254 protein-coding genes, 1 tRNA gene, 1 other RNA gene, 1 pseudogene and 1 riboswitch (2 of these 258 cut by a window edge) are annotated in these 230,686 nt (G+C 31.7%); of the genes and pseudogenes, 69 read left to right on the forward strand and 188 right to left on the reverse strand.

Going from position 1 to position 230,686, the window contains the following annotated elements; translation table 11 throughout:
* From mnhD1 to ACW5YJ_RS11440, 5 genes are all read left to right on the forward strand, one after another.
* Positions 1-1,333, forward strand: the 3' portion of a protein-coding gene (gene mnhD1, locus ACW5YJ_RS11420; RefSeq protein ID WP_457338185.1) for a Na+/H+ antiporter Mnh1 subunit D. 164 nt of this gene lie to the left of the window's left edge; 1,333 of the gene's 1,497 nt are visible here — the last part of the coding sequence; its start codon lies off the left edge, out of view; the stop codon is at positions 1,331-1,333.
* A gap of 1 nt (position 1,334) precedes the next feature.
* The gene (locus ACW5YJ_RS11425) at positions 1,335-1,814 is read left to right on the forward strand and encodes a Na+/H+ antiporter subunit E (protein ID WP_017722349.1); all 480 of its coding nucleotides are present in this window, start codon (positions 1,335-1,337) and stop codon (positions 1,812-1,814) included.
* Positions 1,814-2,107: a Na(+)/H(+) antiporter subunit F1 gene (locus tag ACW5YJ_RS11430; protein ID WP_038678212.1), complete on the forward strand. Its 294-nt coding sequence runs from the start codon at positions 1,814-1,816 to the stop codon at positions 2,105-2,107. The genes ACW5YJ_RS11425 and ACW5YJ_RS11430 overlap by 1 nt, the downstream gene beginning before the upstream one ends.
* Complete coding sequence (locus ACW5YJ_RS11435; RefSeq protein WP_017722351.1) at positions 2,085-2,441, forward strand: Na+/H+ antiporter subunit G1; 357 nt, start codon at positions 2,085-2,087, stop codon at positions 2,439-2,441. The genes ACW5YJ_RS11430 and ACW5YJ_RS11435 overlap by 23 nt, the downstream gene beginning before the upstream one ends.
* Before the next feature lie 221 nt (positions 2,442-2,662).
* On the forward strand, positions 2,663-3,868 hold the full coding sequence (locus tag ACW5YJ_RS11440; RefSeq protein ID WP_457338186.1) for an FAD/NAD(P)-binding protein: 1,206 nt from the start codon (positions 2,663-2,665) through the stop codon (positions 3,866-3,868).
* Between the two features lie 156 nt (positions 3,869-4,024).
* Here the strand turns inward: ACW5YJ_RS11440 and ACW5YJ_RS11445 are convergent, their stop codons facing one another.
* The 6 genes from ACW5YJ_RS11445 to ACW5YJ_RS11470 all read right to left on the reverse strand — a co-directional run bounded on the left by ACW5YJ_RS11445 (position 4,025) and on the right by ACW5YJ_RS11470 (position 9,933).
* The gene (locus ACW5YJ_RS11445; protein ID WP_017722353.1) at positions 4,025-4,402 is read right to left on the reverse strand and encodes a hotdog fold thioesterase; all 378 of its coding nucleotides are present in this window, start codon (positions 4,400-4,402) and stop codon (positions 4,025-4,027) included.
* Between the two features lie 29 nt (positions 4,403-4,431).
* On the reverse strand, positions 4,432-5,748 hold the full coding sequence (locus ACW5YJ_RS11450; RefSeq protein ID WP_119603644.1) for a Na+/H+ antiporter family protein: 1,317 nt from the start codon (positions 5,746-5,748) through the stop codon (positions 4,432-4,434).
* Positions 5,749-6,134: 386 nt separating this feature from the next.
* Positions 6,135-7,613 carry a M17 family metallopeptidase gene (locus tag ACW5YJ_RS11455; protein ID WP_153672194.1) on the reverse strand — a complete coding sequence of 493 codons (1,479 nt, stop codon included), beginning with the start codon at positions 7,611-7,613 and terminating at the stop codon, positions 6,135-6,137.
* Positions 7,614-7,878: 265 nt separating this feature from the next.
* Entirely contained in the window at positions 7,879-9,087 is a 1,209-nt protein-coding gene (locus ACW5YJ_RS11460) for an NAD(P)/FAD-dependent oxidoreductase (RefSeq protein WP_017722356.1), read from the reverse strand.
* Positions 9,088-9,323: 236 nt separating this feature from the next.
* Positions 9,324-9,683: a HesB/IscA family protein gene (locus ACW5YJ_RS11465; protein ID WP_457338187.1), complete on the reverse strand. Its 360-nt coding sequence runs from the start codon at positions 9,681-9,683 to the stop codon at positions 9,324-9,326.
* A 13-nt stretch (positions 9,684-9,696) separates the two neighbouring features.
* The gene (locus ACW5YJ_RS11470; RefSeq protein ID WP_017722358.1) at positions 9,697-9,933 is read right to left on the reverse strand and encodes a YuzB family protein; all 237 of its coding nucleotides are present in this window, start codon (positions 9,931-9,933) and stop codon (positions 9,697-9,699) included.
* 407 nt (positions 9,934-10,340) lie between these two features.
* Between ACW5YJ_RS11470 and ACW5YJ_RS11475 the strand changes: the two genes are divergently transcribed.
* Positions 10,341-11,405 (forward strand): NAD(P)/FAD-dependent oxidoreductase, encoded by a 1,065-nt coding sequence (locus tag ACW5YJ_RS11475; RefSeq protein WP_017722359.1) that lies wholly within the window; start codon positions 10,341-10,343, stop codon positions 11,403-11,405.
* A 187-nt stretch (positions 11,406-11,592) separates the two neighbouring features.
* Here the strand turns inward: ACW5YJ_RS11475 and ACW5YJ_RS11480 are convergent, their stop codons facing one another.
* Positions 11,593-11,904, reverse strand: coding sequence for a YuzD family protein (locus ACW5YJ_RS11480; RefSeq protein ID WP_017722360.1), 312 nt, complete (start codon positions 11,902-11,904; stop codon positions 11,593-11,595).
* 106 nt (positions 11,905-12,010) lie between these two features.
* Between ACW5YJ_RS11480 and ACW5YJ_RS11485 the strand changes: the two genes are divergently transcribed.
* Positions 12,011-12,253 (forward strand): NifU family protein, encoded by a 243-nt coding sequence (locus ACW5YJ_RS11485; protein ID WP_002483816.1) that lies wholly within the window; start codon positions 12,011-12,013, stop codon positions 12,251-12,253.
* Positions 12,254-12,437: 184 nt separating this feature from the next.
* On the opposite strand, the gene dltD is transcribed toward ACW5YJ_RS11485, so the two are convergent.
* From dltD to ACW5YJ_RS11525, 8 genes are all read right to left on the reverse strand, one after another.
* On the reverse strand, positions 12,438-13,586 hold the full coding sequence (gene dltD / locus ACW5YJ_RS11490) for a D-alanyl-lipoteichoic acid biosynthesis protein DltD (RefSeq protein WP_119603646.1): 1,149 nt from the start codon (positions 13,584-13,586) through the stop codon (positions 12,438-12,440).
* Entirely contained in the window at positions 13,583-13,819 is a 237-nt protein-coding gene (gene dltC / locus ACW5YJ_RS11495; RefSeq protein WP_017722362.1) for a D-alanine--poly(phosphoribitol) ligase subunit 2, read from the reverse strand. Before dltC ends, dltD begins: the two co-directional genes overlap by 4 nt.
* 18 nt (positions 13,820-13,837) lie before the next feature.
* The gene (gene dltB, locus ACW5YJ_RS11500) at positions 13,838-15,052 is read right to left on the reverse strand and encodes a D-alanyl-lipoteichoic acid biosynthesis protein DltB (protein WP_457338188.1); all 1,215 of its coding nucleotides are present in this window, start codon (positions 15,050-15,052) and stop codon (positions 13,838-13,840) included.
* Positions 15,049-16,512: a D-alanine--poly(phosphoribitol) ligase subunit DltA gene (dltA, locus tag ACW5YJ_RS11505; protein WP_017722364.1), complete on the reverse strand. Its 1,464-nt coding sequence runs from the start codon at positions 16,510-16,512 to the stop codon at positions 15,049-15,051. Before dltA ends, dltB begins: the two co-directional genes overlap by 4 nt.
* 14 nt (positions 16,513-16,526) lie before the next feature.
* Positions 16,527-16,673: a teichoic acid D-Ala incorporation-associated protein DltX gene (locus ACW5YJ_RS11510; protein WP_029377569.1), complete on the reverse strand. Its 147-nt coding sequence runs from the start codon at positions 16,671-16,673 to the stop codon at positions 16,527-16,529.
* A gap of 707 nt (positions 16,674-17,380) precedes the next feature.
* A complete protein-coding gene (locus ACW5YJ_RS11515; protein WP_119603648.1) occupies positions 17,381-18,346 on the reverse strand; it encodes a 2-hydroxyacid dehydrogenase in 966 nt (321 codons plus the stop codon).
* A gap of 10 nt (positions 18,347-18,356) precedes the next feature.
* On the reverse strand, positions 18,357-19,136 hold the full coding sequence (locus ACW5YJ_RS11520) for a TIGR01457 family HAD-type hydrolase (RefSeq protein WP_107551875.1): 780 nt from the start codon (positions 19,134-19,136) through the stop codon (positions 18,357-18,359).
* A gap of 5 nt (positions 19,137-19,141) precedes the next feature.
* A complete protein-coding gene (locus ACW5YJ_RS11525; protein ID WP_017722368.1) occupies positions 19,142-19,573 on the reverse strand; it encodes a DUF86 domain-containing protein in 432 nt (143 codons plus the stop codon).
* Positions 19,574-19,717: 144 nt separating this feature from the next.
* Here ACW5YJ_RS11525 and ACW5YJ_RS11530 point away from each other — a divergent pair, with 144 nt between their 5' ends.
* The gene (locus tag ACW5YJ_RS11530) at positions 19,718-19,984 is read left to right on the forward strand and encodes a DUF3055 domain-containing protein (RefSeq protein WP_017722369.1); all 267 of its coding nucleotides are present in this window, start codon (positions 19,718-19,720) and stop codon (positions 19,982-19,984) included.
* 280 nt (positions 19,985-20,264) lie between these two features.
* Here ACW5YJ_RS11530 and ACW5YJ_RS11535 read toward each other — a convergent pair whose 3' ends face one another.
* From ACW5YJ_RS11535 to ACW5YJ_RS11565, 7 genes are all read right to left on the reverse strand, one after another.
* Positions 20,265-20,648 carry a YutD family protein gene (locus tag ACW5YJ_RS11535; RefSeq protein ID WP_017722370.1) on the reverse strand — a complete coding sequence of 128 codons (384 nt, stop codon included), beginning with the start codon at positions 20,646-20,648 and terminating at the stop codon, positions 20,265-20,267.
* 168 nt (positions 20,649-20,816) lie between these two features.
* Positions 20,817-21,758: a lipoyl synthase gene (gene lipA / locus ACW5YJ_RS11540; protein WP_017722371.1), complete on the reverse strand. Its 942-nt coding sequence runs from the start codon at positions 21,756-21,758 to the stop codon at positions 20,817-20,819.
* Between the two features lie 80 nt (positions 21,759-21,838).
* Positions 21,839-23,158, reverse strand: a complete 1,320-nt coding sequence (locus tag ACW5YJ_RS11545; RefSeq protein WP_135092102.1) for a bifunctional metallophosphatase/5'-nucleotidase — start codon at positions 23,156-23,158, stop codon at positions 21,839-21,841.
* Between the two features lie 21 nt (positions 23,159-23,179).
* Positions 23,180-24,004: a sulfite exporter TauE/SafE family protein gene (locus ACW5YJ_RS11550; protein ID WP_017722373.1), complete on the reverse strand. Its 825-nt coding sequence runs from the start codon at positions 24,002-24,004 to the stop codon at positions 23,180-23,182.
* A gap of 10 nt (positions 24,005-24,014) precedes the next feature.
* Positions 24,015-24,863, reverse strand: a complete 849-nt coding sequence (locus ACW5YJ_RS11555) for a DUF72 domain-containing protein (RefSeq protein WP_017722374.1) — start codon at positions 24,861-24,863, stop codon at positions 24,015-24,017.
* Between the two features lie 312 nt (positions 24,864-25,175).
* Complete coding sequence (locus tag ACW5YJ_RS11560; RefSeq protein ID WP_457338189.1) at positions 25,176-26,243, reverse strand: NAD(P)H-dependent flavin oxidoreductase; 1,068 nt, start codon at positions 26,241-26,243, stop codon at positions 25,176-25,178.
* A gap of 55 nt (positions 26,244-26,298) precedes the next feature.
* Positions 26,299-27,324 carry a hemolysin family protein gene (locus ACW5YJ_RS11565; RefSeq protein ID WP_107551873.1) on the reverse strand — a complete coding sequence of 342 codons (1,026 nt, stop codon included), beginning with the start codon at positions 27,322-27,324 and terminating at the stop codon, positions 26,299-26,301.
* A gap of 318 nt (positions 27,325-27,642) precedes the next feature.
* On the opposite strand from ACW5YJ_RS11565, the pseudogene ACW5YJ_RS11570 reads away from it, so the two are divergent.
* Positions 27,643-27,699, forward strand: a pseudogene (locus ACW5YJ_RS11570) (zinc ribbon domain-containing protein); the annotation flags it as partial.
* 447 nt (positions 27,700-28,146) lie between these two features.
* On the opposite strand, the gene ACW5YJ_RS11575 reads toward ACW5YJ_RS11570, so the two are convergent.
* The 7 genes from ACW5YJ_RS11575 to sufC form a co-directional block, all read right to left on the reverse strand.
* A complete protein-coding gene (locus ACW5YJ_RS11575; RefSeq protein WP_171916633.1) occupies positions 28,147-28,674 on the reverse strand; it encodes a GNAT family N-acetyltransferase in 528 nt (175 codons plus the stop codon).
* A gap of 91 nt (positions 28,675-28,765) precedes the next feature.
* Positions 28,766-29,173, reverse strand: a complete 408-nt coding sequence (locus ACW5YJ_RS11580) for a phosphate-starvation-inducible protein PsiE (protein WP_017722379.1) — start codon at positions 29,171-29,173, stop codon at positions 28,766-28,768.
* 144 nt (positions 29,174-29,317) lie between these two features.
* A complete protein-coding gene (sufB, locus tag ACW5YJ_RS11585) occupies positions 29,318-30,715 on the reverse strand; it encodes a Fe-S cluster assembly protein SufB (protein WP_017722380.1) in 1,398 nt (465 codons plus the stop codon).
* Positions 30,716-30,894: 179 nt separating this feature from the next.
* Positions 30,895-31,344: a Fe-S cluster assembly sulfur transfer protein SufU gene (gene sufU, locus ACW5YJ_RS11590; RefSeq protein WP_017722381.1), complete on the reverse strand. Its 450-nt coding sequence runs from the start codon at positions 31,342-31,344 to the stop codon at positions 30,895-30,897.
* The gene (locus tag ACW5YJ_RS11595; RefSeq protein WP_017722382.1) at positions 31,334-32,581 is read right to left on the reverse strand and encodes a cysteine desulfurase; all 1,248 of its coding nucleotides are present in this window, start codon (positions 32,579-32,581) and stop codon (positions 31,334-31,336) included. The genes sufU and ACW5YJ_RS11595 overlap by 11 nt, the downstream gene beginning before the upstream one ends.
* Positions 32,582-32,723: 142 nt before the next feature.
* Positions 32,724-34,031 carry a Fe-S cluster assembly protein SufD gene (gene sufD / locus ACW5YJ_RS11600; protein WP_017722383.1) on the reverse strand — a complete coding sequence of 436 codons (1,308 nt, stop codon included), beginning with the start codon at positions 34,029-34,031 and terminating at the stop codon, positions 32,724-32,726.
* Between the two features lie 101 nt (positions 34,032-34,132).
* Complete coding sequence (gene sufC / locus ACW5YJ_RS11605) at positions 34,133-34,894, reverse strand: Fe-S cluster assembly ATPase SufC (protein WP_017722384.1); 762 nt, start codon at positions 34,892-34,894, stop codon at positions 34,133-34,135.
* Positions 34,895-35,258: 364 nt separating this feature from the next.
* Here sufC and popT point away from each other — a divergent pair, with 364 nt between their 5' ends.
* Together popT and ACW5YJ_RS11615 are read left to right on the forward strand one after the other, a co-directional pair.
* On the forward strand, positions 35,259-36,107 hold the full coding sequence (gene popT, locus ACW5YJ_RS11610; protein WP_457338190.1) for a polyprenyl-phosphate transporter PopT: 849 nt from the start codon (positions 35,259-35,261) through the stop codon (positions 36,105-36,107).
* Positions 36,108-36,289: 182 nt separating this feature from the next.
* Positions 36,290-37,318 (forward strand): hemolysin family protein, encoded by a 1,029-nt coding sequence (locus ACW5YJ_RS11615; protein ID WP_107551870.1) that lies wholly within the window; start codon positions 36,290-36,292, stop codon positions 37,316-37,318.
* 615 nt (positions 37,319-37,933) lie between these two features.
* On the opposite strand, the gene ACW5YJ_RS11620 is transcribed toward ACW5YJ_RS11615, so the two are convergent.
* The 8 genes from ACW5YJ_RS11620 to ACW5YJ_RS11655 all read right to left on the reverse strand — a co-directional run bounded on the left by ACW5YJ_RS11620 (position 37,934) and on the right by ACW5YJ_RS11655 (position 44,353).
* Positions 37,934-38,107, reverse strand: a complete 174-nt coding sequence (locus ACW5YJ_RS11620; protein ID WP_017722387.1) for a VraH family peptide resistance protein — start codon at positions 38,105-38,107, stop codon at positions 37,934-37,936.
* A gap of 1,593 nt (positions 38,108-39,700) precedes the next feature.
* Positions 39,701-40,516, reverse strand: a complete 816-nt coding sequence (locus ACW5YJ_RS11625; RefSeq protein ID WP_017722388.1) for a MetQ/NlpA family ABC transporter substrate-binding protein — start codon at positions 40,514-40,516, stop codon at positions 39,701-39,703.
* 23 nt (positions 40,517-40,539) lie between these two features.
* Entirely contained in the window at positions 40,540-41,235 is a 696-nt protein-coding gene (locus ACW5YJ_RS11630; protein ID WP_017722389.1) for a methionine ABC transporter permease, read from the reverse strand.
* On the reverse strand, positions 41,228-42,253 hold the full coding sequence (locus ACW5YJ_RS11635; protein ID WP_457338191.1) for a methionine ABC transporter ATP-binding protein: 1,026 nt from the start codon (positions 42,251-42,253) through the stop codon (positions 41,228-41,230). Before ACW5YJ_RS11635 ends, ACW5YJ_RS11630 begins: the two co-directional genes overlap by 8 nt.
* An 86-nt stretch (positions 42,254-42,339) precedes the next feature.
* Positions 42,340-42,445: riboswitch (SAM riboswitch) on the reverse strand.
* A 54-nt stretch (positions 42,446-42,499) separates the two neighbouring features.
* Positions 42,500-42,799 carry a thioredoxin family protein gene (locus tag ACW5YJ_RS11640; RefSeq protein WP_017722391.1) on the reverse strand — a complete coding sequence of 100 codons (300 nt, stop codon included), beginning with the start codon at positions 42,797-42,799 and terminating at the stop codon, positions 42,500-42,502.
* The gene (locus tag ACW5YJ_RS11645) at positions 42,796-43,188 is read right to left on the reverse strand and encodes a toprim domain-containing protein (protein ID WP_017722392.1); all 393 of its coding nucleotides are present in this window, start codon (positions 43,186-43,188) and stop codon (positions 42,796-42,798) included. Before ACW5YJ_RS11645 ends, ACW5YJ_RS11640 begins: the two co-directional genes overlap by 4 nt.
* Before the next feature lie 235 nt (positions 43,189-43,423).
* The gene (gene gcvH / locus ACW5YJ_RS11650) at positions 43,424-43,804 is read right to left on the reverse strand and encodes a glycine cleavage system protein GcvH (RefSeq protein ID WP_017722393.1); all 381 of its coding nucleotides are present in this window, start codon (positions 43,802-43,804) and stop codon (positions 43,424-43,426) included.
* A 192-nt stretch (positions 43,805-43,996) separates the two neighbouring features.
* Complete coding sequence (locus ACW5YJ_RS11655; protein WP_017722394.1) at positions 43,997-44,353, reverse strand: arsenate reductase family protein; 357 nt, start codon at positions 44,351-44,353, stop codon at positions 43,997-43,999.
* Between the two features lie 141 nt (positions 44,354-44,494).
* Between ACW5YJ_RS11655 and ACW5YJ_RS11660 the strand changes: the two genes are divergently transcribed.
* Positions 44,495-44,815, forward strand: coding sequence for a thioredoxin family protein (locus ACW5YJ_RS11660; protein ID WP_017722395.1), 321 nt, complete (start codon positions 44,495-44,497; stop codon positions 44,813-44,815).
* Positions 44,816-45,224: 409 nt separating this feature from the next.
* Here ACW5YJ_RS11660 and ACW5YJ_RS11665 read toward each other — a convergent pair whose 3' ends face one another.
* Together ACW5YJ_RS11665 and aroD are read right to left on the reverse strand one after the other, a co-directional pair.
* Positions 45,225-45,764 (reverse strand): nitroreductase family protein, encoded by a 540-nt coding sequence (locus ACW5YJ_RS11665; protein WP_171916553.1) that lies wholly within the window; start codon positions 45,762-45,764, stop codon positions 45,225-45,227.
* 66 nt (positions 45,765-45,830) lie between these two features.
* Positions 45,831-46,550, reverse strand: a complete 720-nt coding sequence (gene aroD / locus ACW5YJ_RS11670; RefSeq protein ID WP_426432572.1) for a type I 3-dehydroquinate dehydratase — start codon at positions 46,548-46,550, stop codon at positions 45,831-45,833.
* A gap of 152 nt (positions 46,551-46,702) precedes the next feature.
* Between aroD and ACW5YJ_RS11675 the strand changes: the two genes are divergently transcribed.
* From ACW5YJ_RS11675 to ACW5YJ_RS11695, 5 genes are all read left to right on the forward strand, one after another.
* Positions 46,703-47,128, forward strand: a complete 426-nt coding sequence (locus ACW5YJ_RS11675) for an organic hydroperoxide resistance protein (RefSeq protein ID WP_017722398.1) — start codon at positions 46,703-46,705, stop codon at positions 47,126-47,128.
* A 489-nt stretch (positions 47,129-47,617) separates the two neighbouring features.
* The gene (locus ACW5YJ_RS11680; RefSeq protein ID WP_171914530.1) at positions 47,618-48,154 is read left to right on the forward strand and encodes a GNAT family N-acetyltransferase; all 537 of its coding nucleotides are present in this window, start codon (positions 47,618-47,620) and stop codon (positions 48,152-48,154) included.
* Positions 48,155-48,392: 238 nt separating this feature from the next.
* Complete coding sequence (locus ACW5YJ_RS11685) at positions 48,393-48,662, forward strand: hypothetical protein (protein ID WP_017722400.1); 270 nt, start codon at positions 48,393-48,395, stop codon at positions 48,660-48,662.
* A 160-nt stretch (positions 48,663-48,822) separates the two neighbouring features.
* On the forward strand, positions 48,823-50,118 hold the full coding sequence (locus ACW5YJ_RS11690) for a CitMHS family transporter (RefSeq protein ID WP_017722401.1): 1,296 nt from the start codon (positions 48,823-48,825) through the stop codon (positions 50,116-50,118).
* A gap of 310 nt (positions 50,119-50,428) precedes the next feature.
* Positions 50,429-50,665, forward strand: coding sequence for a hypothetical protein (locus tag ACW5YJ_RS11695; protein WP_017722402.1), 237 nt, complete (start codon positions 50,429-50,431; stop codon positions 50,663-50,665).
* A gap of 4 nt (positions 50,666-50,669) precedes the next feature.
* Here ACW5YJ_RS11695 and ACW5YJ_RS11700 read toward each other — a convergent pair whose 3' ends face one another.
* The 3 genes from ACW5YJ_RS11700 to ACW5YJ_RS11710 all read right to left on the reverse strand — a co-directional run bounded on the left by ACW5YJ_RS11700 (position 50,670) and on the right by ACW5YJ_RS11710 (position 52,226).
* Positions 50,670-50,888: a YozE family protein gene (locus ACW5YJ_RS11700; protein ID WP_457338192.1), complete on the reverse strand. Its 219-nt coding sequence runs from the start codon at positions 50,886-50,888 to the stop codon at positions 50,670-50,672.
* A 559-nt stretch (positions 50,889-51,447) separates the two neighbouring features.
* Positions 51,448-51,654 carry a TM2 domain-containing protein gene (locus tag ACW5YJ_RS11705; protein ID WP_017722404.1) on the reverse strand — a complete coding sequence of 69 codons (207 nt, stop codon included), beginning with the start codon at positions 51,652-51,654 and terminating at the stop codon, positions 51,448-51,450.
* A 68-nt stretch (positions 51,655-51,722) separates the two neighbouring features.
* On the reverse strand, positions 51,723-52,226 hold the full coding sequence (locus ACW5YJ_RS11710; protein WP_017722405.1) for a hypothetical protein: 504 nt from the start codon (positions 52,224-52,226) through the stop codon (positions 51,723-51,725).
* Between the two features lie 208 nt (positions 52,227-52,434).
* Between ACW5YJ_RS11710 and tsaT the strand changes: the two genes are divergently transcribed.
* Complete coding sequence (tsaT, locus tag ACW5YJ_RS11715; RefSeq protein WP_029377611.1) at positions 52,435-52,617, forward strand: type II toxin-antitoxin system toxin TsaT; 183 nt, start codon at positions 52,435-52,437, stop codon at positions 52,615-52,617.
* A gap of 240 nt (positions 52,618-52,857) precedes the next feature.
* Here the strand turns inward: tsaT and ACW5YJ_RS11720 are convergent, their stop codons facing one another.
* A complete protein-coding gene (locus ACW5YJ_RS11720) occupies positions 52,858-53,067 on the reverse strand; it encodes a hypothetical protein (protein ID WP_457338193.1) in 210 nt (69 codons plus the stop codon).
* Between the two features lie 164 nt (positions 53,068-53,231).
* Between ACW5YJ_RS11720 and ACW5YJ_RS11725 the strand changes: the two genes are divergently transcribed.
* From ACW5YJ_RS11725 to vraX, 6 genes are all read left to right on the forward strand, one after another.
* Positions 53,232-53,480: a hypothetical protein gene (locus ACW5YJ_RS11725; protein WP_457338194.1), complete on the forward strand. Its 249-nt coding sequence runs from the start codon at positions 53,232-53,234 to the stop codon at positions 53,478-53,480.
* Between the two features lie 133 nt (positions 53,481-53,613).
* Positions 53,614-53,745, forward strand: a complete 132-nt coding sequence (locus ACW5YJ_RS11730) for a hypothetical protein (RefSeq protein WP_017722409.1) — start codon at positions 53,614-53,616, stop codon at positions 53,743-53,745.
* Positions 53,746-53,844: 99 nt separating this feature from the next.
* Positions 53,845-54,807, forward strand: coding sequence for an arsenic resistance protein (locus ACW5YJ_RS11735; RefSeq protein ID WP_457338195.1), 963 nt, complete (start codon positions 53,845-53,847; stop codon positions 54,805-54,807).
* A gap of 235 nt (positions 54,808-55,042) precedes the next feature.
* A complete protein-coding gene (locus tag ACW5YJ_RS11740) occupies positions 55,043-55,171 on the forward strand; it encodes a hypothetical protein (protein ID WP_017722411.1) in 129 nt (42 codons plus the stop codon).
* Positions 55,172-55,414: 243 nt separating this feature from the next.
* On the forward strand, positions 55,415-55,591 hold the full coding sequence (locus ACW5YJ_RS11745; RefSeq protein WP_017722412.1) for a hypothetical protein: 177 nt from the start codon (positions 55,415-55,417) through the stop codon (positions 55,589-55,591).
* 606 nt (positions 55,592-56,197) lie between these two features.
* On the forward strand, positions 56,198-56,362 hold the full coding sequence (gene vraX / locus ACW5YJ_RS11750) for a C1q-binding complement inhibitor VraX (RefSeq protein WP_017722413.1): 165 nt from the start codon (positions 56,198-56,200) through the stop codon (positions 56,360-56,362).
* 267 nt (positions 56,363-56,629) lie between these two features.
* Here vraX and ACW5YJ_RS11755 read toward each other — a convergent pair whose 3' ends face one another.
* Both ACW5YJ_RS11755 and ACW5YJ_RS11760 read right to left on the reverse strand, forming a co-directional pair.
* Positions 56,630-57,070 carry a GNAT family N-acetyltransferase gene (locus tag ACW5YJ_RS11755; protein WP_457338196.1) on the reverse strand — a complete coding sequence of 147 codons (441 nt, stop codon included), beginning with the start codon at positions 57,068-57,070 and terminating at the stop codon, positions 56,630-56,632.
* A 203-nt stretch (positions 57,071-57,273) separates the two neighbouring features.
* Positions 57,274-57,660 carry a VOC family protein gene (locus ACW5YJ_RS11760; RefSeq protein ID WP_457338197.1) on the reverse strand — a complete coding sequence of 129 codons (387 nt, stop codon included), beginning with the start codon at positions 57,658-57,660 and terminating at the stop codon, positions 57,274-57,276.
* 239 nt (positions 57,661-57,899) lie between these two features.
* Here ACW5YJ_RS11760 and ACW5YJ_RS11765 point away from each other — a divergent pair, with 239 nt between their 5' ends.
* Entirely contained in the window at positions 57,900-58,100 is a 201-nt protein-coding gene (locus ACW5YJ_RS11765) for a helix-turn-helix domain-containing protein (RefSeq protein ID WP_017722416.1), read from the forward strand.
* A 195-nt stretch (positions 58,101-58,295) separates the two neighbouring features.
* Here the strand turns inward: ACW5YJ_RS11765 and ACW5YJ_RS11770 are convergent, their stop codons facing one another.
* Positions 58,296-58,478 (reverse strand): hypothetical protein, encoded by a 183-nt coding sequence (locus ACW5YJ_RS11770; protein ID WP_017722417.1) that lies wholly within the window; start codon positions 58,476-58,478, stop codon positions 58,296-58,298.
* Positions 58,479-58,597: 119 nt separating this feature from the next.
* Complete coding sequence (locus ACW5YJ_RS11775; RefSeq protein WP_017722418.1) at positions 58,598-59,419, reverse strand: alpha/beta hydrolase; 822 nt, start codon at positions 59,417-59,419, stop codon at positions 58,598-58,600.
* A 198-nt stretch (positions 59,420-59,617) separates the two neighbouring features.
* Between ACW5YJ_RS11775 and ACW5YJ_RS11780 the strand changes: the two genes are divergently transcribed.
* Positions 59,618-60,106, forward strand: coding sequence for a MepB family protein (locus tag ACW5YJ_RS11780; protein ID WP_017722419.1), 489 nt, complete (start codon positions 59,618-59,620; stop codon positions 60,104-60,106).
* A 114-nt stretch (positions 60,107-60,220) separates the two neighbouring features.
* Here ACW5YJ_RS11780 and ACW5YJ_RS11785 read toward each other — a convergent pair whose 3' ends face one another.
* Positions 60,221-60,598, reverse strand: coding sequence for a DUF1722 domain-containing protein (locus ACW5YJ_RS11785; RefSeq protein WP_017722420.1), 378 nt, complete (start codon positions 60,596-60,598; stop codon positions 60,221-60,223).
* A gap of 273 nt (positions 60,599-60,871) precedes the next feature.
* Between ACW5YJ_RS11785 and ACW5YJ_RS11790 the strand changes: the two genes are divergently transcribed.
* The 3 genes from ACW5YJ_RS11790 (at position 60,872) to ACW5YJ_RS11800 (ending at position 62,117) form a co-directional block, all read left to right on the forward strand.
* Entirely contained in the window at positions 60,872-61,144 is a 273-nt protein-coding gene (locus ACW5YJ_RS11790; RefSeq protein WP_017722421.1) for a hypothetical protein, read from the forward strand.
* Positions 61,145-61,494: 350 nt separating this feature from the next.
* Positions 61,495-61,668, forward strand: a complete 174-nt coding sequence (locus tag ACW5YJ_RS11795; RefSeq protein WP_457338198.1) for a CsbD family protein — start codon at positions 61,495-61,497, stop codon at positions 61,666-61,668.
* Positions 61,669-61,949: 281 nt separating this feature from the next.
* Positions 61,950-62,117, forward strand: coding sequence for a hypothetical protein (locus ACW5YJ_RS11800; RefSeq protein WP_017722423.1), 168 nt, complete (start codon positions 61,950-61,952; stop codon positions 62,115-62,117).
* A 117-nt stretch (positions 62,118-62,234) separates the two neighbouring features.
* On the opposite strand, the gene ACW5YJ_RS11805 is transcribed toward ACW5YJ_RS11800, so the two are convergent.
* The 3 genes from ACW5YJ_RS11805 to ACW5YJ_RS11815 form a co-directional block, all read right to left on the reverse strand.
* Positions 62,235-62,573: an ArsR/SmtB family transcription factor gene (locus ACW5YJ_RS11805; RefSeq protein WP_017722424.1), complete on the reverse strand. Its 339-nt coding sequence runs from the start codon at positions 62,571-62,573 to the stop codon at positions 62,235-62,237.
* 13 nt (positions 62,574-62,586) lie between these two features.
* Positions 62,587-63,207, reverse strand: coding sequence for a CadD family cadmium resistance transporter (locus tag ACW5YJ_RS11810; RefSeq protein ID WP_017722425.1), 621 nt, complete (start codon positions 63,205-63,207; stop codon positions 62,587-62,589).
* 313 nt (positions 63,208-63,520) lie between these two features.
* On the reverse strand, positions 63,521-64,057 hold the full coding sequence (locus ACW5YJ_RS11815; protein WP_017722426.1) for a CHAP domain-containing protein: 537 nt from the start codon (positions 64,055-64,057) through the stop codon (positions 63,521-63,523).
* 114 nt (positions 64,058-64,171) lie between these two features.
* On the opposite strand from ACW5YJ_RS11815, the gene ACW5YJ_RS11820 reads away from it, so the two are divergent.
* On the forward strand, positions 64,172-64,663 hold the full coding sequence (locus ACW5YJ_RS11820) for a P-loop nucleotide/nucleoside kinase family protein (RefSeq protein WP_017722427.1): 492 nt from the start codon (positions 64,172-64,174) through the stop codon (positions 64,661-64,663).
* Between the two features lie 98 nt (positions 64,664-64,761).
* On the opposite strand, the gene ACW5YJ_RS11825 is transcribed toward ACW5YJ_RS11820, so the two are convergent.
* Positions 64,762-65,133 (reverse strand): VOC family protein, encoded by a 372-nt coding sequence (locus ACW5YJ_RS11825; protein WP_017722428.1) that lies wholly within the window; start codon positions 65,131-65,133, stop codon positions 64,762-64,764.
* A gap of 359 nt (positions 65,134-65,492) precedes the next feature.
* Between ACW5YJ_RS11825 and ACW5YJ_RS11830 the strand changes: the two genes are divergently transcribed.
* Together ACW5YJ_RS11830 and ACW5YJ_RS11835 are read left to right on the forward strand one after the other, a co-directional pair.
* Entirely contained in the window at positions 65,493-65,651 is a 159-nt protein-coding gene (locus ACW5YJ_RS11830) for a hypothetical protein (RefSeq protein WP_017722429.1), read from the forward strand.
* Positions 65,652-65,702: 51 nt separating this feature from the next.
* Complete coding sequence (locus ACW5YJ_RS11835) at positions 65,703-65,876, forward strand: hypothetical protein (protein ID WP_017722430.1); 174 nt, start codon at positions 65,703-65,705, stop codon at positions 65,874-65,876.
* 308 nt (positions 65,877-66,184) lie between these two features.
* Here ACW5YJ_RS11835 and ACW5YJ_RS11840 read toward each other — a convergent pair whose 3' ends face one another.
* The 7 genes from ACW5YJ_RS11840 to ACW5YJ_RS11870 all read right to left on the reverse strand — a co-directional run bounded on the left by ACW5YJ_RS11840 (position 66,185) and on the right by ACW5YJ_RS11870 (position 74,575).
* On the reverse strand, positions 66,185-66,568 hold the full coding sequence (locus tag ACW5YJ_RS11840) for a YxeA family protein (RefSeq protein WP_135092123.1): 384 nt from the start codon (positions 66,566-66,568) through the stop codon (positions 66,185-66,187).
* Positions 66,569-66,879: 311 nt separating this feature from the next.
* A complete protein-coding gene (locus tag ACW5YJ_RS11845; RefSeq protein ID WP_017722432.1) occupies positions 66,880-67,044 on the reverse strand; it encodes a hypothetical protein in 165 nt (54 codons plus the stop codon).
* Positions 67,045-67,839: 795 nt separating this feature from the next.
* A complete protein-coding gene (locus ACW5YJ_RS11850; protein WP_171915543.1) occupies positions 67,840-68,580 on the reverse strand; it encodes an SDR family NAD(P)-dependent oxidoreductase in 741 nt (246 codons plus the stop codon).
* Between the two features lie 773 nt (positions 68,581-69,353).
* Entirely contained in the window at positions 69,354-70,427 is a 1,074-nt protein-coding gene (locus ACW5YJ_RS11855; RefSeq protein WP_171916648.1) for a YkvI family membrane protein, read from the reverse strand.
* A gap of 350 nt (positions 70,428-70,777) precedes the next feature.
* On the reverse strand, positions 70,778-72,157 hold the full coding sequence (locus tag ACW5YJ_RS11860) for a flavin monoamine oxidase family protein (RefSeq protein WP_017722435.1): 1,380 nt from the start codon (positions 72,155-72,157) through the stop codon (positions 70,778-70,780).
* Positions 72,158-72,173: 16 nt separating this feature from the next.
* Positions 72,174-73,058: a 4-hydroxy-tetrahydrodipicolinate synthase gene (gene dapA, locus ACW5YJ_RS11865; RefSeq protein WP_135092130.1), complete on the reverse strand. Its 885-nt coding sequence runs from the start codon at positions 73,056-73,058 to the stop codon at positions 72,174-72,176.
* A 26-nt stretch (positions 73,059-73,084) separates the two neighbouring features.
* The gene (locus ACW5YJ_RS11870; RefSeq protein WP_017722437.1) at positions 73,085-74,575 is read right to left on the reverse strand and encodes an aldehyde dehydrogenase family protein; all 1,491 of its coding nucleotides are present in this window, start codon (positions 74,573-74,575) and stop codon (positions 73,085-73,087) included.
* Positions 74,576-74,748: 173 nt separating this feature from the next.
* Here ACW5YJ_RS11870 and ACW5YJ_RS11875 point away from each other — a divergent pair, with 173 nt between their 5' ends.
* From ACW5YJ_RS11875 to ACW5YJ_RS11885, 3 genes are all read left to right on the forward strand, one after another.
* Positions 74,749-75,609, forward strand: coding sequence for a MurR/RpiR family transcriptional regulator (locus tag ACW5YJ_RS11875; RefSeq protein WP_017722438.1), 861 nt, complete (start codon positions 74,749-74,751; stop codon positions 75,607-75,609).
* 111 nt (positions 75,610-75,720) lie between these two features.
* Complete coding sequence (locus ACW5YJ_RS11880; protein WP_017722439.1) at positions 75,721-76,473, forward strand: threonine/serine exporter family protein; 753 nt, start codon at positions 75,721-75,723, stop codon at positions 76,471-76,473.
* A gap of 12 nt (positions 76,474-76,485) precedes the next feature.
* On the forward strand, positions 76,486-76,944 hold the full coding sequence (locus ACW5YJ_RS11885; protein ID WP_017722440.1) for a threonine/serine exporter family protein: 459 nt from the start codon (positions 76,486-76,488) through the stop codon (positions 76,942-76,944).
* A gap of 1,037 nt (positions 76,945-77,981) precedes the next feature.
* On the opposite strand, the gene ACW5YJ_RS11890 is transcribed toward ACW5YJ_RS11885, so the two are convergent.
* Positions 77,982-78,797: an alpha/beta fold hydrolase gene (locus tag ACW5YJ_RS11890; RefSeq protein WP_457338199.1), complete on the reverse strand. Its 816-nt coding sequence runs from the start codon at positions 78,795-78,797 to the stop codon at positions 77,982-77,984.
* Positions 78,772-79,533, reverse strand: a complete 762-nt coding sequence (locus tag ACW5YJ_RS11895) for an MBL fold metallo-hydrolase (RefSeq protein WP_135092132.1) — start codon at positions 79,531-79,533, stop codon at positions 78,772-78,774. Before ACW5YJ_RS11895 ends, ACW5YJ_RS11890 begins: the two co-directional genes overlap by 26 nt.
* Before the next feature lie 120 nt (positions 79,534-79,653).
* On the opposite strand from ACW5YJ_RS11895, the gene ACW5YJ_RS11900 reads away from it, so the two are divergent.
* Positions 79,654-80,064 carry an Lrp/AsnC family transcriptional regulator gene (locus ACW5YJ_RS11900; RefSeq protein ID WP_228065281.1) on the forward strand — a complete coding sequence of 137 codons (411 nt, stop codon included), beginning with the start codon at positions 79,654-79,656 and terminating at the stop codon, positions 80,062-80,064.
* A 2,127-nt stretch (positions 80,065-82,191) separates the two neighbouring features.
* On the opposite strand, the gene ACW5YJ_RS11905 is transcribed toward ACW5YJ_RS11900, so the two are convergent.
* The 6 genes from ACW5YJ_RS11905 to ACW5YJ_RS11930 form a co-directional block, all read right to left on the reverse strand.
* Positions 82,192-82,950 (reverse strand): competence protein CoiA family protein, encoded by a 759-nt coding sequence (locus tag ACW5YJ_RS11905; RefSeq protein ID WP_119604285.1) that lies wholly within the window; start codon positions 82,948-82,950, stop codon positions 82,192-82,194.
* 371 nt (positions 82,951-83,321) lie between these two features.
* Positions 83,322-83,831, reverse strand: coding sequence for a DNA topology modulation protein (locus ACW5YJ_RS11910; protein ID WP_119604284.1), 510 nt, complete (start codon positions 83,829-83,831; stop codon positions 83,322-83,324).
* A gap of 49 nt (positions 83,832-83,880) precedes the next feature.
* On the reverse strand, positions 83,881-84,327 hold the full coding sequence (locus ACW5YJ_RS11915; RefSeq protein ID WP_457338200.1) for a GNAT family N-acetyltransferase: 447 nt from the start codon (positions 84,325-84,327) through the stop codon (positions 83,881-83,883).
* Positions 84,328-84,339: 12 nt separating this feature from the next.
* Complete coding sequence (gene fosB / locus ACW5YJ_RS11920; RefSeq protein WP_457338201.1) at positions 84,340-84,759, reverse strand: FosB/FosD family fosfomycin resistance bacillithiol transferase; 420 nt, start codon at positions 84,757-84,759, stop codon at positions 84,340-84,342.
* Between the two features lie 28 nt (positions 84,760-84,787).
* Entirely contained in the window at positions 84,788-85,024 is a 237-nt protein-coding gene (locus ACW5YJ_RS11925; RefSeq protein WP_457338621.1) for a GNAT family N-acetyltransferase, read from the reverse strand.
* A 6-nt stretch (positions 85,025-85,030) separates the two neighbouring features.
* A complete protein-coding gene (locus ACW5YJ_RS11930) occupies positions 85,031-85,258 on the reverse strand; it encodes a hypothetical protein (protein ID WP_228065282.1) in 228 nt (75 codons plus the stop codon).
* 94 nt (positions 85,259-85,352) lie between these two features.
* Between ACW5YJ_RS11930 and ACW5YJ_RS11935 the strand changes: the two genes are divergently transcribed.
* Positions 85,353-86,024 (forward strand): HAD family hydrolase, encoded by a 672-nt coding sequence (locus ACW5YJ_RS11935; RefSeq protein WP_135092152.1) that lies wholly within the window; start codon positions 85,353-85,355, stop codon positions 86,022-86,024.
* 457 nt (positions 86,025-86,481) lie between these two features.
* On the opposite strand, the gene ACW5YJ_RS11940 is transcribed toward ACW5YJ_RS11935, so the two are convergent.
* The 13 genes from ACW5YJ_RS11940 to ACW5YJ_RS12000 form a co-directional block, all read right to left on the reverse strand.
* Positions 86,482-87,138 (reverse strand): Abi family protein, encoded by a 657-nt coding sequence (locus ACW5YJ_RS11940; protein WP_457338202.1) that lies wholly within the window; start codon positions 87,136-87,138, stop codon positions 86,482-86,484.
* Between the two features lie 662 nt (positions 87,139-87,800).
* Positions 87,801-88,161: a transfer-messenger RNA gene (ssrA, locus tag ACW5YJ_RS11945) on the reverse strand.
* Positions 88,162-88,290: 129 nt separating this feature from the next.
* On the reverse strand, positions 88,291-88,755 hold the full coding sequence (gene smpB / locus ACW5YJ_RS11950) for an SsrA-binding protein SmpB (RefSeq protein ID WP_017722470.1): 465 nt from the start codon (positions 88,753-88,755) through the stop codon (positions 88,291-88,293).
* Between the two features lie 22 nt (positions 88,756-88,777).
* Positions 88,778-91,165: a ribonuclease R gene (gene rnr / locus ACW5YJ_RS11955; protein WP_171916035.1), complete on the reverse strand. Its 2,388-nt coding sequence runs from the start codon at positions 91,163-91,165 to the stop codon at positions 88,778-88,780.
* 35 nt (positions 91,166-91,200) lie between these two features.
* Positions 91,201-91,941: an alpha/beta hydrolase gene (locus ACW5YJ_RS11960; protein WP_017722472.1), complete on the reverse strand. Its 741-nt coding sequence runs from the start codon at positions 91,939-91,941 to the stop codon at positions 91,201-91,203.
* A gap of 133 nt (positions 91,942-92,074) precedes the next feature.
* A complete protein-coding gene (gene secG, locus ACW5YJ_RS11965) occupies positions 92,075-92,308 on the reverse strand; it encodes a preprotein translocase subunit SecG (RefSeq protein WP_017722473.1) in 234 nt (77 codons plus the stop codon).
* A 68-nt stretch (positions 92,309-92,376) separates the two neighbouring features.
* Entirely contained in the window at positions 92,377-92,838 is a 462-nt protein-coding gene (locus ACW5YJ_RS11970; protein WP_017722474.1) for a hypothetical protein, read from the reverse strand.
* 537 nt (positions 92,839-93,375) lie between these two features.
* Positions 93,376-94,680 (reverse strand): surface-displayed alpha-enolase, encoded by a 1,305-nt coding sequence (gene eno, locus ACW5YJ_RS11975; protein ID WP_017722475.1) that lies wholly within the window; start codon positions 94,678-94,680, stop codon positions 93,376-93,378.
* Between the two features lie 193 nt (positions 94,681-94,873).
* Entirely contained in the window at positions 94,874-96,391 is a 1,518-nt protein-coding gene (gpmI, locus tag ACW5YJ_RS11980) for a 2,3-bisphosphoglycerate-independent phosphoglycerate mutase (RefSeq protein WP_017722476.1), read from the reverse strand.
* Between the two features lies 1 nt (position 96,392).
* The gene (tpiA, locus tag ACW5YJ_RS11985; protein WP_017722477.1) at positions 96,393-97,154 is read right to left on the reverse strand and encodes a triose-phosphate isomerase; all 762 of its coding nucleotides are present in this window, start codon (positions 97,152-97,154) and stop codon (positions 96,393-96,395) included.
* Positions 97,155-97,232: 78 nt separating this feature from the next.
* Positions 97,233-98,423 (reverse strand): phosphoglycerate kinase, encoded by a 1,191-nt coding sequence (locus ACW5YJ_RS11990; protein WP_017722478.1) that lies wholly within the window; start codon positions 98,421-98,423, stop codon positions 97,233-97,235.
* A gap of 130 nt (positions 98,424-98,553) precedes the next feature.
* Positions 98,554-99,561, reverse strand: coding sequence for a type I glyceraldehyde-3-phosphate dehydrogenase (gene gap, locus ACW5YJ_RS11995; RefSeq protein ID WP_017722479.1), 1,008 nt, complete (start codon positions 99,559-99,561; stop codon positions 98,554-98,556).
* Between the two features lie 41 nt (positions 99,562-99,602).
* On the reverse strand, positions 99,603-100,631 hold the full coding sequence (locus tag ACW5YJ_RS12000; RefSeq protein ID WP_017722480.1) for a sugar-binding transcriptional regulator: 1,029 nt from the start codon (positions 100,629-100,631) through the stop codon (positions 99,603-99,605).
* A 366-nt stretch (positions 100,632-100,997) separates the two neighbouring features.
* On the opposite strand from ACW5YJ_RS12000, the gene ACW5YJ_RS12005 reads away from it, so the two are divergent.
* Positions 100,998-101,228 carry a hypothetical protein gene (locus ACW5YJ_RS12005; RefSeq protein WP_119604168.1) on the forward strand — a complete coding sequence of 77 codons (231 nt, stop codon included), beginning with the start codon at positions 100,998-101,000 and terminating at the stop codon, positions 101,226-101,228.
* A 404-nt stretch (positions 101,229-101,632) separates the two neighbouring features.
* Positions 101,633-101,860, forward strand: coding sequence for an immunodominant staphylococcal antigen IsaB family protein (gene isaB / locus ACW5YJ_RS12010; RefSeq protein WP_428843761.1), 228 nt, complete (start codon positions 101,633-101,635; stop codon positions 101,858-101,860).
* 383 nt (positions 101,861-102,243) lie between these two features.
* Here isaB and ACW5YJ_RS12015 read toward each other — a convergent pair whose 3' ends face one another.
* Positions 102,244-102,915: a DUF4887 domain-containing protein gene (locus ACW5YJ_RS12015; protein WP_017722482.1), complete on the reverse strand. Its 672-nt coding sequence runs from the start codon at positions 102,913-102,915 to the stop codon at positions 102,244-102,246.
* Between the two features lie 285 nt (positions 102,916-103,200).
* Between ACW5YJ_RS12015 and ACW5YJ_RS12020 the strand changes: the two genes are divergently transcribed.
* From ACW5YJ_RS12020 to ACW5YJ_RS12030, 3 genes are all read left to right on the forward strand, one after another.
* The gene (locus tag ACW5YJ_RS12020) at positions 103,201-103,389 is read left to right on the forward strand and encodes a hypothetical protein (RefSeq protein WP_017722483.1); all 189 of its coding nucleotides are present in this window, start codon (positions 103,201-103,203) and stop codon (positions 103,387-103,389) included.
* 512 nt (positions 103,390-103,901) lie between these two features.
* Positions 103,902-104,798 (forward strand): TIGR01777 family oxidoreductase, encoded by an 897-nt coding sequence (locus tag ACW5YJ_RS12025; RefSeq protein ID WP_017722484.1) that lies wholly within the window; start codon positions 103,902-103,904, stop codon positions 104,796-104,798.
* A 22-nt stretch (positions 104,799-104,820) separates the two neighbouring features.
* Positions 104,821-105,030, forward strand: coding sequence for a hypothetical protein (locus ACW5YJ_RS12030; RefSeq protein ID WP_017722485.1), 210 nt, complete (start codon positions 104,821-104,823; stop codon positions 105,028-105,030).
* Between the two features lie 255 nt (positions 105,031-105,285).
* On the opposite strand, the gene clpP is transcribed toward ACW5YJ_RS12030, so the two are convergent.
* Positions 105,286-105,870: an ATP-dependent Clp endopeptidase proteolytic subunit ClpP gene (clpP, locus tag ACW5YJ_RS12035; RefSeq protein ID WP_017722486.1), complete on the reverse strand. Its 585-nt coding sequence runs from the start codon at positions 105,868-105,870 to the stop codon at positions 105,286-105,288.
* A 154-nt stretch (positions 105,871-106,024) separates the two neighbouring features.
* Between clpP and ACW5YJ_RS12040 the strand changes: the two genes are divergently transcribed.
* Positions 106,025-106,096: transfer RNA gene (locus ACW5YJ_RS12040), tRNA-Arg, on the forward strand.
* A gap of 268 nt (positions 106,097-106,364) precedes the next feature.
* Here the strand turns inward: ACW5YJ_RS12040 and def are convergent.
* From def to ACW5YJ_RS12065, 5 genes are all read right to left on the reverse strand, one after another.
* Complete coding sequence (gene def / locus ACW5YJ_RS12045; RefSeq protein WP_457338203.1) at positions 106,365-106,907, reverse strand: peptide deformylase; 543 nt, start codon at positions 106,905-106,907, stop codon at positions 106,365-106,367.
* 19 nt (positions 106,908-106,926) lie between these two features.
* On the reverse strand, positions 106,927-107,124 hold the full coding sequence (locus tag ACW5YJ_RS12050) for a helix-turn-helix transcriptional regulator (protein ID WP_107558410.1): 198 nt from the start codon (positions 107,122-107,124) through the stop codon (positions 106,927-106,929).
* Positions 107,125-107,917: 793 nt separating this feature from the next.
* Positions 107,918-108,649 carry a 23S ribosomal RNA methyltransferase Erm gene (gene erm / locus ACW5YJ_RS12055; protein ID WP_318755342.1) on the reverse strand — a complete coding sequence of 244 codons (732 nt, stop codon included), beginning with the start codon at positions 108,647-108,649 and terminating at the stop codon, positions 107,918-107,920.
* A gap of 60 nt (positions 108,650-108,709) precedes the next feature.
* Positions 108,710-108,763 carry an erythromycin resistance leader peptide gene (locus tag ACW5YJ_RS12060; protein WP_107558414.1) on the reverse strand — a complete coding sequence of 18 codons (54 nt, stop codon included), beginning with the start codon at positions 108,761-108,763 and terminating at the stop codon, positions 108,710-108,712.
* A gap of 221 nt (positions 108,764-108,984) precedes the next feature.
* Positions 108,985-109,362 (reverse strand): Hsp20/alpha crystallin family protein, encoded by a 378-nt coding sequence (locus tag ACW5YJ_RS12065; RefSeq protein WP_371094540.1) that lies wholly within the window; start codon positions 109,360-109,362, stop codon positions 108,985-108,987.
* A 131-nt stretch (positions 109,363-109,493) separates the two neighbouring features.
* Between ACW5YJ_RS12065 and ACW5YJ_RS12070 the strand changes: the two genes are divergently transcribed.
* Positions 109,494-109,646: a hypothetical protein gene (locus tag ACW5YJ_RS12070; protein WP_318755340.1), complete on the forward strand. Its 153-nt coding sequence runs from the start codon at positions 109,494-109,496 to the stop codon at positions 109,644-109,646.
* 143 nt (positions 109,647-109,789) lie between these two features.
* The gene (locus ACW5YJ_RS12075) at positions 109,790-110,203 is read left to right on the forward strand and encodes an Hsp20/alpha crystallin family protein (RefSeq protein ID WP_318755339.1); all 414 of its coding nucleotides are present in this window, start codon (positions 109,790-109,792) and stop codon (positions 110,201-110,203) included.
* A 765-nt stretch (positions 110,204-110,968) separates the two neighbouring features.
* Here ACW5YJ_RS12075 and ACW5YJ_RS12080 read toward each other — a convergent pair.
* Positions 110,969-111,409, reverse strand: a complete 441-nt coding sequence (locus tag ACW5YJ_RS12080) for a DUF3995 domain-containing protein (RefSeq protein ID WP_318755338.1) — start codon at positions 111,407-111,409, stop codon at positions 110,969-110,971.
* Between the two features lie 1,408 nt (positions 111,410-112,817).
* On the reverse strand, positions 112,818-114,443 hold the full coding sequence (locus tag ACW5YJ_RS12085) for a BCCT family transporter (protein ID WP_457338204.1): 1,626 nt from the start codon (positions 114,441-114,443) through the stop codon (positions 112,818-112,820).
* An 883-nt stretch (positions 114,444-115,326) separates the two neighbouring features.
* On the opposite strand from ACW5YJ_RS12085, the gene ACW5YJ_RS12090 reads away from it, so the two are divergent.
* Positions 115,327-115,497 carry a hypothetical protein gene (locus tag ACW5YJ_RS12090; RefSeq protein WP_457338205.1) on the forward strand — a complete coding sequence of 57 codons (171 nt, stop codon included), beginning with the start codon at positions 115,327-115,329 and terminating at the stop codon, positions 115,495-115,497.
* A 26-nt stretch (positions 115,498-115,523) separates the two neighbouring features.
* On the opposite strand, the gene ACW5YJ_RS12095 is transcribed toward ACW5YJ_RS12090, so the two are convergent.
* From ACW5YJ_RS12095 to ACW5YJ_RS12260, 34 genes are all read right to left on the reverse strand, one after another.
* Positions 115,524-116,048: a hypothetical protein gene (locus tag ACW5YJ_RS12095; protein ID WP_457338206.1), complete on the reverse strand. Its 525-nt coding sequence runs from the start codon at positions 116,046-116,048 to the stop codon at positions 115,524-115,526.
* Positions 116,049-117,166: 1,118 nt separating this feature from the next.
* A complete protein-coding gene (locus ACW5YJ_RS12100; protein WP_457338207.1) occupies positions 117,167-117,460 on the reverse strand; it encodes a hypothetical protein in 294 nt (97 codons plus the stop codon).
* Positions 117,461-119,159: 1,699 nt separating this feature from the next.
* A complete protein-coding gene (locus tag ACW5YJ_RS12105; protein ID WP_457338208.1) occupies positions 119,160-119,357 on the reverse strand; it encodes a hypothetical protein in 198 nt (65 codons plus the stop codon).
* Positions 119,358-119,532: 175 nt separating this feature from the next.
* Complete coding sequence (locus ACW5YJ_RS12110) at positions 119,533-120,900, reverse strand: SH3 domain-containing protein (RefSeq protein ID WP_457338209.1); 1,368 nt, start codon at positions 120,898-120,900, stop codon at positions 119,533-119,535.
* 63 nt (positions 120,901-120,963) lie between these two features.
* The gene (locus tag ACW5YJ_RS12115) at positions 120,964-121,275 is read right to left on the reverse strand and encodes a holin (protein ID WP_457338210.1); all 312 of its coding nucleotides are present in this window, start codon (positions 121,273-121,275) and stop codon (positions 120,964-120,966) included.
* Between the two features lie 52 nt (positions 121,276-121,327).
* Positions 121,328-121,636 (reverse strand): DUF7365 family protein, encoded by a 309-nt coding sequence (locus ACW5YJ_RS12120; RefSeq protein ID WP_141712608.1) that lies wholly within the window; start codon positions 121,634-121,636, stop codon positions 121,328-121,330.
* 38 nt (positions 121,637-121,674) lie between these two features.
* Positions 121,675-121,827: an XkdX family protein gene (locus ACW5YJ_RS12125; protein ID WP_457338211.1), complete on the reverse strand. Its 153-nt coding sequence runs from the start codon at positions 121,825-121,827 to the stop codon at positions 121,675-121,677.
* A gap of 1 nt (position 121,828) precedes the next feature.
* Positions 121,829-122,230: a hypothetical protein gene (locus tag ACW5YJ_RS12130; protein ID WP_457338212.1), complete on the reverse strand. Its 402-nt coding sequence runs from the start codon at positions 122,228-122,230 to the stop codon at positions 121,829-121,831.
* Positions 122,231-122,241: 11 nt separating this feature from the next.
* On the reverse strand, positions 122,242-123,744 hold the full coding sequence (locus ACW5YJ_RS12135; RefSeq protein ID WP_457338213.1) for a hypothetical protein: 1,503 nt from the start codon (positions 123,742-123,744) through the stop codon (positions 122,242-122,244).
* An 11-nt stretch (positions 123,745-123,755) separates the two neighbouring features.
* The gene (locus ACW5YJ_RS12140) at positions 123,756-126,428 is read right to left on the reverse strand and encodes a peptidase G2 autoproteolytic cleavage domain-containing protein (protein WP_432720452.1); all 2,673 of its coding nucleotides are present in this window, start codon (positions 126,426-126,428) and stop codon (positions 123,756-123,758) included.
* A gap of 13 nt (positions 126,429-126,441) precedes the next feature.
* Positions 126,442-127,029, reverse strand: a complete 588-nt coding sequence (locus ACW5YJ_RS12145) for a hypothetical protein (protein ID WP_457338214.1) — start codon at positions 127,027-127,029, stop codon at positions 126,442-126,444.
* Complete coding sequence (locus ACW5YJ_RS12150; RefSeq protein ID WP_457338215.1) at positions 127,022-128,608, reverse strand: prophage endopeptidase tail family protein; 1,587 nt, start codon at positions 128,606-128,608, stop codon at positions 127,022-127,024. The genes ACW5YJ_RS12145 and ACW5YJ_RS12150 overlap by 8 nt, the downstream gene beginning before the upstream one ends.
* A gap of 9 nt (positions 128,609-128,617) precedes the next feature.
* The gene (locus tag ACW5YJ_RS12155) at positions 128,618-129,454 is read right to left on the reverse strand and encodes a phage tail domain-containing protein (RefSeq protein WP_457338216.1); all 837 of its coding nucleotides are present in this window, start codon (positions 129,452-129,454) and stop codon (positions 128,618-128,620) included.
* A 13-nt stretch (positions 129,455-129,467) separates the two neighbouring features.
* Complete coding sequence (locus ACW5YJ_RS12160; protein WP_457338217.1) at positions 129,468-136,175, reverse strand: phage tail tape measure protein; 6,708 nt, start codon at positions 136,173-136,175, stop codon at positions 129,468-129,470.
* 22 nt (positions 136,176-136,197) lie between these two features.
* Positions 136,198-136,362, reverse strand: coding sequence for a hypothetical protein (locus ACW5YJ_RS12165; protein ID WP_457338218.1), 165 nt, complete (start codon positions 136,360-136,362; stop codon positions 136,198-136,200).
* Between the two features lie 41 nt (positions 136,363-136,403).
* Positions 136,404-136,754 (reverse strand): phage tail assembly chaperone G, encoded by a 351-nt coding sequence (gpG, locus tag ACW5YJ_RS12170; protein ID WP_457338219.1) that lies wholly within the window; start codon positions 136,752-136,754, stop codon positions 136,404-136,406.
* 67 nt (positions 136,755-136,821) lie between these two features.
* On the reverse strand, positions 136,822-137,352 hold the full coding sequence (locus ACW5YJ_RS12175; protein ID WP_457338220.1) for an Ig-like domain-containing protein: 531 nt from the start codon (positions 137,350-137,352) through the stop codon (positions 136,822-136,824).
* A gap of 24 nt (positions 137,353-137,376) precedes the next feature.
* Positions 137,377-137,670, reverse strand: coding sequence for a Ras family protein (locus ACW5YJ_RS12180; protein WP_457338221.1), 294 nt, complete (start codon positions 137,668-137,670; stop codon positions 137,377-137,379).
* A gap of 96 nt (positions 137,671-137,766) precedes the next feature.
* On the reverse strand, positions 137,767-138,396 hold the full coding sequence (locus tag ACW5YJ_RS12185) for a major tail protein (RefSeq protein ID WP_432720470.1): 630 nt from the start codon (positions 138,394-138,396) through the stop codon (positions 137,767-137,769).
* Between the two features lie 33 nt (positions 138,397-138,429).
* Positions 138,430-138,825 carry a hypothetical protein gene (locus ACW5YJ_RS12190; RefSeq protein WP_108909381.1) on the reverse strand — a complete coding sequence of 132 codons (396 nt, stop codon included), beginning with the start codon at positions 138,823-138,825 and terminating at the stop codon, positions 138,430-138,432.
* Positions 138,822-139,247, reverse strand: coding sequence for a hypothetical protein (locus ACW5YJ_RS12195; protein ID WP_457338222.1), 426 nt, complete (start codon positions 139,245-139,247; stop codon positions 138,822-138,824). Before ACW5YJ_RS12195 ends, ACW5YJ_RS12190 begins: the two co-directional genes overlap by 4 nt.
* Positions 139,240-139,533 carry a hypothetical protein gene (locus ACW5YJ_RS12200; protein ID WP_457338223.1) on the reverse strand — a complete coding sequence of 98 codons (294 nt, stop codon included), beginning with the start codon at positions 139,531-139,533 and terminating at the stop codon, positions 139,240-139,242. Before ACW5YJ_RS12200 ends, ACW5YJ_RS12195 begins: the two co-directional genes overlap by 8 nt.
* Positions 139,534-139,580: 47 nt before the next feature.
* On the reverse strand, positions 139,581-139,868 hold the full coding sequence (locus ACW5YJ_RS12205) for a head-tail connector protein (RefSeq protein ID WP_432720476.1): 288 nt from the start codon (positions 139,866-139,868) through the stop codon (positions 139,581-139,583).
* A gap of 72 nt (positions 139,869-139,940) precedes the next feature.
* Complete coding sequence (locus ACW5YJ_RS12210) at positions 139,941-141,116, reverse strand: phage major capsid protein (protein ID WP_457338224.1); 1,176 nt, start codon at positions 141,114-141,116, stop codon at positions 139,941-139,943.
* Positions 141,117-141,131: 15 nt separating this feature from the next.
* Entirely contained in the window at positions 141,132-141,902 is a 771-nt protein-coding gene (locus ACW5YJ_RS12215; RefSeq protein WP_457338225.1) for a head maturation protease, ClpP-related, read from the reverse strand.
* Positions 141,853-143,124 carry a phage portal protein gene (locus tag ACW5YJ_RS12220; protein WP_457338226.1) on the reverse strand — a complete coding sequence of 424 codons (1,272 nt, stop codon included), beginning with the start codon at positions 143,122-143,124 and terminating at the stop codon, positions 141,853-141,855. The genes ACW5YJ_RS12215 and ACW5YJ_RS12220 overlap by 50 nt, the downstream gene beginning before the upstream one ends.
* 3 nt (positions 143,125-143,127) lie before the next feature.
* Positions 143,128-144,822 (reverse strand): terminase large subunit, encoded by a 1,695-nt coding sequence (locus tag ACW5YJ_RS12225; RefSeq protein WP_457338227.1) that lies wholly within the window; start codon positions 144,820-144,822, stop codon positions 143,128-143,130.
* Positions 144,812-145,120, reverse strand: coding sequence for a P27 family phage terminase small subunit (locus ACW5YJ_RS12230; protein WP_107556242.1), 309 nt, complete (start codon positions 145,118-145,120; stop codon positions 144,812-144,814). Before ACW5YJ_RS12230 ends, ACW5YJ_RS12225 begins: the two co-directional genes overlap by 11 nt.
* 99 nt (positions 145,121-145,219) lie before the next feature.
* Positions 145,220-145,546 carry an HNH endonuclease gene (locus ACW5YJ_RS12235; RefSeq protein ID WP_277582889.1) on the reverse strand — a complete coding sequence of 109 codons (327 nt, stop codon included), beginning with the start codon at positions 145,544-145,546 and terminating at the stop codon, positions 145,220-145,222.
* A 561-nt stretch (positions 145,547-146,107) separates the two neighbouring features.
* A complete protein-coding gene (locus ACW5YJ_RS12240) occupies positions 146,108-146,602 on the reverse strand; it encodes a hypothetical protein (protein WP_457338228.1) in 495 nt (164 codons plus the stop codon).
* Positions 146,603-146,660: 58 nt separating this feature from the next.
* Complete coding sequence (locus ACW5YJ_RS12245; RefSeq protein WP_457338229.1) at positions 146,661-146,909, reverse strand: hypothetical protein; 249 nt, start codon at positions 146,907-146,909, stop codon at positions 146,661-146,663.
* A 13-nt stretch (positions 146,910-146,922) separates the two neighbouring features.
* Positions 146,923-147,069: a transcriptional activator RinB gene (rinB, locus tag ACW5YJ_RS12250; protein ID WP_457338230.1), complete on the reverse strand. Its 147-nt coding sequence runs from the start codon at positions 147,067-147,069 to the stop codon at positions 146,923-146,925.
* A complete protein-coding gene (locus ACW5YJ_RS12255; RefSeq protein WP_457338231.1) occupies positions 147,066-147,377 on the reverse strand; it encodes a hypothetical protein in 312 nt (103 codons plus the stop codon). Before ACW5YJ_RS12255 ends, rinB begins: the two co-directional genes overlap by 4 nt.
* A 13-nt stretch (positions 147,378-147,390) precedes the next feature.
* Positions 147,391-147,585, reverse strand: a complete 195-nt coding sequence (locus ACW5YJ_RS12260) for a DUF1381 domain-containing protein (RefSeq protein ID WP_457338232.1) — start codon at positions 147,583-147,585, stop codon at positions 147,391-147,393.
* Between the two features lie 102 nt (positions 147,586-147,687).
* On the opposite strand from ACW5YJ_RS12260, the gene ACW5YJ_RS12265 reads away from it, so the two are divergent.
* The gene (locus ACW5YJ_RS12265; RefSeq protein WP_457338233.1) at positions 147,688-148,020 is read left to right on the forward strand and encodes a magnetosome magnetite crystal formation protein family; all 333 of its coding nucleotides are present in this window, start codon (positions 147,688-147,690) and stop codon (positions 148,018-148,020) included.
* 69 nt (positions 148,021-148,089) lie between these two features.
* Here ACW5YJ_RS12265 and ACW5YJ_RS12270 read toward each other — a convergent pair whose 3' ends face one another.
* Positions 148,090-148,389, reverse strand: a complete 300-nt coding sequence (locus ACW5YJ_RS12270; RefSeq protein WP_326006521.1) for a MazG-like family protein — start codon at positions 148,387-148,389, stop codon at positions 148,090-148,092.
* 58 nt (positions 148,390-148,447) lie between these two features.
* Between ACW5YJ_RS12270 and ACW5YJ_RS12275 the strand changes: the two genes are divergently transcribed.
* Complete coding sequence (locus tag ACW5YJ_RS12275; protein WP_457338234.1) at positions 148,448-148,756, forward strand: hypothetical protein; 309 nt, start codon at positions 148,448-148,450, stop codon at positions 148,754-148,756.
* 197 nt (positions 148,757-148,953) lie between these two features.
* Here ACW5YJ_RS12275 and ACW5YJ_RS12280 read toward each other — a convergent pair whose 3' ends face one another.
* The 23 genes from ACW5YJ_RS12280 to ACW5YJ_RS12390 form a co-directional block, all read right to left on the reverse strand.
* Positions 148,954-149,193: a hypothetical protein gene (locus ACW5YJ_RS12280; protein WP_457338235.1), complete on the reverse strand. Its 240-nt coding sequence runs from the start codon at positions 149,191-149,193 to the stop codon at positions 148,954-148,956.
* A complete protein-coding gene (locus tag ACW5YJ_RS12285) occupies positions 149,183-149,422 on the reverse strand; it encodes a hypothetical protein (protein WP_457338236.1) in 240 nt (79 codons plus the stop codon). The genes ACW5YJ_RS12280 and ACW5YJ_RS12285 overlap by 11 nt, the downstream gene beginning before the upstream one ends.
* Positions 149,423-149,428: 6 nt before the next feature.
* Complete coding sequence (locus ACW5YJ_RS12290; RefSeq protein WP_358246326.1) at positions 149,429-149,608, reverse strand: hypothetical protein; 180 nt, start codon at positions 149,606-149,608, stop codon at positions 149,429-149,431.
* A gap of 13 nt (positions 149,609-149,621) precedes the next feature.
* Entirely contained in the window at positions 149,622-149,813 is a 192-nt protein-coding gene (locus ACW5YJ_RS12295; protein ID WP_457338237.1) for a hypothetical protein, read from the reverse strand.
* Complete coding sequence (locus ACW5YJ_RS12300; protein ID WP_457338238.1) at positions 149,814-150,245, reverse strand: hypothetical protein; 432 nt, start codon at positions 150,243-150,245, stop codon at positions 149,814-149,816.
* Positions 150,246-150,314: 69 nt separating this feature from the next.
* A complete protein-coding gene (locus tag ACW5YJ_RS12305) occupies positions 150,315-150,800 on the reverse strand; it encodes a hypothetical protein (RefSeq protein ID WP_457338239.1) in 486 nt (161 codons plus the stop codon).
* Entirely contained in the window at positions 150,801-151,151 is a 351-nt protein-coding gene (locus tag ACW5YJ_RS12310) for an SA1788 family PVL leukocidin-associated protein (RefSeq protein ID WP_457338240.1), read from the reverse strand.
* The gene (locus ACW5YJ_RS12315; protein WP_327620665.1) at positions 151,151-151,339 is read right to left on the reverse strand and encodes a hypothetical protein; all 189 of its coding nucleotides are present in this window, start codon (positions 151,337-151,339) and stop codon (positions 151,151-151,153) included. The genes ACW5YJ_RS12310 and ACW5YJ_RS12315 overlap by 1 nt, the downstream gene beginning before the upstream one ends.
* 4 nt (positions 151,340-151,343) lie before the next feature.
* On the reverse strand, positions 151,344-151,748 hold the full coding sequence (locus ACW5YJ_RS12320) for a DUF1064 domain-containing protein (RefSeq protein WP_457338241.1): 405 nt from the start codon (positions 151,746-151,748) through the stop codon (positions 151,344-151,346).
* Positions 151,749-151,759: 11 nt separating this feature from the next.
* Positions 151,760-151,972 carry a hypothetical protein gene (locus ACW5YJ_RS12325; protein ID WP_457338242.1) on the reverse strand — a complete coding sequence of 71 codons (213 nt, stop codon included), beginning with the start codon at positions 151,970-151,972 and terminating at the stop codon, positions 151,760-151,762.
* Complete coding sequence (locus ACW5YJ_RS12330) at positions 151,973-152,146, reverse strand: hypothetical protein (protein ID WP_457338243.1); 174 nt, start codon at positions 152,144-152,146, stop codon at positions 151,973-151,975. It lies immediately after the preceding gene.
* Positions 152,140-152,913 carry an ATP-binding protein gene (locus tag ACW5YJ_RS12335; RefSeq protein ID WP_457338244.1) on the reverse strand — a complete coding sequence of 258 codons (774 nt, stop codon included), beginning with the start codon at positions 152,911-152,913 and terminating at the stop codon, positions 152,140-152,142. The genes ACW5YJ_RS12330 and ACW5YJ_RS12335 overlap by 7 nt, the downstream gene beginning before the upstream one ends.
* A gap of 10 nt (positions 152,914-152,923) precedes the next feature.
* Positions 152,924-153,691: a conserved phage C-terminal domain-containing protein gene (locus ACW5YJ_RS12340; protein ID WP_457338245.1), complete on the reverse strand. Its 768-nt coding sequence runs from the start codon at positions 153,689-153,691 to the stop codon at positions 152,924-152,926.
* Positions 153,684-154,355 (reverse strand): putative HNHc nuclease, encoded by a 672-nt coding sequence (locus ACW5YJ_RS12345; RefSeq protein WP_457338246.1) that lies wholly within the window; start codon positions 154,353-154,355, stop codon positions 153,684-153,686. The genes ACW5YJ_RS12340 and ACW5YJ_RS12345 overlap by 8 nt, the downstream gene beginning before the upstream one ends.
* A 25-nt stretch (positions 154,356-154,380) precedes the next feature.
* Entirely contained in the window at positions 154,381-154,830 is a 450-nt protein-coding gene (ssb, locus tag ACW5YJ_RS12350; RefSeq protein WP_457338247.1) for a single-stranded DNA-binding protein, read from the reverse strand.
* Positions 154,820-155,491 (reverse strand): ERF family protein, encoded by a 672-nt coding sequence (locus ACW5YJ_RS12355; protein WP_457338248.1) that lies wholly within the window; start codon positions 155,489-155,491, stop codon positions 154,820-154,822. Before ACW5YJ_RS12355 ends, ssb begins: the two co-directional genes overlap by 11 nt.
* Positions 155,492-155,977: a siphovirus Gp157 family protein gene (locus ACW5YJ_RS12360; protein WP_457338249.1), complete on the reverse strand. Its 486-nt coding sequence runs from the start codon at positions 155,975-155,977 to the stop codon at positions 155,492-155,494. It lies immediately after the preceding gene.
* Positions 155,970-156,209, reverse strand: a complete 240-nt coding sequence (locus ACW5YJ_RS12365) for a hypothetical protein (RefSeq protein ID WP_457338250.1) — start codon at positions 156,207-156,209, stop codon at positions 155,970-155,972. Before ACW5YJ_RS12365 ends, ACW5YJ_RS12360 begins: the two co-directional genes overlap by 8 nt.
* On the reverse strand, positions 156,206-156,469 hold the full coding sequence (locus ACW5YJ_RS12370) for a DUF1108 family protein (protein ID WP_436367897.1): 264 nt from the start codon (positions 156,467-156,469) through the stop codon (positions 156,206-156,208). The genes ACW5YJ_RS12365 and ACW5YJ_RS12370 overlap by 4 nt, the downstream gene beginning before the upstream one ends.
* Positions 156,470-156,534: 65 nt before the next feature.
* Complete coding sequence (locus tag ACW5YJ_RS12375; protein WP_452652256.1) at positions 156,535-156,714, reverse strand: hypothetical protein; 180 nt, start codon at positions 156,712-156,714, stop codon at positions 156,535-156,537.
* Position 156,715: 1 nt separating this feature from the next.
* Positions 156,716-157,033, reverse strand: coding sequence for a DUF771 domain-containing protein (locus ACW5YJ_RS12380; protein ID WP_107551294.1), 318 nt, complete (start codon positions 157,031-157,033; stop codon positions 156,716-156,718).
* 149 nt (positions 157,034-157,182) lie between these two features.
* A complete protein-coding gene (locus tag ACW5YJ_RS12385) occupies positions 157,183-157,953 on the reverse strand; it encodes a phage antirepressor (protein ID WP_358246483.1) in 771 nt (256 codons plus the stop codon).
* 47 nt (positions 157,954-158,000) lie between these two features.
* Positions 158,001-158,213 carry a helix-turn-helix transcriptional regulator gene (locus tag ACW5YJ_RS12390; RefSeq protein ID WP_326034466.1) on the reverse strand — a complete coding sequence of 71 codons (213 nt, stop codon included), beginning with the start codon at positions 158,211-158,213 and terminating at the stop codon, positions 158,001-158,003.
* Between the two features lie 153 nt (positions 158,214-158,366).
* Here ACW5YJ_RS12390 and ACW5YJ_RS12395 point away from each other — a divergent pair, with 153 nt between their 5' ends.
* The 7 genes from ACW5YJ_RS12395 to ACW5YJ_RS12425 all read left to right on the forward strand — a co-directional run bounded on the left by ACW5YJ_RS12395 (position 158,367) and on the right by ACW5YJ_RS12425 (position 163,573).
* Positions 158,367-159,098: a S24 family peptidase gene (locus ACW5YJ_RS12395; protein ID WP_457338251.1), complete on the forward strand. Its 732-nt coding sequence runs from the start codon at positions 158,367-158,369 to the stop codon at positions 159,096-159,098.
* A 274-nt stretch (positions 159,099-159,372) separates the two neighbouring features.
* Positions 159,373-160,149 carry an Ltp family lipoprotein gene (locus tag ACW5YJ_RS12400; protein ID WP_457338252.1) on the forward strand — a complete coding sequence of 259 codons (777 nt, stop codon included), beginning with the start codon at positions 159,373-159,375 and terminating at the stop codon, positions 160,147-160,149.
* A gap of 439 nt (positions 160,150-160,588) precedes the next feature.
* The gene (locus ACW5YJ_RS12405) at positions 160,589-160,774 is read left to right on the forward strand and encodes a hypothetical protein (protein WP_457338253.1); all 186 of its coding nucleotides are present in this window, start codon (positions 160,589-160,591) and stop codon (positions 160,772-160,774) included.
* Positions 160,764-161,015: a hypothetical protein gene (locus ACW5YJ_RS12410; protein WP_457338254.1), complete on the forward strand. Its 252-nt coding sequence runs from the start codon at positions 160,764-160,766 to the stop codon at positions 161,013-161,015. Before ACW5YJ_RS12405 ends, ACW5YJ_RS12410 begins: the two co-directional genes overlap by 11 nt.
* 83 nt (positions 161,016-161,098) lie before the next feature.
* Complete coding sequence (locus tag ACW5YJ_RS12415; RefSeq protein WP_457338255.1) at positions 161,099-161,287, forward strand: hypothetical protein; 189 nt, start codon at positions 161,099-161,101, stop codon at positions 161,285-161,287.
* Between the two features lie 159 nt (positions 161,288-161,446).
* Positions 161,447-162,484 (forward strand): Abi family protein, encoded by a 1,038-nt coding sequence (locus ACW5YJ_RS12420; RefSeq protein ID WP_457338256.1) that lies wholly within the window; start codon positions 161,447-161,449, stop codon positions 162,482-162,484.
* A 51-nt stretch (positions 162,485-162,535) separates the two neighbouring features.
* Positions 162,536-163,573 carry a tyrosine-type recombinase/integrase gene (locus ACW5YJ_RS12425; RefSeq protein WP_457338257.1) on the forward strand — a complete coding sequence of 346 codons (1,038 nt, stop codon included), beginning with the start codon at positions 162,536-162,538 and terminating at the stop codon, positions 163,571-163,573.
* A gap of 318 nt (positions 163,574-163,891) precedes the next feature.
* Here ACW5YJ_RS12425 and ACW5YJ_RS12430 read toward each other — a convergent pair whose 3' ends face one another.
* From ACW5YJ_RS12430 to fakB1, 20 genes are all read right to left on the reverse strand, one after another.
* A complete protein-coding gene (locus ACW5YJ_RS12430; protein ID WP_017722487.1) occupies positions 163,892-164,737 on the reverse strand; it encodes a YitT family protein in 846 nt (281 codons plus the stop codon).
* Positions 164,738-164,958: 221 nt separating this feature from the next.
* Positions 164,959-165,903, reverse strand: coding sequence for a DNA-binding protein WhiA (gene whiA / locus ACW5YJ_RS12435; protein WP_017722488.1), 945 nt, complete (start codon positions 165,901-165,903; stop codon positions 164,959-164,961).
* A 34-nt stretch (positions 165,904-165,937) separates the two neighbouring features.
* Complete coding sequence (locus ACW5YJ_RS12440; RefSeq protein ID WP_017722489.1) at positions 165,938-166,942, reverse strand: gluconeogenesis factor YvcK family protein; 1,005 nt, start codon at positions 166,940-166,942, stop codon at positions 165,938-165,940.
* Complete coding sequence (gene rapZ, locus ACW5YJ_RS12445) at positions 166,929-167,855, reverse strand: RNase adapter RapZ (RefSeq protein ID WP_017722490.1); 927 nt, start codon at positions 167,853-167,855, stop codon at positions 166,929-166,931. Before rapZ ends, ACW5YJ_RS12440 begins: the two co-directional genes overlap by 14 nt.
* A gap of 359 nt (positions 167,856-168,214) precedes the next feature.
* A complete protein-coding gene (gene trxB, locus ACW5YJ_RS12450; protein ID WP_017722491.1) occupies positions 168,215-169,159 on the reverse strand; it encodes a thioredoxin-disulfide reductase in 945 nt (314 codons plus the stop codon).
* A gap of 64 nt (positions 169,160-169,223) precedes the next feature.
* On the reverse strand, positions 169,224-170,660 hold the full coding sequence (locus tag ACW5YJ_RS12455) for a tetratricopeptide repeat protein (protein ID WP_017722492.1): 1,437 nt from the start codon (positions 170,658-170,660) through the stop codon (positions 169,224-169,226).
* A gap of 21 nt (positions 170,661-170,681) precedes the next feature.
* On the reverse strand, positions 170,682-171,158 hold the full coding sequence (locus ACW5YJ_RS12460) for a DapH/DapD/GlmU-related protein (RefSeq protein ID WP_017722493.1): 477 nt from the start codon (positions 171,156-171,158) through the stop codon (positions 170,682-170,684).
* Between the two features lie 9 nt (positions 171,159-171,167).
* Positions 171,168-172,004, reverse strand: coding sequence for a prolipoprotein diacylglyceryl transferase (gene lgt, locus ACW5YJ_RS12465; protein WP_017722494.1), 837 nt, complete (start codon positions 172,002-172,004; stop codon positions 171,168-171,170).
* 3 nt (positions 172,005-172,007) lie between these two features.
* Entirely contained in the window at positions 172,008-172,943 is a 936-nt protein-coding gene (hprK, locus tag ACW5YJ_RS12470; protein WP_017722495.1) for an HPr(Ser) kinase/phosphatase, read from the reverse strand.
* Between the two features lie 297 nt (positions 172,944-173,240).
* Positions 173,241-176,075 carry an excinuclease ABC subunit UvrA gene (gene uvrA / locus ACW5YJ_RS12475; protein WP_135092164.1) on the reverse strand — a complete coding sequence of 945 codons (2,835 nt, stop codon included), beginning with the start codon at positions 176,073-176,075 and terminating at the stop codon, positions 173,241-173,243.
* Between the two features lie 5 nt (positions 176,076-176,080).
* Positions 176,081-178,063, reverse strand: coding sequence for an excinuclease ABC subunit UvrB (gene uvrB, locus ACW5YJ_RS12480; protein ID WP_457338259.1), 1,983 nt, complete (start codon positions 178,061-178,063; stop codon positions 176,081-176,083).
* Between the two features lie 321 nt (positions 178,064-178,384).
* Positions 178,385-178,615 (reverse strand): CsbA family protein, encoded by a 231-nt coding sequence (locus ACW5YJ_RS12485; protein WP_017722498.1) that lies wholly within the window; start codon positions 178,613-178,615, stop codon positions 178,385-178,387.
* 5 nt (positions 178,616-178,620) lie between these two features.
* Entirely contained in the window at positions 178,621-179,262 is a 642-nt protein-coding gene (locus ACW5YJ_RS12490) for a YfbR-like 5'-deoxynucleotidase (protein ID WP_017722499.1), read from the reverse strand.
* Between the two features lie 340 nt (positions 179,263-179,602).
* Positions 179,603-180,553, reverse strand: a complete 951-nt coding sequence (locus ACW5YJ_RS12495) for a CHAP domain-containing protein (protein ID WP_171915666.1) — start codon at positions 180,551-180,553, stop codon at positions 179,603-179,605.
* 472 nt (positions 180,554-181,025) lie between these two features.
* A protein-coding gene (gene prfB, locus ACW5YJ_RS12500) for a peptide chain release factor 2 (protein ID WP_107551305.1) occupies positions 181,026-182,142 on the reverse strand; the annotation gives its coding sequence in 2 pieces (ribosomal slippage) (positions 181,026-182,069 and positions 182,071-182,142; 1,116 coding nt in all).
* A 212-nt stretch (positions 182,143-182,354) separates the two neighbouring features.
* Complete coding sequence (gene secA, locus ACW5YJ_RS12505) at positions 182,355-184,886, reverse strand: preprotein translocase subunit SecA (protein WP_107551306.1); 2,532 nt, start codon at positions 184,884-184,886, stop codon at positions 182,355-182,357.
* A 286-nt stretch (positions 184,887-185,172) separates the two neighbouring features.
* The gene (gene hpf / locus ACW5YJ_RS12510) at positions 185,173-185,739 is read right to left on the reverse strand and encodes a ribosome hibernation-promoting factor, HPF/YfiA family (protein WP_017722503.1); all 567 of its coding nucleotides are present in this window, start codon (positions 185,737-185,739) and stop codon (positions 185,173-185,175) included.
* 66 nt (positions 185,740-185,805) lie between these two features.
* Complete coding sequence (locus ACW5YJ_RS12515) at positions 185,806-186,477, reverse strand: ComF family protein (protein WP_457338260.1); 672 nt, start codon at positions 186,475-186,477, stop codon at positions 185,806-185,808.
* Positions 186,470-187,552: a DEAD/DEAH box helicase family protein gene (locus ACW5YJ_RS12520; RefSeq protein WP_457338261.1), complete on the reverse strand. Its 1,083-nt coding sequence runs from the start codon at positions 187,550-187,552 to the stop codon at positions 186,470-186,472. The genes ACW5YJ_RS12515 and ACW5YJ_RS12520 overlap by 8 nt, the downstream gene beginning before the upstream one ends.
* 271 nt (positions 187,553-187,823) lie before the next feature.
* On the reverse strand, positions 187,824-188,687 hold the full coding sequence (gene fakB1, locus ACW5YJ_RS12525; protein ID WP_017722506.1) for a fatty acid kinase binding subunit FakB1: 864 nt from the start codon (positions 188,685-188,687) through the stop codon (positions 187,824-187,826).
* 163 nt (positions 188,688-188,850) lie between these two features.
* Between fakB1 and ACW5YJ_RS12530 the strand changes: the two genes are divergently transcribed.
* The gene (locus tag ACW5YJ_RS12530) at positions 188,851-189,492 is read left to right on the forward strand and encodes a YigZ family protein (RefSeq protein ID WP_119603779.1); all 642 of its coding nucleotides are present in this window, start codon (positions 188,851-188,853) and stop codon (positions 189,490-189,492) included.
* 119 nt (positions 189,493-189,611) lie between these two features.
* Here ACW5YJ_RS12530 and ACW5YJ_RS12535 read toward each other — a convergent pair whose 3' ends face one another.
* Positions 189,612-190,673, reverse strand: coding sequence for a glycosyltransferase family 4 protein (locus ACW5YJ_RS12535; RefSeq protein WP_017722508.1), 1,062 nt, complete (start codon positions 190,671-190,673; stop codon positions 189,612-189,614).
* A gap of 400 nt (positions 190,674-191,073) precedes the next feature.
* On the opposite strand from ACW5YJ_RS12535, the gene gdpS reads away from it, so the two are divergent.
* From gdpS to pepT, 4 genes are all read left to right on the forward strand, one after another.
* Entirely contained in the window at positions 191,074-192,144 is a 1,071-nt protein-coding gene (gene gdpS, locus ACW5YJ_RS12540; protein WP_017722509.1) for a GGDEF domain-containing protein GdpS, read from the forward strand.
* A 525-nt stretch (positions 192,145-192,669) separates the two neighbouring features.
* Complete coding sequence (locus ACW5YJ_RS12545) at positions 192,670-193,431, forward strand: threonine/serine exporter family protein (protein ID WP_017722510.1); 762 nt, start codon at positions 192,670-192,672, stop codon at positions 193,429-193,431.
* A 17-nt stretch (positions 193,432-193,448) separates the two neighbouring features.
* Complete coding sequence (locus tag ACW5YJ_RS12550) at positions 193,449-193,949, forward strand: threonine/serine exporter family protein (RefSeq protein WP_017722511.1); 501 nt, start codon at positions 193,449-193,451, stop codon at positions 193,947-193,949.
* Positions 193,950-193,961: 12 nt separating this feature from the next.
* Positions 193,962-195,194 (forward strand): peptidase T, encoded by a 1,233-nt coding sequence (gene pepT, locus ACW5YJ_RS12555; protein WP_457338262.1) that lies wholly within the window; start codon positions 193,962-193,964, stop codon positions 195,192-195,194.
* A gap of 324 nt (positions 195,195-195,518) precedes the next feature.
* Here the strand turns inward: pepT and ACW5YJ_RS12560 are convergent, their stop codons facing one another.
* From ACW5YJ_RS12560 to ACW5YJ_RS12570, 3 genes are all read right to left on the reverse strand, one after another.
* The gene (locus tag ACW5YJ_RS12560; RefSeq protein WP_017722513.1) at positions 195,519-196,643 is read right to left on the reverse strand and encodes a glycerate kinase; all 1,125 of its coding nucleotides are present in this window, start codon (positions 196,641-196,643) and stop codon (positions 195,519-195,521) included.
* Positions 196,644-196,920: 277 nt separating this feature from the next.
* A complete protein-coding gene (ytxJ, locus tag ACW5YJ_RS12565) occupies positions 196,921-197,241 on the reverse strand; it encodes a bacillithiol system redox-active protein YtxJ (RefSeq protein ID WP_017722514.1) in 321 nt (106 codons plus the stop codon).
* A gap of 154 nt (positions 197,242-197,395) precedes the next feature.
* A complete protein-coding gene (locus ACW5YJ_RS12570; protein WP_017722515.1) occupies positions 197,396-198,289 on the reverse strand; it encodes an EMYY motif lipoprotein in 894 nt (297 codons plus the stop codon).
* 127 nt (positions 198,290-198,416) lie between these two features.
* On the opposite strand from ACW5YJ_RS12570, the gene ACW5YJ_RS12575 reads away from it, so the two are divergent.
* The 3 genes from ACW5YJ_RS12575 (at position 198,417) to ACW5YJ_RS12585 (ending at position 200,440) form a co-directional block, all read left to right on the forward strand.
* Positions 198,417-198,959 carry a GrpB family protein gene (locus ACW5YJ_RS12575; protein ID WP_017722516.1) on the forward strand — a complete coding sequence of 181 codons (543 nt, stop codon included), beginning with the start codon at positions 198,417-198,419 and terminating at the stop codon, positions 198,957-198,959.
* Between the two features lie 231 nt (positions 198,960-199,190).
* Complete coding sequence (gene murB, locus ACW5YJ_RS12580) at positions 199,191-200,111, forward strand: UDP-N-acetylmuramate dehydrogenase (protein ID WP_107551309.1); 921 nt, start codon at positions 199,191-199,193, stop codon at positions 200,109-200,111.
* Positions 200,112-200,125: 14 nt separating this feature from the next.
* The gene (locus ACW5YJ_RS12585) at positions 200,126-200,440 is read left to right on the forward strand and encodes a CHY zinc finger protein (protein WP_017722518.1); all 315 of its coding nucleotides are present in this window, start codon (positions 200,126-200,128) and stop codon (positions 200,438-200,440) included.
* Between the two features lie 287 nt (positions 200,441-200,727).
* Here the strand turns inward: ACW5YJ_RS12585 and ACW5YJ_RS12590 are convergent, their stop codons facing one another.
* From ACW5YJ_RS12590 to nrdI, 8 genes are all read right to left on the reverse strand, one after another.
* Positions 200,728-201,054 carry a PH domain-containing protein gene (locus tag ACW5YJ_RS12590; protein WP_017722519.1) on the reverse strand — a complete coding sequence of 109 codons (327 nt, stop codon included), beginning with the start codon at positions 201,052-201,054 and terminating at the stop codon, positions 200,728-200,730.
* A 317-nt stretch (positions 201,055-201,371) separates the two neighbouring features.
* Positions 201,372-202,418 carry a ferrated catecholamine ABC transporter substrate-binding lipoprotein SstD gene (locus ACW5YJ_RS12595; protein WP_457338264.1) on the reverse strand — a complete coding sequence of 349 codons (1,047 nt, stop codon included), beginning with the start codon at positions 202,416-202,418 and terminating at the stop codon, positions 201,372-201,374.
* A gap of 101 nt (positions 202,419-202,519) precedes the next feature.
* Positions 202,520-203,320, reverse strand: a complete 801-nt coding sequence (locus ACW5YJ_RS12600) for an iron ABC transporter ATP-binding protein (protein WP_107551312.1) — start codon at positions 203,318-203,320, stop codon at positions 202,520-202,522.
* A complete protein-coding gene (locus tag ACW5YJ_RS12605; RefSeq protein ID WP_017722522.1) occupies positions 203,317-204,276 on the reverse strand; it encodes an iron chelate uptake ABC transporter family permease subunit in 960 nt (319 codons plus the stop codon). Before ACW5YJ_RS12605 ends, ACW5YJ_RS12600 begins: the two co-directional genes overlap by 4 nt.
* Positions 204,266-205,234 carry an ABC transporter permease gene (locus ACW5YJ_RS12610; protein ID WP_107551313.1) on the reverse strand — a complete coding sequence of 323 codons (969 nt, stop codon included), beginning with the start codon at positions 205,232-205,234 and terminating at the stop codon, positions 204,266-204,268. The genes ACW5YJ_RS12605 and ACW5YJ_RS12610 overlap by 11 nt, the downstream gene beginning before the upstream one ends.
* Positions 205,235-205,619: 385 nt before the next feature.
* Positions 205,620-206,588: a class 1b ribonucleoside-diphosphate reductase subunit beta gene (nrdF, locus tag ACW5YJ_RS12615; protein ID WP_017722524.1), complete on the reverse strand. Its 969-nt coding sequence runs from the start codon at positions 206,586-206,588 to the stop codon at positions 205,620-205,622.
* Between the two features lie 115 nt (positions 206,589-206,703).
* Entirely contained in the window at positions 206,704-208,809 is a 2,106-nt protein-coding gene (gene nrdE, locus ACW5YJ_RS12620) for a class 1b ribonucleoside-diphosphate reductase subunit alpha (RefSeq protein ID WP_426432557.1), read from the reverse strand.
* The gene (gene nrdI, locus ACW5YJ_RS12625) at positions 208,772-209,170 is read right to left on the reverse strand and encodes a class Ib ribonucleoside-diphosphate reductase assembly flavoprotein NrdI (RefSeq protein WP_017722526.1); all 399 of its coding nucleotides are present in this window, start codon (positions 209,168-209,170) and stop codon (positions 208,772-208,774) included. Before nrdI ends, nrdE begins: the two co-directional genes overlap by 38 nt.
* Before the next feature lie 723 nt (positions 209,171-209,893).
* On the opposite strand from nrdI, the gene ACW5YJ_RS12630 reads away from it, so the two are divergent.
* From ACW5YJ_RS12630 to ACW5YJ_RS12650, 5 genes are all read left to right on the forward strand, one after another.
* Entirely contained in the window at positions 209,894-210,775 is an 882-nt protein-coding gene (locus ACW5YJ_RS12630) for a DMT family transporter (protein ID WP_017722527.1), read from the forward strand.
* 20 nt (positions 210,776-210,795) lie between these two features.
* Entirely contained in the window at positions 210,796-211,296 is a 501-nt protein-coding gene (gene queF / locus ACW5YJ_RS12635) for a preQ(1) synthase (protein ID WP_017722528.1), read from the forward strand.
* A gap of 184 nt (positions 211,297-211,480) precedes the next feature.
* Entirely contained in the window at positions 211,481-212,995 is a 1,515-nt protein-coding gene (locus ACW5YJ_RS12640; protein WP_017722529.1) for a peptide MFS transporter, read from the forward strand.
* Between the two features lie 499 nt (positions 212,996-213,494).
* Positions 213,495-215,003, forward strand: a complete 1,509-nt coding sequence (locus tag ACW5YJ_RS12645; RefSeq protein ID WP_135092197.1) for a peptide MFS transporter — start codon at positions 213,495-213,497, stop codon at positions 215,001-215,003.
* 586 nt (positions 215,004-215,589) lie between these two features.
* Positions 215,590-216,552, forward strand: a complete 963-nt coding sequence (locus tag ACW5YJ_RS12650) for a diacylglycerol/lipid kinase family protein (RefSeq protein ID WP_039834325.1) — start codon at positions 215,590-215,592, stop codon at positions 216,550-216,552.
* 171 nt (positions 216,553-216,723) lie between these two features.
* Here ACW5YJ_RS12650 and ACW5YJ_RS12655 read toward each other — a convergent pair whose 3' ends face one another.
* The 6 genes from ACW5YJ_RS12655 to ACW5YJ_RS12680 all read right to left on the reverse strand — a co-directional run bounded on the left by ACW5YJ_RS12655 (position 216,724) and on the right by ACW5YJ_RS12680 (position 225,369).
* Positions 216,724-217,272, reverse strand: a complete 549-nt coding sequence (locus tag ACW5YJ_RS12655; RefSeq protein ID WP_017722532.1) for a 5' nucleotidase, NT5C type — start codon at positions 217,270-217,272, stop codon at positions 216,724-216,726.
* Positions 217,273-217,523: 251 nt separating this feature from the next.
* On the reverse strand, positions 217,524-218,579 hold the full coding sequence (gene hisC / locus ACW5YJ_RS12660; RefSeq protein WP_107551317.1) for a histidinol-phosphate transaminase: 1,056 nt from the start codon (positions 218,577-218,579) through the stop codon (positions 217,524-217,526).
* Positions 218,580-218,765: 186 nt separating this feature from the next.
* On the reverse strand, positions 218,766-220,283 hold the full coding sequence (locus tag ACW5YJ_RS12665; RefSeq protein ID WP_017722534.1) for an ABC transporter permease/substrate-binding protein: 1,518 nt from the start codon (positions 220,281-220,283) through the stop codon (positions 218,766-218,768).
* Entirely contained in the window at positions 220,280-221,242 is a 963-nt protein-coding gene (locus ACW5YJ_RS12670; protein ID WP_119603943.1) for an ABC transporter ATP-binding protein, read from the reverse strand. Before ACW5YJ_RS12670 ends, ACW5YJ_RS12665 begins: the two co-directional genes overlap by 4 nt.
* 454 nt (positions 221,243-221,696) lie before the next feature.
* Positions 221,697-223,475, reverse strand: coding sequence for a DNA helicase RecQ (recQ, locus tag ACW5YJ_RS12675; RefSeq protein WP_017722536.1), 1,779 nt, complete (start codon positions 223,473-223,475; stop codon positions 221,697-221,699).
* 13 nt (positions 223,476-223,488) lie between these two features.
* Complete coding sequence (locus ACW5YJ_RS12680; RefSeq protein ID WP_017722537.1) at positions 223,489-225,369, reverse strand: ABC-F family ATP-binding cassette domain-containing protein; 1,881 nt, start codon at positions 225,367-225,369, stop codon at positions 223,489-223,491.
* Between the two features lie 112 nt (positions 225,370-225,481).
* On the opposite strand from ACW5YJ_RS12680, the gene ACW5YJ_RS12685 reads away from it, so the two are divergent.
* Entirely contained in the window at positions 225,482-226,300 is an 819-nt protein-coding gene (locus tag ACW5YJ_RS12685) for a ZIP family metal transporter (protein ID WP_017722538.1), read from the forward strand.
* 259 nt (positions 226,301-226,559) lie between these two features.
* Here ACW5YJ_RS12685 and ltaS read toward each other — a convergent pair whose 3' ends face one another.
* From ltaS to ACW5YJ_RS12700, 3 genes are all read right to left on the reverse strand, one after another.
* On the reverse strand, positions 226,560-228,500 hold the full coding sequence (gene ltaS / locus ACW5YJ_RS12690) for a polyglycerol-phosphate lipoteichoic acid synthase LtaS (protein ID WP_017722539.1): 1,941 nt from the start codon (positions 228,498-228,500) through the stop codon (positions 226,560-226,562).
* Positions 228,501-229,200: 700 nt separating this feature from the next.
* Positions 229,201-230,205, reverse strand: a complete 1,005-nt coding sequence (locus tag ACW5YJ_RS12695; RefSeq protein ID WP_017722540.1) for a 5-oxoprolinase subunit C family protein — start codon at positions 230,203-230,205, stop codon at positions 229,201-229,203.
* Positions 230,193-230,686, reverse strand: the 3' portion of a protein-coding gene (locus tag ACW5YJ_RS12700; RefSeq protein ID WP_017722541.1) for a 5-oxoprolinase subunit B family protein. It continues 214 nt past the right edge of the window; the window shows 494 of its 708 coding nt (coding positions 215-708); its start codon lies beyond the right edge, outside the window; it ends in the stop codon at positions 230,193-230,195. Before ACW5YJ_RS12700 ends, ACW5YJ_RS12695 begins: the two co-directional genes overlap by 13 nt.

A 230,686-nucleotide genomic window follows, 5' to 3' on the forward strand; every position in this document is an offset into this window, starting at 1 on the left:
AGATGGCCCTATTACATTAGAATTAGGTTCATGGGAAGCACCATATAGTATTGTCTTTGTCCTTGATATATTTAGTGCCTTACTTGTCATCACCAGTTTGATTATAACGATGTTAATCATCCTTTATTCTTATCAATCTGTAGGTATAGAGCGCGAAACATACTACTATTATTTCGCAGTAATGTTTATGGTTACAGGTATAATTGGATCATTTATTACTGGAGATATATTCAACTTATTTGTATTCTTTGAAGTATTCCTTTTAGCCTCATATATCTTGTTAGTTATAGGTGGAACAAAAATACAATTAAGTGAAACCATTAAATATGTACTTATCAACGTAACTTCATCAGCTTTCTTTGTTATAGCTGTAGCTATGCTCTACTCTGTAGTCGGTACTTTGAATTTAGCTGATATTAGCGAAAAGATAAGCCAACTACCTGCTGAAGATAGCGGTATAATAACAATCATATTTATCATGTTTATCTTTGTTTTTGCAACTAAAGCTGGTGCATTTCCAATGTATATTTGGTTGCCAGGTGCGTATTATGCCCCACCGATTGCAATTATTGCATTCTTTGGTGCTTTATTAACAAAAGTGGGCGTATATGCCATTGCAAGAACAGCTAGTTTATTCTTTAATGATTCATCGAACTTCTCATTTTATACAATATTATTCCTAGCATTACTCACTATTATTTTCGGGTGTGTCGGTGCTGTCAGCTATTTTGATACTAAAAAAATCATACTTTATAACATCGTAATTGCTGTAGGCGTTATCCTAGTTGGTATTGCTATGATGAATCAAGCTGGGATGATGGGTGCGATATACTATACACTACATGACATGTTAGTAAAAGCAGCATTATTTTTCCTAATTGGAGTTATGTATAAAATTACGAAAACACATGATTTACGTAAATATGGCGGTCTGATTAAAGATTATCCAGTTTTAGGATGGACATTCTTTATCGCTGCATTAAGTTTAGCAGGCATACCACCACTAAGTGGCTTTTATGGTAAATTTTATATTGTACAAGCTACCTTTGAAAAAGGATTTTACCTAAGCGGTATTGTTGTTTTACTTTCAAGTTTAGTAGTTCTTTATTCTGTAATTCGTATTTTCTTATTAGGCTTTTTCGGAAAATCTGAAGGTTATCAAGTAAACCCTAAGTTGCAATATAAAGGAATACTTACAATAGCAATCATTTCAGTCATTATTACAGTTGTTTTCGGACTTTCTGCAGATTGGTTGCAACCAATTATTAAAGATGCTGCTGAGACATTCTACAATCCTAGTATCTATAGAGACGCAGTATTGGGAGGTAAATAATATGGCAGTTCAAATATTAGTAAATTTGATGCTTTCTGTATTTTGGTTATTCGTCACAGGCAGCTATACATTTAATAACTTTATTTTAGGTTACTTATTCGCACTTTTATTAGTTTACTTAATGCGTGGCGTATTACCAGGTAGATTCTATATCATCACCGTCTATAAAATTGTGCAACTATTCTTGGTATTTTTAATTGAATTAGTAAAAGCAAACATAGATGTTATACGTATTGTAATTAAGCCAAGGATTGATAATGAGCCAGCCTTCTTTACGTACCATACAGATTTAAAAAATGACTGGCAAATTGCATTATTATCCAATTTAATTACTCTAACACCAGGCACAATTGTGCTAGGCGTTAGTGATGATCGTACAAAAATATATATACACAGTATCGATTTCACTACAAAAGAAGAAGAAACAGAAAGTATCAAATCATCCCTTGAAAAAGTGGTCAGAGAGGTAGGCGAAAATTAATGAACTATAATATTATTTTAATCATTGCGCTAGTTATTGTAGCTTTATCAATGTTAGGCATGCTTGTTCGTGTAATTATCGGCCCTTCTCTCGCTGACAGGGTCGTCGCACTTGATGCAATGGGTATTCAACTCATGGCTATTGTTGCACTATTTAGTATTTTCTTAGGTACAAAGTATATGATTGTTGCCATTTTATTGATAGGTATTTTAGCCTTTCTTGGCACAGCGGTATTTGCAAAATATATGGATAAAGGTAAGGTGATTGAAAATGATAACGACGATCGTCATTAGTATTGCACTTATCTTAGTCATTTTAGGCTCCCTTATCAGTGCCCTAGCAGCTATTGGTCTATTACGTTTAGACGATGTATACGCCAGAGCTCACGCAGCCGGTAAAGCTGCAACACTAGGTTCAATGCTACTAATTAGTGGTGTTTTCTTATTTTTTATCGGTCGAGAAGGTTATGTAAATATGCAATTATTTATAGGTATTTTGTTTATTTTAATTACCGGACCCTTAGCAAGTCATTTGATTATCAAATCAGCTTATAATTTACAAACACCTGCTTCAAAGCGAACGAAGCATGATGAAATTAAAGAAGATTTGAAAGATACAAAATTATAAAAATAGTTTACTTGGATTTGGTTTAGTCCATTTCCCCTTCTCCAAGTGCTGTCTATAAAAAAGGGAGAGACACATGTGTCTCTCCCTTTTTTATTTACTAAACTTTTATATTCGTATGTTTATTACTCTCATAATTTATTTACAAAATCAGTTGTTATAAAGTATATTACATGATATATTAAATCGTAATTATTACGATTTGAATAAACGGGAGTGATTTTATGACAACATGGGCAATTATTGGTGGTGGATTACATGCAGTAACTATCGCTATTAAATTAAGATCTTTAGGTTTAAAGGCATCACAATTATTAATTATTGATCCAAACCCTAATTTATGTACTCAATTCGATAATTTTTCACAACGTATCGACATGCCTTATTTACGTTCACCATGTGTACACCATGTACACCCTGACCCTTTTCATCTAAATCAATATGCAAAAAAAATGCATTATACTAATGCTGCATATGGACAATACAAACGACCTAATCGAAATATGTTTATGGACCATACACATGATTTAATTCATTCATATCATTTAAATTCCTGTCATATTCAAGGATATGTCAGTGATATTAAGCTGAATAAACAACAATGGCATATGCAATTGAACAATCAAAGCTGGATTAGCTCAGACCATGTAATAGTTGCATTTGGTTGTAATCATGAAATATATGTTCCTAAACTATTTCAAAATCAACCTGGCATTTCTCATATTTTTGAAAATGAACAAAATAATTATGCAGGTACATCTCATGTCGTTGGTAGCGGTATTTCTGCAGCTCACCTCACGTTAAGACTTTTAAAGGAAAACGGTAATAATCAGATTCATTTATGGATGAATAAAGCTATAAATGTCCATGACTTTGACGCAGATCCTGGATGGCTAGGACCTAAAAATATGAAAAAATTTAGTGCTATGCAATCTTCTATTGATCGTTTAAACACAATTAAAAATGAGAGACATAAAGGCTCTATGCCAAAAGAACTAGAATTAAGACTTAAAAAGTATATTAAAGAGGGTCGTCTTAAAGTACATATCAACGAAATAACAGATATAATTAATCACCATATTTGCACTGACACTTATTGTATACATTACGACCATATATTATTAGCTACAGGCTTTAAAGAAACGATTATGCAACAACCTTTAATCCAGCAATTAATAACAGAATATCAAGCTCCTGTATGTAGCTGTGGGCTACCTTCAATTACATCAACTTTAGAATGGCTCCCTAACCTTTATGTAAGTGGTGGATTGGCTGATTTAGAACTTGGGCCATTTGCGCGTAATATTATGGGAGGACGTGAAGCCTCATTAAGAATCGGAGAAGCTTTTGAATATAAACAGTACAACAAATCACAGAAGCATTATTATAATCATAAGCCCTTAAATACCAAGCAAAGCATAAAACAATAAAATATAAACACAATAACGAAATTTTTATTTTTTATTCTAGATAAAACATTTCATTATAATTAAAGATGACTATAATTAAAAATATCACTACTAAATAAAACAAAAATAAAGGCCAAAAACATCTCAATAGATATTTCTGGCCTTTATTTTTATTAATTAACGTTTTAATGGTTTTATAGCAATAGTACCTCGCATTACACAAATTAATCTATCTTTATTATCTTTAATATCAATAGACCATACCTGTGTGGTTTTTCCTTCATGAATAATCGTAGCAGTTGCAAATATAGTCCCTTCAGTAGTTGAACCTATATGATTGCCATTCATTTCTAAACCAAGTGGTACATATTGTTCAGTGTCAATTAAATAAGCAGCTCCCATCGAACATGCTGTTTCACCTAGTGCTAGGCTCGCACCTCCATGTAAATAGCCAAATGGCTGTTTTACATTGTCTGTCACAGGCATAGACATTACCATTAAACCACGTTCTTGTTTCACAACTTTAATATCTAACGCATCTAACATATTAGCCATTGTGTCACCTCATTTTCTTTATATACCTTTTATAGTACCATAGCAGCAATTGTTCCAAAAATAATTAATGGAATATTGTAAAATAGAAAGTTAGGTATACAAGTATCCCGAATGTGATCATGTTGCCCATCAACATCCAAACCTGCAGTAGGGCCAAGCGTAGAATCACTTGCTGGTGAACCTGAATCCCCTAATGCACTGGCTGTACCTATTAAAGCAATTAATGCCATAGTGCTTAAACCTAACGATTCTCCTAAAGGTACAAATAACGTAGCAATGATTGGAATAGTAGCAAATGATGAACCAATGCCTAAGGTAACTACTAAGCCAATTATATACATCACTATGATACTAACTAATTTGTTTTCCCCTATAACTCCACTTAATCCTTCTACAAGTCTGTTAATATCTCCGGTTTCATTCATTACTCCTGCAAAACCATTAGCAGATAATATAACTACACCGATAAATGACATGATTTTTATACCATCAACAAACTGCTTGTCTAATTCCGTCCATTTATATGCTCTTGAAACAAAGAATACAAGCACACCCGCTAACGCACCAAAGATCATAGAGTCTGTTAATAATTGCACTAAGAATGTTGCTATAATTGAAATAACAGTAACTATAAGTACGTAGGGTTTAATTTCTATTTGGCTATTATCTTTAATCTCTTCATGTTGAATGTATTTTCTTGGCTTTCTATAATAAAAGATACCTGCAACCAGCCCAAAAATATAACCTAAAGATGGAATAATCATGGCTTTCCAAATCATGTCCATTTCAATTGGGTGATTTGCTTTAGTGAAGCCATTCTGAATAATTTGGTGGAATATTTGACCAAAACCAAAAGGTAATAAGACATAAGGCCAACATAAACCAAATCCTATAATAATTGCTATTTGTCTTCTATCTATATTCAGTTCATTAAACAAACTAATTAACGGTGGTATTACAATAGGAATAAACGCAATATGGACAGGTATTAAGTTCTGACTCATAATGCTCATCACTAATAAAGCTAATATGATGATTACTTTCACTTTAATACGTGACATCTTGCTATTTTCAGCATGGATACCATTTATAATCTTATTCACTAAATAGTCGGTAATTCCACTATAAGAAATAAGCGCTGCAAAGCCACCAAGCAATGCATAACTTAGTGCTACTTCTGCACCATCTACAATATTCTTACCAAAAACAGACACGATATCTGAAACACTCATACCTGCAATTAATCCACCTACTAAGGCACTGATAAACAAACTGATTACTACATTTAATCTACATAAACATAAAATAATCATCAGTACCACTGCTATTACTACAGCATTTATCACAAAGCACAACTCCTTTACCACGTTATCGAACTAAAGCATCATGAAAACTATAATATCAATAACATGAGCACTTGTCAAACACAACAAACAATTTATTCATTGATTTCATATTCTTCTTTTAATAGTTAATTGTATGATGTTTATTTTTGTATCTTTAAAAGCCTAATTACGCACGATTAATAGCATTATTATTTCATCTCTTTTAGTGATTTAAATAACTAAAAAAGTGGAAGTATGAAATCAATATTTTAAAATTAACTTCATACTTCCACTCAAAAACAACTATATTTCTATTAATTTTTAAAGTATTAGTTATGATATATTATTAATAAATACAACAAATTAAAGAGAACACGTTATGTTAGCGTATCTCTAAACTTTCATAATTATTTTAAATTGCGTAACCATTCAACTATTGTAGGAATTAAGTACCCTGTCGGCCCTTTTGGACCTTTATACGTATTTTTATTGATAGTTGCAGGTCCAGCTATGTCAAAATGCATATGAGGTGTATCTCCTGCAAAATGATTGATAAACGTTGCTGCAAATAAAGCTTTGCCTTGGCCATTTGTATGATTAACTAAGTCTGCAACATCACTATTTTTGATTAAATTACGTTCAGTAGTTGTCATAGGTAATTCAAATACAAATTCATCATTAGTCTGTGCATAATTAAGTATTGTTTGTAAATGATTTGTTGCATTATGACTAAACACGGCAGCCTTATCATCTCCTAAAGCTACAATGGCTGCACCTGTTAATGTTGCAAAATCTAAAATCACTTGTGGCTGGAATTGATTCGCATAGAATACTGCATCACCTAATACCAAGCGACCTTCTGCATCTGTATTCAACACTTCAACTGATTCACCACTTAAAGCTGTATATACATCATCCGGTTTCATTGCAGTTTCATTTATCATATTTTCTGCTGCAGCAATAACACCGACAATATTTATTTTCAATTTAAGCTTGCGAGCAACTTCTATCATTCCTATGACGTTAGCAGATCCACACATATCGAATTTCATCGTTTGCATGCCTACTTTTCCTTTTATAGAATAACCACCTGAATCATAAGTAATACCTTTACCTACTAATGCAATAGGTGCTTCATCTGTTTTCCCACCATTATATGTTAATGTAATGACTCTCGGTCCATGTTTAGAACCTTTACCTACTGCATGAATTAAGCCAAACCCCTCATTTTGTAAAGTCTCATGATCTTTAATATCAACATCTACTTCTGTCTCTTTAAAATGATCGCAAATAGAGTTTGCATAATATTCAGGAGTTAAAATGTTTGGTGGTATATTACTATAGTCACGCGCTAAGTTTATTGAATTACCAATAATTTGACCTTCTTCAATAGATTTCAGTATGTCATCATCGTCTGTATGTATATCTAATGTTAGTTCATAAGGCGTAGGTTTATCTGTTTTATAGTTATCAAATTGATAGATCGCACGAACACCTTGTTGCCCTAATATCTCTGCAACTGCATTTCTAGTTAAAGCTTGCGCTTCAAAAGTTTCTAATTTAAAAGAGGCTTGTGTAATACGGTTTTGTTTTAAGTATTGAAATAAATTTCCAAATATTTTCAAATAGTCATTATAAGCCAAGGTTTTAATATTCCCCATGCCAACAGTTATCAGTTTGATATATTCATCATGTATTGTAAACATCGTGCTGGAAACTGTACCAATAGTAGTATTAACTATTTGATTTTGTTTTAATAATTTTAGTTTATCATTAATATTATCACCATTAATAATGATTTCCCCTAACTGATTTAAATGTTCAGGCAAACCGATAATCAGTGTGTTTGTTGCTATGTCGTTAGTATTTTTAAGGTTAACTAGCATATACCATCTCTCCTTTATTAGTTTGAACTTCTTTTAATGCATTTTAAAGTAATACTATTAAAAAGAGACCGGACATAAATCATGTCTCGGCCTCAGATATGTTTTAGATAATGATGACTGTAGTATGGATAGTTTTCCCTTTTATCCACTTTTCATCAAGGTCTTGGCGAGACAATAAAATCATTTTAGAAAGTGTTTTTTTATCCCGCTTCTTTAAAAATTTTCATCACAGTTAGATATGTGAATTACATGTTTAAATTATATATTAAAATTTACCTTTTTTGAATGCTAAACCGATACCGCCAAGTTTAAATACTGCACGAGTATCAATAACTTTCTTCATGAATGCTGCTTTTTTACCTTGGATATCTTTACCATAAACAACGCCAACACCATCATGTGCACCTAATGAACATACAGTACCACGATCAACATAATCAAATTCTTGAGTTGGTTGACCTTCTAATACATTTTTAATGTTTTTAGCAGTATGTTCACCTTGTTGCATAGCGATTTGTGCTGTAGTTGGTAATGGACGTTCTTCTCCAGCAGGGATAAATGCAGAACAGTCACCAATAACAAAGATATCGTCATAACCTTCGATTGTTAAATCTTGTTTAGTTACAATACGTCCACGTTTTACGCCTTCGAATGATTCTTCCATTAATTTACTACCACGAACGCCAGCAGCCCATACAACTGTATTAGCTTCTAATTGTTCTTCTTTGTCATTAACTTTTACAACGAAACCTTTTTCGTTAGCTGCAACAATCGGTGTACCAATTTTGAATTCTACACCTTTACCTTCTAAGTAACTTACTGCATAGTTAACTAGTTCATCAGAGAACATCGGTAACATTTTAGGAGCAGCTTCAACACAAGTAATTTTCACTTTGCTTTGCTCAACACCATATTTATTACATAATTCTGGAATTCTATCAGTTAATTCACCTAAGAATTCTACACCAGTAAATCCAGCACCACCAACAATGATTGCTAGATCTTTATCATCTTTTTGTTTTGAAGATGCATAGTTAGCAAATTTATCTTCGATGTGACGAGATAATTGACGAGCAGTTAATATGTTTTCAATTTGGAAAGCATGATCTTTCATACCTTTGATACCAAACGTTTCACTTTCAAAGCCTAAACCTACAACTAAGATATCAAAGTCAAAGATTCCAGCATCTGTTTCGACTTTTTTCGCGTTGCGATCAATTTTAGTAACTTCTGCCTTAACAAAGTTAACTTTGTTTTTGTCTACAACACTTTCAACTGGATATAGTAAATCTTCATAGCTAAGAGTACCTGCTGAAGCCTCGTGTAACCACGTTGCTTCGTAGTGGTAATCATTTTTATTAATTAATGTAATTTCAGCTTCATCTGCTGAAATTTGCTTTTGTAATTTTGTAATAGTTTGTAAACCGGCATAGCCAGCGCCTAGAACTAATACTTTTTTACGATCTTGAGCCATTTCATTCACCTAAGCTTTCTTAATTTTTTTGTTGCTATAGTCTTTTTCTATACCCCATTCGCAATATAGTAATTCACAAAAAAGACATTTTTCATCCAATACTAATTTTATAGTTTTTACTGCTGATTTTCAAGCACCAACGACCATATTGTTTATTATTTCACATAAACGATTAAAAGACTATAGTTTACACTTATTTTAAGTGAACTATAGTCTTTTAATCTAGATACTATAATTTAGCAATCTTCTGGTGAACCAGCAACTTTTGCAGTTCTAAACGAACTACCACAACCGCATGAAGCAATTGCATTAGGGTTGTCTATTTGGAATCCACCGCCCATTAGTGATTGTTTAAAATCAATCGTTGTTCCATCTAAAACTGGTTTATCATATTTATCAATTAATACTTTCAAACCATGAAACTCATATATTTCATCATTTTCAGCAGGATCAGCTTCAGCAGACATACCATAAGTTAATCCGGTACAACCGCCACCGTTTACCTTAACTTTCAAATAACCATCTGCCATATCATTTTGCTGTAACATATCCTTAACTTCATATGCAGCAGCTTCAGTTATTTCAATAATAGCCATTATTTTTACCTCCCTAAAAAATCCATGTTTCTTCTATATGTGCGTAAATTTTTTGTAATAAATCATCCGGCGAATCACCTTCAACGATATCACCATTCACTAATGCATACAACCCACTAGAACAAATGCCACAATTTTGTAAACAGCCATATTCTAATACGTCTACACCTGGGTCATTTTCAAGCTGATTATATACATAATCTCCACCCTTCGCTAAATTCGAAATGCAGAACTCGATTATTGGATTCATAATACACCCTCTCATAAAATATCAGTTAAGCAATTATAACAAAAACGTTATTGTTATTTCTACATACTAGCTTATAAAATATAACTTGATAAATAGTTAGAAATAATATGCACTTTGCATTACGCACACAATAAAGTTTCAGAAAATAATGTCCGTTAAAATAAAATATATATTTTTAATAATTACAATTTGTCTTCTTTATTTGTAGTAACAAATAAAAAAGCATATAATAAATATAAGTAAGCTGATTATAGAAAATTGGTATATCGATGCAGGACGAAATATGATTTAACCAAATTATATTTAATAACTTACATTGACGAGATAACAAGTTCAATTACCTACTATTAGAAGTAAGTAATTGTATGTTTATGCTCAATACAATTTTTACTAGAGGGGTATCACAAATGAAAAACTTAGTATTATTAGGTGGCGGTTATGGAAATATGCGTATCATGTCACATATCTTACCATCTGCACTGCCTGAAAATTATACGATTACATTAATAGATCGTATGCCTTATCATGGTTTAAAACCAGAATTTTATGAATTAGCAGCTGGTACAAAGTCAGATAAAGATATTCGCATGAACTTTCCTGATTCAGATAGAATTAACAATGTCTATGGTGAAATCAATGATATTAATTTAGAAGATCAAATTGTTTCTGTTGGTAACACGAAAGTAGACTATGATGAATTAGTGATTGGTTTAGGTTGTGAAGATAAATATCATAATGTCCCTGGTGCTGAAGAATACACGCATAGTATTCAAACACTTTCTAAATCACGTGAGACTTTCCATCATTTAAGCGAACTACCAAATGGTGCCAAAGTAGGTATCGTTGGCGCTGGTTTAAGTGGTATTGAATTAGCTAGTGAATTAAGAGAAAGCCGTAAAGATCTTCAAATCTTTCTTTACGATAGAGGCGAACGTATTTTATGTCGTTTCCCTGAAAAACTTAGTAAGTATATTGAAAAATGGTTCAACGAGCATGATGTAACAGTCGTTCCTAATTCTGATATTAATCGCGTGGAACCAGGTCGCATTTATAATAATGACGTACCTGAAGATGTGGATTTAATTGTCTGGACTGCTGGAATTCAACCAGTAGAGCTAGTAAGAAATTTACCTATAGACATTAGTAAAAGTGGTCGTGTGATCTTAAACCAATATCACCAAGTACCAACTTACAAAAATGTGTATGTCGTAGGTGATTGTGCAGAATTGCCACATGCACCAAGTGCTCAACTAGCAGAAGCTCAAGGCGACCAAATTGCAGATGTTATGAAATTACAATGGCAAGGTAAACCTCTACCTGAAAAGATGCCAGAAATCAAAATACAAGGTTTCCTTGGTTCCTTAGGAGACAAAAAGGGATTTGCTTATATTATGGATCGTACCGTTACAGGTCGCTTAGCTTCCATTTTAAAATCCGGTGTACTTTGGATGTATAAATATCATAACGGTTAATTAATGACTTTAGTAAATATAAACTAAATGAATTAATTTTATTGAAAGTCCATTTTATACTTAAAAACACAGGCACCGTCATTTGTTAATGACGGTGCCTGTGTTTTAAAAAATAAGATTTTAGTACCATAAACTTTATATGGTTAATAGTCATAACTTAAGTATCTTTTTAATCGAATTAATTGATTTAATGATTATCTAAAAAGCGAGTTATATCCTTCAATTGTATATATCCATCAGAGACATACTCGTCATTCATAGTTACGAGTGGATAAAAGAGTTCATCATCTTGAATACGCTCAATAAATTGTTGATCATGATCTGACAGATTTTCGGTATCTTTTTCGATATCGATATACGTAAATTCAAATTGTTTATCTGGATACTTTCTCTGTAATAATGGTTGCAACCAGTCAAATGTATTACGAGACGTCGGTGCATTGACACAACTTGCACAAATAACATCTGCTCCATAAACAACAACACTTATTTTGTCCATATATCTTTTCCCCTTTTATCTTGAATTATAGATTTTTCGTTACATTTCTATTATAATAAAAAGATAAGTAGAAAATGAAATAATATACTTGAAAGGAGGCATTTCCATGCCAACTGAAAACGTAACAATGTTTGATCAAGTAGCGGAAGTTATCGAAAAATTACGTCCCTTCTTACTACGTGATGGTGGTGACTGTTCCCTTGTTGACGTAGAAGACGGAATTGTTAAATTACAATTACATGGTGCTTGTGGTACATGCCCAAGTTCAACAATTACATTAAAAGCAGGTATAGAACGTGCTTTACACGAAGAAGTACCAGGAGTAATCGAAGTAGAACAAGTATTCTAAATAATAGATGCTTTAAATATAACATCAGAAAATTTGGTTCCTTTCGAACACTTTTATAAGAAACAGGGCAATGAACTTTCAATAAGATTGATTTCATTGTCTTGTTTTAATTTTCACGCGAAAATTCCTTTCAATATTTCACTTAATTGTTTAAATATTGAAAGGAATTTTTATTTTTTGTATGCTATTTTTGGTGCATATGTTCATCGATATTTTTAGTGATGTATACCCAGCCTTTCCAGCCAATATGTACTGCATCACTTACAACATATGGTTCATAGTCTTTATCTGACATATCGTATGTCTGTCCGCCATGATCCACTATAGTTTTATCAATTTTTTTATATATTTTCTGACGTCTATCTTTATCAATACCGATGTGGTCATACCACTTACCGTTAGAAGGTATAATTATATAGTCAACATCCGCACCAGCTTCTCGTAATGTATCTACGAGTAACTCTAAATCTTTAAATTCAGGCGAATTTTCCCTAAATTCATGATTTCTATTAATTTTTCGTTTATGTTTTTTGATTAAATCCCAATATTCATCTCGAATACCAAATTCATTTGTTTTTGTATGCTTCGCGCCATAGACTTTAGCTTCTGTCATCATATCATTCCAAGAATCATTTTTTGAAGTAATAGGATCGATATGCGATACAGGCGATTTTCTCAATGGATACACAGATTTAATAGCTTCAATTTTTTTCAATTGTTCATCATTAAATTTTGAAAGATAATTTTTATTTTTTTGTGTTTTTCCTTGTGCCACTTTTTCTAAATATGCGCGATTCTCCACATCTTTAAATTGTAATAATCGTTTGGCATAACGTTGTTTAAGTTCAGGGCTTAATTGCTCTTGGTTAAACAATTGATTGAGCTGTGCCTTTGAAATACGCGCCTTAAAATTATCTTGTGTTAAGCCATTTTTTGTAAACCACTGTGGTGAAACAATAAATGCCATTTTCTTATCTTTCAAATTCCCATATTGCGAACCTAGTTCCACAGCATTTACTAAATCTGTCGAACCACCAGTACCAATTAAAAATGGTTTCTTACTAACTTGATTTCGATTATTTAATAAAATTGCTGGATTAAATGGATCATCTTTTTCTAATTCACTAGAACCATATATCGGGTAATAAGCATCAGATTGATACATTTTATCTTGCACTAAAGTTCCTTTTAGTACTTGATCTGTTAGAGCAACACTTTGCGTAGCTACTGTCTTGGAATTGATTAATCCAGTGAACCAACTTGCTGGCAACACTAAGAAAATTCCAAACAATACAAGACTGAAAATAATAGGTATAAACGGTTTTAATTTCATCGTAATTCTTCTAATACCGCTACAATCTTGTTAGGTGTCGCCCATTCATCTCTATCAAAATCCATAATCGATACTTCAATATCTAATCTATTTTGAATCTCTAACAAAAGACCTACCGTTTGAAAAGAATCAATAATCCCCTCTTCAAAAAGCTCTATGTCTGGATTTTCCTTAATGACATTATTTTCAGCAACTTCAGTTAATAAATCTAATACTTGTTCTCTAAATTCCATAATAAATCCTCCTTATAATTAAAACAGTTTCCCAGAAAAGATAAGAAAACCAAACGTTACAAAATGGAATGTAACAATAATACTTAACATTGATGTATATTGGTTAGACCATCTTGGTGGATGATTTTTCCGCCATTTTTCATAATAACCATAACCAATAAACAAAATTGCGTGATATAAACCATACAAAATATAATGAACTTCAATACCATGCCAAATACCCATAATTAAAAAGTTTAATGAGAAAGCAATATTAGACATTGTAAATTGATTTTTTAATAAGCGTTTTTTCGACATAAAAAATAACGATCTCATATAGATACAATCTCTAAACCAAAAAGATAAGGACATATGCCATCTATTCCAAAAATCTTTAATATTCTTTGCTTTAAACGGTTGCTTAAAGTTTTGTGGCGTCTGTATGCCATATAAATAGCTAAACGCCATCGCAAATAATGAATAACCAGCGAAATCAAAGAATAAATACAAACTATATGCATACATATATAACCATTTAGCAGTGAAATTTGAAAAATCTAACATTAATGGATTAATTGCATAAACTTGTATTAAATAAGCAATAATGTATTTATATAAAAAACCTAACATGATGAAATGTATTGCTTTATTAAGTGACGCTCGATAACTTTCGCTACTTTGTATTTTACTTTCATCTTTAACAAAACGTTTGTAGCGGTCAATTGGACCAGATGAAATTGTAGGGAAAAACGAAATAAATTGAAATACTTTAGTAGCTTTCACTTCTTTTATTGAACCATCACGAATTTCCATTAATAATTGAACACTTTTGAAAGTAACATAAGAAATACCTAAGAAACCTATAAATTCAATTACTTTATTTTCATGGAGCTTTAATTGTGCAGCACCAAACCATGAACTTTGCATTACTTTCACCACTACAAGTGGCAAGATTGATAAAACAATAACCGCGAAAAACTTTATAAATGAGTTGTTTTTTGAACGTGATTTCCAATAAAACATAATGATTGCTACTTGCCATAATAGATATAAAACAAAGTTTATAAGTTGAACACTTAAATATGCTTGGCCAAACAAATTATGTTTATCTGAGGAAAAAATGAGCACAATCATAATAGCTGTACTTATACCATTATAAATACGGCTTCTTTTTCCAACTAAACCTAATATAATTACCGGAATTAAGACTATAAATGCTATAAGAAAGAACGTAAATGTACCATATGGGATCATGCTAATACATCCTCGGCAATCTGCTTACGATCTAATTTTCCGTTTATTGTTAAAGGAAATTGTTCTTTAAATATAATCTTTCTCGGAATCATATATTCTGGCATCGCTTGTTTAAGTTCTTGTTTGATATCGTGTATCAACGTTTGTTCATCTTTGTTATCATTTAAGTCATTTAACACTACAACGCCTTGTAATTGCGTTACTTTATCGTTTTTGTACACTGGTACAACAATTGCTTCTTTGACTATATCTAATTGTCTTAAATGAAATTCTATTTCTTCTAGTTCCATACGGTATCCATTTAATTTCACTTGAAAATCTATACGCCCTGTGATAAACCATAGGTCATCTTGAACTGTTGCTTTATCACCAGTAAAATACGCCCTGTTATTATCTATATTTTTAAACACTGCATTAGAGCGTTGCTCATCTTTCACATAACCTTCACTTACGCATTGTCCAGAAATGATTAATTCTTCATTTTCGGCTAAAGACAATTGCGTTCTCGGTCTCACTTTACCTACTGGTAATGGATTATATTGATTAATAACTGCTTCAGTAATTAAGATACTAGTAACTGCAACTGTCGCTTCTGTCGGCCCGTATGTATTATAAATATATGCAGATGGGAAACGTTGTAACAACATCTTAGCAGTTTTATGAGGTAAAATTTCACCACAAAAGAAAAATTCTTTTAAGCTTTCATAGTGTGCTTCAGATAAATTAGGTAGCATTAAGCACATTTCCATAAATGATGGTGTAGACACCCAAACGTTTATATTGGATTGCTCTAACATATCATTTAATAATTTTGGTTTGTTAATCATTGTCTTATCTACTAAATTTAATGTGCCTGCAGTAGCTATACATGGATAAATTGCCATTACAGATAAATCAAATGAAAATGGTGCTTGATTTAGCCATTGTTGATTCTCACCTATTTTATTCAAATCTACCATCCAGTTCGTAAATTCGTTAAGACTTTCATACCTAATTTGTACACCCTTAGGTTCCCCAGTAGAGCCCGATGTAAAAATAGTATACGCAATATCTTGATCTTTAATTTTAGATTCAAATTCAACTGTACGGTTATCCGTCAAAAGTGTTTCAGTATTAATGATTACTCTGCCATTACTATCTAGTGAATGTTCACTTGTATTAAAAATAATATCTGGGTTAATTTTTTCAATAATAGTATTAATACGCTCTTCAGGCATTGATATATCAAGTGGTACATAACCACATCCCGCTTTTATGCTAGCAATCATTCCTACAATCATAAATGGTGACATATGACCATATACGATTAATGGACTTTTAGTATCTTTGATTAAATCGGCGAGTTTATTTACATATTGATTTAACTCTCGATACGTTAATACATTTGTATTATGCTTTATCGCTATTTGCTCAGGGTACATTTTTTCATTTTCAATTAATGAATATATAATATCCTTCATACTATTCTCCTCGACTAAAATTCATTATAAATAAAGTTATTATGCGTATCTCCAGAACCATAAATTAAATACAGTGCTATAAATATTGCAAAATATAAAAGCGTTAATAACCATGGTTTAATTTTTTGATATTTCGTTGTATTTTCCATCTCTTTACGCATTTTCCACCTCTTCTTTTAGATTATTTTTTTATATTATTAACTATTTATTACATAAGTAAGTTTTTTGTTGTAGTACTATTTACACTACTTTAACATTTTACCAACTTATTATACATTTTTTATGATGTTGTGACAATCGAATTAACATCTTTATATATAACAAAAATGTTAGATTGTTCATTTTATATAGTTTTATAAAACCAAAACTACTGTCAATCCTTAGTTTATTTTACATAACATGATTCAAAGTTATATTTTATTATTGTGAAAATAATGTAATGATTAGTTATAAATTGATAGTAAAAACGCTTGACTAACGCTATAATTTCGCGATGCAGTTGATATCTATCGCATATAAAATATGCAATAGATTAATTATATTGCTACGGAAAATGTATAAAGTAATATTTAAAAGCAATAAGTTATTTTGAAAATAATTCATTATATCCTTACTTTTAAATTTAATATATAGATATTTAATTGAGTCAAATTTGTGACAAACTTGACTCTTATTCACTTAGTTTTTATATGATAGTCTTTTCGTCGTTATTGATAGTCTAATAATTAAAATTTCACATAAAAATACGCCTCTATTTTTAACAGAGGCGTATTTCTATATTATCGCTAAGTAATTAATGCTTTACCCTTTTTGTTTTATATTAGGATATAATAATATAAAACATTGATATATCATCTATTTACAAAATTTATTTTACAGTGACTGGTGTTTTAGCTCGTTGATTGTTTAATACTAATCTTATATTATCAACACATAATTGAATCATACGATTTCTAGTTATAACAGATGCGCTTCCAATATGTGGGACGATAACCGCATTATCCATCGATAATAAAGGGTGTGCCATGTCTATAGGCTCTTCACGCAGAACATCTAGTCCACAAGCTGCAATCTGTCTGTTTTGTAATGCAAATACAAGTGCCTCTTCATCTACGACAGCACCTCGTCCTATATTTATAAAAATAGCATCATTTTTCATTTTTTCAAATGCTTGAGCATTAAATTTATTTCTAGTTTCTTCTGTAAGCGGTGCAGTACAAATAATAAAATCACTATGTTCAAGCAAAGTATCAAAAGGAACGTACAATGCACCAAGTGCTTTTTCAGTATCTTTATTTCTAGATCTATTATGATACATTATCTTAGTATCAAAACCTTTTAATCTTCTTGCAAATGCCTTGCCAATCTCACCCATACCATATATTCCTACATTGGCATTAGACAAATCTTTTCCGGCAAACAAGTATGGACCCCAACTTTGCCACTCTCCATTTTGAACATACTTTTCAGCTTCCACAATACGTCTAGCTACTGTTAACATTAATGTAAATCCAAGTTCTGCAGTTGTTTCAGTAAGTACACCAGGTGTATTAGTTACAGTAATCCCTTTACTATTTACAAGGGGTACATCTATATTATCAAAACCAACTGCCATATTAGCAATCACTTTTAATTTTGAAGCAGCTTTGATAACTTCACTATCTATTTTTTCACTTAAAGTAATCAAACAAGCAGTTGCATCTTTAATAGACTCTAGAAATTGCTCTCTTGGCATTGGTATTAAAGACTCATCCCACATTTCAACTTGTGCAATAGCCTCTAATTGATCTATAAATGGTTGTGGAATACTTCTACTTACAATGATTTTTTCCATTCAATCACTCCTAACTCTCGAGTTCTTTGATAACCTCATTTAAATCTTTAAATGTATATGTCGGAGGCACTGGCTTCTGTCCAATTTCTTCTTTGGTTGTTACACCCGTTTGTACATGAATCGTATCAATATTCACATTGATACCCGACATAATATCTGTGTCGTATAAGTCACCGACCATCGCAACCTCTGAGCGCTCTAATCCTAAAATGTCTAACGCTTTTTTCATAATAATTGGTTCTGGTTTACCGATAAATGTGGGTTGAACGCCGGTTGATACTGTGACCACGCTTGTAATCGCGCCATTTCCAGGTAAAAATCCACGTTCCTTTGGTATAGATACATCTTGGTTAGTTGAAATAAATTTCGCACCATTACGCACCCCTAGAGTAGCAGTTGCTAATTTTTCATAGGTAACGGCTTCATCTAAACCAATAACAACATAATCTACAAATTCATCTTCTTTAACTACTAATCCTTTCTCTGTTAACGCATGTTTCAGCCCGCTACCACCTAGCATATATACACTTGCTCCTGGAGATTCCTCAGCAATATATTCTGCAGTAGCTAGCGCTGATGTAACCACCTCATCAGCTTGTGCGACTAATCCCATTTTATTTAACTTTGCAGCTACTTCTTCTGGATCTTTGGTAGAATTATTAGTCACATATAAATGTGGAATTTTGTTTTGATTTAAATATGATATAAATTGAGACGCGCCATCTATATGTTCATCACCTTTATATAAAGTACCATCCAAATCAATTAGGTAAGCTTGATATTTTTTCATATTACTTATTCTCCTTTTTTGCCAAATGCAGTTACAGGTACATCTTCACTCTTTAAAAATTGTATAACTTCTTCTACATATGTTTGATAATAAGATACCGATTCATCAAAAAGTGGTACTAATTTAACGGTATCAAGTTCATCATAATAATGAACAAATTGTTTTCTAACATCTACAGTTTTATTGATTTGATTTTGTGTATCTTCTGAAATCACTTTTTCCAAAGCTAAGATATCTATTACGTCTCTATAATTTCCTGGGTCTCTTAAGATAAAACCATCAATAATCATGTTTCCAATGTCTACTGCTGATTCAATAAACATTTGTGCTATACGTTCGAACGCATAAACATTCTTTTTGTTTTGCGGATAATCTTCAATAAGTTGTTGCAAGTAATTTAATTTTGTATTTAATTGATCTTTATTCACGAAATACATCTTTTCACCCCTATCAATCTCATCATACCATACCTTTGCAGTCGAATTCATTTATGGTTATACTGTAAATTAAGACTTTTTAACTAAATTAAATATCTATAATAATTAGATTTGTAAAATAGAAGAAGTAAGGAGTGTTTCAAAGTGATTGATATGTATCTTTATGATGATGATGAATCTGCTCAGGTGCAATTTGTTGGTTTTGTTGGTGAACATAGTCGCTACGACCTAATGTTAGTCCAAACTAATCGTCATTTCGGTAAAACGATTGTATTAAATATGCAAACGAATCAATTCGGTATAATAGGTACCGACGATTTAGAAGAAGAAGGTTATATTGCCCACATCTTAGGAGTTAATGAAGACGAAGGCAATGAAATTTCAGAATACCTTAATGAAGTGATTCAATAAACGCGCGCTAGTATATAAATATTATTAAAGTAACAAACCTTAGCTAAGTAAAAATATTTATATTAACGATAGTAATTCAATTCTATGCTCTGTAAATATGTTCTCTTCTACAATATAAACCAAAAGCAACTTTATTCAAAAAACGAATAAAGTTGCTTTTTTAATTCGGACTATTCTATTTATGTATCAAATTTCTAAACACACTATACATACATTACTATTGCACATAATGCTAAAGTATATTGTAAATATTATTTAAAGCACTATGTAATCAAAATCATTATTGTTCAGTATCTTGAATACTAGGCTTTATTTTAACATCATGCAACTTATCTTCTTCAAAATCTGTTTCAACTATGTCATTTGACTCTACATAATTTTTCATTTCTGCTTCTGGAATACGTCTTAATATAAAGTACGGGCAACCAAAATTACAATATTCTAATAAATAATCTTGAATTGTTGAGAAGCGTTTGCTTAATTCGGCTTTCTTATTAGAATCTTTATAAAAACCTTTTAACCTAAGTTGATCATAACCAAAATCTCCAACAATAAAATCATACTTATCTAATATATCTGAATAGCGATTGACAAATGTTTCTTCATCAAAACATTCTCTATAATCTTCTATGATTTCAAAAAATTGTCCATTTAACTTTATCATGTCATTCACCTAATCTAAACGCATCAAATTACTATTATTCGCTAGCTAATTTATTAATAAATAGTTCTTTGACTTGTATGTAATTATATTTTACTTCTAAGAAAGACTTAGCTCACTAGTATTGCGCATCACCACAACTATAACAAATGAACTAAGTCTTCAATTAACTTATTTATTTAAATGCTTACCGATTTCTGTACCAAGTTGCTCTTCACCAATACGGTGTTTTTCTTTAGCCGCTTCATTTACTTGCTCGTCGGCATGATATGAACTTCTTACAAGTGGTCCTGCTTGGCAATGTTTAAATCCTTTATCCATTGCTACTTTTCTTAATTTACCAAATTCTAATGGTGTATAATATTTTTCAACTTTTAAATGTTTACGTGAAGGTTGCAAATATTGACCAATCGTTAAAATATCAACATCATTAGCTCGTAGGTCATCCATTGTTTCATAGATTTCCTCGTGTGTTTCACCTAATCCAACCATAAGACTTGATTTTGTTGGGATATCAGGTTGTAACTCTTTAGAACGTCTTAAGAACTCTAATGTACGATCATAAGTTGCTCTAGCACGAACTCTCGGTGTCAAACGGCGGACTGTTTCGATATTATGGTTTAAAATGTCTGGTTTTGACGCCATTAAAGTTTCTAAAGCATCATAGTCTCCACCCATATCTGAAGGCAAGATTTCTATAGATGTGAAAGGATTACGCTCACGTACTTTACGTACAGTTTCAGCGTATACATTTGATCCTGCATCTCTTAAGTCATCACGAGCCACAGCTGTAATAACAACGTGTTTTAAATTCATTAATTCTACAGATTCAGCCACGCGTTCTGGCTCATCTAAATCTAATTCATTTGGAAGTCCTGTTTTAACTGCACAGAAACGACATGCACGTGTACAAACTGCACCTAAAATCATAAACGTAGCTGTACGACGTTCTCCCCAACATTCATGTATATTTGGACACTTTGCTTCTTCGCAAACTGTATGTAAATTCTTTTCGCGCATCATTTTCTTAAGACCAGTGTAGTTTTCGTTAGTATTTAGCTTTATTTTCAACCAATCTGGTTTACGTAAAATCTCTTCATTTTTAGTAGCCATAACCGCACAATCCTCCTGATTTGAAATCTCTAATCATTATAACGAAAATTCAGGTAAATTAAAACGTATAAAGTCATATTTTAATATTCCAATAATTTTTCTTTAAAAATATCTCTTAAAAACTCTGGCATCAAGTAATCTATAGACTGATCTTTTAAAGTAGGAAAATAGCGTCCAAACGTATACATATCTATCGTTCCTAATATATACGTTTCATCATCATTTATTAATTCACCATTTATAAAGTAACGTGATTCAGACTCAATAAATCCTAAATTATATAAAATATAGCCACCAAAAATATTACCTCTAAAACCCAGGCCTTGGGCATGTTCATTAAGATATTCTTGTTTTTGACTTTTGATTATTATATTTTTCAACTCTCGCCCACTTAATCTAATACGGACTGCGTTAATAGGGTGAGGTAACATCTGATGTATATCATACTCCGTTAATCGCTCTGCCTCTATGCCGTTTACGATGAGTCCTGCGTTAATAATTGTACAGTCTGCATTCGTAAATTCAAAAATACTTTCTGCTAAGATATGAGCTGTTTGAGTAATGGTATCTGTTTTTCTAGGTAAAGAAATTGGTCGATCAATCACTGAATCATTTAACAACATTTTCCCTTCTTCATCAAAATGAGTCTCAACTTCTGGTAATTTGTCGAGTGGATGGAGTATTGCTTGTTTTTTAATTATGTTATTATTTTCAATTTCTAGTGTGACTTCCCCTAAAAAATGCCCATATTTTCCTGCTGCAGCCATCAGAACACCATTGTTAATCTCACCATTTTCAAAATAGTGGTGTGTATGACTACCTAAAATCAAATCAATTTCTGGAATTTCTTGGCATAATTTTTCGTCAAAGAATACACCAACATGGCTCATAATCACAAGTAAATCATAAGCACCTTCATTAGCTTTTATTTCATCTTTAATTGCTTCTAAAGGATTTGTCACAATCCAGTCTAAAGCACGATAAAAAGGAGTGAATGGAGCAGTAGCCGCAATAAATAGTATGCGTACTCCGTCTATAACTTTTATGAATGATGATGACATATTACGGGGTAAATGCCCATGTTCATCAAAGACATTCGCACAAGTGACATCGAATGTTGCATTGTCATATAAAGTATTTAATGCATCATGAGAAATAGTCATACCTTCATTATTGCCAATAGTAGCGATATCGCAATGCGCCATATTTAATAATTCGACGTTTTTTATCCCCATAGTTGCTTCAGTGACAGGCGCCGAAAGGTCAACATGGTCGCCAATATCTAAATATAGTGAATGATGTTTTAGTTTTGATCTCTTTTGAGTCAAATACTTTGTAATTCGTGCATATTCATGTAAGTGACTATGTATGTCATTTGTGTGATAAATTGTTAATTTCATCTATAGTTCCCCTCCTTCATTTTATAAAAATGATTTAATTATTAAATATATACCCATAATTAACATTACTGTACGCAACAATATTACAACAGTCTCTGATTTTACCGAATGATTAATTTTCACGCCAATCTTCGCACCGAAATAACTTGCAAATACTAGAACAATTGCATATAACCAAGCCACATGACCTTGTGCAATATGACCTACTGAACTCATAACACTAGAAAAGAAGATCATCATCATGCTTGTACCAACCGCCACATGTGGCGGGAACCTAAATACAATTAACATTAGCGGTGTCATTAATGCGCCACCACCTATACCTAGTAACCCTGTTAATATGCCAATAAATAATGTTGCTATAAAAGAAATTAAGGGTGGCACATGATAAAAATATTGCTTACCATAACCATCAATATAGCTCCGTTCGTACTTTGCTTTAGCAAATATTTTTAATGGCCTTATTTTCTTTCGTATTACAAGCAAACTTGCTACTAATATTAAAAACAAACCAAAATACAAGTTAAAAGATGCTAATGTTAAGTAACGGCTTATTACAGATCCAATCAACGCCCCAGGTAGCAAACCAAATAAAAATATCGAGCCATTTTTCACATCAACTTGTTTTGTTTTTAAGTATCCCAACGTTGAAGATAGTCCAGTTACTATTAATATAACTGATGAAGTACCTATAGCGACTTGAGGCGTTATACCTTCAAGTAAATCATGATCAACACCTAAATAAACCAGCGTAGGTACAATGATTATACCTCCACCAATACCAACTAATGATCCTAAAATTGCTGAAAAACCGCCAATTAAAATCAATAATATTACTGTTAACATTCAATCGCTCCTAAAATAATTTTAATTGTTGTGGCGCTAAACCTTGATAATCTATGCCCAATAAACGTTGATAGGTTTTAGCATTGGAGGCTGCATGTCCACCAGAATTATTATTAAAAACGACGTAAATATCTTTGGCTTTATGTTCTAGTACTTTTACTTTATCAATTAAAGCTTTTAATTCTTGTTCACTATAATTATATAAATATCTTACTTCTCTCCATTCATCATCCATCATATCTTTTTTAGTCCATCCATGTACATTTCTTCCATGGTACCGTACAAATGCAGTTTCATTTGTAATGCGGTTAACCATCGGTACAGAACCTTGACCAACTTGAGGTTCATCACATACTGCATGAATGATATCTTGCTGTGTTAAGAATGACAATGTTTCTTCTTTAAAAGACTCATTAAACCAAGATTGGTGTCTAAATTCTACACATACAGGAAATGCTTCCAATTGTGCGCGGATATAGCGAATATAAGTTATATTCTGAACAGTACAATCAAACCAAGGTGGAAATTGTACCAACACCATCGCAAGTTTATTCTCATCTTTTAATGGTTGAAGCATCATTTTAAATTGCTCTACTAAAGTTTGCCTTGTATCAGCAAAGTCATGATAGTCTGCATGCAAAGTTAATGCTTGATGTATTTTCACTATAAATTTAAATCTTTCAGGTGTTTCTTTTATCCATTTTCTAATATTTCTCTCAGGTTGAATTGCATAATACGTTGCGTCCAATTCTACAATTGGAAAATGGCTTGCATATGTAGTTAATTTATCCGTCTTACGCTGCAAGTCTTCATACAACGAATCATGGTCCCCCCAACCTGTTAACCCTATATTTATCATAGTATCACCAAGTTAATGATACCATATATGTTTTAATGGATTCACTTGATTAAATTTAATTTACTATAACTTAAAAAAGTAAATGTTGATACTTTATAATTTATCGAATGTATTTAAAAACATATAAAGACATGCTAATTATAGTTAGTGTTAATGTTCAATAATAAAAAAGAGAAGTAGTATTGAAATCAAAAGTTTAAAGTTGATTTCAATTTATACTACTCCTCTTGTCTAAAAAACACTATTTTTAAAGCTAAGTTATAGGTTAATAAGTAAATTACATAATTGCGTATGTCATATATTTATAGTTATTCACTGATTCAATAGTTGGTTTGCTTGTTGGATAATACGTTCCATCAGTAATGATGCCGACGAATATTGTGCTAATCTAGGGCTTTGACCACTCCATAAATGTGTCCACTGAGCATTACCTTCTCTAGCCGCTTCTTTGCGAATTGCGCTAGTCAATTGATTTTGTATAGGGTAATCTGGGATATCTTCATTGTATTCACTCATCTTATGGATAAACTCATTATCTATGCCTCTCGCAGATTTTCCAGTAAAGACATTTGTAACTACAGTATCCGTTTCTTTACTATGTTGGATTGCGTTTTTATAAAGTTGGCTTGCACCGCTTTCCTCCGATGTTAAAAATGCCGTCCCCATTTGTATACCTTCAGCACCTAAAATCATACTAGCGACCAAACCTCTACCATCCATAATACCACCTGCTGCAACGACAGGTATACTCACCTGGTCGACAATTTGAGGTATGAGTGACATCGTACCTATGAGAGGGGTAAGATTGCTGGACGTTTCTGTAAAAGCTCCCCTATGTCCACCTGCCTCACTGCCCTGAGCTATGATAGCATCCATACCTGCACTTTCATTTGCAATCGCTTCCTCCACACTTGTAGCCGTTCCTATAACTTTAATATTTCTTTCTTTTAATCTGGTAAGTATTGATTGTTCAGGAATGCCAAATGTAAACGATACTACAGGCACACCTTTTTCAATCACGATATCGATCGCATCTTCAAACTGCTGTTTCTCATTTATATTAACAATAGGCTCATCTATATTTAATGCCCTGCGATATGGTTTTAACCAAGCATTCATGTGCTCTACTTTTTCAGGAATAAATAACTTCTCACTAGGCACAAACAAATTCACTGAATATGGTAAATCAGTTAATTGTTGGACATAAGTGATTTCTTTTTCCAGTCGTTCTGCACTAAAATATCCTGCGCCAATCGTTCCTAATCCTCCACTATTACTCACTGTCGCGACTAATTCAGGTGTGGTCGATCCTGCCATGCCAGCTTGTATAATTGGATATTTAATATTTAATAATTTAGTAACTCTAGACGATAATTCCATTTAATCTGCCCCTTTGCCTTTTTAACAAAATAACACCATTAATCCCCTATTAGAATCATATATTATTTTTATTGTACGCTTTCATTTGTTCCTCTAGTTTTTCATTTTCTTCTTCATCCATTTCGTCTTCTATTTCCATACCTAACATTTCTTCAATAAGGTCTTCGTGAGAAACAATAGCTTCCGTACCACCGTACTCATCTAAAACAATGGCTAAATGTTTACGTGAAACTGTCATTTTTCTCAACACCCATTCAGCACGATTATGCTCATTTACAAATAAGGGTTCCGATGTATATTTTAAAATATCATTCTCAGGTTCACGGCTCCATGCTAATAAATATTTAGAATGAAAAATACCTATAACTTGATCAATATCTTTACCATATACAGGATAACGTGTATATGGATTAGAAACTACAGTCTCATAAGTTTCTTCATACGAAATATCTGAAGGAAATGCAGTAACATTTATGCGTGGGGTTGTATCAATGTCTGTAATCTTTAATTGCTCAAAATCCATAACCCCTTGAATACGATTACGCTCCATTTCATTAAACGCGCCTTCGCTACCTGCAATGGTAACCATCTGTCTAATCTCTTCCTTTGAATAACGTTGTTGCTCTTCCTGTCCTTTAGATAAAAATCGGTTAATTGCATCTGTTATACCATTTAGAATTTTAGTGATTGGTTTAAATATAAAGACGAAAAACGATATAGGTGTATACACTAAACGTGAAATTCTATCTGGATATGTAGCTGCAATTGACTTAGGAATAACTTCTGAAATAACAATGATAACTACTGTTGTTACTGCAGTTGCGATCCCAACATTTAAACCCAAGTCTACTGCTAATATTGTAACTAACGTAGGTAAAATAATATTCGCGATATTATTCCCAATCAGTATCGCCGTGATAAATTCACTTGGTTTTGTTAATAATTTTGATAATTTTCCCGCTTTTTTATTTCCCTCTTGAGCATCTGTTTGTATTTTCATCCTGTTTGCAGCAGTTAACGCGGTTTCACTTCCCGAAAAGAAAAATGAGGCAAACAAAAGTATGATTATACCAATAACCATAAATTCATGACTCCTTTAATAAGCTTTATTAATAAATTCACTTTCATATAATTTCCCACTTTAATAACTTTATAAACGCATTGTTCTTGTAATATAACATATCGCTTCCCAGTATAAATAACTCACAACTGATAGCTAATTGATACAGGTAACTATGTTATGATAAGGAAAATAATACAGAAGATGAATTTTTCATATGGCTAAGATAGCACAGTGCCAAAGTTGTGGGATGCCTATAGATAAAAAAGCCTCTGCAAGAATAAAAGTGATGGTTAAACATCAGAAAAATACTGTCATCATTGTTATCAAAATGGTTCTTTTACTATGGATCTTGGATTTGAAGATATGTACGACTATAATCTAAAAAGATTTTAAGAATCAAACATGAATAAAATACAAAAATTCTTTTTAAACAAAATGTATACTAAAAAAATATGGCTAAGTTAGAACACTGGAAATAACACACACTAGTAGCATGTATAAATACGAAATCAATCAAATTATTTAAGCCACTTTTACACAATTCAACTTAAGTTTAAAAAATATGAGCATGCACATAGTTGGTTCAGTCTTATTTACTATTATTTTTCTAAAATTCTCATACTTATGAATGTTTTGTTTTAAACAGTCTCGATGTAAATAACGTTATATTCCAAAATATAAAAAGGAGTGAACATATGAAATCATAAGGATAACTTGATTTCATATGTTCACTTCCCTTTATAGTTGAATAATAATATAGTAGTCTTAATAAACATTTCCTTATATTCATAGCTCATGCATACATCAATCACAATCTAAGGATATACAATTTTAAATAACTTAAATCATAACTTTTTCAAATTTAAAAAACTCAAATTCTTTTTCCACTCCATTCACATCAAATATTTCTTTATAAAACCCTGTAATGTGAAAATTGCATTTATTTATGTAGAAATGGATATTACGCTTTTCAAAATAAGGTGTATGTAATTCCCAAACTTTAGTTTCTGGAAAATGATTTTCAATCGCTTTCCAAACTTTAGTACCAATCCCTTGTCCATGTGCTTTATCATTAATATATAATGTATCGACATGGTTTCTTTTATTTTCTTTATCAATTTCAAAGATAGCGCCACCAATATTCTCATCATTTAAATAAAAATAATAAATATGGGGATTATCTGAATAAAAAGATTCATTATAATCTTGTTCTGATGGAACTGGTGCAAAATTTTCTGGATGTTCTTTTTCAGGGAAAGTTTCTTGAAGACCTTTCAAAAATGACAATGAAGATTGTTTTTTGAAAGCTTCGAATTCATCCTTTTTAACGCGTGCTAATTGTATTTTGCCAAATCTCTGCTCTGTCACGTTTTATTACTCCCCTCAAAAAAGTAAAAACTATTAGTTCATTAATATTTTGTTATTTTCAAAATAAAAGCATTTAGATTTCAGAAATAAGTTAATCTAATGAGAACCTTTTTAAAAAATAAAGCGAAAATACTAGTATTATAATAGCAATGGCTAAACCAATCGTTGTAGACGCACTATGATGATCTACAATAATATATCTCACGATTGCTGTGATTGCGGCATAAATAAAATATTGCATTGAAAAGTGATAGTTTTTCTTAAAATATTGAACAATTAATAGTATAAACTCAATATATAAGAATGAGATTAAAAGCTTTTCAATCATATAATCATATTGAACATTGCTATTACTTATAAATATCCCATTAATCATGTTAATACATTCTTTAAATAGAAAAATCACCAGTATTATCGCTATTGTTGCAATAAACAAGTTTAAAATTAACATTAAAAACATACTAAAGCTTTCTGCAGCACTCTTTTTATTATTTACCATTAAACCCCTCCAATGATTATTTATTTCCAAAATAAAAAACACGAAATGATACGTAATTTTAACAACATTTAAAGATAAATGCTATTAATTTAGTATCACTTCGTGCTTTTAATTTTATCAAATGGTCGTTTCAATCGATTAAATTTAACCGATACTGCCTTCCATTTCAAATTTAATTAAACGGTTCATCTCTACCGCGTATTCCATTGGTAATTCTTTTGTAAATGGTTCAATGAAGCCCATTACAATCATTTCAGTCGCTTCTTCTTCAGAAATACCACGACTCATCAAGTAGAATAATTGTTCTTCAGATACTTTTGAAACTTTCGCTTCGTGTTCTAAAGAAATATTATCATTGAATACTTCATTGTATGGAATTGTATCTGAAGTAGATTCATTATCTAAGATTAATGTATCACATTCGATGTTTGAACGTGCGCCCTTAGCTTTACGTCCAAAGTGAACGATACCACGATAAACAACTTTACCGCCATCTTTAGAAATTGATTTAGAAACAATTGTTGAAGAAGTATTTGGCGCTTTATGAATCATCTTAGCACCAGCATCTTGTACTTGTCCTTTACCTGCAAATGCGATAGATAAAGTACTACCTTTGGCGCCTTCCCCCATCAATACACAGTTAGGATATTTCATCGTTAATTTAGAACCTAAGTTACCGTCAACCCATTCCATGTTACCATTCTCATGAACTAACGTACGTTTTGTAACTAAGTTATAAACGTTGTTTGCCCAGTTTTGAATTGTTGTGTAACGAACATGTGCGTCTTTATGAACGATGATTTCAACTACTGCTGAGTGTAGAGAGCTTGTTGAGTATACAGGAGCTGTACAACCTTCAACATAGTTAACAGATGCACCTTCATCAGCAATGATTAATGTACGTTCAAATTGTCCCATATTTTCAGAGTTAATACGGAAATATGCTTGTAATGGTGTATCTAATTTAATGTTTTTAGGTACATAAATGAATGAACCACCAGACCAAACAGCTGAGTTTAATGCTGAGAACTTGTTGTCAGCTGCAGGTACAACTGTTGAGAAATATTGTCTAAATAACTCTTCGTTTTCTCTTAATGCACTATCTGTATCTTTAAAGATAATTCCTTTATCTTCAAGTTCTTTTTCCATATTATGGTAAACAACTTCAGATTCATATTGTGCAGAAACACCAGCAAGGTATTTTTGTTCTGCTTCAGGAATACCTAATTTATCAAACGTACGTTTGATTTCTTCAGGTACTTCATCCCATGAACGTTCTGTATTTTCAGATGGTTTAACATAGTAAGTGATATCATCAAAGTCCAATTCAGATAAGTCTCCACCCCATTGTGGCATTGGCATTTTGTAGAATTGTTTTAATGATTTCAATCTATAGTTAAGCATCCATTCTGGTTCATCTTTCATGCTTGAGATTTCGCGGACAATATTTTCCGTCAAACCACGTTCTGATCTAAAAATGGAAACATCTTCGTCATGGAAACCATATTGATAATCCCCAACATCAGGTGCTTTTTTAGCCATTTAAATCACTCCTTTTATATATTAAAAAACGACTTACGTGCAAAATCATTTGTGTATTACTTTTTATATGATGTTAAATAGGCAATGTATTAAACCTTTAACTACATTAGATATCATGTTGTAATCCCTAGTTTGAATGGAATTTTACACATTGTCAATGCATCAACTTCAGTTTAATCTTACTCTTCAGTATTGCCTTCTTTTTCAACTGTACCCTTTTCGAGTGCTTTCCATGCTAATGTGGCACATTTAATACGCGCAGGGAATTGAGCGACGCCTTGTAGGGCTTCAATATCGCCCATATCTTCGCTAATTTCATAGTCTTCACCAAGCATCATTTTAGAAAATTCTTGACTCATTTTCATAGCATCTGCTAATGAATGACCTTTTACCGCTTCAGTCATCATTGAAGCACTAGACATAGAAATTGAACAACCTTCCCCATCAAATTTAGCATCTTTTATGAAACCATCTTCAATATCAAACGTAAGATGAATGCGGTCCCCACACGTTGGATTGTTCATGTCGACGGTCATAGAACCATTATCTAAAGTGCCTTTATTTCTTGGACTTTTATAATGGTCCATAATCACTGAACGATACAATTGATTTAAATTATTAAAATTCATATGAGAAAAACTCCTTCGTCTGTTTCAACGCTTCGACGAGTTGGTCAATATCTTCTTTCGTGTTATAAATATAAAAACTTGCGCGTGCTGTAGAAGATTGATTCAACCACTTCATAAGTGGTTGTGCACAATGATGTCCGGCTCTTACGGCCACACCTTCAGTATCTACCGCAGTTGCTACATCATGCGCATGAACATCAGTCATATTGAATGTAATAACACCAGCGCGTCTTTCTTTCGCAGGTCCATAAATTTCAATACCCTCTATCTCTGACATCTTGTCGTAAGCGTACTGTGTTAATGCTGTTTCATGTTGTTGAATCTCTTCGAAACCTAAGTTTTCAATATATCTTACAGCTTCAGCTAAGCCAATTGCTTGAGCTATTAACGGGGTTCCAGCTTCAAATTTAGTAGGTAAGTCAGCCCATGAAGCTTCATATTTGCCTACAAAATCAATCATATCTCCGCCGAATTCAATTGGTTCCATTTTATTAAGTAACGCGCGTTTACCATATAAAACACCAATACCTGTTGGACCAAGCATTTTATGACCACTAAAACTGTAAAAATCAACATTTAATTCTTGCATATCCAATGCCATGTGAGGCGCTGCTTGTGCACCATCCACGCTAATGATTGCGCCATGTTCATGTGCAACTTCTGTTATAGCTTTTATATCATTAATTGTGCCAAGTACGTTGGATACATGTGCTATAGCTACAATTTTTGTATTATCATTAATTGTAGCTTTTACATCTTCAATAGCTAACTCTCCATCTTCAGTCATTGGGATGAATTTTAATGATGCATTTTTACGCTTAGCCAATTGTTGCCATGGCACGATATTAGCATGATGTTCCATTTCAGTGACTACAATTTCATCACCTTCTACAATGTTAGCATCACCATAACTATGAGCGACAATATTTATTGATGCTGTTGTACCTCTAGTGAAAATGACTTCTTCAAAGTATTTTGCATTAATAAAACGTCTCACTGTCTCACGAGCACTTTCATAACCATCTGTCGCTAATGATCCTAATGTGTGTACACCACGATGTACATTTGAATTATAACGTTTATAATAATCAGCCATTGCATCAATAACTTGCACGGGTGTCTGACTAGTAGCAGTTGTATCTAAATAAGCCAAGCGATTGCCATTAACTTGTTGATTGAGAATTGGAAAATCTTTTATAATTTCAGTAACATTTAAAGTATCAGTCAAATTACTCACAGGCCTTCCTTTATTAAAAATCAATATGCAGACCTTAGCAAAGGTTCAGTCACAATTGATAGATCGTTATACTATCTTTGTCGCTACGGTCAAAATTGGACTTCCCGCTTTAATTACTATTGTCTTAACTTCAATTTTAAGTCTATTTATTTACTTTTAATTCAATTACTTCACGTAATTGACGTTTAACATCTTCAATTGGTAGTTCACGAACTACTGGATCTAAGAAACCATGAATAACTAGGCGCTCTGCTTCTTGACGAGAAATACCACGACTCATTAAGTAGTATAATTGCTCTGGGTCTACGCGGCCAACTGAAGCTGCGTGTCCTGCTTCTACGTCATCTTCATCAATTAATAAAATTGGATTAGCATCTCCACGAGCATTTTCAGATAACATCAATACACGAGATTCTTGGTTAGCATTTGATTTAGCGCCACCATGTTTGATGTATCCAATACCATTAAATACTGTTGAGGCACTTTCAAGCATAACACCATGTTTTAAAATATAGCCATTTGTTTCTTTACCATATTGCACAATTTTTGATGTTAAATTAACTTTTTGGCTACCTGTACCAACAACCACAGATTTTAATTCACTTTCTGAACGGTCACCAATTAAGTTTGTTGTATTATCAATAATCTGGCTACCTTCATTCATAAGTCCAAGTGCCCAATTAATTGTAGCATCTGCTTGAGTAACACCACGGCGGATAATATGACCAGTAAAGCCTTTATCTAAATAATCTACAGAACCATAAGTAATTTTTGAGTTTGCTCCAGCATTTACTTCTGAAATGATATTCAATTGGCTACCTTCACCACTAGCATTTGATAGATAGTTTTCAACATATGTCACTTCTGCACTTTCCTCTGTGCTAATAATGACATGATTGTAGAAACTTGCTTGTTCATCGTCATGTAAGACAACATATTGAATTGGGTGTTCTACAACTACATTTTTAGGTACATATACAAATACGCCACCGTTTAATAATGCTGTGTGTAGTGCTGTTAATCTGTGTTCATCAACAGTAACAGTTTCATTCATGAAATATTGTTTTACTAAATCTGGATGATTAACTAATGCCTCAGATAAACCTTCAACAATAACGCCATCATTTTTTGCAGAATCAGAAACTTTAGTAAAAGCCAATGTATTATTATGTTGAATAATCAAATTCTCAGAATTATCTATATCGATAATATCTTTTACTGCTTCTGGTAATTCTTCTAACGTATGATATACGCTACCTGTTGTTTCGTGTTGCTTAAATGAGTCAAAATCCCATCTGTTAATTTTTGTTTTATCTGGTTTTGGCATTTCTAAAGTTTCAGTTAATTTTAACGCTTCTTTACGTAATTCTGTTAGCCAAGTAGGTTCATTATGGGCTTGTGAATATTCAACTAGTTGCGCTTCAGAAATGTTCAAAGTTTCAGTCGTCATACTTTTTTCCTCCCATTTGATGATTGTATGATTTAATTCATCGGTATAAATCAAGACCTTAAATCTTCATCTAAATTAATATGTTTAATATGAGTTGAGACTTATTCTGTAGCACCATACTCTTCTTTAACCCATTCGTAACCTTCTTCTTCAAGACGCTTAGCTAATTCTGGACCACCAGAAGTAACTACTTTACCACCATACATAACGTGAACGTGATCAGGCGTAATGTAATTTAATAGACGTTGATAGTGCGTGATAATTAATGAGCCAAATTCGTCTCCACGCATTTGGTTGATCCCTTTAGAAACAACTTTTAATGCATCAATATCTAAACCTGAGTCAATTTCATCTAAAATTGCGAATTTTGGTTCTAACATCATTAATTGAAGAATTTCATTACGTTTCTTCTCACCGCCTGAGAAACCTTCATTTAAGTAACGTTGTGCCATATCTTGGTCGATATCTAAATAATCCATTTCTTTATCAAGTTTTTTGATAAATTGCATTAAATTAATTTCTTCACCTTCTTCACGTTTAGCATTTATTGCTGAACGCATGAAGTCTGCATTTGTTACACCAGTGATTTCTGATGGATATTGCATTGCTAAGAAAAGACCAGCTTTTGCACGTTCGTCAACTTCTAATTCTAAGATATTAACGCCGTCTAAGATTACTTCCCCTTTTGTTACTTCAAAGCTTGGGTGACCCATGATTGCTGATGATAACGTTGATTTACCAGTACCATTTGGCCCCATAACTGCGTGTATTTCACCTGTGTTAATTGTTAAATTAACACCCTTTAGAATCTCTTTATCTTCTATAGACACATGTAGGTCTTTAATTTCTAATGTTGATGGCATACATATTCCCTCCGTATTATATGATATGTTTTTCCTATCTAGTTTATAATAATTTTAATCTGCAGTCAAAAGACTGAGCACTTGTTACATCATCTAATTATAACGTAGTTATATATGAATATAAACCTTTTCTAGTGCTAAATTAAAATCGTTATTAAAACACAATGATTTTTGATAATAATACTATGGTTTTTGTAAATGATAAAAGTATCCTTAATGTTCTCAATACATTAAATGCTCTTTTTCATATTAATTCGCATTATAAATATGGTATCTACATCATTTAGTTTCTTTGTGTTTATAATATTGTATTTCACTTTTTTATGCTAATATCATTACTACATTATTAAAAAAGGAGAAAGATATGTCAAAAATTAAATGGTCTAATTTATGGAAAGGTTTTGCAATGGGTACGACTGATTTAGTCCCCGGAGTAAGCGGTGGAACAATTGCACTGTTACTAGGCATCTATGATGATTTCATACGTTCCATTAGTGGTATTTTTTCAAAACGATTTTGGGAAAGTCTGAAATTCTTAATCCCTATTGGTCTGGGTATGGTTATCGCAATCGGAGTATTAAGTAAACTCATTAATTATTTACTTAGTACACACACAGTACCAACAATGTTCTTTTTTGTTGGACTTATCGGAGGTATTATTCCTTACCTATTGAAAACGTCTAACTTCAAACAAACGTTTAGTATACAGCATTATATATTATTGTTACTAGGCATCATTATTATAGTAGTTATTACATTACTCAATAATGGAGATAAGCACGCTGGTGAAACTTTAACATTAAATTCTAGTTTAATGATCAAATATTTTATAGCAGGTATGTGTGCTTCTAGTGCCATGTTATTACCTGGTATATCAGGTTCATTCATGTTACTCGTCTTTGGAGTTTATGGCACAGTAATGTTTGCTATTTCAGAATTTATGTCATTAAACTTTGCGGCAATACCTGTTTTATTAACTGTAGGTTTTGGTATTATTTGCGGATTTTTATTCTCAAGTAAATTAATTCAGTATTTACTATCCTATTATACTTTTCTCACATATGCACTTATTATAGGCTTTGTAGTTGGCTCACTTTACGCAGTGTTCCCAGGTCTACCTGACACATTTATAACTTGGATTATTTCAATCATCACACTGATATTAGGATTTGTTATTAGTTATAAACTAGGAAAAATTACAGCAGATGACTAATGACTTTTAATTTGTATCATCTTTATCTACAAATTAAATTAATAATTATTCAATTGATTGTTCGAACACCTTATTTCACATAAAGTAATTCTTTACACTAGCTATGAACTCGTACTTTTTATATAATAGAATACCAATCAGAAATGATTGAATAAAAACATATCGGAGGAATTAATTAATTTTTGGGAACCTTTATTAGTTTAATTATATTTATTTTATTATTGGTGTTAACCGCATTCTTTGTGGCGACAGAATTCGCAATCGTTAAAGTTCGAACATCTAGGATTAACTCACTTGCGAACGGAGACAATAAAAAAGCGGTTGCCGCACAAAAAGTAGTTTCACACTTAGATGAATATTTAGCTGCTTGTCAACTTGGTATTACGATTACAGCTTTAGGTATTGGTATGGTCGGTGAATCTACCTTTGAGTTTTTATTACATCCTATTTTTAGTAGTTTAGGCCTTTCAGAAACAATGATTCATATATTCACATTAATTAGTGCGTTTGTAATTGCAACTTATTTACACGTGGTTGTCGGTGAAATGGCACCTAAAACAATTGCAATTCAAAAAGCCGAACAAATCACATTGCTAATCGCTAAGCCAATTATCATGTTTTACAAATTATTTTATCCATTTATTTACATTCTTAACGGCTCGGCAAGATTAATTTTGAAAATGTTTGGTATGCAACCTGCTAAAGAAAGTGAATTATATCATTCAGAAGAAGAATTAAAACTATTAATTAAAGAAAGCCATGAAGGTGGAGAAATTTCTGAAAATGAGTTAACACACATTAATCGTGCTTTCGCGTTTGATGAAATGAAAATTGCAGACGGGTACTTACCACTTGAAAAAGTCTCAGTTGTTGATATCAATAGTAATATTGATGAAACTAAAGCATATGTAAGTAATGCAAACTACACAAGATTTCCTGTAATTAAAGACAACACTACACAAATTGTAGGTTATATACATGCAAAAGATCTATTAAGTAATAATATAAATTCGCTTAAGGATATTACTCATAGTATTCTTAAAATCAAATTAAATTCAAAATATCATCAAGTCTTAGAGCAAATGAAATCACACCAAATTCATATAGCTCTAGTGGAAGACGAACAACAAAGTCCACTTGGTATTATCACAATGGAAAATATCTTAGAAAACATTGTCGGCGATATTAAAGACGAATACGATCAATCTTAATAACCAAATAAGTACAAATGATTCCGAGACATAATTAATGTCTCGGTTTTTTATGTATTTTACTATCGATAGTTGTTGTTAAAACTTCAAAAAGAAATACTAAAATTACTGCTAAATATCTTTGTCAGCATTAGATTTATATGGCGGAATTATTATTGCAAAAATTGATTTCTGTAACTCCGTCTCATGAGAAGTTTTATTCAATTTTTATCAAGTGAAGCATCATAAATAAAACCCGACACATAACTTATATACGTTTTCATCTATACTGAAATGAAAGTTTATATAACATAATTGTCGGGTTTAATAATGATAAAATATCAATAGCGAAAATGATATTTCATTCATATAATATATCAATAAATAGAGCTTTAATAAGATTCATACCTCTAATTATTTTAAGCTCTCCCATTACAGTTAAAATTAACAATTTGAAACTAATAACATTAAATATTCAAAGTAACAGTAGTACCTTGGCATCTAACTTAGCAAATATATTAATTAAAACTTATTTATATTTTACACCTTAGAATTGTTCAATTCAAACTTAACTGTTAGGAAACACTTTATTACTCTTTCTGTTAGTATTAAATCTAAATACTAATTAATTTCGACCTACTTTTTGAAATTCTTATCAAACCAAAGTAAATAGACGATAGCACCAACTGGTACCCCAACCAATGGCGTTGTAACCAAACTTACAACAAACATACAGGCAATAATCGTCAATACATCATTAGTACGCCATTTTTTGTTTAATAAGTAATTCCACATTTCTTTTAGACTCATTTCAATCCACTCCTTAATATTTAAAAGTAATTTATTAATAAGATGCATTTTAACAAAATCACTAATTTAACTTTTGAATTTTAGCTTTAATATATTTGTAGTTATCATTTAAAATTCAATGCACTGATTCATTCATATTTCAAATTAGGTAACTGTACTAATTATAAAACAAATACATTAAAAAAATATCTATAACCTGGAAATCGCTCAAGTGTCAAAAACGACATTTATTCAATATTGTTGGTAATCCAATGATAACATGTAATTAAGTAGATAAAACTAACATTGTTGTCACTCTTTAAATAGTTCAATTAAATAAGAATATGACTTTAATTAGATTTGGTTCAAAGACCATAAATAAAATAAAGGTCCTCCCTCAAATTTAAAGCTAAAATTCTTCTAAATCATTGATGGAAATACATTAAATTATTTTTCAGATGACGATTTAATAGTTCAATTTAAAAGTGTTATCCGCTTGAAAATCAACCATCTTTTATTTAAAAACCCTTTCGTTTAGTTTGTCTATACATAAATACTATTGCAACAATTATAGTTATCATATCTAGTATTTTAATGTAGCTTGAGCCTAATTTTATTACTTCAATTTGTAACCATGCTCCTATAATTGGTAAGAAAAAATTCACTATTAATAACAAGAGTAAAACAGCTAGTAATTGTTGTTGTGATTTAGGAATAGTATCATCTCCAAATTATTATCAAATTATTTAATGGTCTGAATTTTAATTTAGAAATTACAAGTTTACTTTTCCACTTTTTTAGACTGAATCACATCAATAATATAGTTCAAAATTCAATTTTATATTAACATAATATTTTTGGTTTTGTACCACACATAATTAGCCTCTTCCTTTGTCCTTGAAATTCGTTAACTAAAATACACTCGCCCCGTTTATTTTAAAAATAGAATTACACACTTTAGATAGACAACGCCCGCCAACATTTCTGCTGACGGGCGTTCATTTCATTTAAATTATTAGTCTTTTTATTATTATAAATTACAGAGTTACTATTAATTATACAAGATACATACTCAATTAAAGGTGACTATATTACCAATTATATCTATTCAGTATCGCCCTTTATTTCATAAATTCTGTATTTTAACCCACATAATAATAAGTGAATAAAAAGAGGATTAACAATATAAAATGTTCTTGAGTTTGAAAGAATAACTCATCTATTTTTTATTCTTTTCTTCCACTCATTTACAGTAATTGTTATCGGTAACAATACGCAACACATAGTTATTATTAAAAATAAACCAATATTCACATCTCTACTCCTTATTTGCAAAATAAACAACATGAAATATAATATTAAAATTAAAAAGTATTACAAATCTTAATTTTACAGTAACATAAGACTAATGATATATCTAGTGAATACCATGGCCTAATCTATTTACTTTAAGTTTTTAAAACCTTATTTTTACTATGCTTGTACAATAAAAAATTGTTTGAATAAGCTAAGATTTCCTAACCCCAAAAATATTAACAGTCCTATTTGAAAAGATCACACAAAAATAAACCCTCTAACCATCACAGTTAAAGGGTTTATTTTTATATTTCGCTGTTATTTAGCTGGTACTACGGCACCATCATATTTTTTATTGATTTCATCTTTAATTTCTTTAGATTGTAATACTTCCATCAATGCTTTGATTTTTTTATCATCTTTATGTCCTTCTTTAACAGCAATTAAATTGGCATAAGGATTGTCTTTCGCTTTCTCTAATACAATAGAATCATCTTTAGGACTTAATTTTTGATCGATTGCAAAATTAGAGTTGATAATTACAGCATCAGCATCTTCATTTTGATAAATTTTCGGTAAGTATTCTGCAGATTGTTTATTATTAAATTTGATATCTTTTTTGTTTTCTACGATATCATCAAATTTAGCATCTTCAATCTTCACACCGTCTTTTATTTTAATTAATCCTGCATCTTGGAAGAATTTTAAGAAACGGCCTTCTTCAGCTGGATTATTAGAAACATACACTGTGGCGCCTTTTGGTAAATCTTTTAGACTCTTATATTTTTTAGAATAAACAGCCATTGGTTCTAGATGAACATTACCTGCTGATTCTACTTTATATCCTTTATCTTTTTTCTCAGTTTTTAAGTAAGGTGTATGTTGGAAAAAGTTTGCGTCTAATTCACCTTTATCTAATAATTTATTCGGTGTTGTATAATCATTAATTGTTTTAATCTTCAAATCATAGCCTTTATCTTTCAATAACGGCTTGGCTTTTTCTAAAATTTCAGCATGAGGAGCTGGAGAAGCACCTACTGTAATTTTTTTATCTTCACTACCTCCACTATTCCCACATGCTGCTAAAACAAGCGCTAATACAAGTACAGAAGCTAAGCTAACTAATTTTTTCATATAAAAAGTCCCCCTTTTTAAGATTATCTCTTATCAATTTTATTAGTAGCCCAATCACCAATAAATTGAATGATGAACACAATAATAAGGATTAAAATTGTTGAAACAAAAATAACGTCATTTTGATTTCTAGTGAAACCTGTTAAATAAGCTAGGTTACCTAAACCACCTGCACCAATAACACCGGCTACTGCAGTAGAACCTACTAAAGCAATCGCTGTAACAGTAATACCTGAAATTAATGCTGGCATCGCTTCAGGTAATAGTACTTTTTTGACTACTGTCCAAGTAGTGGCACCCATTGACCAAGCTGCTTCAATAACACCTTTATCAATCTCTTTAAATGCAATTTCTACAAGTCTGGCATAGAAAGGCGCCGCACTAATGATTAAAGCAGGTAATGCTCCTGTTGGACCACTAATCGTGCCTAACACTAAACTTGTAAACGGAATTAACAATAAGATTAAAATAATAAATGGTATCGCTCTAAACAAGTTAACTATAAATGAAACAATAGTATAGAAAACCCTCGCTATAGGTGATTTACTTTTAGCTGATAAAAAGAGTAATACACCTAATATTAAGCCTAATACAAAGGCAAAAATTGTCGAAATAACTGTCATATAAATTGTTTCGTATGTCGCTAACCAAACTTCGTCCCAGCTGACGTTTGGCATTGTAAACATCTCGCGGAGGATGTCACTCAATGAATTACCCATGTCTTAACACCTCCACTGACACATGCTGTGCTTCTAAATCATTTTTAAACTTTTCGAATTTTTCTAAATTTACATCGCTCAATTGAATTACTAAGAAACCAAGCGAACCATCTTTTGTATGTTTAATATTAGCTTCTAATATATTCACATCGATATTATGCGTTTTCGTTATATATGACACGAGAGGTTGCGTGGTATTATTCCCTGTGAAATTCAAACGAACAACATAATCATCTTCATTAAGTGACACTAAGTCGCTAATAGATTTATCAAAATCATCATTTAAATCATCTTTAACAAAACGTTTTGTAACCGCATGTTGTGGATTCTCAAAAACTGTGGAAACTAGACCTTGTTCAATCACGCGACCGTTTTCCATAACAGCTACTTCGTCACATATGCGTCTAATGACATGCATTTCGTGTGTGATGATTACGATTGTTAAATTTCTTTCTTCTTTAATTTTCAATAATAATTCTAAAATTTCATCTGTTGTTTGAGGATCTAATGCACTTGTCGCTTCATCACAAAGCAATACAGTTGGTTCGTTTGCTAACGCTCGCGCAATACCGACACGTTGTTTTTGACCACCTGACAGTTCTGAAGGATATGCACTTTCTCTACCTTTCAGTCCAACAAGTTCTACTAATTCTTTTGCCCGTTGTTTCGCTTCACGGCGAGGCACACCCGCTATTTCCAATGGAAATGTAATATTATTTAATACAGTACGCGACCATAGTAAATTAAAATGTTGAAATATCATGCTCACTTTTTGACGCTTTTTTCTTAACTGTGATTTTGATAGCTTACCAATTGTATCTCCATCGATAATGACGTCTCCTGAAGTTGGTTGTTCGAGATTATTTAAAAGTCTAATTAAAGTACTTTTGCCCGCACCTGAAAAACCAACTACTCCAAAAATCGAGCCTGATTGAATACTTAAATCAACATGATCTACAGCCAGTACGTCCTGTTTTTTCGTTTTGTACTTTTTGACTATTTGATTTAACTCAATCATTCTGTTTCCTCCTTGTGTTGCTAATCCTTCAATTAAAAAAATGCTTTCTCTATGTTCACCGAAGTATAGAGAAAGCAAAATCGCTTCTCTCATCTTCTAAAGCTTTAAAACTTTATGTGAATTGGCACCATTTCTATTAAAGACGGTTGCCGGGCTTCGTAGGGCACATCCCTCCACCTCTCGTGATAAGAGTTTCATTATTTAATTATTTTTAATCCTACCATCGTACTAATATTTCGTCAATAACTATTTTAAATTTTCTAACAAATAAGGCACCGATTGAAATGCATAAATCCTTTTTTGCTCTTCACCTTTTGACATTACTAATAAAACTGGTACAGATTGAATTTCATACAATTGACTAAAATCAGGATGAAAGTTTAAGTCCATTTTTATTGTAGGTAATTGCAAAATATCGTTAGCAATATCTAGCATACGTTCAGAAACCTTACATGTGCCACATGTTGGTGTATAACCAAAGATAAGATACTTATCTTCATTTATATATTTATTGACGTCAACGCGTTGTTCACTTGTTACATTCATGTTAATAAACTTACCCTTTCAGCTATATAATCCAATTTTGCTTTCGCCACCTTTTCTTCATCCTTAACTATAAAACCATGTTTTTCCAATACTCTAGATAAATATGGTTTAGGACAACGAGCGACTTCACAATATTGTTTATCTACTCTTATATGTCTACTTTCACTTAAATAGCGTTTGAACCATTTTCGTATTCTTTCACCTTCATCATCCGAATCAACAAGAATATACACTTGTTTGTCATATAAAGTATCAATCATTTCATCTAATTTATCTACACTCATCGTACCATTCGTGCAAATAATTTCTATTGGCTGATCAATAACTTGTTTGACACGCTTCTTGTCTGACTTTCCTTCGACAACAATTACTTGGTTCAGTATCGTCATGACATCCACCCTCTAAATGTTGATAGTAAATCTTTTCTACTTAGTTCTTCACAATCCGTAGTGACAATAAACATAATTTACATAGTTAAAATATTTCTTATTATAACAAACATAATTTATCATTTTTTAAAGTTGAGGTGAACTTGTTAGACTTATAAAATTGCTAAATCTTCAATAATCCTCAATGATATGAAAAAAACTCCAAGATAGTTATATCATGGAGTTCAGTGTTATATTATTCGCCAATCATTTCTGAATATTGCTCTGCAGTTAATAATTCATCTAATTGACTTTCGTCACTTAGTTCAACTTTAACCATCCAAGCTTTTTCGTAAGGTGATTCATTTACGAATTCAGGGCTATCTTCTAATTCATCATTAGATTCAACTACTTTACCTGATACAGGTGCATATAGTTCTGAAACAGTTTTTACGGATTCAACACTACCAAAAGTGTCGCCTTCATTAATTTCGTCATCTACTTCTGGTAATTCAACGAATACGATATCGCCAAGTTCACCTTGAGCATATTCAGTGATACCAATTGTTACTGTATTACCTTCAACTTTTACCCATTCATGTTCTTTAGAATATTTTAATTCACTCGGTACTGCCACGAGAATCCCCTCCTAAATGATTTTACATATTAATGATGCCATATGCATACCATACAATCAACTATTTCTTAGCATATTAATATTATTATAATCTTTTCATAACAATAGATGAAGCGTTTACAAACACAACTTATAATTTCAACTTATAGAGATTGCTCTATTTAAAGAGATGCTCTATCTCCAAAAGAGGAATTAAGATAACCATGTTTCCTTATATTGATCTTCTTTGAAACCAACTGTAACTTTGTCTCCAGAAATAGCTAATGGTCTTTTGACCAACATACCATTAGTTGATAATAAATCTAACTTTTCATCATCAGTAAGGTCATTCATTTTGTCTTTAAGACCTAATTCACGATATTTAGCACCGTGCGTATTAAAGAGTTTATTTATATCGATATCAGTCGCCTCTAAAATTTCTTTAAACTCGTTTTTAGTGGGCGTATGTTGTACTATATCGATTGGTTCAAAGCTCACACCGTAGTCTTGTAAAAATTTTGCTGCTTTTTTACAAGTAGTACAATTAGGATATTGGTAAAATTTTATCATTATTCTGTACCTCCTATAACTAGTTAACATTAATATATCAAATTTATTGCCAAAACGCTCTAATTAATAAGCTGATTTTTTTTATAACTTCAAAATGTCCGTTATAATAAGCTTAATTATATTTTTAAAAAGGAGAAAATTATGAAACCTATTAATACAAATGATGCATTTAAAGAAACTATACAGAGTAATAACCCTGTCATTGTAAAATTCGAAGCTGGCTGGTGCCCTGACTGTAAAGCAATGGATATGTGGATTGACCCTATCCAAGAAAAATACAATGATTACGACTGGTTTACAGTCAATCGTGACGAGCTTGAAGATGTTGCAGCTGACAACGATGTGATGGGCATACCAAGCTTACTAGTATTTAAAAACGGAGAAAAATTAGCTCACTTACACTCAGCTAATGCGAAATCACCAGAACAAGTGGAAGCATTTTTAGCTGAAACATTTAAATAATTGATTAATAAATGAGATATTTCATCTCATTTTATGGGCTGGGAGAAATTAATTGTCCCAGCCTTAATTATTGTAATGACAGCATTTTTAAAGAGCCACTTCTTTAAAGAGCCACTTCTCAATTTATTGAGTTAGTGGCTCTTATGCATGAGCTCTAGCTCAGGTAATCTGTTTTGAGTTAGTGGCTCTTATGCATGAGCTCTAGCTCAGGTAATCTGTTTTAAGTTAGTGCGATATATGCATGAATATGAATTTTAACTCAGATAAAGCTCCTGTTAGCCTTAGTCATCTTTACCGAAATATAATGACGCAATTTTTTAATATTTAATTATATAATTATAAAAATTAAGAATGGGCACTCAAAGTCAAATTTCACTTTTGATTTTGAATGCCCATTCTTAAAATCACTTTAAAACTTTTCTATTACTTGATCAGTATGACGCTCTCTATGTGGCATTTCATCCTGTAAATCTGTGAGATACAAGAAACCTACAAGTTGTTCATCATCTTTCACATTAAATATCGATCTTATTTCAGGGATAAATATATATGCCGGTGATTTCCAACATGTGCCAATACCCGCTTCATGTAATAATAGCATTAAGTTTTGTGCGAAAGCTCCAAATGCCATATTATTTTCTAAATCTTCTCGTTGTCTTGGATCTCTTTTTAGAATTAATGCAAGCATGCCACCCAGATTTGTAACAGTGTTATAATGATTTTCTTGTTTTTTATCTAAATTAGGGAATGCGACCTCTGAGAGTTGTTTACTCATAGGGCCCAAGCGATCTTTAGCAATATGAACCACTCTCCAAGGCTCTCTCATGCCATGATTAGGGGCATCTGTCGCTTGCTGTATCGCTTGATATAGAGCATTATCATCTATAGTCATGTCTCTTTTAAAAACCTTAATACTTCTACGATGTGCAATTGCATCTTGTAGTTCCATTGATTATCGCCCTTTCATTAGTGATAATTATTTTCAATTATAAATCAGGCGACCACTATTTTCAAACTACTCGTATAATTTAATTTGTTGCTTTAACTTTTCAACGTGGATTTGACCAGGTGCTTTTGGATCGTCTAAGCAACCATATGAAACTGAGCCTCCAAACAATCCCTGAGCAGTTCTTGAAATTAATCCAAGTTTAGACATCGCTATACCAACAACTTGTTGTGAAACTGTGTCTGCAGTCTCAGACATTGCATTTAATAGATTTAGAACATCTTGTTTATCATGAGGCATAACTGCTACTTTTAAATAATCTGGTTCAAGCTGGTGCATTTTATAATATAAACGTTTTAATACTTCCAATTTAGGTGTTTTCTTAAAGTTATGCTGTGATAATACAACTTCTATATTTTCACTATGAGCTGATTCTATCAAGGTTTGATATTTTTCTATAGGCACTCCTTCTTCATATTCAATATCTATCATATCAACATAATCTAATGAGATTATTTTCTCTAGCACATTTAAGTATTTATCATTTGCTAATTGGCCTTCTCCACCTTGAATCTTTGTTCGATATGTTACTAACAATTTTTTATTTAAATTTAGTTTATATATGTCTTTAGCAATTTTTGCTAAAGATGCTTCATCAAAATTTAACCACTGATCTATTCTTAGTTCTATAATATCTATGGAGTCTTGATATTGTTTTAAATCCTCAATTGTATGTTGTGCAAGTTCATGTTTGGGTGCAATTGTAACAGCTATATCAACTTTGGCCATGTTTAAACTTCCTTTTATTAGTAATATTTAAATTATTGTATAACAATTTCTAAAAATAATACAATTAAAAAACATATAAATTACTCAGTGAAATGATTTAAATAATTTTTCTTGGGTAAACATGAATTAGAAGTTTTTAAGGAGGTCATAAAATGGCAGTAAATTATGAAACGAAAGCAACAAATACAGGTGGACGTAATGGTCACGTTCAAACTGACGATAAAGCAATTGATGTAGCAATTGTACCACCGGCTCAAGCTGATGCTGAAAAAGGCACAAACCCAGAGCAATTGTTTGCAGCAGGTTATGCTTCATGTTTTAATGGCGCATTTGATTTAATCTTAAAACAAAACAAAGTGAGAGGCGCTGAGCCAGAAGTTACTTTGACAGTACGTTTAGAAGATGACCCAGAAGCTGAAAGTCCTAAATTAAGCGTCTCAATTGATGCAAAAGTAAAAAATGTATTATCTCAAGAAGAAGCTGAGAAATATTTACAAGATGCACACGAATTTTGTCCATACTCAAAAGCTACACGTGGCAACATCGATGTTGACTTAAATGTCGCAGTTATTGACTAATATATTCCCCCGAAAAGTTCTTAATTGAAACTTTTCGGGGAGTTTTTTGTCTTTTTATTCCTGGTGTACAATCTAGATGTTTTAGCACTTAATGAATATTTAATTAATTTTCCCCTTCATCTTTATTGTGAGATAAGATGTAAGTAATCAACACTGCAAAAGAAATCAGGATTAGCACTACCAGTGAAACTATAATAGTTATTAAAGCTCCCACAATTTATGCCTCCATTCACATTTATGCATCTCGATATATTATATCATAATTATCATATCTATATTATTCACTTAAATTATATATTAATATTTATTGCGAAGTTTATAAAAAATAATTCTTTTTCATGATGAATTGAAAATGCTCACATATTTTTGCAAAAAATTAAAGATAGTATTGCTCAAATAAATTATTTCCTTTAATATTATAATTAAATTGGCAAACAAGCACTATTTATCCATTTAAAAAAATACTTTGCAGAGGTTAGGAGGCATTTAATGACTCAAATTCGCTATTTAACAACTGAAGATTTTTCTAATTATAAATCCTTGTTACTACAAGGTATTAATAAAGAACTCGAAGTATTAGCCTGGAAATTACAAAATGAGAAATGCTTAAATGATACAGATTTACACAAAGTACTATCCTCAGACTCAACAGATTGTATCGTTCTTGGAGCTTTTGAACAGGATATACTTATTGGCGCTGTTACACTAATTCATCATCAAACCTATAGCTTATCTCATAAAGCAACCTTAGAAAATATGTGCATTAAAAATGTAGATCAAGATTCTAAAGAAGAAATTTCAAAAATGCTTATGCGCCAGATATTTGAAATTTGTAATGAAAAAGAAATTGAAATATTGATGACTTCACTTATTTCAAATAACATTAGTGGTAAAGTCTTTTTTAGTAACTTAAATTTTGAAACACTTGTGTTGGAACAGCATGCTAGAAAATACGATAATTATTACGTAGATGAGCATTGGCTTATTTATCATTTTGATGGAAATGAAAGTGACTTATTTGTTTAATAGCTATAATTACTAAATCGTTGTCACAGGGCAACTAAATTCCCCTATTTCTTAATTATTTTTAAATGAAAGTTGATAAATTGTTTTTTATTTCAAAGTACCTAATTAATATGAGCCTAATCTACTAATCTTAAAAATGACTTGCAATTATATTGCTAAACAAATATTATTTTTGTTAAGTGCTATTTTATTAATAAATATTCTATTCATCTTATTATTTAAGAGAGGGCTGAACATTTTGAAATATGCTACAACGTTATTATCACTGTTCTTGTCATTAATCACACTTGCTACCCCATTATTAGTAGTTAATAAAGTTTTAGAGGGTAACCTACCAATATTAGCAGGTGGACTATTTATCTTAGGCGTTATATTAATTAATATATATGCAGGAATACGTGGCGACCGTATTGCTAATTTATTTGCCTTATGTGTCTCCATCTTTTCATTCATCTTATTAAGCTATCCGTTATGGAAACCTTTTGTAATTGGTTTTTTATATTACTAAATAAATATCCCTACTTATTTATAAAAGCTTTATGTTTACTTTGTTTGTAATCATAAAGCTTTTTTATAGTTTATTAATGCAATAAATATGAGTTTACACATTTTTAATTTTACAAATTTTCTGAAAACGCTATAATATAAAAAATAAGGGGGAGAACGTTATGAATTTAGCACTATTAGGTTTTATCATGATTATTATTTTTATGATATTAATCATGACACGTAAAATGTCCGCATTAACAGCTTTAATCGTTTTACCAACGATTTTCGCTTTGCTTGGTGGCTTCTACGCTGGGATAGGTAAATTTATGCTCGAAGGAATAGAAACAGTAGCACCGACTGGAATTATGCTTACATTCGCTATTCTCTACTTCGGCGTCATGATAGATGCAGGTTTATTTGAGCCTGTAATTAACCAAATCATTAAAGTGGTCAAAGGGGATCCAGTTAAAATTGCATTTGGTACTGTAATCTTAGCTTCAATGGTAGCGTTAGATGGAGATGGCACGACTACGTTTATCATCACAGTTACAGCAATGATGCCACTTTATAAAAAAATTGGTATGAGCTTATATACACTGTCAACACTCGCGTTATTGTCCATTGGCGTTATGAATATGCTACCCTGGGGCGGACCGACAGCACGAGCTATTTCCTCATTACAAGTAACAACTGAAGAGGTATTTATTCCAATCATACCAGCAATGGTGGCAGGTATTGTTTTTGCTTTCAGTGTTGCATTCATACTAGGAAAGCGTGCTAAAAAACATATTACTTCTTATACCGATATAGATTTAAATGATATTAAACCAGAAATTTCAACTGAAGACTCATTGTTAAAAAGACCAAAAATGCTTATACCAAACGCAATACTTACAATTTCACTTATTGTCTGTTTGATAATTGGTATATTACCAATCCCAGTGATGTTCATGCTTTGGTTTGGAGTAGCGATTTTATTAAATTATCCAAATCTTAGTATTCAAAATTCTGTGGTAAAAAAACATGCAGGAGACGTCCTATCAGTTATCAGTTTAGTATTTGCCTCAGGTATTTTTACAGGCGTAATGAACGGTACTAAAATGGTTAACGAAATGGCAAATACCTTAGTTAATATCATTCCTGATGCTATGGGTAATCACTTTGCATTAATAACTGCCATATTAAGTGGACCATTTACATACTTCATGGCAAACGATCCATTTTATTACGGTGTACTACCAATTCTTGCCGAGTCTGCACAACAATTCGGCATTTCAAAAGTTGATATGGCAAGAGCATCCGTCTTAGGCCAACCATTACATGTGCTCAGTCCTTTATATGCCGCTGGTTATTTACTAGTCGGCATGCTTGATATAGAATACGGACAAAATCAAAGAATCGTTATAAAATGGGCAGTAGGATCTAGTTTATTTATGATACTTGTGGCGTGTATTTTAGGAATTATACCGTGGTAACACTATATTAAACTTTTAAAATAAATTATAATATGAGGGCTATGTTATCTATCTAAAAAAGATAGATGACATAGCCCCATTTTTGGTAAATAGTATCAATATGCAAGATTATAATTTTTGTCAGTCTATATTTATGTTAGGTTGTCCTGCATACCCCACTGCAACTTTTTAAAATATAAAATTCCATTACAAACTTAGACAGCAAATAAAATACTTTAGAATAAATAAATTTATATTATGCAAACCGTTTGATTTATATTTTACATGGGTAAAAGTTAACGTCGGATTTACAATATTGAGGAGTGTTTTTATGAATCAAATTAATGAATGTAATTATATCAATCCTTCTAAAGTTTCACTTGATTGGGAATGCTTTGTATTGAGCAAAAGTGACATGGAATTAGATGGATTGCCAAAGGAACTCATTAATTCTTGGATGGCACAAAATATCATTGAACCTTTTTCTATTAGAAACAACGAGATTAATTTTAAAACAACAGATATAAAAGCTGCTTTAGAAAAACAAAATTGGTATTATGACAATTAAAGTATTAGTTAACTAATTCTATGTTATTTCGATATAAACTTAATGCTCGTTTTGCAGAAGCTAAAATTTCGTGATCAAAATAATTACTATAGAAATATGAATTTAATGCAATAAAACTTGTTTCATTTTTCGGAAAATTTTTGTCGCCTATAATATTATGCGCAAGTTGCCCGAGCGGTGTATCATCTTCTATAAAACCGATTACAAAATCATAAAATGTCATAAGCATTACCTCGATTATCTATATTTTAATCGTTACAGTCTTTTCCAAATGTGAGCGTTTGTTTAATCATAACAAATAATAAAGTTTTGTCTATCACGATACATTTATAAATTTAAATGTTTTCAAATTAAATACTGCTATGACAATATTTAATTTGAATTGTAAAATTTACAAAGTTTTTTTAATTTAATGTTAACTTCATAAATTAAACTAAAGGTAGGGATGTTTATATAATATAACTGTATAAATAACCTACCTTTTCAATGTGTCTAATAAAATAAACGTACTAAATATAACATTACAAAAAGTAATAAAATGTCTAATCACTATTCCCTTAATATATATTGACTGTTACTTAAACTACCAAATCTTTCTATCTGTACAAGCGAGTTGATTACAAATATTTTTCAACTAACAACTTTTTTTGTCCCTCTTTTGTCATTCACCAAAACTACTTACCATGAACATACTCTTTTCCCTTTCAAACAAAAAGAGCTATAAAGCAATCCAAAACAACAGATTACTTTATAGCTCACATGCATAAACTATTTAGTTGTACTTATACTAACACGTTACCATTTTGATCTGCCGGTTTAAATAATGTTAATATTGCGCCTATAATAGCTAGTATTTGTGGAATGCCAGTCCAACAAAAGACCAAGAATAATAAGCCCATTCCTGTTTTTCTAGCATAAAACTTATGAATTCCAAAGCTACCTAAAAAAACAGCTAAAACAATGTAAATAACTTTATTTACTTCATTCATATTTTTGTCTCCTTACTTATTTATATTGACTTCATTATACATCAAACCATTTAATAAATTAAATAATATTACATATTATCATAATATACTTTGAAATATGTTTGTTCTAACTTCAAAATATCTGAATAACTATTTGGCATAATTTCAATGCTTAATTCGATAAACTTGTCTAAAATAAAGATTATCAAGCGTACGTTATACTTATCATCTTTAAACTTTTGTTTAATTTGTTCAATTATCGTATTTTCTTCTAAGAGTACTAATGCGCGTCCATAAGTTTTATCTACTTTACCTCTTTGAAAAGCTGGCTCTAAATAATTAAGCATGTCATCTACACTACTGTAAGTTTCAAGCCCAGTTTGGATATGCAAATGCATTTTGTCAGCGATTTCTCTAATTCTCTCATCTTCTTGTTTATTTTTGGGCATTAATCCTTCACGAATCATGTTTTTTTGTTCAATAATATCATTTTCTACTTGATTATATAACTCAACAAAATCACTAACGCTTTTCGACTTTAATGTTTCTATCTTTTGTTCAATCTGTGTAAAGTTATTGTCATATTCTTCCATTATTAACCCTCTTTTCATACTTCAAATAATTAGAACTTACTATTTATTATCCATTCTTTAATAAGTGAAACTTTAAAATTCATCCTATATGAGATTGTAAATTAGTGATAAGATGATAATGCTATAAGATTAAATGTAACTACAGTTAAATTTTGCACAAAATTAGCATTTTCATAAGTGCATACACATAAAAAGGAGGTGTAGTATTTTGAATCTACATTTCATGGTTGTTTTTTGGTTATCGGTAATTTTCTTAATTTGTGGTATAGGTGCGCTTATCGCATATAAAGTAAGAGGATCGCAACAAGCTAAAGAATCTTTACTTGGCGTTACAGTCATGCTAATTGTTTTTGGTGTTGTTGGTATACTATTCTCGTTAATATTTAGTTAAAAAATAAATTTAAATTTATTTTTTCGAAGTATCTATAAAACTATACTTCGAAAAATATCGTATATTATTTCTTAACATAGAATTAATCGGCGCAAAATCCTAAACACAAATCTAATGGTAATTTCAGAAAACAAGTCCATAATGCTTTAAATTAGGAACAAGACAAAATCAATTTTGATTGTTGTACTGTTCCTTTTTAATAAAATCAAACTACTTTTTCTATTATTTTAAACTTCCCTTTTAATCTTGAAGAAAGGTGTAAATGATTAATACCACTATTGCTAAAACAAAAAAATAAATAAAGCGTTGGAAAGTACGTTTCTTTTCATGGCGTATTTCATCTTTAGCGTAATTTTTATTTTCATGTAATCTAGTGTTAATAAATAAAAACGGCATTGTCGCTAAAAACGCGAAAATAAGACTTAATATTACAATAATAACTATGTTCATAGGTTCACCTCTATAAAAACATTGTTTACTTAATTCTTATTCCCTGTATTTTGTACTTTAATGGAAATTTGATTAAATATATTAGAAGTAGTGTTACAGCTCTATGATTTATAATGAAATTAATTTCGATTTAACTCGATAAAATTTTAAAAGGAGGTATCATTTTGAATTTAACTTACTTACCACAATGGTCAGTTATTAATCAAAGTCAAAAACAATTTGTTATACAAGAGGATGCCACGTCTATTTCAATAGTTAGTCCTATAAATGATTACGCTATGGGCATTTTAAGCCAGGTATCTTTTGATATCGAACAAGGGACTGTCACAAACTATAAAGTAGAAAATAATAGCAAATCTTTAATTATTGAAATCGACAAATCAAAGAAACACTTAATAATTAAAGATATTTAAAAAACTATATTCTGAACATTAATTAAGGTGAAGTATTAGAATTATATTTTCACTTATTTAAGTAATTAACGGGTATAATATTTATAGCATGAGTTATTTATTTTATCTAATATAAGATGGGTGAGTGATTTGAATGAAATTCTTTAGAAATTTATTGTTACTCGTATCTGGTGTATTAGTCGTCCGTGCACTGTTATTAAGTGTTGATAGTTCAACTAACGAAAAAGTAGAAAACAAAGTTAACGTTCAAGATAAGCAAAAATAATAAATTAATATTAATTTAACTAACAATCATTAAAATTCTATAAAATGATTGTTAGTATTATATTCTAGGATTTATTTTATATTTTAAAGAGAGGTAACTATGCAACATTTAAAAACTAAAATTGAAAATTACCAAATCTACATATATTTTACTGCTATATTACTTGCTATAATTACGGGATTAACATCAGATCATTTAACAAAATTACTTGAATCTGCCATACCTATTTTTATTGGAATTTTAATGTTTAGTATGTTTGCACAGGTTCCTTTTTTTAAATTAAGAAAAAATATTCTAAGTGGCAAATTTATTATGGCCCTATTTTTATCAAATTTTATACTTATCCCTATCTTCGTGTATTGTTTAATTCAGTTATTCAACATTACTTCCCCTGCTATATTGATAGGTCTAATGCTCGTGTTGTTAACACCCTGTATTGATTATGTAATTGTCTTCACCTCACTAGGCAAAGGCAACGCACAATATATGTTGATTTCTACACCTATTTTGTTTATTTTACAAATCATCTTATTACCCTTGTACTTTGTTATCTTTAATAGCGAAAATGCGTTTTCTTTCAGAGATTTAGCACCATTTGTTCAATCGTTTATCATTTTTGTCGTTCTACCATTTATGATTGCTGCATTACTACAATATTTTAGTAAACATGCTTTGACTATTGAGAAAACGTTAAAAATTACTGGATGGCTTCCAGAAATTTTTATGTCTTTTGTACTTTTTGTAGTTATTGGATCTCAAATACATAAAATCACTCATGATTTAAGCATCTTAGTTACTGTTATCCCCATCTATATCATATTTATGATTATCGCTCCTTTCATTGGATATCTATCAGGAAAAATATTCGCATTAGAAACTGCGACTTTACGAACATTAGCCTTTAGTTCAAGTACAAGAAACGCTTTGGTTGTATTACCTTTAGCTCTTTCATTACCACATAGCTGGGTAACAATTACAACAACTGTGATTATCACACAAACGTTGGTTGAATTAGTAGGAGAAGTCTTTTATATAAAAATCATACCTAAAATAATCAAATAAACTTTTCTGCAGAATCTTTAAACCAACAAACTCAACACCCCAGATATAAAAAAAGTTTTTTATTTATTAGCGATTACATATCATACAACTAAAACTTTTGTTATGATAGATATCAATCGTAAAATATTACCTTTTGGTTTAAAATCTTCGTATAAGTTAATATTTTAATACGTTTGGATATGAATTTATTATGCTTCATATTGAAATTAAACTATTAAACTAAGGAGTGGATGTTTTGAAAAAATTTATTTTAGTTTTATTAGGGGTATTAGGCACAGCATTTTTAATCAAACCATTATTAACAGTTGTAGTCGATGACGAAGACGAAAGTGTTGATGAGGATCGAACAAACGAACAATTTTAAACTCAACTATTTATAAATTATCATAAGTTAATTATAAATATATTCAAAAGCGCCGACAAACTCTTAAGATTTTGTTGGTTTTTTATTTTGCTAATTTTAAGCACAATTCAAATATTGTTAATTTGTGTAATTTTACTATAAAATAGATATATAGTTTTCTTTCCTATTGATTTCGTATTCCATTAATTCACTAAACCTTTAAGCCCTCTATACATGAGAAATTTCTAAATTTGAGGTGATTTTATGCAAATACTAAGAAAAGTGACTGACAATGACAGTCTTTTATATTATGTGAAAACTGACCTAGGCTTAATTATTAGAATTAAAGCTAATCCCTCTTTAAACAAAGCCGAAACAAAACAAATGCTGGTTGATGTAGCAAATGAAATGGATGATAAATTGAGGAGCAATATTGAATAAATAACAGACTCGATATTCGAAAATTTAATGACTGCTTATGTCTAACGCCTTCCCCATTAGCTAATTTCATTTCTATAAACTATTCACTTCTTAAGGAATTAATATCATAAGACACTTAAATTAACTGTGAAAGAATCTATAGTTAAAGATTTTTTCACAGTTTTTATAATTTTATTAAAGAATAACTTCAAAATTTCTTAGAGATTAAATAACAAGAAAAAGCGCCACCCTTAAGAATGGCGCAAATCTCGAAAATATAATCCACACTAGAGTTTGGAGGACTTCTTGTGCTTATTAATATGTACCCCGAATTCATTTAATAAAAACATAAATTACTAACTTATTATTAATTTTCTTAGATTTATTTATTAATTCTACAAATTCATTTTAATCCCTTCAATAATATAAACTTTGCTGTTTAAGAAAAAAATTAAATAAATTCAATCATACTGTTGGAAAACAAATTAATAAAAAGTTATCCTATATACAAAGCATTAAATGAAATAAGTGGTAAATAAGCGTTATTCGTAGTAATAATTTACAACACATTTCTATTTAGTTAGGTAGTAAATTAAATAGAAATGTTTCAATAAAAAGGGTGATGAAATGGAAGTACTACGTAAAGTTTATAAGGACGACGAACCAGTCTATCATGTAAAGACTGACAAAGGATCAGTTATTAGAATCAAAGGTTCTGATGAATTAACAGACCAAGAAACTGAAGAACTATTAACTCTAGTATCTCAAGATATTGATAAAATGAAAAAATAAACGATTACATTTTATAGGCTACTACAAAACGTATGATACGGTAACTTATTAGGTGCATGTTTAAAGAAAGGGGCAATTAAACAATAAAGCACCTTCTTAAGTTAAAAAATACATTAACAGTAGTAATATAATGAGATAAAAATTTAATAATATGTTTCTAATAAATAATTTTGAGAGTATTAACACATACGAAATGCGTGAATATCAAACCTAAACCTTGTTTTAGATTTCGAATTCACGCATTTTTCTCATTATATTATCAGGTTATTAACGATCTAAATGCATTTGAAAAGTTATATGAGGAATATTGTCTTCTAAGTAAACATCTGAGACACTTTTAAATCCAAATGACTCGTAAAATGACTTAAGGTATGCTTGGCCGGATATTCGAACTTTCGTTTGCTTATAGCTTTCTTTAATCTTATTCAGTGTTACTTTTACTATTTTTCTACCATAATGAGATTTTCTATATTTTTCTACTACTAGCACCCTACCAAAAGTAATATAAGACGGGTGTTCAATAACACGACTATATGCAATGATTTCTTCTCCGTTTTTAAGCATTACATGTAACGTATTTAAATCAAATTCATCTACTTCTTGATATGTACAATTTTGCTCAACTATGAATACATTGACTCTAGCTTGAAAAACTTTAACCAATTCTATATTTGACATTTCTTTTGTGTGCTTAACAACTAATTCCATCCTATGTTCCTCCAATAAATAAAAAGTACCAGATTTACCTCACCTCTTAAAACAAGAACATATAGCATAAATCTAGCACTATCAACGAAATTCATCCATTAAATAACAAACAATATATATTTAATTTTCATCCGATCTGAAATCATTCAGTATAGGATTATTTGTACTTTTCATGATAATGGCTTTAACTAAAAGTTTATATTTTATTGTTCAACAATTTGAATTAAATTACCACAAGTATCATCAAATATGGCATATTTCACACCTTCAACCTCTTTGGGTTCTGTATGAAATTCAACCCCCTTATTTAACAATAATTCATGTTCTTTCTCCAAGTTATCTACACCAAACATGGTTATCGGGATACCCGCTTCATATAAACCATCTTGATAGTTCTTTGCAATTTGACTTTCATTAGGCTCCAAAACGATTTCAACCGGATTATTAGAATTATCTTCAGTTATCGTTAACCATCTAAAGCCACCACCCATTTCAATGTCATGCTTTAATTTAAACCCTAATTTCCTGGTATAAAATTGTTGCGCCTCATCTTGATTATTAACAAAAATACTCATAGCAATTATTTTCATTATAAATCTCCTTATTTTTAATTTATTTTATACATATTCCCAAATCAGATAATTTTGACACATTTCTATAATTAAACATACAATTTACACATTTCTATATCCAGATAAAAAATACATGTAAACATACAATTTTTTATTTAATTTACTTAAATAAAAAAACATAAATTTTGTAATAATAGCAACCATATATTACAATTAAAAGTGGTATTAGTATTATCTATTTATAGGAGTGAACGATTGTGAAAATTCTTAACGAATTACGCGAGAAATCTAATTTAAGCATATCTAAACTAGCTATTAATTTGAATAATGGCTATGGTACAGATATCAGAAATTGCCAAATATGGGACTGGGAAAATGGCTATCGCACAATTTCAGAAAAAGATGCTGAAATGCTAGCAGACTATTTTAATGTTTCAGGAGAAACATTTAATTCATAATTGCATTAGACGGAATGTAATATAAATTAAGGGACAACAAATTGTTAATAAGGCTATGGCATAGCAAATGTCATAGCCTTTCATCATGTAAGTGATATTATCAAACCACTCTAATAACATACTCTATTTCACTAAAAGTAACTACATCTTTCTATTACATTTCAACTCATACCATTACAATTTTTTCTAACTATATTATTTTTTGTAGACAATAGTAATAAAGTAGTCAACGCCTTCAATACTATTTGTTACAGATGGTGTAACACTCACTAATTCCCAGTGTTGTTTCTCATCCACATTTTGTAAGAATTCGTTAACACGTTCATCAAATTCTTCAAAACTTTCTTCATATTGCATGTGCAATGTTTTTATCTTCATTATAATCTTTCCTTTCCACAATTTTTTCCTTAACCAAGTGTAAATCTTTAGATTTTTTATAACAAACATTACAATACTTGTTGAGTTTGGTTAAACACTTTTATTGTAAGGATACTTTTTTAAATTTTAGAAATACGTATTTCATTATCTAACCAATCAACAATTTCTTTGAAAATACTTAAATTATAAGAGGATTCATTTAATATCTCATGTTGTAATCTATCATAAATATGAATAGATTTATGTTCAGATTCTATTTCTTGGTATAATTGTAGCGAATCATGATAACTTACTAATCCATCTTCTTTACCATGTAATATCAAAATATTGTTAGTAAAACGTTCCGCATTATTTTTCAAATATGTTATGCCATCTAGTAATGTGCGAATAAGCCCCATAGATATCTGTTTCGAGTTTAATTGATCAATTTCATATTTTCTAATAACTTCAGCATCAGAACATACACCATCCCCTAATTCATTTTTAATATAAGTGTCTGATGAAATGCTTGGATCAGGATTACCAAATAATTTATTGTTATACCTTGTTAACGCACCTGATGTAACTACACCATCTACAGTACCAGGGTAAATTGTTTCAAATAAAGTCACTGTATAACCGCCCATGCTATGTCCAATTAGATATACTTTCCCTTCGAAAGTGGTTTTTACATATTCTATTATAGCTGTTAAATCTTCAACAATTTCATACATATTACTGTAATAAGTTTGCGCTCCTCCCGATCTGCCATGTCCTCTTTGGTCGTATCTTATTACATTAAAATCATTTTCATTTAAATATGCCGCTAAAATATCATAACGATCTAAATGTTCGGCTAACCCATGTACTATAATAATGTTTGCATTCGCTTCTGGAGTATCATTAATTTTAGTATATAGTTTCGTATTATCTGATGAATTTAAATATTTAATATAATGCATATAGTTCACCTCTCAATTTATAAATTTTATACTCGCAATTATGTCTACCCTTATTGTATCAATTTACACTTATCTTTTTTATGTAGCTACTTTACTTTTTATTGTAGATATTATTTTATTTGCACTTTTAAAAATAGTTATACACTAATGAATTTGGTATACTCAAAATAATCAAAACTCAATGGAGAAGGTTATATTATGTATAAATCAATAGACTTTATAAGCTCAATATTTAAATCTACGAATAATATTAATTTTAAAAATTGGGAAACAGAATTTTTTAATGAGGAGTATGAGAGTTGTACTTTTCAAGTTAATAAACAAACTTTTAGAAGTAGAATCGCTAAAAAAACACCGAATAAGCAAGGGTATTTTGTAGTATTTTGGACTAAAGATAACAATAATAAAAACAGACCTTTTACTTATAATGAATCATGTGACAAATTAATTATTACAGTAATGGATGAAAGTCATAAAGGGTTATTTATATTTCCAAAAGACGTGTTAGCTAAACAGAATATTATAGCTAACGGAGTAAAAAAAGGAAAAATGGCAATAAGAATTTATCCAACTTGGGAACACAAATTAAATCAAACTGCAATTAAAACTCAAAGTTGGCAATCAAATTATTTTATTGATTTAACTGATAATATTGACAAAACTTCACTATACAAATTGTTAAAATGAAAAATTTAACTAACAATATTTAGAAAATATTAAATACTATTAAAATATAACTTCATAGATTCTCTGCGTTTCAACTTTTGGAAATCAAAAACTAATTATAATCTATGCATAATGTTAGTTTAATTTTTGTATTATTGTTGAAGTTTTAATATAGTTTATATCATAATAATTTGCCATGCTTTTTAAAAATTGTAATAGATATATTTCATCAACTTCTTCTTTTTTAAAGGCTTCCTTTAAATAGTTATGTAAGCTTTTTTCTGATGAACTACACTTTCTTTTAAAATAACCCCACATATGATCATATGCGTTAATAATTGACCCATTACTTGGTGTAGTATTTAGTGCTTCATTAATTAAAGTTTCAATTTCTTCTATCGTTGTATCGTATTTCAATTGTTCTCTAATCAATTTATATTTATTTTGGTCGTGCCATAACACCTCATATTTATGCTGTTTCCATAACTGCTCAATTTGATATTGTCGACTCATTGTAATGCATCCTTTTTAACTCCCCATTAAAAAATGTATTTTAATTGAAGAACATTTTTTTGATGTAACATATATAAGTTAAAAACATGATATATATTTATTTTTCTTATCTTTATAGCTATTATTACCTTTTTTTCATTTTTACAAACCAGAACAACATCTATATTATTGAATTTACAGTTAAAATTTAAAAACTAAAAATAAAGTTAATACTAGGCTCCTACAACTTTTAAATTACAGTTAATGATATGCTTGAATGGGAGCGTGATATAAATGTCAAAATATATTTTGTCTTATAATTTAAATTCCATTTCATACGGATATGAAAAATTACCTGCACAATTAAAATCTTTAGGTAATGCACTATTTATTTATAGTGGTTTGTGGTTTTTGCAAAGCGACTTAGACAAAAATACAATATGTGAAAGTATCAAAACATCTTTTAATGCAACTGATGATTTTCTAATTTTTGAAATTGAACAAAGTCCTTCAGGTACATTAAACGCACAAAAATATTCTGAAATTCAAAAACTACTAGATGCATAAAATATTGATTTATTTAGATAATGTCTAATATTTCTTAATAATACACCTTATACGCGTTTACTACTCAAAAATGCGTTTATAGCACAAATTGAATTATTGTCACTCTCTTTCTTAGGGGGAATATTTTTTATTCATAACCTCCATTTTCAGAGCAAAAAATGAATTTTCATTAGAGTAACATATGCTGCTCACCATTGCTTTTCTCTATCTTATAAACTTTGTTATTTCTGCCATATATAATTCGTTTTAACTACAAATATACCAAGTTACATACTTTTTAATTTGTTTCAAATTTTATCATTTTGTATATTATTTATAGAATGATCTAAAAATGTTTTGAGGTAAATAACATGGCAGATGAAAGTAGGTTTGAACAAGTTAAAGGAAACATAAAAGAGACAACAGGCAATGTTATGGATAATAAAGTATTAGAAAAAAAAGGTAAGGCTTCTAGTAAAGCAAAAGAAGTAACTGAAAACGTTAAAGACAAAATCAGTGGCATTATCGAAAAATTAAATAATTAATAATAACTTATGTAAGATCACAATGCTAATTATTGTGATCTTTTTTTAGATAAATTTACAACAGTTCATTAAAACAGTCAAAACAGATCTCTTTAAAAATTAGATCTTATCATTCCAGATATAAACATAGTGCACTTTATAGTTGCAAAAGCGTTTATATGTAGTACAATTAAACAAAACATACTATTTCTATAGGAATATCAGTTTTATAGTTAAATAGTGGATTTATTTAAAAGTATATACTTAACTAAATTTTTAAAAAGTTATTTTAAGGGGACATTATGAAAATTATTAAATATGAAATTGGTAGTATAGACATTAATTACACAGTCGAGACATTTAAGGGTCATGTGTTTACACATGCTTTTCCTAAAGATACACCGTCAGATAATGTTCAACGTTATTTAAAGCTATTATCAAATACTGTGGATGAAAGAAAAATTAAATAAATACTTTTAACTTGTATAACAAAGGAGTGAATCGACCTACTTATTAAAACAATTAGTTGGCTGACACACTCCTTTATGCTTATCCATGGTACTTACTAATTTGTTAGTTATCTAACATTATAAATTATCCATAAAAAATGTTTTTATCTGTTCATCTTTTATAAAGTAATAAGACATTTTTCCTTCTTTGTATTTATCAAGTACCCCTTTTTTATATAATAATCTTAAATGATGTGATGTAGTTGCGATACTCATATTTAATAATACGGATATATCACATACACACATTTCACTTTCTTTTAGTAATCCAAGTATAATTTTAACTTTGGTCTCATCAGAAATCTTGCTGAAAATACTTAATAGCGACTTAGGTGCAGCTTCCTCAATGAAATTTTGTGCGTTTTCAATTTTTTGTTTATGCATATACTGTACTTCACAAATATAATCATTAACCATCTCTTCCACTTCCTTAATTTATAATTAAATTATAAATAGTTTGTATTGTCTCATTTTCAATTATAATGAATAATCCTAGCCCTATGTATATTACAGCCATAATCCAACGATTAAATCGTTCAATCACTTCACCTATACCTGGGATTTTTGATAAAAGTTGTGCTGAAAATACTAATAGCAAAATTAAAATAATAAATATGATTAATGTCGTTATCAGTTCTACTGTATTTAAAGTTATAAAGTATGGCACAAATAAACCAACATTGTCTGCGCCACAACTAGCTATGGTAACAAGTGCAACAATACCAACAAGCTTACTTAGGCCCTTTTCATTTAATTCTCTTTTAGCTCTCTCTTCACCTTCACAATCACCAGAAATAGCTACGCGAACCCCTAAATAAATTGGTATTAAACCTAATAATCCTAAAATCCACTTTTCAGGAACATAGTTTAATACAAATGCTAAAAATAAACTTATTATAATTAATGCTAATGAACCTAAATATTGGCCAATATAAATATCTCGGTATTCTTTTCTTGTATTAGCTCTAGCAAAAAATATTAATAAAATGACTAATAAATCTACTGCTGTAGCTGTGTACAGAATAATTGCTGTAATAATAGTTTGTAGCATAATACACCTCATTCAAAAACACTTTTGAATGTATTGTATAATATTAAACGTTATAATTAAATAGTAAGTTCACTAACTACTATATAATTTAGTTTTTATCCTCCACCAATAACTCCAAAATATTCAGTTAAAAATCAAAAAAACGGGACATCAATCTAAATTAAAAAATTAAGATTTTAATGCCCGTCAAAATAAGAATCACACCTAATCCTGTATGCTTTTAGAACTTACAGTAAAATGTCTACATATTTAAAAACTAAAATTGAAGATTATGATTCGATTTCTGTCTTATTATTAATTTTTACTTAGTCCTTTATTTATTATAATGCGGTCGAATAAATACCAATTCTGATTCATAATCATGAACGACCTTATGCGCAACCTCAGTTTTATCTTCACCACCGCCTTCCCAATTTTGGTCTAATGATTGAAATTGAAGATAATTACCATCATAATTGCCGTTAGTTACAATTGCTGTATGACCAGCACCTTCACCATAATTTTCATTAAATACTACAATATCGCCTGCAGTTGCTTTAAAATTAGGTGTATTTTCATAAACTGTCGCTTCACCTATAAAATTATTTTCTTCTGGAATATCTTTTGCATAATCACCCTTTAACCCATGACCATATAAATAATCCCACTGTTCATTTACAAGATCGAAGCATTGCCATCCATACTCTGAATCATAATCCCAACCTTGACCGTTTAAAGTTTCAACATGATTAATTGCATCTTGCTGTGTAGCATTTGTAGCAGCTGAAGCATTACTAGATTGATTTATTCCAAATATGTATAATATTGCTACTATTAAAAACGTACTGATTTTAAAAATATACTTAAACATACAAAGCCCCTTTGTTTATTATAATTATTATGTAACTTTAATTTTCACTATAACTTATTTCATTAATTCTTTATACTAAAACTATTATCACAAAATATAAACGGAGGTAACGTAATGGAATACTTTGCTACATTATACTTTTTCGCTGGTAAAATGGGTGCTGGTAAATCAACGACTGCTAAAAAAATAGCTAAAGATAAAAATGCCGTACTATTATCAGAAGATGAAATTCTTGAACAGTTTTATCCAAATCAAATAAAGACATTTGATGATTACTTAACTTATTCAAATTGTATTAAACCTTTTATTAAAAATCACGTTCAAAATTTATTAAGAGTTGGTACAAATGTGGTCATGGATTTTCCAGGCAACACTCAAAAACAACGAAAGTGGTTTAGCAATATGACTTCAGAAATCCAGGTTAGTCATAAACTCATTTATCTAAATATATCAGACGAAACATGTTTACAAAGGTTAAAACAACGAAATATTGAAAATCCTGAAAGAGTTAATTTTGACACATTAGAAACGTTTAATTATGTTAGCCAGTATTTTGAAGAACCTAATGAATCCGAAGGACTCAATATATTAGAAATAACGCAGTAATCATTCACTAAAATTTTCACATAAAATTAAAGAGCACTTCTTATGATTTTTGATAATTCATAAAAAGCACTCTTTTTTCTATAACTTAGTACAATTATTTAGTCACTCACTGCGAAATAATTGCCTTGACCATCTTGGAAATTAAACACTCTTGTACCTGACATTTCAATTATCTCATGACCTGTTAAGCCTTTTTCTTTTAATTTTTCATACAATGCATCAAGATTCTTTTCTTTGAACATTAGAGATGGAGTTGTAACACTTACTTCAGGACTGTATTTTTCCATAAACTCTTTTTCAATAATTAAAATTGATGTTTCAACATTATGATTTGGTGCCACTTCTACTGCTTTAAAACCTTCTGCCATTTCTTCTTCAGAAATTATAACAAATCCTAAAATATCGGTCCAAAATTCAACTGACTTCGCTTGATCATCAACATATAACATCACTTGATTTAACTTTTCCATTTAAAAACACCCCACTTGTTTATATATAATTACCATTATATTACCGTTTAGAAACATCATTAGTAATAATTACTTCAAATTATTGATATACAAAGGTTATAAGTTAAATAATATTAAGTAGCTAACATAAAGTTCCTATTTAATTATAAGTAATTATATTGCAAGATATAAGATTTTGTTATCACAAAACTTAATTATATATAGTACAATTAACTAATATAATTATTTTACGTAGTATACAGAAAAACCCATGTAAGTGTTACTAATAAATTTTAGTATTGGGAGTATTTAAAAAATTATTAATACAAAATTAATAAGATCCAAAAAATCCTTAAAATTTTATTTAAAGGAGCATATTTATGAAAATTATAGATTTTAGTTATAACCACGAAAATTATACTTACATTGTAAAAACTATGCCAGGTGTCGTATTTTCTCATTCAGTGCACAAAGATATGCCACCTAATAAAGTTAATTCTGAATTACTTCAAAGAGAAAGACAAGTTGAACAACAATAACTAACTTGTTACATTTAACAAAAACGGGAAATCAAACTTAGGGGAGTTAATATGAAAATATTAAATTATAGTATAGAACACGATGTTTTTAGCGAACTTGTTACTATTGTGGCAGAAACAGCAAAAGGAAAACAATTTAGTTTTACTTTTGCAGATAGTCACACGCTTAAGGAAGTCAAAGTTAAATTGGAAGAACTTGCTGATGCCATAGACAACAATAAATAATTTAAAACACTTGAAGATTAATGAAACTATCGATTATTTAACTTATGGGATACAGAATATTAATCACTGCCATAAACAAGGCAGTGGTTTCTTTAAGTAGTCCTAGTAAATACTTATATAATTTCTTAGACAGAAATATCCTATCAATACTTGTGTTTACATTTGATAAGTGAAAAATTCATCACTTAACCTTTTTCTATGAAATGAACATCTATTTTTTGGATATATAACATCATTTCATGCTTCTAATCAAAATCGTTAACATACAAAAACATAAAAACCTCATCAACAATGATGAGGTTTTTACATTATAGCTTAATTTTTGCTTTCCTAGGTATATCTTTTTCTTTTACTTCACTATATCCTTTCACTTCTCCAACTTTATAATTTAATTCTAAATAATGATTGGTTTTTAATTTTTTAATAGCTGTATAAGTAATCTCTTTTTCATTACCGTCTTTATCATATGCTTTATTCCTATATTCATATTGCTTAGTACCTTTACCAGAATCTGTTACACTTCTAGGCTCATTAGTCTGTATATAGTATTTTTCACTTGTAATTAAAGGATTTAAGTTAGCAAGATTTCTAACGTTTTTACTATCTGTATGAGATTCAGCATATAATTTCCAAAAAAATAACACTAATATTATTGCTATTATAAATATAAATATTTTAAAAATAATTTTCATTATTTAAACCTCCTAAATTTTATACCAATACTAACATTTCACTATAATTAAATCGTTTGAAAATCCTTACAAAATACTACTTACGTGTGACAATTTTGAAAGAAACATCTTGTCGTATATCGAATAAAGAGTGCTTTGGTCATAAATTTCGCTTTGCAATCAATTCAAATGCCTATTGTTAAAATTTTAAAATTAAAACAATAGTATTTAAAGTTTGGAGAATTGATGATTAATACATTGATTTCTTCCGAAGGCTATAAACAATAAACCACCCATATACATAATTGGGTGGTTTGTTTAATAATGAATATTTATTTTAAAAGTTTACCTTTTAAATGTATTGCTGCAACAATAATTATTCCATTTGAGATCCCTACTAATATACCGCCTAGCGTATTATCTAAATAATTGAATATAGCGTATGAAATACTAAGCATTAAAATTAGAGCTACTACTACAATAAAAAATATTCTCATAGTTCTCCTTTCATAGACGAAAATTTATTGAAGTTCTATAACTAAATTATTTTACTTTCTCGAATTAACTATAGTATATTTTTTATTTTGTAATTTCCTCATGAATATTACATTGTATTTCAATTATTTAATGTCTAAGATAACTTTGCACTTTCATTATTCGATAACATTGATTTACTTTATTAACTATTCTTAAACAATTGGGAGACTTTTTATGATAAAGCAATTTTATTTGGTTTAGATGGGACAATTTTAGATAGAGTAAGCTCATTAAATAATTTTATCGATGGCCAATATGAGAAATTTATTAATTACTTAAAACATATTGAAAGAACTATTTTCAAAAATAAATTTATAGAATTAGACAAAAATAGATACGTTTGGAAAGATAAAGTTTATGCTCAATTAATAGATTATTTTAATATTAATTACTTAACACTTTATGTTTTTTCTTAATGAGTACACAACTACCTTCTGGAAAAATTGTTCGCCTTATCCCAATTTATATAATCGAAATCACTATAGCTTGTTTTTTAAGGTATGAGGCATCAGATATAGATGGTAATTCAAATTTAACTTTACTCTTTTCACTAATATCATAAACGTTATTACCATCTAAATAAGTATATTCCCCAAATCATATGATTTTAATAAATTTTCGTTTGTAATATTGTAAACAATTCCTACTAAATAAGTATAGTTGAATAAAAACATTAAAATATTGTTTTGATACAAAATCATCACTTATGTACTATATGAATTAGTAATTAAAATAATAACAAATTATTAGTTTAATTACGCATCCGTACCTAAAGTCATTCCTCCATCTACGACTAGTTCTGTTCCCGTACAATATGAGCTTTCATCAGAAGCAAAAAAAGCAATCGCTTTTGCTATATCTATTGACTTCCCAATTCTATGAAGAGGTATGGAATCATAAAAAGAATTTCCGCCTTTACTTTCCGAAAACATTCCTGTATCGACGCCACCAGGGTGTACCATATTAACGCGTATGCCATAATCGCCTAATTCTATAGCTGCTGCTTTAGACATAGTTGTCACGGCAGCTTTTGTTGAAGCATATAAAGAAGATTGATTAATAGGAGAGAAAGAAGATATAGAAACTGTATTGATAATAGAACCTTGTTGTTGATTTTTCATTTGATTAGCTACATTTTTCATTCCTAAAAAAATGCCTATTTGGTTAACATTTATTAACTTTTCATATTCCTCCAATGTGCTCTCTAAAAAAGACTGACGTTGGTAAACACCAGCATTATTAACTAATATATCTATTTGTCCAAATTCCTCTAAAATTGTATTCACAGCTTTTTTCCAATCTTCTTCCTTAGTTATATCTAACTTAATAGGGATAGATTTATTTGTTAAACTCTGCGAAACACTAATAGCATCTTGGAAATTACGTGACCCTACAGCTATTTTTGCCCCAAGAAAGTCTAGGTGTTCTGTAATTGATTTACCTTGTCCTCTATTAGCGCCAGTTATTAGTACTACTTTATTTTTTAAATTGGGCATATAATTCTCTCCTTAACAAATTATCTATTATTATAAATATAGTAAACTCATATTTATTTATTCACATATCAATAATTATAGAATAATCTTTGATTAATTATGAAAAAATACAACTTATTAATGTATTGATAATATCAACAATTAATCCAAAACGTAATATTTCAATAAAATTATTCTGAACATTTAAGATAGCGCTAATTATCGATATATAATTAAAAACTTCTTAACTTTATATTAAGAAGTTTAACTTCGAAAATGTTTGTTAAGTTTACCAAACAAATTATCCAATAGTAACTTTTCAAAATCATCTTTTCTATTTACTTGTGTTTTCTACAATATCACTCGTTATATTTATAGGAATTATCGTTAATAGTACAACTTTAAATTCTATGAATTTCGGTTGTTCTGTTAGCGTTCTCAAATATTTTATTGAGTCAGAACTCGAAAAATTTACTATTAAATCTCTTTTATCAATTTCAATTTGTGTAAGTTTGTTAACTAAGCATGCATTTTCACCTAATTGATTCAGTCACAGGTCGCTTCTATTTTCTATAAATTCAGGATATCCCTTATCAAAGATAAATAATCCGTTAGATTTAACAATTATTTGAGAAAATGTTTGTGCAGGGTTATCTCTTAATCTAGATACTTGGCAATTGATATCGACTAGAATTAAAATAGTGCTTGTAAACTCTCTAACTCTAATAACCTACAATCATATTTTAAAATTGCTATCTTAATTTATTAAAAACAAAGTTGATAAACTCTTTTCGTTACATCAATTTTGTTTTTGAGAATTTATTATAACCCCATCGTATTAATAAAGCTGCACTAATTAATAACCCAACATAACCAAATGTTTTGAAAACGAAGTTCACTAAATCAACAAACCCAATAAAACTAAGTAAAAATGAAACGATTAATGAGACACTAAGTAGTACGACGTACTGTTTACTTTTTGGTTTAGTAAATCTGTTTAAAAATGGATATAACATACCAACACAACTATTGAATATAACAGCAATCATAACAGCTGACATAAAAATACCGATAAATGGATGAATATCATTTGCCAGTAACAAAGTTGGTATATCAACACTATTTGCTTTTTGAATATTTGCTAATAAACCACTAGTCATAATTAATAATAAAATGCTAAATGATAAACCACCATAAAAAGATCCCCTACGAGCTGTTTTGTGACTAATAGAATCACAACCAATAATAGTTAAAAATCCAAAGCTATTACCAATAATCAATCCACCATATACAATAGCATCCCACCACCATGTCGGACTTGAGGTTTGAGAAGGCTTAACATGGTTGCTCACATCTGAAAATGGAATCGTTGGATTAATAATGTTGTACCCTGCGATAATTAATACTGCAATCACAAGAAATGGAGTGACCGATCCTAAAATAGTCATAATACGGTCAAATTTAAGTTGTAAAACAATGAATAGTAATATAACAATTGCCAATGACCCACTCCAAATTGGAAAATCAAAACCTTGGTGTAAGGCTGAACCTCCACCAGCTATCATAACAACTGTTAATCCAAACAAGAAAAATATTGTGAGATAATCAATAATACGGCCAATAAATTTTCCGAAAATAGTATTTAATGCAATCTCATACGTACTTGCTTTTAAATGGTAACCAACTTTTGAAATTTGTCTTGTTGCAAAAGTGACAATAAAACCTGTAACTATTACAGCTATATAAGCATAATTACCATGGTTAACAAAGAATTGAAGCAACTCTTGCCCCGTTGTAAAACCGGCGCCTACAATAAAACTCAGATAAGCTAATGCCATCTTAATGGCTGCTTTATTATCTTTGCTCATTACCCATGTCATCCCCTTTTTACGATTATTTGTAAAATATTCTTGTAGGACATAACATAGCAATTGGGTTCAAATTGTTATGTTATGACAAGATTTATGTTCGTATTTAAATCGGCCAATTTGCCTATATTTTATCCCACAAGTTATAAATAAAATTAATATAATCGAAAATAGCAAGGACTAATCAGTACTAACCTTAGATTATAATAATACTTTAAAATCAATTAAATTAGATTCTTTATCTTTATAAATCACAAAAATTCTTATAGGATAAAATAAATCAAAATTGGTTATATTTAGTATTTCTAACTTACTTTATCTGTAAAGTTATTTCAAACTATAGTAAGCGCTTACAAAATAGATTGAAATTCAGTATCTTCATCAACTTCATTGAATTCTAATAGACTATTAATATTCTGTGCTGCTGTAAAGCCTGTCTGAATTGCAGTCTCAGTGTAGAGCGTTCCTAAATAATCTCCAGCTAAATATAATCTTCCTTCAGGTTTAGTTAAAATAGGTTGAATCTTAGCACGACCTGGGTAGACATATGCTGAACCATATGGAAATTTATTAACATGCCCTTCTACAACATAATTTCTAAATCCTGGGAACATGTCCTCTAAGTCATTTAAATAAATTTCTAAAATTTCTTCTTCTGATTTATCTATTAACATTTTCCCTCTGTTTGCTGGAGAAAAAGTCATAAAACTACTACCTTGTTCTCTTTTTTTCTCTGAAGCATGATTCACATTAGAATTATGGATCAAAACATCAAATGATTTTTTTGGTGTTGCAAAAGCATATACATCATCCCAAACTTGTTTCCCTTTTTCATTTGTTAAAAATGAAGCACTCACGTGAGGCCCATATTTGATTTTACTTAATGCGTTATCAAGTTGATTACTAAGATTCTTAGTTATTTTTCTAGTTATAGGCGCAGGAGTTGCTAGAACTACATAGCGAGCTGTTTCAGTAATTTCTTTACCATTTTTAATATAACGAACTGTCACAAAATCTTGGTTATGAATTACTTCTAGAACTTCTGTTTCAAGTTCAATTTGATGTTTTAATGTAGATGCTATTGTGTTGGTTAAAGTTGAAGGTCCTCCTATTATATTTTTTGAGAGCCCACCCTCTTTGCTCCAAATCATATCGAAGTAGCCAACACCTGCGCCAGCTGATATTTGTTCTGGGTCACCTGTAGAGCGACTTACTGTAGGTCGAAAGATAGCATCCGCATCAGTAGGTAATTTACCAGTAAATTCAGAAAAAGTTTTATTATTCATAAAATCTAAAATACGTTGTTGTTGGACACTAGGTTCTTCTAAGGGACGTTTTTTCGCAACTTTACTATACTTCATAACTGCCAACCTAACTTTTGCACCAGCAGTTAACATTGCAAGTCTTGATTTCCAAGACATCGGTGCTCTGAATGGATAAAGTTCTACTCTTCCGCTCAATAATAGCTTTCCATTTAGATGCATAGCAGATAATGTTCCAGGCACAGGTGTAGATTTAACACCTACAGATTTTAATAATTCATCTGTGGCTGATCCTTCTCCAGCATAAACGTGACCGCCCCAGTTCAACCAATAGTTACCTCGTCTTTCTGACATTACACGACCGCCTACACGATTTGATGATTCTAGTAATAATATGTTGTGGTTTTTGAGGCGCCAAGCTGCTGAAAGACCAGCTAGGCCGCCTCCGATAATAATTACGTCTTTCATATTGATCACCTCTAATTTAACTATTATTTATTTCATCCAATACTACTTTCATTTTTTCTTCAAATGCTTGAGTGGCTGGTTTTAATGGTAAACGACATGTCGTTCCAGAAATGCCTAATACCTTTAATCCTGCTTTTACTGTACCAGGCACTGTTTCTTCTTCTAATAAATTATATAAAGGTAGCAATTTTTTATTTAATTCTATTGCTTCTTGAATGTTATTATCTTGCACAAGCTGGTATAAACGAGCAATTTTATCTGGAACTAAATTATCTACTAAACCTATAGCACCTTGTGCACCAATTGCTAATGAAGGTAGAAATAAATTTTCAAAACCATTTAATAATGAAAAATCAGGGTCATCTTTAACTAAATCAAGTACTTTGGAAGTGTGCACGCCATCTGCAGTATTTTTAATGCCTACCACTCCATCAATTTTACTAATTTCATGGATAAGCTCTGGCGCAAGTTCAACACCGGTAGCTTCTGGATAATGATAAATAACAATCCCAACATCCGTATTTTCTGCTATTTTTTTATAATGTTCTACAATACCTTCGTCGCTTGTAACCATATAATATGGATTTATAACTAAGGCCGAATCAACACCTACACTTTCTGAAAATTGTGTTAATTCAATTGTGTCTGATGTACGATGACATCCTGTTCCAGCCATAACTTGTACTCTGCGATTCACTTTTAAAGTTACAAATTCTATAATTTGTTTTCGTTCTTCTGTAGTCATTAATGAATACTCGCCAGTGCTCCCCCCGACAAGTACGCCTTGAAGACCCCCAGCAATTACATGTTCAATTAAATTACCAAATGAATCATAATCAATATCTCCGTTTTCTAACATTGGTGTTGGTAACGCTGCAATCATTCCATATGGTTTATACATAATGAATCCTCCATTTAATTTTTTATTTAATCAATATTAATCATTACACTTTTGACTTCTGTATAACTTTGTAATCCATATTCACCACCCATTTCTCTACCAATACCAGACTGTTTATAGCCACCAAAAGGCATTGTCTCTAATTCAAGACCAACTGTGTTAATCCAAACCGTTCCTGCTTTAAGTTTTTTAGAAATATAGTGGCCATTTTTTAGATTCTGTGTCCACACACTTGAAGCCAACCCATATTCACTATCATTTGCTCTATCTATAACTTCATCAATTTCATCAAATACAAATACTGCCATTACAGGACCAAAAATTTCTTCTCTTGCAATTGTCATATCATCTTCGACATCTGCAAAAATAGTAGGTTCTACATAATAACCTTGTTTATTTACTTTACTACCACCGAAAATTAATCTTGCTCCTTCTTCATTGCCTTTATTAATATAATCAATAACTTTATCTTGCTGTTTCTTAGAAATAAGCGGCCCCATATCTGATGAATGTTCCATACTCGGACCTACTTTTACATTTTCAGCTCTTGTTTTTAATCCCTCAATAACTTCATCATATATATCACGGTGTACATAAATTCTTGTACAAGCACTGCAGTTTTGTCCTTGGTTATACATTGTTCCATCAAAAGCACCATCAATAGCTTCGTCTAAATCAGCATCTTTTAACAGTATGGCAGGAGATTTCCCACCTAATTCTAATGTAATATTTTTAATTTGCTCTGCTGCTCCTTTCATTACGTTTTTTCCAACATCTGTTGATCCAGTAAACGCTACCTTATCTACATTTTCATGATTAACAAGAAATTCGCCAGCAGTATGCCCTGGACCTGGTACTATATTAACTACGCCATCTGGAAAACCGGCTTGTTTAAATAAATCAGCCGCATAAAGTAGTGATAATGGAGTTTCTGTTGCTGGTTTAATTACGATGGTACAACCTACTGCTAACGCTGCACCTAATTTCCAAGCAGCCATTAACAATGGAAAATTCCAAGGTATAATTTGACCAACAACCCCTACTGGTTCATGTAAAGTATAGCTAACTAAATCATTTGATATTTGCGTTGTTTTTCCAGATATTTTTGTCGCAAAACCAGCATAATATTCAAATTGTTGAATTGTACCATCTATATCGTCTGCTAAAGCTACTTCATAAGGTTTACCACTATCAATGGCTTCTAACTCAGCAAGTTCTTCCCTATTTTCTTTCAATAATCGAGCAAATTCATATATGATATTCGACCTTGTATGCGCTTCCATTTTTGTCCAAGCACCATTATCAAAAGCTTCCCTCGCAGCTTCAACTGCAATATCTATATCTTTTTCACCAGCTTCACTTACATTTGCAACAATATCTTCTGTTGAAGGATCGATTACTTCAAAACTATTGTTATTTACTGATTGAGTGTAATTTCCATTTATATATAATGGAATTTCTTTACTTAAAAAATCTTGTACCTTTGGTTTCAAATCTTTAATATCAAAATTCAACATTTAATTGCCTCCTTAATCTTATTGATATGAATTTTAACACCAAAAATGAATAAATGTAAACCTTTTAAATTAAAAAAGGAATTTTTTTATTCTTATATTGTTATTTGATTACTGTAATTCTTCTGTTATTATTAATTAAAATAAGAATTATAATAGGAAAGTGAGGGTTCTTAATGAAAAGAAAAACATTATCTTTAAAAGAAAAACTTGTAAATAGAAAAAGTACTTTACCTAAAAAACAACAAAAGCTATGTAATTATATACTTAAAAATTTTGAAGATTTAGGCCTTACCACTATTAAGGAACTCTCAAATAAAGCAGATGTGGGTATTTCTACAGTGATGAGAACCATTAATGCTTTGGATTATAAAAACTTTAATGATTTTAGAAAAGATATTTACAATGAAGCTCTACCTATTAATACTAAATTCTCTTTAAAAAATGCTTTTCTCCATAGTGAAAACCTGAAGACCAATACTTTGACCAATGTATGGGATAAAAGCGTAGATTTATTAAACCAATCATTGAAAACTGATTTAATTACAAACTTTGATGTAGCAGTTCAATATATTGAACAAGCTACAAGTGTAAGTATTCTAGGAACTAGACCTTACAAATCAACTGCTTTATACCTTGAACACTTATTAAATGAATTCTATTTAAATGTCCATCAATTAAGTGGTGATACAGATGCAACACTTGATAAAATAACTAAAATGGCTGCCAGAGATATTCTTATCGTATTTGCATTTGAACCCTACACATATTCAGTCATTAATGCGGTAAAAGAAACAAAGACTCAAGGGAATGACGTATTGTTAATTACAGATTATGATTCTTCTCCAATTATCGAATATGCTTCAGTAACATTGAAGTTGTCCGTTAGCAAAGATCATTTCTCAATCGTCCCAATTATCGCCCTTATAGACGCTTTAGTCTTAGAATTAGGAAAACGTACATCCGAAACTTCGTTAGATAAGCTAAGAACATTAGAAGATACATTGATTAGAAATAATGTTACATATCATAAATAATTTCAAAATAAAATTTTGCTGCATTATTTTTTAGCAATATTTTATTTACTTTCATTGGAAAAAATTAGTATTAAAATAACATCATTATTATTGATTTGGAGGTACAGAATATTGAATAGTTCTCAAGATAAAATAACTATGAGTGTTATTTTAATTGCCAGTAAAATATTACTATCTTCAGGTGCTGAAATTTCACGTGTAGAAGACACAATGAAACGAATGGCTCTCTGTATGGGCTATAATAATAGTCAAGGATACGTTATAAATAACTTCATAAATTTTTCTCTTAGTGAAAGTCACGATACACGTATTGTTCGAATCAATAAAAACGCAACAAACCTACTTAAAATTTTTCGGGTTAACTCTATTTCACGTCAACTAACCAATAATAGTATTTCAATTCATCAAGCTTATAATCTTTTGACCAATATTGAACATACGACTTTAACCATCGCTTTATGGAAAAAACTTATTGCGGCTGGATTTATTTCACTTAGCTTTTTATATTTACATGGTGGCGATTGGCATAATATTATTCCTACATTTATTGCTGGCTCTGTTGGATTTTTTATTGTTGAGTGGATGCAAAGTAGATCACCAACAATGTTTATACCCGAATTGGTTGCTTCTTTTATAGTAGGTTTTATCATTTTATTAAGCGCAAAACTATTTAATATTAATGAGACAATTGGTCCAGCAATGATTGCTTCTATTATGCCTATTGTTCCTGGAGTCTTAATTACTACTGCTATACAGGATTTATTCAGCAGACATATGTTAATGTTTACAGCTAAATTTTTAGAAGCTTTGGTAATTGCTTTTGCTATTGGGTCAGGGATTTCAATTGCTTATTTGATTTTTTAGGAGGGCGTTATTTTGACTTTTATTTACACTTTATTTTTTAGTTTTACAGCTTCTTATTTTTTTGCACTTATATATGACGCCCCAAAAAAGCTATTTTTTGCAGCTGGCTTGGCTGGTGCACTAGGTTATATAGTTAATTTCACATTAAACACATGGTTTCAAATGGATAGTATCTACACCAGTTTACTAGGAAGTTTAACCTTAGGTTTAATCAGCCATATAATGAGTAGATTACTCAAATCTCCTGTTGTTGTTTTTATGATTCCAGGTATTATTCCTTTAGTCCCAGGAAGCTTGGCTTTTAGAGCTATGCAGCAACTTGTAACACTAAATTTCACTGATGCAAGCAATACATTTATTAGAACTATACTTATTGCTGGTTCTATTGCTCTAGGTTTAATAATTTCTGATCAATTATCTAAAACTTTGAATATAAGAAAGTATTTGAAAATAAAACAAAATCAATTATAGTCAACTAAAAATATCAAATTTTTATATAATCGATGATTAACAACAGTTATATTAAAAGCGTCCTGTACATAAATATCTCTAACTAAAAAATAAACATCGATTTCTATTGAAACTATAGAAATTGATGTTTATTTTTATGAAATTTTGCAACTCATAAAAGATGGATATTTGATATCTATATTCACGTTTCAAGTATTCTCTAACTTTCTTTCTATATTTCTTTATTTCAGTTCTACTTTTACGCTTTATCCCCTTTTTTCTGCTCATTTTGATTCATTCATTTAGTTTGTTAAATTTTTGATTTCTTTGTCTGAGTGTATTCCCATTAAATCAATTTTCTCTTAAGTTAAAAGAGTGTCACTCCCTTTTTTATATAAGACATGATTTTATCTTTAAAATTTTCATTATAAAGTAACTTCGTATTTTCATAGTTTCATATACTTTTTTTCATAAAAATGTATATGTTAACATTAGCTTCTATTTTTGTGCTAGCGAAAAACATAGATTGGTCATCAACGAGAGATTGTTAAAGACATTGATTATGAAACTGTTAAACTAATTTTAGGATGATATGAACTAGTATTTAGATGGTGCTAATATTAGTTAAATTCACTTTATAAAATTGTTTCAACAATTTCGTTTATAAATCGTGCGATGTCATTCAGAGAAATTAAAATTGAACTTTTCATTGGTAGGGTAATTTTATTAATAAGAAAGGGCCTTATTTTTTCCATATTAATAAACGAATTCTATCGATTTTATATCGTGCTGACGTCTAGGGGATAGTATGAGTGAGAGACTACAGTTCGAACAATACTCAGAGAAGCGTGTATGATCAGAATCTTGAGATCATTATATAAAAAGGACTAACCCATATTAAAATGGATTAATCCTTTATTTTGAGAATGGAGACTTATGTCCAATGCTCTTATAAACAAACATTTTAGAAAACAATCATAAATAAATATTATATGAATAATTTTCACTTGCAACGTTTTCTATATTCACTAAAAATTATGTCATTGTTAGATTAATGTTTAATTAAAGTATTTTTCAATAAATTTTTCAATAATAATATTTAAGTTTTCAGGATCTTCTAATTGTGGGAAGTGATTGACATTTTCCATTTCTAACCACTCTGAATTTGGTAAGTTTTCCACAATTTCATAAACGCCTTCTTTAGTTGAAACTACATCATCTTTCCCATGAATAACTAAGACAGGCACGTCTAATGATAACAATTTGGAGTCTGCACTATAATACAACATTGCTCGTGTTTGGTTTTTGAAAACAGTAGGCTGCCATTTAGATGCTTCTAATGCAATTTCACTTGAACAACCTAAACGTTGATAAAATTGCTGTGCTTCGCTCGGTGTTGTTTGATAAGCTGCAAACATTTCCTCATTTCCTCCAGCTTTTAGTGCTGATTCCCCTGTAAAAGAACCTCCACCTGCCATTATAATTCCTTTGACGAGTTGCGGATATTTTGTAACAAAAGCTAATGAAGCCAGACTACCAATTGAGTGAGCAACTAATAATATAGGTTCAGTAATATTATTTGCATCGAGTACAGATTTAAGATCTTCTGCATTTTTTTCCATAGTATAAAATGAAGAATCTACAGGCTTGCTTGAAAGACCATAACCTCTATTGTCATGTGTTATGCATAAATAACTTTCTTTCAATAGTTTAACTTGTTCTTGCCAAATATCATGAATACCCATATAACCTGATTGAAAAATGATTGGCGATCCTTTTCCTTGTACTTCATAATATATTTCTAAACCATCTTTCGTATTTGCCCAGGCCATAATCATTTCTCCTTTATTAAAAATTGTATGTGTCTCCGTCATTAGGTACTAAAACTTGTGATTCAATATTTTTTTCTTTTATAAATGTTTTCAATTCATTGCGTGAAAGGTTCCAATGGTTGACAGCTTCCATATGAACAACAATAATTTTTGAATTTGGCGCTGCTTTAGCGGTTTGATAAATATCAAATTTATTCATAACAAGCGATCCACCTTCATAAAATTGATTATCTCCGCCATTCACAACAATAACATCCGGTTTGCAACTATCAATTGTTGTTCTAACTTTGCTATACCAAATTGTATCTCCTGCTACGTACAAAGTTTTCTCACTATTATGTTTGAAGATAACTCCACACACAGGTCCTGTATAATTTAAAATTTCCCCCCTGCCGTGTTCACCTGATGTTTTAATTAATTGTATATCTTCAAACTGCGTGTTCTCAGTTAAGACTTCCACCTTATTAAATCCTATTTGTTTAATTTGTTGTGCATCTTCGTTATTTTGTACAAATATATGCATATCTTTAGGGATAAGTTGTTGGGCAGCTTCATCAAAGTGATCTAAATGTAAATGTGTTAAAATAACAGCATCAATATTAGAAAGTATTAAGTCTACAGATATAGGTAAATCAACTAAGGGGTTATTTTCATTTTCTCTTGGAGCGTTAGGAAACGCTGAAAATGAACCTTTTTCTCCAAGCATGGGATCTACTAAAAATCTTTTGTTCGCAAATTCAACGATTAATGTTGCATTTCTCAAATGATTAATCTTCATAATTTATCTCCTTTATAAATGTGATACGTTAATTTTAAATACTTAAAAAGGTTTAATACATATAAATTTGAAAGATATTTTTTAAATTCACTTGGAATTTGAAAAAAGGAGGACAATATAATGGATGAAATTGATTTCAAAATTTTAGAAGAATTAAAAAGCGATAGTAAAATATCTATGAAAAAATTAGGCGAAAGAGTTAATTTAACTGGTCAAGCTGCCAATAATCGCGTTTTAAAATTAGAAAGGGACAATATTATTGAGGGTTATACCATATCTATTAATCAACAAGCTATAAATTGCAAAATACATGTGTTTATTAATATTTATACACACAAAATATCACATAATTCATTTTTAGATTTTGTAAATGCAGAACAACAATTTGTCGTTCATAATTATAAAATTATTGGGGATGCTTGTTATCTACTAGAATGCCGATTTCCTAGTGACAAACAATTAAATGAGTTTCTTGAGAAATTGAATCAACATGCCAATTATAATATATCTATGGTAATAAACGAAAATTGAAAAAATCTATATTAAATTAAAACAAGAGGTAATATTCTTTCATAAATGTGAAGTGTAATGACAAAATTAGCTAAAAATAGGAACAATTAATTTACAATGCAAATAAACTTATTGATAAGCAGGGTTTAGCGAAAAAGTTACTATTCATATTGAAAAGCAGTAAATCAATGCTAGAACGTGTGAATTTTTCAGATATTAAATTTATTACGCTGAGTCTTTCAAAAGGATTACTAAACAATGAATCATAAAATAATTATTTCTGGAACTTTAATGATTGCCATTACTTACAGTTAAGTATAGTTCGCTCTCGGGTTATTATTTCCTAGTATTTCTAGTGTCTCAAATTAAATAGTGTTACTTTGGACGTGATAAGTTCTACAACTTATTTTGCTTATTGTCTCGCTATAACGATTTCTAATTACCATTATAAATAACAATCCCCAAAGATATTTGTTAATTTAGCTCCTTTAACTTCTATTTTGTACATTTTTATCATATCTTTATATCATAAAACAGTTATATTGTTCTCAGTTTTTTTGATATAATATAATTCACAGGCGTTTAAGTGCTCTTTAATTTAGTTGGTTAGATATTTAAATTATAGAGATTTTTGAGCTTTTTTGTATCAAAAACAGGGCAGATTTTTATATCAGTCCTGTTTAGCATGGGGCTAAAATTTCATAAATAACAAAGAAAACACCAATTTCTGTATAACCTCAGGAGAAATTGATGTTTATTTTTTAGCTGTAGATATTTAAGTCCTAGCTCCTCCCTGTATGAAGAAGGCAGGAGTATATTTCCACTGTATATGTAAGTTTCAAATGGTATAAAAATATTATCATTAAACCTTTTTAGCCCCTGCCTTTTTGATAAATGTTACACAATTGAATCACAAATTGTTACAATTTGTGGTAACACAATTTTTTTCACCTACACAAAATACTTATTTTTTATTTATAACTTATCAATAATAATATAAACAGTAAAATTATAGATGAAATTATACTCAATGACGGCAAGCCAAAAATATTGTTGGAAATTACACTTATTACAACAAAAGTTATTACTACATTTAATTTATTAATCAAAACAGCTTGCTTCTGCTCCTATTGCAGAACCAGCGCCTACTCCAACTATGTAGCAGTAATGGCTCCATAACCAACACCAGTAGCTGTACGGCCTCAAGCACCTCCAATAAGGTCACCCGCCAGTGGCTAAAATACATTTCCCTACTCCACCTTCTATGTTTTCGATTGAAGTTAATAATTCTCATTTATTTGTTTTTTCATAAATAATTTTAGCTTTGTCGTTACTATCAACATATCTTTTTGCATTATTATTCATAACAACTTTAAATTTACCTTCATTTTCTTCTAACTTGTGTATCTGGATTTATTACTTTCATATTATTATCTTATGAATACAACAGAACCTTCGTTATTATAAATGAACAAAAAAATACCCCCTCTATTATTAAAAGTTGAGGAACCTAAAATAATAGAAAGGATTGGGAAATGTGAATGAGAATAGGATTCTGGAGTCCTTTTAGTAATATTCCACTTTTACAAATATATAAACATTATTTTTATAATAAAATTATAAGTTTTATGTTTGAATACAAAAACCAAACACCTTATCAGATATGTAGTAGTTGAAAAAATACAATTTATTAATCACTATAAATTTCGATTATTTCTAACTTTCATCGATTTAATAACTATGTATATAGCATTTATTACCATATATTCACATTTTTACGGATTATTTTCGAAAATACATTGAGGTCTTCAATTATAAGTATTCTTTATACAAAATACTTCTTTGTTATGTATGCTCTTATTAATTTATTTGATCAGTCATTTAAATTAATTTGGTGGTTTTTACGGTTTTTTGTATCACAATAAAAAGCCTATGACCATTTAAGTCATAGGCTTTTCTTATATGGAGACGGCGGGAGTTCATTATACCGCTTATGTATACATTTAAAAATCGTTATAAGTATTGATATATCAACGTTTACATTGCCTTGATGATGTAGTGTAAAATGTTAAAATTGCAAAAACAACATACATTTGTGCACTCTAAACACGTTCATTATCCAAGGATAAGTCACATGAATTATATGAGTTAAGAATTTATAATTGAAGTTACATTTACCATTTGCCTTTTTTTACTTACTGTAGTTTCTATAAATTCTCCTTCATCTTTCCATTCACCAGCAATAGCAATTTTAGCTTCGCGTTTTCCTATATCAAATATTTCATCTCTCACTTCAAAGAAATAATTTTCATTTTTGAAATTTACTCTTAGAGTTCTGTTGCCATAATTAAAAAACATTACTTTTTCATTTGTGGAATAACGATGAAAAAGAGGTACAACTACAACTTGACCCTGAAAGCCATCTAAATAGTTATTGAACACTCTACCATCAAGAAAACAATCTCTAATTAGTACATCACCTATATAACTGTCTGGTGAGTGTTGTCTACAAATTTCAGTAAAGGATCGCAAATTAGTAATTTTATTACCTCTATCATACTCATCTTTACTAGAACTACTACTAATATTCTTTTTATTTGGGTTACTAGTTTTTATTATACCGTCAATAAAAGAATCAAAATTAAAATTTTCTCTATCTTCATCACTAAATTCACTACTTTTATCATATTTACATCCATCTTCGTGTTTATTATCTTTAAGTCTAGCGCTAAATGTATTGAATTCTCTACCTTTACTAGAAATAACTAAAATTAATTTTATACCACATCCTTTACAATAATATATTTTATTTCTATGATTATCATTTAAATCATATGCCTTCACATCTTCATAGATAATTTCACCATTTATATCTTTACCTTTAATAACTTGCGCAGTAGTTGCCATAAGTAACCTCCTCTTTATTGTTGTTTTGATAATCAGCTTCTAAACAATACTCTAATACAAGATGAGTTCAAAAATAATCCTATCGTTTAATTTTTATTTATGTACAAATAGACTTTTTTGTACGTTTACTATCGGCCACTTTTGAACAATACCTGCCAGTCTTTTTTGGATAACAGTAAGTGGTCGTTTTTGGTCGTGTACTGTTACATATTGATTAAACACTTTTGTCTAACCAAACCACATACTCATTTTTGAGTAATAGCTCTTATTACATAACTAAACATACATTACATGGCCATAATATAGTTCTGACATTCGCTCTCTGCTACATCGAGAAATAAATAACCGTATAGTTGTTCGTTTGATGTTTTCTACTGTCTTATTTTTATTTTAAACTCCTCAATTTCTTTAATGCTATTTAAAACAAATATATCTTTATGCTTTTCTACCTCTTTAAATCTATCCAATAAAAATGGTTTTCGATATTTAGGGTAATTCCAAATATATTTCAAAAACGTGAAAGTTATTCTTTCTTTACAGTCATTTCCCATATCAGGTCTAGTCTTACCTCTGTTTTTGATTAACCTTTTGAAAACTCTGTAATAACAAATGCTTCTTGGTAAATTCAAAAATACTATAGTATCAGCTAACTGTAATCTATCTTCTAAAATACCAGTATAATTTCCATCAATAATCCATTCATTTTTTTCTAGTAATGAATTTTGAATATCTATTTGTTCATTTTCTTTGGACATAACCCAATTAGGTTTCCAAAATAGTGCGTCTAAATGATAAACTGGAATGTCTAAAATATTCGATAGCTGCCTTGATAATGTAGATTTACCAGATCCAGACGACCCAATAACTATTATTTTATTCATATTTTAACAACCTCCCCCTTAAATACAACGTGATTATATAAAATATAATTTATATAATCTGTTTTGAAAACCCAGATGCCTTATTTTCAAAACCATTATTTTTATAAAAACTATGAGCATTATCTCGTTCTTTTCTGTTACCACTATTTAAAGTGATTGCTTTGCATCCTAATTGAGTTGCTAACATTTCTGACTCTTTTAATAAAATTGTTCCATAGCCTTTCCCTCTGCAATTAGAATTAATAACAAACGCTAGTATGCGCATATACTCATCATTCTTTTCATAGAACATCATTTTGCACATACCACTCAAACCGATTATCACATCATCTTTTATTAAAAGTAACAAATAATAATCTTCATGACTGTATATCTTTTTTAAACGATTAAATAAATTCTCTGCTATTGTTGGATAACCTAAATCTTCATATAAAACTAGCAATTCTTTAATTTTGATTAAATCTTGTTCTTCAAATAACCTTGCTTCTATTGTCATAATATAACCTACTTATTTATAAAATTTCATATGTGGCTTTTCTTCTTTATAATAATTTAACCTATCTTGTAATGTACCTGTATGTAATTCTAATTTGTGGTTGTCTGGATCAGTAAAGTATATTGATTTTTTATCTCTTATATCTCTATTACGTCCTTCTAATATGTTCACATCATTATCTTTTAACCACTGGTACCATCCACCAAATTCACTTTCATCAATTGTAAATGCCATATGCGTATACGAGTATTGAATTTCATTTCTTGGTATATCCTTTTCTTCATTAAGCGCTAGCCACAGACCACCTAATGTGAAATACGCTGTTTTATCACTCTCTACTAAAATTTCAGCTTGTAAAATTTCTTTATAGAAGATAATAGATTGATTAATATCTGATACAGAATATGTAACGTGATTTATAGATTGAATCAATTTTAAAAATCCTTTCTTATTTATATAATCACTTCAATTTTTTCTCCATACGATAATTTGTAGTTTCAAATCCCATTTTATTATATAAAGATACAGCTCGCTTATTGTGTCCAAATACATGTAAACCAATACTTTCTACATCTTTATCTTTGCAATATTCTTCTATACATTCCATCGTTTTTGTACCTAAGCCTTTCCCTCTATATGTATCTTTTATTTTGATATCATAAATAAAACATTTCTTTTCTTCTTTTACATCAAATATATGTAATCATAAATAACCTATATCCACATTATTATAAAGCACAGATAGTAAATATTGATTACATGTATTTAAACCTTCTGGCAGTAACTTTTCAAATTCTGTACGCGCTATTTCAATTGATCCCTCTTCCTCCCAATCGCCACTTTTAACGTGCTCTGCTGCATATTCAATCATACTTTCCTCATAAAAATCTTTGAAAGTTTGTTGCTTCATATTTTCTAAGTAAACACTCATATTTTTCCTCCTTATTTCAAAAAATTTTCTTAATTTATGATATCATTGTTTTAATTGATTGAATATTCAAATAATTTTTAAGGAGTTTTAAATTATGATAAAGGCAATTTTATTTGATTTAGATGGAACACTATTAGACAGACAATCTTCGTTAATAAAATTTATCGATTATCAATATGACAAATTCATTGATTACTTAAATCACATTGATAAAAATGTTTTTAAAAGTAAATTTATCGAATTAGATCAAAATGGTTATGTTTGGAAAGATAAAGTTTATGCACAATTAATTAATATCTTTAATATCATTGATTTAAGCGCCGATGATTTACTAGATGACTATATTAATAACTTTTGCAATCAGTGTTTACCATACCCTAACTTAAAAGAAACTTTAGATATATTAAGCTCAAATGGGTACAAATTAGGCATAATCACTAATGGTAAATATCCTTTTCAATACGAAAATATTAAATCATTACAAATTGAACAATATATGGATGTAATTTTAGTTTCTGAAAAAGAAAACATAAAAAAACCTAATCCTCTTATTTTTGAAAGAGCCGCTAAAGTTTTAAATGTCGACTTATGTGAGTGTGTCTTTGTTGGAGATAGTTTAAAAAATGATTATGAAGCATCAAGATCAGCTGGAATGTATAGTATATACAGATTAAATGGAGAAAATAATTTTTATAGTGTAAGCGATAGTATTAAAAATTTGTATGAGCTAACTAGTATTGTAAAAGATGCTAACAAATTTGTGTAATTCTTATACTTTTTAAAATAATTACACATAAAACAACCACTCCGAAGTGTGGCAAACTTTACAATGTCTAAATTATTTGTCTCTGAACATAAATAATTCATTAAAAAACATATATATGCTCAATATAAAAACTTAGCTCTACATCTTTCGATGCAGAGCCTACAAACATATAGTTTATTTCCATATTCATAATATTAAGCTATATTTTAATAGTTTTCAAATACTTTAGTAAAGAATCTGTACACTGATTTAAATCTTTCATCATAAATATTTTTATTTCTTTTAGCTCGGTTCATAAAATTTTTAAATTCCAATACCCGATGCTCTCTCATGCTTGAACTCATAACTACATTGTCATATACGAAAAACATAGCTAAAATATCATGTATATTATAATTTCTTAACCTTTTATCTAATAATTTTTTGCTAATACCTAAATTTTTCCGTATTGAGTTATTTAAACATTTTTATCATTCCCATTAATTTGATTTATTGAAACAATATTATTTAAAATTGGTGTATTATGAACAGATTTATTCCTTATATTTTTAACAATTCTTAATATTTTGCTTAATTGTTTAAATTCATTAATATTATATTCATTATGAAGAAATTCGATAAACCAACATAAATCACCAAACTGTAAATATTCTATTAAAAACCATATAGGAGTATTTTGCTCATATTTATCGTAATCTAATTCTCTATACGAACCATATTTTAAATATTTCAACATTTTTTTATAAGGATTTTTTATATTTGAATTCGCTTTTACATGATTAAAAAAACCCCCAACCACTTCATATCCATCTTTATCATTAAGTCTTGTAATATACCTTAAAATTTTTAATTTTGCTGAATGTTCTATATCTAGACAAAATTTAATTATAATATATCTTAATTGTATATCAAGACTTGCTAAATCAACTGTTTCTAATTCATTGAAAAATATCACATCTTCAACATTGCTATTATCTATCTCATAAGTTTCTGTTTGATAATTCACATTAAAGAAGTCGTCAATGTCAACATCTTCATCACGTGTAACGTTATTATCTATTGTATTGTGATAATTCAATATAAATTCTTTTACAGTAGCTTTTTCATTACTCATACATATTCTACTGCCTTTGCCACACGTTTTAATATAGTTTCTATAGCATGGTTTACTAACGCTTATTACAGCGGATATCACTCCATCTGTATACTTCTTATCATCCAAACATGTATGTTTATTAGATTTAACATTACATGTACCTAAAACAAGTTGATAGTTATTTATTACCCCAGTATTTTTTATAATGGTAATATCAATTTAACAATCACCTAATAATCTAAACAGGATAACTTTTGTATTCATTTAATTTCTTTGACTCTATATATAAATACTTTGTTTTCACTAATAATAAATCATCTACTCTATAATGATTTTGAACAACTAAACAAAGTGATTTGTTTTCACTAATATATTTATTGAAATGTTTATTAAAATAACCAATCCCTAAAAGTATTTCGATTTCTGTCTCTTTATTTTTAGATTTCTTATGTTTTTCAAAGATGATAAATAATGAAAGTTAATGATTGGAATATTATTAATAATAGTAGATATGATTTTAATTTATATGTATCTATCAATGATATATCATTAGTAAAATTATTAAATAATCACACTGCCTATTTTAGGTAGTATCTTTTTTCTACAATAGAGCAAAACTGGGACAATATTGGGACAACAAAATAAAAAGCCTATGACCATTTAAGTCATAGGCTTTTCTTATATGGAGACGGCGGGATTCGAACCCGCGTCCAGAGGTTCTGATACTAGCACTTCTACGTGCGTAGTCTATCAATAGGTTTCGCATAATGGGAGGTGATAGACATCCGTCATTATGCTAGTTTGATTAATCTCTTCTAGGCAGACTTCAAACGGCAGTGCCTAGCATATCCTACTATAGGTTGAATCGCGTTAACGGTACATAGGAGATACCGTTAGGCGATGCAGAGTGCTATTACGCAGCTACTGCGAAATTATTGTTTTCTTTGCCAGTTATTATAACTGTGTGTGTTGGTGACGGAGACAGCCCTCCGACACGCTTAACTAGCTCATGGAACCCCTGTCGAATCCAAAAACGCCCCCAGAATAATATTAAATGTACTTTCTGCTGACTTCGTAATGACTTTATAATGACTATACAGTAACTACTAAGCTTTTTCAGAAAGCACATATTATATTACCAAAGATTATCATCTTTGGCAATATATCCGCTCAATAACGGGCTTTCATCTCTCTAGCTACATCACGTTGTACTGCTTTTTCTTTTAAAGCTTGGCGTTTATCATATTTCTTCTTACCTCGAGCAACACCTAATAAGACTTTGCAGTGACCGTGTTTGAGATAGAGCTTCAATGGAACAATTGAATAACCAACTTCACGTGTACGTTCACCTAGTTTTATAATTTCACGTTTGTGCAATAATAGCTTACGTGAACGACGTGGGTCATGGTTAAATCGGTTACCTTCTTCATAAGGTGCAATATGCATATTATTTAAATACATTTCACCACGGTTGACTTGTGCATAACTATCTTTAAGATTTGCACTTCCTCGGCGGATCGATTTAATTTCTGTTCCTTGTAACACAATGCCCGCTTCAATCGTATCTTCAATATTATAATCATGTCTTGCTTTACGATTTTCTGCTAGTGTTCCTGGTGATTTTTTCTTTGGCATTGAGTTTCACCTCTTTGTTGAGTTATTTTTTCTTCTTGCGCGCTTTATTTTTCACTTTTTTATCTTTGTAAAATGGTTTGTGTTTTGTATTACCTTGTTCTTGTTTCCCATTATTACGTTTGTTTTTACCTTTACGTTGTTTCTGCTTCGTACGGTTGCCTTTACTGTTTCGATCATCTTTTGATTTGTCTGATGATTTACCACGCGGATTAGCTTGAATCGTCTTACCACGAGAAGGTCTTTGGCCACGTTCATTTTTAGGTACTGGCATACCTACAATTTGGAAATCAATCATACGTTCATCAACATCAACATTGATTACTTTGATTTCTACAGGATCGCCTATACGGAATACTTTAGCTTGGCGTTCACCAATCATAGCCATTTGACGTTCATCAAAATGATAATAGTCATCTGTCATGTTGGTTACATGTACCATACCTTCAATTGTATTTGGCAATTCAATAAACATACCAAAGTTAGCAACTGAACTAATTATACCTTCGAACTCTTCGCCAATATGTTGTACCATATATTCGGCTTTCTTCAGTTCATCTGTGTCACGTTCAGCTTCTATCGCTCTACGTTCTCTTTGTGACGTATGTTCAGCAATTTCAGGTAACGCTTCTTCCCATTTGTTTTTCTCTTTTCTGTCCATAGACTGTTCTACAATGTACTTGCGAATTAATCTATGCACAATTAAATCAGGATATCTACGTATCGGTGATGTGAAATGCGTGTAATACTCTGCTGATAAACCAAAATGACCCAAGTTCACATCATCATAACGTGCTTGTTGCATTGAACGTAACATCATCGTTGAAATAACCATTTGTTCTGGTTGACCCTCAACTTCTTGCTGGATCTTTTGTAAAGTTGATGGGTGAATGTCTTCTCCTGTCCCTTTAATCATTAAACCAAAATTAGTTACAAAGTCAAAGAATTGACGTAGACGTTCTGATTTAGGTTGCTCATGGACACGATAAATAAATGGTACTTCTAAACGATCAAAATGTTCAGCAATTGTTTCATTAGCAGCTAACATAAATGATTCGATTAGGCGTTCACCTTCACCACGTTTTCTTAATTGAACGTCAGTTGGGATACCTTCCTCATTGACAAGTACTTTGGCTTCATCAATATCGAAATCAATTTCACCACGGCGTTTTCTCATATTAATTAAACGTTGCGACAAGTCTTGTGCTAAATCAAGCATCGGTGTAACTTCACTATATTTATTACGAGTTTCAGCGTTTTGATCCGTTATAATTTCATTTACTTCATCATAAGTCATACGATAATTTGAATGAATTACACTATCAAAAATTTCATGTTTAACAACTTCACCACGTTCATTAAGCTCCATTTGACAACTTAAGGTCAATCTATCTACTTTAGGATTTAATGAACAGATACCGTTACTTAAACGATGCGGAATCATTGGAATTACACGATCAACTAAATAAACACTTGTTGCACGGCTATAGGCTTCTTCATTTAATGCTGAACCTTCAGTTACATAGTAACTTACATCTGCAATGCTTACTGTTAATTGTGTATTACCGTTACTTAATTTTTTAACGCTAATAGCATCATCTAAATCTTTTGCATCTGCGCCATCAATAGTAATTGTCAATTCATCACGTAAGTCATGACGACCTGCAATTTCTGATGATTCAATATGATCTGGAACAGCTTCAGCCTCTGCTAAAACGTTGTCTGGAAATTCAATTTCAATACCGTGTTGATAAATTATTGATAAGATATCTACACCTGGGTCATTCTTGTGACCTAAAATTGCTGAAACGATACCTTCTGGATTATCTGTACCATCAGCATATTTTGTAATTTGTACGAGCACTTTGTGACCATCCACGGCTCCAAGGTTTTGACCTTTTGGAATAAAGATATCTTGCATAATTCGTTTATCATCAGGTAATACAAAACCGAAATGACGTGCTTCACTGTAGGTACCAACCACTTGAGTGACTGAATGTGTTTCTATAGTTTTAACTTCGCCTTCAACTTTACCTTTATGATCCCCTTTAGATTGGTGTACCTCAACTAGGACTGTATCACCGTCCATAGCTCTATTTATCTTTGTAGGTGGGATAAAGATGTCATCCATGTCCTCTACTTCTGGACGTAAGAATGCAAAGCCTTTTTTATTCTGGCTAAGTTTACCTTTTATCAATTTTGGTTGTTTGGATTTTTGTGATTCCTTACGTTGATATCTATCTGTTTTTGTACGTTCAATTAAACCTGTTTGTTCTAATTCAACAAGCACCTTAATTAAGTCTCTAAATGAGTCGGCACTATTTAAACCTAATGCATCTTGAAAATCAGACACAGACATTGGTTCATAATCTGGTTGTTTTATAATTTCTTCAATGGATTGCTTTAAATTCATTATGCCCCTCCTTTCTATTTTTAAATATTTATATTTTAATTAGACCAATCTAATGATTCTAAGAAATTGTAGACGTCTTCGAATACTAATTCTTTCTCTTTGTCTATCGTAATGACATGTCCTGAATTTGCATACCATTTAATATCTTTATCATCAGATTCGCTCTCATTGTATATAATGTTTGCAGAATCTGTATTGATCATTTGATCTTGCTCTGCTTGAATAACTAATAACGGATCCATCACTTCATCAATGTGTTCTCTTACATCTTCAATTTGACCTTGTAATTCTTTTAAAGTATCTGTTGGTTTGAAATTGTCCATTTCTTTTTGAATTGTGGCTTCATCTTTACCTTCATACTTTTTAAAATTACGGGCATATTGTAAAACCCCTTCAAACATAGCGCCCTCAGTCTTAATATACATAGGAGAGCACATAGTTACAATACCCTTTACATCTCTGTTTAAGCTTAATTTTAAAGCATAGCAACCACCCAGTGACAAACCAGCTACAACAATTTCATCATAACCTTTGTCTACTAAAAAATCATAGCCATCTAAGGCATCTTTTAACCATACAAAAGGACTTGATTTTAAAATTTCTTCAGGTGGTGCTGCATGCCCTTCATATTGTGGTGCGTAAGATGTATAACCTTTTTTTTGTAAGAATCGACCTAATTGTCTTACATCTGAGGAATTTCCTGTAAAACCATGCAATAACAACACTGCTCTATTCCCTTCTTCAAAAAAGAATGGCTCTGGAAGTTTCATCTGCATTGTATTCAATCCTTTCGTTTATGCTTTTAATTACAATATTACTATATTTATCTATACTTGAATATTTCACTATTCATTTAAACTCAACATGTCTATTATAAATAAAAAAGCCCGACTTTAACATTGTCGGACCTTATAAACCAAAATAACTTATGCCTAACATTAACAAGAAGAAAATGATAGACAATACAATTGTTAATCTATGCAAGAATAAATCAATACCGCGTTGCTTTTGTTTACCAAATAACTGTTCGGCGCCACCACTGATTGCACCTGATAGTCCATTACTTTTACCTTCTTGGAGTAACACAACAGTTACTAATGCAATACAATCTAAAATCAAAAGTACTATTATTAATGTATGCATGAAAATTGTCCTCCATTCATCATATACGAAACGCATTATATCATACGTTCGTTATCTTTAGCAAACTTCTATCTATTGAATGTACTCTTACGAACTATTGAAACGATTAACATGTATACGCCGAGTACAAATGATATCACTAATACTAATGTTAGTGGTAATAAGTTTAAGCTTGATTTCACATCTAATATTGCGCGATAAACTGCACCAATATTAATTATATTATACAAAATTTGCGATGCGAATACTGCAAACATGAACCACCATAAATAGCTGTGTCTATTCCAAATTGCAAAGATACCCGCTAAGTTCGCTAAGATATACATAATCCCTGTAAACTGAAAACTATTTTTAATTGTGCCAACAGCGTTTTCTGATGTTTTTTGTCCACTATTAGATAATAACTGTTTTATTACACTATCATCTAACACTAAAAATAAATGTACGGCATAAAGTATAGCAATAATTAATGAACTATATGCAATCAGATGTGCTGTCTTAATTTCTTTTGACTTTGGTTTTACATCCATAATGAGTTGAGACTCCTTCTATAATTTACACTTACAATTATATCAGTTTCATAGTGAAAGATGAACAATTTAAGTAAATAAGTAAACTAAAACCATATGCTATAGTAATATGTTTTTAGTTTTTATGTTACATATAAACAAGGTAGTTTCTAGTATACAATAGCTTTGCTATTGCATAAGTCCTACTAGGGAGTGGGACAGAAATCTAATTTATTTTAAAAATGATTTCGTCGTCCCACCCCGGCAAAGATGACTAAGATTGAAATGGATAAAGGATTCATCTGAGCTAAAGCTCATACTTAAATAGCATTAACTCAACACACAAGAAAGAGCATTTTAATTTTCAATCCAGTCAGCTACTGCCTTTTTAACAATTTCGATTTGAATCTGGAACAAGATTCCACTGTTTACAATAGCTTTGCTATTGCATAAGTCCTACTAAACTCAATTTTCAATTGAGTAAGTAGGACTTTAAAAAACACGCAAGTCATAAAGACTTGCGTGTTAGCGCGTGAACTCTTAAATTTTAAAACTATATTATTTAGATAAGTTATAGAAAGATTTAAGTCCGTCAAACTTGCCTGTTTCGTATAATTCATCTTCAATACGTAATAATTGGTTGTATTTTGCAATACGGTCAGTTCTTGATAATGAACCAGTTTTGATTTGACCAGCGTTAGTTGCAACAGCGATGTCAGAAATTGTAGTATCTTCTGTTTCACCTGAACGGTGAGATACAACTGCAGTGTAACCAGCTTTTTGAGCCATTTCAATAGCGTCAAATGTTTCTGTTAATGTACCAATTTGGTTAACTTTGATTAAAATTGAGTTACCGATACCTTTTTCGATACCTTCAGATAATTTAACTGTGTTTGTAACGAATAAATCGTCACCAACTAATTGTACTTTGTCACCGATACGATCTGTTAATACTTTCCAGCCGTCCCAGTCATTTTCATCCATACCATCTTCAATAGTGATAATTGGATATTTATTAACTAATTCTTCTAAGTAGTCAACTTGTTCTTCAGCGTTACGTTTCGCACCATTTTCACCTTCGAATTTAGCGTAGTTATAAACGCCGTCTTCAAAGAATTCTGAAGAAGCACAGTCGAAGCCTAAGAATACGTCTTTACCTGGCTCTAAACCAACTGCTTTAATCGCTTCTAAGATTGTTTCAACAGCATCTTCAGTACCTTCAAATTTAGGTGCAAAGCCACCTTCGTCGCCTACTGCTGTTTCTAAACCACGGTCTTTAAGGATTGATTTTAAGTTGTGGAAGATTTCAGCTCCCCAACGTAACGATTCTTTAAATGTTTCTGCGCCTACAGGTAATACCATAAATTCTTGGAATGCGATAGGAGCATCTGAGTGAGAACCACCGTTAACAATGTTCATCATTGGTACAGGTAATTGTTTACCGTTAAATCCACCTAAATATTTGTAAAGTGGTTGTCCAAGTAAATCAGCTGCTGCACGTGCTACTGCAATAGAAACACCAAGAATAGCGTTAGCGCCTAATTTACCTTTGTTTTCAGTACCGTCTAATTGAATCATCATTTTATCGATTGATACTTGTTCTAATACCGAAAATTCACCTTCGATAAGTTCTGGTGCGATAATTTCGTTAACATTGTCAACTGCTTTAGTAACACCTTTACCTAAGTAACGTGATTTATCACCGTCACGTAATTCTACTGCTTCATGTTCACCAGTAGACGCACCTGATGGAACTAATGCGCGACCAAAAGCGCCACTCTCTGTTAATACTTCTACTTCAACTGTTGGGTTACCACGTGAGTCTAGGACTTCGCGAGCGTAAACATCTGTAATAATTGGCATGTTTATAATCTCCTTTATAAATAAGTAGTTTAGAAATATTAAATTTCATCTTCATTATAGCTTTAAATACTATAAATACAAAGTAATTTAATTCTCTTGTGTTGTTTATAGATGCTATAAATTGTCAGAATAAGAAACGCTTCTATACTAAATTTATAGCATCAATTTTCACTCTATATTTTAATTCATTAAATTAGTGATTTATTAATGATTCACCAGTCATGTCTTCTGGTTGATTTACATTTAATAAATCTAATAATGTTGGTGCTAAGTCACCAAGACGACCTGTTTCACGTAATGTCACACCATCTTTTGTAACAATTACTGGAACTGGATTAGTTGTATGTGTAGTCATAGGTTGCTCATCGTCAGTTAATACCATATCTGAATTACCGTGATCAGCAGTTATAATTGCATGACCACCCATTTCAGTTATTTTATCAACAACCTCACCTAAACATTCGTCTACGGCTTCAATAGCTTTAATCGTCGGTTCTAACATACCACTATGTCCAACCATGTCAGGGTTTGCAAAGTTTAATAAGATTAAATCTAGGTCACCTTTATTTAACTCCTCGATTAAAGCATCTTTTACTTCATATGCACTCATTTCTGGTTTAAGGTCATAAGTTGCAACTTTAGGTGAATCAATTAAACGACGACGTTCGCCTTCGAATTCATCATTGCGACCACCACTCATGAAATAAGTCACATGTGGAAATTTTTCTGTTTCAGCAATACGTAATTGTTTCAAACCATTATCTTGTGCAACTTCACCGATTGTATTAGTTAAATCGACTTTTTCAAAAACAATTTCTGCATCTACGTTGTCGTTGTATTTTGTAAATGTTGCATAGAATAAATCTTTGACTTGTTCCACTTTAAAACCGTCAAATGCTTTATCTGTAAACACTTCAGAAAGTTGTCCTGCTCTATCTGGACGGAAGTTATAGAAGATTACTGCATCGCCATCATTAACACCTTCATTTTGGTCTTCAATGATAAATGGTTCTACAAATTCATCTGTTAAATCTTTAGCATAGTTAGCTTCAACGCCAGCTTTTGCTGATTCAAATGTCTCTCCACCAAAATTACGGATAGCATTATATGCTCTTTCTTCTCTATCCCAACGTTTATCACGATCCATTGCGTAATAACGTCCAGATACAGAAGCAAATTGGCCAATGCCAAGTTCATTAAATTTAGCTTCAGTTTCTTCTATATATTTCAATGCTGATTTTTGATCAACGTCACGTCCATCTAAAAATGCGTGAACATAAACTTTTCCAACGCCTTGTTTTTTAGCTAATTCTAATAAAGCAAAAAGATGCTGATAATGACTGTGTACACCGCCGTCTGATAATAGACCAAAAACATGTAGTACTGAATCATTACCTTTAACATGTTGTATAGCGCTATTTAACACATCATTTTCAAAGAAATCTCCATCTTCAATTGATTTATTGATACGTGTCAAACTTTGATAAACAATACGTCCAGCACCAATATTCATATGCCCAACTTCTGAATTACCCATTTGGCCGTCTGGTAGGCCAACATCTAAACCACTTGCTTCGATTTGTGTTGTTGGATACTTACTATAATAACGGTCAAAATTAGGTTTATTAGCTAGTTTTACAGCATTACCGTGCTCGCTCTCTCTGTTTGCAAAACCATCTAAAATAATTAATGCAGTTGGTTGTTTCGCCATATTATTTTGCACCTTCTAACAATTGTACAAAATCATCCACTTTAAGTGATGCGCCACCTACTAAAGCACCATCGATGTCTGATTCTGCCATGTATTCTTCAATGTTGTTAGGTTTAACACTACCGCCATATTGAATACGTGTTGCTTCTGCTACAGTTTGGCTAGATAATTCTGCAACTGTTTGTCTTACAAATGCACACATTTCATTTGCATCTTTAGCTGTTGATGATTTACCAGTACCGATAGCCCAAATTGGTTCATATGCGATAACAACTTGTTGTAGTTGTTCTTCAGATAAACCTTCTACTGCTTTCTTAACTTGGTTTCCAACAACTTCATTTGCTTTGCCGCTTTCGCGTTCTTCGTCAGTTTCACCAACACAGATGATTGGAGTCATACCATGGTTAAAAATTGCATGCGCTTTTTTGTTAATTTCTTCATCTGTTTCATGGAAGATTTCGCGACGTTCTGAGTGACCGATAACAACGTATTTAACACCTAAGTCAGCTAATGCTACTGGAGAAGTTTCACCAGTGAAAGCACCATTGTCTTCGAAATATGCATTTTGTGCACCAATTTGTAAGCCTTGTGCTTTACCTTCATTAACTAACGTTACTAATGCGTCTAATTGAATTGTTGGTGCACAAATAACAGATTCTACTTCTTTAGTATCTGGTAATGTTGGTAATTCATTTACAAAATCTTTTGCTTCTTGAACAGTTTTGTTCATTTTCCAGTTACCTGCGATAATTGGTTTTCTCATTATAATACACTCCTATTAGTAAATTATGATTAAATATTGCCTATTTATAATCATGGGTTGCTGTTTCTAGTCGTGCGGTTATTTGTTAGCAATTGCAACTACGCCAGGTAGCTCTTTGCCTTCAAGATATTCTAATGATGCGCCGCCACCAGTTGAGATATGACTAAAGTCATCTGCATAACCTAATGAAATAGCTGCAGCAGCTGAATCGCCACCGCCAATAATAGTATTAGCATCTTTCAATTCAGCGATTGCTTCACAAACGCCAATCGTACCTTTAGCAAAGTTACTTAATTCAAATACACCCATTGGTCCATTCCATACTACAGTATGTGCGCCTTGTAAATGCTCTTTGAATAATTCAACTGTTTTCGGTCCAACATCCATCGCTTCTTGATCAGCTGGGATATTATCTACAGTTACTTCTGTGATCTCTGCATCATTTGAAAATTCTTTAGCGACTTTACAATCAACCGGTAATACGATTTGATCGCCAGCACGGTCTAATAATTCTTTAGCAAAGTCAACTTTATCTTTTTCTAATAAAGATAAGCCGATTTCTTTACCTTGTGCTTTAAAGAATGTATATGACATACCGCCACCGATAAGTACTTTATCTGCAATTTTCAATAAATTTGTAATAACGCCAATTTTGTCAGAAACTTTTGCGCCACCAAGAATTGCAACTACAGGTTTATCAGGGTTTTCAACTACGCCACCAATATATTTTATTTCTTTTTCCATTAAGAATCCTGCTACTGTTTCTAAGTTAGCTGCAATACCTACATTTGATGCATGTTCACGATGTGCTGTACCAAAAGCATCATTTACGAATACATCACCAAGTGAAGCCCAGTATTTACCTAATTCAGGATCGTTTTTAGATTCTTTTTTACCATCTACATCTTCAAAACGAGTATTTTCGACTAATAAGACGTCACCTTCATTAAGATCTTTAACAGATTGTTCTAATGTTTCACCACGTGTTTCAGGTACAAAAGTAACAGTTTTACCTAATTTTTCCGTTAATGCATCAGCTACTGGTTTTAAAGTTAATTCTGCTTTGTCGCTTTCTTCTTTTACTTTACCTAAATGAGAGAATAATACAATTTTGCCACCTTGTTCAATAATATATTGAATTGTTGGTAATGCTTGGACGATACGATTATCATCAGTAATTTCTCCATCTTTCATCGGTACGTTAAAATCAGCACGAACAAGTACAGTTTTACCTTTTAATTCTAAGTCAGTTACAATTTTTTTAGCCATGTAAGCTTCCTCCTCTAAATGGAACAATAAATTAAAATAAGCGGAGAAGCGTTGTGCTCCCCGCTTACTCCTAAGCATATTGTTTAAATTTAACAGCACAATGCGCTTGCTAAATCAATTTTACATCGAATTATTTAGCTTGAGTTGCTAAGTGTTCTAATGTACGTACTAATTGTGAAGTGTAAGACATTTCGTTATCGTACCAAGCTGCTACTTTAACTAATTGACGGTCGCCAACAGTCATTACACGTGTTTGTGTTGCATCAAATAATGAACCGTAAGTCATACCGATTACGTCTGAAGAAACGATTTCGTCTTCAGTGTAACCGAATGATTCGTTTGAAGCATTTTTCATTGCAGCATTTACATCTTCAATGTTTACATTTTTCTCTAAAACAACTGTTAATTCAGTTAATGAACCAGTTGCTACAGGCACACGTTGTGCACCGCCGTCTAATTTACCATCAATTTCAGGAATTACTAAGCCAATTGCTTTAGCAGCACCAGTTGAGTTAGGGATGATGTTTTCAGCAGCTGCACGCGCACGACGTTTGTCGCCTTTTCTGTGTGGCGCATCTTGTGTGCTTTGGTCACCAGTGTATGCGTGGATAGTAGTCATGAAACCTTCTACTAAACCGAAGTCATCGTTTAACACTTTAGCAACAGGAGCTAATGAGTTAGTCGTACATGAAGCACCTGAAACAACTGTTTCTGAACCATCTAATTCTTGGTGGTTCGTGTTGTAAACGATTGTTTTTAAATCGCCAGTAGCTGGAGCAGAGATTAATACTTTTTTAGCACCAGCATTGATGTGTGCTTCTGCTTTTTCTTTATCAGCGAAGAAACCAGTACATTCTAATACAACATCGATATCTAAGTCTTTCCAAGGTAATTTGCTTGGGTCTGGCTCAGAGAATGATTTAACTTCTTGTCCGTTTACGCGGAAACCGTCATTTTCAACTTCAACTTCTCCTGTGAAGCGTCCTTGCATAGTGTCATATTTTAATAAATGTGCTAACATTTCGTCATCTGTTAAGTCATTTACTGCTACTACGTCAATTCCATCAACGTTTTGAATTCTTCTGAATGCTAAACGACCAATTCTACCAAAACCATTAATTGCTACTTTTACTGCCATTATAATGGCCTCCTTTAATAAATGATATTTAAAAAGTGTTATCACTTTTTATTACTATTGTTTGCGATTGCTTTTGCTGCACCTTCATCTGTAATTAGTACAGTGTTTTTAGGAGCAATTGAAAGATAAGCTTTAATTGCTTCTCCTTTTGATTTACCCCCTGCTACAGCAAAAATAAACTTTTTCGATTCAAGATCTTCTAACTGAAGTCCAATCGTTTTCACTTTGTGGACGATTTCACCTTGATCATCGAAATAATATCCAAATGCTTCTCCCGAGGCATTGTGATGTTGAAGTTTTTCTATAACTTCATTAGGTGATTGACGTCTTCGCGCCATCTTCAGCGCATCACCAATGCCATGGATTGTAATATTGGATTGTTTGATTTTTTCTAGCGTCTGGATTACGGATGGTTCTAACATAAGTGTATTATATGTCGTTTCACTTACGTTGTCTGGTACATATAATGTTGTGTAATCACCATTTGTCTGCTGTGCCATGCTAGCTGCAATAGTGTTTGCTTGATAAACAACATTTTCGCCAAGTCCGCCCCTAGCAGGAACGAAAAACGCATTGTATGGCTGATGATGCATCGCTTCACTAACATAGGCCATTGTTGAACCACCTGTTACTGCAACAATTGCATTTTCGTAAAGTACATCCTCAACTAATTGTCCTGCCTGACGGGATAATTCAATCTTTACCGTTTGATCAGCGTCTGAATCTCCTGGTATGACATAGACTTCTTTGATTCCATACTGTTCTTTAATAACTTGGGCAAGATGATGGTCATCAGAATATACATTAAAATAACCATTTAATTGTCTGACGGTTGCCGCACCTGCTTCTGTTATTTCCATACCTGTGGGTTTAACTTTAATTAAATCCTGTTTCTTTAGGGTGTCTGTTTCAGAACGAAGCACACGTTCTGTCAAATCCATATATTCACTTAAACTACGTCTACCTACGGGTTGATGCTTTGAAATAGTAGTGAGAATCGAGAAACGACGATACATTTTTTCAACAATTTCTGGCACAAGCTTTTGTTGAACTTTTATCAAATCCTTCACTACTATCCTCCTCCGTTTCTTTATAAAGGGTCAAGTTCTAACCATAGATTGACTTTTTCCGTCCCTAGTGGGACAAAAAAATATAACCTCTTATATTTGCAATAATACTACTATCGTTTTGAAATTGCAAGCAAAAATAGCTTATATTTCATCAGCTAAATTTACTGTTGAATCATATATTTTCAATCTGCGTACAGTAACAATTTACCCGCTATATAATTTGTTAATCATTATTCCTTAAATAATTGGATAAATGAGTTCGTCACATTTTGTTCAACCCTTATCACTACAATGAACAACTCTAATTGAATACTATGTATTAAATCTTTAAAATGAATATATATTAAAAAATCAAGGAGAGAGACCATGTCTAATAATAATAATCCAGAAGTCATTGACCCAGATGATCAACGTTATAAAGATAAGGATTACTTTAATAAGAAAAATCAAGGCATTCCTACAAACAAACGTCACCAATCTTTAAATTACACAAAACATATCGGCTGCGGTTGTGGTCCCTTAGGGTGTTTTGGCGGTTGTTTTACTTTAATTATTATATTTTCGTTAGTATCTTACTTACTCAGTTTTTTATTTTAAAATCACATTTTCGAAAATGATAATTACAAGTCATATTTCATCGTTCAATTACTATACTATTGATTCCTTATTATAATAGCCTTCACATAGAATCTATCCTTTAATAATAAATGCTTCTATCTAAATTATAACTTCTCAATTCATTATAATGCTTATATATTCTTAACTGTTGTATAGTGCCTTAAGCTATGTGGCAGTTTATTCTTTATTCTCTTATTACAACTTAACTTATTTTAATATTCCCCTCTCTTAGATAAAAATTTTACTAGCCTAATCAAAATTCTCCAAAATCCATGTAACTCACTTGTGATCTTGTAGCAACGCTTTTATGTCAATAAGGTTATAAGCCATATAATCATAAAAGTATTAAGAAAGTCTTTAAAAACGAAACATTTATAAAAGTTATTTTAGCTGTCGGAATCACCTTAAGCACATTACTAGGCGCTACAACAACACAATTTGCATCACAAAGTAACGTTGCAAAGGCAACGGTAAAACTACGCTACAATTACTCCAATAAGATTGGTTATAACGCTAACTTTATATTAGATTCCAATTTTAAAAATGTTGTAAAGCACAATAACATTAAAATTAATGGTTACAATATTTATACTGTTACTCGAGTGCTTTAAGTTATCAAAACTATTCAAAAGAAATTAAAGTATATAATCAAAAATTAATGAAATTTGCTATTAACAAAACACTACAAGCTAAATCCTCAATTAAGAAAAACCAATTTTTTTAAAACAACTTCCTAAAGTGTGGGTATAAGGTATAGTTGTTAATACAGGTAAAGGTCAATCTGTTCACTATATTTTAAATAGTAACAATATCAAAATTGATATCCAAAACAGCTATGTTACAGAAATGACATTAGGTACAGTTATTTCTAACTAATTATAGTTAACATTAATTTGTGAAATGCTTTTTATATAAACAAAGCCGGACTGATAAATAATCAGTCCGGCTTTTCAACATTAACAAATGAATTGACGCATCCTTATACAACTGTATTTTAGTCTTCCTCAGATGTTTGTGCGCTTCTATTTGAAGTATTATTTTGTGATGATCTCTCTTGTGTGTTGCTTTGCGAGCTATTTTGTGCGCTTCTTTGGCTTGTTCTTTGCTCTGTAGTAGGCTCAGATGTTTTTTGCTCAGTTGATGGTTCTCTTGTTTTTTCTTCAGTGGAAGGCTCTGGTGTTTTTTCTTCTGTCGTTTTTTCTTCTGTTGTTTGCTCTTCAGTAGTTCTTTCTTCCGTAGTTCTTTCCTCAGTTGTTGCTTCTTTTGTTTTTTCTGGGGTTTTCTTTTCTTCTGTTGTACGTTCAGCCGTAGCAGGTTGTCTAGTTCTTTGTTGAGTCTGCTGTGTTTGCTGCGTTTGAGGAGCTTGTTGCGTCTGCTGTGTTTGTTGTGTCTGTTGCGTTTGTTGTGTCTGTTGAGATTCTTCAGTAGATTTCTTTTTCTTCTCTTTTTCTTCTTTTGTTTTCTCTTTTTGTTTCTTTTTTTCTTCTTGTTTCTGATCTGCTAAACGTTCGTTAGCTTTATTGGAATGATCTACAAATGCAAAAATGGCAAATATGAGTCCGCCTACTAACAGTAATACAATTACTCCACTAACTATTTTTGCAAAACCACTCATTTTCTTATTATCTTGGTCATCAAAGTTATTATTTTGATTATGCTTTGGCATATGCTCCCCTCACTTCAATTTATATCATACATTTATAAAAACCGTATATGCGTTCAATATCAAATATATATTTTACACTATTTCATATGCTAATTAAACTTATTAACTAATTTTTTAACCTAGTTGTTATCTTAAAGTCATATATATAGTAAAATACATGTGTATGATAAAATTTTAAGATTCGCTTTAATACTAATCTAATTTTATCTACACTTTCAATACTTTTGTGAAAGTAATAAAAAAAGATTACCTTATATCTATTATCATAACAGGATGTGTTCTAAATTGAAAAAACATGAACTATTTGATGACTTAGATCAACACTCAAAGAATACCAATAACGGTCTTAGAAAAATTATGCTTGAAAATGAAAATCATAAAACAAAAGCACATGCGAAATCACGTGTTACATTCATAACCTTTATTGCTTTAATATTAATTAGTCTTTTTGGCTTTATTGTATTATTTCTATAGATAGAAGTATCAACTTCTACCTTACTCCCTTTTTCAAGAGGAATAACAAGTAAAAAAATAGTTATATTCTGCAAATTGCGTTAACATATATTTAGGATTGGGGGGGCACATAAAGGAAGCTTCTGCAAGGAGCTTTTGTAACTCCCTTTATACCTCCATACAAAAATGTGAGTGGCAATAAAAGATAATTATAAATATCTAATTAGCCTCTCACAATAACGCATTTAAGGCTGAGACACATAGTTATGTCCCAGCCTCACTACTAAAGGGAGTCAAAATTTTACCTTCGTTAGTATATTATGGGGTATACTCGAAATAATTAAGAGATGATTAATTAATATCGAAGGTACTTTTATTATAAATGGAACCTCCTTTATTTTAAATACTTCTTAAGGTAAGTAAATGACATATTCTTGAACAATCTTTGAAAAAATTATGACCTTCAAATGCGATGCGATTGTTTCGCTTAAAATCATTGCAACATTAGGCATTACTATTTATGAGGTGATAAAATGAAAAACTATTTAATTACAGGCGGCACGGGGATGGTCGGTACACAATTAGTAGAAGCTATTGTCCAAAGTGACGCACATATTACAATTTTAACAAGACAAGACAGAACAACATCGCATCCCAAAATTACTTATGTAAATTGGTCAAAACCTAATTGGGAAGCACAAGTACCTGACATAGATATCGTTATCAATCTTGCGGGTGCGAGTTTAAATAAGCGTTGGACTAAAAGCTATAAACAAAAAATTATGGTGAGTCGTTTACAATCAACTCAAGCCTTATTTGAATTATTTGATGGTCGCGAACAAAAACCTTCAGTATTCTTCAACGCAAGTGCTGTCGGTTATTACAAACCCGATTTATATCGCACATATACTGAACTATACAAAACATTACCATTTGATTTCTTATCAGAAGTAGTCTATCAATGGGAGCGTCTTGCTCGTCAATTCGAATCATTAGGTACACGTGTAGTTATAGGTAGATTTGGTATGATTCTATCTAATGAAGGTGGTGCTTTACCAATGATGAAACTGCCATATGAATTCTATGTTGGTGGTAAGATTGGTTCAGGAAGACAGTGGTATTCTTGGATACACATTGACGATTTAACTAGAGCAATTCTCCATACTATTAACACTGAAGATGCACAAGGCGTATTTAATTTTACTGCGCCAATCGTTGAACATCAAAATTTATTTGGCTACACTCTTGCGCGTGTGTCACATCGCCCACATTATACATGGGTCCCGTCATTAGCATTACGAATTATCTTAGGTCAAATGTCTACAGTTATTCTTGATACTCAAAAGGTCATCCCTAACAAATTACAGGCAATTGACTTTAAATTTAAATATCCAGATTTAAAAATTGCTTTAGAAGATCTAGTACATTAATTGAATAGGACTGAATTTTAAAATGAAACATGATCGTTTAACACATGTATTACTTTTAATCTCTGGTTTACTCTTGTTACTAAACGGTGGCTTTGCATTTGAAAAATCCACGCCGATGCTCATTATTTCATCCTTTTTAATCGTTTTTGGAATCGTTGTTACTGCATTTGCACTAAAACTTTTCTTTAACAGTAAAAATTCTTCCAAAAGTAATACATTCCAAGATTCTTAATATACTTTTCGAAAAACCAGTCAAGTGCTATCTATGCATTTGGTTGGTTTTTCATTTATTGTATCTTTTTATGTGAATTTACTTAATATCAATATTTATAAACAGTAAATATTTCAGTGGTTTAATTCATAAAACATCACTATTAAAATAAATGCACATAAAAAAGTCCGGGACAACTATTTACGTCCCGGACTACATAAAAACAAGCTTTGCAACTCTATTTACGGCTTGTCGATAACCTCACAATTTGTAATACTATGATTCAGGAACCATCACTTGGTCAACTAAACCATATTCTTTTGCTTCTTCAGCAGATAAGAAATTATCTCTATCTGTATCTTTTTCAATTTTTTCAATTGATTGACCTGTGCGTTCTGCTAAAATTTGATTCAATTTAGCACGCGTTTTAAGAATGTGGTTAGCAGCAATTTCAATTTCTGTAGCTTGCCCTTGTGCACCACCTAATGGTTGGTGAATCATTACTTCTGCGTTTGGAAGTGCAAAACGTTTGCCTTTTGCACCAGCTGCAAGTAAGAATGAACCCATAGACGCAGCCATACCAATACAAATCGTTTGTACATCTGGTTTGATGTGTTGGATTGTATCATAAATTGCGAAACCAGCAGTTACACTACCACCTGGTGAGTTAATGTAAAGATAGATATCTTTTTCAGCATCTTGTGCTTGTAAGAATAATAATTGAGAAACAATAGAGTTTGCTACATTATCATCGATTTGTGAACCTAACATAATAATACGATCTTTTAATAAACGTGAGTAAATGTCATAGGCACGTTCCCCACGGTTTGTTGTTTCAATTACTGTAGGTATTAAATTCATTAATATTGCCTCCTTATTTCTAATTGATAAACTTATTTTAACTCAAAAGTCAAACATGGTCAAAAAATAACGCTCATTTTTTTTATGAAAGTTAAATTATTCTTATTGACCGAAAGCATTTAGATTTGTACACTTAGAGTAATGTGTTTTTTATCCCCTCGTAGTGTAATGGATAACACGTAAGATTCCGGTTCTTAAGATAGGGGTTCGATTCCCTTCGAGGGGACTTATAAGATATAATTACACACTTTTTAAAATTAAGAATGTTGTAATGACGGCATTCTTTCTATATGACATTAACATTACTAACTATATAAAACTAAATTTTAGGGACTTTTAAGGGACCCAAATGACAAAACAACCCACCTATTCATTTAGGTGGGCTTTTGCATATTCGTATAGCTTTTCTGTTGTCTTTAAAGTTAAATTGTCTATATCACGATTCCCATTTCTTAACCTTGTTTCATTCGTTTCTAAATTCCATAGTTACTCCTTTAATAAATAGATGTTGCATTATTAGGAGGTACTAACGGATTTATTTTATCAATACGTTCAAAAAACATTATTCCATTAAGATGATCTATTTCATGCTGAGCTACAATTGAAGCATGTCCTTTAAGCTTCAATATTTTTTCTTCCCCATATGAATTTTGATATTTAACAGTTATACGCTCATTTCTAGGTACTATTCCATAAATAGGCCTATCTACAGATAAACAACCTTCTCCTTGTGGAAGGTAAATTTTATGAACAGACTCTCGTATAATTTTTGGGTTTATAAAAAAATATTCATGTTCTACACCATGTTCATCTACTAAATATATAGCGCACATCTTTTTATCTAATCCTAATTGATTAGCTGATAGACCAACCCCAGGTCTTAAATTATACTTTTTACTTTTTTGCTCATTTTGACTATTTTTTAAAAAAAGCATCATATTATTCAAAAGTATAAATTCATTTTCACTTAATGGCATTTCTAAAGGTTTTGTCTTTTTATAAAGCATCTCATTATCTTCTTTTACAATATCCTTCATAGTAATAATATAATTACTCTTATAAAGCTTTGTATTCAAATATATCCTCAACTTTCTTCTTAAAAACTTTAGATATTTTAAATGCTAATTTTAACTCAGGATCATACCTATCATTTTCAATAGCATTTATTGTTTGCCTGCTAACATCACATTTCTTTGCCAAATAGTCTTGACTAATAGAAAATTTTTTTCTGAATTCTTTTATTCGATTCTTCATATTCCCTCCTGATATGTAAAATAAGTTTTACATTTAAGATAACATGAAATTATGCTTTATTCCAATTGCTTTATTGACGTTAGGTCTCGGAACCCTTAACGACATAAAAATCTACATTTGAATTATACCACAAAAAAGACAGCCGAATTAACGACTGTCTTTAACTTATGGAATACAATAACTAATCTAGCAAAAGAGTTATAGATATTAAATACCCATATGATTATTTAATAAACATAAAAATGCCCACTAATATAAGTGAGCATAAAAGTGTCGAATTATTAGGATACGTGGCTCCTTATAGAGCCTATATTTAATTTATCAAAAAATTCCTTCAATTTCAATATTAAGAAAAATTAACCACCTAGTAACTAGTATAGGTGGTTAAATAACCTTATACATTTTTAAAATTATTGAGTAGCGACCAGAATAATTTTAAATAAATACCTATTGTCAGTTTGTAACTGCCTTTCAAGGATAATAGGTTATGGCGTAGGTGTATTTTAACATAAAAAAACGCCACCTATAAAGAGTGACGTTGGAAATGATATTAAATCAAAATTGATATAATTTCATAGAAGGCCACACTACGACATGCGCACAATCATAAATAAAAAAAGGCACCTCATAAAGAGGCGCCTCAATGAAGGCCTTAACATGTGTAAATAGAACGGTTATTCACCAACCTCAGGTGTATTTTAACACATTTTTTCATTTAATACTACTTTAAAATAATACTCACCCAATGAAATATGCGGACAGAGCATGAGAGATTTTGAAATATTCTATGAATTTAATTGAACAATTTATAACTATAAAAAATTGATATAAATTGTTCTTTTGAAATCTCATTTATATCTTGTACTTTTGCATGTTTTAACGCTTTATTAAACTGATTCTTTGTAAATAGCTGTTTATATTCTTTATTTACCCATTTATACACAAAAAAATGATATATATTTTCATCATTTTTTGAGATTAAAGATTTATGCTGCTTTAGTAAGATTAACGCTGAATCTACTTTAGGTTTCGGATGAAAATAAGAGTTGGGAATTACTTTTAAAATTTCAATATCAATTTTAGGTAAAAGTAATAAAGCTAATGCTCTTTTTTTATCCATAATTCGTTTAGCAAACCCGAATTCTACAATAAGATAGTTATACTCAGCATTACTTTCATATAAGATTTTTTTGACTATTTCAGTACTTATATTATATGGAACACTGCCAAACACCTTATACTGTTTGTTTTTAGGAAAATGATATATCAGTATATCTTTGTTCACTAATTCAATATTAGTTGACGAACCAATATCATTTTTTAAAATACAATATAAAGTCTTGTCAATTTCTATACCAGTTACAAATCTAGCTATATTGGACATGTATTTTGTAAAGTGCCCTTTTCCAGTTCCAATTTCAATTATATTATCGTCAATGCCTATGTTTGTTTCTTTTAATATCTCATTTATATATTTTTGAGATGTTATAAAATTTTGTGAGTTTTTAGGGTTTTTGTTATTCATTATATTCTGCTCCTTATTTGTCATAACGAACAGATTTCAAAGTTCATTATGATCAGTAGTTTAGTCTGAAATATAATGAACTTGGTTAATAACAAAAATTGAAACAACACCCATATCTTTATCTCCTTTCACTCTTACTTATTACGAATGAAAAGAATTATAATCTACAACAGCAATACTCGAACACATAGATAATACCTCCTTTAAATTTAAAGTATTATAACATAAAACAGTTGGGTAAGTAAAAATCACTTATTTCATACTAATCTAAAACACTAGAGTAAGGGTAAATAGATAATATGTTTAAAGCCTCCCTTAACAGAGGGAGGCTTTATTTAATGCACATCTATACTTTGAACAACATCTTCACCAGGTATTAATTTAGGTAATCTGACTTCTAAAATACCGTTGTTGTATTCAGCATAAATATTCTGCACATCAACATTGTTAAAAGTAAATTGTTCAAATAAAGGGACCTTCTTTTTTTCTAAATGATCGTATTTTTCTCCTCTAAGCGTTAATATATTATTAAAGAATTTTAAGTTCAAAAGATTTTTTGACGAATTAGGTATTTTAGCTTTCAAAATGTATTTATCATATTCTTCTTTAATGTCACTATCAATAGAAACATTAAATATTTCAGTGGCCAATTTTTCTTGAAAGTTTTTAAAGTAATGATTAAAAGTCTCTAAATTAAATGTTTTATTTGTCATAATAATCACCCTTCCTAAAATCCTTTTATTTATTGTTGACAAATAAAATATAACATGATATATAATAAGTGTAAATTATCATATGGTAATCAAAGATTCAGACTTTTAATCTTTGTGGGAGTGTGATGATTATGATTTTACATCAAGTAGTTCAACAATTAAAATATGGTAAATCACCTAATCTATTAGACAAGAAATACTTTGATTTATATAAGTATATGAATCTTGAAAATTATGAAACTTTCAAAAATTCATTAAACGACAATAAAAGGAAAGTTAACTAAAACTTATCATATAGCATTCTGATTACCATATGATAAAAATATTTATAGGAGGCGATATTCTTAGTTTAATTGTGATATTTAAATCTTTAATTTAATTTCCATACTAAAATTAAGAATTGAAAAATCAGAGGAGGAATTTTATTATGAGTAACCTATTACCAAATAATAACTTTTTTGATTTATCACCTTCAAAATTTTTTGAAAACTTTACGAGACCAATTTTTCCTAATTTTCCAAACACTGACATTAAAGAAACAGATTCAGAATATATTCTTGATATCGAGTTACCTGGTATTCAAAAAGAAAATATCAACTTGGATTATCAAGGAGAAACTTTATATATAGAAGCTAAACAATCTAAGGAAAACAATGAAACAGATCAAGAAGGAAATATTATTAGACAAGAAAGAAATGCATCATATATAAATCGAACTTACACATTGCCAAATGTAGACGAAAATAATATTAATGCAAAATATGATAACGGCGTCTTACACTTAAATTTGAAAAAAGATGAGCAACACGTAAAACCTACCAAACGAATAGAAATTGAATAAAGAGAGATCATTTAAAACTTGTTTGGACGACCTCCTGTGACTATAAAACTACAATTCTATATTTAGAATTGTAGTCTTTCTTTATATTAGTTTTATCTTTAAAACATTACGTTCTATATGTTTTTATTCGTTTACAAAAACACTGATATATCAAGGTTAATGCTATATATAATGACTTTTTTATTCCGTTGGTTTGTACAAGTTTATAATTAATTCGCCCTTTTTTGCTCTTAAAAATACCCACCTATTCATTTAGGTGGGCTTTTGCGTATTTGTATAGTTTTTCAATTTATTTTATCTCCATGATATCTTTCGGATTAACTTTACTCAAACCATTTTCTTCATAATAAATGTAGATATAAAAAATTCCCCGCCATAAAGGTGGGGAAGTGTGTATTTTGTGCAAAACATGCTCTAGAACTCATACAAAGATAAAACCATATTTATATGAGTTACTTAAATTTATCAGAATATTACATTTATTTCAAGGTATAAATAAAAATCCCCACTTATACAGTGGGCTGTCGGAAATACTATTTAGTAAATAAAAGTTACTATTCGATTATACCCTTATAAAAAGAAAATAAACAAAAATCACCCAGTGACATGTGTGGGTGGTTTAATTTATAGTATCAAGACAAGAAAAAACTTGTTTCATTCGCTTCTAAAACCTAAAATCAAAAGCCAATTCCTCGAATACCTTCTAATCCACTCACCCTTTCCAAAGGAGAAGTTAATTTATTACAAAATCTAACAGGGAAATTATCATTGAATTTTACTGTTAGACTTCAGGAAAATTAATAACCCTAGACCCCATAATAAAAATAAAGGGTCCCAAATGAATGATTGTCCTATAATACTTAACTTAAAATCAACAGAGATAACACCTAATAATTTTAACCATCCACTTATTGTGTTCATACTACCATAAGCAATTAGAAAGCTACCACCTATATAAGACATTATATTTATTAGTTTGTTTTCTTTGAAAATCAGCATAATTGGAGCCCAAGTAGCAGTTAGTTTTAATAAACCTACAAATAATAGGACTATAAGAAATTTCACGCCATAATTTTGTTTGAATTCTATTGTCCAATATCCCACTGTTGTTAAACCTAAGTCCCCATCAAAAGCCCAATAAAAGGTAGCTAATGAGTGTAAACTTCCAGCGATTAAAAACAAATAAAGGCCAATATTTTTAACCAAATTTTTAACTCCTTTTTTAAAATATTATCATGACTCACTTTTGCTTTATTCCAATTGCTTTATTGACGTTGAGTCTTGGAATCCTTAACAACAACAAAATCTACATTTAAATTATAACAAAAAAACAGGGTAAGCACATAAGTCCCTACTCTTATAGTATAATCACGTGTAAATTTATTATATTATAAAAAAGACAGCCGAATTAACGACTGCTTTCTTAAAGGAAGTTTCTATATTTCAAGAAACAATACAATTGTATCATAATAAACGTAAAAACCACTCCGTAGAGTGGTTATGAAAAGTGTATATAAATGTACATATTGAATGAGTGTAGATATTCGACTATGAATATCTAACCAAACTATAACATATTACTTTCCTTTAATACTATCAAAAACAGCCACCCAGTATGTAGCTGGATGGCGTCAGTCACAAATAGTTTTCACATAGTAAAAACCCCCTAATTAAAGAGAATTAATGTGACCAATATCTCAAAAGTCCGTTTTAACGGAAAAAATATTATAACACACTTATACATAAAAACAACCACCCCATGACTAGTGTGGGTGGTTGTTTTTATTATTGGAGTATGTGTTAACTATATACAACTTAATGTGCTAATTGGGCTTAATTAAAAGCCTACAAAGATTCTAGTATAAAAAAGTCACCCCTGTAAAGAGGTGACCAGTAAGATTTGGTTTCCAATGCAAAGTTAAAGTGCTTTCATAGTATCAAAATATTCTGCATATTACAATAAAAAAGACAGACACATAAGTGCCTGCCACATAAGATGATTCCTTAATATAGACGATTGATACGTCTATCATTATTATACACTTTTATTTAATATTAACCAACATAAAAATGGCCACCTATAAAGGTGGCTGTACTATATATTATATATTTATTTTATAACCTAATGGTTATTATCATTAATTTAGCATATAAATAAAACACGCGCAAGACAATTAAATATAATTTAATAGTAAAATTTGGAACCCTTTACAACATAACTTAATATGATACAAAAACCACCCCGAGGGGTGGCAATGGAATAAACTTTTTAGATAATAGGTTCCCAAGGGGGGAACCTACAAATATATTTTAGCACACAAATTAAAAGACAGACACATAAGTGCCTGCCCGAGATATAATATAGAGATCTTTTTTGAAAGGTAAGAAGTTCACAGCTTTTATGTTATCAGAATATTCTATAATTTACAAGTGATAAATAAAAAGAGCAGACACGGGACTTGTCCCTGCTCTATGCCTATAAGTGTTGTAACTGATATTGTAATACATTAAAAAAGACACCTCGTAAAGAGGTGCCTAGTGGCTTTGACTTGAAAATAATATAACTCGAAAAGAGTATACTTGAAATTTAACACATTAAAATAGTAAAGGTCAATTACTTTTCCATATTCCTATTTATTTTCCTCTCATCAATAATTTCATCTTCAAATTGCTCTCTTTGTGATGCCATGTATTCTTTCATTCTATGTTTATTCGCTGTTAATGTTAGTCCTAAAAATTTACGTTCTTTATTCGCATCTTTATAAAAGCTAACCATCATACATAAAATGATTACAGAAAATGGTAAGGCGGTCATAATAGCCATATTTTGTAATGCACTTAAGCCATCATTCCCACCTGAAAAAAGTAATACAAAAGCAATTAATGCTTGAGCAATGCCCCAAATAAATTTAATGGCCACTGATGGGTTCAATGACCCAAATGTAGTTTGCATACCTAAAACAAATGTTGCTGAATCAGCTGATGTGATAAAAAATGTGACAATTAACACTAGTGTAATAATGGATAAAATAAACCCTAATGGAATTTGATCAAAAACTCCAAACAACATTGTTTCAGAAGGCATATCAAATATTTTTGGATGACTTTTAGCTGTTTCAATTCCTAGCACTCCAAAAGCAGAAAACCATACAAGACTCACTAATACCGGAGCTAATAAAACACCTAAAACAAATTCTCTTATTGAACGACCTTTAGATACACGTGCTATAAATATACCTACAAAAGGACTCCAACTAATCCACCACGCTAACTGAAAGAATGTCCATTGTGACATCCATTGATGTTTCTGGTCATTTAAAGGAGCGGTATCAAACATATTATATAAAAAGGTACCTAAATATTCTCCTGTTGAAGTAGTTAACATGTTTAAAATTAATACAGTAGGACCAATAATCATTACAATTATAAGTATTATCCCTGCTAATCCGATATTTATATTACTAATATATTGCATTCCTTTATCTAGACCTGACCATGCGCTAGCAAGGAACAAAAATGTAACTATGATAATTACAATACCTTGTGTAGTAATATTATTAGGGATATCAAATAAATAACTGAGCCCTCCAGATATTTGTAAAGCTCCTAAACCTAATGAAACTGCTACACCACCTATAGTTGCAAATACAGCGATTACATCAACCAATGTACCTATTCCACCCTCTACTTTATCACCCAAAATAGGTCTTAAAGTTCTTGAAATGAGCCCGGGTTCTCCCTTTCTAAATTGGAAATAAGCTAAAGCAAGCGCAACTATACCGTAAACTCCCCATGCATGGAATCCCCATTGCATAAAAGCACCTCTCAATGCTTCGGTATAGGCGTGTGTAGTTTTAGGGTCACCTGTAGCTGGGCTAGCAAAATGACTTATTGGTTCTGCCGCGCCATAGAAAACAAGTCCGATACCCATTCCTGCACTAAATAACATCGCAAACCATGAGATAGTATTGAATGCTGGCTTATCACTTGGTTTTCCTAATTTTAATTTTCCAATCGGGCTAAAAATTAAGAATATACAGAAGAATATCATTACTGCAGTTATAATCATATAATACCAACCAAAATGTTCAGTTATCCAATGTGTAACACTTGATCCAATACTATTAAATTGCTTCGGGAATATTGCGCCAAGTATTACAACAAGTGCAGTTATAATCATACTAAAAGTAAAAACTGAAGATAATTTTTTATTATTGGTATTCAAATGTTTTTGTTTCAAATTTATAACTCTCCTTTAAACTTACTGGTTTAAAACGACAAATTCTATAATACAGTAAATTCAGTTTAAAAAAAACAGCTAAAGTTATAAAAGGTATATGTTAATAATAAGTTATAGAAGATTAAGAATTTTTATAATATTCGTTCAAATACTATAATCGTGCCTTTTCAGTAATTTTAATTGTCATTAAAAAAGCAAAATAAATTCTAAGAAATATATTGTAGCACAAAAAAAGCCGACTTAACGACTGCCTTTAACTTATGGAGTATAATAACTAACCTAGCAAAAGAGTTATAGATATGAGATGGCTTTATGCTTATTTAATAATTAAAAAAGCCCACTAATAAAAGTGAGCGTCATAGTGATAACTAAATAGGTGGAGTGAACTCCATGGAGTTCACATTTAATTTACCAAAAAAAGTATTTCTTTTCAATATAAAATAGCCACTCCTAAGAGTGGCGTATAAAAATAAGAAATTGTAAAACAGGAAAGCACTCTCTATAGAAGAGTATCTACATATTATCAGAATATTGTGTTCAATGATATGTTTATTATTCACAAATATACATTCTCTTATTATTCAATATATACAAAAAACCCCGTAGGGTGGCAACTAAATAAACGAGGGCGGTGACTTTGTCACCAAGGAAAATTTCAATAGAAACTAGTCATCGCTAGTCGAAAGAAAGTAATCTTTATGAATTCTTCTATTGTGATATATTTAATTAATATCACAATTATATTTTATCCTGTAATAATTGATACAATCATAAAAAATAGCCACCCAGTAGGAAGCTGGATGGCTTCAACTATTAGCAAAATAATCATACAACCAATATGAATACTATTAAGGAGACTCTATTAAATAAATACCCACTTAAAATGTTAATAAACAAAAAAAAGACAGTCGAATTAACGACTGCCTTCTTAAAGGAAGCTTCTATATTTCAAGAAACAATTCAATTATATCATATAAATAGAAAACAAACTAATTTAAAGAGATTAGCTTATCTTGAAAAAGGGAGTTTGTTAGACATGGCTATTGTTCAATAGTTTAACGCCCATATATAATAAAAATATTAAATAAATTGTAGTTCATATATTTCTTTATTTTCATAAGTATTAAAATTATCAATATGGCCTTTTAATAATACTTCTTGTTTTTTTCTACTCACATTATGATAATACGTTAGCCTAATATTCATATCTGATTCGTAACCATTATTTTGAATAGTGTCATCTAGTTCATCGAATACAGTTTTATTAATAGGCAACATATAACTTTCTTTACTAGGTAGCATATTAATGTATTTCTTTTGAATAATATTGTCTTTACCCAACATAACTTCAACAGTTATGTTTTTAGCAGCTCCTCCACCCAGATTATATAACTTTAAATAATCTTCGTGTTCCTCATTTTTAGAAGTAGTATTTCTTAAATTCAATTTTTGATTTCCATCTTTTTCTAAAAGGATTTGATTAAATCCTAAAGCCGGGATAAAACTAATTTTCATTTGATAAAGTTGGACTGATACAGAAACAAAATAAAACAATGCCATAATAAAAGTACCTAATGATCCAATTGCTGAAATAATATTTATCATATTAAATCCCCTTTTCTTATTTTTTAGGAGACAGAAGTAGGAATTCAATCGTACTATTTTATGTGTAAAATTGCAAAAATCCACCCCGAAGGATGGAAATGGAATAAAATTTCAGATTATAGGTCACCAAAAGAGGCAACCTACGAAAATATTGTAACACCAAAAAAGACAGACACAAAAGTGACTGCCTTGAGCTGAAGTAATTGCTAATATAATTACATACTTAATAAAAATTTATATATACAATGAAAGGATAAGTGCATATTATCAGAATATTCTATAATTTACAAGTGATAAATAAAAAGAAGCAGACACGGGACAACGTACCCACTTCTTTTATAAGGTATACATGCGTTAGTTAGCAATAGTATTGCTAAAATTACTTATATCATAAAAAAGACACCTCGTAAAGAGGTGCCCGTCACAAATAAAAGATAAGTTAAAACGAATGTTCCAACCATGTATTCATTTTACCACTTTAAATATGATTTTTAAATTATTTGATTACTCACTTTATTTCCTATCACGCCAAATCAATATTATACAAAAAACGCCACCGAAGTGACGCTAAAAAATGTGAAAAAATTGTTTCATAGAAAACCATAAACAAAAGGATATTTTTACATTATATGAATATTCTATAATTTGCAAATGATAAAGAAAAAGACGGACACATAAGTGCCTACCCTAAGCTGAAGTAAATTATTAATATAATTACGTGTTTATTATAATACAATATTGCATTAAATATGTAAATAAAAACCACTCCGAAGAGTGGCTATGAAAAATATATTTAATAACGTAAGACAAGGATTGTGCTTACAAATATATACTAACATAAAAAAGTAGCCACATAAAGTAGCTACTAAAAACATATCATTGAGAAGCGACAATATATCTAAAAACAATTATAATTTTACACTACCACATAATTCTATTTAATAAACAAGAAAGTGCCACCGAAGTGACACTCAAATATGTAATACTATTTGATTGAAAATCATATAGGAAAGGAAATTTAATTTTATCAGAATATTATTTTATTTTCAATAAAAACCTCTCCATTTGTCTTTTTCATTTCAATACAAAACCACCTAGAAGGATGAAAAGGTTTAATTTTATTTTTCTTCAATTACCATTTCATAGATATACATATATTCCCTTGAATCTAATATCTTACCGCTAACGCTTCTTAGCGTTACACTTTCAATTGGTTCTTTATAATAACGTACACCTTTATATTTTTTAATGTTAGTATCTAAATGAGAAGGATACGTTTCTTCTATTATAAATCCTTTATCTTTTATTGAATCAACAGCTGATTTTTCTTCAATATAAATTTTTTCACCTAGTTCTGTTTCGTGATCTTCATATTCTTCACCATTGTCATAAATAGGCACAAAAGCAACCATAACATCCACCTCGTTTTATTTTATACTTATACGTCAATTATATCATATAAGCGAAAACAGCCACCCAGTAGGTAGCTGGATGGCATCAACTATTAGCAGAGTAATCATACCATCAATATGAATACTATTAAGGAAATTCTATTAAATAAATACCCACTTAAAATGTTAATAAACAAAAAAAGACAGCCGAATTAACGACTGTCTACTAAGCATCTTTTAGAGTTTAAGAGTTGGTGCATGTATAAATCCACAATTGGTATTGTAGCATAAAAAACAAAAAATCCACCCAGTAACTAGTATGGGTGGATTAATAACCTTGTTCATTTTTAAAATTATTGAGTAGCGACCTGAATAATTTTAAATAAATACCTATTGTCAGTTTGTAACTGCCTTTCAAGGATAATAGGTTATGGCGTACATCTATTTTAACATAAAAGAACACCACTCATAAAGAGTGGCTATATACATTTTGGAGCGTTTTACTTTTTCTCGATAGTGAGTTATTTAACGATTTACCAAAGTTGCCTTTTCATTTCGATAAAAAAGGAGTAAGCAACTGTAAGTGCTTACCCCAAAATAGATAGAATCTGTGAGTATAAACACAAAATGTTTATACCCACTTTTAACATATATTGATAATTAACACAAATATAAAAATGCCCACTAATATAAGTGAGCATAAAAAGTGTCGATTTACTAGGATACAAGACTCCTTGATAGAGCCTAATTTTAATTTATCAAAAGGTATAATTGATTTCAACACAAAAACCACCCTAAAGGGTGGTTTTAATTATACTATATAAATAAAAGGGTATGAGTTAAATAGTAGATATTTAACTACACAACCTACTTTACCACTATCTATATAATAATCAAATTATTTGATTGCGCAATTTATTTCCAATAAAAAATTACCCCCCCCGAAGGGTGGCAACTAAATAAACGAGTGTGGTGACGAAGTCACCAGGGAAAAGTCAATCGAAACTAGTCATCGCTAGTCGAAAGACAGTAATCTTTATGAATTCTTCTATTGTGATATACCTAATTAATACCACAAATATATTTTACCCTTTAATGATTGATACAAACATAAAAAAACAGCCAACCAGTATGTAGCTGGATGGTGTCAGTCACAAATAGTTTTCACATAGTAAAAACCCCCTAATTAAAGAGAATTAATGTGACCAATATCTCAAAAGTCCGTTTTAACGGAAAAAATATTATAACACACTTATACATAAAACAACCACCCCATGACTAGTGTGGATGGTTTAGGGGTCATTCTTAGTAAGTTGACCCAATAGATCATTATGTATTGGAGGTTAACACGCTATCCGTCACAACAGTCACGCCCACCAGCTCCGCAGATTACTGGTGACCTCCTAGATTTTGATGTCTGATTGCGGTATACCTTCATGTTTACCCCTGTTATTTATACTCACTGGGCTTGAGTTTTAAAGATATGCCGAACCCGACAGGTTAAATTTAACGTCTGTTTCTTCGAGATTTAGATACTAGAATGGAAGGATATCAACAGCCAAGATTAGTTATTGCTCACGGTATCTCTCGTGTATTTAGTCGTTTCATAGAACAACTATTTCATACATCTATTATACCCTGCGTAGGTATATATTGTAAAATAAATAAGACAGCCGAATTAACGACTGCCTCACGTAGTAAAATATTCAGTTGTATGTTTCTAATAACCTAAATATTTGTATAACAAGTAAGCAGCGAAACCAATGATAGGTCCCCCAATAATAACCACAACAATAATACACCCCGTGTCACCTAATGCCCATACTAAAAGCTTAATAATAACTACCCAAAATACAATGGTTAAAACAATTCCAATTAGGAGTAATAAAATCATACCAAAGCCAATACCTAATTCCATTTATCCTTCTCCCTCACATTATTCACCTAAAACTTTAATTATTTATGTAATTTAGCAAATAAAAAAGGCGCCGAAGCGCCAAATATAAATAATTCATAATTGTAACAATTTACTTTTATAATTATCTTATTTTAATATTATCATAACTATATTGCCCACTCAATGCTTATTTTAATTAGCTAAAATTTCCCCATGCGTCTCCAACTCTACTACCATTACCATTTGAAAAACCAATCGGCATATAAACACGTGCACCACTGTTCACTGTCCATGCAATCCAAATATAACCGTCAAAGTCATATATTTCGTCATAATTTACTGATTGACCTGCATACAACATGCCTGCGATTTCCCACCCTGTCCAAGGTCCGTTATATCTTGTGTAGATATTAGAAGTGGCTGTAAATGTTCCTTTTTCAGGTTTCCATAAAATATTATGTTGATTTCTACGCCATTTATTACCTACTTTCTTACCTTTGTCTTTAACTGGATTTTTCTTCTGTTTATCTGTCGGTATTGTTACACCATCTGTAACATTGTCTGGCACACCAACATCTAGAGTTGGGTTTTTATAATACTTTGTGATTTCTTTAATGAAGTAATCTTGCATCTCATGTTGTTTGGCTGTCGAAGGCGCACCACTAATAATAGGGTCAAAGTCAACATGCAATGCCATACTTCTGTGTGGACATGCTGTTGCTACAAATTGATTATGCAGTTTAACAGTTTTTCTATTAGGTTTTAAACCGTAATACAACATATCAATGGCTGCTTGCTTAAATATAGCTTGTTCGTTTTTGACAAAGTCTTTATTGCTAGCACTCATTGATTCACAAACTTCATAGCCTAAATAATGACCATTACCATAACGATCAGCCACATGCCATGCGATACGGAATGTATCAATAGCTCGCCACATTGTCTTTCTATCTCCATAATAATGAGCAACGCCTCCCTCATAACGAGCCATAGATGCATTACTTAAACGATTGTACTGCTCTTTAGCTGAAATACTATCAGCTGTATTATGAATAACCACACCATCAATAGAACCTACACGCTCATTCATTGTATAATTAATAGAATGATTGATTGTTTCAATTTTTGTTGATTCTGTAGTAACGCCCTTTTCTGCGTCTTTATATGGTGGACGAATGACACCTACAAAATCATCATATACATGGTCTTGAATAAATGCTGCAGGGCTTCCATTGTTTGAAGCGTTATACCAATTTTGGTCAATACTATCAAATAAGTATTGATTCGCATTAGTAATCATCCCTGTATGTCCGTAACTTCCATCATCTAATACAAAAACATCTCCTTTTTGAGGTATAAATTCTTTCGTATTTTTAATAATCTGGAATCCTTCGGGATATTTATAATCAATAAAATCCACTGCATTACCAGTTGGATGAACATCAAAATGGTCTTTTAAGAATTCTATGATAAATGTTGCACATTGAGCACCATTGGATTGCCCAGCTGTTAACTCATTCCCTATATTTTTAACTGCCCAATTTACTGCATCTTGTTTTTTCATATAAATTAACACTCCTTATAATTAAAATAGAAAAGTCGACACAATGTGCCGACGTAATCAATATTATTTTTTTGGTGCTTTTGCTTGTGAGCCACCACCAAGTTTTTCAATGTTCACACCTTCTCTATTTTTAAATGTCTCCCAAATACCAGTTGCCATTAAGCCGCTAATTAGACCTGCTAATAAACGACCACCGAATGATAAATCTGTTACAAGTTCTGGAATGAATTCTGATACTCCACCGATTATTGCGCCAATAACCATTGCTACTACAGGCAAATAGTTTTTAGGTATAACCTTTGTTTTCTTAATTACTGTTACAATGCCACCTGTGATAATTGCAATCACACCCGCAAATGCGATAATTTGTTCCATTTATAATTCCTCCTAATTAATATAAAAAGGCCGTCACTGCACTGTGACGACCTTACTTTTTAGTTAATTGATTATTTTGATGTGTATAAAATCGGTCTTCGAATTTATCAAAGCGACTATTCAAACTATCAATCTTTGAACTAACTTCTAAGATAACCTTGGTATCTTCACGTTGTTGTTTTTGTTCTTCTTTAATATCTCTTAATGAAGCATTATGATCTTCTACTTCTGACTCAATTCGAGTAATTCTATTTTCATTGTCTCGTTTATCTTTACCGACTTTTGTAAACAATCCCACTACAGTTACTATTAGCGGTAAAACAGTAAAGATAATCCAATAAGTTAGTTCGCTCGCATTCAACATTGAACCTCCCACTTTCCATAATAAAAAGCCACAAGCTATTCATCTTGTGACTCTGGATATTCTTCGTTCGTTATTTCTTTGTATTGTGTTTTTGTGATACATTCTAATTCAACATAACGTTTAATTTGTTCGTTAGTGTAACAATTAATATCATAAAAATGTTTTATTGCTTCAAAACCTGGAAACATATTAATTACTCCCTTTCATTTCTGCGATTTCTAATAAGATTTTCGCTTGTTGTTCTTCTAAATCTTCAATTCGTTTGTCTTTTTCAATTATTTTCAACATAGTATCTGCCAAACTATCTTGGGATTTTCTAAGTTGACTTGAACTTTCAGCGACTTGCATTTGCGTTTGTGCTAATAAGTAATCATTCGTTGATGGATCGCGAGGGTCTGATTCCGGTAAATTAGCCAACCATTCTTCTCTAGTCGCACCTACCCATTCGTTACCGTTAAAGTAAAATGGACTATATATACCTTCTGGGGGAGGCGTTTCTGTCCAAGCTTCCTCTGGGTACTGATATTCTCCATCCTCATCTTTATAAGCTAAATAAGGTGTGCCATCATATAAAAACACTTGTTTGAACATTGTTTAACCTCCTATTCTATCCAACTAATCGTTCCGTATATATATTTATCGTCGCTAGCTTCCCATTCAGACTCATTAGCCACATAAAGCTTAACTGAACCATCATTCTCTACAATGACACTTGTACCGTTATGAGCTAAAGGTGCCCTTATAAAACCAACCTGTGGACTCTTCGCAAAGTTAGAAGGTAATTGAGCAATAACTTGTTTATGAACAACATTATCAGCATTAAACCTTATATATTTAGTCGTAACATCACCATTAGTAACGGTTCTATAAGAACAGCCATAACCATTTCTAGTATCTCCATAAGCTGTATTTGTACGACCACCGTTAATAATCTTGAAAGGAACCCAACCTGTATCAAAATGAGTTTGAGATACTTTTTGCCATTCAGACCATTCATTGTAGTAATGTCTAACTACGATTTTATTTTGAGAATAGGGTTGATATACATGTTTAATGGGCGCATCGCCCGTTCTTGCATATACAATTAAAAATCCAGCAGAACTCACACCACTTGGTAAATGGGGTGTATTAGTTGTATAGAAAAATCCTGTTTCAATCATTTTATTAAGGTTCTCTATATCAGATTCTAAATCTACTATTTTTATTGTCCCATCATCACTAGTTATTTTGTGTTTTTGCCAGGTTAATTCACTTATATTTTGGCCTAAATCCTCAGTGGTTATAAGATTATTATCTTCAACTGTTTGGTTAAACTCAGACATTTTGTCATCTACATACGCTGTAGCTTCACTAGAAGTAGTTTCTATCGTTTCAATTGCTTTATTAGCTTTTGTATCTACATTAGTTTTTGTATCTTCAGCTAATTTTTCAATCGTATCTACGGCATCTGTTTGTGTTGAATCTATAGTTGCTTTTGCTTCTTTAATATAGGACAGTATATCTTGCTTTCCGTCACTAACAATTTGGTTAAGTGTTTCGATACCTTTTTGTAATACAGATTTCATTTCTGCTACATAATCTTCTCCGTTAGCAATCGCTTTTTCAATATCTAAAACCCGTTTCTTAATTCTTGTTTTAAGTTGGTCAAACATACGAATATATTCCATTTTAGTAAACGCAGAAATTTTATTGATAAGCGCATCTTTCACTTCAAAATTAAACTCTCTAAATACGGCAACTTCATTATATTTTGGTTTATTATCAACATTGTTCACACCAATATAAACTTGACCCTTTACTTTAGTAGATGTACTTGCTTGTAAAAAATCTTTATCTAAAGTAATCGTCACAATACCTTTATTTGAATCTTCTACTTCTAATTCAATAACATCTGACACACTACCATTACTAGATTCAAAGTAAGCATATGCTGTTAAATTGTTTTTATGAATTAATAATGGGCCTTTTGTGTTGCTTAATTGAAATCTTAATATCGCTGTATTTTCATCTAAATTATAAAAACCAACCCCTAAATCAGAGATTGGTTTTAAATAAGGTTCAGATTTTAATTTAAATAATGCTTTTTTATCTATGCTATTCGTCACATTATCACTCCTTATTTTACTAATACGACAGCTACGCCATAGCCTTTTTCACTGTCATAAGGTGTTGTTACTTCTAATACTCTATAGAAACCATTATTGTTATCTTTGGTGCCAATACCTTTGTCAGGCATAATATAGTCGTTTGCTGATACCGTACTATCTATTCTTGTATGAACTTGTCCTACTAAACCAACTACATTCCATTCAGGTCGCTTAGAACGGTCAATATATTCCTCATCTCTAGTATCATCAAAATCAGGATTTGGAATAGGCACCTCAACTTCTTCTGAGTACCAATTACCTTCATCATCTTGCCACTCTTTTGTTTGAGTTTCTACAAGAGTTTTACCAAATTCATCTTTTAAATGCTTATCTTTATGATGAAACATTTGATCACCCAAAATAACACCAGCAGTCGCTGATATAACACCGATTGGCGTGTCATTTGAGTTTGCTTTTCTAATATATCTGCCATCTAATGTAACGATATAACCATTAGGGATTTCTTGCCCTGATTGAGACTCGAAATACTCTGCATAGTCACCAAAGTTTTGACCAGCTTGGATTTTACCTTTAGCTCTTATATCTCCTTTAGTTGACTTCATTTCAATAGTATTATTCGCTCTTGAAGGACCTCCTAGTCCATATCCCATAGCAAATATATAATTTTCATCAACGAATGCACCACGACTATTTGCAATCATTTGGGCATATCCACCAGGCGATGTTTTTGACTCTAATGAGTTTATAATACCCGAACGAGAACCCCACACTTCTGATTTCATACCTGCCCCTAGTAACCAAGAACGGTCAGAATGAGCGAACGATTCTCCTGTAGAAGCTAATACGACCGAACGTTTTGAAATAGCTCCTGAACCTGTTGAACCTGCTACTAATCCTCCACGTAATGCTGTAGGTACTTCTTTATAATTTTTCTTCATGATAACCGCACCATTTGTATAGCCTTCTTGCTGAACACCTATAATTGTTGTAGTTGAGTTATACATTTCAATAGCGTTACCCGTGCCATTACCAATTAAATTTGCACCAATAATTTTAGTGTCATAAACACCTGCACCACCAGCAATGCCAATATTATTTGAAGAATGGTGAATATTAATATTACTGAACGTTACTTTTTTAGGTCTATTATCTCCACCATAAATTTTTATATCAGCTGATGCATTTTTAAATCCTCTTATATTGATGTTATGAAGTTGCACATTTTCAGCCATAAATTGAACTGCTACAACCGGTGTCCCTGATGTATATGTGCCATCTCCAATAGCTGTGAAGTTTGACACTGACACATTAGTATAAGCACTAATTGTTAATGCTCTAGGTGTCCAACCTGGATATACTTCATTTGCATAAGGATAAAGCGAAACAATATTATTGAAAATAACATCTTGTGCTGTTTTACTCTTTTCATCTGTAGCAGCTCTATGATGCCCGATATGTCTCGCAACATAAGAACGATTATCTTTATAAGAAATATGACCATCAACAACTACCATAGATGCGGCGTTAGCATCAGCATGTGCTTTAACTTCAACTCCACATTGGTTATTGTAGGTATTGTTGTTTGATAAAAATACATATTGGGAACCATCATCTACTTCAATACCATTACTATTACCATGATAGTTTTTTGTATCATGACACACATTATTTGTGATATTAATATATCTTGAGTGGTGGGTCGTAATACCATCATCGCCATGTCCTTTAGCTTCACAGTTATCAATATGAATATATTTACTTTCTAGCGCTTCATCGACTCTTACACCATCACCTTCATGGAAATAAGTATCGCTTGCACAAGTAACGTCAAAACAATGTAACAAAGCATCAACCGATTTAATGTTATAAGCATATCCATATTTAACACCAGCAAATCTTAAGTTTGAAGATAATGAACCACCACTTGGTCCTGGATGATTGTATTGAACGCCATTACTTACATACTTTTCATCAAAGCGTCCTTTGTTACCGTCTATTGAGAAACTTTCATAAGAAATATTAGTAGCTGTGCCATCCATTTCTTTGTTCGTCACTGCTACGGTTTTTCTTGGTGAGTCATCAGATAATTTGATAATCGTAATGTCTTCACCTTCACCTGATAACACAGTGTTATTCGGTAATTTCAATCCATCTTTTACTTTGTATATACCAGATGTCATATGAACGTGAACATTTCCACCACCAAAAGCTTTTTCAAAAGCTTCATCAGAATATTGTTCTCCTGTAGGGTCTGCCCCGTAATCATTGACGTTTACAATACGTTCTATTTTCTTATTAAGATAATTATAATTATCTTCAATTTTCTTATTCATATTATCAAAATCGTATTTTAATCGTTGAGATAACAATTCATGTCCTTCACCATCTATTGAAGTACGACTATCCTTTAGTTCTTCTATACCATCACCATTATGCCCAACTACCAATTTTCTAATACGACCATCTTGATATTGTAATTCATCATGAACATTCGAAAGTTTATAATCAATTTGTTTCGCATTATGTGCGTGTTTATCTTGGGTTTGATGATCTTTAATAATATCTATGACTTGCCCATAAAAATACTGCACATCTTTAAAATTCTCAACGACCATTTGTCTAAATTTTTGACCTAGATCAATCGGGAAATTGATTTTTAATTTCATTTTCTTTAATTTCATTATTTCACCCTTTCTATTCTAACCATGTAAATTCTTGATACACCCAATTCTTTTTGCCTTGGTCATCTGGATGAACAAATGCCATCACTTTGCCATCTTTCAAACATTCAATTGTGATAGGATGACGGTAACCGTTTTGTCTTGCAATAAATGATTGATTATCCGTTATAAATCCAGTTGGCAGTTGTGCAATTTGCATAGATGCCTCTGTGATTTCAGACATATTCAGTCTGATAGAACGAACTACAAAGTGCTTACCGATAAGGTCGTTACCCGCTCTTACTTCACGAATGGCACATTTAAACCCTGAACTAACAGCTTTATTTTTCATGTCTGGTGGTACTTGATACTCAATCCAACCGGTATCGCCTATCATGTCTGACAAAATTCTATCCTGTCTTTCAACAAATTTTTTGTTCTCTTCTATAACTTTTTGTTGGTCTTCGATTATTTCTTCCAACTCATAAATTTTATTGTTTATGTCTATAAAAGGATTTTCTGAATCTGTGTCCTCAATACCTAATAGCGCTTCTACATGTACTTTAGGAAAATAAATTTCACCGTTTTTATCCGTTAAGTATCTATGATTAACTTTAGTCATCTAATAATGTCACTCCTACAATATCTGAGTAATTTTCTGCCATAGAAATAGGCGACTCACTAAGTGAATCGCCTTTACTCTGTTTATTAAATTTTCTAATAGCCTTTGTTGTTTGTTGCTGCATTTTTAAAATATCCTTAGGTGAATTACTAAAATCAACTTCTACTGGTTCATTAAGTAATGGATGTGACACAGTAATTTTCACGACTTTTAAATCTAAATTAAAACCTAAAGGTTGATGAATAAAACGTATCTTATTATTTTCTTTAATATCATCATTTGTAATGTATTGTTTGTCTTCTACACTACCGAGATAGTTTGTAGAAACTTCAACCGTTGGTTGATCGTTAAGTTCTTCTTTAAGCCTTTCACGTAATTCATCTTTATTTGTGATATTATCATCGAATATTGTGGGTGCTTCGGCAATGTCGCCACCATCATAATTAGGTGATGTGTAATCGACATACGTATGATAAGCGTCTTTACCTTTAAGTTTAGCTGTTAAATTTAATACAGTGGATTTCTCAGTACCGACATACATACATGGCTCAGATTTTTTGTAATCAATACCCTTTTTCGCACCTCTAAATACAGCTTTAAAAGTATGATTACCTTTAGATAAACCTTGTTGTATCACAATTTTTTCACTTTTTGCGTTTTTACTATAACACTCGTAGGTATCAACCTTTTCACCATCTAAATAAACATCAAGCATACCGCCTTTAGACATTTTCTTTAATGTCCATTCAAGCGTTTCGTTACCATGTTCACATTCAAATGTTTTCGTATAACTTGCGCCTACTTTTTCTGTACGCCAAGTGCCTTCTTTAATAAAGGTACCTGAGTAATTCAAGTCTTTAGGTTTAATAGGGTTATAATTTTGTGTTTCTTTTTTAGTCTTTTTCTTACCGTAGCCTTGAATATAATTAAATATATCCGTGGTTGTCGTTGTAACCGTAGCTTCACTTGAATTATATAAGTAAATCAAAGGAATATCGGACATTTCATAGAAGGTTGCTTCATCATAAATATAATATTTCTTATTATCAGCGAAATAAATATAATTAAATAATTCTGCACCTTCTGATACATGTTCAACACCATTTTTACCGCCTAAATCATCGACAGGTACACGTTTTTTAAATTGACCTCTAATTTCATATTCAAAACCCAATTTATTGTCTTTAAAACCGAAATCAAGATACTGTTCTAAAGTCATGGTCGGTGTACTATCGTCTTCATCTTCATCACTACTTTCACTTTCGACATCCATATCTTTTTGAATATAATGCTTTTGAAACTCCATAAAGATATGTTTAGCTACAACTTCATTCGTAAGTTTAAGGCCATCGTATTTTATAGATGTTGATTTAATGACGTATAATTGCCCTTGCCACTCTATAAAAGCTTCATTAACTAAATAATCAAATATATCTGCGTTATTAGATGTTTTATATAAAGTGAAACTAATCGAACGCTCATTATTCTTTTCATATTCATATTTAAAAGAACCGAAATCAAAATCCGTGATTATCTCCGCAAATGTGACTTTTTTATTTTTTAAAACTAATGCATCCAAGTTATTCACCTACTTAAATATAAACGGGAATATCCATTGGGTCCTTGCCCCTCCGATATGCTCGCCTGTAATTTCAATATCGTTAAAGCCTTCTTTAAGCGTTATCCACTGTCGATTTGTGTCGATGCCTACACGTTTACCATCAAGTATTGAGTGTACACCCTTTAATATAAGTTGTTGATTTTGCTTAATGCTTTTTTTATATTCAAATGTATTACCTGTTGTATGATTAATGATTTTAAAGCCTTTAGGTGCATCGATATTAATCAATAACTTAAATTTATGTCTTAATAAAGGGTTGATTGTATCTGAAGAACCGTTGTAAATTCGAAAGCTTGTGGTATCATGTTTATATTTAATTTCATCATCTGCCAATAAATCGACACCGAATTGCCAATTACCGTTTGATAAACTGTACTCATCTGTTTCTTTGACCGTTTCGGCATAGCCATCTCGACAACTAAAGGTCATATCAAACTTAATAGCCGAGAAATCTAAATAATCAGGGTTTACATCTGGGTTATTCGCACGATATTTCAACCCCGGATTGTCTGACGTGATGATGTAATAGGGTTGTCGTCTAAAAAACAGTTGTCTTAATTTTAATTCTGCTAAATTACGGTCATTTTCATCAATACCATCAAAACCGCAACTTACTTCTAAATTAAAAGGTGCGAACGTGGCTACTGTTGGTAGCTCGCCGTCCACACCTTGAAATGTGTTACTTTCATTATTTTCATTTGGATATGAAGCTTTAGCTTCTAAGAAAATAAAATTAGATAAGATATCGTTGATATCATAAGTGCCTTCTTGGGTTATTATTTTCATCCATCTACCGTCTATCATATAAACCTCCTATTTATGATAATCCTTGACTAAAATTGTCTAAATTAGCTTTACTACCTAACAATTGACTAAAGATATTCATAACATCATTTTTACTCATGTTATTATTATTGCCACTTAACAACTTAATGATTGTTTGTTGCATACGATTATTGGTGTCATTCAATTGAACAACTTGTTGTAGTAGTTTTTCCATCGTTGAATTATCGGTGTTCACTGTCACATTTGCGGAACCATTATCCATGCCAATCGCTGTCATTGCTTTTTCCATCAAACCAACCGCACGATTACGTTTAGATTTATGAAGTGGAATAATAGCTTCCGCTCTATTACGCTCACTAATTTCAGCAAGTTTATGTGTTGTAGAGATGCCACCATTTTCATATTTTCTTGGACCTGTTGGAGACCAACCACCGTTAGGGTTGAATTGTGTCCGCCAATTTTTATTATTAAAGAAGGCAAGCAATTGATCATAACCATTTTTTATATTGCCATGACCTTTAACAGCATAATTCTTAAATGTACTAGGTACATACTGTAATAGACCTTGTGCTGGTGTACCATTAATATTATTAATGTCACCAATATTCCCTTGTGTGACGCCTGCATTTCCGCCAGACTCATTGTGAATAAGAGAAATAATGTTATTTAAATCATTACCTCTTAACTTAACATTCATTTCACTAGCTGCTTTTTTAATATCGCCTGACCATTTTTTAGCTGATTTATTTTGACTACCACTTTTAAGTGATTTCAACCAACCCATAGGATTAACGGCTGTCTCATTAGATGGGTAACCTTTCATACGTTGAATGTGTAAATGAGGTGTTGTTGAGTTACCTGTACTACCTGATAAGCCAATGACATCACCGGCACTTACTTTTTGCCCTTTTTTAGCAATGATTTTACTCATATGCATGTACCACTGATACCATTTACCACCAGGTTCATCAAGTGTAATTTGATTACCACCGCCACCTGCAACTGGTCCTGCTTGTGATATCTTACCGTCGGTTAAAGCTTTAATTTTAGTACCTGTTGGCATACCGAAGTCGACACCATAGTGTTTACCCCCATTAAACATTAAGCCACCTGTGTAATTACCAAATGTTTGGAGGATATTGTCCCATGGCAACCAACTAGCATCGCCATCGCCACCTTCAGCTTCTGTAAACCAGTCTTTCACTTTCTCTACCAATGAAGATTTCAAGTTTTTATAAGCCGCTTTAACTAAATTAACGGTAGCGTTATCGCCGCCCCCGAAGTTGATGCCTATACTATCCATAACTTTATTCACTAATTTACCCGGATGCTTAACATATTTCCAAACATCTCCGATTTTATCGCCAAGCCATGATGCCCCGTCTTTAACTTTTTCTAAGCCTTTACTTCCTAAGTCTTCAACAGTATCTTTTGCATCACTACCTGCTTTTTTCGCGCTGTGATAACCATCAGATATTTTACTACTGATATTTCTACTTACATTAGCTGCACCTTCAACAAAATCTTCGTACCAGTCTTTTTTGTTGCCTTTAGAGAAACGCGGTATTTTAGTTCCTGTACCCGTTGATAAGCGTTTAGGTATAATGCCTTGTTCTTGGAGTTTGTGTGTATGTTTAGCGTTAATAACGCCGTCGCCTTTACGTAAGCCCACAATTGTATTTTTGCCTTGTGGGGCATCAATTGAGCCATCTTTACGTTGAATGAGCTCTTGTGTACGTCCACCTGGTCCATTACCCGGCCCTTTATCATTAACCATCGCAACCGTCGGTTGTCTTAAACCACCGTTTGAATCTGTAGAGAGTGTTGAACCATCATAAGTACCTGTAGCTAAACGAGGTATTTCATCAATAAGTTTGTCTTTGCCTGTAATCGCTTTAGATATTTTGTTAACGCCACCAATCATGCCATTCAAACCGCCAATAGCTTTGTTGGCAACTTTTTTACCTAAATCACCTGCAGCTTTACCCATATCAGCGCCAACATCTTTAATCCATTGTAGTGTATCACCTAACCATTTTTTGAAACCTTTATAAACAGACTTCGCTTTTTTCCAGCCTTCATCAGCAATATTACCGAAACTTGTTTTAGCTTTGCCCCACATGTTACTTACATTAGTTTTAACAGAACTATAAGCTTGACCGAAATATTTACTCGTACCTTTCCACGTAGATTTCGATTTATCCCAAGCTGTACTCGCGGTATCGGTAAATTTACCTTTTGCTTGATTATAAACACCTGTGACCTTGGCTTTAGCTTTCTCATAAGTTTCACCAAACCATTTTTTCGTACCATCATATGCTGATTTGGATTTATCCCACACTTTACCTGCAGCGTCTGTAAATTTATCGCGCGTTTTAGTATAAACACCTGTTACTTTGTCTTTCGCTGTATTGTAAGTATCGCCAAACCATTTAGATGTATTTTTCCAAATACCACGTGTTTTAGTCGTCGCTGTTTCTTTAGCTTCTTCGAGTTTGTCACGGGTTGATGTCTTCACATTTTCCCAAGTATCAGATACGCCTTTAGTCACTTTGCCCCAAATATTACCTGCTGTATCCCAAGCTGAATTCCAACCCTTTTTGAATGATTGTTGAATATTTCGGCCTTTTTCACTAAACCAACCTTTGGTATTTTCCCAACTTTCACCGAGTTTATTAGTAATCGATGACCAGAGATTACCGCCAGTTTCAAGCGCATTATTCCATCCTGATTTAATATTCGACCAAATAAGACCGCCTTTTTGAGAGAACCACGTTTTAGTTTCCTCCCACTTTTCACCGAGCCAACCTATCAATGATGACCAAAGATTGCCTCCAGACTCAAGGGCATTATTCCAACCTATTTTGATATTTGACCAGATACTGTGACCTTTTTGTGAAAACCATGTTTTCGTATCTTCCCATTTTTCACTAAGCCAGCCAGTTAAAGACTTCCATAAATTCCCACCATTTTCTAATGCGGTGTTCCAACCATCTCGCAGTGCACCCCAGAATTCTTGACCTTGTTCAGAGAACCAACCTGTGAGTGAGTCAAAGCCACCTTTGATATCTTCGCCAGCTTCAGAAATATTTTCTTGCCAAGAAGAAACGGCACTACCAATACTTTCACCTGCAGCTTTGAATGGTGTAGCTATCCACTCACCAACATTACCTAAACTGTCATTAATAAGCTGTTTCCAATCCGTTTCCGTAAAAAAGCTTGAAATAGAACTACCTACATCACTCATATTTTCTTTGAATTTGTTGTAGTTTTTGCCCATTTCAGAAAACGCATCTGACATATCACCAGTAAATTTATTCCATTGTTTTTCTGAATTAGAATAAACTTTACCTGTAGTCATATCCATATCATCTGTTATATCTTTATTGCTCTTTTTAACTGATTTGCGTACCTCTTCCGTTTTTCCCTCAGCAGTTTCTATAGCTTCATCATAAGCATCTTTAATTTCTCCAATACGCTTATCATGTTCTTTTTGATCAATTTCACCATAAGCAAGTAAATCATCAGCTTGAATAACATCTTTATCACGTTGTTTTTTAGCTTCTTTTTTCGCTTTTTTCTCAGCTTTAACAGAATCTTTAATTGCATCACTTGCTTCTTGGGTATCAATAGCACCAGTGTTCGCATTCATTCTTGATAATATGGCTTGTTGTTCTTTTTGACCTTTTGTTAAAGTTTCAGTTGTTATGCGGTTACGTTCTTCTAGTTTAGCTTTTAAATCTTTTTCTTCTTGCGCTGTGAGTTTACCGTCGTTAAACTGTTTGAGCTCTAGTTCTTCGATTTCACGGTTAAGGTCTTGTAGTTTTTTAACCTTTTCATCAGAAGCTTCTTGATTCTTTTGAATCATATCTTGCTTTTCTTGAGCAGTAAAAGCTTCACTGTTTTTAAGCATATCTTTCAGTTCATCAGATACTTTTTTGTTACGCTTTTTAACTTGTTTTAAGGCTTCTTCTCCACCTTTTTGTACAGATGTTTCAAGTTGATTGCGCATTTTATTCGTAATCTTACCATGATTTAGTTTAATATCAGATAAAACACGCGTTGTATCTTCTGAATACTTAACATACTTATCAAGCGCTTTTTCAGTTTCTTTAGAAACACCTTTGCCTAAAACTTTAGTTGTGTCGGTTGCTTTATCTGAAGCTTTACCAACCTTATCCATGAATTTTTTAAAGCCATCGCCAGCTTGTTTTAATAAATCGTCATCGTCTAAGTCTTTATAGCCTTGTTTCACTTCATCAAAGAAGCTTTCTTTGATTTTACTTCCAGTTTTAGAAAACCAACCACCAAGGTTTTTGAGTTGCTCAATAGCACCGCCACCAAATGTTTTAATAACATCAAGTAAACCATCAACGCCCTTTTTAAACCAATCCACCTTATTATAAGCTTTAGTAAACGCGCCACCTAATAACGTAACACCTGTGATAGCCCAACCAATGGGACCACTTAAAAATTTAACGCCATTACCTAATAGTTTAGCGCCTTTACCTAATAAATTGACTTTACCACTAGCTTTACTTGCTGTTTTACCAAAACGACCAAATAAGCCTGCCGAACCTTTAGCACTTTTACCTGAGGCAGTAATTGCCCCTGCATTTGCTTTAGTTGTCCCTGCGTTAATCGCAGCTTCTGCTGTGTTTTCAGCCATACGTCTGTTAAGTTGTGCATAGCCTTCAGCTGCTGCTTGTACGGCTCTTAATAATAACCCAACACCTAACGTTACGGGACCAATCGCGGCAGCTACACCTGCAATAGCGACGCTAGCTACTTTTGCGCCTTTGGGTAAATCGTTTAAAAAATCGACAGTTGATTTCAAACCACCAACCATGCCCGATAGAGCAGGCTGAATGGTTTCAAAAACAGATAAGCCAAGTTCTTCTGCGGCTGATTTTAATTCTCTTAAACTACCACCTAAGCCTTTTTCCATTGTGTCGCCCATTTTCTTAGCTGAACCTTCACTGTTATCAATAGATTGAGATAGTTTGTCATAGTCTTCTTGAGAAGCATTAATAACAGCTAATGCCCCACTCATTGCTTCTTTACCGAATATTGTACTTGCAGTTGCAGCTTGTTGGTCTTTAGATAAACCACTAAATTTATCTCTCAACTGATCCATAACATCACGCATTGGCAACATTTCACCGTTACTATCTGTGATAGATAAACCAAGTTCATCCATCTTCGTTTTCATAGCTGCAGTTGGTTTTGAAAGATTCGTAAACATCGTACGTAATGCTGTACCAGCTTTTTCGCCTTTAATACCTGCATTACTCATTAATCCAATTGCTGTTGAAGTATCTTCGATACTATAACCTAAGGCACCAGCAACAGGAGCCGCATATTTAAAACCTTCACCCATCATTTGCACATTAGTATTCGCATTCGCACTCGCTGACGCAAGAACATCCGCAAAATGACCACTATCTTTAGCTTCTAGTCCAAATGCCGTTAAACCATCGGTAACAATATCAGAAACAGTGCCTAATTCTTCACCTGATGCAGCTGCTAAATCCATAATACCAGGCAAGCCACCCATCATATCTTGCGTTTTCCAACCAGCCATAGCCATGTAGTTCATAGCTTCTGCACTATCTGTCGCGCTAAATTTAGTTGTTGCGCCCATTTCACGTGCTTTCGCTTTCAACGCGTCTAAATCTTTACCCGTAGCGCCTGAGACAGCTTGTACTTTACGCATACCATCATCAAATTCAACGCCTAATTTACCAGCATAACCCATAGCGCCAGCAATCGGCGTTGTTACATACATAGACATATTACGTCCCACTGAGCGCATGTTTTGGGACATCTTGCCATACTTCTCTGACATTTTGTCTAAATGGTCAGCTTGTTTTGTGAATGAGCTATTAGCGACCATCTGTTGTTTATTCATTTGCTTTAGCTCTTGTTCAGCTTTATTAATACTTTTTTGTAAGCCGTTCATCGATGCTTTTTCATTATTCACAGCTTTTTCAGCTTTGGCTAAGTCTTTCGGATAGTCTTTGATTGTTTTAGAAAGTTTGTCATATTCTTTTTCAGCTGTTTTTACTGCGTCATTAGACTGTTTATAAGAAGCTTTAACCTTTTTATTCTCTTCTGTAATGCCTTTATGAGACTGTGTTAACTTCTTAACATTAGCCGTTTCTTCTTTATGACTCGCAATTAATTTTTGATGAACTTCTCGTTGTTGTTTCGTCGCATTAGACGCTTGCTTAATTTGTTCCGTAGAAGCTTTGCCTGATTCTTTCAAACGCCTTTCTGCCGAACGTAACTCATCTAATTTGGTTTTGGCTTTGGCCTTTTCAGCACTTAACAAAGATTGCTTCGTTTTAGCGTTATCTAATTCCTTATTAGATTTTTTCATTTCTTGATTAGATTTACGCATCGCATTATCTTGCTTCTTATGTGCTTCGGCAAGTTCTTTAACTTTTTGTTCTTGTTGTTTGATACTATTCGATGCTTTTTCATAAGCGCTTTTAACGTTATTTAAATCACTTTTAGTCTGATCATACATGCGTTTTTGAACTTTCATTTTATTGTTCAGTCCATCAATGCGTGTTTGATACTTCTGTACAGACTTCTCAGCTTGGCCAAAACTAGACATGTTCGCTTTCACTTCTGAACTTAACACACCCATTTGGCGTTTAAGGCCTTTCATACCTTGTTCCACGCCCGTGTTATCCATGGTGTTCTTTATTGCGTAACCTTGAATATTATCCAAATATGTATACCTCCCTTCTTACCTATCCATTCAATAGTTTAATTATGCCTTTACCTTTGATGACTTCTTGGTCTTTTTTAGGCTTAGTTTGTTGTTCACCTTCGTTATCATTGCCACTTAGAAACGCAAATAATTCTAAGTAAGGTTGTTCTTTAGCTTCTGTTAAAGTCCAACCAAAATTTTTCATACAAAATTCATACGCATTTCTAAATCTTGATAAAATTTCTTTTATTGAACTTGTTCCTCTGTCTTTCCCTCTTGGCTTGTTTCATCTTCTGAATCTGTTTCATCTTCGCCGCTGATTTCTCGAAATATTTCACCTAACACATGAGCATATGTTTTTGTACCCATGTTGTTTAAAACATCCTCTTCTGTTAACCCTTGTTTTTCAAACAAACTAACTAAGTAATCACGTTCCATTTTTCTAACTTTTTTCATATCTGGTTTTTCTTTATTCACTTCTTTTTCGCGACTTTCCATCCATTCATAAAAACGTTCTGCTTCGCCCATTGTGATAACATCTTTTGAATAGCTTTCTACTTTACCTGTTTCTTGGTTTTTAATTTCAAATTTGATCATATTGTTGTCTCCTTAAAGTTAATTATTTTTGTATACAAAAATAGGCGACCGAAGTCGCCTTGTTTATTTATTCTGCTGATACATCTGCATCATTTTCATTTGCTTCTACTTCTACATTATCGGGTTCTTCTGGTGCAGATTCTTCTTCAGTTTCAACTGTGACGGCACATGTTGCTTTTTTATTGCCGTCCTCAGTACTAGCTTCAATGTTAGCTGTACCGTCTGCAATCGCTGTAATTGTACCATCTTCATTTACTGTAGCTACATCTCTATTGGATGATGCATAAGCTACACCTTTATTAGTCGCAGTCGATGGCGCAACCGTTGGTTGAATAGTTTCTGTATCTCCGACATTTAGCGTTAAACTTTCTTTATCAAGGGAAACGCCTGTTACTTTAATTGGATTTGTTTTAAATCCTGGTACATCTGTTTTGTCAGATTCGCCATTATCGTTACTAAAAGCAGCTTGATACGTTCCTGCTTCATACGCTGTGTCTGCGTCCAGACCTTCAATCGTAACGTTAGCTTTACCATCTTCACCACGTTCAGCGCTTGCGACTACTTTATCATTTTTATAAATTTTTAAAATGTCTGCCATTTAAAAGCCTCCTAATAATTTAATTTATATACGTCCTGGACTAACAAATCCTTCTTTAGTAAAAAGTATACGTCCATTATTCATATCTGATTCTTTTATATAAGCAATGTTGAATTTATAGCCGCCACTCATTACATCACCTTTACTAGTCTTCCAGTTAAAATCTACTTCGTTAATATAATCTATTTTATTTCCATTAAATATAATTTCTGGCACATCGTCATCATCATATACTCGAATAGTTAATTGCGGTTTTATTTTTTTATTTTCTCTAAACTTTCTTTTTAATCGTTCTTTTAATTTTTGAAGCACACTCATTCAAACACCTCGTTTATTCTTTGATTTATAGACCCCTATTCTGCAGAAATAACAGCCGACTTACTTTTAGCTGTTACCCCTACATTTTGGGGTGCCTTAGGGCGTTTCTACTTCTTCGTTATCGTTTGAATTGCCACTGTCTGGTGTTTCGCCTTCTCCAACGTTTTCGTAATCAGGGAATACACTTTGGAATAATTCATCTGAACCTTCTTTACCAACGTGGTAACCATAAATACGTGAATTGCCATCAATTGTGCGCGCAATCCAATCACCTGTGAGTTGTTGTGGTTCTGGTTCTTCTGCTTCTTTTGGTGTTGTCTTCCATTCGATAGACTCAAGACTCATTGTCCCTTTAGTTAGGGCAAGATATACAGGTTCGCCTGATAATAAATCTTCTGATTCACCAATTAACGCAACATAAGGTGCACGTGTTTTCTCGCCCACCCACGAAGTACCGTTTTTATCTAAATCACGACCTAAAACGGCATCTAAATCTTTATCTGGTACATTAAATACATCCAGTTCTGATTGAACTTCGCCTGTCCCTTGTTTCTTAGACCATACCGTCTTATTTGAAGCACGCATTTCAACTTTCTCAGGCGCTAAACCTGAAATATTAAGGTTTACCGTACCACCTTTTTCATCTTTCCATGTCATTAATTGTTTAATTTTTTCATCTTCATCAAAAATACCTACATGTACTTTTTCAAATCCTACTACTGCCATATTTTTTTCCTCCTTGAATTAAAAAGAACGCATCTACTCGACGCGTTCACCTTTGTAATATTTGTTTTTAGGTATGCCACGATATCTACGTGACATCACATACCTTTGTGTTGCTTTAAAATAGTCATCTAATTGTGATGATGCTTGATTTAAATTTACGTTTGATAGTAAATAACGAATCCGTTTGGTTATATCTATCGTTTGTTGGTGGTTATAAGCTTCCACATCGACTTGAAAAAAATAAGTCTCCGATAAATATTTATCAGAAACATATGTGCTTGGACGATCTAATATCGGAGTTAAAACAACAAATGCGTCGCTCGTATCATCCACTTCCGTTACTTCATAATAATAAATACGATTGTTCACTTCTGATGCGAGTATAGGGTCATTAATAATGATATTTTTAATGTATTTGAGTATATTCAATTTCTGTTCAACTCTCTTCGTATGATGCCACGGTATTTGGTTTGTGATGCATCTAACGTTTTGGCAATGACACCGTACCCTTGTGGTGTATACTTTTTACCGTTTCGTGTATAGCCATGTTCGTTAAGATGAATGATATTTTTTCTTTCCTTAGGACCTTCCCAATGAATCATAATCCGTCGTTGACCAGCAACCGTTTCAGGATTACCTCGTTTCATTTCTTGTATGGTCGCCCCTGTATCTTTAAAATCTTCAAGTTGATATTTGAGTTCTTCTTTTAAAAAGTCAGATGCTTCAATTAATGCTTTATCATTCTTTACTTGCATTGCTTTTTGACCAAATTTTGCTTCCATCTTTTTCATTAACTCTTTTTCGCCTTTAAGCTTTACATCGTATATACCATTGATTTTAGGTTTACTCATTTTCAGCTACCACCACCGTAATATAACCTGCTTTTGGTTTATCAAATCGAATGTCGTATATGTTAAATAGTTGTGTTTCAAATCGATAATCTTTCACTTTAATTGTATGTTGATAACTCGGGATAAATTGTCGTTGAGCGTCTCTCATTATAAATGTAAAACCTTGGGTTTTACCGTTTGTCGTTAGAACTTGTCTGTCTTTAATGGAATTATCATATTTTTCAACTTTACAACTATAAACCTCTTTTTCTTCTAAATCATCTGGGTAAGGGCCTGTTTTAACCATGTCATAAAAAGTTAAGTACGTATTAAAGTTTTTAAATTGCACTTAAATCACCAAACTTTCAACTTAAGAATAAACGATTGTAAGATTCTGTCATTAAACCCTTTATTTTCACGTTCATACTCAACAAAGCCACGAGTCTCATAATCGCGCGAAACAATATAATTAATCGCTTGGCAATATAAAGGATACGCCTCATCATTATGATCGTACTGAGGCACACCACTTAAACTTAATTCAGACTTAGCACTTAGAATCATATCTTCTAACGTATCATTTTCGATGTCATAATCTATGTTTAACCATCTTTTGATGCGTAATAATTCACTTTGATTCATCAAAACCACCCCTATTCAGCAGAAATAGAGACGGATTTCGCTCTCGTCTCTACTTCTACCTTTTGGGGTTTGTTAGGGTGTATTCGTGTCTTCAGAACCACCATCAACTTTAGCGATACGGAACGCACTATCTAATGTACGTTGTTGATCATACCAAGCAGTTAAGACGAATAAGTATTCACCTTTTTTAACATCTTTATCCGTATCAAATGTTGTATCATCGTAATTAATGCCAAAGTAATTAAAATCTCCAATAATTGGTTTAACTGCATTATCTGTAAATACGACAGGCTTACCAAAGACTTTTTCAGCTGGTGTATCAAAGAAATTCGTTGTACCGTTGGATAGATCTCTTAAAATTTTCACATAGTCAGCATAACGCATATAAATTGTCGCATTATCACGATAGTCTTCATGTAAATCAGCTAAAGCATTAATAATTGCATCATAATAATTATCGCCTTGTACTTCTTTCACATCTCCACTATAAAATGACATATATTTTAATCCTTCTTTAGGATTTAAAGCAAAAGCGTCTTTACGTTCTTTATCAGCTAAACCTGAACGTAATGCATTTTCTACCCAATTAACTAGTTCTACATCTGAACCATGGATAACGGTATCTGAAACAGTGGCTAAAACTTTAGACTTATTCGTTCCAAATTTTACTGTATCGCCTTTTAATGCCATTTCTTTGGCTGTTTCAACGTCTGAAATAAAGTCATCGTCATCTAACGTATATGAAATACGTGGGATTTCTAACCCTTTAATGTTAGTTAGACGTGCTTTTTCTCTCAATTGGTTACGTGCGAATGGTTCAGAAATCAATTCTTTTGATAATGTCGTCGGTAAGAATTTATCACCGCCTGTATCATTACCTGTCGGTAAAGCATGTAATAAGCGTTGTGCTTGTTCTGTAGGTTTACTATATTCTTTAGGGTTTAAAGCATATCTATAAAATTCAGCTTTCGCTTTAACTTTTTTATCATCTTCACTTAACGTTTGATATACTGAAGTTTTTTCCATATCTTGTTGTGCTTTTTCAGCTTGTTTTTGTTCCACGTCACTTTTTCTTTTCTCTAAAATATCATATCTTTGTTGGAGAATATCTACATCTTTTTCAAGCTGTTTTACACTTTCAAACGCTACATTTGGATCACCAGCTTTTTGAGATAACTCGTTATTTTTATTTTTTAATTGTTCTCCTACTTCTCCTAGAGATTGTTTCAATTCGTATAATGTAGACATAAATATGTCTCCTTTCTATTTATAAAGTAATTTTAAATTTTCTGCATTTTGTTTTATTATTTCTCTTGATTCTTTTTCTACTTGTGTCATTGTTTCTTGAGGTGTCTCAACCATATTATCTTTCTGAATATCTGAAATAGTTGTAATTTTATCAACATCTTGCTCAATATTTTCAGGTACGTGTTTAAACATTTGATAACTATCTTTTGAAATACTGGCAGCTATTTCACTTGCGCCTAATATTTCATCTGCTAGTCCTTTTTCTAATGCTTCATCTGCCGTTAACCAAGTTTCAGCTTCAAGCAATTGTTTAAGTTCTTCTTCAGATAAGTTCGTCGCTTTATCTAAATAAGCGTTATTACTTGATTGGTCTGTTTTATCTAATAAATCTGCCGTTTGTCGTAAGTCTTTCGAATTACCTAAGGTCATAATCCAAGAGTTATGAATCATCATAAAGCTATTTTTGTGCATAAAAATAGTGTCACCGCTCATTGCGATAACACTTGCGATGGATGCCGCTAAGGCATCGACATAAATATTTACTTTTGCTTTATGCATTTTTAACATGTTGTATATCGCATGACCTTCGAAAACATTACCACCAGCTGAATTGATATGAACATCTATCTCAGATACATCACCGAGTTGATTGAGTTCGTTTTTAAAATCGACAGCAGTGACATCTGTTTCGTCCCATTTACTTGAAACAATATCACCATAAATATAAATTTCACCTTTATTCTGTGTCTTTTTGTTCATCTGAAAGTAAGTCTTTGTCTTGTCCATGATTGTCACCCCCTTTCGATGTATTTCTTTGTTCTGGTGGTGTATTAATTGGATATAAGTCACCACTGATTAACGGCACATCGCCACCTTCAACGGGTGGTAAATCTTCCCATGACCTAATATCGTTAACCGTATAATAACCACTACGTACAGCTTTAAAATAAACTTCAGCTTGCGTTTTACTATCTGCACGTAAGAACGATTTAACACTAAATTTGAAGTAATAACCCATCGTCCGTCGATATTTAGTCAATAATTTGCGATTAAATTCTTCTTCATACTGCTTAATGATAGGTAGTAACGTATGTTGTAAATAATAACGGTCGAGTTCTTCATTTGATTTAAAGGTCATTGCGTTATTCGCATTTAAAAATACCGATGGTATCTGAAATACATTCGCAATACGTTCCCTGGTTAAATTTTCGGTCGCCACAATATCCTCAGATACATATTTTTTATTTAGTGGATCAATTTCAACCCCGGGTTCTTGGAATAAAACCCCACCATTTTCTTCATAGAATTCTTTAAAGTTTTGGACAACTGCTTTTCGCTTCTCATCGGAGACATTTGTCCCGTATTTAAGTACAAATGATTCAGGTTTCTCCATCTCTTTTAGATTGAAATTTCGAATGGCATTATCAAAATCCGTTGTATTCTTTAACACATCAATAGGACTAACGCCTTGAACCATATTCGAACCAACAATATGTTTGAAATGCATCATATCTGTATTGTGAATAATTAGTTTATTATCTGTAGCTGCGTGAATACTGTAATAAATATCTTTTGATGTATTTTCAATTAATATTTCAACGATATCTGGATTAATTAAATAGAGTTTATTAGGTTGATGGTAAATATCACGTTCAATTAACACATAGGCATTCCCTTTTTCATTTCGACATGTTTCAATTTGATTAATGAAATCAAAACTACTAATTGAGCCATTCGGCGTATCTGTAATGAGTAAAGAAATATCATTGGTGACTGATTCATAGTTTTTATAAAGCTTAATAGGAATACTCGCCATTGAATTAGATAATTTAGTAATAGCCGCAAATATCGTTTCATTGGTTTCTAAAGTGTTATTAATAACACCCCAAAAATTTTTATTACGCCAAGGCGAAAAGTCATAAAGCTTTTGCCTGCTCTGGTCTACCCAATTATCTATTAATTTTTGTTTCACCTTACTGAGTAAATTTTGTTTAGCGATTGCTTTCACCTCCTAACTCAGTAATTCTTTCATACTAATAAACTCAATATTGCCATTACCTGCGTCTGTAACCACTTTATTCATAATGTCAGTGTAAGTATTTAATAACGCTGCAAAACCATCGATTTTGCGATAACGATTTTGTTTCGTTGGTAACCAATTATCATTACGATCTTTAGTTAATTGGACATTATTGATATACCAGCGCATCATTGGGTTATTATTAAAAATAACTTTGCCATCTAAAAACAACTCATTTAGGTCTTTTAAAGCTGGACTTAAAGTAATCGCGCCTTGTCTTGTTTCTTCTGTTTCAAAACCATAATTTTTTAATTCTTGATTGAGTTTAAAAGCATTCGCACGGTCATACGTTATTTTTTCAACAGGATAATATTGATTCATTTGTGTAATCCAATCATAAACTTGTTGATAATCAACGTATTGTCCAGGTGTTATTGTTAAATAACCTTCCTCTTGCCATTCTCTAAAGGGTATTTTTTCATTGGCGTATTTAACGCGCTCTTCTGGCACCCACGAATGAGAAATAACCGCTATATTACCATCATCTAAGGCAAAAGTAGCGCAAGCCGCAGTGAAATCTTGTGTTTCAGATAAATCATAACCAATCGTACAAGGTTTCCCTTTGAGTTCTTCTAAATCAATCACTTTGTTATTCTTCTTAAGTGTTTCATAATCTAAGAAACTCATTTCATCATCGTTCGCAAATATATTAAAACGCTTGGTTATAAAATCTCCACGTTCCGCTGGAACGCGCTTCGCTTTTTCCCAGTCCTCTTTCATCGTTTCTAAATCAATTGATACACCCAAATTGGGATTTGCTTTTGCCCAATTTTCTGGGTTATCTAAATCATCTTCTTTATCTAAAGAAGCTAAGAAATAAAAGGTACGTTCATCTTCAACTACACCATTTAAAGTATCTTCACCAGCACCAACCATATCAACTAAAGGGCCATCTAACTGATAACCCGCCGTTGTAATATAAACTAGTAAAGGTTGCTTTCTTGATTGTCGAGAGTTTTTTATAACAGAAATCAATTTATAATCTTTGTATTCATGTATCTCATCAAACACACCAATATGTGTATTTAAACCATCTAACTTCTCACTATCTGCTGCTTGGGGTTCAATTTTCGAATTTGTTTTATCGTAATATATGGCGTCTCTTCTTGGTCTGAAATTTTTATTTAATTTAGGTGATGCTTTTATCATCTTGGTCGATTCATCAAATAATAATCGTGCTTGTTTCATACCGTTAGCTAGTAGAACAACATCTGCCCCGGGTTCGCCATCTTCTGAAGCACCGTATGTGGTTAAACCTGATATCAAAGTCGTCTTACCATTTTTACGTCCAACAAAAACGACGCCTTCTTTAAAGCGTCGTAAACGTGTTTCTTTATCTACCCAACCAAACAAGGAACCAATAATAAAATGTTGCCATGGTTGTAATATGAGCTGTCCGTATTCGCCTTTCGAAGGTTTACAGAACTTTTCAATAAATCTTATTGGTTTATGTCCTTTTTCTTCATCAAATTCCCACCGATGATTGTCATTTTTGAGGTAATTTAAATGCCTTTGGCATTCTTTTCTAACGTATTCATTTGCCGTAATATTACCTCTAACGACTTGTTGCGCGTACCATGTGGTGAGTAGCTTAGGTGAAGGTTTATTCAATACTTTAATAGTCACCAAAACCGTCCTCCTCTGATTCAACAATTTTTTCTCTTTGCGCTGCGGTTAATCCTAATGACTTTAATAAATTATTTAGCGTCTGTACCGTTTTTGTTAATTCAATACTTAATGGGTTTTTAACTAAATTCGTAGCGCCTGCTTTATTCGTATGTTCATACATAAGCTGAGATTCTTCGAGTTCATCTCTTAATCGACAATAAAATTTATAAGTCTCTAAATAGAGATCTATTAAAATATCATCTGAAGTTTGATAACCATCGATATAACTGACTAATTGCTTTTTTGTTAATTTCAACCTTAACCCCCCTTTCATGAAAAAATCGTCTGTGTTGCGAACGCTTCAACTGTCCGCGGTCTCTTTATTTCTTTTTCTCAAAAGAAAAACCAGGGGGCATCAAAGTTTTATCGTTCGCACTTTTCTTTCTACATTTTCTGTTGTAAAAACTTCCTCTTCATCTTTCGCATGAATTCTATTGTGACACTTTGAGCAAACACACATGAGATTATCTAAATCTAATGCTTTTTGAAAATCACTTTTAACATAAATCATATGATGAACTAACTCAGCATCTGTATATCTATGTTTTCTTAAACACATTTGACACAAATGATTGTCTCTTTCTAATGCCATGTGTCTCAATGTATGCCAGTCTTTAGACTTGTATAACCTCTTGGTTTCCTTTGTTAGTTCATCACTATCTATTAATCCTTTGTTGTATATATACTTGCCATACCATTCATGTATCACTTGCATAACGTGTTGCTTATTGTGTCTATCACTAACGTTTAACCTTCGCTTACACGCTTCTAATGATGTATCCATTTGTTTGTACTGTGTATTAAAGTGTGTCTCTACCTTGTCTTGTAATGTGTAAGATAAGTATGTCGTAATGAGATATAGTGTACCCTCTGTTGTTTGTTTAGCATGGTCTATCATCTTATTTCTTATGGCCATGACTAACTTATGTGCATTATCATTGTGTTGTTGATACTGACTATTTGTTATTGCTTGCGTCAATGCATCGTAATCGAATACTAAATCGATATCCTGCATTACGTTATTAACATATGTTGTCTTGCCACTCATTGGTGCACCGTACACAACTACTATCCTCATACTTATTCACTCCCTTACTATTAATCTCTACAACAAAAAGAGACACACCCGCGGAATGGATGTGTCTCGATATAATATAGTATTGTTATTTATAATTGTTAGCACCATTTGTATTCCAACAATATTGCTATATATATTATACAAAATGCTAATGATAATTACTAATTAGTGTTGATAGTGCTTATCTTGTTGATTGCGTTGATTGCGTTGATTGTGCTTATCTTGCATATTGTGCTTATCATGCTTGTTTGTTTGTGCATGCTTTTCTTGCTCTCGTAAGTATACGTTGATGATATCTTCCATACGACTATCGAAGTTAGTCCTACCTATATTCATTATCTTCTTAACTTCACTGGGACGTTTCCCTTTCTTAAACAAGTACAGCATATTAAGATTCTTATCATTGTCAATGTAGTATTCATACTTATTAATAAAATTAACTACTTCCAAGTGCTCATACAAAACTCTATACAACACATCATTCCGAGCGACGATTTCTAATACCTTATCACTTGTTCCTCCTTGTGCCTTAGGCATAGTGGCCTCCACGCCATACTGAGCAGTAGAGTTACTATCTAATTCATAACCTTCTTCAATTAGTACATTCTTTCTCCAATGATATTCATATATCATTTCCTCTATTTGTTCTGCAGTATACATGACTTACCTCCAGTTACTTTCTATTAAAGTTCTTGTGTACATCTGATTCATCCACATATTATTCATGAGTATGTATGTTACCAGTATTGTACGTTTTCATTTGTGATCTCTCTCGTAATGATTCACTTAATTTTTTAGGTCCTGTATGTGGCTTACTACTAAGCTCTCTCTTAGTCTCTTGTTGTAGTAATATATTTTGTTTGGATAGGTTAAATATCTTCTCGTTCTTTTTATCGTTCAACACAATCAAGCTAATGATTAACGCTATGATTACTATGCTGAATACAAAAGTTAGAATTACCCACATATGATTATCCTCCTTAATATTTTTTCCATGCATCTATTTCATCGTAACTAGGTAGCTCTACCATATCGTTAGCCTGTTTCTTAACTATGATTTCGTATGTGATTTCTTTACTTAGTTCATATAGCGCTATGATTAATAATGTTTTGAGTATACGTTTCATTTGTCGTCCTCCTTGTAACGCTCGAAGAACTCATCTTTACTTATAATATCCCAAGATGTATCTCCATAAATGGCAACATCGTCACCATAGTTATTCCATTTATAAAATATTTTACCTGGATATACTATCGCCGTTTCTTTATTAGGTATATAGTAATTCAATAATAAACACTCTTTACCATCCATGCGTGTAAGCAATGGCTCTGAACGCCCAATAAAATTGCATACCTCTTTAAAATTCTCTCTGCCTTTAAACTCAATGTATTCAACTTCATCTGGTCTTTTAATTGCTTTTTTAGTCATATTCACTCACTGTCCCTTCTTATATAAACATTGAATCTGTATCCCATCTTTTATCTTTACGAAATTCGAACTCTTCTAGATCATTCACTTTCTCTGCCGCCTCTTCCTTATTCTCTGCCTCAACCACAGTAAACGTTTCATTCTCTCGTGCTTGTGTAATGTGAGTGAAAGTGTGTCCGGTTGAATCGGTTAGCGTACGTATTAGGTGTTGCATAGCGTCACTCCTTTTAATATTCAAAAATATTTAATAAATATTTTTTTGATTATAAGTTTATTTAATTTTAATTAGGTTACTATAAAATTGGAGGTGTTATTTATGATTACAAATTCTACTCAATCCGAAAAATTATTATCTGCTCTATCGTATTTTAGTGTTTTCTTCGCTCCAATTATTTTTCCCATAGTCATTTGGGTTTTAGCAGACAAACCCGTTTCAAATCATGCAAAAAAATCTTTACTGTTCCACATCTTACCTTATGTCCTTATAGTTATTGGTTCAGCTATATTAGGATATAGCGGTATTGTTTCTAGTACAGCAGTAAGCATAATACTGTTAATAATTGGTTTTATAGCTCTTATTGGTGCAATTTATTTTGTAATTTATAACTTGTATTGTGGAATAAAAATATTAATAAATGACACTTTATAGTTGCCTGCCCCTACTTTGGGGCTTTTTCATTTCCTCAACACTTCCTTAACTTTTTCAACTATATCTTTCTTACAAGTCTGATTCTTTGATGAATGTTCCATTGATTGTCTTTCCTTTTCTTCCTTTGATTTCGTCATACGCGTACTGTAAACACTCCTCTAATGTCATTCCATGTTGTTGTGCCAATATAATTAATGTAACGACTGTATCGCCTATACCGTCTTTTAAATCGTCTAATTTGTTACGTGATAATGCTGCTCCAACTTCACCAGCTTCTTCATAGAATTTCAATGCCTGTCTATCTGGATTACCTTTGTCTAGGTTTTTATCTATACTCCATTGTTCTACTTGTTTTACTAATTCATTCATATTAATTAGCTCCTATTCTGGTATAATTTATTTATCTAAATATAAGGTGGTATTTATATTGAATTTATCAATGTTTATGAAATTACATATAGGTGTTAAAAAAGGTAAAGTTAAAATGACCTCTGATTATAAACATTTTGACTACATGTTTGATAAGAAATGGATTACACCCACAGTTGTTGATTTTGATAATCATTCATCTAAAAATTTTTTTATGATGATTCCCCAATATGGTGATACCGTAGAAATCACAAGAGAAGGGGAAGAAAAATATTATTCTGTTAGAAATTCTTGGTTGAAATGGATAGTAACTTCTATTATCGGTATTTTAGGAATCATAGGAACTTTAATAAAATTGCTATCGTAATAGAAGTGACACTAATCAAACTCACACTAGGTATTAAATCAGGAATTATAATGTTTTTATGATTACTTTTGTTTAATTCTCTATAGAGTTCATTTAGTTCTTTTAACTCACCATTTGAATATGTGGATGAGTTATTTTTATTTTTCAAGATCATGTACAAACGTTTTTCTAACTCCACTTTTAATTTATTATCCATCCTACTCGTCCCCCAAATCGCTTAGTAAGTTGCTAAATTCGTTTGTGCCGTCTAGTTCGTCCATATATCTTAATATATGCGCTAAATCTTTTTTACCGACTATTGCGTTAGCTAATTGGAATAAGTGGTGTTGACTGTTGGGTTTAGTTACTCGGTCTACAGTACGATGAAGTTTGATATATTCTTGCATTCTCATTTCTTTAAACTTTTGCCATGCGTCTTTATACTCTCTATCTTTCATCGTGTGCACTTCCTTGTTCAAAATTTCGCACCACTTTCAAAACATCGACCATCCAATCTTCTGGGTACTCAACATATGGCGCATTAACAGCCTTTACTATTTCATCAAACGACTTTGCTTTATCGTAATAAGCGCCTAACTCACCTTTCATAATTTCATCGAACGCCTTTGCTTTAGCATCTACTAAATCATTATTTAATTTTTCATATTTCTTTTTACTTATAATCACTCGCCATCACAACCATTCTTCTTCTAATTTAAGTAATTTCCAATCTTCTTCATCTTGGATAATACCTTTTAAATGTTCTACTTCTTCTTTTAGCTTTTCATTTTCTTCAGTTAACTCTTTGATATTTTGGCGACACTCATTTAATAGTTCTGTTTGTTCTTTACAAATCTCTTTTAAGGTACTCACTCGCCATCACTCCTTATTGATTAGGTAATCCATAGCTCATACATTCGTTGTACAATTCTTCTATTGCCATATCTGTTTTAAACTCTTCTATAATGTCATTTACTTCTTCGTTATTCATTTTTCTAACTTCTGCCTTTGAATACTCAGTGCTATTACATTGTTCCTGTAAAGATAAAACATATTCTACTTGTTTATCTGTAGCCATCTACTCCACCAGCCCTTTATCGTGTGTCCAGATCAAAGTCATTGTGAAGTCGTCGTTTAAAATGTAGAAGGCTAATGATTTACAACCGCCTTCGTCTTGTATCTGTTTTATAGTTCGGTCACAATGTTGCATTGCAAATGTATTCTTATTTTCATTTGAATATAGTTCTATGACTTTAGGTATCACTGTATCTTCCGTAATTTCTTCCTCGACTTCGAAAATAACAACACCAGATTTAGTTATTTTAATGTCTGGCAAATCACTAATTTTAGAGGGTGGTAAATGAATAGATACATCATATTCTCGTTCTGGGCTTCCTAACCAATAACCGTCTGACAACTCAACTGCATAACTTGAAAAACCAAAATTATCGACCATATACTTAGCGAACTCTCCACATGTCATTTCTACTTTACGTTTAATCTTCACCATTTATTCGTCCTCCTATAACAGATATCACTAATCTTTAAACTCTATAATATACTTATATCTTTAACTGAATTAATCCCAATTCTCATATGCACGTTCCAATGATTGTCTTGCTTTCTCACTATCATGTTCAAATATGTGTTCTATCGCTTTGCCTATATTGTATGCTGGTACTGCATCAAATCCTTCAACTACTTGTTCTATAAATTGAGCTCTTTCGGAATTATTTAATGGGATTACCCATTCACCTGGGTGTATGGTTTCTAATCTTTCGCTATTGATTACTCCGCAACTTCGCTTACGTTGTTGTACATCGTTGGATTGTTTATTTCTTTCGTTATACTTCTCGTCCAATAGTCTTGATGCATTAGGATGTGCCTTAATCCAATCCTCATTTATCCAAATGGAATCTTTTTGCCCATTTAATAGTTTTAAATCAACGCGTATTTGTTTTTCATTCATATCTTCTACTAAACTATCAACTTTACCGTGTTGTGATTGTCCATTTATCGCAATGTATTGAATCCAGTCACCAACTTTTAATGTTTCTTTTGACATTTATTTAACCACCTTTGGGAATATATCGTTTTTCATTAAATCAGCTACATATTTACTACGTGCATGTACTTGCGGTGTGCCATCGTACAACCAAGGGTGCTCGTTTCTGTGCTTCTCATCTTTAACTTTGGCTCTTATACGTCTAACTTGTGATTCCATTTGTTTAATTTTCTGATCTTCTCTATAATCAGTTAAGCGCATGTGTTTAGGTGCCTTACATGCTTCGTTTAATGTCCATCCATAAAGTAATCTTTTACTAATATAATTTTTGCTTAAATCATTCTTGTTCATACATTTAAGGTTTTCGCCCATAATTTCGTATGTTTTACCTTTAACATGTACTGATTCCATTAATCTTTCACCTCTGGTTCGCTAAATTCTATGAATGTACCATCTAAGTAATCATTAACGTGCTTATCCATGTCTTGACCAATCCACTCTAAAACTTCTTGTTCTTCTTCATTTGGTCGTTGGATATATGGCACTACTTTTTCGAATTTAGCGTAGTATTTAATTTTCATTGTTCCAGGTTCATTCATGCAATCACCTCTTAGCTTTCTTGCGTTCACTTCTTGCCTTTTTCAATTCTTCATATGTTATCCATGTTCGACCTGTATATTTAGGCGCTTCGCATATCCATATCAACGGTATGTCTGGATATTTATATCTAAAGTGTTTCGCTTTATATCTAGCAACATCTGTTGGCATACCTTTAACGTCTATGACTTCCAGCAGTCGCCCTTTATTCCATAATGCAAAATCAGCGACATATTCTGTTTTACGTTGTTTACCATTCTTAGGAATCAACTCATATCTTGGTTGTAGTTCGATATAATCTATTAACCCTTGTTCTTTTTGTCGTTGTAAATGTTGGTAGTATCTACATTCAACTTTGCTGTCGAACACGATACCTTTATATTCAACTTTCTTCGCATTATATTTACTCATGCTGTTCACTCCTACATGTAATCAAATATACTCGTTTGATCTGCACGCTCTAATTTGTATGTGCGTTTGATTTCTTCTAATCTTTCATCACTAATAATGTATTCATCTATGCCAAAATGATAATGCAATCCAAACACACGATTTCTATTATTATCTAACGGGATAACATCGATAGTTATATTACTGTTGCTTTGTTTTAATCTATATTCTGTACTCAATCCCATTTAGCACACCTCACGAATCGCGTCTGTTGTAGCGCGTTTTGCTTTCTCTGCGAATAAAAGTTCATCTAACATTGTTTCGTCTCCGTGTGCCCCATCTATAAACTTTTGTGCGTACATATCACTTAAATTAGGAGCTTCTAAAAAGTTTTTTACATATTCAATTGTTTTTACCATGCGTCTCTCTCCCTGTAGTCATCACCAAGCACTCTCACTTGGCGTGAATTATGTTTCATACGTGAATTGATTCGTTGCCAATTCATGTTTTGATTTAGTTCTTTATCACTAAAGTTGGTAGTGAAAATGTTATTCTTACCTACTCTGTTATCAACTATGCTAAATAGTTTGTTTAATGTATGTTCTGTGTTTTCTACACCTATATCGTCTAGTACAAGCAAGTCTACGTTGCTAAGTAATTTGACTAACTCGTCTGTAGTTTCAACTGCATTTTTATTGTAAGTAGCTTTGATACGATCCATTAACATTGGTATATGCATAAATGCTACCGAATAGCCTTTTGCTTTAACTGCTTTAGCAATGGCATAAGCTAGATGTGATTTACCTGTGCCATATGAGCCTTGCATGATTAATGACTTAGGTTTATCTATAGAAAATGTTTTAACGTACTCTATTGCTGTTTGTTTAGCATCTGTTTGTGATTGGTTTTGTGGTTGATAATTGTTCACTGTGACTTCTTGTAATGAATAGTTAACATTAGATTGATTAAATATATTATCGATTGCTTTCTGCTTACGTTTATTCTCTGCTTCTTTACCTGCTGCAATCATGCTGCACTCGCAACCATCACGATATTCGTAACCACTATCAAACTTGTGTAAATCGTACTTATTACCGCATTTCTCACAATACAGTGCTCTTTCTATTTCAGTAGCTTCATACTGCTTAAGTGTTTCCGTTATCCTAGGGCTTAACATTCTTTTCATTTAATCACTCCTAATCCCAATAACTAGGGTCGTGTTTCATACGTTCTAGTTGGTCTTGTCCTGTAGGTTGTGTTTCCTCTGTAAAGTCATTCATATAGCTTTCTTGACTTAAAAATGTTTTAGGGTACTTTTGATATTGTTTATTCGTAATCGTTTTAAGATATTCTCTAGTACCATTCATGATAGTTTCATAACTATGTTCTTTAAGTGCTGATTTAAATAAACTAAACGCTTTTTTCTTATCTAGCTTTTTATCATAAAGTTTCCACCATTCCTCAAAACGTTCACGCGTAACGTCAGTTGCGCTATTATTATCTGTAGAAGTCTCTGGAGTAATCTCTGTGTTAGTCTCTGGTATAGGTTTGTCCATTTTGTCCTCTTCCACTTGGTCATTTTGACCTATTCCATTTGGACAATTTGACCAATGCGTCTGGTCATTTTGACCACATCGTCTGTCCACTAGTTCTAATACTCTATAATCCACTGAATACCACTTTGTTTTGTCAAATCCTGCTTTATTATAATTTCCAGTAACAATTAATTTTTGTTTTTCAAGACTCGTAATAGTACGTCTAATGGTTCTATCACTCCAAAATGGAAATTGCTCTTGCCAACCTTTATACGTGTTATAAATCCATTTACAACCATCGTGATAGTGTTTACTGTTAGTTAACCAATAATGCATCTGTTGCAATACTATTGCTTCATTTAATCCAATCATTTCTGCTAGCTTCGGCAATACTAATATTGGATAATCATCAATAAGAAGCTTACTCATGTCTCTCACCTCTCAACATCTTATTCAGTTTTTCGTCTACATCCACCCAACTATCTTGTAAGTGGTATTTACTATTAAATGTATCGATGCCTATTTGATGTTGTTCTGTATGGTGTTTTCTGCATAAGGCTAATACTTTATTATTTGTATGATTTATTTTGCTTCTATTTCGTCCACTACCTACTGTTTGATAATGTGCTAAATCAGCATTTACAGCGCCACATATAACACAAGTTCGGTTAATGGTAGATTTGTATAGAAAGTATTTATCGTTGTTCATGAGGTCGCTTGTTTGCTTCCTCATCGGTATGTCATATTGGAATATAAAATCTAATATGAGTTCGATTAACTCGCTTGCTTGTCTTCGACTACAATTACTTAATGACATCGGTTCATAGCCATGTAAGAACTCTAATTGTTTTTGGAACATATATCTTAAATAGTCCATCGGTTGCCCGTAATGGTCGAATATATCTCTTATCATTGCGAATACTTTACGACGTTGTTTACCTGTTATCTTGTATGGATCAATTACATCTACATCACATTCAACTTCTAATCCATTATCAAGTAGTAGGAAATCTTTATTAGTTAGTTCTACACCCTCGATGACAGCAGTTGTCGTGCCGTCATCTTGTTGGATGTAACTTTTAATTATTGCCATTCAATCACCTTTAAGTTGTATACAATTAAAATGGTAAATCATCATCTTTAATATCAATAGGCCCATTAGCATTTGCAAATAGATTATCATTGCTTGAACGTTGATTATTCGTTCCTGTCTGTTGTCCTTTAGAAACGTTGTTTGCCTGTCCGTTGTTTTTAGGTTCCAAGAATTGAACACTGTCTGCGACAACTTCTGTAACAAATACACGTTGACCCTCTTTATTCTCATAACTACGTGATTGCAAACGACCATCAACACCAGCTAAATGACCTTTGAATAAATAGTTGTTTAAATTTTCTGCTTGCTTACGAAACACAACTACATTGAAAAAGTCTGCTTCGCGTTCACCTTGAGCATTGGTAAATGTTCTATTAACAGCTAGAGTGAAGTTTGCAATATTCACACCAGATGGTGTTGTTCTGAATTCTGGGTCTTTCGTTAAACGTCCTACTAATACGACTCTATTTATCATTTTCATCATCCTTTGTTTGATATTCTTTACTCCAACTGTCTAATTTCGTTATTCTTTCAGCTATTTGATTATTAGTTAATGAATTTATATCCGATATTCCTAATCGAACTTTTACTTGTTCAGTCGTAACTTCTTTTCCTAATGATTTCATTAAATCGCTGAAATTTTTAATTTCTGCTTCAAGCGTTTTAAGACTCTCTGCATCTACTTTTGAATATCTATCTTGCTTTTCTTTAGCGTCTGCATCATCTTCATCAGTTGGTATATTAAAGAACTTCATTAAGAAATAGCGTTCTGAATATGTTAAAGCTGTACCATGCGCTTGTGATATATCATTTTGTTGACCAAATGCGTGATAACTAATATCCAATTGTTCTTCTGGTTTGTCTGCATTAACCCATTTGTAGTTCAAATCCATTTCTACTATAAAATCAATAACTTCATGACCTTTTTTATTCTTATAAGTGTGTGTAGTCCACTTTTCATTTGATGTACTAGGTATTAATAACAATCTGTGTTCAATCATTTTATTTCTAATACGATGTAATATTTGTGACCCTGATACATAAGTGAAGTTATAGCCTTTTGTATCCTTTGTGAATCCCTCTATGTTGGCTTTTACATCCGCTATTTTTTGATATATATTAAGTTCCTCGCTCATTTATCTCACCCTCAAGCTTTGTGTTTGTTTAATTTCTGCTCCTGGCACTTCTTTACCAGCTTTCAAATCATCTAAGAGTAATTTGGAGTTTATTTTAGGCGCTTGAGATACCCAATAATCTTTAGGTATGAGTTTCTCGTCTAAAACTTCTTTACTAGGTGCATTTTTAGAAATACTAAAACTGTTGAATGCTGTTTTAAATTTAGTTTTTCCTGTAACTTCCATAGACTCTTTTAAATTATCTTTTAAGCGTTTAACACCATTTTCGTTTGATGCTTTACGCTGCTTTAAACGCTTTATTTCTTCATCAATTGCGCTATTGTCTGCTTGTAATGATTTAATCACTGATGCATATCCATCTGCTTTATCCTCTAATGCATCATTAATACTTGCTAAAGTATCTATTAAAGCTTGTTCATCGCCCTGTTCAGAAATCAAGTCATAGACTTGTTTATAGTTATCTGTTAACTCAAATATATTACTCATCACAAACCAACCTTTCACCTGCAATAACTTTCTTTACTTGTTCATAGCGTGCTAATATTTCGTTATCTTTTTGTGTGTTATTAAATATATATATACTTGCCATGCCTTCTTTATAGTTATCATGTGAATGATGAAACCAAATCGTATTATCTATATATTCGATAACCATGCCTTCACCTTCTATTTTTTGTAATAGATCAATGGCTAAGCGTTTAAATTTTTGTTTCTTCACCACTGCATCACTCGATTCATTATTCTGTCTGCTTCATCTGTGTTTTGTTCTATCCATGTAAAGGCAGATTGTTCTAATAATTCTTGTGCTGTAGCTATTCCAGCATATTCATCGTAAATTGGGACGCTATCTATAAAATCGTTATTTTCATTTAATAATGTGACCTCTATATTATCGTCGTGTTTGTACAAATTAATTTTGAAATCAAAGCCTAATAATTGGATTTTTTTACTTTTGCTTGTACCTGTTTCGTAATACATCTTGTCTACCTCCTATTTTTGGTGGTATACTTATATAGATAAATGACATAAGTATATTTCGACTGTTAGCAATTGCCGTTGCTTTCAGTCTTTTTTATTGTTTTGAAAAATTCAGGCCAAAACCAACAGTATGCTATGAAGAATGTTACAAAGTAGATTACTGTTAAATGAATGAAATCATTTGTAAATATGAATGAAAGTGACATTGCTAATATCGATGTTAAAACTGATATAATACCGTTCATGTTATCTCTCCTTTCCATGTATAGCTTCAAAGTTTTCGTTAATAAAGCTATTCATCTTTCTAGCATTAAATCTCCAACGATTAAACTCTCTGTTTGGATAATGTGCGATGCCTTCTTTTCTCAGAGTTTTTTCAAATTTAGGGTTATACAATAATTTATCTTTGATAGTGTCAACTGACGACATTTTCAATTTTTGTTTTAAATCATTCATATCCCAAACTGGATCTAATGAAGATTCTTCTAATTCTTGTAACCTAACTGAATCAACAAGTACATATCCTTTAGGTATAGTTATTTCAACATTTAATGTTTGTCCCATGTCCTATCTCTCCATTTCTCTTTCAGCACCCACATACAACATTTAGTTTTCGCAATGACCTTTCATGTATTATGGCGTGGCTCATATCATCGCCTACTCTCGCTCTTAAATGCTCTATGTGAGCGCTGAAAGTCGTTTTAATTCACTCGCTATACTTCTAATACTTGAGCTTCATAACCAAATTCAGTTAAAATCTCATGTATTTTCAATCTGCCTTTTTGCGTCCATTTTGTTTGTGGTTGTGTATCTGGTGTGCCATCTGAACGAACAATGTTAATTGTTTCTGACTTTGTGTAACCTTTATTCATATGTTCTGTGTATAAAACCCACTGTTTACCTACACGACGTTGTATACGTGCTTCATGCAGTAATTTATTTAATTTTTGAGCAGACAGACCGTAATCAGCTGCAATTTGTGTTATCGTCATAGTTCCTGGCGATTTTAATATTTCGTCTACATAATCAGCTTTAGGTTTAAGTTCACCAATTTCTTGTTTCAAAATTAAGTTATTTTCTTTCTCTTGTTTGTATTCCATAAGAATATTGATAATGTAATCTGGGTCTTTCATAGTTTGTTCTATTACACTTTCAGTAGCGTAGATGCCATGTTTGCGAATGGAGGGTAAAACTTCTTCAAACACCCATTCTTCAAATTCTTCTGCTTGTGGTAATTTTGACCTAGTGATTAATCTGTATAAATTACCTTCATCAATAAATTTCTTGTTTTGATTTCCACCATTTGAAAGGACTGAACGAATCGTTACCCCCTTTTCTTTTGTATGATCTCTTACAGCTTTATGAGGGTTGGAGTATCCTAAAATTTTTGCGACTTTAATTGCTGGGAACCATTCCTTACCTTCAATGGTTAAAATTTCTAAATTTCCAAATTGTGAATTTTTAAATACTTGTAAATTTTGCATTTTGCTTCCTCCTTTTAAAAAAAGTTATCGTTTTCGAAACTTTTAATTCAAAAAAAATCATCAACCTTAATCCCTAAGTAATCAGCCAAAGTTTTAGCCTCAGATGTTGAAAAATCCCTACCTTCTATTCTGTTGATTTTAATGTTTAATAAACTTCTACTCATTCCTATATCATCAGCCACTTGCTTTTGTGTTAAACCATAAAGCGCTATATAACTTTTTATTTTGTTATATGGCTGAACTTTTGTTTTTATCACCATTAAAAGTTACCTCCTTTTTGTTTCGATTCCGATAACTTAATTACAGTTTACATTTCTAATGTTTCGTTGTCAATAACTTTTCACGAGGAATTCCTTGTGTTTCGATTTCGAAACATGTATAATTAACTTATGTTAATTAAGGAGGTATTCAAAATGGGCGTTGGAAAAGGTCTAAAACGATTACGTAAACAAAATAATTTAACTATGGAAGAATTAGTAAATGATTTAAACAATAAATATCCTGACGTTGTAAAACTAACAAAAGGAAAAATATCTAAATGGGAAAACGAAAAAGAAGAACCTAGGTTATCGTCAGCTAAAGTTATAGCAGACTATTTTAATGTAGCTATAAATGAATTATATGATGAAAAAAGTTTACCTAATACACTCACACAAATCAACGAAGTCTCGAGTAAATTAGAAGAAAGAAGACAAAAACGCGTTTTAGCTTATGCAGAACATCATTATTCTGTACAACAACAAGGTGATAAAGTTATTTATCTACAATCATATAAAGATTCTAAGACTGAAGAAGTAACTGTAAATGGTTACGTGTCAGCAGGCACCGGTGAAACTTTAGTAGATGATATAGAATTCACAGTTAACTATCCTGTGGGAGTTGTACCACCTCATGATTTTGCTTTACAAGTTAATGGTGATTCTATGGAACCACTTTTTGAACACAAAGAAATTATATTTATAGAAGAAAATACAAGTATTAACAGTGGACAATTAGGTGTATTCGTTGTTGATGGCGAAGCATACGTTAAAAAAGTATTTATATATCAAGATCATATTCGTTTAGTTTCTCTAAATCCTAAATATGGAGATATGAATTTTTACGGGGATTCTGATGTTAAATTTGCAGGCAGGGTTATCCTCTAATTTTTTAACCTTAGATATACAAAATTAATAAAAATACTATACGAATTAATGCACGTGTCTTTGTACACGTGTGCAATTAAATAAGTTGTTCGGAATAAAAAGTACATTTGAATTAAATACTTAAACGACAATTTCAATAAAATGTATATTAACTATGGAATTGTGTAAAATGTTAAAAATATTTTGTTATACATACTACAAAAGATAATATAGTTTTTGTAGACTAATACTAATGTGTTTTTATAACATAAATATATTATTAGGGGAATTTATAATGAACAAAGATTTTAAAACTTTCGATAATATGGAAAGTACAACTAATAAACCAAAATGGTACGAACGGAGTTTATTAGTTATTTTAGCACTTATATTCATTTATCCAATTGGTTTAGCTTTAATGTGGGGATTCAAAAAATGGAAATTATGGATAAGAGTTGTTATTACTTGCTTATTTGTAATAGTTTATTTGAGCAGTCTCGGAAATAACGATGATGAGAAAGTTAATAACTCCTCCAATCAAGAAAACCAAGCGAATAATGATTTAAAGAAAGAATTAAAGAATGTAAACGCAGAAAATAAGGACTTAAAAAAAGAAATTAAAGAACTTGAAAATAATAGTGATAAAGAAGATGAAAAAGATGAATCTTCTAAAAAGTCAAATGTACAAAATGATGTAAATAAAGAATCAAAAATAGAAGAAGATACAAAAGAACCTACACCTAAACAAGATACGAACGAAAAAAAACCAAATCGCGAAGCAAAAGCTGCATTAGGTTCAGCTAAAACATATGCTGATACAATGCATATGTCTAAAGATGCTATTTACGACCAATTAACTTCTTCGGCAGGTGACAAATATCCTGAAAATGCGGCTCAATATGCTGTCGATAATCTAGAAGTAGATTATAATGAGAACGCTTTGAAATCTGCTGAAAATTACTTAGATATGATGGATATGTCTGACGATGAAATATACTCTCAACTCACTTCAGATGCTGGTGATAAATTCACTCCTGAAGAAGCAAAATACGCTGTAGATCATTTAGAATAACTTAAATAAAGAAGAGAATCATCAAGATTAAAGATAAAATAGTTTTAACAAAATACTTTATAATTGTAGTTTTAGTGATATTAATTTAAATTAAGGGAGTTAATATGGAGAAATTTAAAAATTATTTTATTGTAAGCACAATCGCTATTATAATTTATAGATTTATTAAGTCTGAAATTAATGAAGACAATGAAAATATAGAATTAGAAGAGAATTAAAACTTTACTTTTAAAGTATAACAAGCTTAAGTACATAAAAATATATAGGGTAGCTATCCTACCCTATATATTTTTAAAATTAACCAGAACGTACGTTCTTAAAAGATTGTATTAATATAGACTCTGTTATTACTTACACTTCTTACGTTGTTGCAATATCACCATTAATGATTTATTGGATATACAAGACAATAGTTAAATAATTTTTAAAGGAGTTAACTATGAATTTAAATTATAGAAAAAAAGAAGCTTTGAATAAACTAGATAATGAAGGTATCTATATAAATATTTCTTCAAAATATATAAATGAATCATCAGATGAAAAAGTAGAAAAAATGGCAGAAACATTTATTGATTTTTTCAGAAAGTTAGATGAACACGATAAGGAGGATAATGATGAATATTAAAGACTTTCAAGAACACATGGAAGGAAGATTACCGGCGTTAGATAGCTTTTATGATAGAGCTATTAATCATCAATTAGAGAAAGATAAGAGGAGACCACCTAAAAAACGTTGGTCAGAAGCCAAAATAGAAAGAGCTGCTAATGATATGTATAAAGATTTGATAAATAGTATTTATGAAAGGGTTAAATCTATTGTAGAAGAGCACGAGAAAAACCTAATTCAGTCTGGTTTGATTATTTAGAGAAATACGAGATGTACGACCAAATTAACGAATCATTATATGAAATAGAATTTGAATAAATGAAATCTAAAGGAGTAATGTATATGATTATTAATGATGAAGAATTTGGATATGTCCACATTAATACTGGTGGAAAAGAACTTTCTGACGAAGAGGTTGAAGAAGCAAAAGAATTTTTAAGAAGCAAAAAATTTGAAAGAATGATAAAAAAATCAGACGAGACTCATCGTAGAGTTATGGAATCTAAAATTACTGATAGAACCAAAATGTAATTAGTTTGAACTGTTTCGTGTGTTAAAATATATAAAAATAAATTGACTAATTAAGAAAAAACATCTATAATATAAGCATGAAATAGTTGTTCTGTGAAACGACTCAAAAACCCTCTCATGCTTGCATGAGGGGGTTTTTCGTTGTAGGAGCGAATTTTATTGGAAGACATTAACGCTATAAAAACTTATTTAAATATTTCACCGTATTCTAAACCTTACTTAAGCTGCAAAGAACAAATGATTTTATTAAAAGATCGAAAGTTAATAATTGATGATGAAGAGTTCGCTTTATTACAATTAGAAACTATTTCCTATTATGCATTAGTTAACGCATATTCACATTTTTTCAAAGAAAAAAACAACGATTTTTTTGTTGATGGTACAAAATTCCGAGATTTATTTCACTGTTATCAAAATGACATGAGATTAAAAAACCTATATTTCAAATATTTGATTTTAATAGAACAATCTTTAAAAAATAATATTGCTGCAGTTATTGCTAAAAATTTTGGGGTTGAAGAACCAAAAAAAAGTAGAAACAATCCAAAAGTTTTTGAAAGAAAATATAGTTATTTAGATACTTACTATTATGATCCTCATAAAAGAAAAAGAGCAGGAGTTTTAGACGATATTAGTAAATCGCTGAATTGGGATAAAGTTGAATCAATATACCATTACAAGAAAAATCATAACCATGTACCACCTTGGATAATAATATTGCCCCACAATTTCGGTTTAACGATTAAATGGTTAAGTATTCTGAAGAGAAATCATAAAGTTGAAGTTTTGAAAAATATTTCAAATATAATTAATAAGGAAGATAGTTTAGCCAATATAGGCATAGATTCACTAAATCTATTAAGAGAATTCAGAAATAGAATAGCACACGGCCATAGATTTTATTCCTTTAAATCAAAATCAAGACTTTCTCTAAAATATTTTAATAAATTGATTGGTTATGATTTTCTTATAAATGAAGAATACTCTAAAGATATTGGAAGGAATGATTTGTATGCATTAACACTACTAATCCTCTTATTTACAAGGAACAAGGCAACTCGAGATAATTTAATTGAAGAATTATTTAAAATTTATGGAGAAATGGACCAATATAATAAAGTAAATCTACTTGATTCAATAGGTTTTTCTTATGAATTAATAAGAAAACTGTCATTTTTGAACGAAAATTATCTTTAAAGGGCACCCTACAGTGCCCTATATATTTTTATCTTTTTTAGGAGGAATAGAATGCAAACTCGTTGTTATGATGGAAAAAAATGGCAATACGAATTTACTCACGAAGGGAAACGTTATCGTAAAAAAGGATTTAGAACAAAACGTGAAGCAAACTCTGCAGGATTTGATAAATTAAGCGAATTAAAAAATGGGCTTGATTACGATAATGATTTAACTTTGCAAGATTATTTTAAAAATTGGATTGAAACTTATAAAGAATCAGTAGTTGCTACTTCAACTTATCGTCATTATTATTTCACACTAAAGCATATACAAAATCATAAAATAGGAAATATGAAATTGTCTAAATTAAATAGACAAATATACCAAAAATTTATTAATAATTTTTCAGAAAATCATGCAAAAGAAACCATTCGTAAAACTAACGGAGCTATACGCTCAGCTTTAGAAGACGCAGTTTATGATGGCTTAATAAGCAAAAATCCTACCTATAAAGTGAGTTATAAGGCTGGTAATACATCTAAGAGTGAAAAAGAAAAATATATATCTTTAACTGAATATGAAAGATTAAAAGATTATATAAAACAAAAACGTACTCGTTCAGCATTAGCATTGTATATTATGGTTTGTACGGGCTGTCGTGTTAGTGGCGTAAGATATATGAAGATAGATTATATAGATCAAATTAAAAATCAATTATTTATAAATGAACATAAAACAGATTCATCTCCTCGTCATATTGAAATAGCAAAATCTGATATGAAACATATACTAAGCGTAATTAATGAGCTAGCAGTTAGTTATGATGGTTATATATTTAAAGAAACAGGTTACTTTATTTCGGTAAATGCGATAAACAAGACATTAAAAAAAGCATGTGATAAATTATCTATTTCTAGCATAACTTCACATGCAATACGACATACACACTGCTCTTATCTCCTTGCTAAAGGCGTATCAATATATTATATTTCCAAAAGATTAGGACATAAAAACATATCAATAACCACTTCCATTTACTCTCATTTATTAGACGAAAAATTCAAAGAAGAAAATGACAAAGCTATTGATATTTTAGATAGTATGTAGTTTTAGGGACCCATTAGGGACTTTAAATCCTATAACCACTGATATTATAGAGAATATAAATCTCCTTCGAGGGGACTTATAATTATATACATACAAAAAAGGAATTCCATATCTATGGTATTCCTTTTTTTGTATATCAGTTTGATTTTAATACTTATTGAATTGTAAAGCCTCCGTCTACCGAAAATACTTAGCCAATCATATTACTTGCGCATGAGATTTATAGACGTAAAACGACAGATGCTGCTTCTTCTGGTTTAGCTAATCTACCGCTTGGCAATTGTTCAATTAATGCGTCCATAGCTTCAGTTTCACTGATTAACTCATATTAATAAAAGTGCTCCCTAAAACATCTCGTACGTCGTGGATTACTAAAAAGGCATTTTCATCTTCTTCATTCACCAATTTTTTCACTCTTGTCACTTGTGACTGTGGGACGACGACATAAAGCATATGTGTTTCATTTTTACCATACCCGCCTTTACCAGTAAGAATTGTTGAACCTCTACCTGTAAAAGCGTTTATTTTATCACTAATTGTTTCACTTTTATTTGAAATTACAGTAACTGCTTTTTTAGGATTAAATCCTTCAATTATAAATGCTGTTGCTCTTTCAGTAACAAATAACATAATGATTGTAAACAAGACATTTTCTAACGGTAATACCATCAAAAAAGAAAGTACCACTAATGCATCAAGTATAAAAATACCTTGTGATGTTTTAATTTCTGAATATTTATTTACTATTTTAGCAATTACAGATGTCCCACCAAGTGTGCTGCCTGTTGAGATAACTAAACCAGCACCAACACCGATAATAGCGCCCCCAAAGACAGAATTAATAACAAAATTATCGATGCCGAGATTAATATTTTCAGTTAAATGTAAAAAGAAAGACAGAGCAGTGTTTGAGATTACCGTATAAACAGCAACCGTTTTACTTAAAAATTTCCAACCAATAAACACAACAATAGTATTTATAATTAGAGACGTCCATGCAGGAGATAAACCAAAGGCATACAGCAAAGAAAGGGATATACCAACAGTCCCGCCATCGCCAAGGTTAGAACCAAGTAAAAAACAATTCACTCCTATTGCGTTTATCAATGTACCAATTAAACAGAATATAATATTTCTATAATGCTTATTAATAAAATCTAACATGTATGCCCTCCTTATTGTCTAAACTACTTAGTTAAATTTCGACATAATTCAACCTTAGAAGCAATTTGTTAATTATGTAAAAAAGACACCTATACAAGGTGTCAGTAATTGAAATGATTACTTTTATAATATATTAGCATAACTTATTTAAAAAATAATCATATATGATTTATTTATAAAAAAAGTTAGAATCTAGTAAATTAAGTTATTGCGGTGCTAATTTACAACTCTATTGATTCTCCGCTTCGTATCTTGTCAGCCATTTCATTTAATTTACGCAGACGATGATTTACACCAGATTTAGATATCTTTCCAGTAGACATCATTTCACCGAGTTCTTTTAGTGAAACTTCTTGATGTTCTATTCTTAATTTTGCGATTTCACGTAATCTATCAGGTAAATTGTCTAACCCTATTTCTTTATCAATGAGGTGAATACTTTCAACGTGCTTCATTGCAGCACTTACTGTTTTATTTAAATTTGCCGTTTCACAATTCACAAGCCTATTAACAGAATTCCTCATATCACGTACGATACGCACATCTTCGAATTTTAACAATGCTTGGAAACCACCAATTAAACTGAGAAAGTCTGATATTTTTTCCGCTTCTTTTAGATATGCGATACTTCCTTTTTTTCGTTCAAGGTGCTTGGCGTTTAATTCATATTCATTCATCAATTGTGTAATTCCTTCAGAATGATCTTCATACAATGAAAAGATTTCAAGATGGTAAGAAGATGTTTCTGGATTATTAACCGAGCCGCCTGCAAGAAAAGCCCCTCTCAAATAACTTCTTTTCATTTCGTCTTCATAAATCATACCTTGGTCAATTTCATGAGTGAAAACACCATTTTTTAAAATACCTAATTCATCTAAAATTTCTCTTGCTCGTGCTTTAATGCGACAAATATAAATATTGTTTTTTTTAAGCTTCATTTTTTTTCTTACTAGTAACTCCACTTCAACATTAAATACTTTTTTGATTAGTGAATAGATACGTCTAGCTGTCGTAGCATTTTCAGTTTGTACATTGATAACAAATTGTTGATTGGATAGACTGAGTGCACCATTCATTCGAATAAGGGCACTGAGCTCTGCTTTAGCATTCTTTTCATCTACTTCTATTCTTGTTAGTTCATTCTTCATATCGGATGCAAAGCTCATTACAATCAGTCCCTTCTTAACTTTATAGTCTCACTTAATGCTTTTCATTATTTTCTTTATCGCGAGTAAATTCTATTGTCTCTGTTTCCTGCATAGCAATTTCATATATCATCTTAGAAAGAACTTCAGTATTATGTCGTACATAATTTTCAGAGGAAACTTCAACCAGATTTGGATGTGTAAAAACTTTAATACCTTGGGCCTCCATTTCGCCTATATCACATTGCACAGGCTCAGCGTTATCTTCTCTATAGCGTTCGACTACATCTCCATGAAACGGTTGCGTACTACAAATGGCATAGTTAATACAATTATTTCCTATGTGATCATGTATTGCTTTAACGTGGTCAAGTGCTGTGTAATGATTCGTTTCTCCTGGTTGGGTCATAACGTTAGATACATATAGTTTAGGTACATCAACTTTAAGTAATGATTCAGAGATGCCTTTAACACAGAGATTAGATATAACACTCGTATATAAAGATCCTGGCCCCATTACAATTAAATCGGCTTCTTCAATAGCTTCTACGGCTTCTTCCATTGGTCTTACATCTTCTGGTTCTAAAAATACACGTTCTATCTTTTTATTCTTTTTAGGTATTTTAGATTCACCATATACAATTTCTCCGTCTTCCATAACTGCATTTAATCTTACACTCGTATTAGTTGAAGGGATGACACTGCCTCTGATATTTAATATTTTGCTCAATTCTTTAACTGCATGGCCAAAATCATTATTAATGTTTGTAAGTGCAGCAATCAATAAATTACCTAAAGAATGCCCTTCAACTTGATTTTCTTTAAAACGATATTGGAATAATTGTTCTATTGTTGATTCCGTTTCGCTTAATGCTGAAATTACATTTCGTATATCACCTGGAGCAGGTATATCCATTTCGCTTCTTATCTTTCCAGTACTACCCCCATCATCAGCAACTGTAACAATTGTCGTAATATCTATGGGATAACCTTTTAAACCGCGTGCTAAAACGGATAAACCTGTACCTCCACCTATAAGTACAAGTTTAATTCTTCTCATCTTTATGTTTCACGCCACTTTCGACATGTGCATCTCTATGATGCACATAAACATTATAGTCAAAACTCTCTTTGAGTTCTGCTCCGATTCGTTTGGCTAATGCGACAGAACGATGTTGCCCACCAGTACATCCAATGGCAATAACAAGTTGAGATTTACCTTCTTTTTTGTAACCTGGTATCATAAATTTTAATAAATCGATTAATTTTTCATAAAAAGTTTCAGTTTCTTTCCATTTCATGACATATTTATAGACTGGTTCATCTTCACCAGTCAACGGTCTCAAATCATCAACATAGTGTGGATTTGGTAAAAACCTCACATCAAACACTAAGTCAGCGTCCATTTGTATACCATGTTTAAACCCAAAACTTGTTACATTGATATTAAAAGTTTGATAATTACTTTGATTGAAATAGTCACCAATACGTTTACGCAATTCTTTTGGTTTCATTTGTGAAGTATCAATCGTATAGTTTGCCAAGCTCTTAATCTCAGTCAATAGTTCGCGTTCTTCTTCAATAGATTCAATTAATGAGCGCTGTCCTCTTTCATTCAAAGGATGTGCACGACGTGTTTCTTTATACCTAGAAATCAATCTTTCATTAGATGCTTCTAAAAACATCATATCAACGATAACATCTGAATCACCTTTGATTAAATCAATTTCTTTAACAAGCGACTTAAATAATTCTTTACCTCTTAAATCTATTGCAATTGCTACTTTTTGTAGGGAAGGATTACCTTGTTGCATAAGTTCAACGAATTTCGGCAAAAGAATTGGTGGTAAATTATCTACGCAAAAATATCCAATGTCTTCTAAGCTCTGTATAACTACAGACTTTCCGGCACCTGACAAACCTGTAACAACTAATAATTCACTTTTCACTATATCTTGTTCTTCCGGTTGCATTTTTTCACACCATCCGTTGTTTATTTATCATACTCATTGTTAAATCGTTATATTGAGCGACTATTATGTTCGTTCCTTAAAAATAACTTTTTTATAGCTAATAGTCTCATAGTATCATAAACTATTTTACATGAAAAAGGTCTAAGGTAGTAGTCTAAGCATTTGTCACTATAGTATTTTTTGTATTCAATGATTTTAATTTTTTAAGATTTAATCATGACAACTTTATCACTAGTATAACTCTTTATGTAAAAAAAGCTAGAATGCATTCACTTACAATCTAGCGTAAGTTTAACATTCTAGCAATAACTACAACCGAGTTACATTGATTATTTTGTATAGCTCAGGTAATTTTTTAATTATGCTTCAATTGTATCTTTAAGGTGTTCAATATACGCAATTGCACTTTGCGCTGCAATACTTCCATCACCTGTTGCTGTTACGATTTGGCGTAAACCTTTTTCACGAACGTCACCTGCTGCATAAATACCAGGAATATTAGTACTCATATCTTCATTAGTTAAAATATAACCAACTTCGTTAGTAATACCTAAATCTTGGAAAGGTACTGTTAATGGTTTCATACCAATATAAACAAATACACCGTCTGCTTCTAATGTTTGTTCTGCACCATCTTTAGTTGATTCTAATGTGATTGAGCCAACTTTACCGTCTTTTTCATTAATTGTTTTTAGCGTATGACTCCAGATAAAATCAATTTTGTCATTTTTAAATGCACGGTCTTGAAGTATCTTTTGTGCACGTAACTCATCTCTACGGTGAACAATAGTAACACTATCAGCAAATTTTGTAAGGAATGTGCCTTCTTCAACAGCTGAATCTCCACCACCGATAACAAATAATTTTTTACCTTTAAAGAATGCGCCATCACAAACCGCACAGTAACTTACGCCACGACCACCAAGTTCTTGTTCACCTGGTACTCCGATTTTTTTATATTCTGCACCAGTTGAAATGATAACTGCATGAGCTGTAATTACATTATTACCAAGATTGATTTCTTTATAAGATCCTTTATCTTCAATTGATTTAATATCACCATATTGATATTTTGCACCAAATTTTTTGGCGTGTTCAAACATTTTTGTAGATAAGTCAGGGCCTGTTACCATTTCAAATCCTGGGAAGTTTTCAACTTCTTCTGTATTCGCCATTTGACCACCAGGCATGCCACGTTCAATCATTACTGTGCTTAAATTTGCACGTGATGCGTAAACTGCAGCAGTCATACCTGCTGGACCTGCACCGATAATTGCAATATCAAAATCCACTTGTTCAGCCATTTAATTGCCTCCTATTTAATAATTCATTATGCGAAGTATATATGATTTCTTGCTTTTTATAAACTTATATGCTCACTAAATAATCAATTGTTTTATTCAAGCGATATGCTGAGATATTAAACCACTCTAATACTTGTTGTTTCGTCACTTTAATTTCAGTATTTCGAAAATACATATATACAAATGCCGCTACATAGTTATCGACATTGGTTAAATCTACCTTTTCAGAAATAATCGCTTCCGCCTGATCAATCCATATAATAAATAATTCTTCAATATTTTTCAATGATTCTATATCATAAAGCATTAACAAACCTCTGTGAATAAAATCTAACTTATTTAATTTTAAGTCTTGTATAAGGTATGTTAAATATAATTTTTCATAATCATTCATAGATTCTAACACTCCCCAAATTTCTTGGGTCAATAACACTTCTCTTCCTTTTAATTGATTAAGTAAAAAAATGCCATACAATCTATGATGACTATCGTCATTTAATAATAATGGTAGAATTTGTTGATCAAAGTAAGCTTTACTTTCTTCTATAACCCATGGAGCGTGGCCAACGTCTACTTGTGTAATCTCTTGTAGTTTGGCCCAAAAGTATTTACTATCTTCCAAATTTCCTAAATAGTAATTATTATAACTGAGCGCATTATACATTTGTATAGATAGGAATTTCCCTTTTCTATAAAGAGGATGTAATATCTTTTGGGATGCTTCATATTGTCTTAAATAACATAGGACAATCCCTAATTTAAATGATTCGTCATCATTCATTGGTATAACTTTTCCTAAAATATTTAAATAGCGATGATATTTCTCTTTATCATTTGTATTATAAAGTAATAACGTATAATGACATAAGGCATGTACATCGCTATTATCTTCACTCAATAAGCGCTCAAACATCTCTTTCGCCGTATCATATTCATTTAAATATAAATAACACATTGCTAACAAATTACGTACGACACGATGTGCTTGTATGTCCTCATTTTGATTTAAAATAAAATTCCTTGCTTCTGGTAAGCGACCTTGGGAAAATAAATATTGAAAAATAAGTTGTATGGCGAATAGTTGACTTTCTGTTTCAATTTTTTCAGCAGAATGGTAGGATACTTCAAACATATCTTCAAGTTCATCTCTATAATCTTCATCGTCAGACATTGTAATATAGTTGATTCCGAATAAGAATGCTTTATTAGCTTCATTTATCGTAATATTGAGTTGACTAAGCTGAAAATAGCTTTCTTCTACAAATTCATCTTGTGCTATACTTTCATAAAAAAGATGTTCTGCCTTATTACCTAGTCCTAAATTTACTAGACATTCAGAATATTTTACTTTTGTATCAAAATCTTGAGGTGACATTTCAAGCACTTTTTTAAAATGTTCTGCAGCCTTTTTATAATCTTGTTGGTGAAATTTTTGTTCACCTAATTTTTTATAAAATTGACTATCAAACTTCATCGATATTACATTGTCGTTATGCGCCATCCATGATCACCTCCTATGTTTTTAACTTTTAATTTGTATGGGATTCCCATAAGCCATTGTATTATCTGGTATATCTTTAGATACAATGGCGCCCGCACCTACTTTGACATTATTTCCTATCGTAACACCAGGCAAAATAGTAACATTTGCTCCGATTAAAGTATTGTCTCCGATATGGACAGGTCCTGTTTTAAACTCATCCACTAGAAATTCGTGCGTTAAAATAGTTGTATTATATCCAATGACACAATTTTTACCTATCGTAATAAATTCTGGATAAAGTAAATCCGGCACGACTTTAAACGCAAATGCAGTTTCTGCGCCGATGTTCATTTTCAAAAATTTACGATATATCCAATGCTTTAACTTCACAATAGGTAAATAGCGACAAATTTCAATAATTACCGTCTGTTTGAAAATTTTAACAATCCTCACGTAATGGTACATACGCCACAGTGGGTTTTTATCATGTGACTTCTGTCTTTTTAAATTCCGCATGTTATTTTATCACTTCACTTTTAGGTTTGGCCATGATAGCGGACCAACATCTTTATAACGTGGCGAACGATATTTCACTCTTCTAACAATCATTATGATAACACCAACTAAAATTAATATAATAGACATTAACTGCGCTACACGAATATCACTTGTTAGCATTAGGCTATCAGTACGCATGCCTTCCACAAAAAATCTACCAATAGAATACCAAATTAAATAAAGGCAGAACGTGTCACCAACACGCAGATGTTTTCTTAATAAAATTAATATAACAAAACCTAAAATATCCCATATGGATTCGTATAAAAATGTTGGTTGATAATATTTACCATCAATGTACATATTATCAATAATAAAATCGGGTATATGTAAATTTTCAAGCACAGATTTTGAAACTGGCCCACCATGAGCTTCGTGATTCATGAAATTTCCCCATCTTCCAATACCTTGACCAAGAATCATACTAGGTGCAATTACATCGCCGATTTGAAAGGGATTAATATTCTTTTGTTTACAAATAATAATGCCTGTTACAAACCCTCCAATTAAACCACCGTGTATCGCAATACCTCCATGCCATATCATTGGTATCTCAATTGGATTTTGTATGTAATAAGGCCATTGAAAAATAACAAAATAGATTCTTGCCACAATAAAGCCAAATATTGCACTCCAAAAAATAATATCAACTAGCGTATCTTGGTCATAACCAATCCTTTTCACGCTAGCTTGTGCTATAAAATAGCCTAATAGTATACCAGCCGCAATGATAATACCATACCATCGGACTGAAATCGGCCCTAATTCAAATGCAATAGGATCGATATAGTTTAATGTCAACATTGCTTATTTCTCCTCACCATTATTACCATTACGTAAAATTTCTGCGTTTAAACGATCGTTAAATTCTTCAGCTGTATTAATCCCCATAATGTTTAGCCTATAATTCATTGCTGCTACTTCAATGATTACTGCTACGTTACGGCCAGGTCTAACTGGTATAGTTTTCTTCGTAATCTCTGTATCTAAAATTCGTAATGTTTCTTCATTTAATCCTACACGATCGTATAATTTCTCTTTGTGCCAGTTTTCTAAATGAATATTCAAGCGCAATCGTTTTTCTGTTAAAATCGATCCAGCACCGAATAAAGTCATAACATTGATAATACCCAAACCTCTAATTTCTAGTAGATGTTCTATTAATTTGGGTGCTCTACCAATTAATTCATCTTTACTTATTTCTCTAATTTCAACGTTATCGTCTGCTACAAGTCTATGGCCTCTTTTAATTAATTCTAAGGCTGTTTCACTTTTACCAATACCAGAGTCACCAGTTATTAGTACACCTACACCATACACATCTACAAGTACACCGTGGAGTGACGTTGTCCTAGCTAGTTCATGTTCTAAAAACGTAGTCAATCGGCTCATTAACTGTGTAGTCGCAATTGTAGAAGTTATTAAAGGTGTTTCATGTTCTTTAGCAGCTTCAATCAATTCTTCTGGTGGTTCTAAGTCTCTCGTGACAATAATTGCCGGTGTTTCAGGTCGACATAATTTTCTCATGCGTCCTTTACGTTCTTCATCTGGCAATAAATTATAAAAAGATAATTCAGTAGTACCTAATAATTGAATACGGTCTGAAGCATAGTGAGAAAAATACCCCGCCATTTCCAATCCAGGTCTCGAAATATCAGTGTTTTTAATTTGCTTATTTAGCCCTTCTTCGCCTGCAATCATCTCAAGTTCGAAGCGTTCTACTAAACTTTTTGTAGTTAACATTGGTTCACCTCTATCAATATTTCTTCGACTTTTATAGTATAGTTATTATCATATCAAAAAGAATTGATAATCCATATTAAAAAGTGTAGAAGATTAATAATTAATTAATCTCTTTAATAACATCACTGCCTAATTATAAACGATATTTTCAATTTATAGTTCATTCATCCAACAATTATGTATTTTTTAAAGTAAAACAAAAAGAAAGACTCCTTATAAGTAACATTGTGTTATTTATAGGGAGTCTATTTTTATATTGTTTAATAAAGTTCGTTAGTCTATGGTGAATCGTGATTTTTATTTAACTGTATCGCGTGCTAATACCGGCTTTAAATATCGACCTGTATAACTTTCTTCAACTTCTGTAATTGCTTCAGGCGTACCAGTAGCAACAAGTGTGCCACCACCATCGCCGCCTTCAGGTCCTAAGTCTATGATATGGTCGGCCATTTTAATCACATCTAGATTATGTTCGATAATAACTACAGTGTCACCGTTTTCTACAAGTGTATTTAACACTTTTAACAAACGACTAATATCGTCAACATGTAAACCAGTAGTAGGCTCATCCAATATATAAATTGATCGACCTGTAGATCGTTTATGCAATTCTGAAGCAAGTTTTACACGTTGCGCTTCGCCACCGGATAAAGTAGTAGCAGGCTGACCTAAAGTTACATAACCTAAACCAACATCTACTAGCGTTTTCAATTTACGATGAATTTTAGGTACGTTTTCAAAGAACGTCGTAGCTTCTTCAGCCGTCATCGCTAATATATCAGCAATATTTTTTCCTTTATAGGTCACTTCTAATGTTTCGCGGTTATATCTAGTACCACCACAAACTTCACAAGGTACATACACATCAGGTAAGAAATGCATCTCTATTTTTATAATTCCGTCACCCTTACACGCTTCACAACGGCCGCCTTTAACGTTGAAACTGAAACGACCTTTCGTATAACCTCTAACTTTCGCTTCATTGGTCTGCGCAAAGATGTCTCGTATATTATCAAAAACCCCTGTATACGTAGCTGGATTAGATCTTGGTGTTCGACCAATTGGAGATTGATCAATATCAATAATACGATCTAATTGGTCTATACCTTGAATTTCATCGTAATCACCAGGCTTTATTTTAGATTTATTAATATGTTTTGCTAATGATTTGTAAAGTACTTCATTCACTAACGTACTTTTACCAGAACCAGAAACACCTGTGACAACAGTCATTGTTGAAAGTGGGAAATCAACATCTATGTCTTTCAAATTGTTACTTCTCGCACCTTTTACGCTAATTTTGCGATCTGTAATCTGCCTACGTGACTCTGGTACTTCAATACGTTTTTGACCACTTAAATATTGGCCCGTTAATGATTTCTTATTATTCATTACCTGTTTCGGTGTACCACTTGCAACGATTTCGCCACCATGTTCACCGGCTCCTGGACCAACATCAACTAAAAAGTCTGCTGCTCGCATTGTATCGTCATCATGTTCAACAACGATTAAGGTATTACCTAAATCACGCATTTCTTTTAACGTATTAATTAATCGATCGTTATCTCGTTGATGCAAACCAATAGAAGGCTCATCTAAGACATAAAGTACTCCTGAAAGTCTTGAACCAATCTGGGTTGCAAGGCGAATACGTTGTGCCTCTCCACCAGATAATGAACCAGAGGCACGATTTAATGTTAAATATTCTAGTCCAACATTATATAAGAATTCTAATCTTGAATTGATTTCTTTTAAGATTTGGTTAGCAATTTTTCTATCTTGTTCAGATAACTCTATATGTTCATAACTATGCAACGCTTCTTTAATGGATTGTTCAACGACATCGCCAATATTTTTTCCTGCAATGTAAACAGATAGTGCTTCGCGACTTAAACGTTTACCATGACAAGTTTCACATGGCAATTCAGTCATGTATTTACTCATCATTTCTCTTACCAATTCAGATGGAGAATCATGATATCTTCTATTTATATTATTGATTACACCTTCAAACTCCATTGTACGTTTGCGTGTTTGTCCATTACGCTGTGTAAATGTAAATTCAATCTCTTTGCCATTTGAACCATATAAGATGATATCTTTTTGCCGATCTGTAAGCTTTTTAAAAGGTTTATCCATATTTATTTTAAATACTTCACAAACACGATTTAATAATGTTGGATAATAATCAGAACTAGATGATTCCCAAGCAACAATAGCGCCTTCATTTAACGTTTTATTAGCATCAGGAACCACTAAATCTAAATCAACTGTAAGTTTTTGACCTAAGCCGTCACAGGTCGGGCAAGCACCAAATGGACTGTTAAAACTAAACATGCGTGGTTCTAACTCTCCAATTGAGAAACCACAAATTGGACAAGCATGATTTTCAGAGAATTTTAATTCTTCGCCATCAATGATATCAACAATTAGGCTACCTTCAGAAAGTTGCAATGCTGTTTCGATAGAGTCTGCCAAACGTGATTCAATACCCTCTTTAACAACTAAACGGTCGATGACTACTTCGATAGTGTGGTTTTTATTTTTATCTAATGCAGGTACTTCATTTACATCAGTTATTTCACCATCTACTCTTACGCGCACATAACCTTTTTTACTAATATCATCTATTAACTTCTCTTGGGCGCCTTTTCTATGTGTAATTACTGGCGCGAGGATTTGAATCTTAGTACGTTCCTCTAACTTCATGACTTGATCAACCATTTGTTGTACTGTTTGCGACTCTATTTCAATGCCATGATTAGGGCAAAATGGTTTCCCTATACGTGCATAGAGCAATCTAATATAATCGTAAATTTCAGTTACAGTCGCAACAGTAGATCTTGGATTTTTGCTCGTTGTTTTTTGATCTATTGAAATAGCTGGAGATAAGCCTTCTATCGTGTCTACATCTGGCTTATCCATTTGACCTAAAAATTGTCTCGCATATGCACTTAATGATTCCACATATCTACGCTGTCCTTCAGCATATATTGTATCAAATGCTAAAGATGATTTACCTGAACCTGAAAGTCCAGTCATAACTATAAGTTTATCTTTAGGTATTTCTATATCAACATCTTTTAAATTATGGGCACGTGCCCCTTTTACTACAATGGATGGTTGCTTCATTTGTGTCACCCTTCTGCTTTTAATTCAAATAACATATCCCTAAGCTCTGTAGCTTTTTCGAAATCTAAATCTTTCGCCGCTTTCTTCATTTCTTTTTCTATATTTGCAATTGTCTTTTCGCGCTCTTTTTTCGTCATTTTCTTAGGAACTTCCGTTTGTTGTTGATCATTAGTTTCATCGTTATCAACAGTAGCACTAATCACATCATGTATTTTCTTATTAATAGTCATAGGGGTAATGTTATATTTTTCATTATATGCTTCTTGGATTGTACGACGTCTTTCCGTTTCGTCCAACGCATAACGCATAGAATCAGTAATCTTATCCCCATACATAATAACTTCACCACGACTATTACGTGCAGCACGTCCAATCGTTTGAACAAGTGATCTTTGTGAACGCAAGAACCCTTCTTTATCTGCATCTAATATCACTACGAGAGATACTTCTGGTATATCAATACCCTCTCTTAATAAATTAATTCCGACTATGACATCATATGTGCCCATTCTCAAGTCGCGAATAATCTCAATTCGTTCTAGTGTTTTAATTTCTGAGTGTAAATAATTTACTTTTACTCCCGCTTCTTTCAAATAAGTAGTTAAATCTTCGCTCATTTTTTTAGTTAAAGTAGTTACTAGTACTCGTTCATTTCGATCAATGCGGTCTTGAATTTCTCCAATTAAATCATCAATTTGATTTTCAGTTGGTCGAACTTCAATCTTAGGATCCAATAAACCTGTCGGTCGGATAATTTGTTGTACCATCTCATCTGTATGTTCTAATTCGAATGAACCTGGTGTAGCAGATACATAAACTAATTGTTTAGTCTTTTCTTCAAATTCTTCAAATTTTAGTGGTCTATTATCTAAAGCGCTTGGCAAACGGAAACCATGATCTACTAATACTTGTTTACGAGCACGATCACCATTATACATCCCTCTAATTTGCGGTAATGTAACATGTGATTCATCAATCATCACTAACCAATCATCACCAAAATAATCTAGAAGCGTATAAGGTGTTGAACCTGTTGGTCGTAAAGTTAGATGAACGGAATAGTTTTCTATACCTGAACAAAAGCCCATTTCTCGCATCATCTCTAAGTCATAGTTTGTACGTTGTTCTAAACGTTGTGCTTCTAGCAATTTGTTTTCTGAACGTAATTCAGTCAAACGTGCTTCTAATTCATTTTCAATTCTTTGGATTGCTAATTTCATTTTTTCTTCACGCGTTACGAAGTGTGAGGCTGGGAATATCGCAAAATGATCTCGTTCTCTTAATACTTCTCCTGTCAAGTAGTTAACTTCACGAATACGGTCTATTTCATCACCAAAGAATTCTACTCTTATGCACATTTCTTCTCTTGAGGCTGGAAAGATTTCTACTACATCACCTCTAACGCGAAACGTACCACGTCTAAAATCAATATCATTTCTTGTATATTGCACGTCAACCAATTTTTTCAGTAATTCACTTCTGTCCATTTGCATGCCAACACGAACACTTACGACTAAATCACGATATTCTTCTGGATTACCCAAGCCATATATACAGCTGACACTAGCTATGATAATAACATCATCTCTTTCAAATAATGCGCTAGTTGCTGAATGTCGTAATTGATCTATTTCATCATTAATAGAAGCATCTTTTTCTATAAAAGTATCAGTCGATGGCACATAAGCTTCTGGTTGATAATAATCATAATAGCTGACAAAATATTCCACTCTATTTTCAGGGAAAAACTCTTTAAATTCGCTATATAACTGTCCTGCTAGTGTTTTATTATGTGCGATAATCAACGTAGGTTTACCCACTTGTTTAATAACGTTACTCATTGTAAAAGTTTTACCGGTTCCTGTAGCCCCAAGTAACGTTTGATGTCTTTTTCCTTCATTGACACCATTGACAATTTTTTTAATGGCTTCTGGTTGATCGCCTTGAGGCTCAAAATCAGAATGCAGTTTAAACGGATAATGTTCCATATTATAACCCCTACTTCCTATATCATTTCTAACGCTTAGAACCTATTTTAAATCTTTTTATTAGGCTATATACATTGTTTTTTGGCGTAATATTTTTCCGAAGGTGCTTATACTCGTTACATATTTTAACAGATTAACAAACACAAAAGCAAACATTTGTTCGTTTTAATTAATCTTGTTCTATATAAATAAAAAACAAACATAGTCACTCTACCATGTTTGCATAAATTTGCATTATAACCATGTTCTTAATTATCTTAAGTCATATAATTATAAAGCGCTTATTAAATTATAGCAATTAGGTTGCTCAATACTTACTTTTCAATCGTCTTCTTTTTTGTGCAATTCTAATTGATCAATAATGAGATATCCTGCCAACATAGACACTACATCTATAAAAATAATCCATTCACTATGGAAGAATCCTTTTTGTACAGAGGCACCTATAATAACTAATGTCAGGATTGTTCCTACCCATTTACTTCTCGTTAATACACTAAATAACACAACAAATATACAAGGAAAAAAGGCCGCAAGCGCATACCAAATCATTCAATTCACCCGTTCCTATTATTTAAAATAGCCATGGTTGTTTCTCGTAATTCAGATTTTGGAATGAACTTTTCCGTCAACATTTCAGGAATAATATTTTCTATAAAATCTTGAACTGAGCTAAGGTGATCAAATTGCATTATTGTCTCTAACGACATTTCATATATTTCAAAGAATAGTTGTTCTGGGTTACGTTTTTGAATTTCTCCAAATGTTTCATATAATAAATCTATTTTATCAGCTACTGAAAGTAATTGACCTTCTAACGAATCGTCCTTACCTTCTTGTAATCTTTCTCTATAGATATCTTGATATGGTTCTGGAATCTCTTCATTTATAAAATGATCTACCATTTCCTCTTCTACTTGTGAGAATAATTTCTTTAATTCTCCGCTAGCATACTTTACAGGCGTTTTAATATCTCCTGTGAATATTTCCGCGAAATCATGGTTTAATGCCTTTTCATATAAGCTTTTCCAATCCACTTCATTCCCATGATACTCTTCAACTGTACCTAAATATTGAGCAATTTTAGTCACCTTGAATGAGTGGGCAGCGACGTTATGCTCGAAATACTTAAATTTACCTGGCAATCTAATTAATTTTTCTAAATCAGATAAGCGTTTAAAATATTGATGTACTCCCATGACATCGCCTCCTAGTTTATTTAATGAATCATTATACTTGTTTTTATAATATCACTCAACAAATAAAATGTCTTACCAATATCCTTAAAAATAATTATTTATTTGTATTATAAACATACTACTTTAATTAATATAACGAGAGAGTGGAACAGCGAAATCATATTATTCTACAATGATTTCGTCGCCCCACTCCCATGAACATAGCTTTCAGTTTAGTTAGTCATTTCTTCTACGTTAATTTTATTAAATTAATATAGTTAATTTACAATTTCACTTATTATCTTATAAAACAAGATATCAACATATTTGTTCTAAATCAAACTAAAAACTCTAGTATTAATTAGTGAATATAATTGTATTGTCCTGTGTTGTGTACTGTTCTATAAGATTTTTGCCCTACTCCTTGCCAGTTCATTTCTGACACAAGAATTGATCCATCTGAATTTTTACGTTCCACTATACCTACATGACCATAATTGCCAGCGTTACTTTGGAAAATAGCTCCAACTTCTGGCGTGTGATTTACTTGATAGCCATTTTGACGAGCTGCTGAAGCCCAATTATTCGCATTTCCCCATAAATTACCAACAGATTTTCCTAATTGTTGACGTCTATCGAAAGCGTAATATGTACACTGTCCCCATGTGTAATAGTTATTGCCATTTGAAGTTTGTTGTACTGGTCTATAGTGTTCTTTAGATTCCACATTACTATCAACATGCATTTGTTGATTGTTTTCAGCTACGTCATGTGCGTTAACATTTGGCCATGTTTGTGGTGCAATAGATGTCACATTTGTTGATGTTGTAGTACGATTTGGCGTTGATTGTTCATTAATTACTTCATTGTAATTACCATTTGAGGTATTGCTTTGCCCTTCGATTTGCTCGTTAAACATTTGTTGTATTTGATTGTTTAAATGTGCTGAACCTTTTTCAGAAACTGCGATAAGTTGACCAGGATATATCATTTCTCCTAAATTTGGGTTCAACTGATTAAGTTGTTCAACTGTCAGTTGATATGCATCTGCGATACTTTGAATTGAATCCCCAACTTTTACTTCTACAATATCATTATCTGGAAGTACTAATCTTTCTCCTGCTTGAACATACTCTCTATCATTTATTTGATTTAAATTTTGAATTTCCGTAGTTGTTGTTGCAAATGCTTGAGCTATATCTGTTAATTTAGCATTTTCCTTCACTGTATGGATTTGGTCTGCTGATGCTATACCATTTATACCAAAAAACATTGCTGCCGTTGTTATAGAAAATGTTAAGCCTTTCTTCATTACATATTTCATCCTTTGCTATCTTAATTTTAATCAAGAATAATATAGCACATAACTCTTAGACATTTGTCTTTGTTATTATACTGTAATACAACAGTCAACTTTCAATTTTAACGAACTCTTTTATATCATTTAAAATACGTCCAATCCTTTGATAAAACTAAATTTAATTAAAGATCATCATTCTGCGAATAACAGACTATGTAACATTAAAAAATGCATTTTACATTCAATGATTAATATTTTAAAATCATTTAAAATATATAACCTTGTATTTATATTCTATCCAAAGTATAGTCCACCTCTTTATTCGTTGAAATTCACCTACCCATTATTTGCATTTAGTGTAAAACTTCAAAAATAAAGGGATGCGATAGCGCTCAACATTTTAAAATTGATTACTATCTCATCCCCACATATATATCAAACTTAGCTTGCTATTTTACATCATCTATTTTAGTATCATTCATACTTATTTTTCACTATGGTCCATCTGGCTACGTAAATATGCTTCTATAAATGAATTAATATCTCCATCCATTACCGCATCGACTTTGCCAGTTTCAGCATTAGTACGATGATCTTTGACCATGGCATACGGGTGGAATACATAAGATCTAATTTGACTCCCCCATCCTATGTCTTTTTGTTCTCCTCTAATTTCTGCCATTTCCTGTTCTTGTTCTTCAATTTTTAATTGATATAACTTAGATTTCAAAGTCTTCATGGCAGCTTCTCTGTTTTTAATTTGAGAACGTTCATTTTGGTTATTTACAACGATGCCAGTTGGATGGTGAGTGATTCGAATGGCCGATTCTGTTTTATTAATATGTTGTCCACCTGCACCCGATGCTCTAAAAGTATCAATTGTAATATCGTCTTGATTAACTTCAATTTCTATTTCGGTATTATTAAATTGTGGGATTACATCACATGATGCAAATGATGTATGTCTACGTCCAGAAGAATCAAATGGAGAAATTCGAACAAGACGGTGCACTCCCTTTTCAGCTTTCAAATAGCCATAAGCATTATGACCTTTTACGATTATCGTTACACTTTTAACTCCAGCTTCGTCTCCTGGTAAATAGTCAGCAATTTCTACCTTAAAGCCTTTTTGCTCACAGTAACGCTGGTACATTCTCAATAACATGTTAGTCCAATCTTGTGACTCAGTACCACCTGCACCTGGATGCAACTCCATAATGGCATCGTTCGCATCATATGGACCATCTAACAATAATTGTAATTCGAAGTTGTCTAACCGACTTTCAAACGTATGAACTTCTTGCTCCAATTCTTGCTTCATTGTGTCATCGTTTTCTTCTAATAATAATGCTCTTGTCGTATCCATGTCTTCCAGAGTTGATTCAAGTGATCTATAAGCATTCACAATTGATTTTAAAGCATTGTTCTTATCAATTATCTCTTGCGCTTTATCTTGGTCATCCCAAAAAGTAGGATCTGTCATCATCTCTTCGAATTCTTTAATATTAGTCTCTTTTTCTTCTAAGTCAAAGAGACCCCCTAAGTTGTTCTAATCTTTCTCTATAAGCATCAATATTTCGTTTAATTTCTGATAATTCCATTTTGCATCTCTCCTATTATCATTTAAATGAAGTACTTACACAACATACTTATTTATTTTATCCAATATCACTATTCTACAGAACTCAGGGTTAACATTTCAACTTTACCCATAATCTCCTCAATGTGACTTGTAATGTTATAAAACAAAAATAAAACCGGAAGTTAATGATACGGCTATCAATGCTCCCGGTTTAATTTATAATCACATGTGTTACGCACCGTGACAGTTTTTATATTTCTTACCGCTACCACAAGGGCAAGGGTCATTTCTACCAATATGTTCGTCTTTAACATATGGTGATGATTTAACTTTTTCTTTACCATCTTCTGCAGAAACGTGCTCAGCTTTACCAAAGTCTGTAGCTTTATCTCTTTCTACATCATCTTCGACTGAAACAACTGATTTAAGAATATATTTACTTACGTCCTCTTCAATGTTTTCCATCATTGTATCAAACAATTGATGACCTTCATTTTGATAATCACGCAACGGATTTTGTTGGCCATAAGAACGTAAATGTATACCTTGTCTAAGTTGATCCATTGTGTCAATATGGTCAGTCCAATGTGTATCAATAGAACGAAGTAGAATCATACGTTCAAATTCGTCAAATTGCGTACCAATCTTTTCTTTTTGATCTTTTAACGCTACTTCAACTTTATTCCAAACAATTTCAACTATGTCTTCTTTATCTTTCCCTTTAATGTCTGCAACTTTTAAGTCGCCTTCATTTAAAAATACATCATCGACATAATTAATGAACGGTTCATAATCAGGTTCGTCTGCTTCTTCATTCACATGATAGTGAACACTTCTTTCTAATGTTGAATGAAGCATTTGATTGACTAGATCACCACTTGTATCACTATCGATAATATTATTACGTTCATTATAAATGATTTCACGTTGCTTACGTAATACATCATCATATTCAAGAACACGTTTACGCGCATCGAAGTTATTACCCTCAACACGTTTTTGTGCAGATTCCACTGCACGTGAAACCATTTTAGACTCAATTGGTGTAGAGTCATCCATACCTAAACGATTCATCATATTTTGTAAACGCTCTGAGCCGAAACGTACCATCAATTCATCTTGAAGCGATAAATAGAAGCGGCTATCACCTTTGTCTCCTTGACGACCAGAACGACCACGTAATTGGTCATCGATACGACGAGATTCATGTCTTTCCGTACCAATAACTGCGAGTCCGCCTATTTCTTCAACGCCTTCGCCCAGTTTGATATCTGTACCACGACCCGCCATATTCGTAGCAATCGTAACAGCGCCACGTTGACCGGCATTGGCAACAATATCTGCCTCACGTTCGTGATTTTTAGCATTTAATACGTCATGACGTACGCCATTTTTCTTCAACAAGTTAGAAATATATTCACTGGTTTCCACTGCAACGGTACCTAAAAGTACAGGCTGACCTTGCTTATGTTTTTCAATTACATCTGCAACCACTGCATCGAACTTACCTTTTTGGCTAATATATATCAAATCAGGTTTATCTATACGTTGTATCGGTTTATTCGTAGGAATTTGAGTTACAGTCATGTTGTATATATTTCTAAACTCTTCTTCTTCTGTTTTTGCAGTACCCGTCATACCTGATAATTTATTATACATTCTGAAATAGTTTTGGAATGTAATGGATGCCATTGTCTTAGATTCATTTTGAATTTTAACGCCTTCTTTGGCTTCAATAGCTTGGTGTAACCCTTCAGAGAATCGACGGCCTGGCATTGTACGACCTGTGAATTGATCGACAATAAGCACTTCGCCGTCATTGACCATGTAGTCTACATCTCGTTGTAGTGTTACATGAGCTCGTAATGCAGTATTAATATGGCTAATAATATCAACGTTCTTCACATCATATAGGTTATCAATTTTAAACATACGTTCTGCTTTATCGATACCTTGTTCTGTTAATTGTACTGCTTTTGTTTTCTCATCGAAATTATAGTCATCTTCAGTTTTTAGCATTTTTGCAAAAACATTTGCTTGTGTATAAAGGGAAGTAGATTTCTCTGCTTCACCCGAAATTATTAATGGTGTACGTGCTTCATCGATTAAAATAGAGTCAACTTCATCAATAATAGCAAAGTTTAATGGTCTCATAACTCGCTCTTCTGCATAGTTCACCATGTTATCACGCAAGTAGTCAAAACCTAGCTCATTATTTGTACAATACGTAATATCACATGCATAAGCTTCTCTTTTTTCATTTGTTGTTTTACTGTTTAAATTTAAACCAACAGATAGGCCAAGAAACTCGTATAACTCAGCCATTTCCTGGCTTTGAACACTAGATAAGTATTCATTGACCGTAATAACGTGTACGCCACGTCCTGTTAAAGCATTTAGATAAACTGGCATCGTTGCTGTTAATGTTTTACCTTCACCAGTTCTCATTTCTGAAATATCGCCACCATGAATTGCGATACCGCCCATAACTTGTACTTTATAAGGACTCATATTGAATACACGTTTTGCCCCTTCTCGTACGATTGCAAAAGCTTCTGGTAAAATATCATCTAATATTTTATTTTGTTTTTTTATATCTTCTTCAGCTTGTAATTGTTCTTGAAATGCTTTTGTTTTCCCTTTAATTTCTTCATCAGTTAATATCGACATATCCTCTTCTAATGCAAGAACTTTGTCGGCTAATTTACCAAGGCGTTTTATTTCTTTTTTATTGCCATCTGCAATTTTTGATAAAAAACCCATTTTGTTCGCTCCTTTAGCTTAATAACTCTTAGCTTACAACAACTTATATTATCATTAATAAGCCTAAATTTACACTTATTGATTTCAATATATTTATTAATTCTGATACCAAACATAAACTTTAGTTATTTTTTAATTCGTCTTTGAAACCTTCTTCACTAAAAATATACACAAATACATGTACAACTTTCAAATTATTTTATAGTAACATAGCAAAAAATGAGCGTCCACGATTTAACATAATCATGAACGCTACTGTTATCTAATATGAAACTAAATCAAAATGTTATTCAGTTGTTTCAATCAATCCATATTTGCCATCTTTTCTTTTATAAACAATGCTTGTTCCATCTGTTTCTCGATCTGTAAAAATGAAGAAATCATGCCCTAATAAATCCATTTGCAATACTGCTTCCTCTGAATCCATAGGTTTCAAGCTGAAATTTTTAGCACGAATGATTTCGATTTCATTTTCAGACTCGTCATTTTGAATTTCTACTGCTTCATTTTCTTCTGGTAGTGATGCAAATGCTTCTTGCTCACCACGATTTCTATTTCTACGATTTACACGTGTTTTGTACTTTCTAACTTGTCTTTCAAGTTTACTATTAATTAGGTCAACGCCTGCATACAAATCATCGTTACGTTCTTCAGCTCGTAATGTAACGTTTTTCAATGGAATAGTTACTTCTATTTTAGTAGCTGAGTTATGGTATGTTTTTACTTTAACGTGTGCAGTTGCATTTGGCACATCGTTAAAATAACGTTCAAGTTTACCAATTTTCTCCTCAATATAGTTGCGAATCGCATCAGTAATAGTGAGGTTCTCCCCGTGAATTTCAAATCTGATCATAATAATCGACTCCTTTAAAACCTCTATATTGGTAATATTGCTTACTCTTATAATACCACTTTTATGTTATCGTGCAAACGTAAACACATCGAATTTTCTGATTTTTCTAATAAGTAGTATTGATGATGCATTGTGAACCGTTAATCCTGTAGTATATATATCATCTACAAGTAATATATTTTTGTTTTTCAAGTCTATATTTTGTACAACTTCAAATGGGTTAGTAAGCTCAAAACGATGTAATTTACCTAATGATGATTGTTTCGGTCTCGCTTTTGCTATCAATAAAGATTTGTACGATGCGCCCATCTGGTCTAAGACACACGTCACAGGATTAAACGTACGCGCTTGGTCTTTTTCTCTCGATGAAGGTATAGGTACGATATAATCATATTGGGTTTTAGGCAGTTGCATTTGTGCTGCTAACACTTCAGCAAGTGCCACATCTTTCATAAATTTATATTGATGTATTAATTGTTTTACCATACCTTGATATTGGTAATTACAATAAAGTTGATGCATCAGTTTAAATTTTGACATCAAAAATTTACAGTCTAAGCAAGCTGTTTCAGTTATTGCTAATAGTTTCAAACATCGCGGGCACCGGTTTTCTGATGAAAGTTTAGCCTTTTGCCACTGTTCTAAACAACTATCACAGAATTTTGACGCTTTTTTATAAAATGTCTTAGCATTAAACGGTTCAATATATGTTTTTTGGCACTGTATACATTTAGTCATCTATCCACCCTTTTTCACGGGCCAATTGATTCATACGCTTAATGTTTTTACGTGCCTGTAACATTTTAAATGTGATACCTTCATGTAAAAACAAAACAAGCCCACTTGGGTTTTCTCTCTTGCGTCCAACTCTCCCTGCTATTTGAATTAATGCATTGGTTGAAAAATTATGGCTATTGCAGACTATGACGTCTAAATTAGCCATCGTAAAACCACGTTCTAAGATTGTTGTCGTAAAAACAATTTGATACTTTCCATCTCTTAAGGACTTCACTTTTTCACAGCGATAAACATCATCACTGTGAACATAAGTTATTCTCTTGAATAGATTTTTGTATTGGTTATAAGCTTCCTTCATTAATTTAATATTGTTAAAAAATACAAGCGTATAGCGTTGATTAGTAATTTGCTTTCTTAAAATTTTTAATAGTTTTCTTTGTATTTTGTGAGGCTTTAAGTTGAAGTATTTAAAATGAGGTATCGGAAGTGAGTGTCTATGAAAACGTGCAGGTAAGACAACCACATCGCTATAATTGAATCGTTGGAGTAATTTTTTCGATGGCGTAGCAGTCATATAAATGTGGGAACAATGTTTATTTGAAGCGTGTTTAACGGCTTCAAATAAAGAGGAGTCTATGTCTAAAGGAAAAGCATCTACTTCATCAACAATAATTAAATTAAAATGCTTTTTGAAGCGATACAACTGATGTATCGTTGCTACAATGAAATGCCCATTATATTTTTGTGCATGTCCTTGATATAAAACATCAATATTTTCTTGTTGAAAGGCTTCTGCAATTCTCATGCTCACCTCAATAACTACATCCACTCTAGGAGAAACAATAGCAACATTATATCCTTGGCTACGTGCATATTGAATAGCTTCAAATATCATCTCCGTCTTTCCTGCACCTGTCACTGCATATAATAACTTTGAGCGAAATGCCTTTGTAGCTGCTAAAATTTCATTTGATGCATAGCTTTGTTGTTCCGAAAGATTAAATTGCAATTGATATGTGCCCAACGAAACCTGATTATGTGATGCTGTGATGAAAACAGATTGAATATTATCCATTCTTCCCAAATTAATACAATTTCTACAATAAATAATATACTTTTTTAAAATTTCTGAATAGTACTTATAGTAATGTCTTGGTTGATTAGTGTGACATTGTATGCAATACCACTTATTATTTTTTATAATTATACCTTTTGATACATGACTTATTATTTCATTTGTTAAAAGTGATTTATCTATAATTAATCTACCATAGTATTTTATCGCTCTTCACCTCCAAATAAAGACATGTGGCAACAAAGCCAAACATGTCTTTAGTGTGCAAATATTATTTTGTACGAATAGTACGTCCTACATAACCTAATCCAATTCCACCTGAGCCTAGATGAGCTGCGATTACAGGTCCAAAACTTGAACGATAGATTGGATATTGCGCATATTTTTCTTCTAACTCGCGTTGAATCCAATCTGAGTCTTCCGCAATGTCGCCCTCGATAACAAATAATGTTACTTCTTCAAAATCTTTTACTTCTGCAATAACTTTATCAATCATTTTACGCAATGCGCGCTTTTTTGTTCTTACTTTCTCGTCAGGTACTATTTTACCATCATCAAATTTCAATACTGGCTTCATTTTAAGCATTGTACCAATCCATGCTTGTGCGCCTGTGATGCGTCCACTTTTTTGTAGATTTTTTAAGTCATCTACCATTAATACTGCACCAGTATCTTCTCGCATTGCATATAGCTCATCAATGATTGCTTGTGGTTCATATTCTTGTTCAATCATTTCAATAGCCTTGAGCACATATGCACCTTCAACCATTGCAGCTAATTTTGAATCAAATGTGTAAACATTGATGTCTTCTACCATTTCGCCAGCTTGAGTAGCTGTTTGATAACAACCACTAATACCTCCAGATAAGAATACACAAATAACATCTGTATATCCTTCTTCACGTAATTGTTCGAAATTCTCTAAAAAATCTCCAATCGCGGGTTGGCTAGTTGTTGGAATAGTATCCGATGTTTTCATGCGTTTATAAAATTCATCCGTTGATATTGTTGCATTCTCAACAAAATTTTCTCCAGAATCAAAAGTGACACTTAATGGGGCTACTTTTATATTATATTTTTCAATTAATGTTTGAGATAGATAACTCGTTGAATCTGTCAAGACAGCGATTTTCATCATAATCCTCCTCAATTATACTCACAACTATAATACCTTACTTTTGCTTAAAAGAAAATTTATTTTAACATTTAATCTATAATTAAATACAGTGTATAATATTAGTTAATAACTGCTTCACTGTAAATAACTAAACGTATAATACATACTCGAGGTGACCATAATGGATAACACAATCAAAACGATTAAACAAGAACATACGATTGAAAATATAATCAGTAAATCGCGTTTTATAGCGCATATTAAACCTGTTGAAACAGAAGATGAAGCAAAAGATTTTATTTCAGCTATCAAAGCAGAACATAAAGAAGCTAACCATAACTGTTCGGCGTACACAATTGGTGATCAAATGAATGTTCAAAAAGCAAACGATGACGGTGAACCAAGTGGTACAGCGGGCGTGCCAATGTTAGAAATTCTTAAAAAGCTTGAGATTCATAATGCATGTGTGGTGGTTACACGTTACTTCGGTGGAATTAAACTAGGCGGTGGTGGCTTAATCCGCGCTTATAGTGGCGCTGTGAGAGATGTCATATTTGATATCGGACGTGTCGCATTACGCCCTGCTATACCTACTACTGTAACTATAGGCTATGATTTAACTGGTAAATTTGAATACGAGTTAGAAAGTACGCCTTTCTTATTGCGAGAGCAAACCTACACAGACAAAGTAAGTTATAGCATTGATGTTGTAGCTTCCGATTACGATAACTTTCTAACATTTTTAAATCGCACTACCTCAGGTAATTATAATTTAATTGAGGGTGAAACAGTTCGTCTTCCTTTCGATATACCTACAAATTAACGTTTTGTGATGTTAAATTAACTTTCATTTAATATATTACCTTACATTTTAAACACAAAAAATACACCTCCTATAATATGGAGGTGCATCTCTATAACTATGATTAATATTTTATAATATTATTTGTGATAATCGTCATGCTGTTCTTTATTTTCAATCAATTTTAATAATGGTCGATAATCATCATCAATCAGTCCTGTAAATTCGACGATAAGCTCTATTGTGATTAAAATCAAAATAAACATCATGAGTACGCCCCACGGTTGAGATAGATATAATATTATACTAGCAAGACTAAACAGTAATGCTATAGAATATATTAATAATACAGTTTGACGATGTGAATAGCCAAGTTCTAAAAATTTATGATGGAGATGCGATTTATCAGCTTGCATAATATGCTGACCTTTCTTCACACGACGAATCATGGCAAACAGTGTATCAATAAATGGTACAGCTAAAATTACAATCGGGAAGAATAAAGATACAAAGGTAATATTTTTAAATCCGAGCAGTGATAAGAAACCTACGATAAAACCGACTAGCAAAGCACCACTATCGCCTAAAAAGATTTTTGCTGGGTGGAAATTAAAGAATAAGAATCCCAGAAGCGCTCCAATCAAAACACTGCAAATCATCATAATAAATATATTTGCTTGTAAGATAGCGATAAAACCTATCGTCATTAATGCAATCATCGAAACACCGGATGCTAAACCGTCTAGTCCGTCAATTAAATTAATTGCATTGGTAATTGCCACAATCCAAATAACTGTAATTGGTATACCTAGAATACCAAAATGAATCGTGAGCCCAATAGGTAAAGAAATAAAATCAATAGTCACACCATAATAAACAACAACAAGTGCTGCAATTACTTGACCAAATAATTTAATTATTGGTTTCAAATCATAAATATCATCTATGAGTCCAACCAAGTAGATTAACACTGACCCAATAACCAGAGGTTTAACTTCCGTTTCTATAGGATGTCCAAGCCATATCCCTACTAAGAATGATATGAGTATAACAGTTCCACCAAGTACGGATATAGGTTTAGTATGTACCTTTCTAAAATTCGGTTGATCTACAATCCCTAATTTATGTGAAACCTTTATGACTATTGGTGTAAGTATCAAACTGACAATCATTGAAAAAATGATTAATAATAATGTATACATCAGTTCACCTTCATTAATGTAATTCTGTTTTATTTTTAATTTCAAAATCCTAAGTTGAAAATAATTATTTAAAATTAATTGTAAGCTAATCATCATCTAATTTATCGAATCATGCAAATTTGAAAATTAATTGCAGTCGTTATATAGTCTGATATGTTACATAATTCTATAATACCCTATACGCTTTTACTTATACAACTTGAAATGCGATAATTGATAAGTCTCAGGATTATTTCTTAAATATTTAAATTTCAGAGTGAATCATTGTATATTCACTCAAAAAATTATTCTAACATGAATATTAAGTGAATGTTATAAATTTCTATTTTCATAAAGATGACAAATTGTAAGTTTTCACTTACAATAACAAAGTGCTAACCAAAGAGGAGTGTAAAGTTAAATGTTTGAAGCTATTATTTACAATATTTCTGTTACAGTAGCAGGTATCTATTTATTTCACCGCTTACAGTATTCAGAGAATAAGAACATGGTGTTTTCTAAAGAATATGTTACAGTTTTAATGACCATAGTAGCACTTTTACTATCTGCTTATCCCGTGCCATTATTTAACCAATACACACTTTACTTAACCTTCATACCTATACTCTTCCTAGGTAGATATACGAACATGTTTTACACTGTGCTTTCAGCATTAATCGTAGGGTTAGTAAATGTTTTAATTGGTGATTATACTATCATTGCCGCTATGATACTTATCGTTATCGCTGTGATTGTTGGTGCTGTTGGTCCATTTTTAAAACAAAATGATATTATTTCACTACAAATTCTTAACGCGATTACACTTGTTATTTTCTTTATTTTATCACTCATAAGCCCATATTACGAAATTACAGAGGTATTGTTCTTAATACCTATATCATTTATATTAATGATTACTTCGTCAATTACATTTGTTGATATTTGGTATTTTTTCTCTTTAGTAAATCGTTATGAAAATGAAGAGAAATTTGATTATTTAACAGGTTTAGGTAACGTTAAAGAATTCGATAGACACCTTAATGAAACGACAAGCATTGCTGAAAAAAATAACCAAAGTATCGGGCTGTTACTTATCGATATCGATGGATTTAAAGATGTAAATGATAAATTTTCACATCAATCTGGTGATGCAGTACTAAGACAAGTTGCTCAACTTCTCAAAAACTATGTACCACAAGAATTTAGTATTTATCGTAATGGCGGCGAGGAGTTCTCGATCGTTTTATACGATTACACATTAGACCAATGTGTTAAATTAAGTGAGAGTATACGTGGGGGCGTAGAACAATCAACTTTCCATCTACCTAATAAAGAGGTTATTAAATTATCTGTTTCAATAGGTGTGGGTTATTTAACTGCTGATGATTACAAGTCACAACGTAAAGTATTTAAAATAGCAGATGATATGTTGCATATGGCTAAGAATGAAGGCCGTAATCAAGTGATGTTTAATCCTATTGTTAAACTTTAAAACATATCCATGTTTAATTGTGTCTATATAAGCTCAGTTCATATAACTTACGTTAAGCATAATTTATTAGATGTTCCAGTTTAAACTAATTCCCTGGCGCCTCACAACATGACTTATATCAATAAAAAGACAAACACTCAGCAGAGGGTGTTTGTCTTTTTATCGATATGTAAATCCCTATCAAATCTTATCACTACTTAAAATGAACTACACCTCAATTTTGGACAAATATTTTGAATCAAACTATCAATTACTTAATTCATAAAAAACTTTAAGCTTTTTTATATTTAGAATTCATCAAATTATTATGACAAACAGTGTTAATGTAATGCGGTAATTTCTAACCTTAAAATCTTTATCTAAAACTTTCATTTCTATAAACCGTTATAGTTATACAATTGAGTTTGTTACAATATATAATGGAATATTAAAAAATTATGACGGCGTATGAATTGCTATTGAAAGTTTCAATTGTACACTGTAAACTTTCAATTGTTCTAAAAACTTTTCAGGAGGTGCAAAGCTATGTCAGATTCAATTACGATTATTGATGAGGATAAAGTCATTGATGTCGTGCTTATTGCAGGAAGAATTTTACTTGAAAGCGGCGCTGAAACATACCGTGTTGAAGACACGATGACACGTATAGCTGCGAGTTTTGGTTTAGATGATACATATAGCTTTGTGACATCTACTGCAATCATTTTTTCATTAAATAACCGTACTAATACACGACTTATCAGAATTCGCGAACGTACAACAGATTTAGAAAAAATTGCTTTGACTAATAGTCTTTCACGAAAAATTTCTAATAATGAACTGAATATAGATCAAGCAAAATCTGAACTGATACATTTGCATCACGCTTCTTTACAATATTCATCCCTAACTAATTTCTTGGCCGCACCGATTGCATGTGGTTTTTTCCTATTTATGTTTGGTGGAATCATCCAAGACTTTATTTTCGCTATCCTCGCTGGAGCGGGCGCTTTTTTAACCTTTAATTATGTACAACGTTACATACAGATTAAATTCTTTTCTGAGTTTATTAGTGCAGCAGTGGTTATTATGATAGCCTCTGCTTTCACAAAAATAGGCTGGTCACATAATCAAGATATCATAACCATTGCTGGTGTTATGCCTCTTGTACCAGGCATTTTGATTACTAACGCCATACGTGATTTGATGGCTGGTGAATTACTTGCTGGTATGTCACGTGGTGTTGAAGCGGCATTAACTTCATTTGCAATTGGAGCTGGTGTTGCCATAGTATTATTAATATTTTAAAAAGGAGTGCTAACATTATGGCCATTGTCTATTACTTTTCACAATTTATAATTAGCTTTCTTGCAACAATGCTATTTTCAATTCTGTTCAATGCACCAAGACGCCTCCTTTTAGCTTGTGGTTTTGTAGGCGCAATGGGCTGGATCATCTATAAGTTGACGTTTGATGCTGACTTAGGTAAAGTCCTAGCCTCTTTTTTAGGTAGTTTTATCTTAGCTTTAATGAGCCACGTCATGAGTAGACGTTACAAGCGACCAGTAATTATCTTCATTGTACCTGGTATTATTCCACTTGTACCAGGTGGCTTAGCATATGAAGCTACACGATTTTTAGTAAGTAATGAATACACACACGCCGTTAATACATTTTTAGAAGTAACTCTAATTTCAGGTGCAATTGCTTTTGGTATTTTATGTGCAGAGATTATTTATTATATCTATACACGGATAAAACAACATTATGGTAAAATGAATGGCAAAACTTATAAAAAATCTTACAATATGAACAATAGAGCTTAAAGGGGTGTTTTTATGAAACAAGACATAATAGAAAGACTGACAAGATACGTAACTATTGACACACAATCTGATCCAGAATCTAATACCACGCCATCTACAGAGAAACAGTGGAATTTATTAAACTTATTAAATGATGAATTGACTGATTTTGGATTAGAGACAGATATCGATGAACAAGGCTACTTATTTGCCACATTAGAAAGCAATGTAGATGCTGATTTACCAACTGTTGGTTTTTTAGCACACGTCGATACATCACCAGACTTTAACGCTACTAATGTCAATCCACAAATAATTGAAGCTTATGATGGCAAACCGATTAAACTTGGAGATACGAGCCGCGTTTTAAGCCAAGATGTTTTTCCAAATATGAAAAATGTCGAAGGTCATACACTTATGGTTACAGATGGAACTTCATTATTAGGCGCTGATGATAAAGCTGGTGTAGTTGAGATTATGGAAGCTTTAAAATACTTAACTTCACATCCTGAAATTAAACATGGACGTATCCGTGTTGCATTTACGCCAGATGAAGAAATCGGTAGAGGCCCTCATGAATTTGATGTCGAACGCTTTAACGCTAACTTTGCGTACACAATGGATGGCAGCGAATTTGGTGAATTACAATATGAAAGCTTTAATGCTGCTGAAGCAATCGTAACTTGTCATGGTGTCAATGTACATCCAGGTTCAGCTAAAGATGCTATGATTAATGCTGTATTATTAGGCCAGCAATTTAATTCATTACTTCCACCAAACGAAGTCCCTGAAAGAACTGAAGGTTATGAAGGTTTTTATCATTTGATGAAAATGAATGGCGACGTTGAAAAAACAACACTTCATTATATTATTCGAGATCACGACAGTAATCAATTTAACTTACGGAAGAAACGTTTAGTCGAAATTAAAAATGATATCAACACGCATTTTGAAGATAATCCTATTGAAATTGAAATCAACGACCAATATTATAATATGGGTGAAAAAATTTCGGCAAATCCACATGTTATTGATATACCAAAACGTGTTTTTACTAAATTAGATATCCCAGCCAATACCGCACCAATTCGTGGAGGTACAGATGGTTCACAACTCTCATATATGGGATTACCTACACCAAATATCTTTACTGGCTGTGATAATTTCCATGGCCCTTTCGAATATGCATCTATTGATGTAATGGAGAAAGCTATTGAAGTTATTGTTGGTATTACAGAAGAAGTCGTACAAACATATCAAAAATAATTATATTTATATTAAAATAGGGAGTGGGACAGAAATCAAATTTTCTAACATAGCTTTCGTAGTCCCACCCCGGCAATTGGTGACTAGCATTGAAAAATGCTTGATATAAGCGTATTTTCAATTCAGTCACCTACTGCCAAATTGAAAATGAGCCTGAGACATCTATTTATGTCCCAGGCTCTTAATTTTTATCATGCTTAACAACATATTTTTCACTAAAATGATAACGGCATAACGAATAAAGTTACCAAAAACTATTTATCATGTCAGTGGCTTAAGATACACTCCACAAAGAACACTAGCAATGCATTTTAATCACTTAAACTATTTGTTTATATCAAATTGAGTTTTCAATAACTTAATCGCTTGGACAGTATAATGTCTAATTTGAATCCCCATTTTAAAATCAGTAAAACTTTCTGGCATTTCTATAAATGTATTAAACATTGCTGTAACACCTATAGATTCAAATAAGTCAAACTTATCATCAGTGGCACAAATTGCTATTGATGGTTTATTGTATTTTGTAGCTAATTCTGCTAGACGTACCGTTGTTGTTTCAAGTATTTGATCTGCTTCATTTATACCTTCTCCAAAAATAATTAAATCTGCTTGCTCTATTAATGCATCTAAATGTGTTATTTGATCTACGAGTTCATGGCTAGTCATGATTTCTGCATTATAGAGCGCATTTAATACTGCAGCAATGCCACCGCCTGCGCCACCTCTTTGCACTGGGCCAAGTACAAGCCTTAATTCACTTTTGAACATTTCACTTAAATACCAAATTAAATTATCAATTTCGGCAGCTTTTTCACGTGTTACCCCATAAGCTTCATACGTTTGCATTATCTCACTATTCTTACCGTAAATTTTACTATCAAAATCTGACATTAATTGAAAACGTACATTGTTTAAGTTTGGATGTAACCCAGAAATATCAATTTTGCGGATATATTTCAACTTATGACTACCTTGTCGTAAATCAATTTCCTGTGCTTCATCATCGTAAAACTTAGCTCCCAGTGCTTGTAACATACCAGCACCGCCATCAAAGCTACCGATACCGCCAAGTGAAATAACAATATGCGTCGCGTCGTTCTCTAAAGCATCTACTATAACTTCTCCCAGACCATAGCTTGTACGTTCATTTATTGGCTTTTGACCTTTTAAAAACAGATTACCCTCAATCACAGTCATACCACTATCTGTGATACCATACACTGCTTCTACCTCTTGCATATCAGCATCATGTGTTGTCATTCTATATTTAGTGCCTGACTGCCAAAGAAAGACAGAATCCATAAGCTCATGACGCCCATTAAATAAAGGAACTTGTACTATGTCTGCTTTTTCAATTTGGCTAGCTACAGCTTCTTCAACATAACGATTCGCTTGATAACTGGAAATAATTCCATTAAATTCATCCATCGCAACTAAAACTTTCATTTTGACACCTCTAGTATTTTTATTTTAAATTTTTTAATTAATAAAAGTAAAAAATTAGGTACATAATCACTTTTAAATTTTTATACATCAGTTCATATATGAATGCCTCATGTTTTGACTATATATGTGTAAACGATAAAATCGTAATCTACATTTCTTATTCAATTATTTATTATACATGCCAGGCGAAAATTTTTCACATTATAAGAAACGCTTGTTAAACACCTACCTCAATGATAAGCGCTTAACAAGCGTTTAAATCTGTATTTTATTGTTTTTACTCTTCAGCACTTGCTAATGTGGAAACGTTAATATCTCCGTGACTCGCATTCCAAATCGCTTGTCCCTTAACAAAATAAAATGCTTGTGGCGATTCATGTTTCACACTTGTTTTTTCTTCTATATAATCAGATAATTCTCTTTCTTGTTGTACAATTAAATAATAACCATCCATATCTCTTTCATATAAAAATTTGTTGAATTGGTCAATTGCATTTGCTGAAATTGGGCATGTTTCGCTATGTTTCAGTACAAATACATATTTATTTTCATTAATAATTTGCTCAAACTGGTCAATCGAACTCAGCTTTATAGCCATTCTATTCACCTCTAAAAATATTTAACACACAGTGATGTTTCAAAAAGTGTGAAATTTACACGATATACACATATCATTGTTTCCAATTATACACAACTCTCTTTTTGTTGTTAACTGTTTATTTAAAATTTTATAACTTTGGTAAAAAACCTTTTTAATTAAAGTCTTCTTTGACATTATTATATTCTTTGTCAAAATCAGCGTCAAACTTCTCTAAATCTTCACCCTTTTTCGGTAAATCTTTAGCGTTGATTTTATCTAATCGTTCGCTAATATCTATCGTTTCTTTTCGAGTTTCATAATAATTTTGTAAGCTGTAATACATTTCTATGGCATTTTTACGTGCATCATTGACATAATTATTTGTAATTGCTGTTTTATTCAAATCTTTAATCTGCTTATCAATTAAAGGCATAATTTGTGTTTCTATAGACTGTTTTACTTTGGTAGTATTCGTTGAGTCCGCTTCTTTCTCAGCCGTGTTTCTCAAATCTTTATTATTTTGCTCTAGTTTATGTTTAAAATTATTTACATCTGTTGTAGAACCAGCGTCACTTGCTTTTTGCATATGTGCTTCAACCTGAGATCTATTTTTTTCAAATAACTTAGTATAGTCTAAAATATCTTCATTTGCCTTAACTGCTTGATTACATAAATCAATGAAGTTTTTCAAGTCATTAATAGCAGCTTTTTTATCTTTCACTGATTTTAAATATGTTGATTTTAATTCTTTTGTTTCTTCAGAATCAGTAGGTAGTTTTTTCGCAGCCGCTTCATAATTGTCGAGCTTAGGAACCAATTTACTATTTACTTTATTTTGCAATTCGTTAAATTCTTTTTTGTTTTTGTCTGTCATATCTGTCTTGCTTAAATCATCTAAACGCTTTAAGTGAATATCATCTATGACTTTTTTCAGTTCATTTTCTTTGGATTTTACGTCATTAAGCGTGCTATCAAAGTCTTTAAATTCGGTAGCTCCTTCATTGCCACATGCGCTTAGTGTAATTGAAAAACAAAACAATAAAACAATGCAAATTATTTTTTTCATTTCTGCACTCCTTATCATTCAGTATTATACAGAAACTTATTTAACTTGAAAATGATATGTGATATATTGTTTCAGAATTTACAGTTTAACAGTTCTATCATAACATTGAAAGGCGTGGACAACCTACATGTATTCTCATATCCAACCATTAGTAACAGAAGACCATAAAAACATTTATCGACAGCAATACCAAGAACTAAGCGATATCCTCTTCAACTTGCTTGATACACCTGTTAAATCAACACATCATCTCGGTGGAACTTCACACTTTAATTATCCAACCGAGCCTATTTTAGATATATTAGTGGGTGTAAATAATTTACATGACATTACATCCTTAGATGAAAAACGTTTGAATTATGAAGGGTTCTACCGCTTACACCATCCATATAAGAAAAAAGTAGTTATGGCACAATTTAATAACTTAATAGAATTAAAACAAGTAGCTCGTTTACATATTATACAAAAGAACTCAAAACTTTATAATGACTACTTGCAAACAAACCTTTTACTCAGTAAAAATGACCATTTAACCACAACATTTGGCGAAGCAAAACAATCTGCTGCAATTACTGCTACAAATATACGTGACTATGAAAATCAGAAGCAGAAACTGTTTGACAATTTAATAAAACATTTAAGTGGCGACATGAAAAGTACTGATATGTAATTAATTAAGCTTAAAAACTGAAATATCAATATAGAATTGAATAACTTAAATTTTTATAACGTACATATGTATTTTAAGTCATTTTAACTAAATTCCTGTTTCCATAGGAAATCTCTTTAATGTTTAATTAAAGTTTAAAAAAATCATGAATATTTTCCTAAGATTTTAGCCAAGCGCACAAATCATTGGTATAATAAATAAATGAATTCAACAAGAAAGGATGTTCTATAGTTGCATAAAGATAACATCTTAAAGGAATTAAAAGCAATTGTACCATCAGAAATTATTAAAATTGATGAACCTTTAAAAAAGTATACATATACACAGACTGGTGGTAAGGCTGATTATTATCTTTCTCCTACCAAAAACGAACATGTTCAAGCCATTGTTCACTATGCCTATACTAAAGATCTTCCTGTAACCTATTTAGGGAATGGTTCTAATATTATTATTCGCGAAGGTGGTATTCGCGGAATTGTTATTAGCTTACTTTCTCTTGATTATATCGATGTATCAGATGATGCAATTATTTCTGGTAGTGGCGCAGCAATCATAGATGTTTCACGTACTGCAAGAGATCATGCCCTAACTGGACTTGAATTTGCATGCGGTATCCCTGGGTCCATCGGTGGTGCTGTATTTATGAATGCAGGTGCTTATGGTGGAGAAGTAAAAGATTGTATTGATTATGCACTTTGTGTTAATGATAAAGGCGAATTAATTACATTAACGAATAAAGAGTTGGAATTAGATTATCGTAATAGTATTGTGCAACAAAAACACTTAGTAGTCTTAGAAGCTGCATTTACACTTGCACCTGGCAATTTAGACGAGATACAAGCGACTATGGATGATCTAACTGAGAGAAGAGAAACAAAACAGCCACTAGAATATCCGTCGTGTGGCAGTGTTTTCCAACGTCCTCCTGGCCATTTTGCAGGCAAATTGATTCAAGACTCTGATTTACAAGGTCATCGTATAGGCGGAGTTGAAGTGTCTAAAAAACATGCTGGCTTTATGGTAAATGTTGATAAAGGTACGGCTACTGATTACGAAGATTTGATCCACTACGTTCAAGAAGTTGTAAAAGAAAAATTTGACGTTGATCTCCATCCTGAAGTGAGAATCATTGGAGACCACCCTGTTGATTAATAGGAGTAAAGACTATGATTAATGTATATGGTTCTACAGTAGATAACGAAGCTCGATGTACACATTATCAAACACCATTAGACATCATTGCGATAAAATTCAAATGTTGTAACAAATACTACCCTTGCTACAAATGTCACAACGAACACGAAAACCATAGCATACAGCGGTGGGATTCAGATGAATTTAATGAAAAGGCAATTTTATGTGGCGTTTGTCATCATGAAATGACTATAAATGATTATATGATGATTGAAGCTTGTCCCGAGTGTGATGCACATTTTAACAATCGTTGTAAGTATCACTATCATTTATATTTTTCAGTTTAATTAACCATTTAAAAAACGCGTTACATCTTATTGATTATACAGAAGATGTAACACGTTTTTTTATATTTACAGTTTCTTTGATTTCAAAATCTTAATAAATACACTTTGTTTATTATACTTTCTCTTGATTTTTTGATTTAAAATAAACAGCTCCTCCACAAAAGTTGAAGTTGCTGTTTATTTTAAGTATTAATATTTATGTATCAAACTATTTCATTTGTTATAACTTCAATTATTAAATTCACAATTTCACCCTTTGGTTGATTGCCAATTTTTCAGATAGTCAATTAATGATCTATTTTATCACTAACAAATTGAACGAAGGTCTCTACATCACCTTTTTGAATATTTTTCATAGGCATTGGCCCAATGTTAAATTTAAAATTAATCTTTTCGCCATCGTAATTAATTGATTCTATTTCGTTATACGCGATACTTCTATAATAAAATTCACCATTCATATCAACATTCAAGATAACTCTTTCGCTTGTAGCTATAAAAGCACCTTCAAATTCTGAAGAACCTTGTATAGAATATTCTATTGTTCCTAATACATTAGGTCCTTTTTTCTCAGTTGGATATAAATCATTTGGATTAACATTGTCTAATATCATTAATTTCAATCCCCCTACATTCGTTGTTTTGATTTGTACAAGTTGATGTTAGAGGTTTGTTTTCTAAAAATCACTTGTATTCGTTTTCTTATTATAACATTCCTACCTTAAAGTTTAATAATATATTGATTTCACTTAAAATCAATATAAAACGCATATTCAATTATCAATTTCAGTATTGTGATAAATCTGATTTAACTTAGCAATTCTATTACTTCTTAGTAATACATTAGACTAGCTTCGTAAATTGAAAAGAGAGCCTGGTATACTCCAGACTCTCTTTTTAGACGTGCCCCCACAAATGACGTCCTTTAACTTTATTTTTCTAAAGCTTTCTCAACTTCTTCAATTTGTTTAATTGCTGTTGTGGTAGAACCACTTGCAAAGTACCAAAGTTTAGGATCTAACTCATACACTTTGTTATCTTTAATTGCATCTACATCTTTAATCACATCATTACCTAATGCGTTTTTAGCTGTTGATTTGCCACCAATTGCTTGTCCACGGTCCATTGCAAAGATAATACTCGGATTTTTCTCTGCTACATATTCATTAGTGACATTTTGACCATGTTTACTATTTTTAATATTATCATCAGCTGGTGTGAAGCCCATTGTATCGAATATCATTGCACCGAAACGTTCACCTGATCCAAATGTTGATAATTCACCTTCATTTACTAATAAGAATAATGCTTTGTTATCTTTTAAATCTTTTGTTTTATCTTTGATACCAGCAATTTTATCATCTAATTTTTTAGTTAGTGATTTTGCTTTGTCTTCTTTATCATAAATTTCACCTAAAGTTTCAGTATTCTTTTTCAATGAATTCACTTCATCTTTATCGTCTACACCAACGTAAACTACTTTTGCATCTGGTGCAGCTTTTTTAAATTCATCTAGATTTTTTTGGTTCGCTGTACGTCCAGAAATATAGATAACTTCTGGTTTAGCTTCAGCAACTTTATCGAAATTAACTTCTTTTAGACTTCCAGTATTTAAATATTTTTCATCTTTGAAATCACTTAAGAAATCTGGCAATGATTTATTACCTTCTCCTTTAGGAAGTGCTTTAACTTTATCTTCAAGTCCCATTTCTTTCATTGTATCTAATGTCCCATAATCAAAAACAACTGCATTTTTTGGGTTCTTAGGAACTTCTACAGTTTCCTTAACTGCTTTAGCATCACTACCATCACGTTTCTCTCCACTTGCTTGATAGTTATTTTCAACCTTTACAGTTTTATTTGAACTTTCACCTTTTGAATCAGCTTCTGAATTCTTTTTATCGTCTGATCCGCCATTACTACATGCTACTAATAAAAACATTAACCCTACTACTAATAATAAACCTAATTTTTTCATGTACTTAACTCCTCCTGGATTTCTAAATGATGTATTCCTTTTTATGTCCCTAAAAGTTAACAACGTTACAGTTGCATCACTCCCCTCAAAGTCACTATTAATTACATTGAATGTGCCAATACTAAATCTTGATGGGCTGTTAACTCATCGTAATAAACACATATACGTTGTCCACGAATTTCTTCAATTCTGACATCCATATCATATAATGTTTTTAACACATCTGTTTGTATAACATCATTTTTCGTACTTGCCTTTACAAGTTGACCATCTTTTAATGCAATGATGTCGTCCGAATAGCAAGATGCAAAGTTAATATCATGAATCACAACGACTATCGTTTTGTTCAAGTCTTGTGCGAGCCTACGCAGTGTTTGCATAATCTGAACCGAATGTTTCATATCAAGATTATTCAATGGCTCATCTAATAATATGTATTCCGTATCTTGAGCAATCGTCATGGCTACATAAGCTCGTTGACGTTGGCCTCCAGAAAGTGTTTTTAAATAACGATCTCTTATTTCATTTAATTGTAATAGATCTAATGCATATTCAACTTGATCTCTATCTTCTTGCTTTAATCGACCTTTTGAATGTGGAAAACGTCCAAATTCCACAAGTTCTTCAACAGTGATATTTAATTCTGTATGATTAGATTGTTTTAAAATTGCTAATTTTTTAGCTAAATCATTACTTTTATAGTCTGTAATTAATTTTCCTTCAATTTCAATCGTACCTGTTTCAAAATCTATCAACCTTGTTATAGTTGACAGGAGTGTACTCTTCCCTGCACCATTTGGACCTATCATGGTTGTCAACTTCCCTTTGTTGATTTCAACGTTTATATTCTGCAAAATCGCTTTATCTTGTATCGTCTTATTAAGGCCTTGAACTTTGATCAATGCGCATGTCTCCTTTTTATTAACAGATAAATGAAGTAACTTCCACCCACTAAATCGATGATTATGCTAACTTGTGTAGTTGCTTCAAAGAAATTTTCAACGATTGCTTGCGCTAAAATTAAACTTAACCAACTAATACAAATCGTTGCTGGCAAAATATACTTATGTTGATATGTTTTCATTAATTCATGTGCTAAATTGACTGTTAGTAATCCTAAGAATGTGATAGGGCCAACTAAAGCTGTTGAAATTGATACCAATACAGACACTAGAATTAATAATAATCGTGTTAAAGTTTTATATGATATACCTAAGTTAATCGCTTGGTCTCGACCTAATAACAGTACATCTAAATACGGTATTGCATAAATCGTAATTAGGATAAGAATAATAAGTATAATGCCACATAGGGTTACAAGCTTACTGTTAGAAGCATCAAAGTTTGCAAACATTGCACTTTGGACTGCTAAGAAATCTTCTGGATTTATAATTAATTCTAAAAAACCTGTAATACTTCTAAAAAAAGTTCCTAAAATGATACCAACCAGTAATATAAAATACACTGATACATCGCCAATTCTAAAAATACCTTGGAATAGTAATAAAGAAAACCCAATCATAACTATTAAAGAAATTAAAAAGCTTAAGTATATGTCTGTAACAAATACTGATTGTACACCGAATACAAATACAATAAGAACTTTTACAAACATATAAATTGCATCTAATCCCATAATAGAAGGTGTTAGTAACCTATTGGTCGTAATTGCTTGGAAAATAACTACAGATGATGCTATTGCACCACCTACTAAAACCATAAGTATGAGCTTTCTCAAGCGACTAGTAAATTGATATTGGAATATTTCAAAATCAATACCTATTACAAGGTAAATCGCTGCTACTATGACTGTACATGCAATTAAGATGTACATTTTTGTTTTAGCGCTAATTTGCATAGTTATGTCTTCCTTTCATTAGCAAGATTAAGAAAATAATAGTGCCAAAGACACCAATTGTTAAACCGATATTAATCTCATATGGATAAACAATCAGTCTGCCGACAATGTCTGAAAACATAACAAAAATAGCACCTAACATCGCTGTATGCGGTAAAGCATTTTTCAAATGGTCTCCTCTAAAGATCGAGACAATGTTTGGGACAATAAGCCCCAAGAAAGGTAATGTTCCTACAGTCACAACAACTAAAGCTGTAATCGTTGCTGTAATAAATAATCCAATGTTAATAATTCTTTCATAGTTAACACCTAAATTATTACTGAAATCTTTCCCCATTCCTGCGATTGTAAAATGATTCGCAAAAATATATGTAAATATTAGTAACGGAATACTTAAATATAAAATTTCGTATCTTCCACTCGTAATAATCGCAAAATTGCCATTTAACCAGTTACCGATACTTTGAACTGTATTCGTTCTAAGTGCTATAAAAGTTGCAAAACTCGAAACAATACCACCGAGCATGATTCCTAAAAGTGGAATAAAAATAACATCGGTAAATCGAATATATTGAACTAATTTTACAAATAAAAAAGTGCCCGCAATACTCAAGACTACTGCAAAAACTAATTTAATCATGATATTTTCTTGAGGAAAAAATATCATTGATATTAAGATACCTAGTTTCGCCCATTCCATAGTTCCAGCTGTAGTCGGACTTACAAATTTATTTTGCATCATTTGTTGCATAATCAAGCCAGCAAGTGCTAGCGTACTACCTGATATTAATATACTGACAGTTCTTGGAATTCTACTTGAGACAATAATATTCATTTGCTCTTTAGAAAGTGTGAAAATATCAGTAATAGAAACCTTACTCACACCTATAAAAAGAGAAAGGATAGTAAGTAATAATAAAATGATAGCTAAAACTATACCATTTAATAAGAATTTCATAATGATGTACCTCTAATCCTTTCATAATTGTGAATTATTCATGATGTTAACCAATGGTTATGATAATCATTATCAGTGGTTATAATAAAATTTTACCATTTTTAAACGTAAATTCAATAGTAATCAGTGATTTAAATAGAATTATTTAATTGTAAACTATATACAAAAATATTAAATTCACTATTTATTAGTTATATTGTTAATACTTGTTTAACTATTTAGTTGAACAGTTTTTCTATCGATTTCTTGTTGAAATATTTGATGGATTAAAACTAACTACTAACACCATATAAAATAAGCCTTCTAAAAGTTAAACTTTTAGAAGGCTAATTAGTTTTATAATAATCATTAACACACTAGACTGTTCTTATATTTATACTTTGGCTTAGTCTTCGAAAACAAAATCTTCGTCTTTTAACGCTTCAACGTTTAAAGCTAATGTGTAGCCATCACCTTTTACAGAGAAGAAGTCATGGTTTTTAGTAGTAGTGTCTAAAGCATTTTCAATGATTGGATTAAATTCACGTTCTTCGAAATATGGATCGAATCCTAAGTTAGACAAAGCTTTGTTGCCATTATATCTAACATAGTTAAGTACATCTTCAGATAGACCAATAGCATCATAAAGTGAATGCGTATAAGCAACTTCATTTCTATATAAATCTTCTAATAATTTATACATTTCTTGATCTGCTTGTTGTTTTTCACTTTCTGAAAGTTCATTGCGTAAACTTTGTGCATCCATACCAGTAAATACGCCATGAATAGATTCATCCAATAATATTTTACGGATGATTTCTCCAGATGTAGTCATTTTACCTTGTCCTGCAAGATATAATGGGTAATAGAAACCAGAGTAGAATAAAAATGTTTCTAAGAATACGCTTGATACGCGCGCCATATATTGATCATAAATTGAAGCTTCTTTACCCCATAATTTATGATAATTATCAATAATTTTATCTGATTTATATTTCAAATGCGGTTCTTCAATAACCCATTTGTCTAATAAATAGTTTGTTTCACTAGAAGGTAGTAATGTAGTAAAAATATGCGAATAACTTTTAGCGTGGATTTGTTCCATCATCGCCATAAATGAATAAACGGCTTTCTTGCGTAAATCTGTCGTATGTAGCATGATAAGCGGCATACCATCGTCTGCTTGATGAGTATCTAAGCCTGTTAATCCTGCTAAAGCTTTTTTAAATGCTTCTTTTTCAGGTTCAGATAATGTCTTCCAGCTTGCAATATCTTTAGATACTTTAAATTCTGTTTCTACCCACATTTGTGAAATATTTTGTCGCCAAAACATATTAGTCATGTCTTCTTGTGTATTCCAATTAACTGCTTTCATTTAGATAATGTCCCCTATCTAGTAAAAATTTAATTAAAGCAGTGATTTACAGCCTAATCTAATTCTTAGACTAGACTGTTCTATATAATCACTTAACTTGGCTCTTATTGCTAAATTATATTGAACAACTTGTACATTCTTCAACACTCAATAATTTATTTCTAGTGTAATATAAAGATTTTAATCCTTTATGATGTGCATAAACATAAAGTCTAGATAGTTCACGTGTAGAAATTTCAGAATTTACATATAAAATTGTAGAAATACCTTGATCCACGTGAGTTTGAATAGTTGAGATTAAATCTATTAATTTCATTTGATCTGTATTAAATGCAGACTTATAGTACCACATTGTCTCTGGTGATAAGAATGGCATTGGATAGAATGTTTCTGCGTTACCATAAGTACGGCGTTCAATTTGGTCAACAATTGGCATAACTGAACTAGTTGCATTTTGTACATATGAAATACTTTGTGTAGGTGCAATTGCTAAACGATATGCATGGAATAGACCATGTGCTTCCACTTCTTTTTGTAAAGCTTTCCAATCTTCAGCTGTTGGAACATCAAAACCATCAAATAATTTACGAACTTTTTCATATTTCGCTTCAAAAGTTTGAGTTGTATAGAATTCAAAGTACTTACCGTTTGCGTAATCAGATTTTTCGAAGTCTTTATATACTTCTTGTCTTTCTTTAGCAATTTCCATTGAACGTTCAATGGAATAATAGTTCATCATCATAAAGAAAATGTTTGCGAAATCTTTCGCTTCTTCAGATTCATAACCAATTTTATTTTTAGCTAAGTAGCCATGTAGATTCATTACACCTAATCCTACTGAATGTAACTCCCTATTAGCTTTTCTAACGCCAGGTGCATTCTGAATATCCGCTTCATCACTAACAACCGTTAAAGCATCCATACCAGTGTGTACTGAGTCTTTGAATTTACCTGATTCCATCACATTAACGATATTTAATGAACCTAAATTACATGAGATGTCACGTTTAATTTCATCTTCAGTGCCATAATCATTGATAATAGAAGTCTCTTGTAATTGGAAAATTTCAGTACATAAGTTACTCATTTTAATTTGTCCAATGTCAGAGTTAGCATGCACTTTGTTTGCATTATCTTTAAACATTAAATATGGATAACCTGATTGTAATTGTGTTTGTGCAATCATATTCAGCATTTCACGTGCATCTTTTTTCTTTTTATCAACATTTGGGTTAGCAACAAGTTCATCGTAATATTCATCTAAGTTAATATCATCTAAAGTGACACCGTATTCTTTATAAATTGTATGAGGCGCAAACATATGGAAATCTTTGCCTTCTTTTGCAAGATCAAAAAACTTAGATGGCACAATTAATCCTGTTGAAATTGTAGACAAACGTAAATCTTCATCAGCGTTTACTTTTTTCGTATCTAAAAACTCTTCAACATCATAGTGGAAAATATTTAAATAAACTGCACCTGCGCCAGGACGTTGTCCAAGTTGATCTGCATAGCTAAAGCCACCTTCAAGTGATTTTGCAACTGGAAGTACGCCTTTGGCAACGCCTTTTATACCTTTAATCGCTTCACCACGTGCGCGCAATTTAGATAAATTAATAGCAACACCGCCGCCAATTTTACTTAACTGTTTAGCTGTTGAATCAATGAAATTAATTGAATTCAAGCTGTCATCTGTTTCAAGTAAGAAACAAGATACAAGTTCACCACGACGAGCACGACCAGCATTTAAAAATGTAGGTGTTGCCGGTTGGTAACGTTGTTCAACCATTGCTGAAATAAATTGTTTAGCTGTCGCTTTATGACCATTTGCTAGATATAATGCAACGATTGCTACGTGTTGCTTATAATCTTCTAAATATTGACTTTTATCGTTTGTTTTTAAAGCATAATCTTTGAAAAACTTACTTGCAGACATGTAACTCGCAAATTTAAAAGGAATACTTTTAGCGTAATCTGTTATTTCTATCAAATCTGCTTCTGAGTATTTTGCAAATAAGTCAAAATAGAAATCATTATCAACGAGATAGTGAAGGCGTTCGATTTCAGTATCAAAGTATATAGTCTTGTCTTCTATTTCCTCTAAATATACTGCTAATGCTTCTTGGTCTTTTTCTAAATTGAAAAAGCCATTATCTTTACGTTTAGTAACCTCGTTATTTAACTCAATATGATTGTATTTCTTCTCGTCCATAATCTTCATTGAAATGCCCCACCTTATCTTTAAATTCGCTAATATCATTTTGTGTTCCTTGTACTTCAAATTTCATTAATAAAGGAACTTGATATTTTTCTGAGATAGACCGTCCAGCTTTCGCAAAGTTTTGACCCCAATTGCGATTTCCGCTCGCTGCAACGCCTTTTAATAAATTTTTATTTACATCTAAAAATGACTGAACTGGTTGTGGTACTTCGCCAAATCCTATCGTTCCAGTGACCAATATGAATGGTTCTTCAATTTTCTCAGAACAATTACTTTGTGTAATTTCCATCACATTCGTAAGCTCAGTTTTTTTGATGAATCTGCGTACATTGCCAGAAAATGAAAAATAGACAACCTTCATTGGACCACCTTCTTTCTTAATTTAACTAATATTTTATTAATGAAAAATCACAATTATAAAATCGAACTATTTCACTTCGTACTTAAAGAATGATAACTAGTATTAACTTTTTGGAGTTAACCACTATATATAGTAAGCTTGTTATCTATATGTTGGTATGTAAAAAATCATTAATTAAGTATTTATGCTTGATTTGTCATTATTAAACGCTCTTAATAGTGTTATTTTACTTAAAATTTGGTTTATTATAAATAAAGTGACCCTGCATATAAAACACAATATATTGTGTTTCGTTCTGATCATCAATACTATATTATGTGTTTCATTATACATAATTCAGAACCTTATTTAAAGGCCTTTGTTTTTGACAAAATATTGAAGAGCAGAGGTAAATGGCACCAATTCAACTTTAAACTGCTATTTTTGATCACAAAAAAAATTTTTTCTGAATTTAAGGTTTTTTCATTTGCTTTTTTTGAAAAGCTTGTAACGCTTGATTTAGCGTGGTTTAGCTATTAAACCCCTTCACATTGTCCACAACACATATCACACAAACTATAAATTCTATTTAGATAAATTGTAAATTACCACACCTGATTACAGAACGTTTGTTCGCTTTTTATAATCATAATATAGTTTCATCAAACTTTCAAGGATATATACATATTCTAGAAATATATGCTAATATATATACGTTAAAAACTAACAATTGAGGCGATACATATGAATCCTAAAGTTAAGGGTATCATTGCCATACTTATTTCAGCAGTTGGTTTTAGCTTTATGTCTGTTTTCTTCAGACTAGCTGGTGACTTACCAGTCTACCAAAAGTCACTTGCTCGAAATTTAGTAGCAATGTTTATACCTATGTATTTTATTTTCAAATATAAACAACCCCTATTTGGTAAACTCAGCAGTCAACCCCTGTTAATTTCACGTTCAACATTAGGTTTGATTGGTGTTTTACTAAATATTTATGCAATAGACCATATGATTCTAAGCGATGCTGATACTTTAATGAAGTTAAATCCATTTTGGACTATCTTACTTAGTTTAATATTTTTAAATGAAAAGGTTCGTAATTATCAATTTATAGCTATGATCGTAGCTATAGCAGGGATGTTATTTGTGGTGAAACCAGAATTTTCTTCATCTATGTTTCCAGCTATAGCAGGGTTATTATCAGGTATATTTGCAGCAAGTGCTTACACTTGTGTCAGGGCACTTAGTACACGTGAAGCTCCCTATACAATTGTATTCTATTTTTCATTCTTTTCCATTATAGTTCTGATACCATTTACTATATTTACATTTGAGCCAATGACGATGACTCAGGTATGGTATTTAATCGGTGCTGGTCTATCAGCTGCCGCAGGTCAAATCGGTATTACGCTTGCTTATAGCTATGCACCCGCTAAAGATATTTCTATCTTTACTTACGCATCTATTATCTTTACCGCTTTATTTGGCTTTATCTTATTTGGTGAATCACCAGACTTTTATGCAGTGCTTGGCTATATGATTATCATTGGGTCTAGTTACTATATGTTTGAAAAAGCAAGAAGACAACCTACTACAATTCAAAAGTCAGAACAAAAACCATAAATTTAAAGGAGTTTTCAATTATGAGCGAAGGACGTAAAACAGAAGATTTACAGGATATTACTTTACTCGGCAATCAAAATAATAAATATGAATTCGACTATGACCCAGCAGTCTTAGAATCATTTGATAACAAACATCCCGGGCGTGACTACTTTGTAAAATTTAATTGTCCAGAATTTACATCACTTTGTCCAATTACGGGTCAACCTGATTTTGCGACAATTTATATTTCTTATATACCAAATATAAAAATGGTTGAGTCAAAATCATTAAAACTTTACTTATTTAGTTTTAGAAATCACGGTGACTTCCATGAAGATTGTATGAATATCATTATGAATGACTTAATTGAATTAATGGACCCTCACTATATCGAAGTTTGGGGCAAATTTACGCCTCGTGGTGGTATTTCAATTGATCCTTATACGAATTATGGTCGCCCAGATTCTAAATATGAAAAGATGGCAGAACATCGTTTAATGAATCACGATTTATATCCTGAAAAAATAGATAACCGTTAATACTCTATTCCTATAAACTATCAAAGAAATTTGACTACATTATATCTTTGATAGTTTATTTTTTTATACTTTTCCATCATCAATTAACTGATTATTCATTAAATTTTGTACTTTTCATATATACACTTGTTATTTTTGTAAAATCAGTATAGAATAAATCCAACCGTTTAAGGGGAGGGAATTTATGAAAAAGATTGATTACACACACGAAGAAATAATGAAAAGTATTCCAAACAAAGGTTTCTTCGGACATCCAAAAGGACTAAGTACACTTTTCTTCACTGAATTTTGGGAGAGATTCAGTTACTATGGTATGAAAGCCATTTTAATCTTTTACTTATACTATAGTGTAGCCGAAGGTGGTTTCGGGTTAAGCCAAGCCGTCGCGATGCAAATCGTTGCAATATACGGTACCTTAATCTACATGTCGGGCGTGATTGGTGGTTGGATTGCTGATAGGATTACCGGCACTCAAAATGCCGTCTTCTATGGTGGTATCCTCATCATGCTTGGTCATTTATTGCTATCATTACCAAATAATTTAACATTAGTCATGATTGCATTAGCCGTCATCATTGCAGGGACTGGTTTGTTAAAACCAAATATCTCAACTACAGTTGGTGAATTATACGATCGTAATGATGTACGCCGAGACTCTGCATTCACATTATTCTATATGGGAATAAACTTAGGTAGTTTACTTGCACCGTTATTAACTGGTTTCTTACAAACTAGAATTAGTTTCCACGCAGGTTTCTTAGCTGCTGCAATCGGTATGTTCTGTGGTTTAGTTGTCTATGCGATTAAACGTAAGAAAAACTTAGGTTTTGCTGGACGCAATGTCCCAAATCCATTAACAAGACCAGAACTTAAGAAATTCGGTTTTATATCTGGTGGTTTCATCTTATTATTCTTAATTTATTTATTAGTTTTACATTTATTCAATGCACTGACGCTTGAGAACTTCAGTTTCTTAATTACTATTTTAGGTATCGTATTACCTATCTACATCTTTATTAACATGATTGTAAGTAAAGATGTAACTAAAGATGAGCGTTCACGTGTATATAGTTACGTACCACTGTACATAACGTCTGTAGCTTTTTGGATGATTCAAGAACAAGGATCAACTATTTTAGCAACTTTTGCAGATAAAAAAACACAATTAGAGATGTCAGTGCTTACCAATGGGTTATTTGACTTTACAATCCCAGCAGCTTGGGCGCAATCATTAAATCCTATATTCATAGTTGTTTTAGCACCGGTATTTGCAACGTTATGGATGAAATTGGGCAAACACAACCCGCCTACTGTATACAAATTTGCATTTGGTGCAATTATTGCCGGTTTATCATATTTAGTAATGATTATTCCGTTAGCTACAGGGAATGAATTAATTAACCCATTATGGCTTGTACTAAGTTTCTTATTGATAACAATTGGTGAACTTTGTATCTCACCTGTTGGTTTATCAACAACTACAAAATTAGCTCCTATTACATTCACAGCACGTATGATGAGCTTATGGATGCTTAGTAACGCAACTGCACAAGGACTCAACGCACAACTCGTTGTTGTCTATACTAGGATGAATCAAAGTGATTACTTTATGTATTCAGGTCTTGTTGCAGTAGTAATCGGTGTGTTATTATTACTCATTTCACCAAAAGTTAAACGCGCGATGAAAGGCGTTTATTAATTAAATTAATTGGACAGATGACTAGGAGAAATAATTTAAAATATACGGTATAATTTCGCTTCCTTCATCTATCCTTAACTTGATTAACAGCCCAAGACAATATTGTCTTGGGCTGTTTTATCTTACTCTTAATTCTGACTACCTTCAAAAGTACTTGTTTTAAAAATATCCCTACCTTATATCTTTATTCCACTAACACATCGGTGATCCTTACACATATACCCTTTAACTGAATTACTTCTCACCTCAACGCTACCCCCTTTTAACATGACCATACTATTCTTAACTATAATCCATTGCAAACATTACCAATTTTACCCATTCTGTGAACACTGTATTTTATATTTACCGGAATATAAATATAACGATATATTAACTATAATTTATCAGAATATTCACAATATTGCTATTTTGAGAATATTATTGCAATTAAATTTAATTAAGCGTAAAATCTTTTTTATACATTTTTATTGGGAGTAAGGAAGGACGGGAATGTTTTATGCAAGATAAGTATACATCACAAGATCCAACAGTCGAATCAATTCCTCAAAAAGGTTTTTTTGGTCACCCTAAAGGACTCGGTGTTTTATTTTTCGTAGAATTTTGGGAAAGATTCAGCTACTATGGTATGCGTGCATTATTAATCTTCTATATGTATTTCGCTATCAAAGACGGTGGCCTTGGTATGGATAAAAGCACTGCACAATCAGTTATGGCTGTGTATGGTGCATTAATTTATATGACTTCAGTGCTTGGAGGTTGGATTTCAGATAGAATTACCGGCACACGTAAAGCCACGTTTTATGGTGGCGTATTAATTATTATTGGTCATATTTTCTTAAGTTTACCATTAGATGTTATCGGACTATTTATCTCAATGTTTTTCATTATAATTGGTTCAGGTTTAATGAAACCAAGTATTTCAAATATTGTTGGTAGATTATATCCAGAGAATGACACACGCATAGATGCAGGTTTTGTTATTTTCTATATGTCAGTAAACTTAGGTGGATTACTTTCACCATTAATTTTAAATCAATTTGTAAATAGTGGGAATTTCCATGCCGGCTTCTTAATTGCAGCCATTGGTATGGCACTTGGTTTAATTTGGTACATGATTTTCAACAAGAAAAATATTGGCGATGTTGGTACAAAACCTACTAATCCATTAAATCAACAAGAAAAGAAAAAATACGGTTTAATATTTGCGGTTATAACGCTAATTATTGCCGCTGTGTTAATTATTACTGGTTTAACAGGTACACTTTCATTTAGCATTGTAAGTACAACTGTTTTAGTACTCGGTATAGCATTACCTATTATTTACTTTACAATAATGATACGCAGCAAAGAAGTAACAGACGATGAACGTTCACGTGTTATTGCTTTTATACCATTGTTTGTTTTAGGTGTTTTATTCTGGTCTATTCAAGAACAAGGGGCAAATGTACTTAACTTATTCGCCTTTGAAAGCAGTGATATGAAATTAAATATTTTTGGATGGAAGACTGATTTTGGTCCAACACTTTTCCAATCTATTAATCCATTGTTTATCGTATTATTAGCTCCAGTTGTTTCAATCATATGGGCAAAAATGGCTCGACGCCAACCAAGCATAGCGACAAAATTTGTTTTAGGTGCATTGTTAGCTGGTGCTTCATATATCATGATAGGTTTAATTGGGCACTCCGCAGATGGTTCAATGTTAAGTGTTAACTGGGTTATCCTTTCATATATTATCTGTGTAATTGGCGAACTATGCTTATCACCAACTGGTAATAGTGCCGCTGTTAAATTAGCTCCAAAAGCGTTTAACACACAAATGATGAGTTTATGGTTATTAACAAATGCATGTGCACAAGCTATTAATGGTACACTGGTTCATTTAATCGAACCACTAGGCTATAAAAACTATTTCTTATTCTTAGGTGTTATCGCAATTATCGTAAGTCTTATTGTCCTTGCTTTTGTACCAAAAATTGTTAAAGGCATGAGAGGCATTAAATAATTTCAATTCGAACATAAATAAACCTCAGGTGATAGTGCCTAGGGTTTATTTATGTTCGTATAATTTTTTCAAAATAACAGTGGTCTTTTATCAATTGATATATTCAATATAACAACCACCAAACTATTTAATTGATATATTATAATGTTTTCAGTGTAAAATTAATAGTGCTTTGGACCGACGACTCCTGTGGAAATAGTACTAGCCAAAGGTTACAGGCTGAGGCAGTTCCCACGGAATTCATGCACAAAAATCTACCAACAAAGTCAAAAGTCTGAAATAAACCCAAACGCTTGGTTAAGCGTTTGGGTTATTTTTTACTACTCTATAGTAACAAAATACATACCAGCTCTCATTTTCCTAACATAAACCAATATCAAATTTACGCATTAACTTTAGAATATCTTATTATATGTTCATAAAAAGCACATAATACGTCATCTCACTACTAGCTTATATTTATGAATATGACTTTCTATTTGCTTACTAGATGATTAAAGTCTATAATTTAGTCTCTAAATATTATGTCTTTATTTCATAAGAAAATTGGGTACATAATAAAATAGAACGCAAAATCAAAAGAAATATGGTGAATAGATTGACTAAAACAAAATACAAACACGGTGTGTTATTTTATCATGAACACTCAGGTATAAAAGATATTTACAGAGGTTTAGGGGATGTGGCCTCTTCTTTAACAACATTTTGTAAACATTTATCAATCCAACTAAGTGAAAATGAAGGTGATATCATCACTTTCTGTAAAAAAATAAAAAACCAAAGCTATAGTGATGATGTTGATATTATTTTCATTCTTGGTGGAGATGGCACAGTAAATGAACTTATTAATGGACTGATGCAAAGTGAATTAGATATCCCTATTGGTATTATTCCTGGCGGTACCTTTAATGATTTCGTAAAGACATTAAACTTTAATCCACGTCATAAATCGGCAAGCCAGCAATTAATCAATTCAGAATTGCGCCCCTATGATGTAATGAAAATAAATGATCAATACGCACTTAACTTCGCCGGATTAGGTCTTATAGTTCAAAATGCAGAAAATGTGCAAAATGGGAATAAAGACGTTTTCGGGAAACTGAGCTATGTCGGTTCTACTGTTAAAACATTACTCAACCCAGAGCACTTTGATTACAAAATGACCGTAGATGGAAAAGAAATCAATGGCAATACAGCAATGATTGTTGTAGCAAATGGTCCATTTATAGGCGGTAGTCGTATTCCGTTAACAGACCTCTCACCTAGTGACGGCTATTTAAATATATTCATTTTTGAGGAGCACAGTTCAAGTGTAATAGCTGATATATTTAAACAACGCGATAGTATGAATTGGAATAACATGACGGATGGTATTAAACACATCCTAGCTAAAGAAATAACTATTGAAGCTAATCCACAAATGAAAATAGATATAGATGGAGAAATTGCCTTAAACACGCCACTTAACATTGAAATTGTGCCTAGTGCAATTAATATACTAACTCTACCAGACTCAAATATAGATACACAACAAACAGACGAAGATTAGTACAAATACTGATTTACAACCTAATAGCATATGTAAATAAGATTTTATTATTGACTATGATGTCATTAATAAAATCTTATTTTTAATGCTTGAACCGAGCTCAATAAATCCATAAATAAAAGCAGCAAAGAAGGCAACAAGATTCCCCCTCTTCACTGCTAAAAAAAGTATTTAAATTTTGTATTCACTATCACCTAAAAAATATTGCTCTACATCTTTCCAATTATTAACGCGTGCAAATCTATCATCATTGATATTATGTGTTGCTGTGTACATAATTGGTGTTCCAGTAAAGATACTTAACTGTCTTGGATTATCATCAATTAAATAATCTGCGTTAACAATATCTTTTCGACCGCAAAACACAAAATGTTGAGGATCTAAAAACGGGAAATACTCTCTTAACCAATTATATTTATCATGAAACGACGTCGGTACATCCATTGCAGCAGTCGCGATAAATACATCATAATGTTCAGTTAACTTCTTCACAACTTCTTGTGCATCAGCCATCACTTCTAATTTTTTGAAAAATCCAGGTTCGCGTAAAATTTCAGTCAGTAAGCCATCATGTTCAGGCATTGCATGTCTTAATTTAATACCATCTAACATATCTATAGAAATACCTAAGTCTGTACGCTTATTTACATCTTCAATTAATGCACCCACTGTATCCGCAAGTACCTCATCCATATCAATCGCTATTGATTTTCTAGTCATGTACTACTCTACTCCCTTTTCCTACTTAATATACTTTAATTTGTAACATACTATATAACACGTAACAAATCTATCCCTATATACCTCAATTATAGCAAAACACGTTCAACTAAACCAAAATTGAACATAGCATTAATATTATCACTTTCAAGTAATTTACTAGGCCAATAGGATAGCCATATAATAAACACACTACTTATATTAATCAAATGCTAAACTTTGTATCGTTGAACGTTCATTAAGAATTATTTTTAGAAGTTAAACTCTTTAAGTACTTCTATCATTTTTGCATTTTGCTCTGGGAATCCAATTGTGATACGCACACCTTTAGGAAACTCTCTTGTAATACATCCTACATTTAACAATGCTTCATACAAATCGTGTGGTTTATCTGTTTGAACATAAATAAAATTCGTTTGACTAGGATAAAACGCATCACTTTGAGATAATTCAAAGAACTTTGCTCTCTCTTGAGCATTGCGATCACGTATAGAAGCTAAATAGTCTTGATCTTTTAATGCAGCTAAGGCAGCATATTCTGATAGACGGCCAACATTAAATGGTGGACGTATGATGTTGTACTTTTCAATAGCTTCTTTAGCGGCTACAACATATCCAATACGCATACCCGCTAAACCATATGCTTTTGAAAATGTACGTAATAAAAAGGCATTTGCAAATTGTTGTTGTAATGCTAACGTATTTGGAAAATCATCGGCAGTTACAAATTCAACATATGCTTCATCAATAATAACCGGTATATCACTCGGTACACGTTCTAAAAAGCGCTGTAATTCATCATGTGAAAAATAAGTTCCGGTTGGATTGTTTGGATTACATAGCCAAACTAACTTAGTATCTTCATCAATTTCCGACAAAATACCTTCTAAATCAAAATGACCCTCTTGGAGTGGCACTTGTGTTACGTTTGCAGATTCTACAATCGCATTATGATAATATTGTCCAAATGTCATTTCACTTGTCACAATTTTATCTCCAGCAGTCAGTACTGCACGTGAAATCATTAAGATAACTTCATCTAAACCAGCGCCGAATAATATACGTGATGCGTCTACGTTTAAATGTTTGCTTATTGCTTCTTTTAATAATGGAGAACCCGTCTCAGGGTAAAATTGTAGCTCATCTAAATGTGCTTGAATTGCCTCATTAACTTTTGGTGTTGGACCATATAAATTCTCATTAGAAGCTAATTTATATAACTCACCTTCAATTCCGTATTGTTCTTTTAACGCTCGAGGCGATAGTCCTGGTTCGTAAGCTGATAATTGTTCAATTTGTTTCTTCATAGTTGCTTCGGTCCTCCTTAAATTTACAGAAATTTCAAAACTTAGTAACTATTATAAACCTTATAACAGGCTAAAATCAATGTATCATTATAGTCTCCATTATTTATAAGGAAAAAAATATGAGACCAAATAATTTAGTATTATATTTCATACTAAATTATTAGCCTCATATTATCTTATTAATATTTATTTATCGATTAAATTATGTGCCTCTAAATAATTTTTTGCAACATTATAGGGGTCTTTCTTTTTCACTGTTACATCATAATTCATAGCCTGCATATCTTCGTCTGAAATTTTCCCAGCTAAGCGATTTAGTGGTTTTTTAATTTCAGGGTGTTCTTTTAGATAAGATGTTTTAAACATAGGTGCTCCTTGATAAGGAGGGAACACATGCTTATCATCTTCCAACACAACCATATCATATTGTTTTAATTCAGCATCCGTTGAGTAAGCATCAATCAGATTAATATCTCCATTCTCTATCGCTTGATAACGTAGTTTTGGTTCCATTGTTTTCACATCACCTACATCTAGGTCGTAGGCTTTTTTAACAGCTGGATAACCATCTCCACGATCATTAAATTCCAATGTAAAGCCTGGTTTAATCTCATCGCTCACCTTATTCAAATCTCCAATTGTTTTGATGTTATGTTTTTCAGCAAAATCTTTTTTCACTGCTAATGCATACGTATTATTGTATTTCATAGGTTTCAACATCGTCATATCATATTTATCTTCCAAACTAGATTTCGCTTGATTATATACTTTTGATTCTTGCTTAGATTTTAAATCTTCTTTAGTTAATTCACCTAATACAGTGCCAGTGAATTCTAAATAGCCATCAATATCATCAGATTTTAGCGCATTAAAAAGAAATGAAGTTTTACCCATACCATCTTTAACCTCTACTGTATTGTCCGTATCTTCCTCAATTAATATTTTATACATATTAGTTATTACAGATGGCTCTGAACCTAATTTCCCAGCTAAAACAATTTTGTCACCTTTTTGAGCTAACAATGGTGCAATAATTACTAACAATAAAATAATAACAATCGCGCTGAGTGACACCAAAAGTTTTTTATATGATAGCTTTTGCATAAAACGTAACACTAAATCGAATAAAATAGCTAATAATGCCGCTGGGATGGCACCAATTAAAATAAGTGATGAATCATTTCTATCAATTCCTAATAAAATTAAATCACCTAAACCGCCAGCACCAATAAGCGCAGCTAATGTTGCTGTACCAATAATTAATACCATTGCCGTACGAATACCTGCCATAATGACTGGCATAGCAATTGGTAATTCTACTTTAGTCAATCTTCTACCCGGTTTCATACCGATACCTTTTGCCGCTTCTACTAAGGATGCATCTACTTCATTAATACCAGTATATGTATTTCTTAAAATTGGTAATAGCGCATATACAACTAATGCTATAACCGCCGGAACTTTACCAATACCGAACAACGGTATCATTAGCCCTAACAATGCTAATGAAGGTATTGTTTGAAGTATCGCCGCGATATTCATAACAATTTCAGAAAGTTTACGTGTTTTTGTTAAAAATATACCTAACGGCACACCAATTAGTGCTGCAATCAAAAGTGCTATAAAAGATAATTGTATATGTTCAAATATGGTTGTTATTAATTGTCCTCTACGCTCTATAAGTGTATTAATGAAGGTATTCATTCATTATGACCTCCTTTACGCTCTGACAAAATTTGAAAAATATCTTGTCGTTTCAACACGCGTTGTGTTGAGGTAGCTGAATCATTAATAATAACGGCTTCGTTGTCTATCAAATCTGTATATACGTCTTTAACATATAAATTGCTTTCAACGATTGGATAACTTTCTTTTGTCTCTCCTTCTTTTATAGATAACTGATCTATTATTTCGGAAAGTTTTAACTCATTAACTGATCGGTTTAATTTATCACCCATAAATTGTTTAACAAAGTCATTTTTAGGATTTGTGACAAAGCCTTCTGGTGTATCTATTTGTTCAATATGACCTTTATTCAACAAGCATATACGGTCGCCCATCTTCATTGCTTCTTGAATATCATGAGTTACAAATATAATTGTTTTTTTTATTTTTTGTTGTAGCTCTATTAAGTCATCTTGTAATTTTTCACGGCTAATTGGGTCTAGGGCACTATATGGCTCATCCATTAAAATGACTGGTGGATCAGCTGCCAGTGCACGAATAACCCCTACACGTTGCTGTTGTCCACCAGAGAGTTCATCCGGTTTACGATTTTTGTATATTTCAGGTTCTAGTCCTACCATATCCATTAATTCATCAATACGTTGGTCTATATCCTCATCTTTCCACTTTTTCATTTGTGGCACTTGCGCAATATTCTCTTTAATTGTCATATGTGGGAATAATGCAATTTGTTGTAAAACGTAGCCAATGTCCCAACGCATTTCATATATTGGATAATCACTTATCGGTTTATCTTTAAAATAAATATAACCTTCAGAAAGAGAAATTAATCGATTTATCATTTTTAACGTAGTCGTCTTACCGCAACCTGACGGCCCGATTAAAACAAAAAATTCCCCTTCTTTAATATTAAAACTAATATCATCTACAGCTACTTTATCACCGTAGCGTTTAACTACATTCTTAAATTCTATCACTTTGTCACCTTCATTATCATATATTCATTTAACAAAAAATTAGATTTTCAATCAAATGACATATTCCCTATTTTTATTGCTTTCATGTATAATTCAATTAATTTGTTCATAGTATTTAACTTACAGGTCATCATTCTAATCATTAAAAAAACGAAGTTAATTCGAAATAAAATTATATCTATGACTCAATATTCTGCATAGTATATTAATTATTGTCAAATTAACTTCGCTTGATAACTTTAGTTTACTTGTTATTCACTTATGATAATCAGCAGACGGAAAGCTATCTATTTTCTAAATAATAAGATAGCTATAAACTTAAATACTTAAGAAATCACTTGAAAAAGAGATTTGTAAATCATATTTTTAGTATACATACTATCGTGATTAGCTTATTAGCATATAAGTGACTCGTTCTATTGCTGGTTTTGTCCATATCAGTTGTTTAATTCTATTAAATTTTAGATTTATAAGATTGAATTTTTTCCAAAAACATCGGGCAATAATGTTTTAATTTATAACTACCTACACCTTCAATTAAAATCATTTCTTGTTTTGTTTCTGGTTTTCTTTTAGCAAATTCTTCTAGTGTAAAATCTGAGAAAATACTAACCGGTGGAATACTTAAGCTCTCACTTAATTCTTTACGGACACCAATTAATTCGTCAAATAACGCACGGTCCACACCTTCTACCGTATTTATATTTACTTTTTCTCTTGTTTTACGTTTGAATGGCGTTGTAAATATTTCAACTTGTCCACCGAGCAAATTCTTCACAGATTGATCACACGTTAAAATCTCATCGTGTTCATTTAAAAATCCTTTAAATCTCAATTCATCTATCAAATGGCTAAGTTCTGAAGTTGTATAACTTTTCATAATTCCATGTGTTGATAATTCGTTATAATCACAATAACGAATATAATCAGAATCTTCACCTCTCAACACCTGTATAATGACACTATAGCTCTCTTTTTGCTTCATACGAGCAATACAACTTACAATCATTTTCGCTTCATCTGTCATATTATAAGTCTTATTCTCAATGATGCAATTACTACATTGTTCACATTCTTCAAGTTTTTCATTCGGTTCAAAGTAATGAACTAAAGTCGCCTCTAAACATTTTTTCGTTTTTGTATAGAGAATCATTTTCGTTAGTTTCTCACCCATTTTATCTTTGTAGTCATCATCGGCTTTTGACGATGAAATAAAATATTGGTGTAATCCAATGTCTCGTTCACTAAATAATAAGATACAGTCACTGTTCAAGCCATCACGACCCGCACGTCCTGCTTCTTGATAATATGATTCTAAATCACCCGGCATATTATAATGTATAACAAATCTCACATTGGATTTATCTATACCCATACCAAAAGCGTTAGTTGCGACAACAACACGTACGCGATCATACACAAAATCATTTTGTGCTGCTTCACGTTCTTTGTTTGTTAATCCAGCGTGATAAATCGTACTGTTAATATCATTGCTCTTTAAAGCTTCATGTAATTCTTCAACTTGTTTACGTGTAGAGCAGTAGATAATACCAGCTGCCTTTTTATGTTGTTTCACATATTCCATTACAAATTTTTGACGTTGATAAGTAGGATTGACTTGAAACACAAGATTTCGTCTTTTTGTACTCGTTTTTACCTCATCATTTTTTCCTATATTCAAACGTTCCATTATGTCTTTTTGTACTTCAATAGTTGCTGTGGCAGTTAGTGCAACAATCGTAAAGTCTTGTGGTAATGCAAATACTTTGTGGATTACATCTTGATAACTTGGTCTAAAGTCATGACCCCATTTAGAAATACAGTGGGCTTCGTCAAAAGCAACTAAATGAATTGATAGTTGTTGTAATAAGCTAATAAAATAAGCATTATCGAAACGTTCTGGTGCAACATATAAGAATTGAATTTCACCATTTCTTAATTGCGTTTCAATTTCTTTTTGCTGTTTTTGCGTTAAACTGCTATTTAAATATGCTGCACGAATACCCATGGCCTTTAATTGATCAACTTGGTCTTTCATCAATGAGATTAATGGGCTGATAACAATTGTTGTGCCACCCAACATTAATCCTGGTACTTGATAACAAATTGATTTCCCCCCACCGGTAGGTAAAACGCCGAGCACATTTTGATGATTTAATACTTTTGATATGATTTCTTTTTGGCCAGGACGGTATGTGTCGTAGCCAAAATAATGCGATAAAGTTGACTCCATGTTATAAAATCCCTCATTGTTCTTTTTGTTCTTCAAGTTCGCTCCATCTTGCAATGTCTTCTTCATACAACGCATTTAATCTTCGTTGTTCTTCGCTTAGTTCTTTAATCTTGGCATAATCAGAGGTTGCCTCAATCATCTCTTTTTCTATAGTTTCTAATCGTTCTTCAGTTGTATCAATACGTTCAATAATCATTTCATACTCTTGTTTTTCTTTAAAAGATAAACCTCTTCTTTTTTTCTTGTCAGGTTGCTGTTTAACTTTAGTCTGTTGACTCTTTTGCTCGTTTAACTGATGTTGTTCCTTTTTATAAGCTTCATAATCTTCAAACGTACCTATGATGCGCTCCATCTGTCCATCATGAATATACCAATACTCTTGTGCTACTTTATTTAAGAAATATCTATCGTGACTAACTGTGATGACGGCGCCACCAAACGTTTCAATATAATCTTCAAGAATTGTAAGTGTTTCTGTATCTAAATCATTTGTTGGCTCATCTAGCAGAAGAACATTCGGTTGGTGTACCAATAACCTTAAAAGGTATAATCTTTTTTGCTCTCCACCTGATAATTTATAAATCTTTTTACCATGAGTTGCACTTGGAAATAAGAACCTTTCTAGTAATTGAGTTATAGATACCGATGTACCATCTTTTTCTTTAGCAACTTCACTTTCTTCTCTCAGATAATCTATCATTCTTATATCACGATCTAACCGTTCTTCAGTTTGTTTGAAGTAAGCGACTTTTACCGTTTGTCCGATTTTAAGGTCACCTTCAAACTCTTTATCTTCCCCATTTAGGATATTCAGTAACGTTGTTTTACCTGCACCATTAGGACCAACAATACCAATTTGTTGCCCACTTTGGATAATTTGAGTTATATCTTCAAATAAAGTTTTTTTGTTAATACGTTTTGTTAAGCCATCTAATTCGAAAACTTGTTTTCCTAATCTAGAATAAGCAAGGTTTAAAGATGCTTTCTCTTGTTGGTGTTGATTTTTCACATCTTGTTCCAAGTCATTAAATCTATTTTTACGAGCTTGTTGCTTAGTCGTACGTGCCTTAACACCAGCACGCATCCATTCAAGTTCCTTCTTATATAAGGATTGCTGTTTCGCTTGTTGTTTTTGCTCTATAATTTCATTTTCTGCTCGTTGAGCTATATAATCTTCGTAATTTCCTACATAGGTAGTAAGCTTGCCTCTATCTAATTCAATAATACGAGAGGATACTTCATTTAGGAAATAACGATCATGTGTGATAAATAATACTGTATGCGGATATTGTTTCACATAGTTAATTAGCCAATTGATTGATTCAAAATCTAAATGGTTTGTTGGCTCATCTAATAGTAATAAATCAGGTTGTTCAATAAGTGTTTTAGCTAAACCAACACGTTTTTGTTGACCTCCTGAAAGTTCACTCACTTCTTTGTTTATGTCATAGATACCTAATTTAGAAAGAATCGTTTTAATTTCAGCACTATAATCCCATGCTTGGTAATTATCCATTGCTTCTTGTGCTTGCATCATTTTCTGAAAATCTTCATCACTTTGGGTCGCTGTATATTGCGCCAAAGCATTTTCATAAGTTCTTATAACCTTAATCGTTTCAGTTTCTGAAGTTAATACAGCTTCAAACACCGTCATATTTTGATCAAAATCATGTTTTTGAGAAGAATATCGGATGCGATAAGCATTAGGATGTGATACTTCTGCCTCAAAGTCTTCATCCAATCCAGCGATCACTTTCAATAGTGTACTTTTACCCGTACCATTTATACCTACAAGTCCTATTTTCTCACCTTCAGAAATTGACAACTGCAAATTATCAAAAATGGTTTTATCGGCATATGATTTATGTAAATGTTCAATTTTATATGCTTCCATTGCCCAACATCCTTTTTAATATCGAAAATTATAATTATTTCTGTTAAACTTAATTTCAGTTCTACATATTATACACCTTTTTTAACTCAAATGATACAAAGGAGCAATGCTTATGTCGGAATTTTTCCAAAACTTGCCTCCTTATATCCAAGCATTAATAGCAGGTATTATTACATGGCTACTTACTGCATTAGGAGCTGCAGCTGTTTTTATTTTCAAGAGAGTAAATGATAAGATTCTAAATTCAATGCAAGGTTTCGCTGCAGGTATAATGATTGCAGCTAGCTTTTGGTCACTCTTACAACCAGCTATTAATTATGGCGAAGGTACATCATTACCTTGGTTACCAGCTGCTATCGGTTTTCTATTGGGCGGAGTATTTATTCGTGCACTAGATTTAGTTATTCCTCATATACACCCAAACACCCAAGACACAAACCAATACCAAGAAGGTGTAGGCACAAAAAAACTCAATAAGAATACGTTACTCGTTTTAGCTATAACGCTACACAATATACCCGAAGGTTTATCTATTGGTGTTGCTTTTGGTGGTATCGTAGCTGGCAATGGGCAAGCTACATTTTTAGGAGCCCTTGGTTTAGCTATAGGAATCGGTATTCAAAACATTCCTGAAGGAGCAGCCTTGTCTATGCCAATAAGAGCAGCTGGCGCTTCTAGATGGAAAGCATTTAACTATGGGCAAGCGTCTGCTATCGTTGAGCCTATATTTGCTACAATTGGCGCAGCCGCTGTATTAGTTGTTACTCCAATGTTACCCTATGCCCTAGCATTTGCTGCAGGAGCGATGATATTTGTAGTTGTTGAAGAACTTATTCCTGATTCCCAAGCTAGTAATAATACTGACCTTGCAACAATGAGTCTCATGCTAGGTTTCACTATTATGATGATTTTAGATGTTGCACTTGGATAAGGACAAACTATGCGATTGATGTATTTTAAATTTCAACATTAAACAAGACGACATGATTTAACAGTCCGAGACGTATATTAATGTCCCGGACTGTTTCTTACGTTTAGTCAAACATTTATCAAATTGATACTTTAAGCAATATACAAGATATGGTCAACGCCTCTATTTTATGATTATATTAAAACAAACTGTCCCCAATAGGCATCTATAATAAATAAAAATACCGACGACTCTAAATTAGAATCGTCGGTATTTTTATTTATTTTTTCTCTTGTCCTTTTGGACCTGATTTATATTCATAATCTGAAGGCTTAACTTTATCGAAATCAGGATTATCATAGAATCTCAATAAATCGCCGTTGAGGACATCGTCACTCATTTGTAAGTCTTTCTCAGATTGTTGTTTACGCTTATCGAAGTCTTTAGGCTTTTCTGTCATAGGTTCATTATTCTTATTATCATAAATTCTACCATTAACATATTTATAGTCTTTCGTTACAAAGTCACCATTTCTAAACGGTACTGTATCATTGTGATCTTTAGATAATAAATCTGTACCCATCATTAAATAGTTCTTCGTATCGATACCCATTAAGTGTAATAATGTAGGCATTACATCAGCTTGTCCTGCATAAGTTTTATCTACAGTACCTTCTTTACCTGGAATCTTCAACCAGAAACCTGTACGGTTTAAGTCATTAAATTTAGCAGGTGTAATTTCTTCACCTAATAATTTTTCCATGGCTTTATTATGGTTTTCAGAAATACCATAGTGGTCACCGTAAATCATTATTACTGAATCATCATATAAACCTTTTTTCTTAAGTTCATTGACAAACTCTTCTAATGATTCATCAAGGTATCTTGCTGTTTGTACATAACCATCTACTGTTGAATCGCCTGTGTTTGGTTTATCGATTGATGCATCTTCTGGTTTCACAGTGAATGGGTAGTGGTTAGTTAACGTAATTAAATGACTATAGAATGGCTCTTTTTCTTTTGCTAAATAATCTGCAGATTCTTTAAAGAACTCTTTATCTTTAAGACCTAAATTTTCAAGATTTTCTTCAGACATATCGTAATAAGTTGCGTCGTAAAATTTATCTACGCCAAAGTGTTTGTAAACTTGATCACGGTTCCAGAATGTTTTGTAGTCACCATGCATAACACTAGATGTATAACCTTGCTGTTGATCTAGTATAGCAGGTAGTGATTGGTAAGTGTTATCACCTTTCAATGAATAAGCTGAACCTTGTGGTAAACCAAACAAGCTGTTATCCATAGTAAACTCTGAATCCGAAGTTTTACCTTGTCCTGTCTGATGATAGAAGTTTGGATAATATCTGTATCCTTCATTACCAGACGAGAGTTTATTTAAGAATGGTGTAACTTCTTCACCATTTACTTTTTTATTTATTAAGAAAGTTTGGAAGCTTTCTAAATGAATTTTAATAACATTTTTCTTTTTAGCGGCACCGAAATATTCTTTATTTGGTTCAGTTCGCTTTTGTTTCGTATAATTCAATACTTTAGTTAAATCATCTTCATTAGCCAACGCTTTTTGTTGATTATTTTGAACTGTTTTAACACCGTCATATACAGTAAAATTATATGGGCCTAAATATTTAACTAAATATTTATGGTCAAATGTACGTGTTAATAATTCTGGGCGATCTGATTCAGCAAATGCCAAGTTTAAAAAGAATAATGCAACTGACGCAGCCATTACTACTGGCACAAACTTTTTGCTAAATACACGCTTATCAAACCATTTTTGTTTAAAAATTAAAACAAACAGATACACAATAGTATCTATAAAGTAAACGAAATCATACCATTTGAATGAAGCTGTTACAGCGCCACCCATCGATTCAACATTTCCAACCTGGTTTAATGTACTAAATGTTAAGAAGTCAGAAAAGAATCTGAAGTATACAACGTTTGCGTATAATAAGAAAGTTAATAAAAAGCCACCAATAAAGATGAACCAAAAAGCTTTCTTACCCTTGAAAAACAAGAAAATACTCAATACTAATGCAATTAAACTGTATGGATTCATTAACAAGATTAGGTTTTGAACTAATCCTTTAACGCCTAAAGAAAAATCAACATAATATGAAAAATATGTTTTTAAGGTGACTGTTAGCACCGTTAAAATAAAAAACCCAAAAAGAGTTAATTTCTTTTTGTGTATACTCATGTTCTTATCCCCCGATATAAATTAATATAGGCTAGAACGCTTACCTAACCTTATAAAAAGTGGCAAAGTTACTATCTTAAACACTTATTAGCGATGTTAGTATCTCTAATAAACGAAAGTCGTTATTGGCTTGGGCAAATTGTTTTAGAATTATGCTTTAGTGTCACCTTTAATCATTAATTTAAAGTACACTGTTACAAGCATTCATATGTTTCAGTTTTTAAGTTTTATTTGATATCTATTATTATGAATCATTGATAGTTAACTATAGTTATTCCAATCACTATTACTCATAACCATAAGTTAAAATTATATTTACAATTTTTATCTTTTTGTAATATGCTCGTAATAAAACGCACATAGTTCAATTAATAAATATAAAGCAATCATAGCTAAATATCAAGTAAAAAGACACTTTTTTATGTAATTTGGTATCAAACAAAAGCTTTATTAACGCCTTGTTAAACGGTCATTAACTTACTATTAAGTATTTATATGTTTTTTAATTATACCTTTATTGGATAGTATATTAATCGGACTATGGTCGTATTAGCAATTTTGCTGATACACTCTCTAACTTCTATGTCATTATATATTTTTGAAATCATCCCAAAAATTCAAAGGAATAAAATATAAAAAGCAGTAACCCAAAACCTAGGCTTATTTTTGGCGTTACTGCTTTTAATTATTTATATAGTCGCTATTTCAACATCTCTAATTGCATTCTATATTCAATGCCGTGAAATAACTGATTCAACCAGTTTGTATATTTAATTAAATTCTTCTCCGCACTTTCCACATCTATAAATTGAAATTTCAATTTAGTTCCTTGATGTTTTTGTCCTAGTTTTGTTAAATGATAACTTGCAATCGTACCAATTTGTGGGTAGCTGCCTAAAGTATAATGATCATTTAATAAAATAATTGGTGTGCCATCTCGTTTTACTTGTATCGTACCAATTTGTACTGATTGATGTTCTGGCATGTCTTCGTAAAATGCTTTTACAGGTTCTCCTTCTAAATACATGCCAACTCTATTTGCTTTACTTGTCACTTTATATTCTCCAGAAGTAAATCGATTCAATATTTTAGGTTTAAAATCTTCTGTTCCTTTATTCTTTATCACATGAAAAACATCGGACATATAATTGAAAGATAGCGCGTAACCATCGATACCCCAATCTGTTTGATGTGTTTCTTTTAAGTTTTCAAATAATTTATGATGACGCTCAGTGTAATTTCGTTTCATGTTAACTTCGTCACCTTTTTGTAGGTTACGACCTTGGAAGCCACCAATTTTCGACTTAAAGTCCGTTGAAGTTGACCCTAGCCATTCACTAAGTTCAAATCCTCCGCCTACTGCCAAGTAAACTCTGGATGTACGATTCGTTTCAGTAAACACAAGTACATCACCTTTTTCCATCAAATATAACTTATTGGGTAGCACTTTCATGTGTTCAGTTTTAGCTTTAAAATTCCCTCCACTCAATGCAATAAGCGTCGGTTCAGTAAAACGAAAACTCGCCATTCGATTTGTCATTTCTAAAGTAGCTTCATTCTTATCATTAGCTACAAGTCTATTTGCTATTTCATGAGATAGAGGATCTAAAGCACCCCCAGGGATAACACCATCGTGCTCATACCCTTTACGACCAAAATCTTGGAAACTTGAAAATAGCCCTTCACCTTCTATTATGATTGACATGGTTGAAACCCTCCTAAATCCAGCGCTTCCTCTTGAATCGCACAAAATTTAACATTGTCTCCTAATTTTAATTTTGTGAAATCTTCTAATTCCGGATTAAACAATCGAACAGGTGTATACCCTATGACTAACCAATCACCATATGTATCAGTTGTAGTGATTCCTGTCTTTTTACCTTCAATAATTACAGAACCCGCAGGAATAAATGTCTTTTTCCCACCTGTATGATTTACAAATAAACGCTTATTCATGCCAGTTAAATAAGGAAATCCTGGTGTATAGCCCATCATTGACACAAAATAATTTTGTTCCGTATGTAATTTCACAAATTTTTCGAAATCCATTTTATAGTAAGTCAGTAGAGCATCTAAATCAGGTCCACATTTCCCACCATACACGACTGGAATTTCAATAGGTTCAACTGTTTCTTCGTCATGCTTAATTTCCATTTGTACCGTTTGCATTAACGCTTTCATATATA

The sequence above is a fragment of the Staphylococcus sp. mip270_02 genome, assembly GCF_054031535.1.

What these genes read in the sequence shown, in the direction of transcription:
- ACW5YJ_RS11560 (WP_457338189.1), bottom strand. Translation starts at nt 26,243, where the DNA reads ATGGAATTATCGTCTAGAGTTACTAAATTATTAAATATTAAATATCCA.
- ACW5YJ_RS12165 (WP_457338218.1), bottom strand. Translation starts at nt 136,362, where the DNA reads ATGAAAAATTTTGGTTGGACTTTAACAGAAGCTAAAGAACAACCTTAC.
- dltC (WP_017722362.1), bottom strand. Translation starts at nt 13,819, where the DNA reads ATGGAATTTAGAGAACAAGTATTAGATTTATTAACTGAAGTTGCTGAA.
- sufU (WP_017722381.1), bottom strand. Translation starts at nt 31,344, where the DNA reads ATGAATTTTAATAATTTAAATCAATTGTATCGTTCAGTGATTATGGAC.
- ACW5YJ_RS11665 (WP_171916553.1), bottom strand. Translation starts at nt 45,764, where the DNA reads ATGGAACTACAAGATGCAATTGCACATCGTAGAAGTATTAAGGTTTTT.
- uvrA (WP_135092164.1), bottom strand. Translation starts at nt 176,075, where the DNA reads ATGAAGCAACCATCCATTGTAGTAAAAGGGGCACGTGCCCATAATTTA.
- ACW5YJ_RS12115 (WP_457338210.1), bottom strand. Translation starts at nt 121,275, where the DNA reads ATGGAACAAATTATCGCATTTGCGGGTGTGATTGCAATTATCACAGGT.
- ACW5YJ_RS12645 (WP_135092197.1), top strand. Translation starts at nt 213,495, where the DNA reads ATGCAAGATAAGTATACATCACAAGATCCAACAGTCGAATCAATTCCT.
- ACW5YJ_RS12155 (WP_457338216.1), bottom strand. Translation starts at nt 129,454, where the DNA reads ATGATAGACGGTAGATGGATGAAAATAATAACCCAAGAAGGCACTTAT.
- ACW5YJ_RS12425 (WP_457338257.1), top strand. Translation starts at nt 162,536, where the DNA reads ATGCAAACTCGTTGTTATGATGGAAAAAAATGGCAATACGAATTTACT.
- ACW5YJ_RS12185 (WP_432720470.1), bottom strand. Translation starts at nt 138,396, where the DNA reads ATGGCAGTAGTAGGATTTGAAAAAGTACATGTAGGTATTTTTGATGAA.
- ACW5YJ_RS12605 (WP_017722522.1), bottom strand. Translation starts at nt 204,276, where the DNA reads ATGCAAATTAGCGCTAAAACAAAAATGTACATCTTAATTGCATGTACA.
- ACW5YJ_RS12345 (WP_457338246.1), bottom strand. Translation starts at nt 154,355, where the DNA reads ATGGCAATAATTAAAAGTTACATCCAACAAGATGACGGCACGACAACT.
- ACW5YJ_RS12495 (WP_171915666.1), bottom strand. Translation starts at nt 180,553, where the DNA reads ATGAAGAAAGGCTTAACATTTTCTATAACAACGGCAGCAATGTTTTTT.
- ACW5YJ_RS11460 (WP_017722356.1), bottom strand. Translation starts at nt 9,087, where the DNA reads ATGGCTCAAGATCGTAAAAAAGTATTAGTTCTAGGCGCTGGCTATGCC.
- hpf (WP_017722503.1), bottom strand. Translation starts at nt 185,739, where the DNA reads ATGATCAGATTTGAAATTCACGGGGAGAACCTCACTATTACTGATGCG.
- ACW5YJ_RS11940 (WP_457338202.1), bottom strand. Translation starts at nt 87,138, where the DNA reads ATGAGTAATGAAAAAGCTACTGTAAAAGAATTTATATTGAATTATCAC.
- sufD (WP_017722383.1), bottom strand. Translation starts at nt 34,031, where the DNA reads ATGACGACTGAAACTTTGAACATTTCTGAAGCGCAACTAGTTGAATAT.
- ACW5YJ_RS11730 (WP_017722409.1), top strand. Translation starts at nt 53,614, where the DNA reads ATGAAATTCTTTAGAAATTTATTGTTACTCGTATCTGGTGTATTAGTC.
- ACW5YJ_RS12180 (WP_457338221.1), bottom strand. Translation starts at nt 137,670, where the DNA reads ATGAGTGTGCTTCAAAAATTAAAAGAACGATTAAAAAGAAAGTTTAGA.
- ACW5YJ_RS11435 (WP_017722351.1), top strand. Translation starts at nt 2,085, where the DNA reads ATGATAACGACGATCGTCATTAGTATTGCACTTATCTTAGTCATTTTA.
- ACW5YJ_RS12090 (WP_457338205.1), top strand. Translation starts at nt 115,327, where the DNA reads ATGTTAATAAACAAAAAAAAGACAGTCGAATTAACGACTGCCTTCTTA.
- gpG (WP_457338219.1), bottom strand. Translation starts at nt 136,754, where the DNA reads ATGATCAAATTTGAAATTAAAAACCAAGAAACAGGTAAAGTAGAAAGC.
- ACW5YJ_RS12030 (WP_017722485.1), top strand. Translation starts at nt 104,821, where the DNA reads ATGAAACATGATCGTTTAACACATGTATTACTTTTAATCTCTGGTTTA.
- ACW5YJ_RS12130 (WP_457338212.1), bottom strand. Translation starts at nt 122,230, where the DNA reads ATGTTCAAACAAGTGTTTTTATATGATGGCACACCTTATTTAGCTTAT.
- ssb (WP_457338247.1), bottom strand. Translation starts at nt 154,830, where the DNA reads ATGATAAATAGAGTCGTATTAGTAGGACGTTTAACGAAAGACCCAGAA.
- ACW5YJ_RS12415 (WP_457338255.1), top strand. Translation starts at nt 161,099, where the DNA reads ATGATTATTAATGATGAAGAATTTGGATATGTCCACATTAATACTGGT.
- ACW5YJ_RS11795 (WP_457338198.1), top strand. Translation starts at nt 61,495, where the DNA reads ATGGCAGATGAAAGTAGGTTTGAACAAGTTAAAGGAAACATAAAAGAG.
- ACW5YJ_RS12140 (WP_432720452.1), bottom strand. Translation starts at nt 126,428, where the DNA reads ATGAAATTAAAGAAAATGAAATTAAAAATCAATTTCCCGATTGATCTA.
- ACW5YJ_RS11805 (WP_017722424.1), bottom strand. Translation starts at nt 62,573, where the DNA reads ATGGTTAATGATTATATTTGTGAAGTACAGTATATGCATAAACAAAAA.
- ACW5YJ_RS11675 (WP_017722398.1), top strand. Translation starts at nt 46,703, where the DNA reads ATGGCAGTAAATTATGAAACGAAAGCAACAAATACAGGTGGACGTAAT.
- ACW5YJ_RS12655 (WP_017722532.1), bottom strand. Translation starts at nt 217,272, where the DNA reads ATGACTAGAAAATCAATAGCGATTGATATGGATGAGGTACTTGCGGAT.
- ACW5YJ_RS11860 (WP_017722435.1), bottom strand. Translation starts at nt 72,157, where the DNA reads ATGAAAGACGTAATTATTATCGGAGGCGGCCTAGCTGGTCTTTCAGCA.
- ACW5YJ_RS12210 (WP_457338224.1), bottom strand. Translation starts at nt 141,116, where the DNA reads ATGTCTACATTATACGAATTGAAACAATCTCTAGGAGAAGTAGGAGAA.
- ACW5YJ_RS11515 (WP_119603648.1), bottom strand. Translation starts at nt 18,346, where the DNA reads ATGGAAAAAATCATTGTAAGTAGAAGTATTCCACAACCATTTATAGAT.
- ACW5YJ_RS12395 (WP_457338251.1), top strand. Translation starts at nt 158,367, where the DNA reads ATGGGCGTTGGAAAAGGTCTAAAACGATTACGTAAACAAAATAATTTA.
- hprK (WP_017722495.1), bottom strand. Translation starts at nt 172,943, where the DNA reads ATGTTAACTACAAAAAGTTTAGTAGAACGCTTCGAACTTGAGATGATT.
- ACW5YJ_RS11690 (WP_017722401.1), top strand. Translation starts at nt 48,823, where the DNA reads ATGAATTTAGCACTATTAGGTTTTATCATGATTATTATTTTTATGATA.
- ACW5YJ_RS11905 (WP_119604285.1), bottom strand. Translation starts at nt 82,950, where the DNA reads ATGGCAACTACTGCGCAAGTTATTAAAGGTAAAGATATAAATGGTGAA.
- ACW5YJ_RS12310 (WP_457338240.1), bottom strand. Translation starts at nt 151,151, where the DNA reads ATGGAATCAGTACATGTTAAAGGTAAAACATACGAAATTATGGGCGAA.
- secG (WP_017722473.1), bottom strand. Translation starts at nt 92,308, where the DNA reads ATGCATACATTAATAATAGTACTTTTGATTTTAGATTGTATTGCATTA.
- lgt (WP_017722494.1), bottom strand. Translation starts at nt 172,004, where the DNA reads ATGTTGACATTAAACTATATCGATCCTATTGCATTTGAATTAGGGCCG.
- ACW5YJ_RS11790 (WP_017722421.1), top strand. Translation starts at nt 60,872, where the DNA reads ATGTCAAAATATATTTTGTCTTATAATTTAAATTCCATTTCATACGGA.
- ACW5YJ_RS11470 (WP_017722358.1), bottom strand. Translation starts at nt 9,933, where the DNA reads ATGAATCCAATAATCGAGTTCTGCATTTCGAATTTAGCGAAGGGTGGA.
- ACW5YJ_RS12280 (WP_457338235.1), bottom strand. Translation starts at nt 149,193, where the DNA reads ATGAAAGATAGAGAGTATAAAGACGCATGGCAAAAGTTTAAAGAAATG.
- eno (WP_017722475.1), bottom strand. Translation starts at nt 94,680, where the DNA reads ATGCCAATTATTACAGATGTTTACGCTCGCGAAGTCCTAGACTCACGT.
- ACW5YJ_RS11695 (WP_017722402.1), top strand. Translation starts at nt 50,429, where the DNA reads ATGAATCAAATTAATGAATGTAATTATATCAATCCTTCTAAAGTTTCA.
- ACW5YJ_RS12370 (WP_436367897.1), bottom strand. Translation starts at nt 156,469, where the DNA reads ATGTATTACGAAACAGGTACAAGCAAAAGTAAAAAAATCCAATTATTA.
- ACW5YJ_RS11655 (WP_017722394.1), bottom strand. Translation starts at nt 44,353, where the DNA reads ATGATAAAATTTTACCAATATCCTAATTGTACTACTTGTAAAAAAGCA.
- ACW5YJ_RS12400 (WP_457338252.1), top strand. Translation starts at nt 159,373, where the DNA reads ATGAACAAAGATTTTAAAACTTTCGATAATATGGAAAGTACAACTAAT.
- ACW5YJ_RS11900 (WP_228065281.1), top strand. Translation starts at nt 79,654, where the DNA reads ATGGATGAAATTGATTTCAAAATTTTAGAAGAATTAAAAAGCGATAGT.
- ACW5YJ_RS12515 (WP_457338260.1), bottom strand. Translation starts at nt 186,477, where the DNA reads ATGACTAAATGTATACAGTGCCAAAAAACATATATTGAACCGTTTAAT.
- ACW5YJ_RS11735 (WP_457338195.1), top strand. Translation starts at nt 53,845, where the DNA reads ATGCAACATTTAAAAACTAAAATTGAAAATTACCAAATCTACATATAT.
- hisC (WP_107551317.1), bottom strand. Translation starts at nt 218,579, where the DNA reads ATGAAGAAACAAATTGAACAATTATCAGCTTACGAACCAGGACTATCG.
- nrdF (WP_017722524.1), bottom strand. Translation starts at nt 206,588, where the DNA reads ATGAAAGCAGTTAATTGGAATACACAAGAAGACATGACTAATATGTTT.
- ACW5YJ_RS12175 (WP_457338220.1), bottom strand. Translation starts at nt 137,352, where the DNA reads ATGGCAGACATTTTAAAAATTTATAAAAATGATAAAGTAGTCGCAAGC.
- ACW5YJ_RS11990 (WP_017722478.1), bottom strand. Translation starts at nt 98,423, where the DNA reads ATGGCTAAAAAAATTGTAACTGACTTAGAATTAAAAGGTAAAACTGTA.
- ACW5YJ_RS12385 (WP_358246483.1), bottom strand. Translation starts at nt 157,953, where the DNA reads ATGCAAAATTTACAAGTATTTAAAAATTCACAATTTGGAAATTTAGAA.
- ACW5YJ_RS11535 (WP_017722370.1), bottom strand. Translation starts at nt 20,648, where the DNA reads ATGATAAAGTTAAATGGACAATTTTTTGAAATCATAGAAGATTATAGA.
- ACW5YJ_RS11785 (WP_017722420.1), bottom strand. Translation starts at nt 60,598, where the DNA reads ATGAGTCGACAATATCAAATTGAGCAGTTATGGAAACAGCATAAATAT.
- ACW5YJ_RS12650 (WP_039834325.1), top strand. Translation starts at nt 215,590, where the DNA reads ATGGTGAATAGATTGACTAAAACAAAATACAAACACGGTGTGTTATTT.
- aroD (WP_426432572.1), bottom strand. Translation starts at nt 46,550, where the DNA reads ATGGCCAAAGTTGATATAGCTGTTACAATTGCACCCAAACATGAACTT.
- ACW5YJ_RS12665 (WP_017722534.1), bottom strand. Translation starts at nt 220,283, where the DNA reads ATGAATACCTTCATTAATACACTTATAGAGCGTAGAGGACAATTAATA.
- ACW5YJ_RS11565 (WP_107551873.1), bottom strand. Translation starts at nt 27,324, where the DNA reads ATGGTTATTGGTATAATCATACTTTTGTTTGCCTCATTTTTCTTTTCG.
- ACW5YJ_RS11640 (WP_017722391.1), bottom strand. Translation starts at nt 42,799, where the DNA reads ATGAATGTAACAAGTGAACAACGCGTTGACGTCAATAAATATATAAAT.
- erm (WP_318755342.1), bottom strand. Translation starts at nt 108,649, where the DNA reads ATGAATAACAAAAACCCTAAAAACTCACAAAATTTTATAACATCTCAA.
- ACW5YJ_RS11680 (WP_171914530.1), top strand. Translation starts at nt 47,618, where the DNA reads ATGACTCAAATTCGCTATTTAACAACTGAAGATTTTTCTAATTATAAA.
- popT (WP_457338190.1), top strand. Translation starts at nt 35,259, where the DNA reads ATGTCAAAAATTAAATGGTCTAATTTATGGAAAGGTTTTGCAATGGGT.
- ACW5YJ_RS11520 (WP_107551875.1), bottom strand. Translation starts at nt 19,136, where the DNA reads ATGAAAAAATATCAAGCTTACCTAATTGATTTGGATGGTACTTTATAT.
- ACW5YJ_RS11810 (WP_017722425.1), bottom strand. Translation starts at nt 63,207, where the DNA reads ATGCTACAAACTATTATTACAGCAATTATTCTGTACACAGCTACAGCA.
- lipA (WP_017722371.1), bottom strand. Translation starts at nt 21,758, where the DNA reads ATGGCTACTAAAAATGAAGAGATTTTACGTAAACCAGATTGGTTGAAA.
- ACW5YJ_RS11775 (WP_017722418.1), bottom strand. Translation starts at nt 59,419, where the DNA reads ATGCATTATATTAAATATTTAAATTCATCAGATAATACGAAACTATAT.
- ACW5YJ_RS12215 (WP_457338225.1), bottom strand. Translation starts at nt 141,902, where the DNA reads ATGGACAAGACAAAGACTTACTTTCAGATGAACAAAAAGACACAGAAT.
- rinB (WP_457338230.1), bottom strand. Translation starts at nt 147,069, where the DNA reads ATGAAACGTATACTCAAAACATTATTAATCATAGCGCTATATGAACTA.
- ACW5YJ_RS12300 (WP_457338238.1), bottom strand. Translation starts at nt 150,245, where the DNA reads ATGGTGAAGATTAAACGTAAAGTAGAAATGACATGTGGAGAGTTCGCT.
- ACW5YJ_RS11710 (WP_017722405.1), bottom strand. Translation starts at nt 52,226, where the DNA reads ATGGAAGAATATGACAATAACTTTACACAGATTGAACAAAAGATAGAA.
- ACW5YJ_RS11855 (WP_171916648.1), bottom strand. Translation starts at nt 70,427, where the DNA reads ATGAGCAAAGATAATAAAGCAGCCATTAAGATGGCATTAGCTTATCTG.
- ACW5YJ_RS11935 (WP_135092152.1), top strand. Translation starts at nt 85,353, where the DNA reads ATGATAAAGGCAATTTTATTTGATTTAGATGGAACACTATTAGACAGA.
- gap (WP_017722479.1), bottom strand. Translation starts at nt 99,561, where the DNA reads ATGGCAGTAAAAGTAGCAATTAATGGTTTTGGTAGAATTGGTCGTTTA.
- ACW5YJ_RS11745 (WP_017722412.1), top strand. Translation starts at nt 55,415, where the DNA reads ATGCAAATACTAAGAAAAGTGACTGACAATGACAGTCTTTTATATTAT.
- ACW5YJ_RS11830 (WP_017722429.1), top strand. Translation starts at nt 65,493, where the DNA reads ATGAAAATTATAGATTTTAGTTATAACCACGAAAATTATACTTACATT.
- sufC (WP_017722384.1), bottom strand. Translation starts at nt 34,894, where the DNA reads ATGCCATCAACATTAGAAATTAAAGACCTACATGTGTCTATAGAAGAT.
- ACW5YJ_RS12065 (WP_371094540.1), bottom strand. Translation starts at nt 109,362, where the DNA reads ATGACAAATAAAACATTTAATTTAGAGACTTTTAATCATTACTTTAAA.
- nrdE (WP_426432557.1), bottom strand. Translation starts at nt 208,809, where the DNA reads ATGAAGATTATGGACGAGAAGAAATACAATCATATTGAGTTAAATAAC.
- ACW5YJ_RS12315 (WP_327620665.1), bottom strand. Translation starts at nt 151,339, where the DNA reads ATGAATGAACCTGGAACAATGAAAATTAAATACTACGCTAAATTCGAA.
- ACW5YJ_RS11555 (WP_017722374.1), bottom strand. Translation starts at nt 24,863, where the DNA reads ATGATAAATATAGGGTTAACAGGTTGGGGGGACCATGATTCGTTGTAT.
- ACW5YJ_RS11510 (WP_029377569.1), bottom strand. Translation starts at nt 16,673, where the DNA reads ATGCGTAAAGAGATGGAAAATACAACGAAATATCAAAAAATTAAACCA.
- ACW5YJ_RS12260 (WP_457338232.1), bottom strand. Translation starts at nt 147,585, where the DNA reads ATGCAACACCTAATACGTACGCTAACCGATTCAACCGGACACACTTTC.
- ACW5YJ_RS11465 (WP_457338187.1), bottom strand. Translation starts at nt 9,683, where the DNA reads ATGGCTATTATTGAAATAACTGAAGCTGCTGCATATGAAGTTAAGGAT.
- ACW5YJ_RS11430 (WP_038678212.1), top strand. Translation starts at nt 1,814, where the DNA reads ATGAACTATAATATTATTTTAATCATTGCGCTAGTTATTGTAGCTTTA.
- ACW5YJ_RS12025 (WP_017722484.1), top strand. Translation starts at nt 103,902, where the DNA reads ATGAAAAACTATTTAATTACAGGCGGCACGGGGATGGTCGGTACACAA.
- ACW5YJ_RS12405 (WP_457338253.1), top strand. Translation starts at nt 160,589, where the DNA reads ATGAATTTAAATTATAGAAAAAAAGAAGCTTTGAATAAACTAGATAAT.
- ACW5YJ_RS11780 (WP_017722419.1), top strand. Translation starts at nt 59,618, where the DNA reads ATGTATAAATCAATAGACTTTATAAGCTCAATATTTAAATCTACGAAT.
- recQ (WP_017722536.1), bottom strand. Translation starts at nt 223,475, where the DNA reads ATGGAGTCAACTTTATCGCATTATTTTGGCTACGACACATACCGTCCT.
- ACW5YJ_RS11910 (WP_119604284.1), bottom strand. Translation starts at nt 83,831, where the DNA reads ATGAATAAAATAATAGTTATTGGGTCGTCTGGATCTGGTAAATCTACA.
- ACW5YJ_RS11800 (WP_017722423.1), top strand. Translation starts at nt 61,950, where the DNA reads ATGAAAATTATTAAATATGAAATTGGTAGTATAGACATTAATTACACA.
- ACW5YJ_RS11660 (WP_017722395.1), top strand. Translation starts at nt 44,495, where the DNA reads ATGAAACCTATTAATACAAATGATGCATTTAAAGAAACTATACAGAGT.
- ACW5YJ_RS11895 (WP_135092132.1), bottom strand. Translation starts at nt 79,533, where the DNA reads ATGAAGATTAATCATTTGAGAAATGCAACATTAATCGTTGAATTTGCG.
- ACW5YJ_RS12560 (WP_017722513.1), bottom strand. Translation starts at nt 196,643, where the DNA reads ATGAAAGTTTTAGTTGCGATGGATGAATTTAATGGAATTATTTCCAGT.
- queF (WP_017722528.1), top strand. Translation starts at nt 210,796, where the DNA reads ATGAGCGAAGGACGTAAAACAGAAGATTTACAGGATATTACTTTACTC.
- trxB (WP_017722491.1), bottom strand. Translation starts at nt 169,159, where the DNA reads ATGGCTGAACAAGTGGATTTTGATATTGCAATTATCGGTGCAGGTCCA.
- uvrB (WP_457338259.1), bottom strand. Translation starts at nt 178,063, where the DNA reads ATGGAACATTATCCGTTTAAACTGCATTCTGATTTTGAGCCTCAAGGC.
- ACW5YJ_RS12335 (WP_457338244.1), bottom strand. Translation starts at nt 152,913, where the DNA reads ATGAAAAGAATGTTAAGCCCTAGGATAACGGAAACACTTAAGCAGTAT.
- ACW5YJ_RS12095 (WP_457338206.1), bottom strand. Translation starts at nt 116,048, where the DNA reads ATGATAAATATTATTTCAGCAATTGGATCATTAGGTACTTTTATTATG.
- ACW5YJ_RS12545 (WP_017722510.1), top strand. Translation starts at nt 192,670, where the DNA reads ATGTCAGATTCAATTACGATTATTGATGAGGATAAAGTCATTGATGTC.
- ACW5YJ_RS12330 (WP_457338243.1), bottom strand. Translation starts at nt 152,146, where the DNA reads ATGGTAAAAACAATTGAATATGTAAAAAACTTTTTAGAAGCTCCTAAT.
- ACW5YJ_RS12380 (WP_107551294.1), bottom strand. Translation starts at nt 157,033, where the DNA reads ATGGGACAAACATTAAATGTTGAAATAACTATACCTAAAGGATATGTA.
- whiA (WP_017722488.1), bottom strand. Translation starts at nt 165,903, where the DNA reads ATGAGCTTTGCATCCGATATGAAGAATGAACTAACAAGAATAGAAGTA.
- ACW5YJ_RS11480 (WP_017722360.1), bottom strand. Translation starts at nt 11,904, where the DNA reads ATGGACAAAATAAGTGTTGTTGTTTATGGAGCAGATGTTATTTGTGCA.
- dltB (WP_457338188.1), bottom strand. Translation starts at nt 15,052, where the DNA reads ATGATCCCATATGGTACATTTACGTTCTTTCTTATAGCATTTATAGTC.
- ACW5YJ_RS12270 (WP_326006521.1), bottom strand. Translation starts at nt 148,389, where the DNA reads ATGAATGAATTAGTAAAACAAGTAGAACAATGGAGTATAGATAAAAAC.
- ACW5YJ_RS12325 (WP_457338242.1), bottom strand. Translation starts at nt 151,972, where the DNA reads ATGGGATTGAGTACAGAATATAGATTAAAACAAAGCAACAGTAATATA.
- ACW5YJ_RS11845 (WP_017722432.1), bottom strand. Translation starts at nt 67,044, where the DNA reads ATGAGAATATTTTTTATTGTAGTAGTAGCTCTAATTTTAATGCTTAGT.
- ACW5YJ_RS11700 (WP_457338192.1), bottom strand. Translation starts at nt 50,888, where the DNA reads ATGACATTTTATGATTTTGTAATCGGTTTTATAGAAGATGATACACCG.
- ACW5YJ_RS12695 (WP_017722540.1), bottom strand. Translation starts at nt 230,205, where the DNA reads ATGTCAATCATAATAGAAGGTGAAGGGCTATTTTCAAGTTTCCAAGAT.
- ACW5YJ_RS12070 (WP_318755340.1), top strand. Translation starts at nt 109,494, where the DNA reads ATGATTTTACATCAAGTAGTTCAACAATTAAAATATGGTAAATCACCT.
- ACW5YJ_RS12305 (WP_457338239.1), bottom strand. Translation starts at nt 150,800, where the DNA reads ATGTCAAAAGAAACATTAAAAGTTGGTGACTGGATTCAATACATTGCG.
- ACW5YJ_RS11625 (WP_017722388.1), bottom strand. Translation starts at nt 40,516, where the DNA reads ATGAAAAAATTAGTTAGCTTAGCTTCTGTACTTGTATTAGCGCTTGTT.
- ACW5YJ_RS12355 (WP_457338248.1), bottom strand. Translation starts at nt 155,491, where the DNA reads ATGAGCGAGGAACTTAATATATATCAAAAAATAGCGGATGTAAAAGCC.
- pepT (WP_457338262.1), top strand. Translation starts at nt 193,962, where the DNA reads ATGAAACAAGACATAATAGAAAGACTGACAAGATACGTAACTATTGAC.
- ACW5YJ_RS12390 (WP_326034466.1), bottom strand. Translation starts at nt 158,213, where the DNA reads ATGGTGATAAAAACAAAAGTTCAGCCATATAACAAAATAAAAAGTTAT.
- ACW5YJ_RS11870 (WP_017722437.1), bottom strand. Translation starts at nt 74,575, where the DNA reads ATGTTGAATTTTGATATTAAAGATTTGAAACCAAAGGTACAAGATTTT.
- clpP (WP_017722486.1), bottom strand. Translation starts at nt 105,870, where the DNA reads ATGAATTTAATACCTACAGTAATTGAAACAACAAACCGTGGGGAACGT.
- fakB1 (WP_017722506.1), bottom strand. Translation starts at nt 188,687, where the DNA reads ATGAAAATCGCTGTCTTGACAGATTCAACGAGTTATCTATCTCAAACA.
- ACW5YJ_RS12590 (WP_017722519.1), bottom strand. Translation starts at nt 201,054, where the DNA reads ATGATATTAGACAATGTTAATCCAAATGATTTATATCCAACTGAGAAA.
- ACW5YJ_RS12630 (WP_017722527.1), top strand. Translation starts at nt 209,894, where the DNA reads ATGAATCCTAAAGTTAAGGGTATCATTGCCATACTTATTTCAGCAGTT.
- ACW5YJ_RS12320 (WP_457338241.1), bottom strand. Translation starts at nt 151,748, where the DNA reads ATGAGTAAATATAATGCGAAGAAAGTTGAATATAAAGGTATCGTGTTC.
- ACW5YJ_RS11630 (WP_017722389.1), bottom strand. Translation starts at nt 41,235, where the DNA reads ATGGGTAATTCATTGAGTGACATCCTCCGCGAGATGTTTACAATGCCA.
- ACW5YJ_RS11915 (WP_457338200.1), bottom strand. Translation starts at nt 84,327, where the DNA reads ATGACAATAGAAGCAAGGTTATTTGAAGAACAAGATTTAATCAAAATT.
- ACW5YJ_RS12105 (WP_457338208.1), bottom strand. Translation starts at nt 119,357, where the DNA reads ATGGAATTAGGTATTGGCTTTGGTATGATTTTATTACTCCTAATTGGA.
- ACW5YJ_RS12520 (WP_457338261.1), bottom strand. Translation starts at nt 187,552, where the DNA reads ATGGATAATATTCAATCTGTTTTCATCACAGCATCACATAATCAGGTT.
- ACW5YJ_RS12005 (WP_119604168.1), top strand. Translation starts at nt 100,998, where the DNA reads ATGTCTAATAATAATAATCCAGAAGTCATTGACCCAGATGATCAACGT.
- ACW5YJ_RS11550 (WP_017722373.1), bottom strand. Translation starts at nt 24,004, where the DNA reads ATGTTAACAGTAATATTATTGATTTTAATTGGCGGTTTTTCAGCAATT.
- ACW5YJ_RS12050 (WP_107558410.1), bottom strand. Translation starts at nt 107,124, where the DNA reads ATGAAGAATCGAATAAAAGAATTCAGAAAAAAATTTTCTATTAGTCAA.
- ACW5YJ_RS12375 (WP_452652256.1), bottom strand. Translation starts at nt 156,714, where the DNA reads ATGAACGGTATTATATCAGTTTTAACATCGATATTAGCAATGTCACTT.
- ACW5YJ_RS11580 (WP_017722379.1), bottom strand. Translation starts at nt 29,173, where the DNA reads ATGGTAAATAATAAAAAGAGTGCTGCAGAAAGCTTTAGTATGTTTTTA.
- nrdI (WP_017722526.1), bottom strand. Translation starts at nt 209,170, where the DNA reads ATGAAGGTTGTCTATTTTTCATTTTCTGGCAATGTACGCAGATTCATC.
- ACW5YJ_RS12460 (WP_017722493.1), bottom strand. Translation starts at nt 171,158, where the DNA reads ATGCGGAATTTAAAAAGACAGAAGTCACATGATAAAAACCCACTGTGG.
- ACW5YJ_RS12205 (WP_432720476.1), bottom strand. Translation starts at nt 139,868, where the DNA reads ATGAATCAAAGTGAATTATTACGCATCAAAAGATGGTTAAACATAGAT.
- rnr (WP_171916035.1), bottom strand. Translation starts at nt 91,165, where the DNA reads ATGAATTTAAAGCAATCCATTGAAGAAATTATAAAACAACCAGATTAT.
- ACW5YJ_RS12640 (WP_017722529.1), top strand. Translation starts at nt 211,481, where the DNA reads ATGAAAAAGATTGATTACACACACGAAGAAATAATGAAAAGTATTCCA.
- ACW5YJ_RS12340 (WP_457338245.1), bottom strand. Translation starts at nt 153,691, where the DNA reads ATGAGTAAGCTTCTTATTGATGATTATCCAATATTAGTATTGCCGAAG.
- ACW5YJ_RS11890 (WP_457338199.1), bottom strand. Translation starts at nt 78,797, where the DNA reads ATGACGGAGACACATACAATTTTTAATAAAGGAGAAATGATTATGGCC.
- ACW5YJ_RS12610 (WP_107551313.1), bottom strand. Translation starts at nt 205,234, where the DNA reads ATGAAATTCTTATTAAATGGTATAGTTTTAGCTATCATTTTATTATTA.
- ltaS (WP_017722539.1), bottom strand. Translation starts at nt 228,500, where the DNA reads ATGAGTATACACAAAAAGAAATTAACTCTTTTTGGGTTTTTTATTTTA.
- rapZ (WP_017722490.1), bottom strand. Translation starts at nt 167,855, where the DNA reads ATGCAACCGGAAGAACAAGATATAGTGAAAAGTGAATTATTAGTTGTT.
- ACW5YJ_RS11440 (WP_457338186.1), top strand. Translation starts at nt 2,663, where the DNA reads ATGACAACATGGGCAATTATTGGTGGTGGATTACATGCAGTAACTATC.
- ACW5YJ_RS11645 (WP_017722392.1), bottom strand. Translation starts at nt 43,188, where the DNA reads ATGACGATACTGAACCAAGTAATTGTTGTCGAAGGAAAGTCAGACAAG.
- ACW5YJ_RS12685 (WP_017722538.1), top strand. Translation starts at nt 225,482, where the DNA reads ATGTCGGAATTTTTCCAAAACTTGCCTCCTTATATCCAAGCATTAATA.
- ACW5YJ_RS11875 (WP_017722438.1), top strand. Translation starts at nt 74,749, where the DNA reads ATGAAAAGAAAAACATTATCTTTAAAAGAAAAACTTGTAAATAGAAAA.
- ACW5YJ_RS12550 (WP_017722511.1), top strand. Translation starts at nt 193,449, where the DNA reads ATGGCCATTGTCTATTACTTTTCACAATTTATAATTAGCTTTCTTGCA.
- ACW5YJ_RS12015 (WP_017722482.1), bottom strand. Translation starts at nt 102,915, where the DNA reads ATGCCAAAGCATAATCAAAATAATAACTTTGATGACCAAGATAATAAG.
- ACW5YJ_RS11820 (WP_017722427.1), top strand. Translation starts at nt 64,172, where the DNA reads ATGGAATACTTTGCTACATTATACTTTTTCGCTGGTAAAATGGGTGCT.
- ACW5YJ_RS12680 (WP_017722537.1), bottom strand. Translation starts at nt 225,369, where the DNA reads ATGGAAGCATATAAAATTGAACATTTACATAAATCATATGCCGATAAA.
- ACW5YJ_RS12530 (WP_119603779.1), top strand. Translation starts at nt 188,851, where the DNA reads ATGGATAACACAATCAAAACGATTAAACAAGAACATACGATTGAAAAT.
- ACW5YJ_RS12535 (WP_017722508.1), bottom strand. Translation starts at nt 190,673, where the DNA reads ATGTATACATTATTATTAATCATTTTTTCAATGATTGTCAGTTTGATA.
- ACW5YJ_RS12585 (WP_017722518.1), top strand. Translation starts at nt 200,126, where the DNA reads ATGATTAATGTATATGGTTCTACAGTAGATAACGAAGCTCGATGTACA.
- ACW5YJ_RS12575 (WP_017722516.1), top strand. Translation starts at nt 198,417, where the DNA reads ATGTATTCTCATATCCAACCATTAGTAACAGAAGACCATAAAAACATT.
- dltD (WP_119603646.1), bottom strand. Translation starts at nt 13,586, where the DNA reads ATGAAATTAAAACCGTTTATACCTATTATTTTCAGTCTTGTATTGTTT.
- ACW5YJ_RS11770 (WP_017722417.1), bottom strand. Translation starts at nt 58,478, where the DNA reads ATGAAGATAAAAACATTGCACATGCAATATGAAGAAAGTTTTGAAGAA.
- ACW5YJ_RS11970 (WP_017722474.1), bottom strand. Translation starts at nt 92,838, where the DNA reads ATGGATGTAAAACCAAAGTCAAAAGAAATTAAGACAGCACATCTGATT.
- ACW5YJ_RS11485 (WP_002483816.1), top strand. Translation starts at nt 12,011, where the DNA reads ATGCCAACTGAAAACGTAACAATGTTTGATCAAGTAGCGGAAGTTATC.
- ACW5YJ_RS12200 (WP_457338223.1), bottom strand. Translation starts at nt 139,533, where the DNA reads ATGGTTAAAACAGGCCCTTACCCAGATGATTTAGAAGAAAAAGAGGTT.
- ACW5YJ_RS12595 (WP_457338264.1), bottom strand. Translation starts at nt 202,418, where the DNA reads ATGAAAAAATTAGGTTTATTATTAGTAGTAGGGTTAATGTTTTTATTA.
- vraX (WP_017722413.1), top strand. Translation starts at nt 56,198, where the DNA reads ATGGAAGTACTACGTAAAGTTTATAAGGACGACGAACCAGTCTATCAT.
- ACW5YJ_RS12360 (WP_457338249.1), bottom strand. Translation starts at nt 155,977, where the DNA reads ATGAGTAATATATTTGAGTTAACAGATAACTATAAACAAGTCTATGAC.
- ACW5YJ_RS12265 (WP_457338233.1), top strand. Translation starts at nt 147,688, where the DNA reads ATGATTACAAATTCTACTCAATCCGAAAAATTATTATCTGCTCTATCG.
- ACW5YJ_RS11545 (WP_135092102.1), bottom strand. Translation starts at nt 23,158, where the DNA reads ATGAAATTAACAATTTATCACACAAATGACATACATAGTCACTTACAT.
- ACW5YJ_RS11930 (WP_228065282.1), bottom strand. Translation starts at nt 85,258, where the DNA reads ATGAGTGTTTACTTAGAAAATATGAAGCAACAAACTTTCAAAGATTTT.
- ACW5YJ_RS12240 (WP_457338228.1), bottom strand. Translation starts at nt 146,602, where the DNA reads ATGTATACTGCAGAACAAATAGAGGAAATGATATATGAATATCATTGG.
- ACW5YJ_RS12440 (WP_017722489.1), bottom strand. Translation starts at nt 166,942, where the DNA reads ATGAGAAGAATTAAACTTGTACTTATAGGTGGAGGTACAGGTTTATCC.
- sufB (WP_017722380.1), bottom strand. Translation starts at nt 30,715, where the DNA reads ATGGCTAAAAAAGCACCTGATGTTGGGGATTATCAATATGGTTTCCAT.
- ACW5YJ_RS12145 (WP_457338214.1), bottom strand. Translation starts at nt 127,029, where the DNA reads ATGACTAAAGTTAATCATAGATACTTAACGGATAAAAACGGTGAAATT.
- ACW5YJ_RS11525 (WP_017722368.1), bottom strand. Translation starts at nt 19,573, where the DNA reads ATGTATTTCGTGAATAAAGATCAATTAAATACAAAATTAAATTACTTG.
- ACW5YJ_RS11825 (WP_017722428.1), bottom strand. Translation starts at nt 65,133, where the DNA reads ATGGAAAAGTTAAATCAAGTGATGTTATATGTTGATGATCAAGCGAAG.
- gpmI (WP_017722476.1), bottom strand. Translation starts at nt 96,391, where the DNA reads ATGGCGAAACAACCAACTGCATTAATTATTTTAGATGGTTTTGCAAAC.
- ACW5YJ_RS11445 (WP_017722353.1), bottom strand. Translation starts at nt 4,402, where the DNA reads ATGGCTAATATGTTAGATGCGTTAGATATTAAAGTTGTGAAACAAGAA.
- ACW5YJ_RS11425 (WP_017722349.1), top strand. Translation starts at nt 1,335, where the DNA reads ATGGCAGTTCAAATATTAGTAAATTTGATGCTTTCTGTATTTTGGTTA.
- ACW5YJ_RS11850 (WP_171915543.1), bottom strand. Translation starts at nt 68,580, where the DNA reads ATGCCCAATTTAAAAAATAAAGTAGTACTAATAACTGGCGCTAATAGA.
- ACW5YJ_RS12110 (WP_457338209.1), bottom strand. Translation starts at nt 120,900, where the DNA reads ATGAAAAAACAAGATGCAGTAAATTGGGCAGTTAAAAATATAGGGAAT.
- ACW5YJ_RS12490 (WP_017722499.1), bottom strand. Translation starts at nt 179,262, where the DNA reads ATGGGAGTACATCAATATTTTAAACGCTTATCTGATTTAGAAAAATTA.
- ACW5YJ_RS11835 (WP_017722430.1), top strand. Translation starts at nt 65,703, where the DNA reads ATGAAAATATTAAATTATAGTATAGAACACGATGTTTTTAGCGAACTT.
- def (WP_457338203.1), bottom strand. Translation starts at nt 106,907, where the DNA reads ATGAAGGATATTGTAAAAGAAGATAATGAGATGCTTTATAAAAAGACA.
- ytxJ (WP_017722514.1), bottom strand. Translation starts at nt 197,241, where the DNA reads ATGGCTATAAAGCTGAGTTCGATTGACCAGTTTGAGCAAATTATTAAT.
- dltA (WP_017722364.1), bottom strand. Translation starts at nt 16,512, where the DNA reads ATGAAGGATATTATATATTCATTAATTGAAAATGAAAAAATGTACCCT.
- ACW5YJ_RS12195 (WP_457338222.1), bottom strand. Translation starts at nt 139,247, where the DNA reads ATGAGTAAACCTAAAATCAATGGTATATACGATGTAAAGCTTAAAGGC.
- ACW5YJ_RS11635 (WP_457338191.1), bottom strand. Translation starts at nt 42,253, where the DNA reads ATGATTGAGTTAAATCAAATAGTCAAAAAGTACAAAACGAAAAAACAG.
- ACW5YJ_RS12075 (WP_318755339.1), top strand. Translation starts at nt 109,790, where the DNA reads ATGAGTAACCTATTACCAAATAATAACTTTTTTGATTTATCACCTTCA.
- ACW5YJ_RS12245 (WP_457338229.1), bottom strand. Translation starts at nt 146,909, where the DNA reads ATGTGGGTAATTCTAACTTTTGTATTCAGCATAGTAATCATAGCGTTA.
- ACW5YJ_RS11960 (WP_017722472.1), bottom strand. Translation starts at nt 91,941, where the DNA reads ATGCAGATGAAACTTCCAGAGCCATTCTTTTTTGAAGAAGGGAATAGA.
- ACW5YJ_RS11760 (WP_457338197.1), bottom strand. Translation starts at nt 57,660, where the DNA reads ATGAAAATAATTGCTATGAGTATTTTTGTTAATAATCAAGATGAGGCG.
- ACW5YJ_RS12485 (WP_017722498.1), bottom strand. Translation starts at nt 178,615, where the DNA reads ATGATTTGGTATGCGCTTGCGGCCTTTTTTCCTTGTATATTTGTTGTG.
- tpiA (WP_017722477.1), bottom strand. Translation starts at nt 97,154, where the DNA reads ATGAGAAAACCAATTATCGCAGGTAACTGGAAAATGAACAAAACTGTT.
- ACW5YJ_RS12100 (WP_457338207.1), bottom strand. Translation starts at nt 117,460, where the DNA reads ATGGTTGCTTTTGTGCCTATTTATGACAATGGTGAAGAATATGAAGAT.
- ACW5YJ_RS11815 (WP_017722426.1), bottom strand. Translation starts at nt 64,057, where the DNA reads ATGTTTAAGTATATTTTTAAAATCAGTACGTTTTTAATAGTAGCAATA.
- ACW5YJ_RS12295 (WP_457338237.1), bottom strand. Translation starts at nt 149,813, where the DNA reads ATGGCTACAGATAAACAAGTAGAATATGTTTTATCTTTACAGGAACAA.
- ACW5YJ_RS11720 (WP_457338193.1), bottom strand. Translation starts at nt 53,067, where the DNA reads ATGAACATAGTTATTATTGTAATATTAAGTCTTATTTTCGCGTTTTTA.
- ACW5YJ_RS11705 (WP_017722404.1), bottom strand. Translation starts at nt 51,654, where the DNA reads ATGAATGAAGTAAATAAAGTTATTTACATTGTTTTAGCTGTTTTTTTA.
- ACW5YJ_RS12455 (WP_017722492.1), bottom strand. Translation starts at nt 170,660, where the DNA reads ATGGCGCATAACGACAATGTAATATCGATGAAGTTTGATAGTCAATTT.
- dapA (WP_135092130.1), bottom strand. Translation starts at nt 73,058, where the DNA reads ATGTATAAACCATATGGAATGATTGCAGCGTTACCAACACCAATGTTA.
- ACW5YJ_RS11455 (WP_153672194.1), bottom strand. Translation starts at nt 7,613, where the DNA reads ATGCTAGTTAACCTTAAAAATACTAACGACATAGCAACAAACACACTG.
- ACW5YJ_RS11475 (WP_017722359.1), top strand. Translation starts at nt 10,341, where the DNA reads ATGAAAAACTTAGTATTATTAGGTGGCGGTTATGGAAATATGCGTATC.
- ACW5YJ_RS12570 (WP_017722515.1), bottom strand. Translation starts at nt 198,289, where the DNA reads ATGAAAAAAATAATTTGCATTGTTTTATTGTTTTGTTTTTCAATTACA.
- ACW5YJ_RS12125 (WP_457338211.1), bottom strand. Translation starts at nt 121,827, where the DNA reads ATGTTTCCAGGTTTTGAAGCAATAAAACATTTTTATGATATTAATTGT.
- ACW5YJ_RS12430 (WP_017722487.1), bottom strand. Translation starts at nt 164,737, where the DNA reads ATGTTAGATTTTATTAATAAGCATTATAGAAATATTATATTCTGTTTA.
- ACW5YJ_RS11620 (WP_017722387.1), bottom strand. Translation starts at nt 38,107, where the DNA reads ATGAGTCTAAAAGAAATGTGGAATTACTTATTAAACAAAAAATGGCGT.
- smpB (WP_017722470.1), bottom strand. Translation starts at nt 88,755, where the DNA reads ATGCCAAAGAAAAAATCACCAGGAACACTAGCAGAAAATCGTAAAGCA.
- secA (WP_107551306.1), bottom strand. Translation starts at nt 184,886, where the DNA reads ATGGGTTTTTTATCAAAAATTGCAGATGGCAATAAAAAAGAAATAAAA.
- ACW5YJ_RS11840 (WP_135092123.1), bottom strand. Translation starts at nt 66,568, where the DNA reads ATGAAAATTATTTTTAAAATATTTATATTTATAATAGCAATAATATTA.
- gdpS (WP_017722509.1), top strand. Translation starts at nt 191,074, where the DNA reads ATGTTTGAAGCTATTATTTACAATATTTCTGTTACAGTAGCAGGTATC.
- ACW5YJ_RS12410 (WP_457338254.1), top strand. Translation starts at nt 160,764, where the DNA reads ATGAATATTAAAGACTTTCAAGAACACATGGAAGGAAGATTACCGGCG.
- ACW5YJ_RS11755 (WP_457338196.1), bottom strand. Translation starts at nt 57,070, where the DNA reads ATGGAATTAGTTGTTAAGCACACAAAAGAAATGTCAAATATAGAATTG.